General features: G+C 62.3%; 204 protein-coding genes and 3 tRNA genes (1 of these 207 cut by a window edge). 108 read left to right on the top strand and 99 right to left on the bottom strand.

From position 1 onward, the window contains the following. From gyrA to flbT, 11 genes are all read right to left on the bottom strand, one after another. Positions 1–1,525, bottom strand: partial view of a DNA gyrase subunit A gene (gene gyrA, locus PQU94_RS13335; RefSeq protein ID WP_272741936.1) — the 5' portion only. It extends 1,232 nt beyond the left edge of the window; only the first 1,525 of its 2,757 coding nucleotides appear in the window; it begins with the start codon at positions 1,523–1,525; the stop codon falls past the left edge of the window. 326 nt (positions 1,526–1,851) lie between these two features. Beyond that, on the bottom strand, positions 1,852–2,367 hold the full coding sequence (ssb, locus tag PQU94_RS13330; RefSeq protein WP_272741946.1) for a single-stranded DNA-binding protein: 516 nt from the start codon (positions 2,365–2,367) through the stop codon (positions 1,852–1,854). 138 nt (positions 2,368–2,505) lie between these two features. Then, positions 2,506–2,955: a hypothetical protein gene (locus PQU94_RS13325; RefSeq protein ID WP_272741935.1), complete on the bottom strand. Its 450-nt coding sequence runs from the start codon at positions 2,953–2,955 to the stop codon at positions 2,506–2,508. 9 nt (positions 2,956–2,964) lie between these two features. Next, positions 2,965–3,615 carry a hypothetical protein gene (locus PQU94_RS13320; RefSeq protein ID WP_272741934.1) on the bottom strand — a complete coding sequence of 217 codons (651 nt, stop codon included), beginning with the start codon at positions 3,613–3,615 and terminating at the stop codon, positions 2,965–2,967. A gap of 43 nt (positions 3,616–3,658) precedes the next feature. Then, complete coding sequence (locus PQU94_RS13315; protein ID WP_272741933.1) at positions 3,659–6,562, bottom strand: transcriptional regulator; 2,904 nt, start codon at positions 6,560–6,562, stop codon at positions 3,659–3,661. 204 nt (positions 6,563–6,766) lie between these two features. Continuing rightward, on the bottom strand, positions 6,767–7,600 hold the full coding sequence (locus PQU94_RS13310; protein ID WP_272741932.1) for a flagellin: 834 nt from the start codon (positions 7,598–7,600) through the stop codon (positions 6,767–6,769). Between the two features lie 138 nt (positions 7,601–7,738). After that, complete coding sequence (locus PQU94_RS13305) at positions 7,739–8,068, bottom strand: flagellar protein FlaG (RefSeq protein ID WP_272741931.1); 330 nt, start codon at positions 8,066–8,068, stop codon at positions 7,739–7,741. A gap of 121 nt (positions 8,069–8,189) precedes the next feature. Continuing rightward, the gene (locus tag PQU94_RS13300; protein ID WP_272741930.1) at positions 8,190–9,008 is read right to left on the bottom strand and encodes a flagellin; all 819 of its coding nucleotides are present in this window, start codon (positions 9,006–9,008) and stop codon (positions 8,190–8,192) included. Between the two features lie 286 nt (positions 9,009–9,294). Further along, positions 9,295–10,125: a flagellin gene (locus PQU94_RS13295; RefSeq protein WP_272741929.1), complete on the bottom strand. Its 831-nt coding sequence runs from the start codon at positions 10,123–10,125 to the stop codon at positions 9,295–9,297. Positions 10,126–10,351: 226 nt separating this feature from the next. Next, positions 10,352–10,762, bottom strand: coding sequence for a flagellar biosynthesis regulator FlaF (gene flaF / locus PQU94_RS13290; protein WP_272741928.1), 411 nt, complete (start codon positions 10,760–10,762; stop codon positions 10,352–10,354). Then, on the bottom strand, positions 10,722–11,147 hold the full coding sequence (gene flbT / locus PQU94_RS13285) for a flagellar biosynthesis repressor FlbT (RefSeq protein WP_272741927.1): 426 nt from the start codon (positions 11,145–11,147) through the stop codon (positions 10,722–10,724). Before flbT ends, flaF begins: the two co-directional genes overlap by 41 nt. 186 nt (positions 11,148–11,333) lie before the next feature. Between flbT and PQU94_RS13280 the strand changes: the two genes are divergently transcribed. Then, the gene (locus tag PQU94_RS13280) at positions 11,334–14,819 is read left to right on the top strand and encodes a tetratricopeptide repeat protein (protein ID WP_272741926.1); all 3,486 of its coding nucleotides are present in this window, start codon (positions 11,334–11,336) and stop codon (positions 14,817–14,819) included. Between the two features lie 49 nt (positions 14,820–14,868). On the opposite strand, the gene PQU94_RS13275 is transcribed toward PQU94_RS13280, so the two are convergent. Further along, the gene (locus tag PQU94_RS13275; protein WP_272741925.1) at positions 14,869–15,705 is read right to left on the bottom strand and encodes a universal stress protein; all 837 of its coding nucleotides are present in this window, start codon (positions 15,703–15,705) and stop codon (positions 14,869–14,871) included. Positions 15,706–15,853: 148 nt separating this feature from the next. Here PQU94_RS13275 and PQU94_RS13270 point away from each other — a divergent pair, with 148 nt between their 5' ends. Together PQU94_RS13270 and PQU94_RS13265 are read left to right on the top strand one after the other, a co-directional pair. After that, positions 15,854–16,477 carry a YfbR-like 5'-deoxynucleotidase gene (locus PQU94_RS13270; RefSeq protein WP_272741924.1) on the top strand — a complete coding sequence of 208 codons (624 nt, stop codon included), beginning with the start codon at positions 15,854–15,856 and terminating at the stop codon, positions 16,475–16,477. Beyond that, complete coding sequence (locus tag PQU94_RS13265) at positions 16,455–17,420, top strand: NUDIX hydrolase (protein WP_272741923.1); 966 nt, start codon at positions 16,455–16,457, stop codon at positions 17,418–17,420. The genes PQU94_RS13270 and PQU94_RS13265 overlap by 23 nt, the downstream gene beginning before the upstream one ends. A gap of 190 nt (positions 17,421–17,610) precedes the next feature. Here PQU94_RS13265 and PQU94_RS13260 read toward each other — a convergent pair whose 3' ends face one another. The 5 genes from PQU94_RS13260 to PQU94_RS13240 all read right to left on the bottom strand — a co-directional run bounded on the left by PQU94_RS13260 (position 17,611) and on the right by PQU94_RS13240 (position 25,151). After that, a complete protein-coding gene (locus PQU94_RS13260) occupies positions 17,611–18,429 on the bottom strand; it encodes a helix-hairpin-helix domain-containing protein (RefSeq protein WP_272741922.1) in 819 nt (272 codons plus the stop codon). 82 nt (positions 18,430–18,511) lie between these two features. After that, on the bottom strand, positions 18,512–18,931 hold the full coding sequence (locus tag PQU94_RS13255) for a hypothetical protein (protein WP_272741921.1): 420 nt from the start codon (positions 18,929–18,931) through the stop codon (positions 18,512–18,514). Positions 18,932–19,150: 219 nt separating this feature from the next. Beyond that, the gene (gene ppdK, locus PQU94_RS13250; RefSeq protein WP_272741920.1) at positions 19,151–21,814 is read right to left on the bottom strand and encodes a pyruvate, phosphate dikinase; all 2,664 of its coding nucleotides are present in this window, start codon (positions 21,812–21,814) and stop codon (positions 19,151–19,153) included. Positions 21,815–21,981: 167 nt separating this feature from the next. Beyond that, positions 21,982–24,261, bottom strand: coding sequence for a glycine--tRNA ligase subunit beta (glyS, locus tag PQU94_RS13245; protein ID WP_272741919.1), 2,280 nt, complete (start codon positions 24,259–24,261; stop codon positions 21,982–21,984). Positions 24,262–24,266: 5 nt separating this feature from the next. Continuing rightward, positions 24,267–25,151: a glycine--tRNA ligase subunit alpha gene (locus PQU94_RS13240; protein WP_272741918.1), complete on the bottom strand. Its 885-nt coding sequence runs from the start codon at positions 25,149–25,151 to the stop codon at positions 24,267–24,269. A 151-nt stretch (positions 25,152–25,302) separates the two neighbouring features. Between PQU94_RS13240 and PQU94_RS13235 the strand changes: the two genes are divergently transcribed. Both PQU94_RS13235 and PQU94_RS13230 read left to right on the top strand, forming a co-directional pair. After that, the gene (locus PQU94_RS13235) at positions 25,303–26,607 is read left to right on the top strand and encodes an AmpG family muropeptide MFS transporter (protein WP_272741917.1); all 1,305 of its coding nucleotides are present in this window, start codon (positions 25,303–25,305) and stop codon (positions 26,605–26,607) included. A 49-nt stretch (positions 26,608–26,656) separates the two neighbouring features. Continuing rightward, a complete protein-coding gene (locus PQU94_RS13230) occupies positions 26,657–27,064 on the top strand; it encodes a DUF6157 family protein (protein WP_272741916.1) in 408 nt (135 codons plus the stop codon). Positions 27,065–27,272: 208 nt separating this feature from the next. On the opposite strand, the gene PQU94_RS13225 is transcribed toward PQU94_RS13230, so the two are convergent. From PQU94_RS13225 to PQU94_RS13215, 3 genes are all read right to left on the bottom strand, one after another. Beyond that, positions 27,273–28,118, bottom strand: coding sequence for a 4-(cytidine 5'-diphospho)-2-C-methyl-D-erythritol kinase (locus PQU94_RS13225; protein ID WP_272741915.1), 846 nt, complete (start codon positions 28,116–28,118; stop codon positions 27,273–27,275). Beyond that, a complete protein-coding gene (locus PQU94_RS13220; protein ID WP_272741914.1) occupies positions 28,115–29,905 on the bottom strand; it encodes a tetratricopeptide repeat protein in 1,791 nt (596 codons plus the stop codon). The genes PQU94_RS13225 and PQU94_RS13220 overlap by 4 nt, the downstream gene beginning before the upstream one ends. Positions 29,906–30,196: 291 nt before the next feature. Continuing rightward, complete coding sequence (locus PQU94_RS13215) at positions 30,197–31,864, bottom strand: electron transfer flavoprotein-ubiquinone oxidoreductase (RefSeq protein WP_272741913.1); 1,668 nt, start codon at positions 31,862–31,864, stop codon at positions 30,197–30,199. Positions 31,865–31,971: 107 nt separating this feature from the next. On the opposite strand from PQU94_RS13215, the gene PQU94_RS13210 reads away from it, so the two are divergent. Both PQU94_RS13210 and PQU94_RS13205 read left to right on the top strand, forming a co-directional pair. Beyond that, positions 31,972–32,814: a uracil-DNA glycosylase gene (locus tag PQU94_RS13210; RefSeq protein ID WP_272741912.1), complete on the top strand. Its 843-nt coding sequence runs from the start codon at positions 31,972–31,974 to the stop codon at positions 32,812–32,814. A 164-nt stretch (positions 32,815–32,978) separates the two neighbouring features. After that, a complete protein-coding gene (locus tag PQU94_RS13205) occupies positions 32,979–34,760 on the top strand; it encodes a transglycosylase SLT domain-containing protein (protein WP_272741911.1) in 1,782 nt (593 codons plus the stop codon). 182 nt (positions 34,761–34,942) lie between these two features. Here PQU94_RS13205 and PQU94_RS13200 read toward each other — a convergent pair whose 3' ends face one another. Together PQU94_RS13200 and PQU94_RS13195 are read right to left on the bottom strand one after the other, a co-directional pair. Beyond that, complete coding sequence (locus PQU94_RS13200; RefSeq protein ID WP_272741910.1) at positions 34,943–35,614, bottom strand: glycosyltransferase; 672 nt, start codon at positions 35,612–35,614, stop codon at positions 34,943–34,945. A 5-nt stretch (positions 35,615–35,619) separates the two neighbouring features. Next, entirely contained in the window at positions 35,620–36,879 is a 1,260-nt protein-coding gene (locus PQU94_RS13195) for a class I SAM-dependent RNA methyltransferase (RefSeq protein ID WP_272741909.1), read from the bottom strand. 291 nt (positions 36,880–37,170) lie between these two features. Between PQU94_RS13195 and PQU94_RS13190 the strand changes: the two genes are divergently transcribed. Next, positions 37,171–37,608, top strand: coding sequence for a YMGG-like glycine zipper-containing protein (locus PQU94_RS13190; protein ID WP_272741908.1), 438 nt, complete (start codon positions 37,171–37,173; stop codon positions 37,606–37,608). 80 nt (positions 37,609–37,688) lie between these two features. Here the strand turns inward: PQU94_RS13190 and PQU94_RS13185 are convergent, their stop codons facing one another. Continuing rightward, positions 37,689–38,867, bottom strand: coding sequence for a glycosyltransferase (locus PQU94_RS13185; RefSeq protein WP_272741907.1), 1,179 nt, complete (start codon positions 38,865–38,867; stop codon positions 37,689–37,691). 145 nt (positions 38,868–39,012) lie between these two features. Here PQU94_RS13185 and PQU94_RS13180 point away from each other — a divergent pair, with 145 nt between their 5' ends. The 3 genes from PQU94_RS13180 (at position 39,013) to PQU94_RS13170 (ending at position 42,836) form a co-directional block, all read left to right on the top strand. Beyond that, complete coding sequence (locus PQU94_RS13180; protein ID WP_272741906.1) at positions 39,013–40,236, top strand: hypothetical protein; 1,224 nt, start codon at positions 39,013–39,015, stop codon at positions 40,234–40,236. Beyond that, positions 40,223–41,479: a hypothetical protein gene (locus PQU94_RS13175; protein WP_272741905.1), complete on the top strand. Its 1,257-nt coding sequence runs from the start codon at positions 40,223–40,225 to the stop codon at positions 41,477–41,479. Before PQU94_RS13180 ends, PQU94_RS13175 begins: the two co-directional genes overlap by 14 nt. Before the next feature lie 139 nt (positions 41,480–41,618). Beyond that, complete coding sequence (locus tag PQU94_RS13170) at positions 41,619–42,836, top strand: hypothetical protein (protein ID WP_272741904.1); 1,218 nt, start codon at positions 41,619–41,621, stop codon at positions 42,834–42,836. A 31-nt stretch (positions 42,837–42,867) separates the two neighbouring features. Here PQU94_RS13170 and PQU94_RS13165 read toward each other — a convergent pair whose 3' ends face one another. The 4 genes from PQU94_RS13165 to PQU94_RS13150 form a co-directional block, all read right to left on the bottom strand. Further along, on the bottom strand, positions 42,868–45,570 hold the full coding sequence (locus PQU94_RS13165; protein ID WP_272741945.1) for a valine--tRNA ligase: 2,703 nt from the start codon (positions 45,568–45,570) through the stop codon (positions 42,868–42,870). A 102-nt stretch (positions 45,571–45,672) separates the two neighbouring features. Next, positions 45,673–46,245, bottom strand: coding sequence for a DUF2497 domain-containing protein (locus tag PQU94_RS13160; protein WP_272741903.1), 573 nt, complete (start codon positions 46,243–46,245; stop codon positions 45,673–45,675). A 244-nt stretch (positions 46,246–46,489) separates the two neighbouring features. Next, positions 46,490–47,932: a TolC family outer membrane protein gene (locus PQU94_RS13155; protein WP_272741902.1), complete on the bottom strand. Its 1,443-nt coding sequence runs from the start codon at positions 47,930–47,932 to the stop codon at positions 46,490–46,492. A gap of 326 nt (positions 47,933–48,258) precedes the next feature. Next, positions 48,259–48,888 (bottom strand): protein-L-isoaspartate O-methyltransferase family protein, encoded by a 630-nt coding sequence (locus tag PQU94_RS13150; protein ID WP_272741901.1) that lies wholly within the window; start codon positions 48,886–48,888, stop codon positions 48,259–48,261. Positions 48,889–49,150: 262 nt separating this feature from the next. On the opposite strand from PQU94_RS13150, the gene PQU94_RS13145 reads away from it, so the two are divergent. Next, a tRNA-Cys gene (locus PQU94_RS13145) sits at positions 49,151–49,224 on the top strand. An 18-nt stretch (positions 49,225–49,242) separates the two neighbouring features. Here the strand turns inward: PQU94_RS13145 and PQU94_RS13140 are convergent. The 4 genes from PQU94_RS13140 to PQU94_RS13125 form a co-directional block, all read right to left on the bottom strand. Continuing rightward, entirely contained in the window at positions 49,243–50,556 is a 1,314-nt protein-coding gene (locus PQU94_RS13140; RefSeq protein WP_272741900.1) for a methyl-accepting chemotaxis protein, read from the bottom strand. Between the two features lie 291 nt (positions 50,557–50,847). After that, a tRNA-Asn gene (locus PQU94_RS13135) sits at positions 50,848–50,922 on the bottom strand. Positions 50,923–51,026: 104 nt separating this feature from the next. After that, positions 51,027–52,391 (bottom strand): PleD family two-component system response regulator, encoded by a 1,365-nt coding sequence (locus PQU94_RS13130; RefSeq protein ID WP_272741899.1) that lies wholly within the window; start codon positions 52,389–52,391, stop codon positions 51,027–51,029. Positions 52,392–52,396: 5 nt separating this feature from the next. Next, positions 52,397–52,765: a response regulator gene (locus PQU94_RS13125; protein WP_013480598.1), complete on the bottom strand. Its 369-nt coding sequence runs from the start codon at positions 52,763–52,765 to the stop codon at positions 52,397–52,399. Between the two features lie 306 nt (positions 52,766–53,071). On the opposite strand from PQU94_RS13125, the gene PQU94_RS13120 reads away from it, so the two are divergent. The 3 genes from PQU94_RS13120 (at position 53,072) to PQU94_RS13110 (ending at position 55,546) form a co-directional block, all read left to right on the top strand. Then, positions 53,072–53,539 (top strand): RidA family protein, encoded by a 468-nt coding sequence (locus PQU94_RS13120; RefSeq protein ID WP_272741898.1) that lies wholly within the window; start codon positions 53,072–53,074, stop codon positions 53,537–53,539. A gap of 123 nt (positions 53,540–53,662) precedes the next feature. After that, positions 53,663–54,811: a GNAT family N-acetyltransferase gene (locus tag PQU94_RS13115; protein WP_272741897.1), complete on the top strand. Its 1,149-nt coding sequence runs from the start codon at positions 53,663–53,665 to the stop codon at positions 54,809–54,811. Between the two features lie 396 nt (positions 54,812–55,207). Next, complete coding sequence (locus PQU94_RS13110) at positions 55,208–55,546, top strand: Mpo1-like protein (protein WP_272741896.1); 339 nt, start codon at positions 55,208–55,210, stop codon at positions 55,544–55,546. On the opposite strand, the gene PQU94_RS13105 is transcribed toward PQU94_RS13110, so the two are convergent. From PQU94_RS13105 to crcB, 4 genes are read right to left on the bottom strand one after another with little or no spacing between them, the layout of a single operon-like run. Then, positions 55,533–56,276: an ATP12 family chaperone protein gene (locus PQU94_RS13105; protein ID WP_272741895.1), complete on the bottom strand. Its 744-nt coding sequence runs from the start codon at positions 56,274–56,276 to the stop codon at positions 55,533–55,535. The two genes, PQU94_RS13110 and PQU94_RS13105, sit on opposite strands and share 14 nt — an antisense overlap. Positions 56,277–56,319: 43 nt before the next feature. Then, entirely contained in the window at positions 56,320–56,988 is a 669-nt protein-coding gene (locus tag PQU94_RS13100) for an HAD-IA family hydrolase (RefSeq protein ID WP_272741894.1), read from the bottom strand. 1 nt (position 56,989) lies between these two features. After that, positions 56,990–57,997 (bottom strand): RluA family pseudouridine synthase, encoded by a 1,008-nt coding sequence (locus PQU94_RS13095; protein WP_013480603.1) that lies wholly within the window; start codon positions 57,995–57,997, stop codon positions 56,990–56,992. Next, on the bottom strand, positions 57,994–58,374 hold the full coding sequence (crcB, locus tag PQU94_RS13090; RefSeq protein WP_272741893.1) for a fluoride efflux transporter CrcB: 381 nt from the start codon (positions 58,372–58,374) through the stop codon (positions 57,994–57,996). Before crcB ends, PQU94_RS13095 begins: the two co-directional genes overlap by 4 nt. 82 nt (positions 58,375–58,456) lie before the next feature. On the opposite strand from crcB, the gene PQU94_RS13085 reads away from it, so the two are divergent. From PQU94_RS13085 to PQU94_RS13070, 4 genes are all read left to right on the top strand, one after another. After that, the gene (locus PQU94_RS13085; RefSeq protein WP_272741892.1) at positions 58,457–58,888 is read left to right on the top strand and encodes an HIT family protein; all 432 of its coding nucleotides are present in this window, start codon (positions 58,457–58,459) and stop codon (positions 58,886–58,888) included. Positions 58,889–58,978: 90 nt separating this feature from the next. Next, positions 58,979–59,605 carry a histidine phosphatase family protein gene (locus PQU94_RS13080; RefSeq protein WP_272741891.1) on the top strand — a complete coding sequence of 209 codons (627 nt, stop codon included), beginning with the start codon at positions 58,979–58,981 and terminating at the stop codon, positions 59,603–59,605. 196 nt (positions 59,606–59,801) lie between these two features. Continuing rightward, positions 59,802–61,937 (top strand): EAL domain-containing protein, encoded by a 2,136-nt coding sequence (locus PQU94_RS13075; RefSeq protein WP_272741890.1) that lies wholly within the window; start codon positions 59,802–59,804, stop codon positions 61,935–61,937. A 232-nt stretch (positions 61,938–62,169) separates the two neighbouring features. Continuing rightward, entirely contained in the window at positions 62,170–62,358 is a 189-nt protein-coding gene (locus PQU94_RS13070) for a Thivi_2564 family membrane protein (RefSeq protein WP_013480608.1), read from the top strand. Positions 62,359–62,501: 143 nt separating this feature from the next. On the opposite strand, the gene PQU94_RS13065 is transcribed toward PQU94_RS13070, so the two are convergent. From PQU94_RS13065 to PQU94_RS13055, 3 genes are all read right to left on the bottom strand, one after another. Next, a complete protein-coding gene (locus PQU94_RS13065) occupies positions 62,502–62,855 on the bottom strand; it encodes a VOC family protein (protein WP_272741889.1) in 354 nt (117 codons plus the stop codon). Positions 62,856–62,910: 55 nt separating this feature from the next. Continuing rightward, positions 62,911–63,903, bottom strand: coding sequence for an LLM class flavin-dependent oxidoreductase (locus PQU94_RS13060; RefSeq protein WP_272741888.1), 993 nt, complete (start codon positions 63,901–63,903; stop codon positions 62,911–62,913). A 635-nt stretch (positions 63,904–64,538) separates the two neighbouring features. Then, positions 64,539–64,630, bottom strand: a tRNA-Ser gene (locus PQU94_RS13055). Between the two features lie 273 nt (positions 64,631–64,903). Between PQU94_RS13055 and PQU94_RS13050 the strand changes: the two genes are divergently transcribed. The 4 genes from PQU94_RS13050 to PQU94_RS13035 are packed head-to-tail and all read left to right on the top strand — an operon-like array spanning position 64,904 to position 69,611. After that, positions 64,904–66,424, top strand: coding sequence for an exopolysaccharide biosynthesis polyprenyl glycosylphosphotransferase (locus tag PQU94_RS13050; protein WP_272741887.1), 1,521 nt, complete (start codon positions 64,904–64,906; stop codon positions 66,422–66,424). 27 nt (positions 66,425–66,451) lie between these two features. Beyond that, positions 66,452–67,915 (top strand): lipopolysaccharide biosynthesis protein, encoded by a 1,464-nt coding sequence (locus PQU94_RS13045; RefSeq protein WP_272741886.1) that lies wholly within the window; start codon positions 66,452–66,454, stop codon positions 67,913–67,915. Next, positions 67,912–68,844 (top strand): glycosyltransferase family 2 protein, encoded by a 933-nt coding sequence (locus PQU94_RS13040; RefSeq protein WP_272741885.1) that lies wholly within the window; start codon positions 67,912–67,914, stop codon positions 68,842–68,844. The genes PQU94_RS13045 and PQU94_RS13040 overlap by 4 nt, the downstream gene beginning before the upstream one ends. After that, positions 68,844–69,611, top strand: coding sequence for a polysaccharide deacetylase family protein (locus tag PQU94_RS13035; protein ID WP_272741884.1), 768 nt, complete (start codon positions 68,844–68,846; stop codon positions 69,609–69,611). Before PQU94_RS13040 ends, PQU94_RS13035 begins: the two co-directional genes overlap by 1 nt. A 196-nt stretch (positions 69,612–69,807) precedes the next feature. On the opposite strand, the gene PQU94_RS13030 is transcribed toward PQU94_RS13035, so the two are convergent. From PQU94_RS13030 to PQU94_RS13020, 3 genes are all read right to left on the bottom strand, one after another. After that, positions 69,808–71,109, bottom strand: a complete 1,302-nt coding sequence (locus PQU94_RS13030) for an O-antigen ligase family protein (RefSeq protein WP_272741883.1) — start codon at positions 71,107–71,109, stop codon at positions 69,808–69,810. Next, a complete protein-coding gene (locus PQU94_RS13025) occupies positions 71,109–71,825 on the bottom strand; it encodes a P-loop NTPase family protein (protein WP_272741882.1) in 717 nt (238 codons plus the stop codon). Before PQU94_RS13025 ends, PQU94_RS13030 begins: the two co-directional genes overlap by 1 nt. A 309-nt stretch (positions 71,826–72,134) precedes the next feature. Beyond that, positions 72,135–73,655 (bottom strand): GumC family protein, encoded by a 1,521-nt coding sequence (locus tag PQU94_RS13020; RefSeq protein ID WP_272741881.1) that lies wholly within the window; start codon positions 73,653–73,655, stop codon positions 72,135–72,137. A gap of 144 nt (positions 73,656–73,799) precedes the next feature. Between PQU94_RS13020 and PQU94_RS13015 the strand changes: the two genes are divergently transcribed. Then, a complete protein-coding gene (locus PQU94_RS13015) occupies positions 73,800–74,528 on the top strand; it encodes a polysaccharide biosynthesis/export family protein (protein ID WP_272741880.1) in 729 nt (242 codons plus the stop codon). Position 74,529: 1 nt separating this feature from the next. Here PQU94_RS13015 and PQU94_RS13010 read toward each other — a convergent pair whose 3' ends face one another. Continuing rightward, positions 74,530–74,808: a sel1 repeat family protein gene (locus PQU94_RS13010; protein ID WP_272741879.1), complete on the bottom strand. Its 279-nt coding sequence runs from the start codon at positions 74,806–74,808 to the stop codon at positions 74,530–74,532. 437 nt (positions 74,809–75,245) lie between these two features. Here PQU94_RS13010 and PQU94_RS13005 point away from each other — a divergent pair, with 437 nt between their 5' ends. Together PQU94_RS13005 and PQU94_RS13000 are read left to right on the top strand one after the other, a co-directional pair. Further along, a complete protein-coding gene (locus PQU94_RS13005; RefSeq protein WP_272741878.1) occupies positions 75,246–76,307 on the top strand; it encodes an RcnB family protein in 1,062 nt (353 codons plus the stop codon). 172 nt (positions 76,308–76,479) lie between these two features. After that, positions 76,480–76,929: a hypothetical protein gene (locus PQU94_RS13000; protein ID WP_272741877.1), complete on the top strand. Its 450-nt coding sequence runs from the start codon at positions 76,480–76,482 to the stop codon at positions 76,927–76,929. Positions 76,930–76,986: 57 nt separating this feature from the next. Here the strand turns inward: PQU94_RS13000 and PQU94_RS12995 are convergent, their stop codons facing one another. Together PQU94_RS12995 and PQU94_RS12990 are read right to left on the bottom strand one after the other, a co-directional pair. Further along, a complete protein-coding gene (locus PQU94_RS12995) occupies positions 76,987–78,375 on the bottom strand; it encodes an ABC transporter permease (RefSeq protein ID WP_272741876.1) in 1,389 nt (462 codons plus the stop codon). Next, the gene (locus tag PQU94_RS12990) at positions 78,372–79,301 is read right to left on the bottom strand and encodes an ABC transporter ATP-binding protein (RefSeq protein ID WP_272741875.1); all 930 of its coding nucleotides are present in this window, start codon (positions 79,299–79,301) and stop codon (positions 78,372–78,374) included. The genes PQU94_RS12995 and PQU94_RS12990 overlap by 4 nt, the downstream gene beginning before the upstream one ends. Before the next feature lie 341 nt (positions 79,302–79,642). Here PQU94_RS12990 and PQU94_RS12985 point away from each other — a divergent pair, with 341 nt between their 5' ends. Then, positions 79,643–80,128, top strand: a complete 486-nt coding sequence (locus tag PQU94_RS12985; RefSeq protein ID WP_272741874.1) for a hypothetical protein — start codon at positions 79,643–79,645, stop codon at positions 80,126–80,128. 281 nt (positions 80,129–80,409) lie between these two features. On the opposite strand, the gene gatB is transcribed toward PQU94_RS12985, so the two are convergent. The 7 genes from gatB to PQU94_RS12950 form a co-directional block, all read right to left on the bottom strand. Continuing rightward, on the bottom strand, positions 80,410–81,879 hold the full coding sequence (gatB, locus tag PQU94_RS12980; protein ID WP_126424077.1) for an Asp-tRNA(Asn)/Glu-tRNA(Gln) amidotransferase subunit GatB: 1,470 nt from the start codon (positions 81,877–81,879) through the stop codon (positions 80,410–80,412). A gap of 25 nt (positions 81,880–81,904) precedes the next feature. Further along, a complete protein-coding gene (locus tag PQU94_RS12975) occupies positions 81,905–82,108 on the bottom strand; it encodes a type II toxin-antitoxin system VapC family toxin (protein WP_272741873.1) in 204 nt (67 codons plus the stop codon). A gap of 184 nt (positions 82,109–82,292) precedes the next feature. Next, complete coding sequence (locus tag PQU94_RS12970; protein WP_126424079.1) at positions 82,293–82,535, bottom strand: type II toxin-antitoxin system Phd/YefM family antitoxin; 243 nt, start codon at positions 82,533–82,535, stop codon at positions 82,293–82,295. Positions 82,536–82,587: 52 nt separating this feature from the next. Further along, positions 82,588–84,504, bottom strand: a complete 1,917-nt coding sequence (locus PQU94_RS12965) for a sensor histidine kinase (RefSeq protein ID WP_272741872.1) — start codon at positions 84,502–84,504, stop codon at positions 82,588–82,590. 48 nt (positions 84,505–84,552) lie between these two features. Continuing rightward, entirely contained in the window at positions 84,553–85,218 is a 666-nt protein-coding gene (locus PQU94_RS12960; protein WP_272741871.1) for a response regulator, read from the bottom strand. Between the two features lie 339 nt (positions 85,219–85,557). Next, positions 85,558–86,004, bottom strand: a complete 447-nt coding sequence (locus tag PQU94_RS12955; protein WP_272741870.1) for a glycine zipper 2TM domain-containing protein — start codon at positions 86,002–86,004, stop codon at positions 85,558–85,560. Positions 86,005–86,215: 211 nt separating this feature from the next. Continuing rightward, the gene (locus tag PQU94_RS12950; protein WP_272741869.1) at positions 86,216–86,659 is read right to left on the bottom strand and encodes a glycine zipper 2TM domain-containing protein; all 444 of its coding nucleotides are present in this window, start codon (positions 86,657–86,659) and stop codon (positions 86,216–86,218) included. A gap of 272 nt (positions 86,660–86,931) precedes the next feature. Here PQU94_RS12950 and PQU94_RS12945 point away from each other — a divergent pair, with 272 nt between their 5' ends. Beyond that, positions 86,932–89,151: a TonB-dependent receptor gene (locus tag PQU94_RS12945; RefSeq protein ID WP_272741868.1), complete on the top strand. Its 2,220-nt coding sequence runs from the start codon at positions 86,932–86,934 to the stop codon at positions 89,149–89,151. Positions 89,152–89,218: 67 nt separating this feature from the next. Here PQU94_RS12945 and PQU94_RS12940 read toward each other — a convergent pair whose 3' ends face one another. The 3 genes from PQU94_RS12940 to PQU94_RS12930 all read right to left on the bottom strand — a co-directional run bounded on the left by PQU94_RS12940 (position 89,219) and on the right by PQU94_RS12930 (position 92,583). Further along, on the bottom strand, positions 89,219–89,638 hold the full coding sequence (locus PQU94_RS12940; RefSeq protein WP_272741867.1) for a RidA family protein: 420 nt from the start codon (positions 89,636–89,638) through the stop codon (positions 89,219–89,221). Positions 89,639–89,963: 325 nt separating this feature from the next. Then, positions 89,964–90,551, bottom strand: a complete 588-nt coding sequence (locus tag PQU94_RS12935) for a TetR/AcrR family transcriptional regulator (RefSeq protein WP_272741866.1) — start codon at positions 90,549–90,551, stop codon at positions 89,964–89,966. A 43-nt stretch (positions 90,552–90,594) separates the two neighbouring features. After that, positions 90,595–92,583 carry an OPT family oligopeptide transporter gene (locus PQU94_RS12930; protein ID WP_272741865.1) on the bottom strand — a complete coding sequence of 663 codons (1,989 nt, stop codon included), beginning with the start codon at positions 92,581–92,583 and terminating at the stop codon, positions 90,595–90,597. A gap of 354 nt (positions 92,584–92,937) precedes the next feature. On the opposite strand from PQU94_RS12930, the gene PQU94_RS12925 reads away from it, so the two are divergent. Beyond that, entirely contained in the window at positions 92,938–95,853 is a 2,916-nt protein-coding gene (locus PQU94_RS12925; RefSeq protein ID WP_272741864.1) for a TonB-dependent receptor, read from the top strand. A gap of 51 nt (positions 95,854–95,904) precedes the next feature. On the opposite strand, the gene PQU94_RS12920 is transcribed toward PQU94_RS12925, so the two are convergent. Beyond that, the gene (locus tag PQU94_RS12920; RefSeq protein ID WP_272741863.1) at positions 95,905–96,228 is read right to left on the bottom strand and encodes a hypothetical protein; all 324 of its coding nucleotides are present in this window, start codon (positions 96,226–96,228) and stop codon (positions 95,905–95,907) included. Positions 96,229–96,370: 142 nt separating this feature from the next. Between PQU94_RS12920 and PQU94_RS12915 the strand changes: the two genes are divergently transcribed. Beyond that, positions 96,371–97,126, top strand: a complete 756-nt coding sequence (locus PQU94_RS12915; protein ID WP_272741862.1) for a helix-turn-helix transcriptional regulator — start codon at positions 96,371–96,373, stop codon at positions 97,124–97,126. A gap of 184 nt (positions 97,127–97,310) precedes the next feature. After that, positions 97,311–98,789 carry a S41 family peptidase gene (locus PQU94_RS12910; protein WP_272741861.1) on the top strand — a complete coding sequence of 493 codons (1,479 nt, stop codon included), beginning with the start codon at positions 97,311–97,313 and terminating at the stop codon, positions 98,787–98,789. A gap of 51 nt (positions 98,790–98,840) precedes the next feature. Here PQU94_RS12910 and gatA read toward each other — a convergent pair whose 3' ends face one another. From gatA to PQU94_RS12890, 4 genes are all read right to left on the bottom strand, one after another. Beyond that, entirely contained in the window at positions 98,841–100,325 is a 1,485-nt protein-coding gene (gene gatA / locus PQU94_RS12905) for an Asp-tRNA(Asn)/Glu-tRNA(Gln) amidotransferase subunit GatA (RefSeq protein ID WP_272741860.1), read from the bottom strand. A 2-nt stretch (positions 100,326–100,327) separates the two neighbouring features. Next, on the bottom strand, positions 100,328–100,615 hold the full coding sequence (gene gatC, locus PQU94_RS12900; RefSeq protein WP_272741859.1) for an Asp-tRNA(Asn)/Glu-tRNA(Gln) amidotransferase subunit GatC: 288 nt from the start codon (positions 100,613–100,615) through the stop codon (positions 100,328–100,330). A gap of 160 nt (positions 100,616–100,775) precedes the next feature. Next, the gene (locus PQU94_RS12895; protein ID WP_272741858.1) at positions 100,776–101,156 is read right to left on the bottom strand and encodes a UrcA family protein; all 381 of its coding nucleotides are present in this window, start codon (positions 101,154–101,156) and stop codon (positions 100,776–100,778) included. Positions 101,157–101,400: 244 nt separating this feature from the next. Further along, on the bottom strand, positions 101,401–101,757 hold the full coding sequence (locus tag PQU94_RS12890) for a UrcA family protein (protein WP_272741857.1): 357 nt from the start codon (positions 101,755–101,757) through the stop codon (positions 101,401–101,403). Between the two features lie 202 nt (positions 101,758–101,959). On the opposite strand from PQU94_RS12890, the gene ruvX reads away from it, so the two are divergent. From ruvX to dprA, 7 genes are all read left to right on the top strand, one after another. Beyond that, positions 101,960–102,463, top strand: coding sequence for a Holliday junction resolvase RuvX (gene ruvX / locus PQU94_RS12885; protein WP_272741944.1), 504 nt, complete (start codon positions 101,960–101,962; stop codon positions 102,461–102,463). A gap of 58 nt (positions 102,464–102,521) precedes the next feature. Next, on the top strand, positions 102,522–103,466 hold the full coding sequence (locus PQU94_RS12880) for an AEC family transporter (RefSeq protein WP_272741856.1): 945 nt from the start codon (positions 102,522–102,524) through the stop codon (positions 103,464–103,466). Between the two features lie 136 nt (positions 103,467–103,602). After that, positions 103,603–104,649, top strand: a complete 1,047-nt coding sequence (locus tag PQU94_RS12875) for an NAD(P)-dependent alcohol dehydrogenase (RefSeq protein WP_272741855.1) — start codon at positions 103,603–103,605, stop codon at positions 104,647–104,649. A 91-nt stretch (positions 104,650–104,740) separates the two neighbouring features. Further along, positions 104,741–105,736 carry an aspartate carbamoyltransferase catalytic subunit gene (locus PQU94_RS12870; RefSeq protein WP_226745240.1) on the top strand — a complete coding sequence of 332 codons (996 nt, stop codon included), beginning with the start codon at positions 104,741–104,743 and terminating at the stop codon, positions 105,734–105,736. Beyond that, positions 105,733–107,028 carry a dihydroorotase gene (pyrC, locus tag PQU94_RS12865; RefSeq protein WP_272741854.1) on the top strand — a complete coding sequence of 432 codons (1,296 nt, stop codon included), beginning with the start codon at positions 105,733–105,735 and terminating at the stop codon, positions 107,026–107,028. The genes PQU94_RS12870 and pyrC overlap by 4 nt, the downstream gene beginning before the upstream one ends. A gap of 139 nt (positions 107,029–107,167) precedes the next feature. Continuing rightward, on the top strand, positions 107,168–107,815 hold the full coding sequence (gene plsY, locus PQU94_RS12860) for a glycerol-3-phosphate 1-O-acyltransferase PlsY (RefSeq protein ID WP_272741853.1): 648 nt from the start codon (positions 107,168–107,170) through the stop codon (positions 107,813–107,815). Positions 107,816–107,818: 3 nt separating this feature from the next. Continuing rightward, positions 107,819–108,964, top strand: a complete 1,146-nt coding sequence (gene dprA / locus PQU94_RS12855) for a DNA-processing protein DprA (RefSeq protein ID WP_272741852.1) — start codon at positions 107,819–107,821, stop codon at positions 108,962–108,964. Between the two features lie 6 nt (positions 108,965–108,970). Here dprA and PQU94_RS12850 read toward each other — a convergent pair whose 3' ends face one another. Then, complete coding sequence (locus PQU94_RS12850; protein WP_272741851.1) at positions 108,971–109,156, bottom strand: hypothetical protein; 186 nt, start codon at positions 109,154–109,156, stop codon at positions 108,971–108,973. Between the two features lie 201 nt (positions 109,157–109,357). Between PQU94_RS12850 and topA the strand changes: the two genes are divergently transcribed. From topA to rpmG, 4 genes are all read left to right on the top strand, one after another. Further along, the gene (gene topA / locus PQU94_RS12845; RefSeq protein WP_272741850.1) at positions 109,358–111,979 is read left to right on the top strand and encodes a type I DNA topoisomerase; all 2,622 of its coding nucleotides are present in this window, start codon (positions 109,358–109,360) and stop codon (positions 111,977–111,979) included. A gap of 530 nt (positions 111,980–112,509) precedes the next feature. Further along, on the top strand, positions 112,510–114,891 hold the full coding sequence (gene rnr / locus PQU94_RS12840) for a ribonuclease R (protein ID WP_272741849.1): 2,382 nt from the start codon (positions 112,510–112,512) through the stop codon (positions 114,889–114,891). A gap of 108 nt (positions 114,892–114,999) precedes the next feature. After that, positions 115,000–115,377: a DUF4385 family protein gene (locus tag PQU94_RS12835; protein WP_272741848.1), complete on the top strand. Its 378-nt coding sequence runs from the start codon at positions 115,000–115,002 to the stop codon at positions 115,375–115,377. A 178-nt stretch (positions 115,378–115,555) separates the two neighbouring features. Continuing rightward, positions 115,556–115,723 (top strand): 50S ribosomal protein L33, encoded by a 168-nt coding sequence (rpmG, locus tag PQU94_RS12830; protein WP_013480935.1) that lies wholly within the window; start codon positions 115,556–115,558, stop codon positions 115,721–115,723. Positions 115,724–115,885: 162 nt separating this feature from the next. Here rpmG and PQU94_RS12825 read toward each other — a convergent pair whose 3' ends face one another. The 4 genes from PQU94_RS12825 to PQU94_RS12810 all read right to left on the bottom strand — a co-directional run bounded on the left by PQU94_RS12825 (position 115,886) and on the right by PQU94_RS12810 (position 122,157). Continuing rightward, positions 115,886–118,978, bottom strand: coding sequence for a TonB-dependent receptor (locus PQU94_RS12825; RefSeq protein WP_272741847.1), 3,093 nt, complete (start codon positions 118,976–118,978; stop codon positions 115,886–115,888). Positions 118,979–119,530: 552 nt separating this feature from the next. Continuing rightward, positions 119,531–119,680 carry a hypothetical protein gene (locus PQU94_RS12820; RefSeq protein WP_272741846.1) on the bottom strand — a complete coding sequence of 50 codons (150 nt, stop codon included), beginning with the start codon at positions 119,678–119,680 and terminating at the stop codon, positions 119,531–119,533. Positions 119,681–119,755: 75 nt separating this feature from the next. Continuing rightward, complete coding sequence (locus PQU94_RS12815; protein ID WP_272741845.1) at positions 119,756–120,559, bottom strand: DUF1499 domain-containing protein; 804 nt, start codon at positions 120,557–120,559, stop codon at positions 119,756–119,758. Between the two features lie 149 nt (positions 120,560–120,708). After that, entirely contained in the window at positions 120,709–122,157 is a 1,449-nt protein-coding gene (locus PQU94_RS12810; protein ID WP_272741844.1) for a bifunctional aminoglycoside phosphotransferase/ATP-binding protein, read from the bottom strand. A gap of 94 nt (positions 122,158–122,251) precedes the next feature. On the opposite strand from PQU94_RS12810, the gene PQU94_RS12805 reads away from it, so the two are divergent. After that, entirely contained in the window at positions 122,252–122,866 is a 615-nt protein-coding gene (locus PQU94_RS12805; protein ID WP_272741843.1) for an HAD family hydrolase, read from the top strand. Between the two features lie 399 nt (positions 122,867–123,265). Here the strand turns inward: PQU94_RS12805 and pdxH are convergent, their stop codons facing one another. Continuing rightward, entirely contained in the window at positions 123,266–123,916 is a 651-nt protein-coding gene (gene pdxH, locus PQU94_RS12800) for a pyridoxamine 5'-phosphate oxidase (protein ID WP_272741842.1), read from the bottom strand. Between the two features lie 121 nt (positions 123,917–124,037). On the opposite strand from pdxH, the gene PQU94_RS12795 reads away from it, so the two are divergent. The 3 genes from PQU94_RS12795 (at position 124,038) to PQU94_RS12785 (ending at position 126,653) form a co-directional block, all read left to right on the top strand. Next, entirely contained in the window at positions 124,038–124,769 is a 732-nt protein-coding gene (locus PQU94_RS12795; RefSeq protein WP_272741841.1) for a DnaJ C-terminal domain-containing protein, read from the top strand. Positions 124,770–124,939: 170 nt separating this feature from the next. Beyond that, positions 124,940–126,046: a chorismate synthase gene (aroC, locus tag PQU94_RS12790; protein ID WP_272741840.1), complete on the top strand. Its 1,107-nt coding sequence runs from the start codon at positions 124,940–124,942 to the stop codon at positions 126,044–126,046. Positions 126,047–126,104: 58 nt separating this feature from the next. Further along, on the top strand, positions 126,105–126,653 hold the full coding sequence (locus tag PQU94_RS12785; protein ID WP_272741839.1) for a mismatch-specific DNA-glycosylase: 549 nt from the start codon (positions 126,105–126,107) through the stop codon (positions 126,651–126,653). Here the strand turns inward: PQU94_RS12785 and PQU94_RS12780 are convergent. Further along, complete coding sequence (locus PQU94_RS12780) at positions 126,628–127,515, bottom strand: glucosamine inositolphosphorylceramide transferase family protein (RefSeq protein ID WP_272741838.1); 888 nt, start codon at positions 127,513–127,515, stop codon at positions 126,628–126,630. The genes PQU94_RS12785 and PQU94_RS12780 overlap by 26 nt on opposite strands. After that, positions 127,512–128,522: a glycosyltransferase gene (locus PQU94_RS12775; RefSeq protein WP_272741837.1), complete on the bottom strand. Its 1,011-nt coding sequence runs from the start codon at positions 128,520–128,522 to the stop codon at positions 127,512–127,514. Before PQU94_RS12775 ends, PQU94_RS12780 begins: the two co-directional genes overlap by 4 nt. A gap of 294 nt (positions 128,523–128,816) precedes the next feature. On the opposite strand from PQU94_RS12775, the gene PQU94_RS12770 reads away from it, so the two are divergent. The 3 genes from PQU94_RS12770 to PQU94_RS12760 all read left to right on the top strand — a co-directional run bounded on the left by PQU94_RS12770 (position 128,817) and on the right by PQU94_RS12760 (position 132,743). Further along, on the top strand, positions 128,817–129,341 hold the full coding sequence (locus tag PQU94_RS12770) for an RNA polymerase sigma factor (RefSeq protein WP_272741836.1): 525 nt from the start codon (positions 128,817–128,819) through the stop codon (positions 129,339–129,341). A 74-nt stretch (positions 129,342–129,415) separates the two neighbouring features. After that, positions 129,416–130,375, top strand: coding sequence for a FecR family protein (locus tag PQU94_RS12765; RefSeq protein ID WP_272741835.1), 960 nt, complete (start codon positions 129,416–129,418; stop codon positions 130,373–130,375). Beyond that, the gene (locus PQU94_RS12760; RefSeq protein WP_272741834.1) at positions 130,320–132,743 is read left to right on the top strand and encodes a TonB-dependent receptor; all 2,424 of its coding nucleotides are present in this window, start codon (positions 130,320–130,322) and stop codon (positions 132,741–132,743) included. The genes PQU94_RS12765 and PQU94_RS12760 overlap by 56 nt, the downstream gene beginning before the upstream one ends. A 166-nt stretch (positions 132,744–132,909) precedes the next feature. Here PQU94_RS12760 and PQU94_RS12755 read toward each other — a convergent pair whose 3' ends face one another. Next, on the bottom strand, positions 132,910–133,239 hold the full coding sequence (locus tag PQU94_RS12755) for a hypothetical protein (protein ID WP_272741833.1): 330 nt from the start codon (positions 133,237–133,239) through the stop codon (positions 132,910–132,912). A 234-nt stretch (positions 133,240–133,473) separates the two neighbouring features. Continuing rightward, positions 133,474–133,926 (bottom strand): hypothetical protein, encoded by a 453-nt coding sequence (locus tag PQU94_RS12750; protein ID WP_272741832.1) that lies wholly within the window; start codon positions 133,924–133,926, stop codon positions 133,474–133,476. 627 nt (positions 133,927–134,553) lie between these two features. On the opposite strand from PQU94_RS12750, the gene PQU94_RS12745 reads away from it, so the two are divergent. Then, positions 134,554–135,123 carry a DNA-3-methyladenine glycosylase I gene (locus PQU94_RS12745; RefSeq protein WP_272741831.1) on the top strand — a complete coding sequence of 190 codons (570 nt, stop codon included), beginning with the start codon at positions 134,554–134,556 and terminating at the stop codon, positions 135,121–135,123. A 43-nt stretch (positions 135,124–135,166) separates the two neighbouring features. Here PQU94_RS12745 and PQU94_RS12740 read toward each other — a convergent pair whose 3' ends face one another. Further along, positions 135,167–135,934 (bottom strand): pseudouridine synthase, encoded by a 768-nt coding sequence (locus tag PQU94_RS12740; RefSeq protein ID WP_272741830.1) that lies wholly within the window; start codon positions 135,932–135,934, stop codon positions 135,167–135,169. 73 nt (positions 135,935–136,007) lie between these two features. Between PQU94_RS12740 and PQU94_RS12735 the strand changes: the two genes are divergently transcribed. Then, on the top strand, positions 136,008–136,577 hold the full coding sequence (locus tag PQU94_RS12735) for an SOS response-associated peptidase (RefSeq protein ID WP_272741829.1): 570 nt from the start codon (positions 136,008–136,010) through the stop codon (positions 136,575–136,577). Continuing rightward, complete coding sequence (locus PQU94_RS12730; RefSeq protein WP_272741828.1) at positions 136,574–137,137, top strand: uracil-DNA glycosylase family protein; 564 nt, start codon at positions 136,574–136,576, stop codon at positions 137,135–137,137. Before PQU94_RS12735 ends, PQU94_RS12730 begins: the two co-directional genes overlap by 4 nt. Before the next feature lie 166 nt (positions 137,138–137,303). Here the strand turns inward: PQU94_RS12730 and PQU94_RS12725 are convergent, their stop codons facing one another. Then, the gene (locus tag PQU94_RS12725) at positions 137,304–137,963 is read right to left on the bottom strand and encodes a cation efflux transmembrane domain-containing protein (protein WP_272741827.1); all 660 of its coding nucleotides are present in this window, start codon (positions 137,961–137,963) and stop codon (positions 137,304–137,306) included. A 137-nt stretch (positions 137,964–138,100) separates the two neighbouring features. On the opposite strand from PQU94_RS12725, the gene PQU94_RS12720 reads away from it, so the two are divergent. Next, complete coding sequence (locus tag PQU94_RS12720; protein WP_272741826.1) at positions 138,101–138,655, top strand: NADPH-dependent FMN reductase; 555 nt, start codon at positions 138,101–138,103, stop codon at positions 138,653–138,655. Between the two features lie 322 nt (positions 138,656–138,977). Here PQU94_RS12720 and PQU94_RS12715 read toward each other — a convergent pair whose 3' ends face one another. The 3 genes from PQU94_RS12715 to PQU94_RS12705 form a co-directional block, all read right to left on the bottom strand. Next, entirely contained in the window at positions 138,978–139,547 is a 570-nt protein-coding gene (locus PQU94_RS12715) for a hypothetical protein (protein WP_272741825.1), read from the bottom strand. Positions 139,548–139,599: 52 nt separating this feature from the next. Then, positions 139,600–139,737, bottom strand: a complete 138-nt coding sequence (locus PQU94_RS12710) for an entericidin A/B family lipoprotein (RefSeq protein WP_272741824.1) — start codon at positions 139,735–139,737, stop codon at positions 139,600–139,602. Between the two features lie 109 nt (positions 139,738–139,846). Continuing rightward, positions 139,847–140,053 carry a DUF2061 domain-containing protein gene (locus tag PQU94_RS12705; protein ID WP_272741823.1) on the bottom strand — a complete coding sequence of 69 codons (207 nt, stop codon included), beginning with the start codon at positions 140,051–140,053 and terminating at the stop codon, positions 139,847–139,849. 236 nt (positions 140,054–140,289) lie between these two features. On the opposite strand from PQU94_RS12705, the gene PQU94_RS12700 reads away from it, so the two are divergent. Both PQU94_RS12700 and PQU94_RS12695 read left to right on the top strand, forming a co-directional pair. After that, positions 140,290–141,483 (top strand): BaiN/RdsA family NAD(P)/FAD-dependent oxidoreductase, encoded by a 1,194-nt coding sequence (locus PQU94_RS12700; protein ID WP_272741822.1) that lies wholly within the window; start codon positions 140,290–140,292, stop codon positions 141,481–141,483. Between the two features lie 6 nt (positions 141,484–141,489). Then, entirely contained in the window at positions 141,490–141,813 is a 324-nt protein-coding gene (locus PQU94_RS12695; RefSeq protein ID WP_272741821.1) for a low molecular weight protein tyrosine phosphatase family protein, read from the top strand. Here PQU94_RS12695 and PQU94_RS12690 read toward each other — a convergent pair. Next, positions 141,782–142,642: an NAD-dependent epimerase/dehydratase family protein gene (locus PQU94_RS12690; RefSeq protein WP_272741820.1), complete on the bottom strand. Its 861-nt coding sequence runs from the start codon at positions 142,640–142,642 to the stop codon at positions 141,782–141,784. The two genes, PQU94_RS12695 and PQU94_RS12690, sit on opposite strands and share 32 nt — an antisense overlap. A 377-nt stretch (positions 142,643–143,019) precedes the next feature. Here PQU94_RS12690 and PQU94_RS12685 point away from each other — a divergent pair, with 377 nt between their 5' ends. Together PQU94_RS12685 and PQU94_RS12680 are read left to right on the top strand one after the other, a co-directional pair. Further along, positions 143,020–144,612: a UbiD family decarboxylase gene (locus tag PQU94_RS12685; protein WP_272741819.1), complete on the top strand. Its 1,593-nt coding sequence runs from the start codon at positions 143,020–143,022 to the stop codon at positions 144,610–144,612. Between the two features lie 8 nt (positions 144,613–144,620). After that, complete coding sequence (locus PQU94_RS12680; RefSeq protein ID WP_272741818.1) at positions 144,621–145,031, top strand: hypothetical protein; 411 nt, start codon at positions 144,621–144,623, stop codon at positions 145,029–145,031. 535 nt (positions 145,032–145,566) lie between these two features. On the opposite strand, the gene PQU94_RS12675 is transcribed toward PQU94_RS12680, so the two are convergent. Beyond that, positions 145,567–146,064, bottom strand: a complete 498-nt coding sequence (locus PQU94_RS12675) for a hypothetical protein (RefSeq protein WP_272741817.1) — start codon at positions 146,062–146,064, stop codon at positions 145,567–145,569. Positions 146,065–146,573: 509 nt separating this feature from the next. On the opposite strand from PQU94_RS12675, the gene PQU94_RS12670 reads away from it, so the two are divergent. Continuing rightward, positions 146,574–147,818: an SGNH/GDSL hydrolase family protein gene (locus tag PQU94_RS12670; RefSeq protein WP_272741816.1), complete on the top strand. Its 1,245-nt coding sequence runs from the start codon at positions 146,574–146,576 to the stop codon at positions 147,816–147,818. A gap of 54 nt (positions 147,819–147,872) precedes the next feature. Further along, entirely contained in the window at positions 147,873–148,034 is a 162-nt protein-coding gene (locus PQU94_RS12665; RefSeq protein WP_272741815.1) for a DUF6496 domain-containing protein, read from the top strand. 72 nt (positions 148,035–148,106) lie between these two features. Here PQU94_RS12665 and PQU94_RS12660 read toward each other — a convergent pair whose 3' ends face one another. Then, entirely contained in the window at positions 148,107–150,071 is a 1,965-nt protein-coding gene (locus PQU94_RS12660) for a putative bifunctional diguanylate cyclase/phosphodiesterase (RefSeq protein ID WP_272741814.1), read from the bottom strand. 188 nt (positions 150,072–150,259) lie between these two features. Between PQU94_RS12660 and PQU94_RS12655 the strand changes: the two genes are divergently transcribed. Genes PQU94_RS12655 through PQU94_RS12645 form a run of 3 tightly spaced genes read left to right on the top strand, consistent with a single transcriptional unit; the run spans position 150,260 to position 152,674 of the window. Further along, a complete protein-coding gene (locus PQU94_RS12655) occupies positions 150,260–151,627 on the top strand; it encodes a TldD/PmbA family protein (RefSeq protein WP_272741813.1) in 1,368 nt (455 codons plus the stop codon). Next, positions 151,627–152,439 (top strand): inositol monophosphatase family protein, encoded by an 813-nt coding sequence (locus tag PQU94_RS12650; RefSeq protein WP_272741812.1) that lies wholly within the window; start codon positions 151,627–151,629, stop codon positions 152,437–152,439. Before PQU94_RS12655 ends, PQU94_RS12650 begins: the two co-directional genes overlap by 1 nt. A 10-nt stretch (positions 152,440–152,449) precedes the next feature. Further along, positions 152,450–152,674 carry a DUF4170 domain-containing protein gene (locus tag PQU94_RS12645; RefSeq protein WP_013480963.1) on the top strand — a complete coding sequence of 75 codons (225 nt, stop codon included), beginning with the start codon at positions 152,450–152,452 and terminating at the stop codon, positions 152,672–152,674. A gap of 42 nt (positions 152,675–152,716) precedes the next feature. Here PQU94_RS12645 and PQU94_RS12640 read toward each other — a convergent pair whose 3' ends face one another. Together PQU94_RS12640 and PQU94_RS12635 are read right to left on the bottom strand one after the other, a co-directional pair. Further along, positions 152,717–153,037, bottom strand: coding sequence for a hypothetical protein (locus PQU94_RS12640; protein ID WP_272741811.1), 321 nt, complete (start codon positions 153,035–153,037; stop codon positions 152,717–152,719). Between the two features lie 62 nt (positions 153,038–153,099). After that, entirely contained in the window at positions 153,100–153,792 is a 693-nt protein-coding gene (locus PQU94_RS12635; RefSeq protein WP_126424109.1) for a fused DSP-PTPase phosphatase/NAD kinase-like protein, read from the bottom strand. A 432-nt stretch (positions 153,793–154,224) separates the two neighbouring features. On the opposite strand from PQU94_RS12635, the gene PQU94_RS12630 reads away from it, so the two are divergent. The 5 genes from PQU94_RS12630 (at position 154,225) to PQU94_RS12610 (ending at position 161,246) form a co-directional block, all read left to right on the top strand. Beyond that, complete coding sequence (locus PQU94_RS12630) at positions 154,225–156,048, top strand: ABC transporter ATP-binding protein (protein ID WP_272741810.1); 1,824 nt, start codon at positions 154,225–154,227, stop codon at positions 156,046–156,048. Then, positions 156,045–156,755 (top strand): lysophospholipid acyltransferase family protein, encoded by a 711-nt coding sequence (locus PQU94_RS12625; protein WP_272741809.1) that lies wholly within the window; start codon positions 156,045–156,047, stop codon positions 156,753–156,755. The genes PQU94_RS12630 and PQU94_RS12625 overlap by 4 nt, the downstream gene beginning before the upstream one ends. Then, complete coding sequence (locus PQU94_RS12620) at positions 156,752–158,077, top strand: 3-deoxy-D-manno-octulosonic acid transferase (RefSeq protein ID WP_272741808.1); 1,326 nt, start codon at positions 156,752–156,754, stop codon at positions 158,075–158,077. The genes PQU94_RS12625 and PQU94_RS12620 overlap by 4 nt, the downstream gene beginning before the upstream one ends. Beyond that, positions 158,067–159,134 carry a tetraacyldisaccharide 4'-kinase gene (lpxK, locus tag PQU94_RS12615; RefSeq protein ID WP_272741807.1) on the top strand — a complete coding sequence of 356 codons (1,068 nt, stop codon included), beginning with the start codon at positions 158,067–158,069 and terminating at the stop codon, positions 159,132–159,134. The genes PQU94_RS12620 and lpxK overlap by 11 nt, the downstream gene beginning before the upstream one ends. A gap of 87 nt (positions 159,135–159,221) precedes the next feature. Beyond that, positions 159,222–161,246 (top strand): TonB-dependent receptor plug domain-containing protein, encoded by a 2,025-nt coding sequence (locus PQU94_RS12610; protein WP_272741806.1) that lies wholly within the window; start codon positions 159,222–159,224, stop codon positions 161,244–161,246. 8 nt (positions 161,247–161,254) lie between these two features. On the opposite strand, the gene PQU94_RS12605 is transcribed toward PQU94_RS12610, so the two are convergent. Continuing rightward, positions 161,255–161,686 (bottom strand): hypothetical protein, encoded by a 432-nt coding sequence (locus tag PQU94_RS12605; RefSeq protein ID WP_272741805.1) that lies wholly within the window; start codon positions 161,684–161,686, stop codon positions 161,255–161,257. After that, entirely contained in the window at positions 161,687–162,952 is a 1,266-nt protein-coding gene (gene purD / locus PQU94_RS12600; RefSeq protein ID WP_272741804.1) for a phosphoribosylamine--glycine ligase, read from the bottom strand. A gap of 109 nt (positions 162,953–163,061) precedes the next feature. Here purD and PQU94_RS12595 point away from each other — a divergent pair, with 109 nt between their 5' ends. Both PQU94_RS12595 and PQU94_RS12590 read left to right on the top strand, forming a co-directional pair. After that, positions 163,062–163,415 (top strand): DUF2200 domain-containing protein, encoded by a 354-nt coding sequence (locus tag PQU94_RS12595; protein WP_272741803.1) that lies wholly within the window; start codon positions 163,062–163,064, stop codon positions 163,413–163,415. A gap of 72 nt (positions 163,416–163,487) precedes the next feature. Continuing rightward, the gene (locus tag PQU94_RS12590) at positions 163,488–164,846 is read left to right on the top strand and encodes a glycoside hydrolase family 27 protein (protein WP_272741802.1); all 1,359 of its coding nucleotides are present in this window, start codon (positions 163,488–163,490) and stop codon (positions 164,844–164,846) included. On the opposite strand, the gene PQU94_RS12585 is transcribed toward PQU94_RS12590, so the two are convergent. Further along, positions 164,833–165,753 (bottom strand): PAS domain-containing protein, encoded by a 921-nt coding sequence (locus PQU94_RS12585; RefSeq protein WP_272741801.1) that lies wholly within the window; start codon positions 165,751–165,753, stop codon positions 164,833–164,835. The genes PQU94_RS12590 and PQU94_RS12585 overlap by 14 nt on opposite strands. A 124-nt stretch (positions 165,754–165,877) precedes the next feature. On the opposite strand from PQU94_RS12585, the gene xseA reads away from it, so the two are divergent. From xseA to PQU94_RS12555, 6 genes are all read left to right on the top strand, one after another. Then, the gene (xseA, locus tag PQU94_RS12580) at positions 165,878–167,524 is read left to right on the top strand and encodes an exodeoxyribonuclease VII large subunit (RefSeq protein WP_272741800.1); all 1,647 of its coding nucleotides are present in this window, start codon (positions 165,878–165,880) and stop codon (positions 167,522–167,524) included. A 37-nt stretch (positions 167,525–167,561) separates the two neighbouring features. Beyond that, positions 167,562–167,780: a DUF2093 domain-containing protein gene (locus PQU94_RS12575; RefSeq protein ID WP_272741799.1), complete on the top strand. Its 219-nt coding sequence runs from the start codon at positions 167,562–167,564 to the stop codon at positions 167,778–167,780. A 56-nt stretch (positions 167,781–167,836) separates the two neighbouring features. Further along, the gene (locus PQU94_RS12570) at positions 167,837–168,709 is read left to right on the top strand and encodes a M23 family metallopeptidase (RefSeq protein WP_272741798.1); all 873 of its coding nucleotides are present in this window, start codon (positions 167,837–167,839) and stop codon (positions 168,707–168,709) included. A 238-nt stretch (positions 168,710–168,947) separates the two neighbouring features. Further along, entirely contained in the window at positions 168,948–169,445 is a 498-nt protein-coding gene (locus PQU94_RS12565; protein WP_272741943.1) for a response regulator, read from the top strand. A 101-nt stretch (positions 169,446–169,546) separates the two neighbouring features. Beyond that, the gene (gene tipF / locus PQU94_RS12560) at positions 169,547–170,830 is read left to right on the top strand and encodes a flagella assembly cyclic-di-GMP phosphodiesterase TipF (RefSeq protein ID WP_272741797.1); all 1,284 of its coding nucleotides are present in this window, start codon (positions 169,547–169,549) and stop codon (positions 170,828–170,830) included. 81 nt (positions 170,831–170,911) lie between these two features. After that, positions 170,912–171,289 (top strand): GxxExxY protein, encoded by a 378-nt coding sequence (locus tag PQU94_RS12555; protein ID WP_272741796.1) that lies wholly within the window; start codon positions 170,912–170,914, stop codon positions 171,287–171,289. A 147-nt stretch (positions 171,290–171,436) separates the two neighbouring features. On the opposite strand, the gene PQU94_RS12550 is transcribed toward PQU94_RS12555, so the two are convergent. Then, entirely contained in the window at positions 171,437–172,309 is an 873-nt protein-coding gene (locus tag PQU94_RS12550) for an alpha/beta fold hydrolase (RefSeq protein ID WP_272741795.1), read from the bottom strand. A 145-nt stretch (positions 172,310–172,454) separates the two neighbouring features. Here PQU94_RS12550 and PQU94_RS12545 point away from each other — a divergent pair, with 145 nt between their 5' ends. The 3 genes from PQU94_RS12545 to PQU94_RS12535 all read left to right on the top strand — a co-directional run bounded on the left by PQU94_RS12545 (position 172,455) and on the right by PQU94_RS12535 (position 175,011). Further along, positions 172,455–173,522, top strand: a complete 1,068-nt coding sequence (locus PQU94_RS12545) for a DUF5694 domain-containing protein (protein ID WP_272741794.1) — start codon at positions 172,455–172,457, stop codon at positions 173,520–173,522. A 103-nt stretch (positions 173,523–173,625) separates the two neighbouring features. Continuing rightward, positions 173,626–174,498: a TIGR01459 family HAD-type hydrolase gene (locus PQU94_RS12540; protein WP_272741942.1), complete on the top strand. Its 873-nt coding sequence runs from the start codon at positions 173,626–173,628 to the stop codon at positions 174,496–174,498. A 90-nt stretch (positions 174,499–174,588) separates the two neighbouring features. After that, positions 174,589–175,011: a response regulator gene (locus PQU94_RS12535; RefSeq protein ID WP_272741793.1), complete on the top strand. Its 423-nt coding sequence runs from the start codon at positions 174,589–174,591 to the stop codon at positions 175,009–175,011. Between the two features lie 535 nt (positions 175,012–175,546). On the opposite strand, the gene PQU94_RS12530 is transcribed toward PQU94_RS12535, so the two are convergent. The 3 genes from PQU94_RS12530 to PQU94_RS12520 all read right to left on the bottom strand — a co-directional run bounded on the left by PQU94_RS12530 (position 175,547) and on the right by PQU94_RS12520 (position 177,325). Next, a complete protein-coding gene (locus PQU94_RS12530) occupies positions 175,547–176,500 on the bottom strand; it encodes a protein phosphatase CheZ (RefSeq protein ID WP_272741792.1) in 954 nt (317 codons plus the stop codon). A gap of 83 nt (positions 176,501–176,583) precedes the next feature. Next, a complete protein-coding gene (locus PQU94_RS12525) occupies positions 176,584–176,970 on the bottom strand; it encodes a response regulator (protein WP_013480940.1) in 387 nt (128 codons plus the stop codon). Between the two features lie 94 nt (positions 176,971–177,064). Beyond that, complete coding sequence (locus PQU94_RS12520) at positions 177,065–177,325, bottom strand: hypothetical protein (protein WP_272741791.1); 261 nt, start codon at positions 177,323–177,325, stop codon at positions 177,065–177,067. A 51-nt stretch (positions 177,326–177,376) separates the two neighbouring features. Between PQU94_RS12520 and PQU94_RS12515 the strand changes: the two genes are divergently transcribed. Continuing rightward, positions 177,377–177,808 (top strand): MaoC family dehydratase, encoded by a 432-nt coding sequence (locus tag PQU94_RS12515; protein ID WP_272741790.1) that lies wholly within the window; start codon positions 177,377–177,379, stop codon positions 177,806–177,808. A gap of 2 nt (positions 177,809–177,810) precedes the next feature. Beyond that, positions 177,811–178,809, top strand: coding sequence for a riboflavin biosynthesis protein RibF (gene ribF / locus PQU94_RS12510; RefSeq protein ID WP_338735927.1), 999 nt, complete (start codon positions 177,811–177,813; stop codon positions 178,807–178,809). A 36-nt stretch (positions 178,810–178,845) separates the two neighbouring features. On the opposite strand, the gene PQU94_RS12505 is transcribed toward ribF, so the two are convergent. Continuing rightward, positions 178,846–179,460: a GyrI-like domain-containing protein gene (locus PQU94_RS12505; protein WP_272741789.1), complete on the bottom strand. Its 615-nt coding sequence runs from the start codon at positions 179,458–179,460 to the stop codon at positions 178,846–178,848. A gap of 394 nt (positions 179,461–179,854) precedes the next feature. On the opposite strand from PQU94_RS12505, the gene ileS reads away from it, so the two are divergent. The 4 genes from ileS (at position 179,855) to mutL (ending at position 186,663) form a co-directional block, all read left to right on the top strand. After that, positions 179,855–182,743, top strand: coding sequence for an isoleucine--tRNA ligase (ileS, locus tag PQU94_RS12500; RefSeq protein WP_272741788.1), 2,889 nt, complete (start codon positions 179,855–179,857; stop codon positions 182,741–182,743). 156 nt (positions 182,744–182,899) lie between these two features. Beyond that, positions 182,900–183,430, top strand: coding sequence for a signal peptidase II (lspA, locus tag PQU94_RS12495; protein ID WP_272741787.1), 531 nt, complete (start codon positions 182,900–182,902; stop codon positions 183,428–183,430). 85 nt (positions 183,431–183,515) lie between these two features. Beyond that, a complete protein-coding gene (locus PQU94_RS12490; RefSeq protein ID WP_272741786.1) occupies positions 183,516–184,079 on the top strand; it encodes a DUF3035 domain-containing protein in 564 nt (187 codons plus the stop codon). 667 nt (positions 184,080–184,746) lie between these two features. After that, entirely contained in the window at positions 184,747–186,663 is a 1,917-nt protein-coding gene (gene mutL / locus PQU94_RS12485; protein ID WP_272741785.1) for a DNA mismatch repair endonuclease MutL, read from the top strand. A 642-nt stretch (positions 186,664–187,305) separates the two neighbouring features. Here the strand turns inward: mutL and PQU94_RS12480 are convergent. The 3 genes from PQU94_RS12480 to PQU94_RS12470 form a co-directional block, all read right to left on the bottom strand. Further along, on the bottom strand, positions 187,306–187,446 hold the full coding sequence (locus PQU94_RS12480; protein WP_013480909.1) for a hypothetical protein: 141 nt from the start codon (positions 187,444–187,446) through the stop codon (positions 187,306–187,308). A gap of 213 nt (positions 187,447–187,659) precedes the next feature. Beyond that, the gene (rsmD, locus tag PQU94_RS12475) at positions 187,660–188,238 is read right to left on the bottom strand and encodes a 16S rRNA (guanine(966)-N(2))-methyltransferase RsmD (RefSeq protein WP_272741784.1); all 579 of its coding nucleotides are present in this window, start codon (positions 188,236–188,238) and stop codon (positions 187,660–187,662) included. Positions 188,239–188,244: 6 nt separating this feature from the next. Next, entirely contained in the window at positions 188,245–190,071 is a 1,827-nt protein-coding gene (locus PQU94_RS12470) for a pseudouridine synthase (RefSeq protein ID WP_272741783.1), read from the bottom strand. 96 nt (positions 190,072–190,167) lie between these two features. On the opposite strand from PQU94_RS12470, the gene tadA reads away from it, so the two are divergent. The 5 genes from tadA to PQU94_RS12445 all read left to right on the top strand — a co-directional run bounded on the left by tadA (position 190,168) and on the right by PQU94_RS12445 (position 195,766). Then, positions 190,168–190,656, top strand: coding sequence for a tRNA adenosine(34) deaminase TadA (gene tadA, locus PQU94_RS12465; protein ID WP_272741782.1), 489 nt, complete (start codon positions 190,168–190,170; stop codon positions 190,654–190,656). After that, complete coding sequence (locus PQU94_RS12460; RefSeq protein WP_272741781.1) at positions 190,646–191,833, top strand: hypothetical protein; 1,188 nt, start codon at positions 190,646–190,648, stop codon at positions 191,831–191,833. The genes tadA and PQU94_RS12460 overlap by 11 nt, the downstream gene beginning before the upstream one ends. 9 nt (positions 191,834–191,842) lie before the next feature. Next, the gene (locus tag PQU94_RS12455) at positions 191,843–192,739 is read left to right on the top strand and encodes a mechanosensitive ion channel family protein (RefSeq protein ID WP_272741780.1); all 897 of its coding nucleotides are present in this window, start codon (positions 191,843–191,845) and stop codon (positions 192,737–192,739) included. 160 nt (positions 192,740–192,899) lie between these two features. Beyond that, the gene (locus PQU94_RS12450) at positions 192,900–195,293 is read left to right on the top strand and encodes a M1 family metallopeptidase (protein ID WP_272741779.1); all 2,394 of its coding nucleotides are present in this window, start codon (positions 192,900–192,902) and stop codon (positions 195,291–195,293) included. Continuing rightward, entirely contained in the window at positions 195,290–195,766 is a 477-nt protein-coding gene (locus PQU94_RS12445) for a DUF6702 family protein (protein WP_272741778.1), read from the top strand. Before PQU94_RS12450 ends, PQU94_RS12445 begins: the two co-directional genes overlap by 4 nt. A 1-nt stretch (position 195,767) precedes the next feature. On the opposite strand, the gene PQU94_RS12440 is transcribed toward PQU94_RS12445, so the two are convergent. Both PQU94_RS12440 and PQU94_RS12435 read right to left on the bottom strand, forming a co-directional pair. Then, positions 195,768–196,727 carry an acetyl-CoA carboxylase carboxyltransferase subunit alpha gene (locus PQU94_RS12440; RefSeq protein ID WP_272741940.1) on the bottom strand — a complete coding sequence of 320 codons (960 nt, stop codon included), beginning with the start codon at positions 196,725–196,727 and terminating at the stop codon, positions 195,768–195,770. 96 nt (positions 196,728–196,823) lie between these two features. Further along, the gene (locus tag PQU94_RS12435; protein WP_272741939.1) at positions 196,824–197,738 is read right to left on the bottom strand and encodes a tyrosine recombinase; all 915 of its coding nucleotides are present in this window, start codon (positions 197,736–197,738) and stop codon (positions 196,824–196,826) included. A 151-nt stretch (positions 197,739–197,889) separates the two neighbouring features. Here PQU94_RS12435 and PQU94_RS12430 point away from each other — a divergent pair, with 151 nt between their 5' ends. Together PQU94_RS12430 and aroB are read left to right on the top strand one after the other, a co-directional pair. Further along, positions 197,890–198,450: a shikimate kinase gene (locus PQU94_RS12430; protein ID WP_272741777.1), complete on the top strand. Its 561-nt coding sequence runs from the start codon at positions 197,890–197,892 to the stop codon at positions 198,448–198,450. Then, positions 198,447–199,562: a 3-dehydroquinate synthase gene (aroB, locus tag PQU94_RS12425; protein WP_272741938.1), complete on the top strand. Its 1,116-nt coding sequence runs from the start codon at positions 198,447–198,449 to the stop codon at positions 199,560–199,562. Before PQU94_RS12430 ends, aroB begins: the two co-directional genes overlap by 4 nt. Before the next feature lie 301 nt (positions 199,563–199,863). Here the strand turns inward: aroB and PQU94_RS12420 are convergent, their stop codons facing one another. Both PQU94_RS12420 and PQU94_RS12415 read right to left on the bottom strand, forming a co-directional pair. After that, a complete protein-coding gene (locus PQU94_RS12420; RefSeq protein WP_272741776.1) occupies positions 199,864–203,352 on the bottom strand; it encodes an efflux RND transporter permease subunit in 3,489 nt (1,162 codons plus the stop codon). Next, positions 203,352–204,503, bottom strand: coding sequence for an efflux RND transporter periplasmic adaptor subunit (locus PQU94_RS12415; RefSeq protein WP_272741775.1), 1,152 nt, complete (start codon positions 204,501–204,503; stop codon positions 203,352–203,354). Before PQU94_RS12415 ends, PQU94_RS12420 begins: the two co-directional genes overlap by 1 nt. An 86-nt stretch (positions 204,504–204,589) precedes the next feature. On the opposite strand from PQU94_RS12415, the gene PQU94_RS12410 reads away from it, so the two are divergent. The 13 genes from PQU94_RS12410 (at position 204,590) to PQU94_RS12350 (ending at position 216,031) form a co-directional block, all read left to right on the top strand. Next, complete coding sequence (locus PQU94_RS12410) at positions 204,590–205,273, top strand: TetR/AcrR family transcriptional regulator (RefSeq protein WP_272741774.1); 684 nt, start codon at positions 204,590–204,592, stop codon at positions 205,271–205,273. A gap of 73 nt (positions 205,274–205,346) precedes the next feature. After that, complete coding sequence (ypfJ, locus tag PQU94_RS12405) at positions 205,347–206,183, top strand: KPN_02809 family neutral zinc metallopeptidase (RefSeq protein ID WP_272741773.1); 837 nt, start codon at positions 205,347–205,349, stop codon at positions 206,181–206,183. Positions 206,184–206,312: 129 nt separating this feature from the next. Further along, complete coding sequence (gene ftrB / locus PQU94_RS12400; protein WP_272741772.1) at positions 206,313–207,092, top strand: transcriptional activator FtrB; 780 nt, start codon at positions 206,313–206,315, stop codon at positions 207,090–207,092. Positions 207,093–207,252: 160 nt separating this feature from the next. After that, positions 207,253–207,444, top strand: a complete 192-nt coding sequence (locus tag PQU94_RS12395; RefSeq protein WP_272741771.1) for a hypothetical protein — start codon at positions 207,253–207,255, stop codon at positions 207,442–207,444. Between the two features lie 165 nt (positions 207,445–207,609). Then, the gene (locus PQU94_RS12390) at positions 207,610–208,326 is read left to right on the top strand and encodes a sulfite exporter TauE/SafE family protein (protein WP_272741770.1); all 717 of its coding nucleotides are present in this window, start codon (positions 207,610–207,612) and stop codon (positions 208,324–208,326) included. A 19-nt stretch (positions 208,327–208,345) separates the two neighbouring features. Further along, entirely contained in the window at positions 208,346–209,842 is a 1,497-nt protein-coding gene (gene ccoN / locus PQU94_RS12385) for a cytochrome-c oxidase, cbb3-type subunit I (RefSeq protein WP_272741769.1), read from the top strand. Next, positions 209,842–210,612 (top strand): cytochrome-c oxidase, cbb3-type subunit II, encoded by a 771-nt coding sequence (ccoO, locus tag PQU94_RS12380; RefSeq protein ID WP_272741768.1) that lies wholly within the window; start codon positions 209,842–209,844, stop codon positions 210,610–210,612. Before ccoN ends, ccoO begins: the two co-directional genes overlap by 1 nt. Continuing rightward, the gene (locus PQU94_RS12375; RefSeq protein WP_272741767.1) at positions 210,609–210,764 is read left to right on the top strand and encodes a cbb3-type cytochrome oxidase subunit 3; all 156 of its coding nucleotides are present in this window, start codon (positions 210,609–210,611) and stop codon (positions 210,762–210,764) included. Before ccoO ends, PQU94_RS12375 begins: the two co-directional genes overlap by 4 nt. Further along, positions 210,757–211,647: a cytochrome-c oxidase, cbb3-type subunit III gene (gene ccoP / locus PQU94_RS12370; protein ID WP_272741766.1), complete on the top strand. Its 891-nt coding sequence runs from the start codon at positions 210,757–210,759 to the stop codon at positions 211,645–211,647. The genes PQU94_RS12375 and ccoP overlap by 8 nt, the downstream gene beginning before the upstream one ends. A 113-nt stretch (positions 211,648–211,760) precedes the next feature. Then, the gene (ccoG, locus tag PQU94_RS12365) at positions 211,761–213,221 is read left to right on the top strand and encodes a cytochrome c oxidase accessory protein CcoG (RefSeq protein ID WP_272741765.1); all 1,461 of its coding nucleotides are present in this window, start codon (positions 211,761–211,763) and stop codon (positions 213,219–213,221) included. Continuing rightward, on the top strand, positions 213,199–213,705 hold the full coding sequence (locus tag PQU94_RS12360; protein WP_272741764.1) for a FixH family protein: 507 nt from the start codon (positions 213,199–213,201) through the stop codon (positions 213,703–213,705). Before ccoG ends, PQU94_RS12360 begins: the two co-directional genes overlap by 23 nt. Positions 213,706–213,707: 2 nt before the next feature. Beyond that, entirely contained in the window at positions 213,708–213,854 is a 147-nt protein-coding gene (gene ccoS, locus PQU94_RS12355; protein ID WP_126423081.1) for a cbb3-type cytochrome oxidase assembly protein CcoS, read from the top strand. Beyond that, positions 213,851–216,031, top strand: a complete 2,181-nt coding sequence (locus PQU94_RS12350; protein WP_272741763.1) for a heavy metal translocating P-type ATPase — start codon at positions 213,851–213,853, stop codon at positions 216,029–216,031. Before ccoS ends, PQU94_RS12350 begins: the two co-directional genes overlap by 4 nt. Before the next feature lie 55 nt (positions 216,032–216,086). On the opposite strand, the gene PQU94_RS12345 is transcribed toward PQU94_RS12350, so the two are convergent. From PQU94_RS12345 to PQU94_RS12330, 4 genes are all read right to left on the bottom strand, one after another. Then, positions 216,087–217,571: a methyl-accepting chemotaxis protein gene (locus PQU94_RS12345; protein WP_272741762.1), complete on the bottom strand. Its 1,485-nt coding sequence runs from the start codon at positions 217,569–217,571 to the stop codon at positions 216,087–216,089. A gap of 182 nt (positions 217,572–217,753) precedes the next feature. Beyond that, on the bottom strand, positions 217,754–218,494 hold the full coding sequence (locus tag PQU94_RS12340; RefSeq protein WP_272741761.1) for a helix-turn-helix transcriptional regulator: 741 nt from the start codon (positions 218,492–218,494) through the stop codon (positions 217,754–217,756). 126 nt (positions 218,495–218,620) lie between these two features. Beyond that, on the bottom strand, positions 218,621–219,754 hold the full coding sequence (locus PQU94_RS12335; RefSeq protein ID WP_272741760.1) for an alpha/beta hydrolase: 1,134 nt from the start codon (positions 219,752–219,754) through the stop codon (positions 218,621–218,623). 181 nt (positions 219,755–219,935) lie between these two features. Beyond that, a complete protein-coding gene (locus PQU94_RS12330; protein ID WP_272741759.1) occupies positions 219,936–220,646 on the bottom strand; it encodes a TetR/AcrR family transcriptional regulator in 711 nt (236 codons plus the stop codon). Between the two features lie 248 nt (positions 220,647–220,894). Here PQU94_RS12330 and PQU94_RS12325 point away from each other — a divergent pair, with 248 nt between their 5' ends. The 3 genes from PQU94_RS12325 to PQU94_RS12315 all read left to right on the top strand — a co-directional run bounded on the left by PQU94_RS12325 (position 220,895) and on the right by PQU94_RS12315 (position 225,461). Next, entirely contained in the window at positions 220,895–221,785 is an 891-nt protein-coding gene (locus PQU94_RS12325; protein ID WP_272741758.1) for an alpha/beta fold hydrolase, read from the top strand. A gap of 64 nt (positions 221,786–221,849) precedes the next feature. Further along, positions 221,850–224,114: a TonB-dependent receptor gene (locus tag PQU94_RS12320; protein ID WP_272741757.1), complete on the top strand. Its 2,265-nt coding sequence runs from the start codon at positions 221,850–221,852 to the stop codon at positions 224,112–224,114. A gap of 81 nt (positions 224,115–224,195) precedes the next feature. Further along, positions 224,196–225,461, top strand: coding sequence for a spinster family MFS transporter (locus tag PQU94_RS12315; RefSeq protein ID WP_272741756.1), 1,266 nt, complete (start codon positions 224,196–224,198; stop codon positions 225,459–225,461). A gap of 190 nt (positions 225,462–225,651) precedes the next feature. On the opposite strand, the gene PQU94_RS12310 is transcribed toward PQU94_RS12315, so the two are convergent. After that, complete coding sequence (locus PQU94_RS12310) at positions 225,652–226,443, bottom strand: 3-hydroxybutyrate dehydrogenase (protein ID WP_272741755.1); 792 nt, start codon at positions 226,441–226,443, stop codon at positions 225,652–225,654. A 179-nt stretch (positions 226,444–226,622) separates the two neighbouring features. Between PQU94_RS12310 and PQU94_RS12305 the strand changes: the two genes are divergently transcribed. Next, positions 226,623–227,071 (top strand): CoA transferase subunit A (locus tag PQU94_RS12305; protein ID WP_272741754.1); only part of this gene is annotated, 449 nt, incomplete at its 3' end.

Genomic DNA, 227,071 nt, shown 5'->3' with positions numbered 1-227,071 from the left:
CGCGGACCTCGACCAGTTCCTCGCGCACAATGCCCATGATCTTTTCGCGCGACGACAGTATGGCCAGATATCCGGCAATGGCATCGGCCAGAGAGCGGGCTTCGCCGAAGATTTCATCGCGGCCCAGACCCGTCAGACGCGACAGGGTCAGCGACAGGATGGCGCGCGCCTGTTCTTCTGTGAGGCGAACTTCGCCGCCTTCGAAGACGATCGAGCGCGGGTCGGCGATCAGGTCGATCAGCGGTGTCATATCACCCGCAGGCCAGTTGCGGGCCGTCAGGCGCTCACGCGCCTCCGACGGATCGGCAGAGGAGCGGATTATGTGGATGATCTCGTCGATATTGGCCACCGCAATGGCCAGACCGACCAGCACATGGCCGCGGTCGCGCGCCTTGTTCAGTTCGAACTTCGTGCGGCGAACGACCACCTCTTCGCGGAAATCCAGGAAGATTTCCAGCAACTTACGCAGACCCATCTGCTGCGGGCGACCGTGGTTGAGCGCCAGCATGTTGACGCCGAAGCTCGATTGCAGGGCCGTATAGCGATAGAGCTGATTGAGCAGCACATCGCCCGAAGCCTCACGCTTCAGCTCGACCACCACGCGCATCCCCTGACGATCCGACTCGTCACGGATATCGGAAATGCCTTCGAGGCGCTTGTCACGCACCATCTCGGCAATGTGCTCGATCATCGCCGCCTTGTTCACCTGATAGGGGATTTCGGTGATGATGATGGCTTCGCGGTCCTTGCGGATGGTTTCGACCGAAGCCTTACCGCGCATAATGACCGAGCCGCGCCCGGTGAGCAGCGCCTGACGCGCGCCGGAGCGGCCAATGATCTCACCTCCCGTCGGGAAGTCGGGCCCCGGCACATAGTCTAGCAATTCTTCGGTGGTGAGCTCCGGATTGTCCAGAAGGGCCAGACAGGCGTCGATGACTTCGCCGAGATTGTGCGGCGGGATGTTCGTCGCCATGCCCACCGCGATACCACCGCCGCCATTGACCAGCAGGTTGGGGATGCGCGTCGGCAGGACGGTCGGTTCTTCTTCCTTGCCATCATAATTGGGCTGGAAATCGACCGTATCCAGTTCAATGTCGGCCAGAAGCGCCGTGGTGGCGGAGGCCATTCGCGCTTCGGTATAACGCATCGAGGCCGGGTCATCACCGTCCACCGAGCCGAAATTGCCCTGACCATCGACCAGAAGCAGCCCCATCGAGAAGGGCTGCGCCATGCGCACCAGCGCCATATAGACCGACTGATCGCCGTGCGGGTGGAAGCGACCGAGCACGTCACCGACGACGCGCGCGCACTTCGAATAGCTGGCGTTCGGCGTCATCTTCAACTGGTGCATCGAGTAAAGGATGCGCCGATGCACGGGCTTCAGGCCGTCGCGCGCGTCCGGCAGGGCGCGCGAAACGATAACGCTCATGGCGTAATCGAGATAGGAACGTTTGAGTTCATCCTCGATGGTGACGTGCGAAATGCCGTGAGGCGCCGGCAGGCCGGTAGCAGGAGTATCGGTCATGAAGCCCGTTTCATTGCATAGTCACGATCGGGTTTCGTTCAGATTGCATCGAACCCCGATCTAACATTTTGTTTGGTCGCGCATGTGAGCCCAAAACCGTTTCACACTTTTGGGTATGCGCTCCAGGTGCCGGACGGGAATCACACGTCGGCGCACTGGTTAACGCGCACCGTAGCACTTTTGCGACTAATCCCCAAATCCGGAAGGCCTTTTGAGCGGTTTCAGACCCCGCCTGTTAACATTTATTTTGCGTGCAGACCCGCCGGAACACCCACAAAAAAGGCCTGCGGCATGACCGCAGGCCCTGGGTGCGAACCTGTCCCAATTTAGAACGGAATTTCGTCGTCCAGATCGAAGTTCTGCTTGGGGCCGGAGCCTTGTGCCTTCGGGCCCGAAGAGGCCGGGGCTCCGTAGCCACCATCATCGAAACCGCCGCCATAGCCGCCGCCCTGATCATAGCCGCCGGAGGACGCGCCGCCGCCGCTGTCGCCGCGGCCGCCCAGAAGCGTCAGATTCCCGTTGAAGCGTTGCAGCACGATTTCGGTGGTATATTTTTCAACGCCCTGCTGATCCGTCCACTTGCGGGTTTGCAGCGAGCCTTCGAGATAGACGGTCGAGCCCTTGCGCAGATACTGCTCGGCAATCTTGGCAAGATTGTCGTTGAAAATGACGACGCGGTGCCACTCGGTCTTTTCCTTGCGCTCGCCCGTCATCTTGTCGCGCCACTGTTCCGAGGTGGCTACCGTCAGGTTGGCGACGCGCTCGCCCGAATTGAGCGTGCGGATTTCCGGGTCTTTGCCCAGATTGCCGATAATGATGACCTTGTTGACCGAGCCCGCCATGCGCTGCGCCTTCCGTTCTGCCCGCGATTCGGCGGACACATTAAATTCCAGGGCGGCAGCATAGGCCGCAAACAGCCGCCTGCCAAGCGCGTGTTAACGTTTTGTTCACATCTTTTCGCGCCGCAGACGAACCCGTGTCTATTTCTTTTTTTCGGGCAGGTTGTCGGGCAGGGTCTGCGGTTCGGAGAAGTTACGGTCGCGCGGCACTTCGAAAGCACTGGGGATGACCAGACGCCCGTCCGGGGCCTTGGTCAGGAAGGGCATGGCCGGACCTTCGAAGTGACGCGAGATGCGGATACCGCGCGGCGTGGACCACAGGAAGGTGCCATTATAGGCCCCGACAATCTCCTTGCGCGGCGAGCCCATGCTGAGGAACTTGATACGCAGGGCATCCAGATGCGCCGCGCAATATTCGAGCGACGGCACGTCCTTTTTGATGATGTTGAACTTCGGCGGCTGATCCTTGGGAAAGCCGATATGGAAGCACACGTTCGGCGCGTCAGGTGCTTCGACGGCGGGCTTTTCACAGCCCGCCAGAGCCACACAGGCCACGCCCGCGACAAGCCACAGAACAGGTTTCGTCGTCATTGATGGCTCCTACTTGACCGAACAGCCCTGACCCTGTTCGAGCAGGGTACGGAAGGTCTTGTTATCGTCGGAGATTTCCACGCGCTTGGGCACCAGGCGCAGGGTTTGAGACCCCCAGCGACCATAGGACGCCGAGCCCGGACGCTCGCAGCGGCCGTCAAACAGCAGGGTGGCGCAGGCATTGAGCGAAATACCGTCCGACAGGCGCGTCCACTCGTTGCCGGCAAAGCGCAGGCAGGCCCCCGCCGGGCCGGTGGTCGGGGCGGTTGCGGCCACCGGCTCCCCGGACTCGACCACCACAGGCGCGACCTTATCGGCCGAAATGACCGGCGGCGGTGCCAGAGAGGCGGTCGGGGCGGCCGTCATTTCACCGCTTTCATCGACACCGACATCCAGGGCATTGGCGGCCACACCGTTCTTTTTGGCGCAGTCCGCAATGGTGAGTTGCCCCACAAATTCGCCATTGACGAAACAGCGCAGCGTCTTCTTGGCATCAAGGGTCGGCGCGTCGTCGATGTCGAGGACAAGGCCCGGACCCTCGGTATTCATGCGCGGCGTTTCTTTTTGCGAACTGGAAATCGCCCATCCGATCAGCACCGCCAGCAGCAGGGCCCCGCCCGCGCCCGCCAGCCAGATCGTCTGCTTTCGATTCAGCGCCATAATCCATCCCCTCGGAGGTGAGTAACACCCCCTAAAGGCCTGTTTATGCGCCGCCTGTCAAGCGGGAGAGCGCAGCGGAATAGTTGGAAGCCTGGGCATTCCAGTAGGCGGTCGAACCGGAGGACGTGGCCTTCTTCTTGCTATCGTCCGACGACGTCGTATCTTCGCCGTAGCGCAGGTAGCGATAGGCCGAACGCACATTCTTCAGGGCGTCGTCCAGCGTCTTGATCGCCGCCGCGATGCTCTCTTCCGAATTGAGGTTCACATCGGCATTGAACTTCAGACCGAAGAGTTTTTCGGTATCCGCCGCCGCCTTTTTCGACGCCGAGGCTGACGCGGAAGCCGAGGGTTTATCCGGTTCCGAACGGACCAGACCTTCGGTCAGACCCAGCCCCTCCAGAGCGTCCTTACCCGCCGGGCCTTTGACGATTTCCATCTGGCTCGACTTGTTTTGCGGCTCGATGATCAGTTGCGACTCAGGCTTGCCCGCCACCTTGGCCACGCTCACCTTCAGCTTGAAACCGGCGGCACGCTGGATCTTCTTGGCCAGGGTATCGAGGGTTTCATTGGCTTCGATGAGGATCTTCTTCTGCGAACCGCTGGAATCGCGCAGGTAAAACGAGTCCCCTGCCCGCGCCGACGTGGCAGAGGTCAGAAGTGTGGAGTCCTTGTATTCGATCGACCCCTTGGGCAGGCCGAGCTTATCCAGCACAGAGGCCCCGCCACTGGTCACGGCGATGGACTGCGGATCGACCTCGCCATCCTTGCCGGAGTAGCGCTGGCTCCATTCCAACGTGCCGCTGTCAACGTCCATGCGGGCGATATAGGCGTCGGCCTCGCCGATTTTAGTCGTGCCGGCGATCTCGCCTTCGGTCTGTCCGGCAAAATAGACCTTGCCGTCAGTGAACTGCACCCGGACGTTCTTTTCTTCGCCCGCGCCGCCGTAATAGACGACCTTGTCGCCGGCGGTGGAGTTGAAATCGGTCGATACGGTGGCCGCGAAGCCGTCGGAATGTCCGTGGAAGGCCGTGCTGCCGGACCCGCCGCCCAGTATGCTGTCATTGCCGGTCGAACCGCCGACATAGACCTTGCCATTATAAACGTCGATGGCCCCGATCTGCCCTCCGCCGATGCCGCCCAGAGTGCGTGTGCCGCTTAAGGTCGGCTTGGCCGGATTGGTTATGTCATAGGCGCGCAGGACGATATTGCTGTCTTCGACACCGGCGACGTACAGCGTATTGCCGTCCACCGCCACCGCATTGGCCTGATCGGTGCCCGAAGTGCCATATTGCACCGTCGCCGTCACCTTGCCCGTAGGGTCGAAGCTGCGCACATAGGCGTCAAAGCCGCCGGCCGAACCGACACCGCCCTGCATAACGCCGCGCGTCTTGCCCGCCACCTGCACCGAACCGTCTGCGCCGAACGATACGGCCAGCGCCGTGTCGTCTTCGTTGGAGCCGAAGCGCTTGGTCCACATTTCCTGACCCGCGGCATCGAAGACGGTCACAAAGCTGTCGGCCACCGTCTTGTTGGTACCGGACGTGCCGGTATCCTCTGTGGTGCTGGTCGTCGAAAAGGTTTTGTCCCCCACCGTGTAGGTTGAGGTCTTGGTCGTGACGGTCGAAAGCGTGCCGGTCACGGACCCGGCAATCGCCACCTTGCCGTCAGAGCCGACGCTCAGCGCATAGCCCGTCGCGGTATCGGCCGCGCCCAGCGTGCGCGTATAGACGACATGCCCGGCGGAATCGTACTTGATCAGGGCCACATCCTGCGTGCCCTTGATGGTCTGCCCATCGACCGTACCGTCCACATCGGCCAGCACATAGACCGAGCCATCCGGACCCGACACACTCTGATGGACGGTCTTGATCGAGCCTTCCAGATCGTTCTGAACGCTGCGCCCTGCGGTCCAGAAGGTGTCGCCGGGGGCCGAGACCGTATCGCCATCCGTGTTGAACTTGACGAGGCCCGTGGTCTGCTTGGGGGTGACGGTTTCGAACTTCTTGGTTTCTTTATTGTATTTCGTCGTCTTGTCGGTGTCGCCGGTCTTCTGCACGACGAAGACGGAATCGCCGGTGGAAGCCGCCGTAAAGCTCAGGGCCTCGGTGGAGTCGCCCTGAATCTTCAGGGAAAAGGTATCGGGATTGGTGCCGACCTTGACCGTCTTGCCGTTGGTCTCAACGGTCTTGTCCGTCCCCGGTGTGCGCTGCACGGCAAACTTGGTCGAAAGACCAGCCTCCTTCAGCTTGCCGTTGATATAGGTGACGACGTTCGACATGGAGCGCGTATCGCCGCCCATTTCCGACAGGTCGATATGGACGTTGATGGGCGTGGCGGTGCCGGTCTTTTTGACCGCAATATCGAAGACCACGGCCCCCTTTAAGGCCTCGACCTCGCTGGTCGCGGTGCCCGAATGAATATCCTTGGCCAGATAGGTGGTGTTGGTGCGCGGCACGCCGACGGTCGATTTCAGCTTATCGGTAATGGCGCCCTGAATCAGGTCCAGATGCTCGTACTCGGCATCCTTAACGTATCCGCTGACCTCGGTAAGACCCGAATCGAAGCGCCGACGCAGGCTGTTCAGTTCCGTCTTGTTGGTTATCGAGTCGGCATTGGCCCCCGTCATTATGGACTGCGCCTTGGCCGCTACGGCGCGCAGGGAATTCAGTCCGGTGTAGAGGGTGTAGAGCTTCTTATAGTCCGCCGAAGCGCCGGCCAGATCGAGAGTGACGGCCGATTCGCGGATAAAACTTTTGCCCGCCAGTATGTTCTTGACCAGCGTGTCGTCGGGCGTGCCGCCCTTTTCCCACGGGGCGGTGGGGGCGCGCGTAGTCCCGGTGGGGCTGGTCGCCGTCGTCGGCGCAGGCGTATTCGACGTCCCCGCCGAGGCGCGAACTTTCGAGTTGAAATAACTCGTCAGCAGGCTGGTATCGAACGATAGGGTCATGCCACCGGTTCCATTGCGACCCCATTATCGCCGATCAAACCTTAAGAAGCGTTAACCCGCGCTCAAAAGCAGGGTTTTTAGAGCGCCTTCCGAAACGGAATCAAATGCGCGACAAAACAAACCGCTCAATCCGAACGACATCCGCTCTAACCCAAAAAACCCGCCGTCGCCGGCGGGTTTCATGTAGCGTCAGGGAGCGGTCGCCTACTGGAAGAGACGCAGGATGGCCTGTGGCGACTGGTTCGCAATCGACAGGGCCTGCGTGCCCAGTTGCTGCTGCACCTGAAGGGCCTGCAAACGGGCGCTTTCCTTGGCCAGATCGGCGTCCACCAGGTTGCCGATACCGACTTCGATAGCCCCCGACAGCTTGGCGACGAAGCTCTGGCGGCCTTCGATCTGCTTGGCTTCCGAGCCGAGCGAGGCCAAGCTGGCATTGACGTTCTGGATTGAGGTGTCCAGCTTGGCCAGGGCCGAGGTGGCTACCGTAATGGACAGGACGTTGGCCACGGAAGACAGGGTGATGATGCTGCCACCGAGGCTGAAGTTACGCGACGACAGGGTAACGACCGAACTGCCGTCCGCATTGTCGATGAATTTGATGCCGTTGGTCAGGCTGCCGTTCAGCAGGTTGGTACCGTCGAACGAGGCATTGGCCACGGCGTGGCTGATCTGACGCAGCAGTTCGCGGAAGTCGCCGTTAAGCGCGTTGCGCGACGCCGTTGACAGCGACGGGTCCATCGCCGACACCACCTTGTCGCGCATCTGCACCAGTAGGTCGGATACCGATTCCCCAGCGGCCAAGGTTACATCCGCGACCGAAGTGGCGCGATTGAGCGAGTTTTTCACCGCGCTCAGCGAGCTGAGATCGGCGCGTTGCCCCTGAGCGATGGAATAGAGCGCCGCATTGTCCTTGGCGCTGGAAACCTCAAGGCCTGTCGAAATCTTGGTTTGCGTCGATTCCAGCTTACGAGTCGTTGCGTTCAGGTTCTGCAACGCCGTCATGGCAGTTTTGTTGGTATTGACGCTTACCGTCGGCATGAGGATTCTCCATATACGCTACGACTCAGAAGTCTTAACGAACATGGTAACCAAAAGGTTAATTCATGCAAACGGCTTTATCCGCGTCCCTCACAGGTACGCGGTAAACAACACAGACTTACGACCGGAAAAAGGACGTCAGATATCGGTTCTGACGATGCTTCCCGCCTTGTAACTTATGGACTTGCGCATCTCGACCAGTTCCTTTTGCGGAAACTGACGGACCACTTCGCCCGTATAGCGATCAATAGCGCGATAGATGAATTCACCGCTGTCGGGGTCCTTATCTATCGTCAGCTTCAGCATATAGGCTGGCTGTGATTGCGCCCGATCGTGATTCGACAGACCGTTCTCCGTCTGACTGCCGGAAGAGGCCGCAGCGACTTCCTGTACAGGCTGTACCGGCTCCACAGGTTTGATCTGCGTGGGGTCGGGGACGGCGGGCTGGTTTACAACATTCGTAATCATCTCCTGTATTACGCCCGGCGCCTTACGCCGGTACGCCCTCTGTTAATGATCCTTACGCCGAGCCGGACGATGGATCAGAGAAAAAGGGGGGCGGACGCCGAAACGCCGCCCCCGTCATTCCTTAGCGGAACAGGCTCAGAACCGTCGATGTGGACTGGTTCGCAATCGACAGGGCCTGGACGCCAAGCTGTTGCTTGGTTTGCAGGGCCTGCAGCTTCGCGCTTTCCTTCGCCAGGTCGGCATCCACAAGGTTGCCGATCCCGTTTTCGATGGAGTCGGACAGCTTGCTGATGAACTTGGCGTGGTTGGCCAGCGACTTGGACGAGGTGCCGAGCTTGGCCAGCTTGGCCGACACGTCATCAATCTTGGTGGCGAGCGTCGAGACCGCGGCCGAAGCCGTCGCCTTGGTGCCGATCGTCGTCGCGTTGATGCTCAGACCCGTCAGAGACAGATCCTGAGCCGCCACGGTGAGCGTGCCGCCCGAAGCGTTAGCCAGAGCGGAGAGCGCCGTGCCGCCATTCTTGATGATGTTGATGCCGTTGAAGGTCGCGTTGGCAACCGTCTTGCCGATCTGATCGCGGATCGCCTTGAAATCTTCGTTCAGAGCGGTACGGCTGGCCGTGCTCAGGCTGGCGTCCGAGGCCGCGAGAGCCTTTTCTTTCAGCTGGGTGAGCATGTCAGAGACGGATTCACCCGCCGAGATCGCCACGTCCACGACCGATTGGTTGCGGGAAAGCGATTCCTGAACCGCATTCAGAGAGGAAACTTCAGCGCGCTGGCCTTGAGCGATGGCGAAAACGGCGCCATTGTCCTTGGCCGAAGCCACCTTCAGACCCGTGTTGATGCGGGTTTGGGTAACTTGCAGGTCAGAGTTCGTCTTGTTCAGGTTTTGCAGAGCAATCATAGCTCCGCTGTTGGTATTCACGCTGTTCAGCGCCATGGGTCTAGTCCTTCTTCTAGATGAACCGGAGACATTTTGTCGTCCGGCGGCATTTTGCCTGAACTGTTGGCTGCAAGTGGCGGGCCAACGCTCCGCTTACGGAAAAAACACCCAAATAATTGAAATATAAGCGTTATACATGCCTTAACCACACCCCGCGCCCGGCAGATTTTGCCGGATTTCGGCACTTTTTGCCTACCCGGCACTTTTTTCCACCCCGGCCGCAGGCAAAAAAGAAGCCGGAGCCGGACCCGTCTGGATCCGCAACTCCGGCTTTTTACGAACGCTACTGGAACAGCCGGGTTACAATACCCGGGGCCTGATTGGCGATCGACAGGGCCTGAACACCGAGCTGCTGCTTGGTCTGCAGGGCCTGCAACTTCGCACTTTCCTTGGCCAGATCAGCATCCACAAGGTTGCCAATCCCCGCCTCCATCGAGTCAACCAACTTCGAGACAAACCGCGCATGGCTTTCGAGCGATTTCGACGACGTCCCCAGTCGGCCGAGGGCCGCAGAGACGTTGGCAATCGACACATCCACCGCGTCGGCTATGGTCTTAGCCTGCGCCGCCGATGTGAAGGTCGAACCCGCCGAAAGCGTGATCGTGCTCCCGGTGAGGCTCAGGTCCTGCGCCGCAATGGTCAGCTGCGAGGAGCCGTCCGCATTGGCCAGAGGTGCCAGAGCCAGCGCCCCGTTCTTGATCAGATTGACCCCGTTGAACGTCGCATTGTTCACCGTCTTCGTAATCTGGTCGCGAAGCGCCTTGAAGTCTTCGTTCAGCGCCTGACGACTCACCGTCGTCAGCGATGTATCCGAAGCCGCGAGAGCCTTCTCCTTCATTTGCGTCAGCATATCCGCAATGCCTTCGCCCGCTGACAGAGCTACATCGACAGCCGATTTAGCCCGATCAAGCGAGTCCGTCACCGCACCGAGAGAAGCCACGTCTGCGCGCTGGCGGCTAGCGATGGCGTAAACCGCCCCGTTGTCCTTGGCGCCCGCAACCTTCAACCCAGTATTGATGCGGGTTTGCGTCGTTTGCAGTTCGTTGTTGGTTTTGTTCAGGTTCTGCAGGGCGATCATCGCACCCGCATTGGTATTGATCGACATATTCGGCATCGACAGCGTCCTTTCCATTCTGGTCGGGGATTTGATCGGCATTTTTGCCGCAAAGCCATTTTGGCCTACCCGTCACCTAGCAATGGAAATGCCAGTCAGTAAGGTCACATTAAATATTTTTAGCATTGTTTTTAAAGAATATTTTTAAATTGAAAAAGGCAGGAATCATTGACCCCCGCCCTTCCCGACCGGCCCTGCCCGGCAAAATCTGCAACAGGGTGAATTTTTAACCCAGAGACGCGCGCACCGTGCCCACAAAGGCGCTCTCGGCCGCCGGGGCCTGATCCTGGCGCGGCATCAGCCCCTGCATGATCAGACGGTTGACCTCAATCAGGGGCGTGATCTCTTCCTGACCGCGCATCACCGCAGAGGTGTGCCGGTTGACCCAGATCGACAGCGAGATGATCTGCGCGCGCAGCGCATCCGGCAAACCGTTCCCGGGCAGGGCGCAGTCCGTCCCCAGCACCGACCACAGGCGACGGTTCCAGTCGAGCGCGTCCATACGCCGGGCGACCTCGCTCCTGTCGAGCTCAGCCGCCTCCATCAGGGCGCGGGTAACCTGACCGAACAGACGATACTCCGTCTGACGCGGATCTTCATTCCGCTGAGCCGTCTTCTGATAGGCTTGTAGAGACATGTCCCAGTCTTTCGTCTTCGTACTCGATAAGCTTACGGCACCCCATCAGAGCCTTGTAATATTCACGACCCATGATGGATTTGGAAATCACCACACATTCCGCCAGAATGGTCGGATTGGCGATAACGCTCATGAACTCTGTCATGCGCGTCAGGAATTCGTCGTAGTATTTCTCTGCCCCCGCTTCGTCGAGGTACATCATCATCACCGGGAAGTAGATGTGTCGGGACGGAGACGTGACCTCGCTGACCTGCATGATGTCTTTTTCACGCAGAACCGAAGCCTTGTTCTGAAGCACGAGCGAACACCGACGGTCGCCGTTTTGCACAACAGCACCGTTGAGGACAAATTTTTCACCCGGCTTGAGCGACAGTTTAAGGGGCATGTCAATCCTTTTGGCCAGCAGCTTAGGCTTCGCACAGTTAACATCCGGTTTCGCGCGTCCGCAAATATGCCGGACGCAACGCTATCCTGATCTTAATCGAATCATCGGATAAGATCGCATGTTCAGGACCATCTGTCCCCACCTTCGATGAAATGCGCGGTAAGGGGGGATGGCGCGGAGAGTATCATGCCGAAAAAAACATGGCCGATCAAAACCAGGGCCGGGGACACCCCTCCGTCGGCTGATGCCGCCGACCTGCTCGCGGCGAGGGTGCTGGCGACGCCCGACACGGTCAGCGCCATCGCCATGAACGCCGCCGCGACGCCCGGCAAGGACGCGCTGGCCGACATTGCCTCGACCCTTCTGGGCGACTCCGGCTCCTCGGCAGCCCTCGACGCCCTGATGGAGGCCACCCGCTACATCACCGAGGTGCGTCTGCTGACCCTCCTGAAGGACGCGCTGGTCCTTGTGCAGAAGTCGGACTATGAGACAGCGACGCAAAAGACGCTCGAAGCGCTGCGCATCAACGAGAAATGCGGCACCGCCTGGCACATTCTGGCCGTCTGCCGGGAAAAGGCCGGCGACATCAAAAGTGCCTTCACCTGCTTCGAGGCCGCCCTGCAACTCGAAGAGGACAATACGGGGATCGCCAACGACCTCGGTCGCCTCGCCTACCATCTCGACATGCACGAGCAGGCCGAAAAACTGTTTCGCTACGTACTCGAAAAGACCCCCGACGATGCCGAAGTCGCCAACAACTATGCCTCTTGCCTGCGCGAAGTCAGCCGCTTTGACGAGGCCATCGCGCTTCTGACGCCTTTTCTGGAGAAGAACCCGGCCAATGGCGCCCTGTGGAACACGCTGGGGACCATCGTGAATGCCAAGGGCGATCTGGCCACGGCCCTGCTGTTCTTTGATGAGGCGGTAAAGTTCGTTCCCAACGACCCCAAGCCCTGGCACAACCGCGGTCTGGTTCTCAGCGCCCTGGGCGAAATGGATGCAGCGATAGACAGTCTTGAGAACGCCATCCGGCGCATGACCTCCCCTACGCAGATTGAAGCCGCAGAACTGGCACTGGCCTTCTGCTACTTCGTCAAGGGCGACCTGATGCGCGGCTATCACTACTACGCCGCGCGCAAGTCGCTGCACAGCCTTGAAGGCATGAAGTACGTCACCGATATACCGGCGCTGGATCTGAGCCAGCCCCTGACGGGCAAGTCGGTCTTCGTGACCATGGAACAGGGGCTGGGTGATGAAATCCTGTTCGGCACCCTGCTCCCTGACCTTCTGGCCGAGCTGGGGCCGGACGGCCACCTGACGATCGGGGTCGAAAGACGGCTTATGCCCCTGTTTGCCCGCACCTTTCCGCAGGTGCACGTCACCTATCACGGCACCGGCAAGGTCAATGGAATTATGGTGCGCCACTATCCGCAAATGGACAGCACGCGCCACTATGACGGCTTCATCATGTTGGGCGATCTGCTGCCGCGCTACCGGCAAGACGCCGCCGCCTTCCCGCGCCAGACGCACTTTCTCACCCCCGATCCACAGCGGGTCGCCTACTGGAAGGCCGAGCTGGACAAGCTGGGGCCTAAGCCCAAGGTGGGGCTTTTGTGGAAAAGCCTTGTGCAGCATTCACGACGCGACCGCTACTATTCGCCGTTCGAAAGCTGGGGGGCCATCCTGCGCACGCCGGGCGTGCACTTCGTCAACCTTCAGTACGGCGACGTCAGCGAAGAACTGCGTCAGGCCGAACGCGAGGGCCTGAGCATCTGGAACCCGCCGGGCATCGACCTGAAACAGGATCTGGACGATCTGGCGGCCCTGTGCGCCGCCATGGATCTGATCATGGGGCCGTCGAACGCCACCAGCAATATCGCCGCCGCCGTCGGGACGGACATCTGGATCATCGCCCCGCCCCATGCCTGGACCATGATGGGCACGGACCATTACCCGTGGTACGGCAGCGCCCGCATGTTTGTGACCCCGACCGCCGGAGAGTGGGGCCCCGGACTGGAGGCTATGCGTCAGGCCCTGATTCACGAAGTTGCCGCCGTGGTCAGCCCGCCGTCCCCCGACGATATTCGGCGACAATTTCAGACGGTTGAGCGGGCCCTGCTCATGCGCGACTGGGACGAGGCCGAACATCAGGCCCGCGCCCTGATCCGGCAGGCCCCCGACCATACGGGGGCGTGGCAGGCGCTGGCCACCGCGCTCGACCGGCAGGACCGCGTACCGGAAGCGCTGGACGCCTATCAGAAGGCCCTGACCCATCAGCCCGACTCGCTGGAGATCGCTGCTGATCTGGCGCAACTGGCCTTCCGCATGGGTCTCTACGACATGGCTGAGCGCTTCTACGGCCTGATTGTGCAGCGCGATCCCGGCCATCTGCTGGCGGTCAACTATTACGCGGCGGCCCTGCGCGAACAGGGCAAGTTCGAACAGGCCATCACCCTGCTTCAGGCCTATCTGACCGACTATCCGCAACAAAGCGCCCTGTGGGACACGCTGGGGACGGTCCTGATGGCGCAGGGCGACGCCGAGACCGCGCTGATCTTTTTCAACGAGGCGGTGACGCTCGACAACTGCCTGCCAGCGCGCTTCAACCGCGCCTGCCTGTGGATGGAGACGGGTCGGGTGGCCGAGGCCATTCCGGAGCTGGAGCTTTGCCTCGATCGCTTCTCGGAACCGACCAATCTGCGCTCGGCCGAGCTGATGCTGGCCTATGCGCAACTGGCGCTCGGCAACCTCAAGGCGGGGTGGGCGGCCTATGCCGCACGCCACATGACCGGCACGCCGAAAGAGGTGCATTTCGATGTGCCAGCCTCACGGCTCAAGCCGGAAGAGATTGCCGGAAAACGCCTGCTTGTGGTGGCCGAACAGGGTCTGGGCGACGAGGTCATGCTGGGCACCCTGCTGCCGGATATCATCGAGCGGCTGGCGGACGGGGTTTTGACTCTGGCCGTCGAAAAGCGCCTTGTGCCGCTGTTTGCCCGTGCCTTCCCCAAGGCGCGCGTCCTGCCGCACCATACCGAGACGCGCGACGGTCGGATCAGCCGCAGCGTACCGGGCCTCTCCGGCGACAGTGTGGACGGCTGGGCGCTGCTCGGCGACTTCCTGCCTTTGTTGCGCAGCCATATCGCCGCCTTCGCGCACAAGACGCCCCTGCTCACGCCGGACCCGGCGCGCGTCGCCTTCTGGAAAAGCGAGCTGGCCAGACAGGGGGCCGGGCGCAAGGTCGGTCTGTTGTGGAAGAGCCTGATCAGCGATTCCCGTCGCCAGCGGCTCTACCCGGCTTTTGAGGCCTTCGCCCCGCTTCTGGCGCAAAAGGACACGGTCTTCGTCAATCTGCAATATGGCGAGACGGTCAGCGAGCAGATCGCCGCCAGGGCGCAAGGCGCGACCTTCTTCACGCCGACCATCGACCTGCAAAACGATCTCGGCGAACTGAGCGCCCTGTGCGCCGCGCTGGACGTCGTCATCGGTCCCGCCAACGCCTCGACCCAGATTGCCGCAGCGACGGGGGCCGCGACCTGGCTGCTTCTGACGCCCGGTTCCTGGACGACGCTGGGGAGCGAGCAGTATCCGTGGTACGCCAATGCCCGCACCTTCGTTGCCGAAGACGGTGATTGGGGCCCGGTGGTGGCGCGGGTCATCGAGGGGCTGAAATAAAAAAGGCGGTGGAATTTCCACCGCCTTTTCATTGATTTAAGCCCTCAACTTAATGTGCCATATAGAGGTTGAGATTGGTATTGTGCAACAGGGCGCGGGTCGTGCCGCCAAAGGCAAACTCGCGCAGGCGCGACCGCCCGAAGGCCCCGGCCACCATATATTGCGCCTGATGCCGCTGATTGGCCTCGACCAGCGTCCCGATCAGGTCGTTGCTCTTCGGCAGGATATCGACCTCAACGTTCAGGCCGTGCAGCATGTAGTAGCGCGCCAGCTTACCCAGATCGGCGGGATTTTCCCCGACCGGTGCCCCGGCCACCACCACCTTCGACGCTTTTTTGAGCAGGGGGATGGCGCGCCGCGCCGCGCGTGAAGAGGGCTCCTTGCCATCCCACGCCACCAGCGCCGTGCCACCTACCGCAAAGGGTTGGCGGGCGATAAACACTCCGGCGCGCTCTTCCATAAGCACCTGCTGAAAAGCCTCGGACAACAGGCCGCGCCCACGCGCGCTCTCATCACCGAAGACCACAATGTCGGACAGACGCGTTTCTGTCGCCAGACACTGCCACACCGGCGATTTCAGCGGCAGGAACAGCTTATGTTCATAGGCGGTATCATTGTAAGCGTCGCGCGCCACGGCCTCGGCCTCTTCGGCGGCCGATTTCAGCCCGTCCATGGCCGCCATCTGCACCGTGCCCATAAAACCTTCGCCCAGCCACGGGGCCAGTTCCGCCGGATCGGGCGGCGCAAACAGGAAGCTCAGTTGACCGCCAAAGGCCCGCGCGATGTCTGCGGCAATGGCAATCGCCGTCTCTTCAGAGGGGGCACCCGATACCGGCACCGATACGCGCGCCCAGGCGCCACCGGCAGTGAGGGGGGAGTCAGTCATCAGAGGGACCTCCTTTTTTGTGCATGGTCAGCATTTAACCACGACGCAGCGCGCCTTATGGCTGTAAGTATAGGCCCCGCTCCGTGGATTGGACACGCGGCATATGGCCCCAATGCACAAGTATTTCGTCAACACTTTGTGAAACCCGATGGCCCCTCGCACACCTCCGTCCCGACGCACCACCGTCGATCCCGCCCCCCGCGCCTGGCAGCGTATGCTCTCCGGCCGTCGCCTCGACCTGCTCGATCCCTCGGCCATGGATATCGAGATTGACGATATAGCGCTCGGCCTGTCGCGCGTCGCCCGCTGGAACGGCCAAACCACGGGCGAACATGGCTTTTCGGTCGCTCAGCATTCCTTGATCGTCGAAGAGATCTGCGCCCATCTGAGGCCGGGGCTCGATACGCAGTGGCGGCTGGTGGCCCTGTTGCACGACGCGCCCGAATACGTCATCGGCGACATGATTTCACCGTTCAAGGCGGCGCTGGGCCTCGATTACAAGCGGTTTGAGCATCATCTGGAACAGGCCATCCATATCCGCTTTGGCCTGCCCGCCGTGGTGCCACAGGAGGTCAAGGCCCTGATCAAGCGCGCCGATCACGCCTGCGCCTATTTCGAAGCCACGCAACTGGTCGGCTTTTCCGACGCTGAAGCGCGCACCTTTTTCGGCACCCCGCCCGATGGCTACGACCTGAGCCTGACCGCCCTGTCGGGACAGGTCGTCCGTGCACAGTTCGTTGACAGGTTCTATGCCCTCAGCCAAGGTTTATGAGGAGGAGCTTTCTGTGCCGGTCAGCCTGACGATCGAACTGTCCGCCGTGGTTATGGCGATCAAGGACAATGAGGCGATGGTCCTGTGCCTGACCCTGCCCGATGGCACGGCCCTGCCGTCCGGCCCGTTTCGCCCGGAGGCCCACCGCACCTTCGATCTGGCCGTGCGCGCCTTTGTCACCGAACAGACCGGGTTTTCGGCGGGCTATGTCGAGCAACTCTATTCCTTCGGGGATCAGGGGCGTCAGGGCCTGAGTTCGCTTGCCCCCGGCGGCAGCGATCAGCGCGTTATTTCGCTAGGCTATCTGGCCCTCACCGCCGACAGCGCCTTCCAGTCGCAATTATCCGCCCAGTGGAAGCCCTATTCCGCCTTCTTCCCGTGGGAAGACTGGCGGCGCGGCGAACCGGCGGCGGTAGCACCTCTGCGTCGGCGTCTGCGCGACTGGTGCGACGCCGCCCCGGACGCACAGAGCGCCGCCGAACGGCACGACCGGGTCGAAACCCTGTTCCCCGAAGACAGCGACCTGTGGAACGAAGAACGCGTGCTGGATCGTTATGAACTGCTCTACAGCGCCTGCCTGATCCATGAATCGCGCTGCGCCGAGGCCTCCAGCGGCAGCGGTATCGCCATGCTGTCGGACCACCGCCGCATCCTCGCCACCGGTCTTTCACGGTTAAGGGGTAAGTTGAAATACCGTCCGGTGATCTTTGAGCTGATGCCCGAACGCTTTACGCTGCTGGAATTGCAGCGCTCGCTGGAGGCCATTAGCGGCCTGCCCCTGCACAAACAGAACTTCCGCCGCGCGCTGGAACGCACCGGTTTTGTTCGCCCGACCGGCATTATGCGCGACGACACGGGCGGCCGTCCGGCGGAGCTTTACGCCTATGACCGCGACCGCTTCCGCTTCAGCCCATCTCTGGGGTTAAGTTTGCCCAGAGGATAGGGTTTTAGCCACGAAAACACGAAAAGCACAAGAAATGGCGGAAGTTGCGTTGCCCGGAGGGCCTTTACATATCGCGTAGCGCAGGCGCTCCGCGCCGAAATATCCGCCTACGCCTTTTCGTGATTTTCGTGGCCAATAAAAAAGCCGGCAGGTTGCCCTACCGGCTTTTTCGTATTGCCAAAGCGCCAGCTTACGCCGCGCGGCCCGCCAGACGCGCCGCCTGCGCCATCCAATTTTCGCGCACGATGCGCGGGGCCGAATGGACGCGCGCCGACAGCCAGGCCACGTGTTCCGGCGTCCAGCTCGCCACCTGCCAGTAGTGGTAAATGCCCAGCATATTCAATTCGCGCTCGTTATCGGCACCAATGCCCGAAATCAGCGTCAGGTCGTCGGGATAGCCTTCGGGCGCGCTGAGGCGATGCGGCTCAAGGCCGGTGCCCGCCTGCTCGACCGCCGCGCGCACGCTTTCCGGCGTCATGGACGACAGAAGCGAGGCCTTGGGGCGCGAGGTGCGATCCAGCAGTTCCGTCACCGGTTCAGCCTTGACCGCCAGGGCGGGGGCGGCCACGACCGGCGCTTCGGTGCGCTCGATCCCGGCCATGATGGCGGGTTCCAGCTCGGTGGAGACGCCCACAGGGGCGGGCTGCGGAGCGGCCGGTTGAGCGACAGGCGCTGCGGTGACCGGGGCCGTCGTGAGGGGGCGTAGCGGGATGATGTCCGCCGATGGACGGGGAGCATCTGCCTGTGCGGCGGGTGCTTGCACGGCCTGACGCGAGGCGTTGAGGGCCTGAGCCGCCGCGACCATCGGGTCGAAAACCGGGCGTTCCGCCGCCGGAGCGTTCAGAGGGGCATCCAGAGTGGAATCAACGATGGAAGCCGGGGCCTCGTCAAAGATCGAGACGCGGCGCGCGGCGCGCTTCGGCCGGGGCGACAGGTGCCAGCCCACAAAGCCGCTGAACAGAAAGACCGCCAGGAGCAGGGCCGCCGATTGTGCAATCAGCAAATACATGTATTCCCCCTACCCTGCGCGACGCGCGAGAAAGCCCGTACACAAGCCCAGCGCCGCCGCACCCAGCAGCAGCCAGCGCAGCTCAAAGATCAGATAAAGCATGATCGGTCTTCCCCATAGACACCCGCATCGGCGTTTCGCTTGTGTCGGTCAGCACTTGCAGCGCCGGCCCGTACAGATACCCCTCGCCCTTCGGGACATAGACCTCGATTTCCGGCGGCAGTTCCGGTTGCAGGCTGCGCACGGCGGCGGCGGCCTGCATCAGACGCGCCTTGCGTTCCTCGGCGGTGACGCCGGGATGAAAATCCTGCGTTTTGAAGCTGAGGCGCACATTGAGGCCATCGACCTCATAGGCGATATCGCCCAGCCCCTCGGCCTTCAGCGCGTCGGCGACCCGCGCTTCCAGCGCCTGCGGCATGGCCGGAAGCTGTTTATACAGCCCCACCCCTGCCCCGGCGGTCAGAAGCAGCAGTCCCAGTCCCCATACTGTTTTGGACGACATGCTAAGTTCCCGGATAATCGAAATTCTGAAAGTGTTAACAACTAAAGCCCAAATCCCGACACCTGACAATAGGCCGCAGGTTGACGGAGAGCGATAAGTTAGACGGCGCGTGTGACAGCGCCAAGACATACGCCTGAGAGGGGAAATACAATCCCTTTCCGGCGCAAAAAAAGCCCGGCACAGGGCCGGGCTCTCTCTGGGTGGGTCTAGGAGATCGCCTTATTTCGCCGAGATGGCGGCTTGTGCGGCGGCCAGACGCGCCACCGGCACGCGGTAGGGCGAGCACGACACATAGTCGAGGCCGACCTTTTGACAGAAAGCGATCGAGGCCGGATCACCCCCATGTTCGCCGCAGATGCCGAGCTTGATGTCCGGGCGCGTCGTGCGGCCCTTGGTACGGGCAATGTCGATCAGTTGCCCCACGCCGTCCGGATCGAGGCTGACGAAGGGGTCCTTCTCGAAAATCCCCTTTTCGATATAGGGGTTGAGGAAGCGGCCCGAGTCGTCACGGCTGATGCCGTAGGTAGTCTGGGTCAGGTCGTTGGTGCCAAACGAGAAGAATTCCGCCGTTTCGGCCAGCTTGTCGGCCAGCAGTGCTGCACGCGGCAACTCGATCATAGTGCCGACCTTGTACGCCACCTCGGCCCCGCGCGCCTTGAGCACGCCCTCGGCAATGGCCTTGGTCATGGCGACCAGCTTGGCCATTTCTTCCTTGGTGGCCACCAGCGGGTGCATGATGTCGGGCTGCGGGTCAAAGCCTTCGGCCTTCACGTCGCAGGCGGCTTCGAAAATCGCCGTCACCTGCATTTCGTAGATTTCCGGGAAGGTGATGCCCAGACGGCAACCCCGCCAGCCCAGCATGGGGTTGGTTTCCGACAGTTCCTTGGTGCGCTTCAGGAGCTTTTCCTCCGGCACTTCGGCGGCTTCGGCCACCAGCTTGATGTCTTCCGGCGTGTGCGGCAGGAACTCATGCAGCGGCGGATCGAGCAGGCGGATGGTCACCGGCAGGCCGTTCATGATCTTGAACAATTCGACAAAGTCGGCCTTCTGCATGGGCAGGATCTTGGCGAGGGCCTTGCGGCGGCCGGCCTCGTCATCGGCGAGGATCATCTCACGCACAGCGCTGATGCGGTCTTCGTCGAAGAACATATGCTCGGTGCGGCACAGCCCGATGCCTTCGGCGCCGAAGCCGATGGCGGTGCGGGCGTCCGCCGGGGTTTCGGCATTGGTCAACACCTTCAGTGTGCGGAATTCGTCGGCCCAGTTCATGATCTGGTGGAAGTCGTCCGAGAATTCCGGCTCGATCATGCGGATGGAGCCTTTGAACACTTCGCCCGTCGAACCGTCCAGCGTGACGATATCGCCAAAGCGGAAGGTCTGACCGCGCGCGCTGAATTCACCGCGTTCGGTCGAAATGACCATCTCCCCGGCCCCGGACACGCAGGGACGGCCCATGCCGCGCGCCACCACGGCGGCGTGCGAAGTCATGCCGCCGCGCGCCGTGATGATCGCCTTGGCCGCGTGCATCCCGTGGATGTCTTCGGGCGAGGTTTCATCCCGCACCAGAATGACGTCGTCGCCCGCCGCCGCCAGACGCACGGCATCATCGGCGGTGAAGACGATCTTGCCGCAGGCGGCGCCCGGCGAGGCCGGCAGGCCGCGCGCGATCAGGGTCCGTTCGGCCTTGGGGTCCAGCATGGGGTGCAGAAGCTGATCCAGCGCGCCGGGATCGAGGCGCATCAGGGCTTCCTGCGGCGTGATCAGGCCTTCTTTGGCCATATCCACGGCGATTTTCAGCGCCGCGCGCGAGGTGCGCTTGGCATTGCGGGTTTGCAGCATGAACAGCTTGCCCTGTTCGACCGTGAACTCCACGTCCTGCACGTCGCGATAATGCTTTTCGAGCGTCTCAACGGTTGAGCGGAATTGCGCAAAGACTTCCGGCAGAGCCTCTTCCATCGAGGGGTTGCGCTCGCCCATCTCTTCGCGGGCTTTTTTCGTCAGGGTCTGCGGCGTGCGGATACCCGCCACCACGTCTTCGCCCTGCGCATTGAGCAGGAATTCGCCGTAGAGCGTGTTGTCGCCGGTCGAAGGGTTGCGCGTGAAGGCGACGCCCGTGGCCGAGGTGTCGCCCATATTGCCGAACACCATCGACTGAATATTGACGGCCGTGCCCCAGTCTTCGGGGATGTCGTGCATTTTGCGGTAGAATTTGGCGCGGTCGTTCATCCACGAACCGAACACGGCCTTGACCGCCCCCCACAACTGATCCTGCGGGTCCTGCGGGAAGTCTTGACCCAGATCGGCCTGCACCTTGGCCTTGTAGTCGGCGATGACGCGTTCCCAGTCCTTGGCCGTAATGTCGGTGTCCACCGTGACGCCCAGACGGTCCTTATGGTCGTCCAGAATATCTTCAAAACCGTGGTGGCTGACGCCCAGCACGACGTTCGAGTACATGGTGATGAACCGGCGGTAGCAGTCGAGCGCGAAGCGACGGTCGCCGGTCAGGGCGGCCAATCCCTCGACCGTCTGATCATTGAGGCCCAGATTGAGGACTGTATCCATCATGCCCGGCATCGACGCGCGCGCGCCGGAGCGCACGGAAACCAGCAGCGGGTTTTCGACCGAACCAAACCCCTTGCCCGTCACGGCTTCCAGATTGGTCAGAGCCGTCTTCACCTGGGCGTCCAGCCCGTCGGGAAAGGTCTTGTCATTCTGATAATAATGGACGCAGGCCTCGGTCGTCACCGTAAAGCCCGCCGGCACCGGCAGGCCCAGCGACGACATTTCGGCCAGATTGGCGCCCTTGCCGCCCAGCAGGTTCTTCATCGCGGCATTGCCATCGGCCTTACCGGCGGCGAATGCGTAAACCCATTGCTTCGACATTTAAAAATCCCTCTTTCCACAATCAGATAAAACAATCTGTTCACCCGGCTGGCACGGCCGGACGGTAGGCAAAAGGTACACGCGCGCGCGAACTCTGCGGAATAAGTTTTTATGTAATTCAAAATCCCCTCTCCCTGTCGCACCAGCGAAGGGGAGGAGGGTTTAGCCTACGCCAGCTTGGACAAATCACCCACGCCGTCGAACAGACGCCGCAGGGCCGACAACAGACTCAGGCGATTTTCGCGCTCAGCCACCACGTCGGAATTGACCAGCACCCCGTCGAGGAAGGCATCGACCGCCCCGCGCAGACCCGCCAGCTTGCCCAGCGCCTCTTCGAACTGTTCGGCGTCGATCAGCCGCTCCACCACCGGCGTCAGGGCGATCACCTGCTGCGTCAGGGCCGTTTCCACCTCCGGCGCCCCGCTGAGCAACTTGGGCTCCGCCGTCGGCAGAGCACCCTTCTTCGCCTCGGCATTGAGGATATTGGCGACGCGCGTATAGGCGGCCTGAAGCCCAGTACCCGCCGGCGACGCCAGCACGCTTTCCAGCGCCCTGATGCGCGCCACGGTGCGCACCATGTCGTCGTCCCTGACGGCAAACCCGGCCTCGACCACGTCAAAACGCACGCCTTCGTCCTTCAGCATAACCTTCAGACGGTCAGCAAAAAAGTCCGCAAACTCCGCCGACACCGCGCGGAAATCGCGGAAGGTCAGCAGGGCGTTATCGACCTTGGGCGTATTGGCGACATGCTCGAATTGCAGGTCCAGATCGTAGTCGCGGTCGGTCGGGATGACAAAGACCGGGCTTTCGAGCAGACCGGCGCGGAAATCGCGCAGATAGTTGTCATAGACCTCGGTTTCGCCTTCGGCCCAACGCGGCCCGGCCGAACCGCGCCAGTTGTCCGTATCGACATAGACGGCGCGACCTTCGCCCGCATAGATCAGCAGCGACTGATACCAGGCGGCGACCAGCTCCGACAGCGAGGCGCGCACATTGTGCTGACGCAGGATGCGCAAAATCCCCAGAGCCGCACGACGCAGGGCATAGGGGTCTTTCGAGCCCGTCGGCTTTTCGTCGATGGCAAAGAAGCCGACCAGCGTGTCGATCTTGTCAGCCAGAGCCACGGCCGCCGACACCGCACCTTCGGGCACAGAGTCCGACGGGCCCTGCGGCTTATAGTGTTCGCGGATGGCTTCGGCCACATCACCGGGTAGCCTGGCCGCTTCGGCGTAATACCCGCCCATAACCCCCTGAAGTTCCGGGAATTCCCCGACCATGTAGGAGGCCAGATCGGCCTTGGCCAGATGCGCGGCCTGCGTGGCCAGCGACACGTCGGCCTTGACCAGCGGCGCAATGACTTGCGCCAGCGCTTCGATGCGCGCCACGCGCTGCGCCATCGTGCCCAGCCTAGCGTGGAAGGTCACGCCGTTCAGCTTTTGCAACCAAGCGTCGAAATTACCTTTGCGATTGTCCTCGGACCAGAAGAAGACGCCGTCCGACAGGCGCGCCGACAGCACCTTGGCATTGCCGCGGCGGATTTCCGCCCCACCGTCGCTGGCCACCTGATTGGCGACGATGACGAACTTCGCGGCCATCTTGCCGGTCGAAAGATCGCGCACGGCAAAGTATTTCTGGTGCGTGCGCATCGAGGTCTTGATGACCTCCGGCGGCAGGCTGAGGAATTTCGGGTCCATATCGCCCAAGAGCGGCGTCGGCCATTCGTTGAGGCCGGCCACCTCTTCCAGCAGGCCATGATCGTCCATCAGAGCGCAGCCCGCGGCGGCGCAGGCCTCATTGGCCTTATCCAGAATCAAGGATTGACGCTCAATGTGGTCGAGGATGACGAAATGATCGCGCAGCTTTTGCTGATAATCGGCGAAGTCCTTGACCGCAAAGGCCTCTCCGGACGACAGGACGCGGTGGCCCTGAGTCAGGTCGCCCGATGTGATACCGCCGATGCTCAGCGGAATGACCTGACCATCAAACAGGAACAGGATGCGCTTCAACGGACGCACCCAGCGGAAGCTCGATGTGCCCGACCGCATCGACTTGGGCCACGGGAAGGTCAGGATAACGTCTTCGAGGATGCCGGGCAGGACCTCGGCCGTGCTCTTGGCCGGCTTTTCGATGCGCGCCATCCACACGCCGTTTTCCAGCACAAGCTGATCCTGCGTCAGGCCAACCTTGCGCAGGAAACCGGCCATGGCCTGTTCCGGCGCACCGTCCTTGGGGCCCTTGACCTCTTCGGTGACGGCGGCCTGTTCCAGCGGCAGGCCTTCGACGTGCAGGGCCAGACGACGCGGACCGACATAGGCCTTGAGACTGTCCCAGGTCAGGCCTTGCGCCCTGGCGCGATCGCCGAACAGGCGCTCGAAATCGCGCGCGGCCTGAAGCTGCATCCGCGCCGGGATTTCTTCTGAAAAAAGTTCGATAAGTAACTGAGCCATTTGTGTTATCTAGCTTCTTCTTGTGCGGCCCATTCAAGCGCGCAGGCCTTGCAGAGGTCGCGGATGCGGCCGATATAGGATTGCCGTTCGGCCACCGCGATGGCGCCGCGCGCATCCATCAGGTTGAACAGGTGCGAGGCCTTCAGCACGTGGTCATAGGCCGGCAGGACCAGCTTATAGCCCAGACTGTTTTCGGTGTTGAGGATGCGCAGAACGTTGCGCTCCATGTCCTCAAACTGGCGCTTGAGCGTCGCCACATCGGACGCTTCGAAGTTGAAGGCCGAAAACTGGCGCTCCTGCTCCTTGAACACGTCGCCGTACTTCACGCCGTCATTATTGAATTTCAGATCATAAACGTTATCGACGTTCTGAAGATACATGGCCAGACGCTCCAGCCCGTAGGTCAGTTCACCCGACACCACATCGACCTCGATGCCGCCGACGCCCTGGAAATAGGTGTATTGCGTGACTTCCATGCCGTCGCACCACACTTCCCAGCCGAGGCCCCACGCGCCCACAGTCGGGTTTTCCCAGTCGTCTTCAACGAAGCGGATGTCGTGCAGCGCCGTGTCGAGCCCGATGGCTTTCAGCGATCCGAGATACAGCTCCTGAAGAGTGTCGGGGTTCGGCTTCAGGATCACCTGATACTGATAATAGTGTTGAAGGCGGTTGGGGTTTTCGCCATAGCGGCCATCGACCGGACGGCGCGACGGCTGCACATAGGCGGCCTTCCACGGTTTCTTGCCCAGCGCGCGCAGGACGGTGGCCGGATGCAGGGTACCTGCGCCGACTTCGACGTCATAGGGCTGAAGGATCACGCAGCCCTGCTGGCTCCAGTAATGGTGCAGGGTCAGGATAAGGTCCTGAAAGGACAGGGGCTCTTTGGTCATGTTCGAAAATGCCGGACTCCAGAATGGCCGCGAACATAGAGAGGTGCGTCCGGCCAAGCAAGGTTTGCAGGGAAAGAAAACCTGTTCAGACGGCGGAGAATCGCTTTTTCTGTGCGCCTCCCCGCGACTGGGGAGAGCGGGTTAAAGCCAAATGTCCTCTGCCGATAAGCCCACCCTCCGCGACATCCTGCGCGCCCTGAAAACGCCCAATGCCTGGCTGCTGCTGGTGCTGGGCTTTTCGGCGGGCCTGCCCTTTCTGATGACCGGGGCGACACTGGGCTTCTGGATGCGCGAAGAGGGCACAAGCCTGACCGTCATCGGTTATATGGGCTGGATCAGCCTGTTCTACGGCTTCAAGGTCGTGTGGGCCCCGTGGATGGACAAGGTGCGTCTGCCGCTCCTGCACGTGCGGCTGGGGCAAAGACGGTCCTTCATGCTGCTGGCGCAGGGCGGGGTGATCCTCAGCCTGATCGGCATGGCCGCCATCGGCCCCACGGGGAATATCTGGGCCTTCGTCGCCGTGACCCTGCTGCTGGCGCTTTGCGCCGCCTCGCAGGAAATCGCCATCCACGCCTGGCGCATCGAGCAGACCGAGGGACAGGCGCAAGAAGCGCTCAATCCGACGATCTATTCCCTCGGCTATAAGGTCGCGGCCATCGTCTCCGGCTCGCTGATCCTTATTCCCGCAGACCAATTCGGCTGGCCGGCCACGGTAACCGGGCTGGCGGCGCTGATGCTGGTCGGTGTGGCCGCGACGCTGATTGCGCGGCCGTCGCGCGCCGAAGCCCTGACGCCGCCGGTGCCCTACAGCTTCGACACCTATGTCGTCGCACCGTTGAAAAGCTTTTTTCAGGAACATGCGGGACTGGCGTGGTGGGTGCTGGCGACCGTGGCGCTCTACCGCCTGCCCGACTATCTGATCGGGCCGGTGGCCGGGCCGCTTTACAGCGACACTGGCCTCAGCAATGCCGATATCGCCTATGTGCGTTCGACCATCGGACTGGCGGCCTCGTTCGCCGGGGTGGCGCTGGGCGGCGCCTGCCTTCTGTGGCTGGGGGTTGAGCGCGCCTTCTGGCTGGGGGCGGTGACCGGGCCTTTGTCGAATATCTGCTTTGCCCTGATGGCCGCGCATCCCGGCGATGTCACCGTGTTCGGTGGCACGCTGATCATCGACAATATCGCCAATGGCATAGCCGAAACGGCCTTTATCGCCTTTCTGACGCGCCTCACCGTGAAGGAACACACCCTCACCCACTTTGCCCTGATGTATTCGGCGGCCGACCTGACCGGCAAGCTGCTGAAAGGCTTTTCGGGGCAGATCGTCGATGGCCTGACGGCTTCGCACGGCCTGTTCGGGGCCTATCAGATCTTCTTTATCGGCACAGCAGTGGCCGGGCTTCCCGCATTGGGTCTTTGCCTGATCCTGCGGCAGCGTGGCCTCTTCAAGACGGCCTGAGACAGGCGTATACTCACTGTCCCAAAGGCCGCGACACAGGGACGAAGCCATGATCCGCAACACCTTCATCGCCATCGCCGAAGACTCGAAACACCGCATGGGGGTCGAACCGCCCCGCCGTGACGGCCCGCCGACCCTGGCGCGGCTCCATTATGAGCTGTTGTCGGAACATCCCTACGAACTGACGCTGGATGATCTGAACTTTACCGTCCATTGCCTGAAACACGGCCTCGATACAGCGGATCAGCAGGCGCGCGCGGCGTTTCTCTCCAAAGGCCACCCGTGTATGCGCGCCTCGCCCCTGACCAAAACCTATGGCTTCGGGGCGCATTATAATCACGCAGGCAAGATCGCGCTTTATCCTGCGGATTCTATTGCTTATCGGAAGTTTCTCAAAGACCCGGAGGTCCGCGTCGAAAAAGCCATGCGCAGCAAGCGCGCGGTGGAGATGGTTTAAGCCTTCTACACAGATGGCCGCAGTTTAGAAGAAACCACAGATTGCACAGATTTCACAGATATGCGTTCTAGGCTCTGACTGCGGAAGTCGCGCAAACCCCGGCGCGAAGCGCCATCTGTGAAATCTGTGTAATCTGTGGTTCCCAAAACCCGATCCTCCCCACGGCGGGATGAGTGGCGCTAATCGGATGTGCATGTACATCTGTGGATCACTTCAACGTACAGGCCCGAACCCATGCCTTGGGCCAGTCGGCGCGTAGCCGGGCCGCCAGGGTTTCGGCCTCGCTCAAGGTCTTGCACAGGGCAAAACAGGTCGCCCCCGATCCCGACATGCGGGCAAAGCGTGTCTCAGGCTGCGCACGTAAAGACGCCAGCACCTCACCGATCACCGGCACCAGACGGATGGCGGGCGCTTCCAGATCGTTACGGGTGGTAGCGAGGTCGTCGATCAGGTCCTCCGCCCGCCACTGCGTGTCAACAGGGGCAAATTCCGCTGCCGCATCATAGGCTTTGAACACCGCCGGTGTCGGGCACTCGACGCCCGGATTGATCAGCACAGCGGGCAAGGGCGGCACCGTCACCGGCGTCAATCGCTCACCATAACCTTCGGCAATCGACGCCTGAGCCCACAGGCACATCACGCCGTCCGCCCCCGTCTCTGCCGCCATGGCCGACAGGGCGTCGTCAGTCACCTCTGGCGCGCAGGCTTCACGCAACAGATGCAGAACCGTCCCGGCATCAGCGCTGCCGCCGCCTACGCCTGAGGCTAAAGGGAGGTTTTTGGTCAGGTGGAAATCGTGGTTATCCACGCGCACGCCCGTTGCCGCTTCAAACCGCCGCACGGCCTTGAGAACCAGATTGTCCTCGCCCGCGCTTAAACCCTGCCCGAACGGCCCGTCGATGAACAGCCGCCCCTCCCCCGGGGTCAGGCGCACCTCATCGCCATAGTCGGCAAAAACCACCAGACTGCGCAGGGGGTGATAACCCCGGTGATCCGGGGCGGCGACGTGCAGATAGAGATTGACCTTGGCCGGAGCCAGCCGCGACCGCTTCATTTGCGCGTTTTAACCGGTGTCTTGACCGGGGTTTTGGGCTTGGCTGTCACACCCGTCGGCGCCGTTTCGGCCTCGGCCACGGCCTTGACGTCGGGCACCGCGACCGTATCCAGCTTGGCCTGCACGGCGGCCTTCTGCTTGTCGTCGGCCTCCAGAGTCAGGACGCGCGCCCACTGATAGCGCGCTTCGATGGTGCGCCCCAGCTTGTGATAGACGTCGCCCAGATGGTCGGTGATTTCCGGATCGGCGGGTTCGGCGGCGATGGCCTTTTCGATCCATTCCAGCGCCTCGGTATACTGCCCCTGCTGGTAATAGCCCCAGCCGAGCGAGTCCATGATCGCCCCTGAGCGCGGCGTCTTTTCGAGCGCCTTGCGGATCATCGCCATCCCCTCGGTGACGTTCTCCTTGCGCTCGATCAGGCCATAGCCCAACAGGTTGAGCAGTTCGGAACTGTCCGGTTGCAGGGTGAGGCCCTTTTGCGCCGCCGCCTTTGCCTTGTCCCAGTCACCGGCGGCCTGATACAGCACCGCCACGGTGAACCAGGTTTCCCAGCCGAAATCCGCGTCGCCATAGGCGGCCTGATAGGCCTCCATCAGCTTGAGCGCCCCGGCCGTATCGTCCTTTTGCCACAGAAGGCGCGCCCGCTCGACCGTCAGGCCAATGTCCTTCGGGTCGGCGGCGCTCAGTTCGGTAAACAGGGCCTCGGCCCCATCGAGATCGCCGGCTTCCTTGAGGCTCCAGGCAGCGCGCACCTGCGCCTCACGGTAAAAGGGCGAGTCGGGCTCAATCGACGCCCATTCGGTCTGCGCCGCCTGCACGTCCTTCATGCGCATCAGCACCTGCCCGGCCAGAAGCCGCGTGCGGTCAAGCGTCGGCGTGGCAGCCGCGGTTTCCGGGGCGGCGTATTGCGCCAGCCGCAGCGTCGCCAGCGCCATTTCCGACTGCTGCTCCGAGGCATAAAGCGTGCCGGACAGGAACAGGCTGTCGGCCAGAATCAACCGCACATCCGGCGATTTCGGCTTGCGATAGTCTTTGGCATCGAGCCCGTCGAGGCGCTGACGCACCAGCCGGTCCTCAGATACGTTCAGGATATCGGTGTACAGCTTGCGCGCCTCGTCCTTGCGCCCGCGGCCCTCCAGAAACGCCCCGTAATAGGGGCCGAACAGCACACTGGCCGGGCCGGGCTGACAGATGATTTTGAAGATGGCTTCGGCCTCGGCATGACGGCCCTTCATCTCCAGCAAGCGCGCCTGATTGGCGGCCTGAAGAAACAGCACCAGCCGGTCGCGATTCGGCGTCGTCCCGGCGTTCAACTGGCTTTCCAGCGTCGGGTCAATGGCCTTGTCCCACTGACGCGCGGCGGCATAGGATAGCGGCTTGAGCAAAAGCGTGGCGCGGTCGCTGGCACCGGCCTTTTCGGAGGCCTCCACAATGGCCGCGGCGGCCTTGCCCTTGCCCTCGCGGATCAGAGAAATAGCCCGTACCTGCGCCGCCACCGTGCGCGACAAGCGCCCGCCCTTTTCCGGAATATGGCTGCGCGCAAAACTCATATCGCCGCTGAGGACCGCCGCCAGAAAGGCCCGTTCCCTTAAGGCCGCATTGGCAGGATCAGCGTCCGCCGCTGCCATCAGGGCGCGTGCCGCGGTTTCGGTGTCGCCCTGGGCCGCCGCCAGACGCCCGACCAGAAAGTCGCCATAGGCACTGGAATAGGCCGCATCGGCGGCCATGACCGGGGAGGTCAGGCACAGGAGGGCGGCAAGGGCGGCAGAGGCAAGAACGGGCTTCATCAGGGGCGTCTCTCGATTACCGGCACAGTGAACGCAGTAAATCCGGCAGGATCAAGTCCTTATCGAAGATCAAACTTACCAAAAAGCCAAATTCTCAAGGGAAAAGCCCGTGAATCTCCTCCCTGTTGCGCCGCAATGGGGAGGTGGCAGCGAGCCTTGCGAGCAGACGGAGGGCGACAACGCGAAAACAATCAGAGCCTCAGCGCCCTGAAACTCAAACGCCCTCCCCCTCCGTCAGACGGCTTCGCAGCCTGCCACATCCCTACAGCTTTGCCGCAGGGAGGAGAGACATCACATATTCGGATAGTTGGGGCCGCCGCCGCCTTCGGGCGTGGTCCACACGATGTTCTGCGTCGGGTCCTTGATATCGCAGGTTTTGCAGTGGACGCAGTTCTGGGCGTTGATCTGGAAGCGCGGCTTGCCGTTATCGTCCACCACCTCATAGACCCCGGCCGGGCAGTAGCGCTGCGCCGGTTCGGCATATTTGGGCAGGTTGATGGCGATGGGCACCTCCGGGTCCTTGAGGCGCAGATGGACCGGCTGGTCCTCTTCGTGGTTGGTGTTGGAGATGAAGACCGAGGACAGCTTGTCGAAGCTGATCTTGCCATCGGGCTTCGGATAGGTGATAGGCTTGAATTCCGCAGCGGGTCTGAGCGACTGCGCATCGGTCTTGCCGTGCTTCAGCGTGCCCCAGGGCGACCAGCCGCCCGTGAGAGTGCCCACCGTCATGTCGAGACCACCCAGCACCATGCCCAGCGTCGTGCCATAGCGGCTGAGCAGGGGTTTGACGTTACGCACCAGCTTCAACTCTTTGGCGATATCCGACGTCTGATAGGCCTTGTCATAGCCTTCCAGCGTCTGCGGCACGTCGCCGGACGACAGGGCCGCCCACGCCGCATCGGCGGCCAGAATGGCGCTCTTGATGGCGTTGTGGCTGCCCTTGATGCGCGGCACGTTCACAAAGCCCGCCGAACAGCCGATCAGCACCCCGCCGGGGAAACTTAAGCGAGGCACCGACTGATAACCGCCTTCGGTAATGGCCCGCGCCCCGTAGGAGATACGCTGCCCGCCTTCCAGATGCTCACGCACCACCGGGTGCTGCTTGAAGCGCTGGAACTCGTCGAACGGCGAAAGATAGGGGTTCTGGTAGTTAAGGTGGACGACGAAGCCGATGGACACGTATTCGTCGCCGAAATGGTACATGAAGGAACCGCCGCCGGTCTTGTCATCCAGCGGCCAGCCCAGCGTGTGCTGGACCAGACCGGGCTTATGCTTCGCCTTCGGAACCTTCCACAACTCCTTGATGCCGATGCCGTATTTCTGGACGTCGCTGTCCTTGTCCAGCTCAAAGCGCTTGATGATCTGCTGCGACAGCGAGCCGCGCACCCCCTCGGCAAAGAAGGTGTAGCGGGCGCGCAGTTCCAGACCGGGCTGATAATCCCCCTTGGGTTGACCCTCGCGGTCGAGCCCGAACACGCCGGCCACGACACCCGCCACAGCCCCCGCGTCGTCGTACAGGACTTCGGAACAGGCCATGCCCGGATAGATTTCGACGCCCAGCGCCTCGGCCTGTTCGGCCATCCAGCGCGTCAGATTGCCCAGCGACCCGATATAGCAGCCGTGATTCTTCATATAGGACGGCATGGGCAGGAAGGAGATATCAAGCGCGCCCTGCGGCCCCAGATAGATGAAGCGATCCTGGGTGACCGCCGTTTCCAGCGGGGCGCCCTGCGCCTTCCAGTCGGGAAAGAGCTGCGTCAGGCCCGACGGATCGATCACCGCGCCGGACAGAATGTGAGCGCCGATCTCCGACCCCTTTTCCAGCAGGGCCACGGACACGTCGCCGCCCTTGGCCTGTGCCGTCTGTTTGAGACGAATGGCCGCCGCCAGCCCTGCCGGGCCGCCGCCTACGATGACGACGTCATATTCCATCGATTCCCGTTCGGGTGCGTCCGCCATGTTCGTACTCTTCTCTAATATTTCCTGGTGCCGGTTTGATCTTGTGGCACAGTTTCCGTAAAGACTGTAAAGACCCTGCCGATCATTTTTCTCAAAGATGTCTGTTTATGCCGGAGCCACACGCCATCACGGCCCTAGCGATACGGGAACTGGAAAGCTATCTCAGCTTTCTCAATGACCACGCGCTGGATGACATCTATGATGTTGAGCCTATTAATCGTCTTTTGGCGGAAAATAAATCGCGTTCTGCGATACCCGCCGCGCAAAACGCCCCGGCGACCGTCACCCCCCTGCCGGGCGCGGTGCGCGTCAATGCCTTAAGACCTGAGTCGCTGCGTCATTTCGACCTTGATCTGGCGGTCGCCTCGGCCAACGCCATCGCCAGGAGCGCCGCTACGGTCGAGGCCCTCTACAGCGCCCTTGAGGCCTTCCCCGACCTGCCGCTGCGCTATGAGGGCGGCAAGGGCCTGATCCGCGGGCGCGGCGCACAGAACGGCGAACTACTCATCATCGGCGATGTGCCCGATGCCGATGAGGACGAGGCGCTTTCGGCCTTTCAGGGCAAACCGGGACGTCTGTGCGATGCGGCCCTGTCGGCGCTGGGGCTTAATGCGCGCACCTTACGCCTGCCCGGCCTGTTCTGGCGTCCGGCGGGCGGGCGCCCGGCCACCGACGAAGACATCCGCCTCACCGCCCCCTTTCTGCGCCGCCTGATCGAACTGAGCGCACCGAAAGTCCTCATCCTGTGCGGCGCGACGGCGGTGCGCAGCGTGCTCGATTCCAACGAAAGCGTGCAAAAGCTGCGCGGCAAGGCCCACGATCTGACCCCTTCGGGCGGTGCCTCCCTGCGGGTTTTTGTCACCTTCCCCCCGGCGCTTCTGCTGCGCCAGCCCCTTGCCAAAAAGGCGTTCTGGAGCGACATCCTTCTGGCCACGGAGGGTCTGGCCTAAGAGCGCAACCCTTAATGGCTTGCCTCGTCATTAAGTTTTGGTTACTGTCCACAGGCGTCCGCACTTTCCCGCGCTGGCCAGGATGCACCGCTTCGACCCTTACTGATCGCTAGAGATCAGGTCCGAAGCCTCCCGATTTGGATAAACAACGACGGAGTGTTGCCTTGACCAGACCTGCGAGCCGCGCCCGCTACCGGCATGTCCTGCTGTCCGCCGCCGCGCTTGCTGCCGTCTGCTTCTGTGCGCCCGCCCTCGCCCAAACCCCCGTTTCGACCGGCGACAAGACTGTTGATTCCCTTCTGCGGGCGCCGCAAACCGCCTATCAGGGCGCGGTGCTGCTGGCCGCCTCTACCGCTGAGACGCCGCGCAAGCCCATCGCCTATACCAATCTCAGCAAAGCCGCTCCAAAGGTGCCCGCGGCGCTTGATCCCGGCCTGTCGCCGTGGGACGCGCAGCTTTATCAGGCGGCGTTTGACGCGCTCGACAAAGGCGATTTCGCCACCGCCGACGCCTCGATCGAAAAGATCGGCGACAAGAGCCTGATGGGCTATGTCGAATTCAACAAACTGTTCCACCCGGACTACAGCTCGACCTACGAAGAGCTGATGAGCTGGCTGGAGCGCTATCCCGATCACCCGCAGGCCATGCGCGTGTGGAATCTGGCCAAGCGCAAAAAGCCTGAGGGCGTCGAAGACCCGCCGTTCCCCAAACTGGCCGGGGCGCAGAAACTGTCTTCCACCAGCCTGCTCGACGGACCGCCGCGCAGCGAGGTCAAGGCGGGCACCGCCGGACCCGACTCGGCCCTGACGCCCAAATCGGCGCGGTCCGCCTATAATGACGGCAAGCTGGATCAGGCGCTGAAACTGGGTGTGCAGATCGGTGATCGCTGGGTGGCCGGTCTCGCCGCCTACCGCCTCAAGCGCTATGACGAGGCGCTGAAACACTTCGATTTCATCGTCAACGACCCCAGCCAGAGCGCCTGGAGCCAGTCGGGCGGTGCCTACTGGGCCGGTCGCATGGCGGCGAAGATGGGCCATAAGGGCGACGCCGAGCTATATTTCAAATACGCCGCCTCCTTCCCCTTTACCTTCTATGGCCTTTTGGCCGAACAGCGTCTGGGGGCCGAACCCGCCGTCGTCCGCGCCCAAAAGGGACAGGCTCCGGTCTTTGCCGAAGAAACGCGCGGGGCCTATACGGCCAAGCTCAATGCCGACTTCAACTGGGCCAAAAACGACGCTCAGGCCCGCCGCGTCTCCATGCTGGTGGCCGTAGGCCGCAAGTCTGACGCCCGCACCGAATTGCAGACCGCCATCCAGCGCTCACCGGATCAGCAGACGCGCAGCAACTGGCTGGCTCTGGCCGATGCGCACGATCTGTCCGTATCGCAAATCCGCACCTCGGACCGTCTGTTCGATCCGTCCAACTATACCATCCCGGATTTCGAGCCGAGCGAAGGCTGGCGCATAGACAAGGCGCTGCTGTTCGCCATCGCCAAAAAAGAGAGCAAGTTCAACGCCAGGGCCAAGAGCTATGCCGGGGCCTATGGCCTTTTGCAACTGATGCCGGCCACCGCCTATGTGGTGACGCGCGATTCCAGCCTGATGAGCAATCCGGACAAGCTGCTCGACCCGGCGGTCAATCTTCAGGTCGGTCAGACCTACATGCTGAAGCTGGCGGCGTCGGGTATCAACAGTTCGGATCTGTTCCGCGTGGTGGCTTCCTACAATTCCGGCGAGAAGTGGGTGCAGGACGCCATGCGTTCGCTGGGCGATGAGGCCGACTCGCTGCTGGTGATGGAATCGATCCCGGTGGCCCAGACGCGGCAATATGTCGAAGAGGTCGTTGCCTCCTACTGGATCTATCGTCAGATCATGGGCAAGCCGTCAAAGACTCTGGCGCTGGCCGCGTCTGACGCCAAGATCGTCGATATTCTGGCCGATAAGTAGCTTCGCATTTAACGCCGAAGCCAGTTTGACCTCAAAAATCAGGTCCGATTTGGCGATATGCTCAGTAACCACAGATTACACAGATTTCACAGATTGGCGCTTCGCGCCGTTGAGCGTGCGGTTCTATGATCCGCCTCATTGAAACGTCGCTATCTGTGAAATCTGTGTAATCTGTGGTTTATCTACGCCTTTTTCACCGGCGGCTTGGGCGGGAAGCCCAGCAGGTACAGCACAAAGCCGCCCGCCTTACCGAACAGCGACAGGTACCAGCTCCCTTTGCGGAAGCGCTCGCCATTGGTGGTCAGCGATACCGGAATGGGCCGCAGGCGCGCCCGGCCCAGCGCGAGGTCGATGCTCAGGTCTTCAAACGCCACCTGATCCTTATAGCCGCCCACAGCGTCATAAAGGGCGCGCGACAGGAACAGGCCGTGGTCGCCCGACGGGATGGCCAGCCAGCGGGAATTGAAGGCCACCACCTCAGCCCAGAAGCTGGCGAACCACGACGGATCGTCAAAAGCCAGTCGAAAATAGCCGGCGCGCAGCGGAAAATGCTTCATGTGGTCGCGCACATGGTCCATCCAGCCGTCGCCCAAGAGCGAGTCGGCGTGCAGGATCATCAGCCAGTCGCCCTTGGCCGCCTTACACCCCTGCCACAGTTGCAGACCGCGGCTGGCATCGGCGTGCAGCACGGTACAGCCCGTGGATTCGGCGATTTCCAGCGTCGCGTCTTCCGAGCCACCATCGACGATGATCACTTCCTTGATCAGGCCTTCGACCACCGCCGGAACCAGAGCGCCTAGGGTGCGCACCAGTGTGGCTTCGGCATTGAGGGTGGGGATGACGACAGAGATCAAGGCAGTTACCGCGAAAAGACGCCGACCAGCTCGACATGGCCGGACCACAGGAACTGATCTATAGGCGTCACCCGATCCAGTTGAAAGCCCGCCTCGGTCAAAATTTTGGCGTCGCGGGCGAAGGTCTGCACGTTACAACTCACGCCGACGACGCGCGCCACCTGTGAGCGGGCGATCTGCTGCGCCTGCGCCTCGGCCCCGGCGCGCGGCGGGTCGAAGACCACGGCGTCCCAGCCGGCCATTTCCTCGGCCACCACCGGCGCGCGGAACAGGTCGCGCGCTTCGACCGTGATCGGTTTCAGACCCGGTGCACGGCCAATGGCGGCCTTGAGTGCCCGCACTGCCCCCCCGGCCCCGTCAGCGGCATAGACCGACGCCGCTTCGGCCAGCGGAAAGGTAAAGGTGCCCGCCCCGCAAAACAGGTCCGCCACGCGTTTGGCCCCTGCCACCGCGTCCTTGACCAGCGCCACCATATTGGCCTCGGACGTCGCGGAGGCCTGCAAGAACGAACCGGTGGGCAAGTCCACCGTGGCGCGGCCGAAGCGCACGCTGGGCAGATGCGACTGATAGAGGATGTCATCGGCCATCGAAATACGCGCCAGACGGATATCCGATGACTGCGCGATCAGGGCGATCTCCATGCGCGCCTGCGCACTCAGACCGCCGCTTTTGCTGCGCTCGATCCCGCGCACATCGACGTCGAGCCCGGTATCGGAGACGGTCACCGACAGGATGGGGGCGGATTTCGGATGCTCAAACAGGTGAGACGCGATTTCTGTCAGCACAGGTAGGGCCGCAATCAGGCCCGGATCGGCCACCGGACAGACCTCGATCTTCACCTGATCCCAGGAGCGCCGCCGCTTGTAACCCAGCTCGGTACGCACCGTCTTGCCCTGACGATATTGCTTGGCGTGCAGACCGACACGACGGCGCGTGGCGGGCGGCGTGGTCAGAATGGGCGCGATTTCGGTCTCCAGCCCCGCCCGGCGCAGCACGGTTTCGACATTGGCGCGCTTCCAGTCGCTATAGGCCGCCCTCTCCCAATGTTGCAGGCTGCAACCGCCGCACTGACTGAAATGCGGACAGACCGGGGCAACGCGCTGAGGGGACGGCGTCACCACCTCGATCAGGCGGGCATGGCCGTCCCTGGGCGCGGAAGCCCGCACGGTCTCACCGGGCAGGGTCAGGGGCACGAACACGCCGTCCGCCGTCACACCGTCGCCCTGAAAGCCGACTTTTTCGATGGTAAGGGTCACATTACTCATGGGCGGCTAATAAAGGAGTTGGGGTTCAAAGCTGAACAAAAATTTTGAAAAAAGTTATGCGTCAACACAGGCCGCCCTCCCGACTTCAAGCGCAATAGGGGCCATTATGCATTGATATTTCAAATATTTTCGGAAAATTCCAGCCCGTACAGCCCGCAAAAGAAAATGCCAAGATGAACGAAGATGAACAGGGTTCTCAAAAACCGTTCAGGTTGGAGGGCCTATAAAGGTCCTCATCAACGACGGGCTGTCCCGCCGCGGAATGGAAATAAACCCGAAAGGAAACCCACCATGACCAAGTTCAACACCACGAAAAAGATCGTCCTGTCGGCCGTGGCCTCGGCCATGGTTCTGAGCGCCGGTCTGGCCGGTACCGCCTCGGCCTATGACCGCTACGACCGTTACGATCGCCGCGGCTATTCGGAAGCCTGCGCCGAGCGCAAGACGAATAACAAGACCAATGGCGCGGTTCTGGGCGCCGTTGCCGGTGCCGCCGTCGGTAACGGCGTCTCGGCCCGCAACTCGCGCACCGAAGGGACTATCCTGGGTGCCGTCGTCGGCGGCCTGATCGGGGCCAAGGTCGGTTCGGACAATACCCAGTGCCAGTACTACGGCAGCCGCGACCGTTACGATGACCGCTATGACCGCCGCGACCGCTATGACGACCGTTACGACCGTCATGACCGCTACGATCGTTACGATCGCTATGACCGTCGTGATCGCTACTAACCCCCCCATTCCCTGAGTTCAGAGGATATCCAGGCCCACTGACGCCCTGCACCTCTCCCCCTTGGTGCAGGGCGCTTTTTTTAGTTTGTGCCTTTTTTCTGGTTCCAGGCGAAGGCCTTGGCCCCCCAGTAGTTCCACACGCCGCTGAGCAGCGCCGCCGACACCCCGGCTGCGAACCAGTGGATACCGAAATAGTCCTTCAGCAGGATCGCCACCCCGAGGCTGAGCAGCGCCCCGATTGAACAGGCGAAGTAGAAGCCCAGCAGACCGGTAAGCATCGGCCAGCCTTTCAGGCGCTTGTCGCGGAAGGTCAGGACGTTGTTGATGTAGAAGTTCCACGTCATCGACAGCCAGATGGCCAGACCGTAATTGATGATGTCGTCGTAGCGCACCTGATAGCGATAAAGCGGCAGCCCCCCATCAACGCGCAGCAGCGAATGGCTGAGCGCCAGAACCAGCGCATAGACGAAGGCTCCCGAGACACCGACCAGACCGAACAGCACAAAGCGCGCCGAGATGATGCCGTTGGTCGCCTTTTCAACCAGCAGCGCGCCGAGGTCGAGCACGACGCGGATATCGAGCTTGGACTCGCCGCCCTGACGCTGACGCAAAGACGCCTTCACCTCGCCGAAGCGCGGGCGCACCTTGGTTGAGGCCACCAGATCGACCAGAATCTTGAAACCGACGCCGGTCAGGTTCGGGCGCGCGGTTTCGTACCAGTCGCGCGTCATCATAAAGCAGCCGCTCATCGGGTCGGTCAGGGGTGCTTTCAGCACCAGACCGGTGGCCAGCGTTGCCGCCTTGGAGCCCAGATCCCGGATAAAGCTCAGGCCCGTATCCGTCTTGCCGATATAGCGCGAGGCGCAAACAAGGTCCTTGTCGCCTTTGAGGATCATGTCCGCCAGGGCGCGGATGGCCACGGGATCGTGCTGGCCGTCGCCGTCCATAATGCCCAGCACGCGCCCGCGCGCTATGTCCCAGCCCTTGATGGCCGCCGACGACAGGCCACGCTCGCCCTTACGCACAAACAGGCGCACACGCGGGTCGGCCTTGCCCAGATCGGTGACTTCCGCCGCCGTATTGTCCTTCGAATCGTCATCGACCACGACGATTTCGAAATGGATGCCGTTCAGGTGTCCGGCAATCTCGGTGATCACGCTGCGGATGGCCGCGCCTTCGTTCAGCGTGCAGATGATGAGGCTGAGATCGGGCGCGGTAACGTCCGGGGCTTTGTCAGCGGCAAAATTTGCGTCTGGCAAAAACAACTCCTGAAACTTATGGTGCAGGCCTGTGGCCATCTGGGTCGCGGTATATAACAAACTTTTGATTTGGCATAGCGGCATCACAATGGCGCGACGCCGAAGCGGCCTTAAGCGGAGGCCGCGGGGCTGTGTTGAGGTGTGGATGAAACGGTTTCCCCCGGCGGTGCGTATCGGGCTGATTGTCTTGGTGTTTTTTCTGCCCCTGCTGTCTGGCGTTCTGGGTAAGATCGCCAAATCCCACGCCTGGTTCGGCGACTATCGCGCCGTGGCCTGCGGCGCGCAAAAGGTCATCGACGGCGGCGCGCTGTACGATCTAAACCTCCAATGCGACGCGCTGGAGGGCACGACAGCGGTCTATGTCTATCTGCCCGTCGTCGCAGAAACCTTTGCCGTCGTGATTCGCCTGATCGGTCAGGACGGCCTGATCTGGCTCTATGGCGCGCTCTATGTCCTCAGTCTGGCGATATTGCTCGGGGTGACCTACGCGCCTCGGCCCAAAACGGGCGAAGGACCTCATCCCACCCTGCTCGACAAAATTCCCTTTGCCGCCTTCCTGACCGGCAGCGCGGTGGTGTGGGGCAATATCGCCGTCCTGTGCCACGCCGCCGTGCTGGGCTCAGCGCTGGTCGCCAAGCGCTATCCGTGGCTGTTCGCTGCCGTGGTCGCCGTGTGCGGCGTCATCAAGCCGGTCTTCCTCACCTATCTGCTGGTGCTGCTGTTTATCGACCTGCCGCTGGCAAAGCGTCTCGGCTGGTCCGCCCTCGCCGCCATCGCCGGGCTTTTGCCGACCGTCCTGTTTGCGACTGACGGCTCGGCCCTGTCGCAAAGCTGGCGCGCCACCCTGTCGGGGTTTGTCTATACGACCACGCCGGGCGAAAGTTTTTACGGCTGGCTGGGCCTCGTGGGCCTGCGCGGCGACAGTGTGGGGGCCAATCTGGGCTGGCTGGTCTTTGCGGGCCTGATGGCCCTGAGCGGCCTTGCCATCGCCGAAGGGCTGAAACTCGACACCCGCGCCCGCATCTGGCTGGGCCTCAGTCTTGGCGTCCTGACCATTCCACGCCTGATGTCGCAGGACGTGTTTCTGATCGGCGTCGGTCTGGCCTATATCGCCTTGTATAGCCCCACCCTGACCGCCGTCTCCAAACCCTTGCGCGTCCTGAAGGATCGCGGCCGCACGATTCTCACCGTCATCTGCGTCTTTTGCCTGATCGGCGGCGCGGCGGAACTTGGCGATTTCACCATGCGCATCAGCACGTTACTTTTAAGTCTTTACGTTCTGGCTGTGGGGACCCTGACCTTTGCCCAGCGCCGCGACGCCATCCTGACCGCTCTCCTGTTCCGAAAGTCTGCCCGTGTCCCTGACTGAATTTTTCCGCAAGCCCCGTCCCGACGCCCTGACGTGGTTGCAGGCGCACACGCAGAAAAAATCCACGCGCTTCTGGTTCCTCTTCCTGATCAGCTTTTCGGTGGTCAGCCACCTGCTGGGCCGTCTGGTCAAGGGCAAGTGGTGGATGAACGATTTTGACGCACTGATCTGCGGGGCCGACTATATGCGGCGCGGCCTCTCGCCCTATGTGCATGAGCCGATGTGCGAGGGGCTGAAGGCGGCCCCCTATGTCTATGCGCCGCAAATCGGGGCCTTTCTGCGCCCGGTCATAGAAGTGACGGGGCTGACCGGGGCGCGCTGGCTCTATGCGCCGTTTCTGATTGCCGCCCTGCTGGTCATTGCGTGGTACGGCCTGAAACGCAGCTTCCCCAACCTGCCGCTGCATATCCGCCTGCTGGGCTATACCATCGTCTCCGGCTCAGCGGTATCCTGCGGCAATATCGCCGTCATCTGCCACGCCGCCGCCATCGGCACAGCCCTGATGATCCGCCGCACCCGCCTGCCCTTCCTGCTGGTCGTGCTGGTGTCGTCGATCATCAAGCCGGTCTTCCTGACCTATCTGATCGTGCTGATGTACGATGCAAGGCCCCTGCGCTCGCGGCTTGTGTGGTCCGCCGCCGGGGCCGCCATTGGTATCGGTCTCTATGTGTGGATTGGCCGCACCGCCGGGCCGCTGTATGAGGTCTGGCAAAAGATCATCTACGACATCACCCTGATCGAGCAGCCGGGCTATACCTTCCTCGCCTGGGCCGAATGGATCGGGTTGCGCGCCGATCATCCCGCCACCCTGATCGCCTTTGCCGTCTATTTCCCGATCATGGCGCTGGCCGGGCTTCTGCTCTGTGATCTCGGTAAGCTCAGTCTCGACACGCGCCTCCTGATCGGATTGGGGATGGCGCAACTGATCAATCCGCGCATGATGTCCTACGACATGCTGTTCCTGCCCACCATGCTGGCGGCGGTCGTTATGGTGGCGCGCGATTACGGCGAGCGCATCTTTTCTCCGGTATCATGGACCTTTTTGTGGATCGGCGTCGCGGGCTTTTTCATGGCCGTCCTGCCCATCAAGGACTTCAAGCCCGCCGACATCATGTCCCCGGCCTTTGTCGCCCTTGTCCTGTGGGTCAGCCTGATCGTGATCCGGCAAAACAAGGATATCATCCGGCAGACCCTGAAAAATCCCAAGCCTTTTATGGGTGCTATTTTACAGGGACGCCTGTAGGCCCGGACACCAAAAAGGACCGGAAACGACATCATTGCCCGGTTTTTGCCACGACTGCGAACCGCCGGACACAGAGTGTCCTTAGTTTCATCCACATGAGCAGCGACCTGTCTTTTCTTTCGATACAGGGAGAAAAGATATGGCCCCCAGTGCCCGCCTGACGCACCTGCCCCCGCTGTGGTGGGGCGCTTTATGCTCGCTTCCGGTTTTGGGGGGACTGGCCGGGCGTTTTGTGCGGGGCACGCCGGGCTTTGAGGACTTCGATGCCGTCACCTGCGCGGGCCTGACCCTGCTGAAAGGCGGCAACCCTTACGACCTCACCCCGGCCTGTGCAGGGTTGAAAAGCGCAACCTTTGTCTATGCGCCGCCGGTCGTCGAAGGCGTGGCCTTTGTGATCGCGCATCTGGGGGCCGACGGATATCGGCTGCTGTTCGGTGGCCTGTGGCTGCTGGCGCTCTGCGGGCTGAGCGTCTATGCCGTCAAATTCGCCCTGCCGGAGGTCGATATCCGGCTGAAACTGCCCCTGCTGGCCCTGTTTACTGGCGGCTGCATCGCCTGCGGCAATATCGCCCTCCTGCTGCATGGGGTGGTGCTATTGGGGGCGCTCAGTCTGCCGCGACGGGTGTGGCCGTTTCTGCTGGCCGTCACCGTCGTCAGCCTGATCAAGCCGGTTCTCCTGACCTATCTGATCGTTCTGGCTTATATGGACCGGCCCGTGCGCTGGCGCCTGGGGTGGACAGCGGCGGGCGTCGTGGCGGGCCTGAGCCTCAGCCTGTGGGTGCTGCACAGCCCTTCGTCGCTCACGCCGCTGTGGAAAGATACCCTGTCGCAGGTGGTGCTCAGCGACCAGACGGGCATCAGCTATTTCGGCTGGCTGCATGGGTGGGGCATAGACAGCACCTCGCCGGTCGCCCTGTCGCTTCTGCCTGCGGTGATGGGGACGCTGGCCCTGTCGGGGCTGGCTCTGGCGGAACTGGGTCAGCTCAGCCGAAAGGAACGGCTGGTTCTGGGGCTGGGGCTAGCGCAGGTACTCAATCCGCGCCTGATGGATTACGACCTGCTGCTGGTGGTGCCCTTTGGCGCGCTGCTGGCGCATCTGGTCGCGCGGCAGGGCGGCCGCTGGGCCCGCGTCAGCACGTGGGGGCTGATCGGCCTGACCGGGAGCATATTGGTGCTGAATGAGATCGAGCAGCGCGCCATCCTGCCCGTGCCCCTGACCCTGCACCTGATCAGCCTTGTAACCGTCGCGCTAGCCGGCACGCTGGCCTTTCAACAGCGGGCACAGGTGGTGCGTGCCGTGGCGCGCCGCCTGCCACTGCGGAGCAGACGTCTGCCGCCCCTGCCCGCAGCGGAATGAAAAAAGCCCCGGCGTAGACCGGGGCTTTGGGTTACAGGGCCGCTTTCAGCCGTTCCAGCGCCGCCGACAGGCGGGCCTTGCCGTCCTCGGCGTCTTTCAGGCGTTCCTGATTCTCGGTGATCACCTCTTCCGGGGCCTTTTTGACGAATTCCGGGTTGTCGAGCTTGCGCCTGGTCCCGTCGATCGTCTTGTCAAAGGCGGCGATGTCCTTGGCCAGTCGCGCGGCCTCGGCCTTCAGGTCGATGAATTCGGCCACGCTGAGGTTGCCGGTCGCCTCGGCGATCACGAAGGGCACCGAGCCCACCGGTGCCGTTTCGGCCACGCCGACCTCGCCCAGACGCCCCAAGAAGAGGATCAGGTCGCGGTGCGTGCTCAGCCAGCCCTGCGTCTGCCCCCCGGCCCCGGTGAGGGTCAGCGGCACCTTGGCCGAGCCCGGCACGTTCATTTCCGAACGCACACTGCGCACTTCTGAAATCAGGTCGATCAGCCAGTTAATCTCGGTATCCGCCGCGGCATCAATGGCCGCCGCGTCATAGACCGGCCACTGTTCGACGATCAGTAAATTAGCGCGGCCATCGGTCGCCGCCCACAGTTTTTCGGTGATGAAGGGCATGACCGGATGCAGCAGGATCAGGCACTGATCCAGCACCCACGCCGTCATGGCGCGGATTTCAGCCTTGGCCTCGGCATCGTCGCCATTGAGGATAGGCTTCGACAGTTCGACATACCAGTCGCAGACGACGTTCCACACGAATTTATACAGGGCATTGGCCGCGTCATCGAAGGCGCAGGCTTCCAGCGCCTCGGTGACGATCTTCACCGTCTTGTGCGTCTCGCCGCGGATCCAGCGGCTGAGCGTCAGCTTGACCGCCGACGGGTCGAAGCCGGCCACCGCCGCGCACTCGTTCATCTGGGCAAAGCGGTGGGCGTTCCATAGCTTGGTGCCGAAATTGCGATAACCTTCAATGCGTTGTTTGGCCAGCTTGATGTCCCGGCCCTGCCCCGACATGGCGGTCAGGGTAAAGCGCAGGGCGTCGGCACCGAATTCGTCGATCAGGACCAGCGGGTCCATCACATTGCCCTTCGACTTCGACATCTTCTGGCCCTTCTCGTCGCGGACAAGGGCGTTGATAAAGACGCGCTGGAAGGGGGCCTTGCCGGTAAAGTGCAGGCCCATCATCATCATGCGGGCGACCCAGAAGAAGATGATGTCGAACCCGGTGACCAGCGTGTGCGTGGGGTAGAAGCGCTCCAGATCGCGCGTCTGTTCCGGCCAGCCCATGGTCGAAAACGGCCACAGGGCCGAGGAGAACCAGGTGTCGAGGACGTCTTCGTCTTGAGTCAGTTCAACCGCTTTGCCGTAATGCGCTTCAGCGGCGGCGTACGCCTCTGCATCTGACATTTCGACAAAGCACTGGCCGTCCGGACCAAACCACGCCGGGATGCGGTGGCCCCACCAGAGCTGGCGCGAAATGCACCACGGCTCGATATTGCGCAGCCATTCGAAATAGGTCTTTTCCCAGTTCTTCGGCTCAAACACCGTGCGGCCGTCTTCGACGGCGGCCAGCGCCTCCTTGGCCAGCTCAGCGGCATTGACGTACCACTGATCGGTCAGGAAGGGCTCGATCACCACGCCCGACCGGTCGCCGTGCGGCACCATGTGTTTGGTCTTTTCGATGGCTTTCAGCCAGCCCTCTTCCTCGGCGCGGGCGATGATCGCCTTGCGCGCCGCGAAACGGTCCTGACCGCGATAGGATTCGGGTACCTCGTCATTGAGGGTGGCGAACGGCGTCAGAATATTGATCAGCGGCAGGTTATGCCGCTTGCCGACCTGAAAATCGTTGAAATCGTGCGCCGGGGTGATCTTCACCGCGCCGGAGCCCTTGGTCGGGTCGGCATAGTCGTCACCGACGATAGGGATGCGACGCCCGGTGATCGGCAGGATGACGTCCTTGCCGATCAGGGCCTGATAGCGTTCATCGTCCGGATGCACGGCCACGGCGGTGTCGCCCAGCATCGTTTCCGGGCGGGTAGTCGCCACGACGATATAGTCACGGGTCTCAAGGGTGTCATTGCCCTCTTCGTCCTTGACCGGATACTCAAACGTCACGCCGTCCGCCAGCTTATAGGCAAAGTGCCAGTAGTGGCCATCGACCTCCTTCTGCTCGACCTCAAGGTCGGAGATGGCGGTCTGGAAATGCGGGTCCCAGTTGACCAGACGCTTGTCGCGGTAGATCAGGTCCTCTTTATAAAGCTGCACGAAGACCTTGCGCACGGCGGCCGACAGGCCCTCATCCAGCGTGAAGCGCTCGCGCGACCAGTCGCACGACGCCCCCAGACGGCGCAACTGGCCCTGAATAGTGCCGCTGCTTTCGGCCTTCCACTGCCACACCTTTTCGACAAAGGCGTCACGGCCCATATCGCGGCGACCGACATTGCCGGCGGCGGCCAGTTGACGCTCGACCACCATCTGCGTGGCGATGCCCGCGTGGTCGGTGCCGGGCAGCCACAGGGCCGCCTTGCCGCGCATCCGCTCAAAGCGCGTCAGCACGTCCTGAAGCGTGTTGTTTAGGGCATGGCCGATGTGCAGGCTGCCCGTCACATTGGGCGGCGGGATGACGATGGAAAAGGGTACGGCGCCTTCGTCCTCGCTCGGCTTGAACGCACCGGACGTTTCCCACATCTCATAGAGGCGCGGTTCAACGGTTTTGGGGTCGAAGGTCTTTTCCAGCATGGTCTTTTCGATAAATTCGGCAGAAACAACAAGAGCGGCGTCCTTAACATAGGACACCGCTCTGGTAACAGGTAAAAAAGCGTTTTGCGCTTAACGGCGCGGCTATCTGCGCGCCTGGCGGGCGAGACGTTCCACTTCCTCACGCACCGCGGTTTCAACGATGCCCGGCAGATTGCCGTCCAGCCAGTTTTGCAGCATCGGGCGCAGAATTTCGGTCAGCAGGTCTTCGATGGTGCGACCTTCGCGCGGCAGCAGGCTGGCGCTGGTCAGTTGACCAAAGGCCGACACCGCGCTCTGAACGGTGCGCTCGGACACCAGATGCGAAGTCGTGTCGTAATCGACGCGCGGCGCGGGTCTGGGGGCCGGTGCCGGGGCGGCCGCCGCGACGACGGGTTCCGGATCGAAGGCATCAATATCGCCGATGGACAGAGCCGGCTTATGGGCCGCGACGGGCGTCGTGAGCTCCAGCACATCCTCTTCCTCGACTTCCATTTCCGGCTCGTCTTCCGGTTCCGGCTCCGCCTCAAAGCTGACTTCGTGCTCAGGCGCGGCCGCCGCAACTTCGGGCTCCGGCGCAGGCTTGGCCTTGTCTTCCGGCGCATCGTCCTCGGAAATGATCCGGCGGATCGAGGCGAGGATTTCCTCCATCGTGGGTTCGTGGGCGGTTTCGGACATGTCGGTGAATCACTCGAAAGGGATAATCTGCGCCATAAAGACACGGCTCTGGGGTTTTTGGCAACTGTTAAGCGATCTTTGCTCGCCCTATTTTCGCCTGACAGGTTCGTTCCTGACCTGCCGGAATCGTCTGCACAAGTGTGCGGCGAACAGGGTTAATAAATTTTAAACCATCCCGGCAAAAACAAGGGCGGCAAGGCTCTGAACCCCGCCGCCCCCCCGGCTTTTGAGACGGATACGCGCCTTAACGCGTCCGGACGATCTCGCCCGACGAATCGGCCACGCCATCGAGCGCGCGAATCACCGGCTCCAGAGGCGTCATGCCCTTACGCTTGACGGCATCGAAGTTTTTGGCCGGATCGTAGATTTCGGCCTGCGGCGTCAGGCTGCGGGCTTCGAGGTCGCCCATTACCGCCAGCACCTGAGAGGCGGCGACATATTCGGCGCGTTGCGCATTGATGAGCGCCAGTTGCGCCTGACGCAGTTCCTGCTCGGCGTTCAGCACTTCGATATTGGTGCGCAAACCGACCTGCTGCTCGTACTTGACGCCTTCGGCCGCCACCGAAGCGGCGCGCACCTGCTCCTGATTGGCCTCAGTCGCCGTGCGAGCCGCCGCCATATTGGCCCAGGCGGTCGAAACGTTCTGCACCACATTGCGGCGCGCCAGCTCAACGCTGATCTTTTGCGCCGTATAGCCTTCGGTGGCCTGACGCACGCGCGACGAATTATAGCCGGCGCTGAACAAAGGCATGGTGAAACGCAGGGTGGCCGTGGCCGCGTCACGCTCATCCAGCCCCTTGAAATCACTGGTCGGCGCGCTGGTGGCGTAGCCGGCCCCCAGCGTCACGCGCGGCCCCAGACCCGACTTGGCCTGAGAGACGCGGGCACGGGCAGCGGCTTCGGCCCACTTGGCCGCGCTCAAAGACGGGTTGTTGGCTTCGGCGCGATCGAGTGCGGCGTCAAATGTGCCCGGCAGATTGGGCAGGCCCGGTACCGGATCGAGCGCCGTCGGCGTCTGACCCACAATGGCCACATATTGCGCCCGGCTGGTGTCGAGCTGCGCGCGCGCCTGCGCCAGAGAGGCGGAGGACGCCGCAAGACGGGCTTCGGACTGCGCCACATCGGTACGCGTCAGTTCACCGGCTTCGAAGCGCGCCTTGGTTTCGTCCAACTGACGCTTGAGAACGTTATAGTTTTCCTCGCCGATGCGCAGGGCTTCCTGATCGCGGCGCACGGCGGTATAGACGCTGATGACGTCGCTCAGGACCTGAGCCTCAACGGCGCGCAGATCCTCACGCCCGGCATTGACGTCGGCCTCAGCCGCCTTGACGCCCGACGACAGGCCGCCGGAGGCAAACAGGGTCTGGCTGGCATTGAGGTTCAGACCGGTTGTGGACTTGGTCGTGCCGGGGCTGGCAACGTCGCTGTAATTCACGCTGGCCCCGGCATCGAGCGTCGGCCCAAGGCCGGAGCGCGCCTGCACATAGGTCTCATCCGTCGAACGCTGCTGGGCGCGGGCGCGTTGCAGGGTCGGGTTATTGGCATAGGCAAGTGTAATGGCGTCGGTGAGCGATTCCGCGAAGGCCGAACCCGCCCCCAAAGTCAGAGCCGACACCGTCAAACCGGCCAGCAGGTACGCGCGCAGTCCCTTACGGCCACCGGCAGGCTTGGACGAAAGCTTAAGCATCAAAATGATTCCCTTGGTATGGACAGCGCCACCCCCCGCCCGGCGGTCTTTCGACCCCGCATTGCGATGCGTTGCTGCCTTTGAACTGACCCGCACACTGCCAGAAGCCAGAGGCTTTGGCGAGTTACGGTTTTTTCACCTACGTTTTTCTTTCGTCCTCAGACCAGAGCCTGCGTCGGCACAGAGGCGCCGCTTCATGGCTTTCCTTTTTTGTAAGGCCTTATATTTTTCAAAAAACAGAGCGCCCTTTTCTGCATGAGGCTCGAAAAAAGGGCTGCGGTTGAGTACCGCAGCCCTTTGAAATTCGGGTCAGAACCGGAACGGCCTCAGAAAACGAAGGCCGGGGCCTTGGTAAATCCGGGCAGGACGGCGGTGGCGGCATTGAAGACAAAGGCTTCCGAAACGCCGCTTTTCAGGCGGGTATATACGCGGGCCTCACCGAGAGCCCCATTGCGCACCACGACACCCAGACGGCCATGCAGTTTCAGGGCGGCGAACCATTCGGCCGGAATGTCCTCTACGGCGCCTTCGCTGACGACGATGTCGTATTCCCCGGCGACCGGGGTCTTGAGGTCCTGCACGACCAGCGAGATGCCGAGCATTTTGAGATAGGGCTCGACCACGGTCTGGACGCGGGCATCGGCTTCCTGCACCGTGACATTGAGGCCGGCGTGCCTGAGAACGGCGGCGGCATAGGGCGCGCCGATGGCCAGCACCGTCTGCCCAGCCACGGGCTTGAGCGCGTGCAGCAGCTTGGCGAGGTCGCGCGGCAGCATCAGGGCGCGGCCCGGCGCGATCTGCGGCTCAACATCGCCGTAGGCGGCGAAGCCCTGCCCCGGCGCAACCAGACGCTCGCGCTCAATATGCCGCATGGCCTTTTGCAGCGCAGGATCGGTGACGTCGTTCACCCGCACCTGAGATTCAACCATGTTCTGACGGGCGGCGAAGTAATCCATCTGAGCCTCGAAGCATATAGACGACAGGAGTCGTGTCCTTATCCCGCGCTTATAGGCGTTTGCGCGACGCGCTTCAATGCACCGCACACCCCGGTTTTGCATTTTTCAGGAAAAGTGACAGCGTTCGCGGCCGGGGCGCGCCGACCGCAAGCCCTGCGCAACCCTTGCGGTCCCAAATCCAAAAATTCTGTATATAAACCGTGACAATCCCATTGCAGCCGCAAGGCCGATCTGATAGCTGACCCTACCGCTATTTTAGTGAGGCCTGATGGCGGAGCGGTTACGCAGCGGATTGCAAATCCGTGTAGGCCGGTTCGACTCCGGCTCAGGCCTCCAAATCTCCCCAAAATCAAACTACGCCGCGCGCAGTGAGCGGATAAAGGCTTCGATTTCGCCCTTCAGGTCGCCCGCCACCGCCTGAACCGAGCGCGATTCGAGCGATACCGTGCCCGCCGCCTGATCCGTGGCGGCGGCGACGTGGCGCACGGCGACGATATCGCGGCCCACGCTCTGCGCGCCGGAGGCCAGGGCATCGACCGTGCTGGCGATGTCGCGGGTGGCCGATTGCTGGGCGCTGACCGCCTCGGCAATGCCGTCGGCCGAAGCGCGCAGTTCCTGAATGACGCCGACGATATGGCCGATGGCCTCGACGGCCTGAGAGGTGTCCGACTGGATGTGCGTCACCTTGTCCGTGATGTCACGGGTAGCCTTTTCGGTCTGCTGCGCCAGCGTCTTGACCTCGGAGGCGACGACCGCGAAGCCCGCCCCCGCTTCACCGGCGCGCGCCGCTTCGATGGTGGCATTGAGCGCCAGCAGGTTGGTCTGACGCGCAATGCCCGAAATAATGTCCACCACGGCGCTGATTTCCTCGGCGCTGCGATTGAGTCGCCCCATGATCTCGGAGGTTGCTTCGCTTTGGCCCACGGCCTGCGCCGACACTTCGGACGAGGCGACGGCGGCCTGAGCGATGTCTGAGGCGCTGATCGACAGGCTTTGGACGGTTTCTGCGACGTGGTGCGCCTGCCGCGAGGTCGCCTCGGCGGTGGCGGTGACGTTTTCAATACGCGACACAGCCCCTCTGGCCTGCGCGCTCATGGTTTCCGCCGAATCGGTCATGGCCTCGGACGAGCGGCCCAAGCCCTCGATCAGCGCCGACACCTGCACGTGCAGGCGTTCGCCCATGTCCTGAAGCGCCTTCTGACGCGCCTGCGCCAGCACCTCGGCGCGGCGGGCGTTTTCGGCCTCCAGCGCGATCAGTTCGAGGCCATTGCCCCGGAAGATTTGTAAGGCCCGCGCCATGGCCCCGATTTCGTCGGAACGCTGCGTCCCTTCGACCTCGGCTGCGAAATCGCGCTCGGCAAAGCGCGACATCAGGCGGCTCATGCGCTCCAGCGCGCTGAACACTTCGCGGTCGAAATAGATGGCGGCGATCAGGCCGGCCACGCCGATGGCGATGGCCACGCCCCAGATACCGGCGCGGAAGGCCTCTGCGGTCGCCAGCAATGGCTGCAATTGCGCCTGCCCTTGAGGGGCGGTGCCTATGGCCGCCTCAAGGCCGCGGATAACCGCCTCCTGATGCCCGAGGGTGAGCGCCGTCAGCGAAGCCAGCACCAGCAGAAACAGGGCGAAAAGGCCGCGGATACGGGCCTTGATGGGCGGCAGGGTCACGGCAATGACTTTCAACGCAAAGGGGAGATGGCGCCATGCAAGCGGATAGCGGTTAACAAGCCGTTGCGAACCGGGGGAAAAACCGCCAAAATCGGCATAACGCGAGTCTTTATATTAACCCTTCATTAAGGCAAATCGGGTCAACTCAGTCTGTCTTTGCTTTTTTGAAGACACCCACCATCACCAAACTTTTCAACCCGGTCTTCTGGCCGGGTTTTTTCTTGGCGTCAGCCGGGCGCAAGACATAAAGAAGGCCCTGCGCGCGGGGCGGCAGGGCCTTGTCTTTTTAGCTGGCTCCCCGGGCAGGATTCGAACCTGCGACCAATCGATTAACAGTCGATTGCTCTACCGCTGAGCTACCGAGGAATGTTTCACCAGCGAGGAGGCGGCGTATAGCAAGGCTTTGGGGACGATGGCAAGCCTAAAGCTGAAATTTATCCACGACATTGCGCAATAACCGCTGTGGCGGCTCAGGCGGCACGCAGGATCACGCGGTTGCGCCCGGCCTGCTTGGCCTCATAGACGGCTTCGTCGGCGCGTTTGATAAAGGCTTCCAGCGTGTCGCCAAGCCCCAGCAGGGACGACACCCCGACCGACACCGTGACATCCAGCGTGCGGCCGTCGGGCAGGTCAAAGGGGGCTTCGGCGACCGCCTGACGCACCCGCTCGGCTATGGTCTGGGCCGCCTCACCGGTCGTGTCGGGCATCAGCACCACGAACTCTTCGCCCCCCAGACGGCAGGGCATGTCGATGGCCCGGACATTCTGGCTGACGCGGCGGGCAAATTCCTTCAGCACCTCGTCGCCGGCATCGTGACCAAAGCCGTCATTGACGCGCTTGAAGTGGTCGATATCAAGCAGGAGCAGCGAGACCGGGTCTTCGCTTTTCAGATGGCGGCGCATCAGTTGCGTCAGTTGCAGGTCCATAAAGCGGCGATTGTTCAGGCCGGTCAGCGGATCCGTGACCGCCAGTTCCAGCGAGCGGTCCAGACTGGCGCGCAGAAAATCCGCATAGCGTTTGCGGCGGATCTGCCCCCTCGCCCGCGCCAGCAGTTCCTGCAGGTCCACCGGTCGCGGCAGGACATCGCTGACGCCCAGTTCCAGCCCCTTGAGCAGGGTTGGGCGTTCGTCCGGATTGAACAGACCCAGCACCGGCAATGGGCGCGTCAGTTCGGAGGAGCGCAAATGCGCCACGAACCGTAAGGGGTCAAATTCGCGCGCCGCCAGGTTCAGCACCAGCAGGTCCACGCGCCCCGAGGCGATTTTAAGGGCCGCCTTGGGATCCGTCTCATAGGCGCAACGGTGCTGTTCCCCCAGCGCCACCATCAGGCGTTCGGCCTGACGCACCTGATCGTCCAGAATCAGCACATTGCCGGGGGCCGCCATCTGACGCTGCAACTGGGTGGCGTCGATCAGGCCCATACGGCGCGACGACTGCTCGCGCTGACGCAGTTCGTCAGACAGGTGTTTGAGCCGCACCAGCGCCTTCAGACGCGCAAACAGGATGACGTCTTCGACGGGCTTGGTCAGAAAATCATCGGCCCCGGCTTCGAGCCCGGACAGGCGATCATCACGTCCATCCAGTGCGGTGATCAGGATGATAGGGATATGGCGCGTTTCCGCCAGTTCTTTAAGCTGACGGGTGACTTCGTAGCCATCGACACCCGGCATCATAACGTCGAGCAGGATGATGTCCGGCTGTTCCAAAATGGCCATGTCAATGGCTTCGGCCCCCGAATGGGCGGTCACCACATCGTAATAGTCGGCTTCCAGCTTGGCCTGCAACAGGCGGACATTGGCCGGAATATCATCAACGACCAGAACCTTGGCTGTCATGCCGCCTATCCCAGATAGCGGCGGACGGTGTCGAGAAAGTGCGAAACCGAGATGGGCTTCGAGATATAGGCCTCGCAGCCGCCTTCGCGAATACGCTCCTCATCGCCCTTCATGGCAAAGGCCGTCACGGCCACGACCGGAATATGCGACAGCTCATCGTCTTCCTTTAGCCACTTGGTGACTTCGAGGCCGGAAATCTCAGGCAACTGAATATCCATCAGGATCAGGTCCGGACGGTGCTTGCGTGCCAGCGACAGGGCCGACAGCCCTTCACCGGTTTGCAGCGTCTCATAGCCCTGCGCATCGAGCAGGTCATGAAACAGCTTCATATTCAGTTCGTTGTCCTCGACGATGAGAACCTTTTTCGCACTCATAAATCTTGTTCCCGTCTGTGGGTCACGATTCGCGGCCCCCGCCGTGGTCTGAGTACGGAGCCTAGCTCAACTGTCTTAAGCCGAGGTGAAAGGGATGGAAAGAAAGTGTAAATGCCACCTATCGACGCCTCGCGCCGGAATGCCTATAAGCGAGGCCTTATACGCAGGGTCATTGAAAATGACTCTGGGTATGCCTTTCGAGACTGTCTCATGTCGCTGATACACCTAAGCCAGTCTCGTGTCTTCAACGGCCGGATGCGGTCAGCATCTTCGGCCGTTGGTATTATTTTGCAGGAGACCGAATCCATGTCGAAGATCGAAGCCCGCCTCCAGGAACTGGGGATCACCCTGCCCGTCCCGGCTGCCCCTGTCGCCAACTACGTGCCCTTCGTGCGCAGCGGCAACCTGATCCACATTTCGGGTCAGATTTCCAACGACGGCACCGGCCGCTACAAGGGCACGGTCGGCGTGGATGTCTCGCTGGAGGAAGCCACCGAAGCGGCGCGCGTCTGCGGCATCAACCTGCTGGCCCAGATGAAGGCCGCCGTGGGTGACCTCGACACTGTGGTACGCGTGGTCAAGCTGGGGGCCTTTGTGCAAGCCGGTCCGGACTTTTATGACGTGCCGCAGGTGGTCAATGGCTGCTCGAACCTGATGGTCGAGGTGCTGGGCGAAGCCGGCAAGCACGCCCGCTCGGCGGTTGGTGTGTACAAGATTCCGCTGGGCTTTGCCGTCGAAGTCGATGCCGTGATCGAAGTGGCGGATCGTCTATAAAGGATTTCACCACGAACGGCACGAACCACACGAACGCTACACTTCATCGGTTCGTGTGGTTCGTGCCGTTCGTGGTTTTAAGTGACTTGCCTGCGGCTTTTCCTACGTCGTAAGGTGAAAACCATGCCCGTGCCCGCCCTGACCGCTGCCCTGCACCGCTCGATCAGCGAGATCGACCCCGCCGTCTGGGATGGATTAAAGGGTGACGATAACCCGTTAAACAGCCATGCCTTTCTGGAAACGCTCGAACAGACGGGCTGCGTCGGCGAAGACAGCGGCTGGGTGCCGCATCACCTTAGCCTGAGCGATGAGGCGGGCGCGGTCCGCGGCGTGATGCCGCTTTATCTCAAATACCATTCGATGGGCGAATACGTCTTCGACCATAGCTGGGCGCAGGCCTATGAACGCGCGGGCGGGCGCTACTATCCCAAACTCCTGTCGGCCTCCCCCTTTACGCCGGTGACGGGGACTCGGCTGTTGTCGCCGGCCCCCGAGGTGCGCGCGGCTTTGATCCGTACGGCGGTGCAACTCTGCGATACCAACGGCCTGTCGTCGTTTCACGTCAACTTCCCCACATCGGATGAATGGAGGCTGATGGGCGAAAACGGCCTATTGCTGCGGCAGGATCAACAATTCTGGTGGAGCAATGCCGGCTATCAGAGCTTTGACGATTTCCTCACCGCCCTGTCGGCCAATCGCCGCAAGGTTATCCGCCGGGAACGCCGCGATGTACAGGCGGCGCTGACGCTGAAAATCCACAGCGGTAGCGACATCACCGAAGCGCACCTCGATTATCTGCACGCCTTTATCGAGGATACCTACGACCGCAAATGGGGCTCGCCCTATCTGACGCGCGACTTCTTTTCAGTGATTGCCGAGCGGATGCGCGATCAGATCGTTTTGGTGTTCGCCTATGACGGCGATCAGCCGGTGGCCGGGGCCATCAATTATCGCGGCGGCGACACCCTCTATGGCCGTCAGTGGGGCGCACGCGTCGATGTCCCCTTCCTGCATTTCGAAGTCTGCTATTATCAGGCCATCGACTACGCCATCACACACGGGCTGAGCCGCGTCGAGGCCGGCACGCAGGGCGAGCACAAGATTTCGCGCGGCTACCTGCCGCACCCCGTCTATTCGGCCCACCATATCCGCGACCGTGCCCTGCGCGAACCCGTAGCCCGCTTTCTGACGCAGGAACGTGCGGCCGTCGCAGCGCAGATGGCTGAGTACGAGGCGGAACTGTCGCCATTCCGCAAACGCGATCAGGCATGAAAAAACCGCCGGTGAGAAGACCGGCGGTGTTTTTTAGATAGGCGTGTCGCAGACGATCAGGCGATCGGCAGGCGGTGGGCACGGGCCCAGGCGACAACCAGTTGCGACGCAAAATTTACCAGGAATTTCATAGGGGTACTCTCTTTAGTTCGACGCCGAGCCGGGGGCGAAACCCAGGGCCAGAAGGGCATTCATAAAGCGTTCGATCAGCTTTTCCATTGTCAGTCCTCACACACAAAAAGTTATGACAGCGCTGTCATTAGCACTTTTTGCACCTGCGAACAAGAGGCCTGTCGTCACATTTGAAATTAAGGTCTGTAACGCTTCGTGTGAGAGGCGAAAATGAGATATAATGCTCATAAAACAGACAGGGAAACACAGACAGGGCCGTATCTCATGGCGCGTTACACCAGCTATTCAGCCTTTTTCGACTTCTATCTGAGCGAACATAGCCAGCCCCGCACGCGCGCCCTGCACTATATCGGCTCCAGCCTTGGCATAGCGGCGCTGATCATGGCCGTGGCCCAGCGCCAGCCCCTGTGGCTGCTGGCGGGTGTGATAGCCGGTTATGGCTGCGCGTGGATCGGGCATTTCTTTGTAGAAAAGAACCGCCCGGCGACCTTCACCTACCCCCTGTGGTCGTTTGTGGGCGACTATCACATGTTCACCCTGTGGCTTGGCGGACGGCTGGCCAAACGGCGGGCAGCGGCAGAGCAACGCCTCACAAGGCCCTGAACCACGCCTCCAGATGCGTCAGATCATGACGCATGGCCGCCTCACGCTTCATCGCTTCGGCGTCATCGCCCCAGGTTTCTTTCTGGAAGGTTTCGCCAACACGCGATGCGGCAAAGGCCTCTTCGGCGCTCAGACGGCCCTTGTACAGCGCCAGAGCCAGCGCCACCGATCCCAGCAGCGGAATGGCGGCCATCAGACCGGCACGTGCATAGATCGACGCTGTGCTGAGGAGCGTTTTGACGCCTGCGATCGTCGCCACCGGCTGTCCGCGCGCCATGATCGAGGTCTGCGGCACGAATTCAAGCGCCAGCTCGCTTTTTAGCCAGTCGATGACCGGACCCCACGCCGCCTGTTCGCGGGCAATCAGGGCCTGCGGATAGTCGGACGGGTAGCAGACGAGATCGGTTTCGGCAAAACGCGCCGCTTCGGCCAGCGCGGCTTCAAGGCCGCTGTCCATGTGGTCGAGCGCCGCAAACCCCAGCCGCGTCAGGGGCATGGCGGTGAAATCAACCGTCTCTTCGACCGCTTCCCACTCGCGCCCGACCCGCGCCGCCAGCGCGAAATTGGGCAGCACCAGCGTGGCGCCCTTCGGCGTTTTCACCGCACGGCCGTCCAGAGTCACGCCGTAGCCCGGTCCGTCGGCCTTGATCTCGACGATCTTCCAGAAGCGTTTCGGCTTTGAGCCGATCTGATCACTGCGCTTTGACGGCGCTTCGGCCTTGTAGGTCATATGTAGCCTCTAAGCATACTCGCTTGAAATAAGGGAGGATGTTTTACATCAACTCCGGTACGAACCGGTCAAGAACCGCGCCCAGTTCGCTGAAATCGTGGACAATCTGCTGCGCGCCGGCGGCCTCAAGCTCATCGACCGTGTGGAAGCCCCACGACACGCCAATGGCCTGCACCTGTGCGGCGCGCGCCATGCGCATATCGTGCGTTGCGTCGCCGATCATCACCGCCTGATGCGTACCGACGCCCAGCGCCGTCAGATTGCACTGAAGCATGTGCGGATGCGGCTTGGACGGGCCGTCATCGGCGCAGAAGGTGACGTCAAACAGGTCGCCCCAGCCGTGCTTTTCGACAATCCGCGTCACGCCACGCCGCGAATTGCCCGTCGCCATGCCGATCAGCCAGTTGTCGTTTTTCAGCCGCTCCAGCGTTTCCTGCGCCCCCAGATACAGGGCCTCGCTAAAGTCCGGATCGGCATGGAAGGTCAGAAAGGCGTTCTGAAACTCGCGCATATAGGCGGCCACGGTTTCCGGATCGAGGTCCGGGCGCATCGCCTGCAAGGCTTCGAACAGCGACATACCGACAATGGCACGCACCTCATCATAGGTGGGCGGGGTGAGGTTCAGCACCTTGGCCGCCTCGACCGCCGCACGATGGATCGAGGCGCGGCTGTCGATCAGGGTGCCATCGACATCGAATACAGCGAGTCTCATCTTACCGTCTGGAGGCGCGGGTGGCTTTGCGGAAGGGTTCGGGGCTGGCCTCGTGCTCATCGAAGCCATAGCGGTCGAAACCGGCCTGAATGACCGGGTCAAGCGGCGCTTCGACGATCAGCGTCCCGTGCGTCGGGTGTGGGATTTCGATGCGCCGGTGGTGCAACTGAAGCCCCAAACCCTCTGACAGGGCTATGGATTTTTCATCCTTGTACTTGGGATCGCCCAGGATGCAGTGCCCGATGGCCTGCATGTGGGCACGTAGCTGGTGCGTGCGGCCCGTATGCGGGCGCAGCGCCATCCACGCCAGACGGTGCGCGGCGCGGGATATGGTCACATATTCGGTTTCCGCCGCCTCGGCACCCGGCTCCTTGGGGTCAGCGGGCATGACCATCTCACGGTCATTGATGCCCTTCTTGACCAGAGGCACGTCGATCACCCCCTCCTTGGGGTCGGGCGTTCCGGCGACGAGCGCCCAGTAGGTCTTATAGGCCTTGCGCTTGGCAAAGGCCCCGGCCAGACGCGCTGCCGCCGACGGCGACTTGCCCAGCAGCAGCACGCCGGAGGTGTCGCGGTCGAGGCGGTGAACCAGACGCGGCCGCTCCAGCCCCTCGCCCCAGGCCGACAACAGCCGGTCGATATGGTTTTTTGTCTTGGTGCCGCCCTGCACGGCCAGACCTGAGGGCTTGTTGATGGCGATGACGTCCTCGTCCTCATAGAGGACCAGCGACTTGGCGTAACGCACCTCCTGCGGGCTCAGCTCGGCGCGCTCGCGCTTTTGCTGTTCCTCGGACGGCGCGTCGGGCAGTGGCGGCACGCGCACGCTCTGACCGGTGCTCAGCCGCGTGTCGGCCTTGGCGCGCGCACCATCGACGCGCACCTGTCCCGACCGCAGCAGCTTGTTGAGCTGAATATGGTTGAGGTGCGGCCAGCGCCGCTTGAAAAACTTGTCGATACGCACCCCGTCTTCGCCCTCGGCGACATACAGGATCTTCACTTCCCTACTCATCCGGCCACTTTCCGAAACACAAACAGACCGATCATGACGGCCAAAATCGCCAGCGCGGCCGAGGACACGGCATAAAGCCCCGCCAGCCCGTAGTCTCGCCGCTCCAGCATATGCACCACTTCCAGCGAATAGGTGGAAAAGGTCGTAAAGCCGCCCAGAACGCCGACGCCCAGCAGAAGCCTCAGGCGCTCATCGCCCCCCCTGGCCAGCAACCACCCGGCCAGAAGCCCCATCATGAGCCCCCCCAGCAGGTTGGCCACAAAGGTGCCGATGGGCCAACCGAAGGGCATGGCCGCCGCCGGCCACAGACGGGCCAGTCCATAGCGCGCCGCGGAACCGAGGGCTCCACCGATCATGACCAGCATTAAATTGAACATAGCAGGGCTCATACCCCTCTTGGCCCTCAAATCATAGTGTTTTAAGGATGGGACCGGACAAATACCAGCAAGGGACCATGCCATGAGCCTGTACGGGGACTACGATCCCAAGAACATCTTCGCCAGGATTCTGGCCGGAGACATCCCCTGCGCCAAGGTCTATGAGGACGCGCGGGTCTTAAGCTTCATGGACGCCTTCCCGCAGACGAGGGGCCATACGCTGGTCATCCCCAAGGTGGCGGCGCGTAACCTGTTCGACATTTCGTCCGAGCACCTGCAAAACCTCATCCACCACACGCAACGCATCGGCCGCGCCGTGCGCGACGCGCTGGAACCGGAGGGCGTGCGCATCGCGCAGTTCAATGGCGAGGTCGGCGGCCAGACGGTGTTTCACCTGCATTTTCACATCATCCCCTGCTACGCCAATGGAGCGGTGAAGCACCATGCGTCGGGTCAGATGGCCGATCTGAAAGATCTTCAGGACATGGCGGCGCGTATCAAGGCCAAGCTGTAATGGTCTTCGGTCTTCGCCATGGCCAAACCGACTGGCCCGTCCCGGCAGCGTAGCGACGGGACAAAACTAAAGAAACGGATACGCACCCTGATGTTCTTTGTTCTTCGCCATGGCCAAACCGACTGGAACGCCCAGATGCGGCTTCAGGGCTCGACCGACATCCCGCTCAACGACACCGGGCGTGAGCAGGCGCGCGTCGCCGCCCGCTTTCTGGCCGATCAGGGCATTACGCGCATTGTCGCCAGTCCGCTGATCCGCGCCTATGAAACCGCCAATATCGTCGGGCGGGCACTGGATTTGCCCGTCATCACCGACGGGCGGCTGACCGAGCGGCATTTCGGCATCTTTGAGGGCCTGACCATTGATGAGGTCGAAGGCCACCGGCGTGAGATGCTGGCGCACATGAACCCCGACCTCGACATCGACGGCAAGCATTACCCGCACAATGCCGAGCGCCTGCCCGCCGTCATCGAGCGTGTGCGCGCCGCCGTTGAAGACCATGCGTCCGGCGAGACCATCCCCCTCTTCGTCTGCCATGGCATCCCCTTCCGCGCCATCGCCCGCGTCTATCTGGGGGAGATGTATTCCAGCCCCAATGCCTGCCCGGTGCGTTATGCGCGTCAGGGCGACACCTGGACCATGACCGGCCTCGACCCCGACAATCCGCCGCTGCACGGGGCCTTCTTCAAGGGGCCGACGACCATGGGCCGCATTTGAGGCCAACCATAACGACGTTCCAAATTTTGTCATAATAGTCACGTTTCATCTGTGAACGGACATAAGTATAGCGCAAGTATATTTTTTCACCTGTTAAACCGAAATTCAGACACCTTCCCTATTATGTGACAAAACGCCCAGAAAAGGCGTGTGAGTTGAGTTTTGTGAAGGTTTTATGACGAACTGGACCTCGGTTATGCAGAAAGCAGCACACGTTTCGGATATTACGGACCAGGTAGCCCCCGTCTCACCGCAGACGACCAATTCGCAGGTCTATGACGCCTTCCGCGACAATTCCGAACTGCTGGTGCTGGCCGTGGTCGATACGTGCGGTTGCGTCCTGGGCCTGATCGAACGCCACAGCTTCAACCTCAAAATGGCCTCGGAATACGGTCGCGCCCTGTTCGGCAACAAATCGGTGACCACCATGATGGACACCCGCCCTCTGACCGTCGAAGCCGAGACCCCGCTGCGCGACTTCATGCAGGCGACCCTGGCCGAACGCGCTTCGGAATTGCTGCGCGGCTTTATCGTCACGCGCTGCGGGGCCTATGCCGGGGTCGGCACCACCCTGTCGATCCTGAAAGCCATGAATGACGACCTTCAGGACAGTCTGCTGCAACAGCGCGAAATGGTGACCGACCTGATCCGCCTCAGCGCCGAGTCGCAGCGCCAGCAGTCCTTCCTCAATACCATTATCGACAATATTCCGGCCATGGTGCTGGTCAAGGACGCCCATTCGCGCGTCAGGCTGATCAATCCGGCGGGCGAAGACATGCTGGGTATCAAGCGCAGCGAAGTCGTCGGCAAGACCAGCCACGACATCTTCCCGACCGAGCAGGCCGACATCTTCACGCGCTCCGACCGCCGCGTTCTGGCCAGCGGCGAAGCGGTGATGATCGAGGAAGAAGCCATCTATAATGGCGAGCGCCAGCGCACCGTGCAGCTCAAAAAGACCGTGCTGCGCGGCCCGGATGGTTCCCCCGACAGCATATTGACTCTGGGTATAGACCTGACCGAGCAGAAGGCGGCCGAGGCGCGCATTGCGCAACTGGCGCATTATGATCCGCTGACGGGCCTGGGCAACCGCACCCTCTATACCCACGAAATCGAGCAGGCCCTCAGCCGCGTGCAGCGTCATGGCCACCATATCGCCCTGCATTGTCTGGACCTTGACCGCTTCAAGACGGTCAACGATTCCTTCGGCCATCTTGCGGGGGACGCCCTGCTCAGTCAGGTGGGCGAACGCCTGCGGCTGTGCGTGCGCAAAGGGGACTTCATTGCGCGCATGGGCGGTGACGAATTTGCCATCATCCAGAACATCGAACGCCCCGAAGACGCTCGCTGTCTGGCCGAGCGCGTCATCGAGATCATGAAGACGCCCTTCGACATCAGCGGCATCCGCCTCGAAGCGGGCGTCAGCGTCGGGATCGCGCTGGCCCCCGAAGACGCCAGCGATGCCAACAACCTTTTGTCGCGCGCCGATCTGGCGCTTTATCGCGTCAAATCCGAAGGCCGCAACGGCTGGTGCTTTTATCACGCTGAAATGGATGCTGTGGTGCAGCAGCGCCTCGAAATGGAGCACGAGCTGCGCTCCGCCCTGGCCGACCAGCAGTTCGAGCTGCATTTTCAGCCCCTGCTCAATCTCGACAGCGGCGAGGTGGTGTCGTTTGAGGCGCTCCTGCGCTGGAAACACCCGCATCGCGGCATGGTTTCCCCCGGTGAGTTCATCCCGGTGGCCGAAGACAGCGGCCTGATCGGCCCGATCGGCGACTGGGTGCTGCGCGAAGCCTGCCGTCAGGCGGCGCAGTGGCCGTCGCCGTGGCGTGTCGCCGTCAATATCTCGCCGCTGCAATTCCGCCACGGCTCGCTGCCGCGACTGGTCAAGGAGGCGCTGAAGGCTACCGGCCTCGACCCGCGCCGTCTGGAGCTGGAAATCACCGAAAGCGTGCTGCTGGCCGATGAAAAGCACAATCTGAAGGTGCTCAACACCTTGCGCGACATGGGCGTGCGTATCGCCATGGACGATTTCGGCACCGGCTATTCCTCGCTGAGCTATCTGCGCGCCTTCCCCTTCGACAAGATCAAGATAGATCAGTCGTTCGTGCGCGACCTGCCGCACGATCAGAACGCCCTGTCGATCATCCGCGCCATCACCGACATGGCCGAGGCGCTGGGCGTACATATCACCGCCGAAGGCGTCGAGACCGAAGCCCAGATGGACGCGCTGAAAGCCATGAACTGCCGCGAGGCGCAGGGCTATCTGATCGGCCGTCCCGCCGCCGCCATCGAAGCCTATGCCGAACCGAAGGCCGCCCGAGCCCGCGCCTGATACCAAGGGTCATTGAAAATGACGCTTGATATGCCTTTCGATACGGTCTCATGTCGCTGATACAAGTGAGACCGTATCGACTATTCAACGGCCGGATGCAGTCAGCATCTTCGGCCGCTGGTATAACGTCTTTATTTTTCAGCAGCCAAGCGGACATTCAAACCTGAGCCGTGCGCAGACATGATGTTTCCATAGCGAGGGAACTAACCCTCACGCTGAAAAGGAAACCCGCATGTCCCTTCTGTCTCTGGTCGCTGTCCTGATCGTCGTCGGTGTGCTCTTGTGGCTCGTCAACACCTACATTCCCATGGACCCCAAGATCAAAAACATCCTCAACGCCGTGGTGGTGATCGGCGTGGTGATCTGGCTGCTTCAGGTGTTTGGCCTGCTGGGCTCGCTCAGCAACATCCGCGTGGGCTAGCAGGGTCGCAGACCCTGCACCCGTAAATTGGAGCGCGGTTCAACGCTTGCGCTTACTTGTCCGCATTATCGCCTCTCCTCCCCATTCCATGGGGAGGTGGCTGTGAGCGCAAGTGAACTGACGGAGGGGTATGCCCCTGCCCCCTAACCCGCCGGCTCCCACAACTCAATCGCATTACCCTCCAGATCGTGAATACGCGCAAAGCGCCCCACCCCCGGCATATCCCAATCCGGCTGAGTGATCACCTCAATCCCTGCCGCGCGAAGGGCCGCACACAGATCATCCAGCCCTTCGACCCGCAGATTGAGCATCCACTGACGATCCGCTGCGAAATAGTCGGTATCCGCCGCAAAGGGCGAAAAGACGCTCGGCCCGGCCTGCGTATCCCAATGGCCGTAAGGCCCGGCCCCGACCCCCAGATGCTCGGCATACCACGCCGCCAGGGCCTTCGGGTCCTTGGCCCGGAAGAAGAAACCGCCGATTCCCGTCACACCCATAGCCGCCTCCTGCTTAATGCGTTAAGCCGTATCAGGCTGCCCGTGCGTGCACAAGTTAACTCACACGCTGCATCAGCGACGACTGGCTGAAGATCTCAACCGAGCGCAGGCGCGCTTCAATATCGTGGATCGGCATGGAGATAATCAGCTCATCGGCCTCGGTCGCCGCTAGGAAGTTTTCCAGCTTGCGCTCTATGGTCTGTGGTGAGCCGACCACAGCATATTGCAGCATATGATCAACCATCTGCGTCTCTTCGGGACTGAGCTGAAGCCCGCGCACCGGGGCGGGGAACGGCTTGCGCTCATTACGCCTCAGCGCCGCAAAGGCCTGCCGCATCGAGGTGAACAGATAGTGCGCCTCTTCGTCCGTATCGGCGGCCACGCCCATAATGCCGACCATGGCCTTCGGGTGCGGATGATCAACCGAGGGGCGGTACTGCTGACGATAAAGACGCAGCGCCTGATGCAGCAGATCGGGCGCAAAGTGCGAGGCGAAGGCATAGGGCAGGCCCATCTGCGCCGCCAGTTGCGCGCCATAGGTGCTCGACCCCAGCACCCAGATCGGCACCTTGGCCCCAAAGCCCGGTACGGCCAGGATCGGCTCAGTGCCATCCGGATCGTCCATCAGCCGGCGCAGCTCCGCCACATCATAGGGGAAGCTGTCCACCCCGCTGTCCATATTCCGCCGCAGCGCCCGCGCCGTGCGCATATCCGTACCCGGCGCGCGCCCCAGTCCCAGATCGACCCGCCCCGGAAACAGCGCTTCGAGCGTCCCGAACTGCTCGGCAATCACCAACGGCGCATGATTAGGCAGCATGATGCCGCCCGAACCGATACGGATGGTCGAGGTATGATGCCCGACATGGGCAATCGCCACCGCCGTCGCCGATGAGGCCACGCCGGGCATCCCGTGGTGCTCGGCCAGCCAGTAGCGATGATAGCCCAGCGCCTCCGCCTGACGCGCCATGCGCGCCGTATTGGCAAAGGCATCGGCCACGCGGCTCCCTTCCCCGACCTGCGACAAATCCAGAATGGAAAAGGGGATCATTTCGCGCTTTCCGAAAAGTGGAACGCACTTTTCCGATGAAAAAGCGCGTTGAACAAAAATTTAGAGCGCAATTTCGCTTTCGTGAACGAAATGCGCTCTTTCGCCTCATAGAGCGTGCTGAGGGCTTATGTAGGTGGTCCGGTTACGATTACCAGAGGGCGTGCCTCGGCAGAGATGTCAGGGCCGACATAAAACGCCTGCGCCGTGTAACAAAAATATGACTAGCCCGACAGGCGAGCCCTGTGGACGGACTGCGTCTCTTATGACAACACTGTCAAAACAACAAAAAAGTACAGGTAAAGTGGAAAGCGTAATGATAACTCTCATCGTGGCCGGCATCGGCCTTTACGGCGTCGCCGTCATTCTTTCGGTCATCGCCAGCGAATTCTGGGGACATAATTGACATAAGTGTCAATTATCGGATTTCGCTCGGAAAGCCCTCTCAAAAGCAAACGACCTGTTCACCCGGCGTCCTGTGGCGTCCGGGTGAACAGGTGTTGCCGGAGGATGACGATGGGATTGGCTGCGCTGCGCTCCGCCGAAACCTACGCTTCGCTCCGGTTTTCGAACCCAGGGTTCGAAGTCCCGGACACCGGCCACTAAAAAAGCCAGCCCTTTTGGGCTGGCTTTTTTAGTGGCGGAGACGATGGGATTCGAACCCATGGTACCCTTTTAGGGGTACGCTCATTTAGCAAACGAGTGCCTTCAGCCTCTCGGCCACGTCTCCGCACTAAGGGTTCACTTAGCCTGACTTGTCCCAAATGGCAACGGGCAATCAAAGCCCGCCTCCCGAAAAGTGTGAACATCACGCCCGGCGGCAAAAATCGCGATTTGCCTTATAGAAAAAGGGCTTGCGTTAACGGTTATATAAACGCCGTGTGGCAGGGTGTCGGCGAAACCGCCCCAGACGATCCAGAACGCCTCCCCCTCTTACCTCATGACAAACGCACGCCAAGGCGCCCCCACCCCCGTCCGCACCCCCGATGCTGCGCCCGAAGGGATGGCTGAGGCGCCGGCCTTGCGCGCACAGGGTCTGAGCCGGGGACGCCCCGCGGAGAGCCCCGGTCCGGCCGACCATCGCCGCGGCCCCTTCCGCCCCGAACGTCTGGTGTCGCTGCGCGAACGCCGCGCCAACGAAGCCTACGCCTACCTCTTCCGGTTCAGCGACCTGTGGCTGATCGCGGGCGTCAGCCTGTTCGTGGCGCAGGGTCTGTCACCGCGCGGCTGGCAAGGCGCGCTGGCCGCCGATATCCTGCCGCTGCTGGTCGCCGCCATCACTCTAGCCTGGAGCCTCAAAAGTTTTGACCTTTATGTCTACCGCCGTCAGGAGCGGCTGAGCGGGCACCTGCTGCGCGTCTTCGCCGCCGTGGCCCTGAGCGGCGTGGCCGGTCTGGCCGTCGCCGGGCTCAGCGGTCGCGCCGATGTGCTGCCCCCCGTGTTCGGCCTGTGGGCAACCGGTGTCCTTCTGGGTCTGGAGGCGCTGCACGGTGCCGCCTTCGCTCTGGTGGCCCGCTGGCGGCGCAAAGGGCTTCTGACCCCCAATATCGTGATCGTGGGGGCGACCCGTGATGCCGAAACCCTGATCGCAGCCGCGTTGCAACGCCGCAATGTCAATATTCTGGGCATTTTCGATGACCGCCTGTCGCGCGCGCCCCACGCCGTAAGTGGCGTGCCGGTGCTGGGCGATACCGAAGCCCTGCTGACGCACAAGATCACCCCCTATGTGGATCGCGTCATCGTCGCCGTCGATCCGGCGGCGCGGGCCCGCGTCGAAGGCCTGATCCGCCGCCTGAGCCTCTTGCCCAACGCTGTCTCGCTGCTGGTCGATGTCGATAGCGAGGCCGGTCGCGAAGCCGCCCTGTCGCGCCTGTCGGAACAGCCGCTCACCCGCGCCAATCCCTCGCCCTCGGACGCACAGCGGGCGTTGCAAAAGCGCGTTCAGGACCTGATTATCGGTACGGTGGCCCTCATCATCTTTGCGCCGGTTATGGCCGTGGTGGCCCTGATGATCCGCCTCGACAGCCCCGGCCCGGTCTTTTTCCGTCAGCGCCGCCATGGCCTGAACAACGAAGCCATCCATGTGTGGAAGTTCCGTTCGATGCGCGCCGAAGCCGCCGATGCCACCGCCGCGCGTCAGGTGTCGCGCGACGACGACCGCGTGACCCGCGTCGGCCGCTTTATCCGCAAGACCAGTCTGGATGAGCTGCCGCAACTGTTCAACGTGCTGAAAGGCGACATGTCGCTGGTCGGGCCGCGACCGCACGCTATCGGCATGAAGACCGGCGACGAAGATTCCGCCAAGTTGGTGGCCGAATACGCCTGGCGGCACCGCATGAAGCCCGGCATGACCGGCTGGGCGGCCATCAAGGGCTCACGCGGGGCGCTGGTCACCGCAGAGGACGTGCGCCGCCGCGTCCAGCTCGATATCGACTATATCGAGCGTCAGTCCTTCTGGCTCGATCTCTACATCATGGCCATGACGGTGGCCTGCATCCTTGGCGACCGCCACGCCATCCGGTAAGATCGCAGGGCGCAGGGACAGACGCTGATGTTCTGGAAAGGGCTATGGGGGTATCTCCCCGCCAATGTGTTGCAGGGGCTGATCGGGTTCGCCACCCTGATCACCTTTACCCGCCTCCTGTCGCCGGACGACTATGGCCGCTACGCGCTGGCCTTCGGCGTGTCGAGTCTGGCCCAGACCCTGTGCTTTACGTGGATCGAAGCGGCGATGGCGCGCTTCTATCCGTCGGAGTCGCGCGAAGACCGCGAAGCCCTGACGCTCTATGGCACCCTCTATCGCCTGTTTGCCGCGGTGACGGTCGTATTTGCGGTCGTCTGCGCCGCCGGTCTGTGGCTGTGGCCCGCGCCGGATGCCCACACGCAGGCGCTCAAACTGGCCATCGGCTGCGGGCTGGGCGTCGTCGTCTTCCGCAGTCTGATCAAGATGGTGCAGGAACAACGCCGCTCCGAAGGGCGCGTCGGCACCGCCTCGACGCTGGACATGATCCAGACCGCCGGCGGGTTTGGTCTGGGGGCGCTCCTGGCCTGGGCCGGCTTAGGGGGCGGCGCGCCGCTGCTGGCCGCCGGACTCGTGGCGGCCGCCTGCCTGCCCTTCGTGGCCCGCGAAGACTGGGGCCGCGCCCTGAAAGGCCGCTTTGACGCAACGCGCGCCCGGCAGTATGCCCATTACGGCCTGCCCGTCTCGGCCAGCCTTATCCTCACCCTGGCTCTTTATACGGTGGATCGCTTTCTGATCGCGGGCTTTCTGTCCGAAGCCGATGCCGGGGCCTATCATGCGGGCTACAGCCTCGCCTCGCGCATCCTCGACGTGTTGTTTTTGTGGTTCGGCGCGGCGGGGGGGCCGGCTCTGGTCCACGCGCTGGAAAGCGGCGGGACCGAGGCGCTGAAAGCCCACGCCCGCGATCAGTTCCGCGTCATGGCGCTGGTGCTGTTTCCAGCGGTGGGCGGGCTGATCGCCGTCGAAGCGCCATTGGCTCAACTGTTGATTGGCGAAGGCCTGCGCGCGCAGGCGCTGAGCGTCACCGCCCTGATCAGCGTCGGTGCCCTGCTGTCGGGCTTTAACACCTATTATTTCCTTCAGGCCTTTACCCTGTCGAAAAAAACCAGGCTGCTGACCGTGGCCATGGCCATTCCGGCTATCGCCAATGTCGGGCTGAACCTGTGGCTGATCCCGCTCTATGGCCTGTGGGGGGCGGGTCTGGCGACGGCGCTGAGCTTTGCCATCGGTCTGATCGGCTCGTGGATACTGGGCCGTCAGGCCCTCCCTTTGCCCGTTCCGTGGCGTGATCTGGGGCTAACCGCCCTCGCAACCCTGATCATGGTCGCCGTCGTGTGTCTGATACCGCCGCTGGGCGGTGTCATCGAGCTGGCGCTGAAAGGCGTTGCGGGCGTCCTCGTCTATGCCGCTCTGGCTCTGGCCCTGAACCTCAATGAGGTGCGCGCCCATGGCCAACGCTTCCTTAAGCGCCTGGGTGTAGGGTCTGCCGCATGACCGCCCCTGCCGCCCCGCCTTCCGTCATCACCAATGCCGCCCATGACGGTGCCCCAAAGCCACGTCTGTCGGTGCTGATCCCCTTCTACAAGGAAAGCCCGTCCACCCTGCTGCGCGCTCTGAGGCCGGTCGCAGGCGTGGAGGTCGTGGTGCTGGACGATGGCTCGAACCAGAGCGAGCTGACGCAGGACGTGTTATCAACGATTGATGCTATTGCCCTGCCCGTCACCTTCATCAGCCTTTCGCGCAATGAAGGCCGCGCGCGCGGACGCAACCGCCTGACTCAGGCGGCACGTGGCGACTATTTCCTGTGTCTCGATGCCGACATGCTGCCCGACGCGCCCGACTTCCTGACGCGCTGGCTGGCGGTAATGGACAGCGATCCGGCCGTCGTCTTCGGCGGCTTTTCGCTGCAACAGGCCCCGACCGACAAACGCTTTGCCATTCACCGCCTGATGGCCGCCAAAAGCGATTGCCTCGACGCCGCAACGCGCCGCCAGACTCCGGAAAAATACGTCTTCACTTCGAACCTGCTGATCCGCCGCGACGTCTTCGCGGCGCAGGATTTCGACGGCACCTTTACCGGCTGGGGCTGGGAAGACGTCGAATGGGCGATGCGGGTAGCGCAAACCTTCGGCGTGCAGCATATCGACAATACCGCCACCCATCTGGGGCTCGATCCGGCAGACATCCTGATCCGCAAGTACGAGCAGTCGGTCGGCAACTTCGCCCGCGTGGTGCAGAAGCATCCGGAGGTGGTCGCCACCTACCCCAGCTACCGCGTCGCGCGCCTTATCCGCAAACTGCCCCTGCGCGGAGCCTTGCGCACGGCTTTGCGCACGGTGGTGCACAGCGAGGCCGCCCCGGTCCGTGCCCGCGCCTTTGCCTTGCGCCTTTATCGCGCCGCCCTTTATTCTGAGGTCGTCTGATGAGCTATGCCGAAGCCTATGCCGCCGATCGCTCCCTGTATGGCAAGCTGCGCCGCCGGGCCTCAAAACTGCTGTTTCGCAAACCGGCACAGTTGCGCGGGCTGACGAAGCCCCTGCTGACCTTTTCGTTCGATGACGCCCCGCAGTCGGCGGCCATTGCGGGGGCGGGCATACTGGAGCGCCACGGCTTTCACGCCACCTATTTCATCTCCGCCGGCCTGATGGGGCAGGACAGCCATTTCGGCCCCTACACTACCGCCGCCCAGATCGCCGCCCTGAATGCGCGCGGTCATGAGATCGCCTGCCACACCCTGATGCATATCGACTGCGGTCAGGCCAAGGTGGCGGACATTGCTTTAAGCGTGGACGAAAACCAGACGCTTATTCAATCGCTTGGCGTACCCACTTCAACCACCTTCGCCTATCCCTATGGCGATGTATCCCCTCAGGCCAAGGCCGTGCTGGGCGACCGCTACCGCTCCTCGCGCGCCCTGCACCACGGCCTGATCCGCACCGGCACCGACCTCAATCAGGCCCCGGCCATCGGTATCGAAGGCGACGGCGGTGAGCGGCTGGCGCTGCAATGGATGGCGCAGGCGATCCGCACGCCACAGTGCTGGCTGGTCCTGTACACCCACGATGTGCGTGAAAACCCGTCGCCGTGGGGCTGCACGCCGGAGACGCTGGAAACCCTGGCGACCGCCGCCCGGACCTTCGGTTTCGACGTCGTCACCTATGCCGAAGGGGCCCGCCGCGCGGGCGGTTGAGGCGTTCCACGAATGCCTCTTTTGATGATAAGTTTCGGAAAACCACAGATTACACAGATGGCACAGATTTGGCGCTTCGCGCCCTTTGGTTATGCGCCTGCGGAACATGTAGGGGCTGGAGTATAATCTGTGTAATCTGTGGTTGCTCTTCAAACGCCGACCACACAAAGAAATCCGGTTTGTGATTTGGGCAATCTTAATCGTACAGCCCGCGCCGTGATCTGACCGGACCGACCGCAGCCGCGACCACCGGCCCGTCGCCCGGCAGGGCCAGTTTGACGACGATCAGCACTATCAGGCACCAGCGGATGTCATTCCACCCGATCGCGATACTCTCGGTCAGACTCATCAGCGAATAGACGGTGATAAACGGCAGGGCAAAATAGCCGCCGTCGCCGCGATAGGTGCGGTAAAAGGCCTTCAGCCACGTCTCGATAAACAGGATCGCCCACACGGTCAGGCCGACATAGCCGAGCGCCAGCCACACCTCGTACCAGCAGGAATGGGCGTGATAGGCGCGAAAACCCGCCACCTCGGTGATCCAGCGCAGCGGGGTCCAGTCGCCTTCGGTGGACCACACGACGCCATACCCGTAGCCGGTCATCGGGTGTTTGCGCATCACATGGTCGATACCGGCCCAGATATTGGTGCGCCCGGTCAGGGTCGCGTCCTTGCCCAGGAGATGAAACAGCGCCTCCGGCATCAGCAGGACCACGCTGCCGACCGCCAGCAGCACACACACCGCCAGCCAGGTGAGGACCACCCCCAGTATCGGCCCGCGTCGCGACAGCCATACGAAGGCCATCATGCCTGCCCCCAGAATCAGCGCCAGAAGCGACGTCTTGGAGGTGGACATCAGGACCAGAAAGGCCGCCCCGGCCGCCGCCGCAAACCACAGCCAGCGGCGTTTGGGCACCTGAATCCCGGCCGCCAGACAGGCCAGAAAGCCGACATCCATTACCGCGCCCAGATTGTTCTTTTCGGCAAAGACCCCGCGCCAGGCCCCGACGAACAGCTCGGTCATCCGCCCCTTGTCCGGAAACAGCAGGGCCATGACAAACGATCCGGCGATGAGGATCAGATAGGTGACGGCGATGACCTCGATCAGGCGGCGCCACGAAAAGCGGGCGGCGATAACATAGCCGGCCAGACAGGTCATGGCGAAGGCGACGAAGCGGCGCAGCGTGGCCGAGGGGTCGATCGACCACACATAGGAGACGGCGCACAAAAGGATCAGGACCAGCAGCACCGGCGTGCGGATCACCCCGGCCAGCACCTGTTTCCACGTCAGGAACAAGAGGGCAAGCGCGCCGAGATAGACCGGGTAATAGATGTTGCGGATAATGGCCCCGGCCATGGGCGACTGTTCGGTCGAATAGCCGAAGATGGGCGACAGCCAGCCCTGCGAGAACATGAACAGGATGCCGACCGACAGGCCGAAAGACAGCCACTGTCCGTCCCAGTCCTCCCGGATACCACGGAGAATCGCGCCGCCCATCAGCCGTGCGCGGACTTGCGCCCCGCCAGCGGGACCGTGGCGCGCGACTTGTTATAGACCATGCCGAGCAGCCGCCCCCCGGCCTGTTCGATCTGGGTCTTCAGCGCGACGCGGGCGTCGATCTCGCCCTCCCCTTCGCTGACGACCAGCACCACGCCGTCCACCAGCGGGGCCAGCCGCAGGACGGCGTCGGAGCGGTCGAAGGCCGGTGCATCGACCAGAATGGCCTGAGCATGGGTGCGCAGGGCCTGCCAGTAGGAGGACTGTTCGAACAGGCGCGTCTTCTGCCCCGGCAGCAGCAGGTGATCGCGCAGGCGCGTCACCCACAAGCGCTTGTCGAGGAAGGACCGCGCGATCAGATACTGGCTGTCGGGGACCGGCTGGCCCTGAGCGTCCAGCGCCTTGGGTTCCAGAGCGAAGAAGACCGATCCGTCCGGCGTGGCTGACGACACAGGCCCCGGTGGTCCGAAACGGGCGGGCTCGTCCAGCACGGCCTCAAGCTGCGTCTGCTGGCGCAGGTCGGCGTCGATCAGCCAGACAGGGCGTCTGGCGAAGGCGGCTTCGCAGCGGGCATATTCGCGCACCACGGTCGATACGCCCTCACCGCCGCAGGCCGCCGCGAACAGGATGACCCGTCCCCGGCCGCTGTCGGCGGCGCGTGCCCCGCCCTTCAGCGCCGCCATCAGATCGGCCATTTCCCGCGTCAGATCGACCATAAATTCCAATACGCCATGTCATGCGTGGACGAATCGCGTCCGCGCGTATTCGCAGATACCATAAGCCGCTTTGCCTTGGAGCGGAATGATTTCTCGTGGACTCATTCCGCTTAAGCCGCCATTGAGGCGGCGGCCAGGGTGGCGCAGCCCGTACCCGGCGAGGGGCAAAACCAAAATCTGGATCGTTGTGTTTCTACCCAAAATCATAATGATTCAGAAACCTATGGGTTGAAAATGACGCTTTTCAGGCGAAGGCGCGAGCGCGTGATGGCGTAACGTAAACCCGCTGTCGTGGTTCGCCTGTGGTTCTTATTTCGCCCGGGCCTGAGCCAGTACCGGCAGGCCCAGCGTCTTGGACGCCATATCGGCGCTGAGGAAGCCCCGGCGCAGAAAGACCCGCAGCAGGCCGGCGCACAGGGCCGTGAAGCCGCCGAACAGGAAGGCGAGGATCAGCACCGGCTTCTGAAGGCTCTTGGCCTTGTCCGGCGGGCGGGCCCGGTTGACGACGCGCACCGTATCCTGCGCCTTTTCGGCGATTTCACGGGCGGCCTGCGTTTCCTGAATACGCTGGGTGAAGCTGGCAATATTGGTTTGCAGGGCGCTGCGCTCGGTCGAGAGGCTGTTATATTCGGCCTCCATACCGACCAGAGACTGAAGCTTGTGCGTCACCTGATCCGCCTGGGCCTGAAGCTGCGCCCGGCGGCCGGAGGTGGCGGCGATTTCAGCCTCCAGATTGAGCTTGTCGGTCAGGAGTTGCTGATAGATCGGGTTGACCCCGATGCGGTGTTCCTTTTCGCCAATGGCGCGGCCCGACGCCTGAAGCGTCTCCAGCGCCTTGATCTGCTCATCGAGGTCACGCACCGCCGGGGCCGCCGGGGTGTAGCGCGTCAGAAGCTCGGCACGCTGCTGTTTCAGCGCCAGCAGTTTCGACGGCACGCTGAGATCCAGTTGCCGCTCGGTGCTCATCTCCGGGGCCTGCTGCCCCAGCCGCGACGTAATGGCCTGAAGACGGGCGCGCGCCGTGGCAATGCCGGCATCGGCGACGTAGATTTCCGACATCACCGTGTCATAGAGCTTGGTATAGGTGGCCTTGGCGGCCTGAAAATCCCCGACCCCATTGCGCAGCAGGAAATCCTCATAGGACTTGTCGGCCTGACGCAGACGGCGGTCGAAGGCGGCCTTCTGGTTTTCCAGCAACGGCGCGGTGACGTCCATAAACACTTCGTGGCGATAGGTCTGATAGAGGTCGATAAAGGTATTGAGGATCAGGGCGGCGGCGCGCGGGTCCTTGTGCGTGAAGCTGAGGCGCACGATATTGCTTTGCGGGGCCGTCTCGGTCTTGAGGCCGCTCAGCGTCTTCATCACCCGCGCATCGGCCTGATCGCGTTCCGTCTCGGTGCGCGGCGCATAGGTCTTGGGGAAGCTGGAATCTATGGCATTATAGCCCAGTTTCTCGATCACCCGGTGCTTAAGCTCGGCGGAGTTGAGGATTTCGACTTCCGACTGCACCACTTCGTCGATCGTGGCAATGGCACCGCGCGCCGCATCCCCGGCGGCGGGCACATAGACGTAGTCCTGACCGAGCTGCATCAGCAGGGAGGCATCGGCGGTGTAGCTTTTTTTGAGCGTCAGCGCAAAGCCCGCACCCACCCCGAAGATGGCGGCGAAGATCAGCAGCATCAACCACCATTCGCGCAGCAAAAGGCGCAGAATATCGTCGGCCTCATAGGCATAGCGGCGGCGCGCAGGGGTACGGGCGGCGCCACGGCGATCCGTGGCTCTCGTGCCCGTTTCTTCGCTGTAAACGCCTTGCGCGCGCACCCGAAACACACCCCTTTACATCACGCCGTTCTTTGTATGGCAAGGAACGCAACGATTCGGAAGCTGAACTTCCATTATTTGTCCGGATAGTCCCTCTGAGGCATTAACCAACCGTTACCCATTTTCAACCATGGTTAAGAAGGACTGAATTTTATGGACGCCGCCATGCTGAGCAAGCGCGCTTTGATGAAGGGAGTGACCGGAATGGGCCTTCTGGCCCTGTGCATCGCCCCGGCGGCGCACGCCGGGCGGGCACCCGAAGCGGCGCCCATTCGCTTTTCGGAATGGACGGACGAAGACCCGCCCTATCTGTTCTATCCGTCGGACAAGCTGGAAATACAGGTGCCGAGTGCGCCGGAACTCAGTCGGACGACGCAGGTCGGTCAGGACGGCCGTATCACCCTGCCGCTGGTCGGACAGGTCATGGCCGCGTTTAAAAGCGTAACGGACCTTCAGACGGAGATTACCGAACTCTATCGCCCCTATCTGCGCCACCCCGAAGTGACCGTCTTCCCCGGAGACACGGGCAATACGCGCGTGCTGGTCGGCGGCGAGGTGCGCAATCCCGGCTGGGTCGAGATGCCGGGCGATTTCGATGCCCTGTCGGCAGCGCTGGCGGCCGGGGGCTTTACCAATGCCGCCAAGTCACAGCAGGTGCTGATCCTGCGGCGCGGTCCGGACGGGAAGATCATGCAGAGGCTGATCGACCTCAAAAGCCCGCTGAACGGCAAGGCTTCGGTGGCCGTGGCCCTGCGCCGTCACGACATCGTCTTTGTGCCCAAGACCCGCATCGCCAAGGCTGGCGTCTGGGTCGAACAGAACATCAACAACATAGTCCCGGCGGGGATTATGAGCTGGCTGCTCTACAGCCAGAACAAGTAAATCAGGCGGCGTAACGCGTGTGGCCCTGATCCAGCCAGCGGCGGGCGGCCTTCTGGGCTTCGGCCACGTCTTCGCGGTCCATTTCCTTCGACAGCTCGCGACGGTAAAGCGTCGCTTCCATTGACCCGCGCATCGAGGCGAGGTTGAACATCATGTGCGCCGAGATCAGATCGACGGGCGCGCCGTTCTGACCGGTCGAATACATCATGCCGAGCTTGAACAGATCGTCGCCGCTCATGTCCGGCGTCGGCAGAGGCAGGGTTTCGTTCGTCATCATCATCGTTTCCGCGCCTTTTGCGCGGCCCCCGAAAGCAAGTGGTCGATGAGCCAACTTTTTCACCGCCAAGTGAAATTAAAGTTAACAGCGATATTTACTGTGAATTTTTTATGTAAAATTTGAATTAACATTAATTTTTCTATTAACAATTGAATAATAATCGTTACTTATTTCAAAAAATCAGAGTTAAATTCCATAATATTTTATAAAATAATTGATATATACATAAATTCGACGCCGCAATCCCGTTAAGATTTAAATTCAGACTCAGTGAATCCGCAGGCAGAGTTTGACACCCCACACCGCAAAACGGCCTTGATAACTGCCCGCTCTCGTTCAGTTTCAGTTCAGCCAGCGCGGCGCATAGTCAAGACAATCGGAGAAAATCGTCTCCGTCCATGCCTAGGGCGGTCAAAAAAATCACCGCCATCGAGGAAACCATGACCCACCGGTCCTTTCCGTCCCATCGACTGACCGCCACAGCCCTGAGCGCGGTCATCGCCTTGTCCCTTCCCCTGGTCGCAGCGCCGGCCTCCGCGGGCAGCTATGCGCAGCTTCAGCGCAAACCCGACCAGCGCTCGGAGGCCCCGCCAATGCCTCAGCCGCGCCCGGAGATCAGCGAGCCGCGTGGCGAACGCGGCGGTGACAGAGGGGGTGACAGGGGCGGCGATCGCGGCCCGCGCGGGGGCGACCGCGGTACTGGCGGCGGCTGGAACCGTGGCGATAATGGCAATGCGGGCACCGTCAGGGACGGGGGCTGGAACCGCCAGCCCGGTCAGGACGGGGTCTTTGGCCGCCCGGATCGCACGCCCGGCACCCCAAACAGTGCCACGCCCGGCGGATGGCAGGGGCGTCCCGACCGTAATGACAGCCGTCCCGACGGTCGTCCTGGTAACGGGTCCAATAACGGCGCAGATACCCGGCCGGATAATCGTCCCGACACGCGACCCAATGACCGCCCCGATAACCGTCCCGGTAATGACGGACGCTGGAACGGCGGGCGCAACCCGACGCCCGGCGGCTGGACCGGCAATCGCGACACGGATCATCGCGGGGGTGACTGGGGGCGTAATGACCGCGACTGGGATCGGAATGATCGCAATGATCGTGACCGCAACGGCCGTGACCGTGGCGGCTGGGATCAGCGCGGTTGGGGGCAAGGTGGCTGGGACCATGACGGCGACCGCAACGGCTGGTCTTCGCGCCACAGCTATAACTGGCGCACGCATCGCGATTTCCGTTCCTACACGGGCGTGCGCATAGGCTTCTATTTCGCCCCGCGTTACGGCTATTACCGCGTGCCGAGCGAGTATTACGGCTATCGCTACGATTATGGCGACTACCTGCCGCGCTACTTCTACAGCTATCGCGTCTATGACCCGGACTTCTACTTCCTGCCACCCAAGCCCTATGGCTGCGAATACTATTTCGTCGGCAACGACATTGTTCTGGTCGATCTGCGCACCGGCCGTATCATCGACGTCTTCTACGACGTGTTCTGATAGGGTTGCGGATGCAGGCCAAAACCCCTCCGGTTCTGCCGGAGGGGTTTTTTATGCGGGGCTTATGCGGCGGCTTAGGCCTTCCGTTTCCGGGCTTATCTTTCCGGCACATTTCAGCCCGAAAACCGGCGTTTCCTGACGGGGTGGTACAACCCTTAATGAGGAAACCCAAATGAAACGCGCACTTGTTCTTTCCGTATCCCTCATGGCCGCAGCGACCGCCCTTCCCGCCTCGGCCCAGCTTCTGGGCGGTCAAGGGGGCGTCACCGGCGGCCTGACCGGTCAGGTGGACCGCACGCAGTCCACCGTCGGCGGCAGCCTGGGGGCGCAGGGTCAGGTCGGCGTTGATCCGTCTTCGACGATCGACAGCGCCACGGGCACGGCTCAGGACGCCGCCACCCGCGCCCGCTCCGGCGTCGAAACCACCGCCAACTCGGCCTACAACGCCGCGCACAAGGCCAAGCATAAGGCGCAGGCCACCACGCAGTCGGCTCTCGACACCGCCGCGCAGGCCGCGCCTTCGACCGAGGCCAATGCCAACCTCTCCGGCAATGCCAGTGTCAGCAGCGACGGCGCCTCGGCTCAGGTCGGCGCGCAAAGCGACGCCAAGGTCGAGAAGTAACCTCCCGATTATTCTGATGAAAACGCCTCCAGTCGTGACGCTGGGGGCGTTTTTGCGTCAGGCCTTCGACAGCCCCATCAGCGCCTTCCAGCTAAACTTGCCGCCGCCCAGCGCCCCCTGCTTGAAGGCGCGGGCCCCCAGCCGGATCATCAGCCACGCCATGGCCCCCATGCCGGCCAGCGTCGCCAGAATCTCCCACCACGGCGCGCCACCCAGAACCCGCAGCGGCATCAGGAAGGGCGTAAACAGCGGCACCCACGACAGGTAGCGGATCAGCGGCAGGTCGGGCGACATCAGCGCCGCCTGAAGGCTCATCATCGGGATCATCAGCACCACCACGATCGGCCCCATGATCGCCTGCGCTTCTTTCTGCGTCTCGCAGAAGGAGCCGATGGCGATGAAGGTGATGCCGTACATCAGATAGCCACCGACAAAGAACAGCAGCATGGGCACGATGGTTTCCACCTTGAACACCGCCCCGGCCAGCACGTGCACATTGTTCATCATATCCGGCGGCATAAAGGCCAGTCCGTAGCCCATAATGCCGGCGGCCACCGCGCTCCACAGCCCGGCGACCGTCAGCAGGACCATAAATACGCCCAGCACCTTGCCGACCAGCAGGCTGCTGGCCGGGGCCGAGGTCAGAAGCACCTCCAGCACCCGCGACGACTTCTCTTCGATCACCCCCGACAGCAGGATGACCGAGGACGAGAAGATCGACATCCAGGTGAGGTAACTCAGGACGATCCCGACAAAGTGCGGGCCGTTTTCCCGCAAGGTTTCGGTGAACGAGGCCTTTTCATCCGCCCCCGCGGCGGCAATGGCCGGGGTCAGGCTGCGGATATCGGCCCGCGTCTCGCGCAAGGCGGTGGCCACCTGCGGGTCCACCCCCTTCTGCTTGGCCAGATAGGCCGATTGCAGGGCGTGCAGGTCCCCGCGCAGATAATCCTCCAGCGACTTGCCCTTGGTTTGCGACGACCACAGATCGAAGGCCAGATGCGGTTCAGGTGTCTTTTCGACATAGGCGACGATCACCTGATCGACGCTGCGGGTTTCCGTCTGCATCAGTTGCGACAGGCGTGCCTCGGCGGCCTCGCGCGTCATGTCCGGTGTCAGACCGGCGGGTAAGGCGACCACCTGATAATCGCGGCGACTGGCCATCTGGCGCAGGGCCTGACGCGCCGAAACGCTGGGGGCCGCCTCGTGCAGGGCGGAAACGGCGGGATCGGGACGATCCAGCCGGGCCTGCAAGGACGGGGTCAGGTTCTCGCCGCTGAGGTCGAGTATGGCGACGCGACTGGCCTCTTCGCCGCCGCTGCGGCTCATCAGGATAGGGATAAACACCGACCCCGCCATCAGAACCGGCAGGACCAGCAGGGACAGCCAGAAACCGACCGTCTTGACGAAGGCGAGATATTCGCGGCGCGCAATCAGAAGCGTCTTCATGCCGGTTCTCCGCCATTGGTCAGGACGATAAAGGCGTCGTGCAGGGTCGGCTCATGCGCTTCGAAGCGGCGCACATCCAGCCCGCCGACCAGCACCGTCTTCAGCGCCTCATTGGGTGTCACGCCGGGCAGGAAGCGCAGACGCCAGCGGTGGGTGCCCTCTTCGCCCGCACCGCCGTCGATCACTTCGGACACGCCGGGCAGACCCGTGACCTGCTCACGGTTCAGCACGCCCTCCAGCTCCAGATAGCGCGGTGCGCGTTCGCGCGCCTGACGCAGCGTGCCTTCGAACACCTTGCGCCCCTTGGTCAGCATGACGACGTTTTCGCACAGGCGCTCGGCATGGGCCATGACGTGGGTAGAAAACAGCACGGTCGCGCCCCGCTTCGCCAGATCGCGGATCATGTCCTCCAGCCCCTGCTGATTGACCGGATCGAGCCCGGAAAAGGGTTCATCGAGAATGACCAGCTCCGGATCATGGACCAGACAGCCGATCAGTTGCACCTTTTGCGACATGCCCTTCGACAGGGACTTGATCGGCTTGTACATAAAATCGCCGAGGCCCTGCGCCGTCAGAAGTTCGATGGCCCGCTTGCGCGCCGCCGACGCCTTCATGCCCTTCAGACCGGCCAGAAAGACGATCATGTCCACCGGCGACATCTTGCGATACAGGCCGCGTTCTTCGGGCAGGAAGCCGATGCGGTCGAGCACCTTGGCGCCGTCACCGCCCAGCACGGTGATGGTGCCCGCGCTCGGTTGCGACAAACCCAGCATCATGCGCACGCTCGACGTCTTACCCGCTCCGTTCGGCCCCAGAAAGCCGCAGATCGAGCCGCGCGGCACGCGGAAACTCAGATCCCTCACCGCAGCGAAGTCGCCGTAATATTTGCTCACCCCATCGAGACTTAGGGCATAGTCGGACGCCATACGGTCCCCCTTTTGTTTCAGGGCAATCTCTCACGCGGCGGTCGAGGGCGCAAGGCCAGGCTGGGGATAAGGCGCCTAGGGCGTTGGAAAAGCATAAGACACATTGCGGACACGTCAGGACGGCCTCAGACGCCCGAACATTTCCGTAAACGCGGGATGCGGTGGCAAGGGCGTAAACCGGCAGAATCCGCGCCGATTGAGCGTCCTTTTATGACCTCCATAAAGAAGATAAGCCGCCCGTAAAACAGGCGTTCGGCTTTGCAAGGACCGCAAAATTGAGGAGCCGGCGCGTTGGTGAGAGACTTGGCTCAGAGTTTCACCCCCTATCCCTGAGGATCATCATGACCCGCCTTCTCACCACCGCCGCTACCGCCGCCTTCCTGCTCGTCGCTCCGACGGCCTTCTCGCAGGATATGTCCGGTCAGACGAATGCCATGCCGCAAACCGGCGCGACGCAAGACCCCGCGACGCAAGACCCGATGACGGCCAAAAGCGAAAAGCAGGCCCCTACGGCCAAGCAGGACCGCAAGTCGCAGAACGCCGCCACCGCTGAACTGAACGCTCAGTCCCTGCGCGCCGCTCAAGCGGCTGATGTCTCAATCGAGGCCAGCACTACGACCAGTGCCCCGGCTCCGGATACCCGTGCCACGCCGACCATGGGCGATCCGGCTCAGCCGACGCAACCGGCCACCGATCCGATGCAGGACCCGGCTAACCCGGCCCCAGCAACCAATCAACCGCAGGCGGGCGACCCCAATGCCCCGGTGCCGCCTCTTCCGCAAACCGATGAGCCGGTCACCAAGGACCAGCCGACGACTAATCAATAGCAAAAAAAGCCCCGCCAACCGGCGGGGCTTTGGACACCTATACCACCCCTATATACCTCCCCAGCTTGACGGGGAGGTATATAGGGGTGGTATCAGGGGGGAAACGATATCTCTCTACAGCAGCTCCCCTGATTTCAGGGGAGGGCGGCGCGCAGCGCCGGGTGGGGTTAAAGCAGGTGGTGTTAACCCCACCGTCTTTGACGCCTAAACGGCGTCAAATCCACCTCCCCTGAAATCAGGGGAGGTGCTTGAATGACGATTTCATTAAAAATCATTAGGGTCTACAAACCCAGCTTGCTTTTCAAGAGGTCGTTGACCGCCGCCGGATTGGCCTTGCCGCCCGTGGCCTTCATGACCTGACCGACGAACCAGCCGATGGCCTGCGGCTTTTCCTTCGCCGCCTCGGCCTTGTCGGGGTTGGCCGCGATGATCTCGTCAATGGCCTTCTCAATCGCGCCGGTATCCGTCACCTGCTTGAGACCGTGTGTTTCGACGATCTCCGCCGGGGTGAGGGTGCCCTTGCCTTCCCACATGTGCTCGAACACCGTCTTGGCGATCTTCGAAGAAATGACATTGGTTTCAATCAGTTCGACCAGCCCGGCAATGTGCGCCGGCGGCAGCGGGCTCTGTTCGATCTCCAGCCCGTCCTTGGTCAGACGGGCCAGAAGCTCGTTGGTCACCCAGTTGGCGACCAGCTTGGCGTCACGGCCTTTCGCCGCCGCCTCGTAATAGTCGGCACGCGCCTGCTCGGTGACCAGCACGGTGGCGTCGTACTGGCTGAGACCATATTGCGTCATCAGACGCTGACGCTTGTCGTCGGGCAGTTCCGGCAGGGACTTCTTGATGTCTTCGATCCAGGCCAGCTCCAACTCCAGCGGCAGCAGGTCTGGATCGGGGAAGTAGCGATAATCGTGCGCCTCTTCCTTGGAACGCAACGAGCGCGTCTCGACCTTCACCGAGTCAAACAGGCGGGTTTCCTGCGTGATGGTGCCGCCGTCTTCGATAATTTCGATCTGACGCCGCGCTTCGTATTCAATCGCCTGCTGCATGAAGCGGAACGAGTTGACGTTCTTGATTTCGCAGCGCGTACCAAACTCCGCACCGGGCTTGCGCACCGAAACGTTGACGTCGGCGCGCATATTGCCCTTTTCCATGTCGCCATCGGACGTGCCGAGATAGACGAGGATGGTGCGGATTTTCTTGAAATAGGCCACAGCCTCTTCGGCCGAGCGGATATCCGGCTTGGAGACAATCTCCATCAGCGCCGTGCCCGCCCGGTTCAGATCGACATAGGTGTTGTTGGGATCGAGGTCGTGGATCGACTTGCCCGCATCCTGTTCCAGATGCAGACGTTCGATCCGCACCGTCTTCTGGGTGCCGTCCGACAGGTCGATCAGCACCTCGCCCTCACCTACGATGGGGTAAAAGAGCTGCGAAATCTGATAGCCCTGCGGCAGGTCGGGATAGAAGTAGTTCTTGCGGTCAAAGCGCGAATGCGGGTTGATCTGCGCTTTCAGGCCCAGACCCGTCTTCACCGCCTGCTCGACGCAAAAGCGGTTCAACACCGGCAACATGCCGGGGAAGCCCGCATCCACAAGGCTCACCTGTTCGTTGGGGCCCGCGCCGAAGCCTACGGCAGCACCCGAAAACAGTTTGGAGGTCGAGGCGACCTGAGCGTGAATCTCAAGGCCGATAACGAGTTCCCACGGGCCGGTGCGGCCCTGGATATATCTGGAGGCAGAGTCGGTCATATTCACCCTATAGCGAGATGGGCTTTCACAGGGAAGAGGCAGACGCCTCGAAATAGCGCAATACCTGCGGATCGACGCTGATCAGCTTCACGCCTTCATACAGGGCCTGCGCCACCACCAGGCGGTCAAACGGGTCTTTGTGGATAGGCGGCAGGGTATCGACCATCACCGTATGGGCGCTCACGATCGGCAGTTCGACATAGTCATTATCTAGAAGCCCGCGCCGCAACAGACGCGGATCAGCCTGAAAATCATCGCCCCCCCAGCCCGCGCTTGATGGCGACCTCCCACAGGCTGGCAGCGCTGAACAGCAGCGTGTTTTCCGGGTCTTCGAGTTGACGCCTTATCTCTGGCGGCAGTTTGTCCGGCTCCCCCGCCGCCCACAGCAGAATATGCGTATCGAGCAGCAGCTTTCATGCGCCACCGAACAGGCGCGCGACCTCCTCTTCGCCCAGGCGGTCAAAATCGTCCGGTGTGCGGATATGACCGCTCAGGAACCCCAGACGGCGCACCTGTGCCCGATCAGGCGCGTCAATGGCGCTCACGCGCGCCACCGGCTTGCCTGCCTTGGCGATGATGAAGCTTTCGCCTTTGGCTGCCTGTTCCACCAGCCGCGACAGGTGGGTTTTGGCCTCGTGTATATTGACCGTGGTCATAGCCACCCCGTTAAACTAAGTCGGGTTAGTCGAGTTTACTCTGGCCGCAATATCAAGATGCGGATGACGGCGGCGGCACATAGAGCCGGATCGTCGTGCCATGGCCCGGTGCCGACACGATGTCGATGCGTCCGCTGATCATCTGGGCGCGGCGGCGCAGGTGGCTTAAGCCTCGCCCGGCCGACGCGCGCTCATCGGTGGCAAAGCCCACCCCGTCATCGCTGAGCGTCAGGATCAGCCAGCCCGGCTGGTCCGGGTCGGCGCGCAGGCTGAGGTCGATGGTTTTTGGCTGTGCGTGTTTGAGCGCATTGGTAACCCCTTCCTGCAAAATACGGTAAATATTGAGAATTTCGTTGGGCCGATACCCGCGCGGCTCCACATCCAGCGCATTGCGCCAGTTCAGTTCCACCCCCACCACCTGAAGCCGCGGGCGCATCCGTTCGCGGAAGATGGCCAGCCCGACCTCCAGCGAATCCCCCATCGAATCCATCGAGTCGATGATCAGGCGCAGATCATCGACGGCGGCCTGAATATTGACCCGCATGGTTTCCGCCGGCACCGCCCCCAGCTTGAGCTGCATGAGCAGGCTGACCAGATGCCCGCCGACCCCGTCGTGCATGTCGCGGATCAGGCGCTGGCGCTCGGCATTGACGGCATTGAGCTGTTCCTGCTCCTGAAGTTTAATATAGGACTCGCGGATTTCGGCCTCGCGATCCTGTACCTGCCGCGCCAGATCGGCGCGCTGTTCCTCCGCCGTGCGGTACAGCTCAAACCCGCGCGTCACCAGGTCGATGGCCACCCCGGCGATGATCACAAAGGGGAAGTAGAGGCCCGCCGTCAGCGGTCGCGGCAGGCCAAATAGGCCGTGATAGAGATCATAAAGGGTTGTCACCAACCCAATCGACAGAAAGGGAAAAGAGCGCAACAGCAGTTGCGGCTGCGACTGCGCCAGTTTCCACATGCGATGCAGGAAATAGCCTGAGCACACCAAAATCAGCGTCGTCTCGGTCACGGTCGGCAGCCAGCTCTGCTGCATCACCCACCCGGTAAGCAGGGCCGCGATGTCGGCGGACATCACACCGACGATGATCGGCGTGTGACGATCGGGGGCCAGGGTCCAGTTTTTGAGGAAATAGGCCGTCGCCCCGATGGTCAGGCCGGATACAATCGACAAAAGCGTATCGTGCAGGCTGTCTTCCAGCGCATCGCCGTGCCACATGAAGCTGGCCCCGCGTATGGCCAAGGCCGCCATAAACAGGGTAACGCTGAGGAACAGGCGGTTATAGCCGCTGATGGGCAGCAGGGCCGCGGCGATCATGCTCAGCAGGGTGGCCGCAATCACCGTGATCAGCGGCATACCGATAGCCGTCGTCAACCGATGATCCTCAATGCGGCGCAGATCGGTCTGCGGCCCGAACAGCGCGCCCTTCATGTGCGGCCGACAGCCATTGGCGACGGCCACAATGTCGAAACGATTTTCGCCGGGGCGCAGCGTATCGGGCGTCAGGCTGAACAGTTGCGGCCGCATACCGTCGTGGCTGGACGGAAAGCCGAACTGCCCGCGCGGCGCTGTCAGCAGGCGACCATTGAGATAAACGGTGTAATTGTCCTTGATCATCGGCAGGTACAGGGCTTCGAAGCCCCGGCCCGGCTGCGGCGTGACCAGAAACGAAAACTGCTGCGCCGGGAAACGGGCACCGCGCACGCAGATGTTCGCAAAATCGTCCGGCATGGGCGTCCGGCCCGCCGGCAACAGGGTCATGGTGCTGAGCGGAAAGGCCTGCGGCGTCAGACCGTCCACAGGCCGGGTATAGACGGCCTTGACGCGATAGGCATCGACTTTTTCCGGCGGCAGGGGCGTGCGGGCGAAGGCGAACAGCACGCCCCAGAAAACGATCTGAGCCAGCAGCGCCCAGAACAGGGCACGGCTCAGGCTGGTCCAGGGCTCAGAGGTCGGAAGGCGAAACATGCCGCACCATAACCGCAGGAGTGCAATCCCCACAAGCGGCGTGAGGCTTTACAGGCGGATCAGGCCACTGCGCACGGCTTCAAACACGGCTTCGGAGCGCGAATTGACCGCCAGCTTGCGATAGATGGCCTTGACGTGCGTGCCGACCGTATGGTGCGAAATGTCGAGCACCCCTGCGGCTTCCTTATAGCTCAGCCCCTTGGCCAGCAGCGACAGAAGCTCGATTTCGCGCGGTGTGATGCCGGGCGCATCCTCGGCCAGTTCGGGCCCCGCCGTCAGGGCCAGCGAGGTGTCCTTGCGGATATGGCGCAACAGATAGGCCGCCACCGGGGCGGAAATCGGCGACCCGCCGTTCAGGGTGTGGCGGATGCTGCCGATCAGTTCGCTTTCGGCGCTGTCTTTGAGGACATAGCCGTCCGCCCCCGCCGTCAGGGCCGAAATGACAGAGGTTTCATCACCAAACACCGTCAGGATGAGGATGCGGGTCGGTAGGTCGCGCTGCCGCGCTGCCTTGATGATCTCAAGGCCGCTGCCGTCGCTCAGGCCCAGATCCAGCACGATCAGATCCGGGGCCGTATCCAGAAGGCCCAGCCCCTCCGACACGCTCCCCGCCTCCCCCGTCAGGCGCATGTCCGGTGCCGCCTCGATCAGAGTGGCGATATGACGACGGACGAAGGGATCGTCCTCGATAAGGACCAGACGGGACTCGGACATGTAAACGCAACGTACCTGCGGGTTTAGGAATTACCTTGGTATCCGGTGTAACATGGGCGTCCCGGGCCGACAATCGGGGTCACGGGTTTATGGGGGGGCCTCCCATATAGGCGGTATAGCCACCGACAATTGTCTGTGTTTCTCTGATGGACTGTGGCCCCTCCGGAAGAAGGTCCACGGCGCGCTCTTTCAGAGCGCGTTCGAGTTATTCTCGTTTCAATTTGCCCCTTATTCTTAAGTGGGCCGGTGTCCCCGCCGGCCCCTTTTTTTGTCTTTCGCCAGAACGCAAAAACGCCCGGCGCAGGGCCGGGCGTTTGCCTGTAACCGAAGCCTGTCCGCTTAGCGGCGGCGCGGCGTCCACACCACGACGCGACCGTTACGGTGCGTGTAATAGGTGCTGTAGTAAGGACGCTGGGTATAGTAGGCCACCGTATAGCCCTTGGGGGCGGGCGGCGGTGCGTATTCACGGCCGGCGAATACGAAATACTGGTCGTTCAGGCACTTTTCGATCTTGTTTTCCTTCACTTCTTCGCCGACCTGATTGCCGATGGCGCCACCAACGACGGCGCCCAGCACCGTGCCTTCGGTCTTATTACCCTTACCGGCGACCACATTGCCGAGCGCGGCCCCGGCCACGGCCCCGATGACCGTACCCTTGGTCTTGGTGTTTTGCTGCTTGTGATAGCAGAAACCGTCATAGTTTTGCGCAGCGGCCGGCAGGGCCATGCCGAGGGCCAGAGCGGCGGCGAACCCCCCGGCGATCAGTTTTGCGGACGTAGAGATCATGACATACTCCTTTGCATGAACAGGTTGTGGCTCCACACTGACACCGCCCGCCTGAACCGGGACTGAACGCTATCGTTCAGGTGCGTTCAAAAACTTCCCGGAATATCGAACAAAGCTGTGACGCAATTACGTCAGAAATCAGGGGTGGGGCCAAACAAAAAAACCCGGCGCACAGGGCACCGGGTTCTTTTGCACAGGAAATAAATGGCTATCAACGGCGATAGCGATAATCCTCGCCGTCGCGCTTGACCCAGTACGAACTGTAATAGGGGCGCTGGGTGAAATAGGCGATGCGGTAGCCGTCGGGGGGCGACGGCGGCTCATAATAACCGCGGTCATAGACGTAATAACGGCTATTGAGGCAATTGGCCGAGGCGGTTTCCTTTTCCTTGTTTCTCTTGGCGACCTGATTGCCGATGACCCCACCGACAACGGCCCCCAGAATCGTGCCTTCGGTCTTGTTGCCCTTACCGGCCACGACATTGCCGAGCACGCCCCCGGCGGCAGCCCCGATCACCGTGCCCTTGGTGCGGGCCGAACTGCCCTTCTGATAGCACCAGCCGTCATAGCTCTGAGCGGCGGCGGGCAAGGCCAGCCCCAGGGTGGCCGCACTCAGCAACGCGCCACAGGTGAATTTAAGCGATCTGTTCATCATGCACCTCACTTTCTGACCGGAGGGTCGCGCGGGTCGGCTAAGGTTTCGATGCGCGGCCGCGTCAGCCCGATAAGAAAGCCGACAACGAAAATCTGACGTAAGGGCATGGCTAAAAAGCCATAGTTGGTATCAATGTTACATGTCCGTCACGCATCCGTTGCAAAAGCGACATGCTGTGCTAGCGTTAACCCGACTCCGGGGGAACACGGGGCTACAGGGAATTAACGCAGGGGAAGGGGCAAGATATTGCTCCGAGGACCGTCATGCACCCAATGAAACCGCGCACCACGCGCCACCTGTCCGCCCGTCTGGGCGGCATCTCTCTGCTGGCTCTGGCCGCTCTTACGGGCGTGGCTCACGCCGAAGACGCCCCGCCCAAAGCCGAGGACAGCGCCACGACCGAAGTCGTCGTGACCGCTTCGCGTCGTCTTGAAAAGGCCAGAGACGTGCCCGTCGCCGTCTCCTCCCTGTCGGGCACCAAGCTCGACGTCATCAATTCGTCGGGCCTCGACATCCGCGTTCTGGCGTCGCGCACCCCGTCGCTGAACGTCGAATCGTCGTTTGGCCGTACCTTCCCGCGTTTCTACATCCGCGGTCTCGGCAATACCGACTTCGATCCCAACGCCTCTCAGCCCGTGTCGGTCGTCTATGACGACGTGGCGCTGGAAAACCCGATGCTGAAGTCCTTCCCGATCTTCGATCTGGCCAATGTCGAAGTGCTGCGCGGCCCGCAGGGCACCCTGTTCGGCCGCAACACGCCGTCGGGCGTCGTCAAGCTGACCTCGGCCAAGCCGTCGGAGGTGTTTGGCGGTTATTACAGCGTCGCCGCCGGTAATCTCGGCACGGTCAATGCCGAAGGCGCGGTCACGGGCTCGCTGGGCAATGGCTTCTCCGGTCGTCTGTCGGGCATCGTACAGCGCCGCGACGACTGGGTCACCAACCTCTATAATGGCAAGAAGCTGGAAGGTTACGAAGACTATGCTCTGCGTGGCCAGCTGCGTTACGTCAGCGGCAATTTCGAAGCCCTGCTCAATGTCCACGGCCGTAAGCTGGACGGCACGCCGCGTCTGTTCCGCGCCAGCGCTATCAAGCCGGGCACCAACGACTTCAATACCGGCTTTGATATCAAGAAGGTCCGCCTCGACAGCCCCTTCATCAGCCAGTCGCTCGATTCGATCGGCTCCAGCCTGCAACTGAGCTACACCTTCGACGGTCTGGGCACGCTGCACTCGATCACCGCCTATGAGCGCGCCAAGACCGAAAGCTCGGGCGATATCGACGGTGGCGTCTCGACCATCGTTGCCCCGACGCTCTACGGCACCTTCTTCCCGGTCGCTACCGGCGGCACGACGGAGCCGGAAGAGTTCTCGCAGGAGCTGCGTTTCGAAACCGCGCAGTTCGGTCAATGGCGCGGTCAGTTCGGCCTCTACTACTTCGACCAGATTCTGAAGTATAACGAGCTGGACTACCTCAATAATGGCGACGTGCGCCACAAGAACCACGGCACCAGCTTCGCCGTCTTCGGATCGGCCGAATATAAGGCCACCGACGCCCTGACCCTGCGCGCCGGCCTGCGCTACACCTCGGACGAAAAGAAGGACATCGTCTGGGGCCGTGCGGTCTTCCCCGGCACCACCCTGCCCGTCACCACCAAGGTCGATGGCGACAATATCTCCGGCGATCTCAGCGCCACCTACGTCATTTCGCCGAACCTCAACTGGTACGCCCGCTTCGCCACCGGCTATCTGGCCCCGGCGATTCAGGATCGTGTGAATTTCGGCGGCGTGCCGACCACGGCCGGTGAGCAGACCACGACCTCCTATGAAACCGGCTTCAAAGGCTATGCCTTCGACAAGATGCTGCGTTACGACCTGTCGGCCTACTATTTCAAGACCAAGGACCTTCAGATCACGGCGGTCGGCGGCGCGGTCAATTCGGCGAAGCTGATCAATGCCAAGGAAGCCATCGGCAAAGGCTTCGAAGCCGACCTGTCGCTCAAGCCGACCGACAACCTGCTGCTGACGGCCAGCGCCAGCTATAACGGCACCGAAATCCAGGACCCGGTCACCGCCGTGGCCACCTGCGGGTCGGGCCTGTGTACGCCGCTGGACCGCACCTATGTGTCGGGCGGCACGCGCTATGCCTATATCGACGGCAACCCCCTGCCCCAGGCCCCGAAGTGGGTGGCCAACCTGACGGCCCAGTACGTCTGGCCTATGGGCGACGGCAGCCGCTTCTTCGTCTATGGCGACGTGGCCTACCGCTCGAAGATCAACTTCTTCCTGTATGAAGCCACCGAGTTCACCGGCAAGGCCTTCACCCAGACCGGTCTGCGCGGCGGTTACGTCACCAAGGGGGGTCTGGAAATCGCCGCCTATGTGCGCAACCTCGAAGACAATATCGTGGCTGAAAGCGGTATCGACTTCAACAACCTGACGGTCATGGTGTCGGAACCCCGCACCTATGGTCTCTCGCTGAAGAAGGCGTTTTAAGGCGTTGTGAATAAATGAGAAAAGGCCGGTGTTCGCACCGGCCTTTTTTAATGGTCTGCCCCTCGGCCTAACCGCCGTGCGGCACGTAGGCCTGAAACTCCAGTTCGACCTCCGCTCCATAGGCCAGATCGCTGACGCCAAAGGCGGTCCGCACCGGCAGACGGGTCGGATGGAAATAGGGCTTATACAGACGGTTGAAGGCGCTCCAGTTGGCCATGTCCTTCATCATCACCGTCGTCTTGAACACGTGCTCCAGCCCCAGCCCGTAACGACGCAGTATGGCTTGCGAATTGGACATGATCTGACGCACCTGTGGCTCAAAGCCGTCCACCAGCCGCCCCTGCCCATCCAGACCGATCATGGCCGACAGGTACAGGACGCCGCCGACCTGAACGGCCTCGGAAAAGGGTGAACGCGGATGCGGGTGCATATAGTAGGTGACGCCGTCCGCATGGACCGGCTTCACAGGGATTTCGGGCAGGCTCATCGCTAAACTCCGGTAATACCCGGCAATAAGGTGCCGGGACGGTTATGAAGGGCGATTTTGATGATCCGTGAGGCGGCTGACAAGCCCCGCACCGACTTTTGATGTGCCTCTTTTACGTTGCCGCAGGGGCAAAAATAAAACGCCCTGCCGGGACTGGACAGGGCGTCGATCCGAAAAAAGAGATAATCGAAATGCTCACATCATAGATAGGGTTGCAGAGTGATCCCCGCGCCGTATCGCCGCCTCCATAGCCCAAAATGGCTAAGGGGACAACCTAAATTTCACAGTTTCCACCTATTTGTGCAATTTCAGCAGCCGCACGCTCTCAGGCGTCGAGGTAGCCATACAGGATGGCCCGCGTAATGCGCCGATACTGCGCCGTCAGATGCTCCAGAGGCAGGAGCGGATAGACCGCGTTAACGCCGCGCGCCGCATCCGCCAGCATCTGCGCCAGTTCGGCGGCGCTGTAATCGCCCTTGAGGCGCAGCGCCCCCGCCTGCGTCAGGGTGTCGATAAAGGCGGCCAGATCGCTCTGAAACACCGTCGCCAGTTCGATCATGATATCGGTACAGATGCGGAAGACGGTCCCCTTGATTTCAAGGGCATGCGGCGACGGCTGGATCAGCCGCCAGGTATCTCCGTAACGGATGTCGATCAGGGCGGTGAACACGTCGAGCACCTCTGCCCCCGCCGCCTGCTCGCGTCGCGCCACCTCAAAAGCCCGGTGCATCAGCTCAAGATTATGCTGACGGAACATGGCCCGAAAGGCCGCGTCCTTGTTTTCAAAGTAGTTATACAGCGTGCGGCGGGTAAAGCCGCAGGCCTCGGCCAGGGCTTCCATGGTCAGTTTCTGGAAGCCCCGGCTGAGGAAAGCGGTTTGCACGCGGTTGAGAAGCTCGGGCCCTGGGGTCATCACCGGAGGTAGCGCTTTCGAACAGGTTGCAGATCGGTGAATATTAGCCCTGGACCTTTTTCGCTGCCCCGATGCACCAGCGATAAAGCCCTGCCACGCCCGAAACGGCCAGAATGAGGGCGATGATCATGGCGGTGTGTTCGCCATAGGGGATCGGCAGGACCGCCAGCGGGGCCTTGGAACCGGTAAAGGTAATCACCCCGGCCAGCACGACCTTGAACAGGCTTTCGCCGACGATAAAGCCGGAGGCAATCAGCACACCCAGACGCGAGGCGGGTTCCGCCCACGGCTTACCACGCACCAGCCGCTCAAACAGCCAGCCGCCAAAGGCCCCGACGACCACCGGTGCCGTCACCGACGACGGCAGGTAGATGGCCAGTCCAACCCCCAGGGGCGGCAGGCTGTACTTATCGTTTGTGACCTTGCGCAGGAACAGGTCAAAGGCAACAAGCCCCGCCCCGATCAGCGCCCCGGCCCCCAGCAGACCCCACGGCAGGCTACCGCCAATCGCACCCTTGGCCAGAGTCGAGATCAATGTCGCCTGCGGCGCCCCCAGCGGCTCGCCGGTGATACCGCGATAGTTGGGATCGCCCGCAAAGCCGAAGGCATTGTTGAGCAGGTTGAGCACCAGCGGAATGACCACGGCTCCGGCGACGACGCCGATCACCAGCGCCACCTGCTGCTTCCATGGGGTCGCCCCGACCAGTTGCCCGGTCTTGAGGTCCTGAAGATTGTCGTTACCGACCACCGCCACGGCGAGAACAAAGGTCGTGGCGAACAGGGCAAAGGCCGTCAGGGCCTGCGCCGCATCCGGGCCGGTAACGCTATGGCCCACCGCACCGATCAGCAAGGCCGCCCCCAGCACGCTTAGGATACCCACACCCGACACGGGTGAATTGGACGAACCGATCAGACCGGCCATATAGCCGCACACCGCCGCCGCCAGAAGACCCGCAACAGCGAGGTAGAGCACGCCAAGCGCCACCAGAGGCAGGCTGAGGCTGGCAATGGCCGTCCCGTTCAGGAAGCTCGCCATCAGGAAGCCGGCAGGCACCAGCAGAAGCACCGAGATCAGACCGACCAGAGCGATGGGCAGGTCCTGCTCCTCGCGGGGCAGGTCTTCCCCACCCGACTGCCGCCTGCGATTGGCCTCAAGCGCCGACATCAGACCCGACCAGACGGGCCCCAGCAGCTTGCCGATCGTCCAGATGGCGGCGGCCCCGATAGCCCCGGCCCCCAGATAACGCACCTGCGTGGACCAGATGGCCCCGGCATGGTCGGCGGCACTGGCCTCCGGCATGGGCGTCATAGACGTCAGGATCGGCACGGCAATGCCCCAGGCGATCACCAGACCGATCAGCATGGCGATGCCGACCGTAATCCCCATCAGGTGACCGGCGCCGATCAGGGCCAGCGAACTTTCCCCGGCAATCCCTGTCGCCGCAACCTTACCGCCGACCTTAACCTTGAAGAAGGCCGCCAGTTCGCCCGCCAGCGCCTTGGCCGCCGCCAGCGCCGAATAGGCCGCCGACGCCACGCTGCCCAGCATGACCGCGACCAGACCGGCCTGACCTTCCTGCGCCCCTTCGCGGGTATTGGTGCCGACCTTCAGCACCTCGGCGGCGGCGACGCCTTCGGGATAGGGCAATGGCGAATTGGACACCAGCGCGCGCCGCAGCGGAATGGTGTACATGACGCCCAGTATGCCGCCGATGGCACAGGCGGCAAAGGTGACGAAGAAGGGCACATCGCGCCACCAGCCGATAATGATCAGGCCGGGCAGGACGAAGATGACCGAGGCCAGCGTCCCCGCCGCCGACGCGATCGTCTGAACGATATTGTTTTCCTGAATCGTCGCCGATTTGAACGCGCTCAACAGCGCCATCGAAATAACGGCCGCCGGGATCGAGGTGGCGAAGGTCAGGCCAACCTGAAGCCCCAGATAGACCTGCGCAGCGGTAAAGACGAGCGTGATGATGATACCAAGCAATACCCCGCGCAGGGTGATTTCGGTTTGGGGTTTGGGCGGCATGGGCACTCCGGAAGCCGAACGCAAAAGCTGTATCTTGCGCAACGGATTGCGTCTGACAACGGTTTTTTACGGCCGCTGACCGCCCACGCCCCCTTTTGCGCTTCACAAACCCGAAAAGCGATCATTTTCACGCACGAAACGGAGGGCAAAAGGCGCAATTATGGTCAATATAATTCATTTATCACATATTTACGTCTTGCCGATGCGCCCAAAACGCGTAATCTGATACCCTGCCGAGCCAAATCGGCAACTTTGCGCATTTTCGATGCTCAAAGATCATAAAGTGGCTCAAACCCCACATCAAAACAGGAACGCGCCGCCGCTCAGGCCGGTGCTAAGAAAAAGAGGAAACCGATGCACTCCACGATTCCGTCGCCGCGGAAGGCGACACTTTTGCGCACCTCTGCTCTGGTCGGGCTTTCGCTGCTGATGACCGCCCCGGCCTTTGCGCAGGACGCGGCGCCAGCCACGGGCGACGAGGTCCAGACCGTCGTCGTCACCGGCTTCCGCAACAGCCTTCAGACGGCCCTTCAGGACAAGAAGAAAAGCAATGGCGTCGTGGATGTCATTCGCGCCGAAGATATTGCCAAATTCCCCGACGCCAATCTGGCGGAATCGCTCCAGCGGGTGCCGGGCGTTTCGATTTCGCGGGTCGCGGGCGAAGGACGCTCGATCACGGTGCGGGGTCTGCCGCCGGCCTTCACGCGCGTGCGCATCAACGGCATGGAAGCGCAATCCGTTTCGGGGGCCACCACGTCTGACCGGGGGATCGGTACGGGCCGCGGCTTCGACTTCAACACCTTTTCCTCCGACCTCTTTTCCAATCTGACGGTGCGCAAGACCGCCTCGCCCGAAACGCTCGAAGGTTCGCTGGGCGCGACCGTCGATCTGCACACCTCGCGTCCCTTCGATTACAAGGGCTTCACCGCCGCCATAAACGGTCAGGTCGGCTATAACAGCCTGTCGAAAGAGATGAAGGACCGTAAGGTCTCCGGCGTCATCTCCAACCGCTGGGATACGGAACTGGGCCAGTTCGGCGCCCTCGCCTCCATCGCCTACACCCAGCGTCATTATTACGAGGACCAGTTCGGGTCCGGCGGCTGGAACCCCGGCTCTGTGGACGGCGGTTTTTGTAGCCCCGTCGGCGTAACCCCGCAGGTTCCGGCCACGGACGCCGCCAAGGGGACCGATGCGCTCAACTGCGCCACCGGCGTGCCGCGTCCGGCCGCCGGGGACACCCTCTATTCGCAGGCCAGCGCCTCCACCACCTTCTTCCCGCGTCTGCCGCGCTACGGTCGCTTCGAACACGATCAGAAGCGTCTGGGGGCCAGCCTGTCGCTGCAATGGCGGCCGCAAGCCGGAACCACTGTCAATTTCGACGCTCTTTACTCCAATTACGATGTCACCCGTGAGGAAAGCTGGCTGGAAGGCTTCTCGTTTGCCCGCGCCATCAGCCAGAACGGCAAGCCGCAGACCGCCGTGCGCGAACTGATCCTCTTCCCCGCCGGGACCAGCCAGACCGCCGGAGCCAATTTCGGAAAGGCCGTATCGGATGTGGCCTATGCCCGTTTTGACGGCGTGGATGTGCGTTCGGACACGCAATATGACGCGTTTGAAAACACCTTTACCCAGTACACCCTGTCGGGCAGCCACGATTTCAGCGATACTCTGAGCGTCAGCGGGCTGATTGGTATCTCAGAGTCCGATTTCAACCAGAAGGCCCAGACCACCCTGATGTTCCAGCGTCAGAACGCAGGTATGACGGTCGATTTCAGACGCAATCGCGATCAGCCGATCATCACGCACAATTTCGACGTCACGAACCCCGACAACTATACGTTCGGCGCACCGGACGGCACAGCGAGCACGGCCAATGCGGAAATTCGCCTGAATCCGTCGCGCGTGAATAACCGTTATGAAACCGCCGAACTCAATCTGGAATATCGCCCGATCGATATACTGACGGTCAAAACCGGCCTGCACTTTAACACGTTCAGCTTCGACATCGCCGCCTGGCAACGCGCCAACACCTTCCTTGTCCCCAACCTGACCTCCGCTCAGTTGCGCGACGTGACCCGCTCCGTCAGCTTCCCCGGCAATGGCCTTGATGACGGCGTGTTCCCGAAGGCCTGGGCCACGATCGACTACGACAAGTTCGTGGCGTCTCAGAATATCTACAGCAATTCAGGGATTTATGCCCTGATCCCTAACGCCGGCAATACCCGCGGCGTGGAAGAAAAGATCACGTCCGGCTATGTGCAGACCGATCTGACGACGCAGGTCGCCGGAATGACCCTGCGTACAGAGGCAGGCTTCCGCTTTGCCAAAACCCAGCTTACCGCGCGCGGGATTATCGTGGGTCAGACCAACCCGGTCTTCGTTCAGCACGAATACAGCGACTTCCTGCCTTCGTTTAACGCCACTCTGGAGGTCACGCCGGACGTCTTCCTGAGGGGGTCGGCCGCCCGGGTCGTGTCGCGTCCGGATCTGGGATTCCTGACCCCCGGCGGCAACCTGTCCCTGACCGGTACCCCGTCGCTGTCGTCCGGCAATCCCTTCCTTGAGCCCATCCGGGCCGACACTTACGACCTGTCGGCCGAATGGTACTTTGGTCGCGCTTCGCTGCTGTCGGTCGGGGCCTTCTACAAGGACATCAAGTCCTATGTGCAGAACGCCTCGCGCCAGTCGTCCTTCCGCGAAACGGGCCTGCCCCTGTCTCTGCTGGGCAGCTCAGGGGTGGACCCGGACGCAACGCCCATCACCATCACCCAGCCGGTCAACACGCCGGGCGGACCGCTCAAGGGCTTCGAAGTCAATTATCAGCAGGGCTTCAGCTTCCTTCCGGGCTGGCTGAGCCACACCGGCGCCCTGTTCAACTACACCTATGTGGATTCCGAAATTACGTACAATCTGGCGGGCGGCGGCACCACGACCAAGAGCCTGATCGGTCTGTCGAAAAATGCCTACAACGGCACGCTGTACTACGAAGACGAGACGATCAGCCTGCGTCTGTCCACCTCGTATCGCTCGAAATACATCATCGCCCTGCCCGCCAATAACCCGTTGCAGGACCTTGAAGGGGTTGACGATCTTCAGGTTTTCGACCTTTCGGCCTCCTACCAGATCACACCCAAGCTGCGGGTGACGCTGGAAGGGCTCAATATCCTGGACGAATTTAACCGCCAGTATATCGACTCCACGCGCAACTCGACCTTTGTGTATAACCACCTCGGCGCGCAGTGGAATCTGGGTCTCCAGTACAAGTTCTAAAGCCAAAAAAACGACCCGCGTCAGCACTGGCGCGGGTTTTCTGGTTTATCTTCAGCCGCTTTTGGAGACGTCCTTAAGCTCGGTCTCTAGGGCCGCCGCCTGCCCCTCTTCACGCACCTTGCCGTCGTCGAAGATGCGGCCAATGATGTGACGATACTCTTTATACTGTCGCAACTCATAGGCGGCGGCCATCTTCTCGGCCCACGAGGTGTCATCGCGCGCCAGATGCCGCAGCACCGCCTGAAACCGCACATAGCGCTCGTGACGGTTACGCTCGGACGTCTGTTCGGCCAGCCAGATCACCGCCCAGGCGATCACAATCAGCGGCAGCACCAGAAGTCCCCACCCGATCATGTCCTGAACCGTCACCAGCATATGCACCTCTGTTTCGGATTGAGCCCTATCATAGCCCGATCCGACACGGTTCCAACCCCTTGCGCCTGAAAGACGAACGGAAACCGGGCAAAAGGGGCGTGAATCCGCTGGACGCGTCTCCGGCCCGGCCTATACTCTCTCCATGACACCGCTCTTTTCGTCATATCGCATCCACAGCTATGGCCCAAATGAAGAGATGGGGATGCACGCGCATGACGATTTCAGCTTTTCTCTTATCATGGCCGGACAGTACGAAGAGACGATCCGGGGGCGTCAGGATACGTTTTTTCCCGGCTCTTTGCTGGTCTGCCCGCCGGGAGAGCCCCACGCGCAACGTTTTGGCCCGAAGGGTCTTTATAAGCTCGTCCTGCTGCCGACCTGTAACGGCGTGGAGCGTTTCGACGCGCTGACACCGCTGCGAAAGGCCCCCGTCCTGCGAACGTCCGAGGTGATGGACATTGCCCGGCTCCACAGGGAATTGCGCCGCGACGATCCGTTTTCGTCCCTGTTTATCGAAGGTCTGTCCTACGAACTGACAGGTGTCTTTGCGCGCGGGCATAGCGGGTCAGGCGGGGTATGGCCCGGCTATCTGCGCCGGGCGCTGGCCTATCTGGCCGAAAGTGAGGGTTCTGTGCCCAGACTGACTGAGGTCGCTTCGGCTATTGACTGCGACCCTGACAAGCTCTCCGGCGCGTTTCGGACCTATCTGGGGTGCAGCCTGGGGGAATACCACCGCCACTGCCGCATCGAAAAGGCGGCGCAGATGCTGGTTGAGAGCCGCCTGCCGCTCAGCGAGATCGCCCTGACCTGCGGCTTCAGCGATCAGCCGCATTTCAATCGGACGTTCAAGGCGCAACTGGGACTAACGCCGGCGGCCTACAGGCGCGAAAAATCCTGATCAGGGTTCAATAATCACCCCGAACATTCAATACAGAGACATACCCATCGCTCAGGATGCGAAGACGACCGGTGGCGCCCTCCTTTAAGCGGCATCGTCATTTGGCTTTGAGTCTTCGTTTTTATCGCGCAATTCTACGGAAAAGTGGCGCTGCCTTATCGGATTACGCGGCTGGGGACACCTTATGAAGAAAACCTTTGCGGCAACACTTGCCCTGCTGGCGGTGATAATGACGGCGTCGCCCGTTTCGGCCTACGACCGGGCTGCCTGGCGCGCCGATTACGCCCAGCTCAAACGTCTGATGCAACAGGACTATGCCAATCTGGCGTGGGCAGCGTCACCGGAAAGCGGCATTGACCTGCCGCGCCTTGATCAGCGCACACGGGCTGCCCTGAGCGCCGCCCGCACAGACGCCGAGGCCCAAAACGCGCTCGAAGCGTTTGTGGCCGGCTTTCACGACGGTCACCTGAAACTGGTGCGCCCGGCGGCGGCACCTCTCGCGCAAAAGGCCGCCGAAGTCCCCCGCCCCGACTTTGAAGCTACGGATGCGGCTGGGAGCTGTGCCGCTCTGGGGTTTAATCCGGGCAGCAGCCCGCTCAGCTTTTCCCTGCCTGTGGAAAGTCTGCCCGGCTTTCAGATGCGTTCCGACGGCCTGAACAGCGTGTATCGCTCAGGCGTCTATACCGTAAACGGTGTGCGGATCGGCCTCATCCGCATTCCGCATTTTACCATGCGCGCCTTGCCGGCCACCTGTCGGCTGGGGTGGGAAAGGCTGGTGGCCACGCATCAGCCCCTGACCAGCCGCTCGGTGCGCGAAGCCGCCTACGCCGTGTGGCTTTCGGCCTTCCGCGACACGATCACCGACCTGCGTCAGGCCGGAGCCACCCGCCTGCTGATTGATGTCGGCAACAATTCCGGAGGCGATGACAGCGGCGATCTCTTCCCGCGGTTTCTGACCGACCGGGCCGTGCGTTCGGCCCCTCTGCTGATGGTGGCCTCCGCAACAGGGGCGCGCTATTTTGACGAGCAGATATCCGACCTCAACGCACTGATCGACAGCCATCCCGGCACCGAGGCCGAAAACGCGCTCACCGCTGCCCGCGACGATTTTGTGGCGGGCAAGGCGCAAACCGCGACGCCCTGCGATCTGTCCTGGGTGTGGCACGAACAGCGGTCGTGGGCGGGCGCCCAGTGCAAACGGCTGGTTCCCGCAGGCTTTGCCGGCGGCTACGCACCCGGCCTGCCGCGCGGCGCTTTCGCGGGCAATACGGAGGTGTCCGGGCAATTGTCCCTGCCTTCGGCACAGGAGGCTTTGTGGGCCGCCTGGATCGGTCCCGTCTATGTCCTTACCGACGGCCAGACCTATTCTTCCGCCGAAATGTTCGCCGCCGTCATGCAGGACAATGCTATTGGCAAGACTGTCGGTGTGACCACCGGCGGCGATGGTTGCGGCTTCATGGTCGATGCCGTCCCACCTATGCTTACACACTCGCGGATGAGCCTGCGTATGCCCAACTGCGTGCTCCTGCGCAGGGATGGCCGTAATGAGGTCAGCGGCATAGTCCCGGATATTCCGGTCCTGCCCACGCAGGGCGAGGACAGCCGTCAGCGCGCCGTGCGTTTACTGGGCTTGTTGGCCACGGATAATACCCCCTCCCGATAAAAAGCCCCCGGTAGCGGACCGGGGGCTCTTTTTTTATTTACAGTCAGAAGATTACCACCACTGAGACGGCTTATGCGTAAAGCCCGCGGCCTTTTCCAGCACCGCACCGACGGCCAGGGTCGTGCCTTCGTCCAGCGCCTTGCCGATCACCTGAAGGCCCAGCGGCAGGCCCTTCGAGTCGAGCCCCGCCGGAACCGCCATGCCGGGCAAGCCCGCCAGGTTGGTGGTCACGGTAAAGACGTCGTTGAGATACATCTGCACCGGATCGGCCGCCTTTTCGGTGTCGCCCAACTGGAAGGCGGCGGACGGCGTGGCCGGGGTCAGGATCACATCACAGCTATTCCAGGCATTGACGAAGTCTTCGGCGATACGGCGACGCACCTTCAAAGCCTTGACGTAATAGGCGTCATAGAAGCCCGCCGACAGCACATAGGTGCCGATCATGATGCGGCGCTTCACCTCGGCCCCGAAGCCTTCGGAGCGCGACAGCTCATAGGTATCGGTCAGGCTGCTGGCCGCCTCGGTGCGGTGGCCAAAGCGCATCCCGTCATAGCGGGCGAGATTGGACGAGGCTTCCGCCGGGGCCACAATATAGTAGCACGGCAGGGCGTATTTGGTGTTGGGCAGAGAGATGCGCACGATCTCCGCGCCGGCGTCCTTCAGCCACTGAATGCCCTGCTCCCACAGGGCGTCGATCTCGCCCGGAATGCCGTCGAGGCGGTATTCATCAGGGATGCCGACGCGCAGGCCCTTGATCGACTTACCGACAAAGCTCGAAAAATCCGGCAGGGCGTTGGGCAGGCTGGTGGAGTCTTTGGCGTCGTGCGAGCACATGGATTGCAGCATGATCGCCGCGTCTTCGACCGTCTTGGTGATCGGACCGGCCTGATCGAGCGACGAGGCAAAGGCCACCATGCCGTAGCGCGAGGCGCGGCCATAGGTCGGCTTGATCCCGACCGTGCCGGTGAAGGCGGCCGGCTGACGGATCGAACCGCCGGTGTCCGAGGCCGTGGCGGCCAGACACAGATCCGCGGCTACCGCCGAAGCCGACCCACCCGACGAGCCGCCGGGGGTCAGGGGCGCGTTGGAGGCGTTCGACTTCCACGGATTGGTCACCGGGCCCCAGTGCGAGGTTTCGTTGGACGAGCCCATGGCGAATTCGTCCATGTTCAGCTTGCCCAGCATGACCGCGCCATCGTCCCACAGGTTCTGGGTGACGGTCGATTCATAGGGCGGCACGAAGGTGTCGAGGATACCCGAACAGGCCGTGGTGCGTACCCCCTTGGTGCAGAACAGGTCCTTGATGCCCAGCGGCGCGCCTTCGAGTGCGCGGGCCTCACCGGCCTTCAGGCGACGATCGGACTCACCGGCCATCTCACGCGCCTTGTCAAAGGTGGTCAGCACATAGGCGTTCAGCGCGGGATTGGCCTTTTCGATGGCGCCGATAAAGGCCTCGGTCAGTTCGGTCGAGGAGAATTGCTTCGCCTTCAGGCCGTCGAGCGCGCCTTTGAGTGTCAGTTTAGTGAGATCACTCATAACTATTCCACCACCTTCGGCACGATAAAGAAGCCGTCGAGGCTTTTGGGGGCGTTCGACACGACATCGGCCACCTTGCCGCCATCGGTCACCACGTCGTCGCGCAGGGGCTGGGTCATTTCCACGCAGGAGGTCATGGGCTGCACGCCGCTGACATCGACCTCATTGAGCTGCTCGATCCAGCCCAGAATGCCGTTCAGCTGACCGGCCAGGCTTTCCAGACGTTCATCGCTTTCACGCAGGCGCGACAGGCTCGCCACCTTGCGCACAGTTGCCACATCAATGGCCATGCGGAGACTCCTATATCTATGGAGTCCCGGTTAGCGAGGGCGCGCCCAAATGGCAAGGCCGGATGCGAAAACGATCCGGAAAAGGGCATGAAAAAAACGGTGCGCCGCTGAATGCGTCCGCACCGTCTTGTCAACCTGACTATAAGTATAGTTTCAGCGATTACTTGCTGGCCAGCGTCTGCCCGTCACGACGATCGGCATAGACCGAAGGCGCCTGGCCCGTCTTTTCCGCGTGCAGTTGCGACAGGGCGGGCTGGTTCAGATCGGCCACGACGTTGTTGAGGGCTTCGCGGGCACAGGCGCGATCACTCTCTTCGATATCGCGATCATTGAACACGCCAGAGTCGCAGGCCTTGCGGGCCGTTTTTTCAAGTTGGGCATAAATCGTCTTAAGCCCGCTGGCCGACTGAAGGTCGGCATCGTTGATCTGCACCACCTTGTGCGTGGCTTCGCGGCCCATAAGGTTTTGAGCCTGAACCGTACCGGCAGCGCCGAACAGGACGATAACCGAAAGGGCGGGGAGGATGATCTTGGTGAACATGATGTGGGTTTCCTTAGAGAATGGGGATGCATCGGAACGCAGTGAACTTGTGAAATTCAAATACACTTTGATAATTTTGAAATCCATTTTTTTATTATTAAATCTTCGCCATCTATTAATTTCAGTTCATGAACTTTTGTTAGTTTATTTTGTGACATATTGTTGAATAGTTTATTTTGAAATGAAAACGCACCGGCCCATAGGGACCGGCACGCGCCTCAATTATTACATTTTGTACAGAAAATTACTTTTGAGTCATTTGCGGCGCTGATCTTCGCGAATCGTCGCGCCAGTGCGTCCTGTCCGACGTCGCCGCGGCCGTAAGCCCCGGATGCCCGACCTTTTGAACCGCCTCATTGAGCGCGATACGCTCGCACTGACGATCGGTAATGACCCAGCCATTGGGCGAGCTGAGCCCCTCGGCGCAGACCTCTTTGGCGGCGGTGCGGATCTGTCTCAGCACCTGTTTCGCCTGCGCCGGATCATTGAGGTCAGCATCGGCAAAGCGGACGGTGGTTTGCGGCACGTCCTCCGCCGCCATGGCTGAACCCGCCGTCAGCAGCATGACACCCGCGACACACATCAGTATGTTTTTCGGCATTTTGTTATCTCCCGTTGCTTTGGATAGACAACCAAATCCCGTAATAGGAAGTAAAAATCCAGAATTTTATTATTAAATATGCGCAATAGATTACATTCAATTCATTAATTACATGGCCGTAATTCATAATCGCGCCACATTCGGCGCAACGCCGCCGCATTTCTGATTGACTCGCTTACGCCCGCGCGCCACACCGCGTCGCATGGCCATACTCGACATTACCGAACTGAAAGCCGCCCTGCCGCCGCGCCGCGCCCTGATCGGGCTCGATCTGGGGGAAAAGACCATCGGCGTCGCCGTCAGCGACATCTCCTTAAGCATCGGCTCGCCGCTGGAGCTGATCAAAAAGAGCAAGTTCACGCAGGAGGCCGAACGGCTGCTGCTGCTGATGAAGCAACGCGAAGCGTCGGGCCTCGTCATCGGCCTGCCGGTCAATATGGACGGCACCGAAGGCCCGCGCTGTCAGTCGGTGCGCGCCTTTGCCCGCAACCTGCTGCGCCTGCCCACTGAGAAATTCACTGCCGCCGGCCTCGACCCCGACCTGCCCATCGCCTTCTGGGACGAGCGCTGGTCATCTTCGGTGATGAACCGCTTCCTGATTGAAGAGGCCGATCTGACGCGTGCCAAACGCGCCGAAGTGATCGACCGTTCCGCCGCCGCCTACATCCTTCAGGGCGCGCTTGACCGCATAAGAAGCGCCACATGAGCCAAATCCGACTGCCAACGGGCACAAGAGCGCAGCGGCACGGGCGCGAGGGATAAGCATGACGCCCGACATCTTCATCAACGGCATCCTGCCGGTGTTTCTGCTGATCGCGCTGGGCTTCGGGCTGAAGGTATCGGGCTTTCTGCCGCCGTCCGTCTGGGGGCCGATCGAACGCATCGCCGTCTATGTCTTCTATCCGGGCTTTCTGATCCCGGCCATCTGGCACGCCGACCTGTCGGGCCTCAGCGCCGGCCCGATCAGTCTGGCCGTCAGTACGTCTCTGGCCCTGTCCATCCTGATCGCTTTTGCCCTGAAACCCGTGCTGCGCCTGTCCGGCCCGACCTATACCAGCGTCTTTCAGGGCCTGATCCGCTTCAACTCGTTTGTCTTTTTGCCCATTGCCACCTCGATTTTCGGGGCGCAGGCCGTGGGGCTTGCCGCCGTGGCCATGAGCGCGCTCATCCCCTTGAGCAATATGGCCTCGATACTGGTGCTGGCCCGCTGGGGGCAGCCCGAAGGCGAGGACACGGTGGACCGCAGCTTTCGCGGCGTCATGGCGCGCCTGTTCACCAACCCGATCTTCCTGTCGTGCCTGATCGGCCTGGCGCTCAACATGGTGCGCGCGCCGTCCGTGCCGTTCATCGAAAAAGACCTGAAGATGCTGGGCGATGCGGCCATTCCCACCGGCCTTATTCTGGCCGGTGCCGGGCTGAACTTCGCCTATATCCGAAGCCAGCCCGTTCTGGTCGTCGCCACCTCAGCCTTCAAGGTTTTGGTCGTGCCCCTGATCAGCTGGGGCCTGTGCCGGCTGTTCGGCGGCGATGCTCTGGCGCAGGGCGTGGCCCTGTGCTGCGGGGCCGCCCCGTGCGCCGCTGTTGCCTATGTGCAGGCCCGTCATATGGGCGGGGACGCGCCGCTGATGGCCGGGATCGTGGCGCTGACCACCTCGCTCAGCCTGATCAGCCTGCCCCTGCTCCTGTGGCTCTATCATTTGCTGACGTAAGAGATTTACGCACAGCTTCGGGCTGGCAAGGGCCCGGCGCGCTTCCTATATCCGATCCGTTCGCCCGCCTCAGCCGTAACGGCTCACGCCACACCTTTTCTGCGGCCGAACGCCCCCGATTTTCCAAGGATTTCCCATGACGCTCGCCAAAGCCTATGCCGCGCCTTCGCCCAAGGCCCCGCTCGAACCCTTTACCTTTGAACGCCGCGCCCCCAACGCAGACGATGTGGTCATCGACATCCTCTATTCAGGCGTCTGCCATTCCGACATCCATCAGGTGCGCGACGAATGGTTCCCCGGCATCTATCCGCAGGTCCCCGGTCACGAAATCGTCGGTCGCGTGCGTCAGGTCGGCGCAAAGGTGACCAAATTCAAGGAAGGCGACACGGTCGGCGTCGGCTGCTTCGTCGATTCCTGCCGCCTGTGTCAGACGCGCGACGAAGACCGAGAGCAATATATGCCGGGCCTCGTGCAGACCTATAATGACCGCGACGCCGACGGTCAGCCAACCTATGGCGGCTATTCCGACCATATCGTGGTTAAGGAAGGCTATGTGCTGCGCGTGCCGGACCACCTGCCCAAGGACGCCGCCGCGCCGCTTCTGTGCGCCGGGATCACCCTGTGGTCGCCGCTGAAGCACTGGAACGCCGGGCCGGGCAAAAAGGTCGCCATTATCGGTCTGGGCGGGCTTGGCCATATGGGCGTCAAGCTGGCCCACGCGCTGGGGGCCGAGGTCACGGTGCTCAGCCAGTCTCTGGCCAAAAAGGACGACGCCCTGCGTCTGGGGGCCGATCACTACTACCCCACCAATGACGCGGAAACCTTCAAGAATCTGGCGGGCACCTTCGATCTGATCATCAATACGGTCTCCGCCCCCATCGACTGGAACGCCTATCTCGGCCTGCTCAAGGTCGATGGCACCATGGTGCTGGTCGGCGTGCCGGACAACCCCATCCCGGTGCACGCCTTCTCGCTGATCCCCGGCCGCAAGACCCTGGCCGGGTCAATGATCGGCTCGATCAAGGAAACGCAGGAAATGCTCGATTTCTGCGGTGAGCACAACATCGTCTCGGATATCGAGTTGATCGACATTCAGGACATCAACGCCGCCTATGAGCGCGTCATCAAGTCCGACGTGCGCTACCGCTTTGTCATCGACATCGCGTCGCTGAACAAGACATAAGCGTTTGTACGCGTCGCCGCTGCCTGACTGCGGTCGGGCGGCGGCGATTGCCCCTTCCCTCCCCTTGAGTCGTGGGATATAGCCGCCCTTTATGACGCGCATTGCCCCCCAAGATCCGCAGGTGTTGCTGGAGATGATCCAGTCGCGCCTCTTTCCCTTCCCCAAACGGCATTTCAACGCCGCTCAGGACCTTGATCCGCCCGACATTCTGGCCCTGCTCGATCTGGCCGATGTGTTCGTCGAACTGAACCGGCGGACCAATAAAAAGCTCGACCTGCTCAAGGGGCGCACGCAGGTCAATCTGTTCTTTGAGAACTCGACGCGCACCATGTCGTCGTTTGAGCTGGCGGGCAAGCGTCTGGGGGCCGATACGGTCAATATGAACCCGCGCACCTCCAGCGTGGCCAAGGGCGAGACCCTGATCGACACGGCGGTGACGCTCAATGCGATGAAGCCCGATCTGCTGGTCGTGCGCCATTCGGCATCAGGCGCGGCGCAGCTTCTGGGCCAAAAGGTCGGGTGCAGCGTCGTCAATGCCGGCGACGGTCAGCATCAGCACCCCACTCAGGCCCTGCTCGACATGCTGTCGATCCGCCGCGCGTTTGGCCATGTCGATAGCCTGACGGTCGCCATTTGCGGCGATGTCGCCCATAGCCGCGTGGCGCGCTCCAACGTCATCCTGCTCAACGCCATGGGGGCCAATGTGCGCCTGGTCGGGCCGCCGACGCTCATTCCCGGCGACGCCGACGAATGGGGCGTGGAGGTCTATCACGACATGAAGGCCGGGATTACCGGGGCCAATGTGGTGATGATGCTGCGCCTTCAGCTTGAGCGCATGGACGGGGCCTTCATCCCCTCGACCCGCGAATATTTCCGCTATTTCGGTCTGGACCGCGAAAAGCTGGCCGTCGCCGCGCCGGACGTGCGCGTCATGCACCCCGGCCCGATGAACCGCGGCGTCGAAATCGACTCCGAAGTGGCCGATGATCTGTCGATCTCGCTCATTCAGGATCAGGTGGAGATGGGCGTCGCCGCGCGCATGGCCGTTCTGGCCTCGCTGGCCGCGCGTCTGGAGACCGACCGATGAAACAATCCCAAGCCATAGCCCTTGTGAACGCCCGCCTGATCGACCCGGCCAGCGACTATGACGGCCCCGGCAGCCTGATCCTCACCGAAGGCGTTATTGCCGAGGTGCTGCACACGGCGCATCTGCCGTCGGGCTCCGCCGACATGAAGGTTATCGACTGCGACGGCAAGGTGGTCTGCCCCGGCCTGATCGACCTGCGCGTCAAGACCGGCGAACCGGGGGCCGAGCCCAAGGAAACGCTGAAATCCGCCAGCCGCGCCGCCGCCGCCGGGGGCGTGACCTCGATGGTGGTGCAGCCCGACACCGACCCGGTGATCGACGAGCCGGCCATGGTCGATTTCATCCTGCGCCGCGCCCGCGATATCGAACTTGTCCACGTCTATCCCGCCGGGGCGGCCACCAAGGGTCATAATGGCAAGCAGATGGCCGAAATCGGCCTGATGAGTGAATCCGGGGCCGTCTATTTCACCGATGTCGAACGTCCAATCATCAATTCCAAGGTGCTGGCCCGCGTCCTCTCTTACGCCAACGGCTTCAACGCCCTGATCGCCCACCGCCCCAAGGAGCCGTGGCTATCGGAAGGGGCGGTCGCCACCTCTGGTGAAATGGCGGCACGCATGGGGCTGTCGGGTGTGTCCGCACTGGCGGAGCGCATCGCGCTGGAGCGCGATCTGGCTCTGGTCGAGCTGACCGGGGCGCGCCTGCTGGTCGATCAGATCACCACCGCCGGGGCCATCAAGGCCATCGCACAGGCCAAGGCGAAGGGGCTCGATGTCTATGCCTCGGCCTCGATCAACCATCTGGTGTTCAATGAAATCGACATCGGCGATTACCGCACCTTCTACCGCCTCGACCCGCCGCTGCGTTCCGAAGACGATCGTCTCGCTCTGGTGGACGCGCTGGCCGACGGCCTGATCGACGTGGTGGTGTCGAACCACACGCCCCTGCCCGCCGAAGACAAGCGCCGCCCCTTCTCCGAGGCCGAACCGGGCGCGATTGGCCTGCAAACCCTGCTGGCGGCGCTGATCGGCCTGCACCATGATCGGGAGATTCCGCTGATCGACCTGCTGCGCACCGTGACGATCAATCCGGCGCAACTGATCGGTCTTGAGGCCGGGCGGCTAACGCCCGGTGCGCCCGCCGATCTGATTTTGGTCGATATCGACGCGCCCTTCGCCCTTCGCGAAAGCGACATCCTGTCGAAATCGAAGAACTCCCCCTTTGAAAACCGCACATTACAGGGCAAGGTAGAGTTGACTCTGGTGGACGGTCGAATCGTCTATCAGGCCTGATACCAAGGGTCATTGAAAATGACACCTGGTATGCCTTTCGAGAATGGCTCATGTCGCTTACACATAGGAGACATTCTCGAGTCTTCAACGGCCGGATGCGGCAGCATCTTCGGCCGTTGGTATGAGTGAAAGCGCTGTAATGCCTCTGCCTGACTGGACCATATTTGCCCTTGCCGTGATCGGCGGCTACCTCTTTGGGTCGATCCCCTTCGGCGTCGTCACGACGAAGCTGGCCGGTATCGACATCCGCAGCATCGGTTCGGGCAATATCGGCGCGACCAATGTCTTAAGAACGGGCCGTAAGGATCTGGCCCTGATCACCTTTCTGGGCGATACGGGCAAGGGCGCGATGGCGGTCGGTCTGGCCTTCGTCCTGCTGCTCAGCGTCGATCAGGCGACCCGTCAGACCGGCATGGCGCTGGCCGGAGGGGCGGCGTTTTTAGGCCACCTCTTCCCCGTCTGGCTGAAGTTCAAGGGCGGTAAGGGCGTGGCGACCTTCCTCGGCACCCTGTTTGCCGCCGCCTGGCCGATGGGGCTGCTGGCCGCCGGGACGTGGCTTCTGACCGCCTTTATCTTCCGTATTTCGTCCTTGAGCGCGCTGGTGGCCGCGGCCCTGATCGCCCCGCTGGGCCTCCTGACCGATCAGCCGCACGCCTTCGTCGTCATGGCCCTGTTCATGGCGGTGCTGATCTATGTGCGCCACCGCGACAATATCCGCCGTCTGCTCAAGGGCGAGGAACCGAAGATCGGCAAGAAGAAAGACGCCGAACCCGCCGCGGACGCCTGATCCATGAGCGACGGGGGGGAGGACTTTTTCGGACGCTTTCCCGCCTGCACCAGCGACGCGGAACGCTTTGCGCGGTTACGGCTGGCGCGCACGAACCGTATCGGCCCGGTGCATTTCCACCAATTGATCCTGCGCTTCGGCAGCGCCGTGAAGGCCGTCGAAAACCTGCCTATGATCGCCAGACGCGCCGGCGGCGGCATTGTCCCCGCCCCGATTGAGGCCGTCGAAGCGGAAATGGCGCGCGGTCGTGCTGCCGGGGCGCGTCTGGTCGTGCTGGGGGACACAGCCTATCCCAAACTGCTGGCCGACATCGCAGCCGCGCCGCCCGTCCTGTGGATGCTGGGCGAACAGACCGCCCTGCCCGACCGCGCCATCGCCATTGTCGGCGCACGCAACGCCTCGGCGGCGGGTCAGCGCATCGCGCACGCCCTGGCCAGAGAGCTGGGCGAAGCGGGCTTTTTCGTCGTCTCCGGGCTGGCGCGCGGCATAGATACGCAGGCCCATACGGGCAGCCTCAAGACCGGGACGGCGGCGGTGCTGGGCGGTGGCGTCGATGACATCTATCCGCCCGACAATGCCGACCTTTATCAGGCTATCCGCACCTATGGCGTGCTGATCTCCGAAAGCCCGGTGGGGTATCGCGCCCGCGCCGGAGACTTTCCGCGCCGCAACCGTGTCATCAGCGGCCTGACGCGCGGCACGATTGTGGTAGAGGCCGAGCTGAAATCCGGCTCTCTGATCACGGCGCGACTGGCCAACGAACAGGGGCGCGAGGTGTTTGCCGTGCCCGGTTCGCCGCTTGATCCGCGCTGCCGCGGCACCAATGACCTGATCCGTCAGGGTGCCACCCTGTGCGAAGGCGTGGACGACATCCTGCGCACGCTTGACGCCCAGATGACCCTGTTCGAGCGCCCTGCGCCCACCGTGCCGCTGCACGCCGTCAGTGCGTTTGACGATACCGACCTCGATGAGGCCATCGACTCCCTGCGTGACCGCCTGCTGAGCCTGATCCGTCCCGTCCCCACCCCGCGCGAAGACCTGTTGCGCCTCAGCGGGGCCCCGGCCCGTGTCGGTCTGGCGGCCCTGGGGGAGCTGGAAATCGCCGGGCTGATCGTCACGACCTCTGACGGGCAGTATATCCGCGGATAAGTGACCCTACAGCGTACTCGCCTTCTGATAGGCCTTGCGCAGGCAGTCGCTCAGCGGCGGACATTGCGCCCGTTCGGCCAGCACCGACAACTCCTTCGTCATATCGCGGATATAGCGGATCACCTCGGCCCGCTGTTCGTCATCGGTAATATAGGCCGTCGGTTCCGGCAGGGGAGAAGGCGTGTCACTCATGAACATATCTGTGTTTGATGTTTATTCATCTTAAGTGTGAATAATAGGCGTTTTTAACTTAAGGTTGCGACCGGCAAAATGACCCGCCGCCGGATGGAATTTCGCCTCTGCGTTGACACGCTGGCCGCACAAGCCCATGTTGGCGGGAATTTTAAGCGACCGCTTATTGCTATTGTCCGTTTTCCTCCTATTAAAGACCTCATGAACCTCGTCATCGTCGAAAGCCCGGCCAAGGCCAAAACCATCAACAAATACTTGGGTAAGGACTACACCGTGCTGGCCTCCTACGGCCATGTGCGCGACCTGCCCTCGAAAGACGGCTCGGTCAAACCGGACGAAGACTTCGCCATGAGCTGGGAGGTGGACGCCAAGGCCTCAAAGCGCCTGAGCGACATCGCCGATGCCGCGAAGAAGTCGGACCGCGTCATTCTGGCCACCGACCCGGACCGCGAAGGCGAGGCCATTTCCTGGCACGTTCTGGAAGTGCTTAATAAAAAGAAGGTGTTGAAGGAAAAGGTCGTCGAGCGCGTCACCTTCAACGCCATCACCAAGGCTTCGGTTCAGGAGGCCATGGCCGCCCCGCGTCAGATCGACATGGAGCTGGTCGAGGCCTATCTGGCGCGCCGCGCACTCGATTACCTCGTGGGCTTTACCCTGTCGCCGGTTCTGTGGCGCAAGCTGCCCGGCGCGCGTTCGGCCGGTCGTGTGCAGTCGGTGGCGCTCAAGATCATCGTTGATCGCGAGCTGGAGATCGAAAAGTTCAAGTCCGAAGAATACTGGACCGTCGATGCCGAGGTGTCGGCCAATTCGCCGCCCTTCACGGCGCGTCTGAACGTTCTGAACGGCAAGAAGCTCGCCAAGTTCGACCTTAACGACGCCGAAAAGGCAGAAGCCGCGCGCAAGGCCATCTCGCTGTCGAAATTCGCCGTCGAATCGGTCGAACAGAAGCCGGGCAAGCGCACCCCGCCCCCGCCCTTCACCACCTCGACCCTGCAACAGGAAGCGGCGCGTAAATTGGGTTTCTCCGCGCAGCGCACCATGCAGACGGCCCAGAAGCTCTATGAAGGCGTCGATATTGGCGGCGAAACGACCGGCCTGATCACCTATATGCGGACCGACGGCGTGTTTATCGACCCGGCGGCCATCGGTGAGATTCGCAAGGCCGTGGGCGAGCGCTTCGGCAGCGCCTATGTGCCGTCCGAACCGCGCCTCTACAAGGTGAAGGCCAAGAACGCACAGGAGGCCCACGAAGCCATCCGCCCGACCTCCATCTTCCGCCGCCCCGAGACCCTGCGCCTCGAAGGCGATCAGGCGCGCCTGTACGAACTGATCTGGAAGCGCACCATGGCGGCCCAGATGGAGGCCGCCCGCGTTGAAAAGACCACCATTGACCTCCTCAATCAGGACAAGTCGATCGGTCTGCGCGCCACGGGTCAGGTCATCACCTTCGACGGCTATCTGGCGCTCTACGAAGAGGGCAAGGACGACGAGACGGACGAGGATGGTGGCCGCCTGCCGCAACTGCGCACCGGCACGCTGGTCGATGTGCACGACATCAAGCCGGCGCAGCACTTCACCGAGCCACCGCCGCGCTATTCCGAAGCCTCGCTGGTCAAGCGCATGGAAGAGCTGGGCATTGGTCGCCCCTCGACCTACGCCTCGATCCTCAGCGTTCTGCGCGACCGCGACTACGTGCGCATGGACAAGAACCGCTTTATACCGGAAGACAAGGGCCGTCTGGTCACCGCCTTCCTCGATCAGTTCTTCTCGCGCTACGTGCAGTACGATTTCACCGCCGACCTCGAAGAAAAGCTCGACCTCGTTTCGGCGGGCGATCTGAACTGGAAGGCGCTGCTGCGCGAATTCTGGCAGGATTTCCACGCCAAGGCCGGGGAAATCAGCGAATTCCGCGTCTCCGAAGTGCTGGATCGCCTCAATGACGCGCTGGGGCCGCACATCTTCCCGGACAAGGGCGACGGCTCCAACCCGCGCGCCTGCCCGACCTGCGGCACGGGTCAACTGAGCCTGAAGACCTCGCGCTTCGGGGCCTTTGTCGGCTGTTCCAACTACCCGGAATGCAAATATACCCGCCCCGTCGGCAACCCGGAAAACGCTTCCGAAGAGGCTGCCGCCTCCGGTGACCGCGAACTGGGCAGCGATCCGGAGACCGGCAAGGTGGTGTCGCTCAAAATCGGACGTTTCGGCCCCTATGTGCAGCTTGGCGAGGCGGAATCCAAGGACGACAAGCCCAAGCGCTCGTCTTTGCCCAAGGCCTGGCCACCGGCGTCGATTGACCTCGACCGCGCGCTGAAGCTGTTGTCGCTGCCGCGAAAAGTCGGCGACCACCCGGAAGACGGCAAGCCGATCACCGCGGCGCTGGGCCGTTTCGGGCCGTTTATCGAGCACGAAAAGACCTATGCCAACCTGCCGAGCTTCGACGACATTTTCGAAGTGGGCCTCAACCGTGCCGTCGTGCTGCTGGCCGAAAAGCGCGCCAATGCCAAGGGCAAGGCCTCATCGGTGGCGCCGTTGAAAGAGTTGGGGGCGCACCCGGAATCGGGCGACGCAATTCAGGTCATGGCCGGTCGTTATGGCCCCTATGTCAAGTGCGGCAAGGTCAACGCCACCATCCCCAAGGACACCGCGCCCGAAGACGTGACGCTGGAACAGGCACTGGCGCTCATTGAGGCCAAGGGCGGCGTGAAAAAGACAGCGGCCAAAAAAGCTCCGGCCAAGAAGGCAGCAGCGGCTAAGAAACCAGCGGCGAAGAAGGCAACGACAGCCAAGAAAGCCCCGGCAAAAAAAGCCAAGGCCGAGGCTTAACCCCCCCTCTCCTCCGTGTGCCGCAGGCAGGGGAAGGAGACAGGACAGTCCCTCTCCTCCCTGTCGCGTAGCGATGGGGAGGGGGACCGCCAGCGAAGCGCAGCGCCCGCTTTCGAACTAATGGCCGATGCGGATGAGGTGGCCGAAGACGTGTACCGACTGGCCATCGAGCGTTTGGGCAAGGCCTGAGTCGTCCCCTCCGCTTCGCTACGCTCAGCACCTCCCCATGCCTTCGGCACAGGGAGTAGACATGACAGCCCCTCCCCTCCCTGTCGCGCAGCGATGGGGAGGTGGCGGCGACTGAAATGAGCCGACGGAGGGGGATGACTCCATCAGTGTACACACCGCTCCGCTACCTTTAAACCTCAAAGATGCGTCACAATTGGCCATTGAGCGTTTGGGAAAGACCTGAGCCATCTCCCCTCCGCTTCGCTACGCTCAGCACCTCCCCATGCCTTCGGCACAGGGAGGAGAAGGGCGGCCATAAGAAAACATCGCCTCGCGTCGCCAAACCCTTTACAGTGCGACTCATGAAAACACCTTCTACGCCCCGCCCAGCACAAAAAAAGCCTGACGGCCTGCCGGATGACGACACCCTCCTCGAAGTCCTGAAGTCCGCCCGTGAGCTGGATGTCGGCGCCCTGGCCAGGCAGTTCGGCCTCAAGGGCGAAGACCGTCGTGCCCTGCGCCAAAGGCTCAAGCAACTGGCCGACTCCGGCAAGCTGAACAAGAGCGGGCGCAAGTCGTTCGGGGCCGTCGGTGCCCTGCCCGAAACCGGCGTCGCCGAAGTTGTCGAGCGCGACATAGACGGCGATCTGTGGGTCAAGTGGGGCCAAAGAACTGGAAAGTCGGACGATCCCAAGCTGAAGCACAAGCCGCCTCTGGCCCGCCTCGCCCCGCTGAAAAAAGCCATCGCCCAGACGCCGCCGGCCGTCGGCGACCGCATCTATGTGCGCTTTGAGCAGACCTCTGAGGAGTGGATCGCCCACCTCGTCAAGGTGCTGGATCAGGGCGCGCCCAAGCTGGTCGGCGTCGTGCGTATCGGTAAGGCGCGCAAGGGCCCGCGCGACATCCGCCTCGAAAGCGTCGATCGCAAGTCGAAGGACAGCTACACCCTCGTCGCCGGGGCCATCGACGCCCTCGAAGACGGTGATGTGGTGATCGCCGCGCCGCAGGGCGGTAACCACCGCTATGGCCCCAAGCCCGCCAAACTCATTGAGGTGATCGGCAAGGAAGACTCCCCGCGCATCGCCTCGATCATGGCCATCCACGCCCACGGGCTGAAGGTCGGCTTTGACTCATCGACCGAAGCCGAGGCCGAGGCCGCGCAGGCTCCGGACCTCAAAGGGCGCGAGGACCTGCGCCACCTGCCCCTGATCACCATTGACCCGCAGGACGCCCGCGACCACGACGACGCCGTCTATGCCCATGCCGATGATGACGCCAGCAATCCCGGCGGCTACGTCGTGTGGGTGGCCATTGCCGACGTGGCCCACTACGTCAAATCGGGCTCGTCGCTGGATCGCGACGCCCGCGAAAAGGGCAATTCGACCTACTTCCCGGACCGCGTGGAGCCCATGCTGCCGCACGTGCTGTCGTCGGGCCTGTGCTCGCTTCAGGAAGGCGAAAACCGCGCGACCCTGGCCGTGCGCATGGTCTTCAATGCCGAGGGCAAGAAGATCGGCCATCAGTTCGTGCGCGGCCTGATGCGCTCTGCCGCCAAGCTCTCCTATGAGCAGGCGCAGGCGGCCATCGACGGCACGCCCGACGACAAGACGCAGCCCCTGCTCGACACGCTCCTGAAGCCCCTGTGGGCCGCGCACGCCTGTCTGGGCCGCGGCCGGCGCGAGCGTCAACCGCTGGCCATCAACTCGCCTGAGCGCAAGGTGCAGCTCGATTCCGAGGGTAATGTCGTGGCCATCACCGCCCGCGTCAGCCTTGAGGCACACCAGCTCATCGAAGAGATGATGATTCAGGCCAATGTCTGCGCCGCCGAGACGCTGGAAAAGCACAGAACGCCGCTGATCTACCGCGTGCACGAACAGCCCAGCCTCGAAAAGGTCGGCAATCTGGCCGATTTTCTGGCCACGATCGGCCTGCCGTGGAACAAGGGCGAGCCGCCGCGCACCGAGCGCTTCAATCAGTTGCTCAACAGCCAGAAGGACGGGCCGCACGCCGAAGTCATCAATGAGGTGGTTTTGCGCACCCAGATGCAGGCCCATTACAGCGCCGAGAATTTCGGCCACTTCGGCCTCAATCTCGACCGCTATGCCCACTTCACCTCACCGATCCGCCGCTATGCCGACCTGATCGTGCACCGCGCGCTGATCCGCGCGCTCAAGCTGGGGGACGACGGTCTGACCGACTATGAGGTCAAGACCATGGCCGATACGGCCGAGCACATCACCGCCACCGAGCGGCGCTCGATGCAGGCCGAACGCGAGGCCATAGAGCGCTATGTGGCGGCCTTCCTTGAGGACAAGGTGGGGGCGACGTTTGAAGGCCGCATCGTCGGCGTCACGCGCTTTGGCCTGTTCGTCAAGCTGACCGAAACGGGGGCCGACGGCATCATCCCCGCCTCGTCCTTCGTGGATGACTACTATATCCACGATGACACGGCCCACGCGCTGGTGGGGGAGCGCCATCACCGCCGCTGGACGCTGGGGCGCAAGATCGAGGTGCAGTTGCTGGAGGCCATGCCGATGACCGGCGGGCTGGTCTTCAAGGCCCTGTCCGAGCCCGAAGCCCCCGATCCCAACGCCCCGCGCCCGCGTCTGGGCGTGCGCTCGCGAGTCGATACGGCGCTGCGCCGCAAAGGACCGGGCGGGCCGAAGGGTAGCCCCAAAACGGGCAAAGCGCGCCAGAAGGGCATTACCGAAAAATCGAAGACCAAGAAGGGCAAGCGGCGCTAATCCCTACCGTCTGTTTATGCGAAAGCCCCCTGCCCCCAACGCCTTGCCTCTCACGGGCGGGCGAACGGGGGATGGCTTTCTTACGGGGCCTGCCGGACACTGAGCGGCATGAGCGAGCGTCTGCCCCCTGTCACTGTCGCGCAGACCGCCCCCCATGGGTGGCCAGACGACGCGCGTGCCCGGGTCAGCCGACACGCGCCTGAAGAGCCCCTCAAGTCGTCCTCGCGCCTGCTCGAACCCTATCGCAGCCAGATGTCGCCGCACTGGCGCTACAAGACGCCGGAACTGGCGCGTGAAAGCGCCGAGCGGCTGTATGCCATGTTTGAAGCCTATCTGCTGGCCGACGACCTGACGGGCGCACAGATGGCCTGTCGTCTACTGGGCATGGGGGCCAGACGCGCCCGCGCCTACGGCAGCGACGCGCCGTTTATGGACGCCTGGCGTCAGGCAGAGGCGCATCGGGCCTATGGCGAGCACAGGGGATAACACAGGCCAAGCGCAGCCTGTGGCCTTTTCCGCGCCTGGCGTTTATAGTTCAGGGAAATCGAAGCCGGGGCCATATTGGCCATTGACTTCCGCGCGTGGATGCGTATTTTCCGCGCTCCTGAATATTTGTGCGGCCTGGAGATTCCGTTGGTCGCGATCCGTTTGTTAAGGTTCCGCCATGGCTAAGCCCGCCTCCATCAAGATCCGCCTGAACTCGACGGCGGACACCGGCTTCTTCTACGTCACCAAGAAGAACGCCCGCACCAAGACCGAAAAGCTCGTGCTGAAGAAGTACGACCCGGTTGTGCGCAAGCACGTCGAATTCCGCGAAGGCAAGATCAAGTAAGATCACGCTTTAAGGTTAACGTTGAAAAAAGCCGCGTCCGGTCCTCCGGGCGCGGCTTTTTTCGCGTTCGTTGCGCACGAATAACCCCGAATAATGTAGCCGTAAAACAAAAATGGCAGGCCCTAAGGCCTGCCATTCTACGCATCCAAAACAAAGCTTGGATTAGAAGTTGTACCGCATCGTCAGACGAGCAGACCGCGGAGTCTGGAAGCTGAGCGGACGGCCATAGTCAGGGTCATACTGGGGAGAGCTAGCGCCTCCGCGTTGCGACGACTCTTGAACCGTGAGGGTTTCTCGCGAGTTAAACAGGTTCGACACATCCAAATAGAAGGCAACATGGTTGTTGGCCCAATTCGGGCGGTACTGAACTTGCGTATTGAACACCACTGAAGTCGGAGTGCGGCCCAGCGTGCCGCGTTCAGCGATATACTTCGTGCCGTCAGCGCGCGAGCAGAAGAAGGACGAAGCGCTGTAAAGCGCTAATTGCTTTGCATCCTCCCCGGAAAGAGTCGGATCAGTCGTGTCGACATAGCCCGTGCAGTTGATCGGACGACCCGACGTGACTTGCAGGAAGCCGCCCAGGTTGAACTCTTCCGTCAGGCGGTAGTTGCCGAACAGCTTCAAGGAGTGGGTGCGGTCATTTGGCAGCAAGCCGCGCGACCCGACTTCAAACAGATAGTTGTCGAAATCCTGCACCAGACCAGCATCCACCTGCCCGAGTGTCGTGTTCACATAGCCTTCCGAGTTACCGTAGCTCTTAGACAGGGTGTAAGACCCGTTCAGGTTAAGCTTTCCGATATTGTAGCTACCGAAAAGCTCAAGAGCGGCGTAGGCGCGGTCGTACTCCGGCAGCTTGAAGTAGCTGGCAGGGATCGTGTTCTGCGTGGCCGTGCCAGTGCTGTTGTTATCAAACTCCAGAACAACATCCTTGCCGGGGTTGATGATCTGGCAAGACGCAACATCGTGGTAATCGAAGTTGGTGTAACCCTTGTCCTTCGCCCAGTTTTGATAGGGACTGTAGGTACAATGGTCATCAAAGCCGTTTTGAACCTTGCGATAGGTCGCACGAAGGCCAAGGGTCAGCTCGTCAGTAAACTTCTTTTGTGCGCCCAGAATGAATTCGTCCTGAAACATAGGCTCCAGATTTTCCGAGGCCACCGAAGCCGCCTTTGGTGCCGTCTTGGAACCGTTAAGTGATGTGGTGCCGATTTGCGCGCCGATTGACGTTGGAGCGCCGGTTGCCGTGTTCACACCACCCAAGCGATAGAAGCTTTCTTCCTGCCACTCGATACCGGACGCACGAATATTGGTATTGGAGGCGACAGGAATATAGTAACGGCCGAAGTTACCGAAGACCTTGAAGCTCGAATCGCCGTTGACGTCCCAGGAGAAGCCCAGACGGGGCGCAATGGTATTATCAGCATGAACAAAGCGTTCGTTGCTTGAATTGTAGTTAGAGAACGACTCAGACCGCAGGCCGCCGTACAGCAGGACCGTCGGCGTGATCTGCCAGCTGTCCTCAATATAGAAGGCAGAGTTTTCGATCTTGTACGAGACGGACCCGGTTTGATAAACACGCAGACGGCCATAGAGCGTACCAGCCGGAACGACTACACCCGAAACCGTCTGATTGTTGGTGCGTTGATAATAGCGCCAATACTGACCGCCAGAATAAATTTCGCCACGCTTGGACGACTCAAACGTTTCAGAGTCGTAACCGAAACGAACCGTATGATTGCCTAAACGCCAGTCAACGTCCGCGCGGTATGCCTTGCGTTCGTCGGTCTCCTTAGGCGCTTTCAGGTCCGGAATGCGGAACTGGTCTTCATCCCAGCAACCGATAAAGTTGAGAGCGGTAGCGTCGGCACCACGAGAGTCGTAAGCCGCGACGCACTGTGCTGCAGCGGGGTTCGCTACGGCCGGGTTTTGGGCGTTGTTAACGCTGTGCAGCTTACCGCCCATCAACGACAAGGTGAGGTTGTCAGTGATTTCGCCTGTATACTTCAAAACGTGGACGTAACCACCGCTTTCCACGTCATAATTTGACGTCGGAGCTTGATGGGCGCCGACGTACTTCATCGGTTTGCCGAACTGGTTGACGTCGGTGTATATAAAATTCTCAACCTTGTCGATCGACTTGTTGAGAATACCCGTATACTCAAAGTGGTGCTTTGGCGTAAGGTAGTAGTCGAGCTTCAACAGACCCGTGGGTGACGTATTAACTACGCGCTTCGATGTGTTAACGCCGAAGGTGTCAGTTTGAGTCTTGCCCTTTTCGAGCGAGGCAAACATGAACAACTTGTCTTCAATGATCGGACCGCTGACCCAATTGGTCCACAACGCCTCTGTGTAACGGTTCGCACTACGATAGGCCAAATACTTATCCGGCTCACTATCAGCGAATGGATTGAGGGCAGTCGCCGCAGTTGCGGGGCGGCGTTTGGCCGGATCAATCGAGACGGCGTCCTTGGCTTTCGCATCCCATTCGGAAGGAGCGTAAGTCACCGAACCGCCGTAGCGCCACTGGTTGGTACCGCGCTTGGTCACGACCGAGATCACACCACCGAGCGAACGGCCGAATTCGGCACCGTAACCGCCTGTCTTTACCTGTTGCTGGCCAACGGCGTCGTAGGACAGGTTAGCGTAGGACAGGAAAGTCCGAATATTGGTGACGTCAAAGCCGTTAATATAATAGCCGTTTTCGGCAACTGACGAACCGCCAACGCTCACCGTGTTACCAAAGTTATCCGGCGAACCGTTAGCCAACGTACCCGGTGCGAGTAGGGCCACGGCCGAGATTTCGCGCGTAACCGGCAGGTTTTCGATCTGAGACGCCGTCAGAATGGTTGTCGATTCCGTGGACTTGACATCGATACGGTTCAGATTGCTGCGCGAGCCACGCACCACCACTTCGGTGACGCTAAAGTCAGCGAGGGCACCGCTACCGGCCACGACGGTGACGTCAACGGACTTACCGCTGGCGAGCTTGACCGTATATTCACCTGGGGGGAGCTGGGCAAAGCTGAAATCGCCGGAGGCGTTGGCCTTGGAGGTATTCGCCACGCCGGTTTCTTTATCCGTCAGGGTGACGGTTTCACCCGCCGCGGCCTTACCATAGACCGTACCCACCGCACTCTGGGCCATAGCCACCTGAGGCACAATCGACGTTACCGCAGTCAACGCCATGGCCGACAGCAGCGCGCCGCACAGCGTCGTCGAGACCATCAGGCCTGATCGCTTCGATTTGTTGATCACTCTAGTTCTCCGGATTTGGGGCCTTGAAGAGAGGTCAAAGCCCACTGTTATCCAGCCCTTTATGAGCTGTTGGCGAAAGTAAGGCACCCGCGTCATAAATCCGTCAATCGCGCGTCACCAAAGATTAAATAACGTTTGCAACCTGTTCCAATTAAGTCACACCGGAAACCGCTGCCTTTCAATCGCGTAAAAATTGAGACTACTGAGGGAGTTACCACGACCTGAAACTAAAATTCTCTCGTTTTTTCAGCGCGTTAATTACAAAACTGTAAGGTGGCAAGCGTCGGCTATTTCTTTGCCGCGTTCCCCACATTCAACGAAAGGTCTGGAAATTTTCAGTTTTTCGCCTTTTGGGCAGCAAATTATCCCCATAAAAGTGAAAAGAGATGCGACCGATTTGTCACGACCTGCGAGCGGCCTAAGGTTTCAAAAGAAACTTATTTTTAAGGAACGCTGTTCGCTATATTGCAATGCAACATAAATGAGGCGGCCGCGATTTATGGAGCGGCAGCTACGGAAACTGATGTTTTATCTTGGTGTTACGCGGGCGGCTCAGCGTTCGGCGCTGATGCGCACGGCATAGCCCGTGACGGGTTCAGGCGTACAACTGGCGACGCTCAACTGCGCTGCAAACAGGATCAGCCAACCCGTCGCCAGATAAAGGGCGCGTTTTGAGACAATATAGCCAAAACGGGACAACATGGCGGCCTCCTCTCCTCAGATGGAGAGGGTTAAGCAAGTCTTAAGCCGCCCGATGTGGTAAAATTCCCTGTGGGGTCAGGATTTGAGGCGCTGAATCAGCGCCGTGACGCGCTTGCAGTTGCCGCCCAGATCGACGGCCTCTTCGCGGCTGACCGAGCGAATATCGGTCTTGTCCGGATCCAGCCGCACGACGAGGTCCGAGCGATTGCCCCACCACGGATCTTCCCAGATGGCTTCGACGCGCCAGTCGGACTGACCGAAGACGACATAGCCTTCCTGCCGCAGAATACGCACCACGGCCGCCGCATCCTTGGGACGGCCGGGTATGGTAGAGGCCATGGGACAGGTCTGCGCATTGATCGCCGCCAGCGATTGCCCCGCCCATTCATAGGCGACGTTGCGCCCGACATAGGGCGAATCCTCGACGGGATGCGCCGAAGGGCCGCGCGCCGTGATCAGCTTGCTCGAAAAGGTTACCGGGCGTTCCCAGTCGGTCGCCACCTCGTGAATCGGCGGGTTGGCCTTCAGGCGCAGTTCATAGGCGTAATACCCCGCCAGCACCGAGCCGGAGACAATCACCGCCGACAGGGCCCACGGCCCGTAGGTCTTCGGCGCCTTGAAGACGGAGATAAGCAGCGAGAGGGCCGACAGAATCATCGCCACCGTGGCGATCTTGGGCACATAGGTCAGGGCGATGGTGTTGAAACCCAGATCATAGCTGATGTAGCCGCTGCGCGTCGCCAGCATGGCCACGCCATAGGTCAGGGGGGCAAACAGGCTGATGACAAAGGCCACCGGCGCAAAGCCAAGGCCCTTCCTGCGCCCCTGCCCCGTATCTACCGCGGTTTCGGCGTCAAAATGCGTCACTTCGTCCGGCACGTTGTCCCAGCCCTAAAAACTTTACTGTCCCCAGCGGACCCTCGGCTAATCGCAAGGCGTCGTCACCGGCCTACCTGTTATCGCGCGAACTATACGCAGGGAACGTGTCAAAAATGCACCTGTTCACGCGATATTTACCTTGGTTTCGATCACGGATTCGGCGTCATCGTCCACAGGTCCGTATCGAGCGCCGGATCGGTCTGCGCCCCGGCAATGTCCGGCGTGGCGTCCGACACATCATTGCGCCTTTGCAGGACGCGCCGCAGCCGCTCATCCGCCGGGACGTCCATCCACAGGGCGCGGAAGGCGACGCCCTGCGTTTCCGCCAGGGCCTTCGCCTCACGCGCCCGGTCCTGATTGCGGAAGGTGGCGTCGAGAATCACCGACTGACCGCTCCGCACCGCCGTGCGTGCCAGATCGAACATGTGCGTATAGACGCGCGCATTCTCTTCCGGCGTATAGGCCTCCTTCGGCAGGGTCTCGAACTCCGGGCAGGCCCACAGGCGTTTGCGCATCTCGTCCGAACGCAGCACCAGCGCGCCGGGGGCACGCCCCGTCTGCGGCGCAATATGGCGCGAATGGGTGCTCTTGCCCGACCCGGACAGGCCGCCGACGGCCAGTAATTCCGCCGGCTTCATTTCCAGAAAGGCGTGCGCGGCCTGGAGATACATCTTCGCCTTTTCCATGGCGTAGTTGGGCGTGCCGCCATAGTTGGCATTGACGTGACAGCGCACCCCGGCGCGCACCGACATATAGAGCGGCAGCAGTTTCAGCCCGGCATAGACGCTGTGGATGTCGTCCTCCAGCCGCGCGGCCTTTTCGACATAGATATTGAGCACGGTATTGGCAGCGACGTCATGCCCCCGCACCCACAGGTCCATCAGCAGGAAGGCGAGGTCATAGAGCACGTCGATCTGGCTTAGCCGCTCATTGAACTCGATGCAGTCGAACAGCACCGGCCTGTCGTTCTCGATCAGGATATTGCCGAGGTGCAGATCGCCGTGGCAATGACGGACATAGCCTTCGGCGAAGCGGCGTTTCACATCCTCGACCAGTTCCGCATAGGCGGCCTGAATAGCGCGGTCATAGGCATCAACAGCCTCGGCCCCCAGTTCCTCGCGGAAGACCTCGATATTCTTCTTGTTCGAGTCGATGACGTATTTGACGTTAAATTCGTGCTCGGCATCGCGGCAGATTTCCGAGCCGGCGTGGAACTGCGCGATGATCTGCCCCAGATCGTGCATCAGGTCAGGATCGGGCGTCCAGTCGGCGCGCAACTGGCTCTGTTCAGCCAGCACACCCGCCGTGTCGAAGCGGCGCATGACCAGCACGCTTTCGCCTTTGATTTCCTCAACCCCCAGATAGATGTCGGCGGCCATGCGCTGATTGTAGCGCAGTTCGCGCAGCAGGGCCTTGCGGCGCTTTTCGACCGAGGTGAAGTCGAGAAAGCCGTAATCGACGCTCTTTTTGACCTTGTAGGCGCGCTTGCCCTTCAGGATCACCACGGCGCAGGAGGTCGTGATGATGTCATCGGCCCCTTCGGACAGGTGCGCAATAAGGGCATCAGGTAGCGCGTCGGGCAAAAAGGCGTCGGTCATGCAGGATACTCAGAACACAGGAAAACCCCGTCTGTCTGGACTCCCGCCGTCTTTTCGTCAAGCCATGACGCGGTGGTTGGTATAGACAGTTCGGATGATATTCGCTGACTCGCTGCACCCACCCGCACACGCCAAAGCCCTGATCTTCGATTGTGACGGGACTCTGGCCGACACCTTCGCTGCCCATTACCGGGCGTTTCGGGCGGCTTTGGCCCCCTTTGGCATCGACTTTCGCGCTGACTTTTACGCCGCGCGGCTGGGCTGGTCGCGCAAAGCCCTTCTGGAAGCCGTGGCGCAGGAAACCGGCACGGCGTTTGATGCCGAGGCCGTCGCCGCACGCAACGCACCCCTGTTTCTGGCGCACATCGACGCCGTGCAGGCCATCCCGGCCACCGAAGCGCTGGTCAGGGCCTGTTATGGCAAGCTGAAACTAGGGGTCTGTTCCGGCGGGCAAAAGGGAATTGTCGAGGCCACTCTGAAAGCCATCGGACTTTATGAGCGCTTTGACGCCGTGGTGGCGTTTGAAGATACGGGCGTCGGTAAACCGGCCCCGGACCTTTATCTTGAGGCTTGTCGCCGTCTGGGCATCGCGCCGTCCGAAGCTCATGCCTATGAGGACAGCGACGAAGGTATTGAGGCCGCCCATACAGCGGGCCTCAGCGTGTCGGACGTGCGGCCCTTCTACAGCCCCGATCCATCCGGGTGGTGAGAGGGAATAAGGTTTAACCACAGATAGACACGGATGCTGCCCGCCCGCGGGCACCCACGGATATTCTGAGCTTATGACGGTTTAATCGCGCGCTGACCATCCGTGACGACCGCCGAAAGGCCGTCATCCGTGTCTATCCGTGGTGAAAATGCTTACGCGTTCACGAGCGTGGTACCTTGACCGCTGGCTAATGTCTTCGATGCGCAGATTCCTAAGTCGCGCCCACGCGGCGGCCTTAGACCGACGCTCTGACATTATTGAGAACCAGAGATTACACAGATTGCACAGATTGGCGCTGCGCGACTTTAGACTCCCCCCATAAGGTCATCTGAGACTCAAAATCTGTGTAATCTGTGGTTCCTAAGAAAGCACCCGAACTGCCTCCAGGTTTCGCACTTTTTACGGATAGAGCTTCGACTTCACCCACCCGTCGCCGGCCCGTTCGAACTTGAGGCGGTCGTGCAGCCGGAACGGTTTGTCGCGCCAGAATTCCATCTCCGTCGGCACGATGCGGAATCCCGTCCAGTGCGGCGGGCGCGGCACCGCCCCGATGCCGAATTTCAGACCATATTCGGCGACGCGCTTTTCCAGCGCAAAGCGGCTTTCCAGTGGCCGTGACTGCTCCGACGCCCAGGCCCCGATCTGCGAATTGCGGGCGCGCGACGCGAAATATTCATCCGCCTCGGCCTCTCTGACGAGTTCGACTGTGCCACGGATTCGTACCTGACGGCGCAGCGACTTCCAGTGAAACAACAGGGCGGCCTTGCGCGCCTCCAGAATCTGACGCCCCTTGGCGCTCTCAGTATTGGTATAGAAAACAAAGCCCTGCCGGTCGAAATCCTTGAGCAGCACCATGCGCGCGTCGGGCATGCCTTCCGGGTCCACCGTGGCCACCGTCATGGCGTTCGGGTCGTTCGGCTCCTTGCCGCGCGCATCCATCAACCATTGACCAAACAGATCAAACGGCTCGGCCCCGTCGATATCGGCCTCGTTCGCGGCATGGGCATCGGCATAGTCAGGGCTGGGAGGAATCAGATCGGAACGGGACATAGGGGTTTCTCCAGACCGGTGTCTCCCCGCCTGCGGCGGAGAGCTATAATGGGTTTGTTAACCCGCTGTTGACCATAGGGGAGCACAGTGCGTCAATATATCTCCGGCCCGTCTCTTCAGAATGAACAGAACCTCCGCCCTCGGCCTCCTCGGTCTCAGTGAACCGATCCGCGCGCAAGACGTACAAGCGGCCTTTCGCCAGCGGGTGAAACGGGCACATCCGGACCTGAACGGCACAGATGCGCCGTTGCGACGGTTGATTCTGGCCCGCGATCTTTTGATGCGACAGCTCAGGAATGGGCCGGATATATCGGAAATCATAGAAGAACTGTCCGACCCGGCAGAGCCCCTGCGTCTCAGCGTCGAGACAGCCGTCACGGGGGGCGGCATTGTCACCGATGTGCCCCTGCCGCTGGAACTGATCCATGACGCCGGACCGGGTCGCAGCCTGATGCACCGCAAGACGTTGCGCATCACCCTGCCGGCGGGCCTGCGCGACGGGGAACGGCTGCGGCTTAAGGCCGCACGGCCCGGTGGTACGGAGCACGTTTTCCGCATCGAGATCGAACGCCGCGAGGACCTGCACGCCGAGGGTCATGATCTGTGTCTAACCGTGCCGGTCGAGGCCCGCCGCCTGCGACTGGGGGGACAGGTGCGCGTCGAGACACCGCACGGCCCGCAGACGGTCGATCTGAGCGACGCCGTCGATAACCGCCTGACGCTTAAAGGCTTGGGCCTGCCCGCCACGGCACGCTATCCGGCGGGCGATCTGCATCTGCGTTTTGAGGCCTTTGAGACGCCTATGCGCCCGGCCTCAGACCTGCTGGCCGAATTTCACCGCAAGTGGGCTTAAGACTTCAGCACGATTGAGTTGCGCGCCCCGCAGAAGTGCCGTAAGGCCACGGCATAAAAAAGGCTGGAGCGTATTTCGTTCAAGTTGAAGCGAAATTACGCTCTGATTTTAGGCTTAACGCGCTTTTGTATCCGAAAAGTGCGTCCCACTTTTCGGAAAGCGCTGGCTCCATGTCGCACAACAGCTTCGGTCATCTTTTCCGCGTTACCACCTGGGGCGAAAGCCACGGTCCGGCGCTCGGCTGCGTGATCGACGGGTGCCCGCCGGGGATTGCGCTGTCCGAGGCCGATCTGCAAGGGGCGCTCGACCGCCGCAAGCCGGGCGGCTCGCGCTTTGTCACCCAGCGCCGCGAAGCCGACGAAGCGAAGATTTTGTCGGGCGTGTTTGAGGGCAAGACGACCGGCACGCCGATTTCGGTGCTGATCGAAAACACCGATCAACGCTCGAAGGACTACGGTGAAATCGCGCGTCAGTTCCGGCCGGGCCACGCCGACTACACCTATTTTGCCAAGTACGGTATCCGCGACTATCGCGGCGGGGGCCGCTCCAGCGCGCGCGAAACCGCGGCGCGCGTCGCCGCCGGGGCCGTGGCGCTGAAGGTGCTGAAAACCCTGATCGGGCCGCAGATCGCGGTGCGCGCCGCCCTCGTGCAACTGGGGGTCCACACCATCGACCGCGCGCACTGGGACTGGGCGCAGGTCGATCAGAACCCGCTGTTTTCGCCGGACGCCAGCACGCTGGCGCAATTCGAAGACTATCTCGACGGCATACGCAAGGCGGGCTCCTCCATAGGCGCGGTGGTCGAGGTGCAGGCCGAAGGCGTGCCCGCCGGCTGGGGCGCGCCCATCTATGGCAAGCTGGATTCGGACCTTGCGGCCAATCTGATGTCGATTAACGCCGTCAAGGGTGTGGAAATCGGCGAAGGCTTCAACGCGGCTACCCTGTCCGGCGAACAGAACGCCGATGAAATGCGCATGGGACCGGACGGTATCGAATTCCTATCGAACCACGCGGGCGGCATATTGGGCGGCATTTCGACGGGGCAGACGATTGTGGCGCGGCTGGCGCTAAAGCCGACCTCGTCCATCCTGACCGAGCGTCAGTCGATCGACATTGACGGCAAGGACGTCGATATCCGCACCAAGGGCCGCCACGACCCCTGCGTCGGTATCCGTGCCGTGCCGGTGGCCGAGGCGATGATGAGCTGCACCCTGCTCGACGCCTGTCTGCGCCATCGCGGCCAGACCGGCGGCGCGGCCTTTGTGCCGGGCGTGTAATGGGTGCAGGGGCTGAGCCCCTGCCCGCCGGAGGCTCTTTCTTAAACAGGCATAACCCATGACGCCTTTGGACCGTGCTGGTCTTTTGCCCGACGCGCACAAGGTGCCGGACCTGTTGCGGCCGGGGCTGAAACTGGTGTTTTGCGGCACAGCGCTGGGGCGGGTGTCGGCGCAGAAGCGGGCCTATTATGCGCATCCGGGGAATTTTTTCTGGCGTACCCTGCATAAGGTGGGTCTGACCCACGAACGGCTGTCGCCGACGGAGTATCCGCGCCTGCTCGACCATGGGATCGGGCTGACGGACCTGTGCAAGGCGCACTATGGCAATGATGTGGACCTGCCCGCCGAGGCGTGGAACGCCGAGGCCTTAAGGGCCAAGATCACAGAATATGCGCCGCGGCATCTGGCCTTCACCTCGAAGACGGCGGCCAGCGTCTTTCTGGGGCGACCGACGGGTCAGATTGCGCTGGGGCGGCAGGTGGAAACGGCGGGAGAGACGACGCTGTGGGTGCTGCCGTCGCCATCGGGTCAGGCGCGGCGCTTCTGGGATGAGGGCGCGTGGCGCGACCTGGCGCAGGTTGTTACCGCTTCCCCAGAGCCTTCCTGAGCTTGAATTGCAGCTTGATCAACGGCTCCGCCGCTGAGCGATGCAGGCGTTTGACGTCGATAAAGGTCACACCGCCGTGCCCCGACAGGGTATGAAAACCGTCGCCATAGCCTTCCAGCAGGCCCTCCCCGTTCAGGCGTGCCACGGGGCCGGCGCAGAAGCGTTCCGGCGTCAGGGTGTCGATGCGCAGCAGGTTGATCGCCGCGCCATAGGTCGCCACGCAATCTTGCATGGGCAGGTGCAGCTTGCCGTCGCGGACAAAGGGCGTGCCGCCGGGGCGTGAGGTTTCAAGCCCGGCGCGCACCGGGTTGGCGGCGTGCGGCTGCCACGGCCCCAGAAGGTCGTCGGCATAGGCCACATGCAGTTCGCGCATTGCCCGCCGCTCGGCCCCCGGCAGGGCGTAGAACATCCACCAGCGCCCGTCGTGCCTGACGACGGTGGCGTCGATGGCCGGGACGTCCAGCAGGGTCTTGACCGGCGCCCAGCGGTCGGGAAAGCGCTCGCAGCGATAGAGGGTCAGGACGCCGCTCTTGTGCGCTTCGGGCAGCATATAGAGTTCACCCGCCTCTTCGATCAGGAAGGGATAGGACAGGTGAAACGGCGCGATCAGGGCCGGGCCCGAAGCGATCAGGTGGTAGTCGTGATCATATTGAAAATAATGAATTTCGCCGCGCTTAATGCGATAATCCCAGGTCTCGGCGAAGACGGTGATCCCCTCTTCGCGTCTCAGGCCGAAGGGGTCGGCGACAAAACGGAACGCGCCCTGCGGCGGCAACCACACCACCTCGTCGGCACGCGGCGCAGCAAAGGCCACGTCCTCAAGCGGTCGCGGGACGAAACCCGCCTGCCACAGTTCGATCACGCCAACGCCTCGACCGTGCGGCGCAGACGGCGGCGACCGGCGTCAAAACCGAAAGAGTCGATGGCATAGGTCTGCGCGTCGCGCGCCCGGCGCAACCAGTCGGACCAGTTGTCGAGCGCGCCACCGAGCGCCTGCGCCAGGGCTGCGGTGTTTTCCCGGGGGAACAGGGCACCGAACTGACCGCCACACAGAACTTCGCGCGGGCCTTCGGTGTCCGACGCCACCACCGGCACCCCGGCGGCCAGCGCCTCGATGACGACCAGGCCGAAGGATTCCTCACGAGACGGCACAACGAACAGATCGACCCCGTTAAGGAAGCTCAGCGGGTCCTTGACCCAGCCGCAGAAGCGCACGTGATTTTCAAGGCGGAACTGACGGGTCAGGGCTTCGAGCGCGGCGCGCTCAGGGCCGTCCCCGGCGATGCACAGCTCAAAGCGCTGACCGGCGGCGCGCAGCTCAACACAGGCCTCCAGCAGCAGGTCGAACCCCTTGATCGAATGCAAACGCCCCATGGCCCCGATGACCGGCACCGGGTTGCCCTTCGGCTTCACCGGCAGGGCCCGGAGATGCGAGAAGTTGGCCACATCGAACAGGCGCAGACCGGGAAAACGCGACTGCGCCCCTTCGCGCACACGGCCGCTGACGCACAGGGCGGCGGACACGTCTTTCAGGTGCGGCTTGTACGACGGGGTGTGCAGCACCTGAACCGTACGCTGGCGTGTGCCGATAAAGGGCAGCATACAGGTGCGCCCGGCGCGGTTGCCATGGGCAATGACCAGATCAGGCCGGAAGCTGTGCGTATAGCCCGCCAGACGCAGGGCGCAGATCGGGTCGGAGATAAAACGGTTATTGAGCGGTCGGAAGCCCGGCAGATCGGACAACATGCCGTCCGGATGGCCGACGCTCACCACGTCGTAGCCTTCCGCCGTCAGGGCTTCGTGATAGTGACGCGCCATCAGGCCGTCTCCACCCTTCGCCTTGGTCAGCATGATGTTCAGCAAACGCATCGACACAGCCCCGCTCGCAGGAATTGCGGAAGAAAATCCGGACGTCGCAGACTCACGACGTCCGGCTCAGGTTTAAGGTGAAGGCCCCGGTCTCCGCCTGCCCCCCGCAGAGCTGGCGGTCACCTTCCGGAGGAGCCTCCTGATCAGATGACACCGTCGATCGGGGCAACCCTCATGCCCTGTCTTAAAATTTTTATAATTTTTTTACTTTGCTGCGTGCCACACCGCAGAAAGGCTTGTCGGCGAAGGAAAATCGCTCCTATATCAAGACGCTGCGTCAACCTCAGAGAGCCGATGACCCACCCCGCGCGCCTGACGGAAACCTATTTCGCCAAACGCGACGTGCTGCTGCGTTACCTGACGCGGCTGTGCGGCGACGAAGCGAGCGCCGAGGACGTGCTGCAGGACCTTTATCTGCGCCTGATGCGCGGCGGCATAGACGGCGATATTCAGGAACCTCTGGCCTTTCTGTTCCGCATGGCCAACAATCTGTGGCTCAACCGACGCCGCGCGCTCAGCCGCCGCGAGGCGCGCGAAGACGCGTGGCAGGGCCTGAACCCACAGATGACGGGCGAAGCCGACGCCTCACCCGATGCCGAGGCCAGGCTGGGGGCGCGTCAGACCCTGCGCGCCGTCCTGAAGGACATTGACGCCCTGCCGCCCCGGACACGCGACATCTTCCGGCTGCACAAGCTGGAGGGCCTCAGCCAGACCGAGGTAGCCCGCCGCCTCGACATCTCGCTCAGTTCGGTCGAAAAACATCTGAGCAGCGCGCTCAAACACCTTCTGGCGCTCAACCGAAGTCGGCGGCTGAATTAATTTACCGCGGTGCGAAGGAAATTTTACGGGTAACAGCGTATCAGGGTGTCATCAGGTCAGAGAGGCCAATAACCATGTCGGACATCGACGCGAAAATCGAAGCCGAAGCCGCCGACTGGGCCATCCGGGCACAGTCGGAGACGATCGGCGAAGCCGAGATCGTCGCTCTGATCGACTGGCTCGACACTTCACCGCGCCATGCCCGCGCCTATGCCGAGGCTCTGGCCCTGTGGAACGCGCTGGACGCCGATGCGCCCGCATCCAGCGAAACCCCCATTGTTCGCCCCCTGCCCGTGCGTCAGCCGACGCGCCGTTTCGGCCTGATGGCCATGGGCGCCAGCGGACTGGCTGCCGTCGTGGCGGGCGTCTTCCTTCTGGCCTCCGGCACCCTGTCGCCGACCGAGGTCTATGCCACGCAGAAGGGACAACGCCAGTCCGTCACCCTGGCCGACGGCACGCAACTGATGCTCAATACCGACACCCACCTGTCGGTAAAGATGACCGCCTCGGCGCGCACCGTCACCCTCGACCGTGGCGAAGTGGCGGTGACCGTGGCGCACAAGGCCAATCAGCCCTTCCGCCTGCGCACCGGCGACCTGACCCTGACCGACATCGGCACCGAATTCAATGTAGCACGCCTCAATGGCGAGGTGCGCGTGGCCGTGCGTGAGGGCGAAGTTGAGATGGCCGATGGTCGCGCGGCAACGCGCCTGCGACCCGGTGATATGAGCACTTACCGCGAAGCGTCGGGCACCCGGCACCTGGCCAAGGCCGACCCGTCGGAGGCCTTTGCGTGGCAATCATCCCGTGCTATCTATCGCAATCAGCCGCTGTCCGTCGTGGCCGCCGACCTGAACCGGTATTTCGATAAGCCGATCATCGTCGAAGGCGACGCCGCGCAGTTGAGGCTGAATGCCATCCTGACCCTCGATTCGCAGTCTGCGGTTGCCGGGCGTATAGCTGAGTTCTTACCGGTCGATGCCCGCACGACGCCCGAAGCCATCTATCTGCGCCAAAGGGCTTCTGACCGCTAGCGTTTGCGCTGCGGTATTCAGCGTCTCTGCCGCTCAGGCGGCCGATCGTCGCCACGCGCTCGACCTTCCCGCCCGTCCCCTGACCCAGTCCCTGATCGCGCTGGCTGCCCGCAGCGGCATTTCCGTGGGCGGCGTCGATCCGGCCCTGTGCGCCGCCACCCCGCGTGCCGTCAAAGGCCATCTGTCGGCACAGCAGGCCCTGCAAAAGCTCCTGTCCGGCAGCCAATGCCGCGTCGAGCGCGTCGATGCCGTCACCTATCGGCTGGTCCGCGATACGCAGCCCCTCGCGGTCGTCGCCCGTCCCGCCGCACCGCCTGCGCCCCGCGCCGTCGCGCCGCCGTCCGATGACGACATCCCGCTGATCATCGTGCGTCACCCGACGCGCCTGTTCGACACGCCGGCCGGGGTCAGCGTCGTCGCGCCGCCCATGCTGTCGGGCAATGATACCGATCTGTCGAGCCTGGCCCCCCACGTCGCGGGCATGACCGTCACCAATCTGGGGCCCGGGCGCGACAAGATCTTCCTGCGCGGGGTTTCCGACAGCGTGCTGACCGGCCGCACCCAGTCGATGGTCGGGCTTTATCTGGACGATACGCCCATCACCTATAATGCGCCCGACCCCGACCTTCTGCTGGTCGATATGGCGCGCCTCGAAGTCCTGAAAGGACCGCAGGGCAATCTGTACGGTCAGGGGGCCCTGTCGGGCGTCGTGCGGCTGGTCACCAACAAACCGCTGCTCGATCATTTCGAAGGCGAAGCGGGCGTCGCCCTCGGTACGGCCTCCGAGGGCAAGCCGTCGTGGCGCACCACCGGCATGATCAACCTGCCCCTGCCGGGCGAAGCGGCGGTACGCGCCGTCCTGTGGGATGAAAAATCCGCCGGATTCATCAAGGATGTGGCCCTTACGCGCAACGCCAGCAACGACACCGAACGTTCGGGCGGACGTCTGTCCGTCAAGTGGCAGGCCACGCCGGGCCTGAGCTTCGATTCGACCGTGACCATGCAGGACCTGCGCTCGTCCAACAGTCAGTACGTCATGGGGCGCACAGGCTCCTATCGCCGCGCCCTGTCTCTGGCCGAGCCGCACGACAATATTTTCCAGAACCTGGCGATGGGGGTGACGCACGAAAGCGCGTCCGGGACGTGGCGGGTATCGCTCAACCGGTTACGTCACAAGATTCACACCGGGTATGATGCACAGCCCGTCGGGCGCTACGTCTCCGTGGCCAATTCCGGCGTTTTCTTCTTCGAGGAGGATCAGATCATCCGTCTGTCCAGCCTCGAAGCCAGTTACGTCTCGCCGTCCGACCGTCCGGTCCGTTGGCTGGCCGGGGTGTTTGCGGCCCGAAGCGAAGAAAGTTTTACCCCGCTGCTGATCGACGTCTATACCCGGCGCACCCTCTATGACGAGGATCGCTCCGACCGTATCGACGATGCCGCCGCCTTCGCCAAGATCACCTGGGACCTGACGCCGAAGTGGACCTTGTCGGCGGGTCTGCGGGCGCAAAGGTCGCGTCACCGCACCCTCAGCGATATCGCGCGGGTGCGCCTTGTGGACTATGCCACCAGCGGGCGCATCACTGGCGTCATCAATGCCAATCCGGTGACGCACGAACTGATGCTCAGCTATCAGCCCTCCGCCTCGCTGATGCTCTATGCCCTGTCGTCTGACGGGTTCCGCACCGGCGGCTTCAACACCACCACGGCTCAGAAGAGCATCGTCCCCGGCACCTATAAGGGGGACCGTCTGTCCAGCCTTGAGACCGGTCTGAAATACCGCGCGCCGGATGGCCGTCTGCGGGTGGACGCCGCCCTTTTCCATATCGAATGGCGCGATATCCAGTCCGATCAGTTGCGCCCCACCGGCCTGCCGGTGACGCTGAATATCGGCGATGGGCGTAATACCGGCCTCGAAATCGAAGGCGGGTGGCGACCCATAGACGACCTGACGCTGCAACTGCGGGCGCAGTTCAGCGATCCCAACCTGCATAAGACCAATCCCATCTATGCCAAGGTGCGCGAAGAGGGGATGCCCTATATTTCACGTCGCATGGCCAGTCTGAGCGCCCAGTGGCGCACGCCGCTGTTCACCCTGCCGCTGGAGAACACCGCCGTCCTGTCATACCGCGACGGCTCGCCCCTCAACTACGGCATCAGCCGCATCATCCGCATGAAGGGCTATGTCAATCTCGATCTGGGGAGCACCGCCGATCTGGGGGCCTATACGCTGGCCCTGCGCGTGACCAATGCCACGGGCAACAAGAGCAACAGCTTCGCCTATGGCAACCCGTTCGCCCTCGACACCGCCTCGCAAAATACGCCCCTGCGCCCGCGTACCTACTGGCTGTCGGTCAATCGCCGCTTCTGAACCTCTCCAAACATTAGAGCGTATTTCGTTCATTCTGAATCGAAACAACGCTCTAAGTTTTTGGTTTACTGCGCTTTTTATCCGAAAAGTGCATCCCACTTTTCGGAAAGCGCTCAAAGGCCGCCCTGCAAGGCAGGACGGCCGGATAAGGGGCGGGGCGTTTGCCTCAGTCCTTGTCGATCACCGCTTCCAGACGCGGTGCGGGATCAATGTCGCGGCGGGCATAGGCGTCGCGGGCCGCATCACGCGCGCGATCCCAGCTCAGATCGCCGCGCTCCGGATAGGTGTCCCAGCGATGGCGCAACTGCTCGTCGCTGAGGTCGTTGAAGGCCGTACCTTCGTGTTCGCCGTAAAGGTCGTAGCCAAAGCGATAGGCCGGGCGAAACTGACCATAGCTCTCTTCCGCTCCATAGGGCCGGTTGGCAAAGTCGCGTTGCCAGAAGGCATCATGCTCGTTCCAGTCGCTTAAGGGGCCGTTGGTGATAAGGTCGTTCATCATATCCTCCTGTTTTATTGACATTAATTCTGTCCGCACCCCGATAAGAAAGCGATCCGGAGACGGGCCTGCGATGATAAAAACCCCCCTCTCTGGCGATATAAAAAACCCCATCCGGAGGGGTGGCCGGACGGGGTTTTCGCTGAGTGGCCCTCAGTGCCCCGGAGGGGCGGCGGGGCTGACCGATGCCCGTCGGCGGGCACCGGTTGAGGCCTTTAGCTCAGGTCAGCCGAATTACTGAGCGGGCTGCTGAGCCGGTTCAGTGGCCGGAGCCGGCTCCGTGGACGGCGAAGACTGCGCGCCCGAAGAGTCCGCCGGGGCCGAGGTCGCCGCAGCGCCCGACTTGGCGAGCGAAGACGCCTTCAGGGCCATCTGGTCGGCGCTCAGGGTACCGGTGACGGTCACTTCATCGCCGATGGCGAAGGGTTGGCCGTCAGACGTAGCGGCCGAGGCGTCAACGGCGATTTCCTTGGCCGCCGGGGCCTCACCGACCTTCAGGGTGAAGGTGCCGGCCTTTTCGCCCGCAGCGGCGATCTTGCCGGTCAGGGTGGTGGAGGCCGCCGGGGCTTCGGCCGTGGCCGTAGCGTCGGTCGAAGGGGCCGTTTGCGCCAGGGCCGGAGTCATGGACAGGGCGGCACCGGCAATGGCGAAGGCGGCGATCTTGGTGGTCAGGTTAAAACGGGTCATGGTGGGGTTCCTTTCGGTTCCAGTTGAATGTGTGTCCGTGGCGCTTTCCATCCGCGCATCCGGTGCGAACAGAAAGACCAGCCGGTGTCTCCCCCTTGAAAGGGAAAGCCTGCGTGCTGGGCGTTCAAGCTGTGTGGCTCAACAGCGCCCCGGCTGAGTTTCAGGCTACGGACCGGGGGGTAAGTAAACCATCGGGAACCGGCCCCTGTACGCGTCATCTGCGGGTAAAACACGCTTTGGCCGCAATGCGGAAGGCAGGGCCGCATTTCCGCCGCAGCCGCGCCGCCGCTGGCGGGCCGCCGCGTCTAAGCCCTTGCGGTAGCGGTAAAAAGCGCAAAATCCTTAATCGCCGCAATGCGGCCATTCCGCGACACACCGTGTGATCTGGATAAGCGGTCGATAAGCTCAGCGGATCATTTTGTCAGGCCTGCGTAAGGACCGGAAATGGCGCGCGTGACTCAAAATCCACATCGTCGGCAAAAGTTTTACGGATTCGCAGGTCGCCTCGCGCTTATGCTGACATTAATACGCGCCAAATGGGCTAAACCTGCGCTGATCTTGTGTTTGGTCGCGCATGAGCCCAAAAACCGTTTCACACGTTTTGGCATGCGCTCAGGAGGAGACAAAATGAGCGACGGACGGACGCGCTGCGGCTGGGTCAACGAAAGCAAGCCGCACTATGTACACTACCACGACCACGAATGGGGCGTGCCGGTCCACGACGACCGCCTGCTGTTCGAAATGCTGATCCTTGAAGGCGCACAGGCCGGGCTCAACTGGGAAACCATCCTCAAACGCCGCGACGCCTACCGTGCCGCCTTCAAAGGCTTCGACATCGCCGCCTGCGCCGCCCTGAGCGACGCCGAGCTCGAGGCGCGGATGCACGACGACGGCATTATCCGCAACCGCCTCAAGATCGCGTCGGTGCGTAAAAACGCCCTCGCCTTCCTGGCCATTCAAAAAGAGTTCGGCAGTTTTGACGCCTATCTGTGGGGCTTTGTCGGGGGTCAGCCGCAGCGCAACCGCCCGCAGACCCTGCGCGACGTGCCCGCCTCAACGCCCGTGTCCGACGCTCTGTCGAAAGACCTCAAAAAGCGCGGCATGAGCTTTGTCGGCTCCACCATACTCTACGCCTATATGCAGGCGGTCGGTCTGGTCGATGACCACGTGGCAAGCTGCTTCCGGGCGGCGAAGTAACCAAAAGAGCCTCCGGCGGGCAGGGGCTTGGCCCCTGCACCCATTAAAGGCGCAGCAAGGCCGCCCGCTCCTGCGGCGTCAGCAGCCGCCACTGGCCTTCGGGCAGGTCGCCGATCTCCACCGGACCGATGCGCGAGCGGTAGAGGTCGAGAACCCTAAGTTCGCACATGTCGCACATGCGGCGGATCTGACGGTTGCGGCCTTCCTTCAGGATAAAGCGCAGGGTCTGTTCCCCTACCTGCTCGACCACGGCGGGTTTCAGCTTGCGCCCGTCCAGCTCCAGCCCGTGCCGCAGCCATTTCAGCTTGGCCTCAAAAATGGGCCCGCGCACCCGGACGGTATAGTCCTTCTCCAGCTCGCTGTCCGGTCCGATAATCGCCTTGGCCAGGACGCCGTCCTCCGACAGGATCAACAGCCCGCGCGAGTCCTTATCCAGCCGCCCGACCGGCGCCAGCTTCGAATCCTGATCGGGCCATTGGGTGAGCTGCCCCCAGTGGTTCGGGCGGCGGATCATGCGCACCGCCGGAGTCTCGCCAGCTTCGGGCTGCCCCGACACAATACCCACCGGCTTGTGATAGACGACCGTCAGCTTGGCATCGAGCGATGCCTGCGCCTGCGGATTGAAGCTGACGCTCTGTCCCGCCTCGACCTTGCGCCCCGCATCGCGCACCACCTCACCCTCGACGCTGACCAGCCCGTCGGCGATAAAGGCGTCGGCTTCGCGGCGCGAACAGACGCCCGATTGCGCCAGCCATTTATTGAGGCGGATCGGCTCAGCGCCGTCATAGATGCGGGTAAAGGGTGCAGACATGCCGCCCTCCCTAACGAAAAACGAAGGATGGCGCGAGTCTTGTTTTGGGCGTGCGGCCCCCTATACTGATCCCATGTGCGGACAATTCCTGGCCCTGAAAGCGTGGCGCGACTTTCTGATCAGCCTCGGCATGACCGATGAGGCTGTGGCTGAGGTACTCAACGATGTGGTCAAACCCACCGACGCCTACCCTATCGTCACCGCCGGGCCACGGATGACGCACGCGCGCTGGGGGTTGATCCCCGGCTGGGCGAAGGCGACGCCGAAAGCCTCGACCTTCAATGCGCGTATCGAAACCGCGGCGGAAAAGCCGACCTTCCGCGACGTCTTTGCCCGGCGTCACGCCCTGGTGCCGGTGGCGGGTTTCTACGAATGGCATCAAGGTCGCCGCCACCGCATCACGCGCCGCGATGGCGAACCGCTGGTGCTGGCCGGGCTGTGGGAAGGCGACACCTTCACCATACTGACCCGCCCGGCGCGCACGCAGATGGCCGCCTTGCACGACCGCGAACCGGTGATGGTCGGGCGTCGGCAATGGCAGGGCTGGCTCGATAACAGTGTCTTCGATCCGGCCCTGCCGCCCGATGACCTGTTCGATATTGTCGATGATGACGCGGCCCCGGTGCAGGACACGCCGTTTTGAGCCTGCTCGACGACATCGCCGCCTGCCGGGTATGCGAAGCGAACCTGCCTTTCTGGCCTCGGCCGGTGCTCCGCGCCGCAGACCCCGCCGCGTGCGTGCTGATCGTCGGTCAGGCACCGGGCACCAAGGTCCACGCCTCGGGCATTCCGTGGGACGATGCCTCGGGTCAGCGCCTGCGCGACTGGATGCAGGTGACACCGGAGTCCTTCTATGACCAGAGCCGCTTCGCCATCCTGCCGATGGGCCTGTGCTATCCGGGTCGGGGAAAGAGCGGCGACAATCCCCCGCGCCCGGAATGCGCTCCCCTGTGGCACGCCCGGGTGCGGCAGACCCTGCCGAACATACAACTGACCCTGCTGATCGGGGCCTATGCGCAGGGCTATTATCTCAATGATAGCCTCGGCCTGACCGAACGCGTGCAACAGGCCGATCAGTACGGCGCGTTTTTCCCGCTGGTGCACCCTTCGCCGCGTAACCGCCTGTGGCTGAGCCGTCATCCGTGGTTCGATGCTGAAATCGTGCCGCAACTGCGCGCGCGTTTGCGAGGTCTGGGCCTTTAATCTCCTCTCCTCCCTGCGGCTTTGCCGTGGGGAGGTGGCGCGCAGCGCCGGAGGGGGATGACTCTAAAGCCCCGGCCGCGCTAAAAAGCCTGGAGTCATCCCCCTCCGCCTCGACACGCTTCGCTTGCTCGGCACCTCCCCATGGCTGCGCAACAGGGAGGAGGGATTATTGCCCCTTCAATTCGGCCCACGCCTGTTCCGTGATACGCGTCGCGGCCTGAAGGCCCATCGCCACCATAATCAGGGCCACAATGGCATCCGGTAGCGTATTCTGCGTGAAATACACCCCGACCGCCGCCCCCAGCACCATCAGATTGCCGATGGCGTCGTTGCGCGTACACAGCCACACCGACATCATGTTGGAATCGCCTTCGCGGTACTTCCACAGCAAAAGCGCCGAGCCGACATTGGCCGCAACCGCCAGAAGACTGATCAGGCCCATCACCTCGGCGCGCGGCACATCGCCCGTATAGACCTGCCACAGGGTCGTGCCCATAATCCACAAGGCGAAGACAAACATACTGGCCGCCTTGAGCAGCGAGGTCCTGGCCCGCACCCTGACCGCCGCCGTCAGTACAAACAGGCTGAGCGCGATATTGGCCGCATCCCCGGCAAAGTCGAGGGAATCGGCCAGCAGGGATTTCGACTGGCTTTGCAGGCCGGCACCGATTTCGACGAAGAACATTGCGGCATTGATGGCCATGACCCACCACAGGGCGCGGCGATAGGCGGGATCGGTCGCCGGGCCTATGTCGTGGCTGTGGCCGTGAGGATCGTGCCCGCGATCGTGAGAGCTGTGATCGTGATGATGGGAATGCGTGGACATAGAACCTCGTTCAGCAGGCAAACAGCTTGCGCCTTTTCATCTGCCGGGTGCAAGCTATTATCCTGATCAGGGTTGCAGCCCCGTCAGGCCCGGCCTATGTGTAGCCAAAGTCATTACAGATCACGCGAGGTACCGCCATGTCCAGCCCGAAGCTTATCGCCCTTTCCGGTTCGCTGCGTAAAGCGTCCTACACGACGGCCCTGCTGCGCACACTGGCGGCCAACGCCCCGGCCGGTGTTGAAATCGAGGTGGCCGAAGTCGCCGATATTCCCGTCTATAATCAGGACCTTGACGTCGAGCCCTATCCGGAAGGCGTGGCGCGTCTGCGGGCGCAGGTTCAGGCGGCGGACGGCGTTCTGGTCGGTAGCCCGGAATATAATTACGCCATGCCGGGATCGACAAAGAACCTGCTCGACTGGCTGTCGCGCCCCTATGGCAAGGCGGCGCTGGCGGGTAAGCCAGCCCTGATTATAACCACCTCACCGGCCTCGACCGGCGGCGTGCGGGCGCAGGCGCAGATTCGCGGGACGCTGGCGGCCATTGGTGCACATCCGCTGGGCGGCGCCGAGGTGGTCGTACCCTTTATCGACAAGAAGACCACCGACGGCGTGTTTACCGACGAAGGCACGCTGAGCTTTATCGAAGCTCAGGTCAAACGTCTGGTCGATGAGATCGAGGTACGTAAGAAGTAAGGGATTTCGACCACCAAAAACCCGAAAAGCACGAAAAGGCTGTCCCACTGCCATGGCCCGAAGGGCCCCTTGCCATCAGCGCAACTTGCACGAGTGAGGGGCAAGGCGCGCCGAAAGGCTTTGAACCACAGATTACACAGATTGGCGCTGCGCGCCCCTGCGTGACGCAGACACGGATAATCTGTGAAATCTGTGTAATCTGTGGTTTCTAAAAAATCTCACGTGACAAAACACAGCCCTTGATACGTCGGGCGCAGCCCCGTGCCACAGGCTCACATTCGTGTTTTTGGCTTCGCCGAACTACGTTTCGTGGCCAATAGTTTTAAACCAGCCGCACCGACTTTGCGCCGGATTCGTTCAGCAGCAAGAAAAGGTCGATGACCGCCTTGGGTGGGGCCGAACCGAAGTCGATGCGAAACCGCCCGTCTTCGAAACGGACGCTGTGCAGCACATTGGCCAGCGCCTCGCGGTGTTCGTCCTCGCCTTCGCGCGGCGTGGTCCAATCTTCGAACCACACCTGAAGATCGGCCTTTGACGGCAGGGCGACATCGCTTGACACCACCACATCGTCCCAACGCAGGCGCTCAATGACAATATCCATGCCGGTGATCGTCACGGTAATCGGCTTGAAGCTCAGCATCCGCGACGGCTCAAAGCGCACGACGCGCGGGTCAGCGTCGGTGATCAGATAGTCGGCTACCAGAAGACCGTCGAACAGGGCAGCGTCTTCGGCTTCGAGCAACACCTCAGGCTCGCCGGCATTGCCCGCCATGCGGTGATTTTCTATAAATGAGCGATATTGCTCAAGGTAATGCGTGCGCGCCTGCTGGAGAAAATTCACCAGAGGCCGCAGCCCGTGCTGGGTATAGCGTTCGGAAGCCGTGTCGGTCATATCTGCCCTGATAGCGGTTTCAGGCGACAGACGCCAGACCTACCTGCCCTGCCTAGCGCGTCGATTTGTCGAGCGCGTCGCCGACCGATTCGATATCGCGGCCGACGCCCTTGATGGTGTTGCAGGCCGAGAGGGCCGGCAGGATGGCGATCAGCGAGAGGATGACAAGACTCTTCATAGGGCGCTTCATGGGGCAATCCTTCTGGAAAACAGGATAGATGCAAAACGCTTAATCCGAAACGGCTGCCGCTGGCAATGAGAGAGTCATGCCGGAAGATAAGGGCAAAATAAAGAAGTCATCAATGACTGTGGAACAGGCTCAGCTTTTCCGGTGCCTTGCGCTCCCACAGATATTCATGCAGCGGGAAGACTAGGGTCTGCACCACCGGCTCCAGCAGGCCGATTCCGAACGCGATCGCCCAGTTGCCGGTCAGGATAAAGGCAACGGTCGAAGCGACCAGAACGTGAATGGTCCCGTAGGACAGGGTTTTGGCAAACAGACGCATGGCGGGTCTCCTGCGGAGCGATCTCCGGTGTGTGGTGCCATCATAGGCGCGCGCCTCATAAGAGGGAAATTGATCCTCTTTGAGTTTTAAGTAAGATAAATCTATACCTCCCTGCTGGCGGGGAGGGGGACCGTGAGCGAAGCAAACGGGGGTGGGGTGGACTTTCCGTCCGTCCATCAAACCCAAGACTCAAACGGCGGCTTGCCTTAAGGCGAAGCATAGGCCTAAACAGCCGTATGACTACCTCCCCTTCCATCGCCGTGATCGGTGCCGGCCCCGCCGGGCTGATGCTGGCCGAACGCCTGAGCGCCGCGGGCCTGCGGGTCGATATCTATGACCGTATGCCGTCGGTGGCGCGCAAGTTCCTGATGGCCGGGCGCGGCGGACTGAACCTCACCCATTCCGAGCCTCTGGCGGCCTTTATCGGGCGCTATGGCGTGCAGGCGGCGGCGCTCAAACCCGCCATCGAAGCCTTTCCGCCCAAGGCCTTGCGCGACTGGGCCGACGGGCTTTCGGCCGACACCTTTGTCGGGACCAGCGGGCGGGTCTTCCCCAAGGCGTTGAAGGCCTCGCCCCTGCTGCGCCAGTGGCTGACGCGACTGGAGACGCCAAATTCTGGCATGGGGGTGCGCTTTCATCTGCGCCACACATGGACGGGCTGGGACGGATCAGCCCTGACCTTCGAGCATCAGGGCCAAACCGTGCGCGTCGCAGCCGATGTGACCGTGCTGGCGCTGGGCGGGGCCAGTTGGCCGCGGCTGGGCTCAGACGGCGGCTGGACGCGGTTGCTCAGCGACAAGGGTGTACCCGTCGCGCCGTTGCGCCCGGCCAATATGGGCTTTCGCGTCGGCTGGAGCGCCCTGCTCCGCGACAAAATCGCCGGAGAGCCGCTGAAAAACGTCGCCCTGACCTTTGACGGCCGCACGCGCAAGGGCGAGCTGATGCTGACCCGCGACGGGGTCGAAGGCGGGCTGATCTACACCTTTGCCGCCGCCCTGCGCGACGCCATCGAACGCAAGGGCGCAGCGGTGGCGTCGTTAGACCTCAAGCCCGAATGGTCGGAGGCGCAGATCCAGAACCGCCTGTCGCGCGGGGCCAAAAACGACAGTCTGAGCAATCGCTTACGCAAGACTCTGAACCTGACGCCGGCGCAGATCGCCGTACTGCGCGAAGGCGATCAGCCGGTCACCCCAGCCCTGATTAAGGCCTTGCCCCTGACTCTGACCGGGGCGCAGGGGCTGGCGCGCGCCATATCGAGCGCCGGCGGCATCCGCTTTGACGCTCTGACGGCGGATTACGAACTGAAGGCCCTGCCCGGTGTGTACGCCATCGGCGAAATGCTCGACTGGGAGGCCCCGACCGGCGGCTACCTGCTTCAGGCGTGCTTCAGTCAGGCGGTGTGGACGGCGGAGGCGATCTTGCGTATTTGAAACCCCATGCAACGCATCCTGTTCCTTTGTACGGCCAATAAACTGCGCAGTCCTACGGCTGAACAGGTATTTTCGCAGTACCCCAATCTCGAAGTGTCATCAGCGGGACTTGGCAATGACGCCGCTGAGCCATTGACGCCTGAGCATCTCGAAGGTGTGGACACCATCTTCGTCATGGAAAAAGCGCATCGTAACAAGTTGAGCCAAAGATTCAAAAAGCACATAGGCAAGGCCAAGGTCATTTGCCTCAACATTCCGGATGAGTACGCCTATATGGACCCGGAACTTATCACCTTGCTCAAGACCCGCGTGGGTCTGCACCTGCGGTGAACTCCGGCTTGAAAATCCCTGGATCATAACCGAAATCGCGCCTGGCCGCTGTGTGGTCGAAGACCAGATCGGTATTCATACGCAAGGCCATATGCACATTGCCTTTCAACGCGGAACCGGGCCGCAGAACGCCCAGCACCCCGAACCCCAATCGCCACGCCCACTCCGGCAGGCTGAGGATGCGCGCCGGGCGGCCCTTAGACGCAAATATCCGCGCCACCATCTCGCGATAGCTGAGCGTCTCGCCGCCCGACAGGTCATAGGCGCGGTTGGCCGTGGCATCGGTTGAAAGCACGCCCAAAGCCGCCTGCGCCAGATCACGGGCATGGACCGGCTGCCGCAGGCCCGACGCCCGCCCGCACACCGGAAAGACCCCCAGCCGGTCGATGGTCGCCGCGATACGGCTGACGTTCTGATCGCGCCCTTCATCATAGATCAGAGTCGGCCGCAGGATCGTCCAGTCCACATCGTGCGTGGCACAAAAGGCTTCGATACGCGCCTCGGCCTCGCTCAAAAGTTCGACGACGCGGCGTTCCTCGGGCTGCGGCGAATAGGTCTTCGAAAAGCGCGAGGTCGAGGAAAAGGCGACGATCCGCTTCATCCCCTGCGCCCATAACGCCTCCAGGACGGCCTCGCTGATCAGCCAGAGGGGCGAGGTGACAATCACATGCGCAAAACCCTCGCCCTCAAAGGCCTGCGGGTGCATCAGGTCGAGAAACAGGTCGTTCGGCTGTTTCGGCTTGCGCGTGGTGAATGCGGCCTGCGGCACGATGTCGCGCAGCCTCTGCCCCACAAGGCTTGTCGCACCGATCACTAATATCTTGCTCATACGGCTTCCTGTCATACCTCCCCAGCTTTACCGGGGAGGTATAAAAGCTGTGGCACGCCCTTTTTCCTCACGCAAGTGCAGCAGACCCTACCCTCCCCCCCTGTCGCGTAGCGATAGGGACGTGTCAGCGAAGCTGACGGAGGGGGGCGACTCTATGGAGGACCAATCCCCTGCCTCTTGAGAGGGTGCACGGCTAAAACCCGTGCCACACCCGCCTTCAGAGTCGTCCCCCTCCGTCTTTTGCCTTCGGCAAAATCCACCTCCCCACGCTGACGCGCAGGGAGGAGAGATCACGCAAACTCCGGACGGAACGCCCTTGCAGGCGTCGCGCCATCGGCCTATGTCTCGCAGCCATATTTCCAAGAAGAGTCCCGGTCATGAGCGCCTACAAATCCCTGCGAGATTTCATAGCCAAGCTCGAACGCGAAGGCGAGCTGGTACGGGTGACGGAGCCCGTCTCCACCCACCTCGAAATGACCGAGATCCAGACCCGCCTGCTGGCCGAAAAAGGCCCGGCTGTGCTGTTCGAAAACGTCATCATGCCCGATGGCTCAAAGTCCGACATGCCGGTGTTGGTCAACCTGTTCGGCACGGTGAAGCGCGTGGCCATGGGCGTGACCCTTGAGCGCGACCCGAAAAGTGTTGAGCGGTTTTCGGATGAGGTCGCGCGACCTAACAAAAATGAAGGGAAAGATCGCACCAATCCGCAGGACCTGCGCGAAGTGGGTGAGCTTCTGGCCTTCCTGCGGCAACCCGAACCGCCGCGCGGCTTTAAGGACGCGCTCAGCATGTTGCCGCTGGCCAAGACCGTCATGGGGATGCGCCCGAAGACCGTCTCCAAAGCCCCGGTGCAGGAGGTGGTGCAGACGGGTGATGACATCGACCTGACGCGCCTGCCGGTGCAGGGCTGCTGGCCCGGTGAGCCGGCACCGCTGATCACCTGGGGCCTTGTGGTCACCAAGGGGCCGTCCGAAGCGCGCGAAGACGATTTCAACCTTGGTATTTATCGGATGCAGGTTCTGGGCAAGGACCGCGCCATCATGCGCTGGCTGGCGCACCGCGGCGGCGCGCAGCATCATGCCCGCTGGAAAAAGGCCAAAAAGACAGGGCCCCTGCCCGCCTGCGTGGTGCTGGGGGCCGATCCGGGCACCATTCTGGCCGCCGTGACGCCGGTGCCGGATACGCTCAGCGAGTATCAGTTTGCAGGCCTGTTGCGCGGGGCCAAGGCCGAGCTGGTGCCCGCCAAAACCGTGCCTTTGATGGTGCCCGCCGAAGCCGAAATCGTCCTCGAAGGGCACGTGCTGCTCGATGACTATGCCGACGAAGGCCCCTATGGCGACCACACCGGCTATTACAATTCGGTCGAAAAATTCCCGGTGTTTCAGGTGTCGGCCATCACGCGGCGCAAGCAGCCCATCTATCTCTCAACCTTCACAGGCCGCCCACCCGACGAGCCGTCCGTGCTGGGCGAAGCCTTGAATGAGGTGTTTATCCCGCTGATCCGTCAGCAGTTTCCGGAAATTGTCGATTTCTGGCTACCGCCCGAAGGGTGTTCCTATCGCATCGCCGTCATCTCGATGAAGAAGGCCTATCCGGGCCACGCCAAGCGCGTGATGATGGGCGCGTGGTCGTATCTGCGCCAATTCATGTACACCAAGTGGCTGATCGTGGTGGATGATGACATCAACTGCCGCGACTGGAAGGACGTGATGTGGGCGATTTCGACGCGCATGGACCCGGCGCGCGACATCACGGTCATTGAAAACACGCCGATCGACTATCTCGACTTCGCCTCGCCCGAAAGCGGTCTGGGGTCAAAGATCGGGCTGGATGCCACCAACAAGTGGGAGCCGGAAACCCACCGCGAATGGGGCGAAAAACTCTATATGGAACAGGACGTCATCGACCGCGTCAGCGAAAAATGGACCGCCATGGGCCTGCCCGGGACAGGTAAGCCGATCTGGAAATAGGAGGGGTTATGTGGGGGGTATGGCTGCTTCTGTTCAGCATCACGGCGGTGATCGGCAACGGTATTTTTGCCTTTACCGATCTCGCCTGGCGGCTCTCAGGGGCTCCGACGGAAAGCTATCCAGAGATTCTTTATGCGGCGTATTTCTTTCCGACCTCTGTGCTGCTTCTGATCGACTCTACACTTCTGCTGTGGACGAAAAAGCCGTTGCCCCAGAATGAGCTTTGGCTTGCTGCAAATGCAAAACTGGTCGGATTGGGTCTGCTGAGCCTGTTGTTTGTACTCCCGTTTAATGGGAAATGGTCGCTCGTGCAGTCGGTCGGACAAGTCATTATCGACTGTTATGTGTTTGTCGCCTACCCGCTTTATCTGTTTCTGACTGCACGCGGGATCAGGCAGATTTGGCGTTTTCAGGTGTGAAATTAGCGACCCCCATCGCCTCATCGTCATTGACTGGTTAAGCCTGTCGATCTGGAAACGCCTCTGCTACCCGTGCCGAGAGTGGGCAATATCCTGTGAAAAGGCTTATCTGGCGTCCTGTGCGGATGTCGGGAGTTCTATATGGACACTGACTTTCACCAGCACAAAGAAGGCAATGATAAAAGCGATCACCGCCAAAACCAGAACAAGCCAACTTCTGTTTTTCTTCTGCATCCCCGCCCCCTGCTGAACGGGTCTTTTATATCTCAGCCTCAGGCAGATTCAATATCTGGGTGGATCGCGGATAAACCGCTCTCCTCCCTGTCGCGTTAGCGATGGGGAGGTGGATCCGAGTGAAACGAGGAGACGGAGGGGGATTGCACCGTTGGTCATCACATACGTGGTACTTTGGAGGTATGCCCCGTTAAGGCCAGTGTAGGCCCCTATTCGAGTTTCCCCCCTTTTTCCGCTCATTGCGTTCGCGTCCACCCACGTCGGCGACCCGGTCCCGACGGCAAGGCCGCAGGGAGGAGAGCTAGCCGGACTTCTTATACGGCGTACCGTCGGGCCATTTGCCAATCCGGGCGGCGCGTTGTTCGCGCATCTGAGACTGTTTGTCGGCCCAGCCCTTTGACCACTCGCCGTGCGAAGAAGCGGCGGGCGTTGCTTGTGACTTTGCCGCCTCTGACGGTTCAGGGGCTTTCTCCCCTACCGTCACGGGGCGGCCTGTCTCCTCCCCTGTAAGCCCGTCAGGGCGCACCGGAGCGGGTGGATCGGCGCGAAGGCGGCGAGATGCAGCGGGCGTCTCGGCTGTTGCTTCCTTGATCGGCTTCGGTTTCGCCTTCAGCAACGGGGTGTATATCCCCCGCAACATCCGCTCGACGGCCATGATGGCGCGGGCCGTTCGGCCAATCTCGATAGCCGTGGTCGGACGCGGTGCGGTTTCGAGCGCGGTCAGAATCTGATCCGCGAGACGCATCAGGCGGGCATAGGCAGCGGTGTGAGCAGCGGTGTGGGCGGCGATCTGTGTCATGACCTCAGCATGACAGAGGTTTCTGCGGCGGGACAGATTGTGAGAAAACGCGTTTAAGCGCTTGAAATTGCGTCTGTCTCTGCGGGGATAGATTTTTTCCACGGATAGACATGGATGGCGGGCTGCGCCCGCCTAACACAGATGGTCCGCACACTGAACCTCTCAGGCGCGCAATAAATATCCGTGAGGCCGCGCCAGCGGCTATCCGTGTGCATCCGTGGTTAAAAAAACAAAGGGCTTCGCCCGAAGAGATAAGAGCGAAGGCGTCCGCACTGGCGTTTGAAACCCCAAAGCAGAGAATCTCCACAGATGACACAGATGCGGCGGGCAAAGCCCGCCTGACACAGATGATCCGCGCTCCGGGCTTCTCAGGTGCGCATTGAACATCCGTGGGGCCACGCCAGCGGCCATCCGTGTGCAACCGTGGCTAACCCAAACCCTGTTTCCCTCAGCCGCAAAATCGCGTTAGATGCGCGCCCAAAGCCAAAAGAGTCATCAGGGGAGTCGCCATGTCCATTCTGAACCGCCGCGCGCTGATGTCGGGGCTGAGCGCCGCCGGGGCCGGGCTGGCCGTGCCTGCGCTGGCACGAACGACGCAACACTGGACACCGTCGTGGTACGCCGCCCCTGAGCCATCGGGCAACAAGGCGCAGGCGCAGGACCTCACCCTGCGTCAGATCGTGCGCCTCAGCGCGGGCGGCAGCGCCGTGCGTATCCGCCTGTCGAACGCCTATGGCGACACGCCCCTGCGCATCGACGTCCTGCGCGTGGCCCGCCGCCTGTCCGGCGCGCGGATCGACCCGCACAGCGACCGCGCCGCGACCTTTGACGGCCAGACGTCTGTGACGATCCCGCCGGGGGCCTATGTCCTCAGCGACCCGATCCCCCTGACGGTGGCGGCCCACAGCGACCTCGCCATCAGCCTGTACGTCAAGGGCCCCGCCCCCCTGACCACCCTGCACGAACTCCAGCGCAGCGCCCTTTACGTCGCCAGCGGGGCGCAGACCGCGGCTCCCGAACTGCCCACCACCAAGCTCGATATCGGCATCGGCAATGCCTTCCCGTGGGTGTCCGGCGTCGAGGTCGCCACTCCCAACACGCTGGCGCTGGTGGCCTTTGGCGACTCGATCACCGACGGATACGGCATAACGCCGGATCAGGGCCGGACCTGGCCCGACGTGCTGAGCCAGCGCCTTCGCGCCGCCCGCATACCCTTAAGCGTCGTCAACGCGGGCATCAGCGGCAATCGCCTGCTCAATCATGGCACCTGGGCGCGTTTCGGCACCGGCGCTCTGGCGCGCTTTGACCGCGACGTGCTAGCGCAGCCCAATGTCGCCGCTGTGGTGCTGCTGATCGGCATTAACGACCTCGGCCACGCGGGCGGCCCGGACAGCCCCGGTTACGCCCCGCTGGACGACCTGAAGATGGGCCTCAGCCAGATCGCCGCCCGCGCGCAGGCGCACGGCATCCGCACCTATGCGGCGACGCTGACCCCGTTCAAGGGCACGACCTTCAAAGACTATTACAACGACGAGAAGGAGACGCGGCGCGTGGCGCTCAATGCCTGGCTGCGCCGCACCGATGTCTTTGACGGCCTGTTTGATTTCGACAAGGCGCTGGAAGACCCAGCGCGTCGCGGCTGGCTTTTGCCGGGGCTGGGCATGGCCGACAATCTACACCCCAATGATGCGGGGGCGGCGAAGACGGCGCAGTCGATCCCGCTCAATACTTTTAAATGGGTGCGTAAGGCCTGATCGCTTCCTGATGCGGGCAGGCCCACAGTCCGCGCTCCCCACAGGAGGACGGCCATGCCCAGGCAAACCCCGGCTCAGAAGCGCAAAATCGACAAGGTCATGCACGAATTCAAGGACGGCGACCTCAAAAGTTCCAGCGGTGAAACGGTCAAAACCCGCGATCAGGCCATTGCCATCGCCCTCAGCGAGGCCGGGGCCTCGAAAAAGGACGATTAGTCTCGAAGTTCGCGGCAAGATACAAATGTTGAGCGGGATGACGCTTCACCTGAAATCCGCCCGCTCTAAGCCCTAACCCGTCTGCTTCAGCCCTTCACGCCACGACTCCGCGGTCAGATAGGCCCTGATGGCCTCAGCCCGCATCGGTTCGGCGAAGTAATAGCCCTGAATATAACGCGCCCCGATCTCTTCCAGACGACGCAGCTCCGCCGCCGTTTCCACGCCTTCGATGACGTGATCAAGCGACAGGTTTCCGCACAGGTCGATCAGGGTCTTGACGATCTTCACCGTCGATTCATGGCGCAGAAGCTGGGTCACGAAACTGCGGTCGATCTTGATCTTATCGGCCGGCAGACGGTGGATATAGCCGAAGCTGGAATAACCCGATCCGAAGTCATCGAGCGCGATACGGCTGCCCATGCCCTTGAGCAGGGCCAGTGCCTCCAGCGCCTGATCGAGGTCGCTCAGCATGGCGGTTTCCGTAATCTCGAACTCGATACGCTGCGCATCAATACCGGACAGCCTGACCGTGTCACAGATGCGCCGGATGGCGGGCAAAGAGCGCAGATCGCGCGCCGAGAGGTTGAAGGAGACGCGCATATCCGCAGGCCAGTCACGCACCGCCACCAGCGCCTTGCGCAACAGGATCAGGGTGATGTCGCTGATCAGACCGGACCGTTCGGCGGCGCGGATGAAGATATCCGGTCTCACAGGCCCGAGCTTTTCCGACTGCCAGCGCGCCAGCGCCTCGAAGCTGACGGTGCGCTGCGCCCGCAGGTCGATCTGCGGCTGAAAGACGATGTAAAGCTCGCTTTCCAGATCGGAGGAGCGCAGGGTCTGATCCACGGCGCCGAAATCCTGCATCTCGCTTTCGTGGCGGCGGTCGAAGATGACCGGCGCGCCACGCAGGTTCTGTTTGGCATAGTAGAGGGCGTAGTCGGCGCGTTCCAGCATTTGCGAGGCGCTCCACTGGGCCGCCGGCTCGGAATGAACGAAACCGACCGAGCCCGAGATATTGGCGCAGACCCCGCCGCCCAGCAGATAGGTTTCACGCAAGGCGTCACACAGGTCTTCGCCGAAGCGCCGCAACGCGTCGTCGCTCCTTTGCCTGTTGAGGATCAGCGCAAATTCATCACCGCCCAGCCGCGCCACGACACCGCCGTCGCCCACCACCGCCCGCAGACGCTTGCCGACCTCAATGAGCAGGGCATCGCCGACGCTGTGGCCATAGAGGTCGTTAACCGGCTTGAAGCCGTCCAGATCGATCAAAGCCAGATCGAAAGCGTGCCCGCGCGTCGCCCCGATCAGGGCCACATCCAGCTCGGTAAAAAAGCTGCGCCGGTTGGGCAGGCCCGTCAGCGCGTCATAATGGGCCAGAACCTGCGCTTCATGGCGGTGCTTGTCGGCCAGAACGCGCGCATGGACGGCGCGGAAGATGGTGGTCCGCATGATGCCCGCCATGCCGAAGGCGGTCACAATACCGGCAATGCCGACCCACACGTGCTGTTTCAGCACCGGATAGCCCGCGTGATGGGCCATAAAGAACATGGTGACAATGGCCACCAGTGAGGACGGCAGCACGACCCGCAGCGACACCGCCGAGGTGGCATAGACCAGAGTCAGCAGAACGAAATAGACCAGCTTGGGCGGCTCGAAATGCAGGCTCTGATAGGCCACCACATTGATATACATCAGCAGATTGACAACCAGACCGCTGATTTCCAGCCGATGCGTGTTTTCAGTCCCTCGCGTCCAGAAGAAAAAGACCCAGCTCGCCAGCGAGGTAAGCCCGGCCAGACTGGCCATGATCGGAAGATCCATCCCCGTCTCGTAGAAGAAGTGCGAGATGAAGATGATGATGTAATAGCTGCCGACCACGCCGCACAGGCCGCGCACAATGGGGCGCAGGGCAATCGCTCTTTGCCGCTTCAATTCCGCCGGATCGACTTCGCCCCGACGATAGTCCGCCCGCATACGACGGAACAACCGGTGGAAATACCGACGCCATTCTGCGGTGCGCTCGGTCCGTATCAGCATAAAACCCCTGCGAGATATCACGCAGCCCACCACAGTCTGCGTATCTGGGGGCTAAGCCTAGAGGATCGCCCTAAAGATTATACTAATCGTCAGGAAATAATCCTGTAAAACAAGGTTATAGTGCTCAGGTCTGCGAATCGTTCCAATTGAGACTTGCGCCCTGCCCCTCGCCGCGCCTAGAAAGACCTATGCTGCATATGCAAACAGACACGCCCGCCCGCACCGATCCCACGGCGTTACTTGAACACGTCATCGGTCTGGCGCGGGCGCAGGGTGCGGATGCCGCCGAAGCCGTCTTTTCCAGCAGCCGCTCGCTCAGCGTCGGGGTACGCAAGGGCGCGGTGGAGACGGTCGAAAGCGATGAGGCCACCGATCTGGGCCTGCGGGTGTTTGTCGGTCAGAAACAGGCCGTGGTGTCGGTCTCCGAATTTTCCGGGCGCACGCTGCAACGGCTGGTCGAACGCTGCGTCGCCATGGCGCGACTGGCCCCGGATGACGCCTATGCCGGTCTGGCCGACCCGGCGCTGCTGTGGCGCGGAGACGGTGTGGATCTCGATATTTTCGACCCCACAGAGCTGAGCGCCGATGCCTTGCGCGAGCGGGCGCTGGCCTGTGAAGCCGCCGGTCTGATCGACCCGCGCCTGCAAAGCGACGCGGCCAGTGCGGGCCAGAGCTTCACCCGCTGGCAGCTTCTCACCTCGGACGGCTTTGAAGGCCGCCACCGCACCAGCCTGTCCTTTCAGTCGGCGCGTCTGATCGCCACGGACGAAACCGGCGGCATGGAGCGCGACGGCGAAGGCCGCTCAACGCGCTACCTGTCCGATCTGCCCGCCCCCGAAGCCACGGGGGCTATTGCCGCCGAACGTGCGTTAAAGGCGCTGGGCGCGCGCAAGATCGACAGCCGCACCGCCCCGGTCCTGTTCGAACCGCGCACGGCCAAGTCGCTGATCGGCCTGTTTCTGGGGGCCATTTCTGGCCCGTCGGTGGCGCGCGGCTCCAGCTATCTGAAGGACAGGCTGGGGCAGCGCCTGTTCGCACCCGGTGTGCACATCATCGACAATCCGTTTCGCCCGCGCGGTCTGGGCTCGTGCCTCTATGACGACGAAGGCGTGGCGGTGCGTGAGCGCGCCCTGATCGACGACGGTATCCTGACCACCTGGCTGCTCAACAGTGCCGCCGGGCGGCAACTGGGCATGGCTTCGACCGGCCACGCCTCGCGCTCTCTGGCGCATCCGGCGGGCGTATCGGCGCATAATGTGACGCTGAGCCCCGGTACGACCTCCGCCGACGACCTGATGAAAGCCGCCGGTTCCGGCGTTCTGATCACCTCGATGTTCGGCCCCAGCGTCAATTCGGACACAGGCGACTGGTCGGCCGGGGCATCGGGCTTTGTGTTTGAAAATGGCGAACTGACGCACCCGGTCAATGAAATCACCGTCGCCGGCAATCTGATCGACATTTTTGCGCGCCTTCAGCCCGCCTCAGACCTTGAGATCAAGGGGACGCTCGACACCCCCTCGATTCTGGTCGATGGCCTGAGCATCGGGGGCAAGTGATGAGCCGGGCCGCGCCGACGCTTGAGGACGAGCTTGATCTGCTGATCGACCGGGCGCGCCGCGCCGGGGCGCTGGCCCAGCACCTCAAGGCGCAGGGGCTGAATATCTCTTACAAATCCGACGGCTCCATCGTCACCAATGCCGATCTGGAGGTCGATCTGTGGCTGAAGGAGGCGCTTTTGGACGCGCGCCCCGGCTATGGCTGGCAGAGCGAGGAATCGCCCGACACGCCCGCCCGCCTGACGCAGTCGCACCTGTTCGTGCTCGACCCCATCGACGGCACCATGGGCTTTACCAAGGGCTCCCCCTACTGGACCATCGCCCTCAGTCTGGTGCAGGCGCGCCAGCCCGTCGCCGCTGTGGTCTATGCGCCCGACGCGCAGGAAATGTACAGTGCGGGCAAGGGCCTGGGCGCGTTTCTCAATGGCGAGCCGATCCGCGCCTCCGAGACTTCGGACCTCAGCGCGGCACAGGGGATCGGCGATGCCCGTCTGTTCGGCCGCGACATCTGGCCGGAGCCGTGGCCGAAGATGAGCATAACCTCTCGCCCCTCGGTCGCCTATCGCATGGTGTGCGTGGCGGCGGGCCGCGCCGATTTTACGCTGGCCCTGACGCCCAAACGCGACTGGGACGTGGCGGCGGCCACCCTGATCTGCCATGAGGCCGGGGCCATCGTCTCCGACCATCTGGGGCAGGCCTATGACTTCAACGCCCCCGACAGCCTCAAAGCCTCGCTGATCTGCGCCAATGCCGGCCTGTATCCCGAAATCCGGCGTCGCTGCGCCGCCCTTCCCTCCCTCGAAACCCTCTGAGAGTTTGACCATGAGCGACAAACAACTGCTTCACATCGTCATCGGCGGCGAACTGCAAGCCCCCGGCAGCACCGACTTCAAGGACCTCAAGGCGGTCGAATTTGTCGGCGCCTATGCCAGCTACGAAGAAGCCAAGACCGCCTGGCGCGCCAAGGCGCAATCGACGGTCGATAACGCCCTGATGCGCTATTTCGTCATCCACGCCCACCGCCTGCTGAATCCGGCCAACGATTGATTACCCCTCTCCACATCGCCAGCGATGTGGAGAGGTTTGACCTCAGTTCTTCGTCGGGGTCACCGCCGTGCCGCGCGGCAGCGGTTCGGGACGCGAGGTGTTGTCCTTCCACATCAGCGTATTGAGACAGTCGGCGTCGCCCAGCACCAGAAGCGCCGATTGCTGGCACTTGGCCTGCGCCTCGGTGACGCAATAGCCCTTGCCGTTGGCGTCTTTCGTAAAGACCAGATCGCGCGCCTTGCACGCCTTGGGCGACGGCAGGGCGGCCTGCGGGCTGCCCGCAACCGGCTCCGGCGTCGAAGCGCAACCGGTCAGGGCCAAGGCCGCCAGCGTCATAGCGATGAATTTCAGCGACATGGCCATACTCGTTTTCCTTCGCAGTCGTCTCAAATCTTGCTTGAAAAACGACCTGCGCGCAACGGCCCCTACTCCCGGCGGAAAATCTTTTCGGTCAGAAGCGTGCCCCACCACGCGGCCTTGAAGTCCGACTTGATCTTCACCGGATCATACAGGTCCGACTGCGTCCATTCGACGAAGGACATGCCGCGCGGTTCGCCCTCGGCAAAATAGCAGTCAAAAATATAGTCGAGGACGCCCGTCTTGCCCGCCTTCATATGCAGGGTGCGCAGGCCCAGTTCGGACACCGCCTCGCGCAGGGGGTGTTTGAGGTGCAGATGGCGGTACAGGACGCTCATGATCCCGGCGCGATCCGCCCCGGATTTGCAGTGCATCAGGGCCGGATACTGGATGCTGTCAAACAGCTTTTCGGCCTCAAGGATGGCTTCGGCCGACGGCACATCGCGCGAGGTGACGATGAAATCGACCAGATCGAGCCCTAGTTTTTGGCAGGCATGGCGTTCCAGCGCGAAAAACGCCCCCTGCCCGCCGCGCAGATTGATCACCGTGCGGATGCCGTCGTGCTTTTTGAACCAGGCGAGCTGAAACGGCCACGGCTGGTTGGTGCGCACCATCTTGTCGTCGATCCAGTGGGCATTGGTGAAGCCCAGCCGCAGATAGGCGTGGTCGTTCCACAGAAAGGCCAGATAGGTCTTGAACAGCCCCCATGGGGTGGAGGTGTCGAAAACCTTGGGCGTTTTACGTTTCTTGAACAGCTTCACGGGGTACCATTTAAAAAGTGAGCGCTCTAGATCGAAATGACTTTAAGAGGAATCGCCATTTCGCTCTAAATTTTTGTTTTGTCGCGATGTTTTTGCGGAAAACCGCTCACACTTTTCCGCACATCGCTCTAACCTCATACTCCCCCGGCGTGCCGGGGGAGGTGGCACGCCGCAGGCGTGACGGAGGGGGGCTTGCGACGTTTCAACCCGTCGCGCTCGCCGGGCATAAGAAGGCCCCCACCACCCCATCTCACCTGTCTTCGCCAAGGCTCAGACAGGCTCGTGCGGTCCCCCTCCCCAACAAGTTGGGGAGGTATGAAGATGATCCAAGCGCGCCATATACAGATTTCCACGCCGGAAGACAAACTATTGGCTTTGCCCGTCAGGGGCATATCCCTATATAGTTTGAGGTTCAGAGAGTTACACGTTTTCATGACCCCCATTGCCGCCGATACCCCTGCCCTGCCGGAGACCGGCTCGCGCGCCGTCATGGCGCGGGTGTGGCGCGATTATCTGCAAAAATACAAAGGCTTTCTGGGGCTGGCGCTGGTCTGTGCCGTCATGGTCGCGGTTTCGACCTCATTCGTCATCTGGTGCCTGAAGCCCGGCATCGAACTGTTGTTCGGCGAAAGCGATTCGGCCGCCGCGTCCGAAGTCCCTGCCTTTGTCGCGGCCCACCCGCTGATCTGGGTGCCGGCCGTGATGATCGGGGCGACGCTGGTGCGGCTGGTGTCGCAACTGGGCTTAGCCACCTCGGTCAACCGCGTCGGGCACCAGCTTGTGGGGCGCATCCAGTCGCAACTGTTCGGCAATATGGTCCATGCCGACCTCGGCCACCTCAACAAGGCGCATTCGGGCAGCTACCTGTCCTCGGTGCTGTTCGACGCCGGGCTGATGCGCGAAGCCACCACCAATGGCGTCGTCAACTATGTTCAGCACGGCGGCATCGTCATCGGCTCACTGGCCTATATGGCCTTTATCGACTGGCGCATGACGCTGGGCGTGCTGATCGCCGGGCCCGTCATCGCGACGGTGCTGGGGCAGTACAACCGCCGCACCAAAAAAGCCGCGCAGGGCGCGATGGACGAAACCTCGTCCCTATCGACCGCCATCATGGAGAGCCTTGATGGTGTGAAGATCGTCAAGATCAACAACCGCGAAGCCTATGAGCAGGGCCGCGTCGATGCCGTCATCGCGCGGCGTCAGAAGCACATCATCAAGGGTGCCAATGCCCGCGCCGCCGCCGCCCCGGTGACCGAAGCCCTGACCACCATCGTGCTGGCGCTCGTTGTCGTCTATGCCGGCTGGCGCGCTCAGTCGGGGGCCATGACGCTGGGCGGTTTTACGGCCTATATCTCCTATCTTGGGGCGGCGGGGCAGTCCCTTCGGCAACTGGCCAATCTGCAAACCGTGATGGCCGAAGGCTTTACCGCGGCACGCCGCCTGTTTGCCGCGCTGGACGTCGCGCCGGAAATCGCCGATGCGCCCGATGCGCAAGCGCTGAAACCCTTTGACCGCCTGACCTTTGACACTGTCGCCTTCGCCTATGGCGACAAGCCGGTGCTGGACGGGGTGAGCTTTGAGGCGCGGGCGGGTCAGTCGGTGGCGCTGGTCGGGCCATCCGGATCGGGCAAATCGACCCTGCTCAACCTCATTCCGCGCTTTTACGACTATACGGGCGGCGAAATCCGCTTCGGTGAGACGCCGCAGCGCGCCGTGACGCTGAAATCCCTGCGCGCCCACATCGCGCTGGTGTCGCAGGACCCGTTTCTGTTTGACGACACCATTCGCGCCAACATCGCCTATGGCCGCCCCGACGCCACCGAGACGGAGATCGTGCAGGCGGCGCGCGACGCGGCGGCGCTGGAGTTTATCGACGACCTGCCCGATGGTCTTGATACCCGCGTCGGCGAAGGCGGGTCGCGCCTGTCCGGCGGGCAGAAACAGCGCATCGCCATTGCGCGTGCGTTCCTGAAAGACGCGCCACTTCTGCTGCTCGATGAGGCGACCTCAGCCCTCGATACCCAATCCGAGGTCAAGGTGCAGCAGGCCCTGGAGCGGCTGATGGCCGGGCGCACCACCCTGATGATCGCCCACCGCCTTTCGACCGTGCGCCATGCCGACCTGATCCTGGTGCTGCGCGACGGGCGCATCACTGAGCGCGGCACGCACGACGACCTGCTGGCGCGCGGCGGCCTCTATGCCGAGCTTTACCGCACGCAGTTCGAGCGGGTCCCGGAGGAGGCGAGCGCATGAAGTCCCTGCTCGAATCCGATGGCTTTCAGGCCTTTATGGCGCGGCTGATCGTCGGCTATCTGAAATTCTGCTACCGCACGACGCGCTGGACGCACGAAGGCCGGGAGGCCGCCGAAGCCGTGTGGGCTCAGGGCGGCCCGGCGCTGTTGCTGCTGTGGCATCAGCGCGTGCACTATGCCCCCGCCTGCTGGCCGCTCGACCGCGCGCAGAAGATGGCCATACTGGTCTCTCTGTCGAAAAGTGGTGATTTTTCAGTCCGTACCAACACACTCTTCGGCTATCACATTATCCGCGGATCGGCCGCCAAGAAGACAGACCCCACAAAGCAGAAGGGCGGCGCGCAGGCCTTCCGCGACATGCTGCGCTGGATACGCGCCGGCAATGCCGTGGCCCTGACGCCCGACGGCCCGCGCGGCCCGGCGCGCGACATGACCGAGGGGTCGCTGAAACTGTCGCAGATGTCCGGCGCGCCCATCATCCTGATCGGACAGTCGTCATCGCGCTACCTGTCGCTGAATAGCTGGGACCGTCAGCGCATCCCCCTGCCCTTCGCCGTAGGGGCCATGCTGTGGGAGGTGCACCCGCCCATCGCACCCGACGCCGATGAAGCACAGCTTGAGGCGCGCCGGGTTGAACTGGGCGAGCGCTTAAGCGCCCTCACCGACCGCGCCGACGCCCTGACCGGTGCCGCTTCGGGGGCCGCATGACCCTGATGCTCCGCCTCTACGCCGCCGCCATGCAGGCCTTTCACGCCATCGCGCCCAACCTGTTGTGGCACCGCGCGGCGCGCAACAAGGAAGACCCGGCGCGCCTCAATGAGCGGCTGGGCATCGCCGGAAAGCCGCGCCCGGACGGGCCGCTGATCTGGCTGCACGGCGTCAGCGTCGGCGAAAGCCTGTCGGCCCTGCCGGTCATCAATCAACTGTTGAACGACCACTCCGACCTGCACATTCTCGTCACCACGGCCACCACCACCTCGGCGGAAATCCTGTCGCAGCGCCTGCCGGAGCGTGCCGTGCATCAGTATGCGCCGCTCGATACGCCGCAGGCGGTGACGAAGTTCCTCGACCACTGGCACCCCGATCTGGCGATCTTTATCGAAAGCGACCTGTGGCCGAACCTGCTGAGGGGGCTCGATCAGCGCCGCATCACCCGCCTGCTGATCAGCGCGCGCATCACCGCCAAAACGCATCAGGGCTGGCAAAACATCCGCCGTTCAATGCAAAGCCTGCTGAAGGGCTTTGCTCTCATCCTGCCGCAGGACAGCGGCTCTGATCAACGATTGAGAGACATGCTTGGGGCCGAGGCGGAGCAGATGGGACCGCTGGCCAATCTGAAGACCATCGGTGCGCCCCTGCCCGATGACGCCCAAAAGCGTGAAGCGCTGGAGGCGCTGTTTGCCGGGCGTACGGTCATACTGGCCGCCAGCACGCATCCGACCGAAGAAGCCTATATCGCCACAGCGCTGGAAGACATCCTGCGCCAGACGGGGGCGCTGCTGGTCATCGCGCCGCGCCACCCGGTGCGTGCCGAAGCCATCCGGCTTGATCTGGAAGCCCTCGGTTTTCGCGTCAGCCAACGATCAAAACTGGACAGCCCGAGCACAGAGACGCATATTTATCTCGCCGACACGCTCGGCGAACTGGGCGTGTTTTTCCGGCTGGCGGACATGGTCATCATGGCAGGAAGCTTCTCCGAAAATATCGGCGGCCACAACCCGCTGGAGGCCGCGCGGCTGGGCAAGGCCGTGATCACCGGCCCGGACCTCTATAACTGGGACGCCGTCTATCAGCAGATGTTCGACGCCGGGGCCGCCTTCCGCGTCAGCGGGCGGCAGGAGCTGGGCTTTCTGGCGGAGGGGCTGATCGACAATCCGGCGGCCCTGCTCGACGCGCACCGTATCGCTCAGGCGCTGGCGCAGCGTGAGGCCGGGACGCTCGATACCGTCATGGCGCATCTCAAACCCTTCCTGCCCGGTAACGCCCCCAGCCCGGACGACGAAAGCCATGAGGCGGCGGATGCCGCTTAAAGCCCGCCGATTGAAGACCCCCGACTGGTGGTACAAGCGCGAGGCGAAGGGCGCGCCAATTACCCGCTACGCTTTGGCCCCGCTGGCGTGGATCTGGGAGGCGGTGACGCTCACGCGCTTTCTGACGGCCAAGCCCTATCGCTCGCCCGTCTGCGTCATCTCAGTCGGCAATGCGACGCTGGGCGGGTCGGGCAAGACGCCGATCGAGCGCGAACTGCTGCGCCGCCTGAAAAAGCTGGGCCACAGGGCCAGCGGCCTGTCGCGCGGCTATGGCGGATCGCTGAGCGGCCCGGTCAGGGTCGATCCCACCGTCCACAGCGCCGCCGAAGTGGGCGATGAGGCCCTGATGCTGGCGCGCGACTACGATATGGTGATTGCGCGCGACCGCGCCGAAGGCCTGCGCCTGATCGAAGGCGAGGGTTTTGAGATCGCCATTGCCGATGACGCGCATCAGAATGTGAAGATCGCCAAGGATATTCACCTGCTGGTCGTCGATGGCGACACCACGAATGACGGCTGGCCGTTTGGTGACGGGTCTGTGTTCCCGATGGGGCCGATGCGGGAACCTCTGGCCATCGCCCTCAAACGCGCCGATATCGTCGTCCTGTGGCTGCCGGATGAGAAATCCGTCGTTGATCAGAAGCTGTTGCGCCTGTTTGGCGACCTGCCGGTGTTTGTGGCGCGCCTGATCCCGATGCCGGTGGGCGAACCGGGCAAGGTGGTGGCCTTTGCTGGCATCGCCAAGCCGTGGAAGTTCCGCGCTACGCTGGAAGGGCTGGGCTATGCGGTGGCCGATTTCCACGCCTATGCCGACCATGAGCCGCTGAGCGAGGCCGATCTGAGCGCGCTGGAAACGCAGGCGCAGGCGCGCGACGCGACCCTGATCACCACGGAAAAGGATTGGGTGAAGCTCAGCCCGGCATGGCGCGAAAAGATCGCCTTCCTGCCCATCACTGCGCGCTTTGACGATCAGGCGGGCTTCATGCGGGCGCTCATGGCCCTGACGCCTTTTGCGCCAGAAACGTCATCCGTTAATGACAAATCGTTCATAAAATAAAAGAATGTTCACTTGGGCCGCGGGCCGCCCTGTGAGAAAGAGGTTTCAGTTGCGATAGGTTTTCGCCCTCTTTCCGACAGGATCTTTATGACCTTCCCCAAGGCCCTGATGTGTGCCACCGCCCTTCTGTGCGGTCTGCCGGTTATGGCACAGGCTCAGACCACCGACGCCCCCGCCTCGCGTCAGGTCATCCCCTATGATCAGGCCTTTTTCAGCACGTTTCAGGTGCAGTCGGCGCTGGACATGGTCAACCGCGTGCCGGGCTTTACGCTGAAAAACGTCGATCAGGTGCGCGGTTTTGCGGCGGCGGCCGGTAATGTGCTGATCGACGGCCAGCGCCCGACCAGCAAGTCGGACAAGCTGACCGACATCCTCAACCGCATCCCGGCGGGTACGGTGGAACGCATCGACCTGATCATCGGCGGGGCCGAAGGCATCGACATGCAGGGTCAGACGCAGGTGGTGAATATCATCCGCAAGGCCTCGGCAAAGCCGACCCTGACCGTCATTGCTAACGCCCGTTTCCTGCGCAATGGCTGGGTCAAGCCGACGGGGCGCATCACCTATAGCCGCAATGCCGGGGACAAGACGCTGGAGCTGTCGGGCACCGTCTTCAGCAGCTTCGACGAAGAGGGCAGCAATGGCGACAAGACCGTCTATCCCACCGACGGCAGCCCCATACGCCGCACCCGCATCATCGGCGAAGCGGGAGCCAAGGGGTTTGAGCTGAACGGCGTCGCCTCGCATCCGTTATGGGGCGGCAAGCTGACGCTGAACGGCAAATGGACGCCCGACCGCTATGAGGGCAATTACCGCTACATCACCGACACGACGGCGGTGGAAAATCTCGATTACCGCGAAGATCTGCGCGAAGGCGGGTTTCAGTATATCCGCCCGCTGGGCAAGGCCTTCACGCTGAAACTCAACGGTCTGGCTAAATATACGCACGAAAAAGGCGACGACTTCTATATCAGCCTGTCGGAAGAGACGCGGTTCCTCGATGATTCAGTCGAGACGGAAAACATCGTCTCCGGACAACTGATCTGGACGCGCAGCGAGCGCCTGACCTATGAGGTCGGGCTGGAAAAGGCCTATAATTCGCGCGACAGCGACACCGCCCTGACGGTCAATGACGCGGCGGTGGACCTGCCGGCTTCGCGCGTCAAGGTCGAGGAAGACCGCACCGAAGCCTCGTTTCTGGCCACCTGGCGCGCCACTCCGTCGCTCAGCGTCGAAACGGGCCTGAAATACGAGTGGTCCACCCTGTCGCAGACCAGCGAACGCCCGGACGAAAAGCGCTTTGGCTACGCCAAGCCCAAGGTGCAGGTGACGTGGTCACCGAAGGGGCCGTGGCAGTATCTGCTGCGCGTTGAGCGCGTGCTGGGGCAGCTTGATTTCGACGATTTCGTCTCGTCGATCGACCTGATGGACTCCACGGTCAAGGCGGGCAATGTCGGACTTGAGCCCGACAAGCGCTGGGAGACGGAGCTGAACGCCAGCTACCGCTTCTGGGACAAGGGCGCGCTGGTGCTGAAATACATTCATAAGGACGTGTCGGACGTCATCGACCGCGTCCCCATCGTCGCCGCCGACGGCAGCGTCTTCGACGCCAAGGGCAATATCGGCGACGGCACGGCCGAAGAGATCGGCACTACCCTGACCCTGCCGATGGACCGCCTGCGCATCCCCGGCGGCCTGCTGAAATTCACCGGCAGCGTCTTCCTGTCGGAAGTCACCGATCCGGTGACGAAGGAAAAGCGCCGTCTGTCGCGCCAGCCCGAAACCGACTGGATACTGGAGTTCGCGCAGGACCTGCCGGTGCGGCGGATGCAGTGGGGCTTTTCAGTATGGAACGGCTATGACGAAAAGGTTTATCGCGCTTCGGAAATCTCTTATGCGCGTGGCAATGCCAAGCTGAACCTGTTTACCGAATACCGGCCCGGCCCGAAGACAATCTGGCGCGTCGAGCTGAACAACCTGCCGGGCCGCGTGCATGATTATGACCGGGTGCGCTATGACGGCGACCGGGGCACAGGCGCGGTACGGGCGGTGGAAATGACGCGCCACCGCACCCAGCCGTGGCTGTTCCTGCGGTTACGCCGGGAGTTGTAGGGCGCGGCCTATCCGAAACGCCGCGTCTCCAAGCCCTTAAACCAGATGTCACTATCCGTCTTGGAGATAGCCGATAAGGGAATACGTCCCAATTCGCGTTCCGTGGCTGTATTGCAGACAGCCAAAACAGAAGTGGACAATATTTGAACCTGCCTTAGTTCCATTGAGTCACAGCCCACGGACCAAAACGTCAATCCATACCGCTTTTCCTTCACCTGCCCCTGCTCGTAAATCAGGCGATAGGTCTGAAAATAAAGGCATAAGGCCGCAAACAAGGCATATAAAACAGAACACCAGAAAACGTCTTCCCGTTCTAATTCATGAGACAGGAAGTCCGAGACCACCCGGCATGTCAGCAAAATGGGAATGAAGGAAAAACTGGCATAGGTCACCGCTAAACTACGTTTTGCGTATTTCAGGACGGCGCGTTGGAGTTCCATTTAAAGTGCGCGCCAGCCGATGTCCGAGCGATAAAACCCCATCGGCCAGTCGATCTTGGCAATGGCCGCATAGGCGGCATCGCGAGCTGCCTGAATCGTCGCGCCTCGCGCGCAGATATTGAGCACGCGCCCGCCCGCTGCCGCCAGACGCCCGTCGTCCAGCCGCTTCGTGCCGGCGTGAAAGACGCTGACATCGGGGCCAAAGTCATGTTCGACCCCACGGATGATCGAGCCGCCGACGGGGCTGTCCGGATAGCCATTGGCGGCGAAGACCACGCAGACGGCGGCGTCTTCGTACCATTCCGGTGCCGGCATGTCCTTCAGGCGGCCCGTGGCAGCGGCCAGCAGATAGGGGACCAGATCGCTTTTGAGGCGCAGCATCAGCACCTGACATTCCGGGTCGCCGAAGCGGGCATTGTATTCGACCAGACGCGGGCGACCATTTTCGATCATCAGACCCGCATAGAGCACGCCCGTATAGGCGTTCCCTTCGGCCTTCATACCCGCCATGGTGGGGGCCAGAATCTCACGCTCGGTAATGTCGAGAATATCCTGAGTGACCACCGGGGCCGGGCTATAGGTGCCCATGCCGCCCGTATTGGGCCCCGCATCGCCGTCAAAGGCGCGCTTGTGGTCCTGCGCATAGCCGAACAGGATCGCCGTTTCGCCATCGGCAAGGGCGAAGACCGAGGCCTCTTCGCCCGCCATGAATTCTTCGATGACCACGGTTTGCGACGCCGCGCCGTAGCGCCCGCCGAACATGGCCTCCAGCTCGGCATAGGCGTCGGGCAGGTCGGGGGAAATCGCCACGCCCTTACCGGCCGCCAGACCGTCGGCCTTGATGATATAGGGCGCGCTCTGGGTTTTCAGATAGGCTTTGGCGGCATCGAGGTCCGTGAAGGTCTCGTAAGCCGCGGTGGGGATATCGTGGCGCTTGCAGAAATCTTTGGTGAAGGCCTTGGAGGATTCGAGCTGCGCCGCCTTTTGCGTCGGACCAAAACAGGGGATGCCGACCCGCTTTAAGGCATCGGCAATGCCTTCGGCCAGCGCCGCCTCCGGACCCACCACGACCAGATCGGCCTGCATTTCGACCGCCAGCGCCGTCAGGCCGGCCACATCGGTGACCTTGAGGTCGTGCACCTCGCCCAGCGCCGCCATGCCGGGATTGCCCGGCGCAAGGACCAGACGCGACACGCGCGGCGACTGACGGATTTTCCACGCGAGGGCGTGTTCACGGCCGCCCGAACCGATCAGCATGATGTTCATGGGGGTGACTTCCGACAGGACGGCCCCTGGGTCAAGCGGAAAAATCGGCGTTTGTGATTAAGCCCTACCCGGTGCAGGATGGGGGCAGGCTTTCGCAGCGGAAACCCTCATGACCCGGCATCGTATTTATCAAATAAGTGTCGCGAGCGTGTACGTCCATTACGTGACCAAGGCAAAGAAGAAGGCGCGCACGCAGGCCGAGGTCGATGCGATCATCGGCTGGCTGACGGGATATGATCAGCCCCAACTGGCGGCGCATCTGGAAGCCAAGACGAATTTTGAGGATTTCTTCGCTCAGGCCCCGCAATTGCATCCGTCACGCCACCTGATCAGGGGCGTGATCTGTGGCGTGCGCATCGAAGAGATCGAAGACCCGCTGATGCGCGAAATCCGCTATCTGGACAAGCTGATCGACGAACTGGCCAGGGGCAGGCCCATGGAAAAAATCCTGCGCAGCGCCTGAGCCCTCGTATTTTCCCTCTGGTGTTCTGACAACATCGCGTTAATAGTCAGACAAATTAAAGAGGAACCCGCTATGTCCACGCTGAATCGTCGCGCCCTGTTTGCCGCTCCGGCCCTGATCGGGGCCACCACCCTACCCGCCGTTGCGGCCACACAGCCCAGGTCGTCCACCCTCCGCGCGCCCAAGCCGCCTATGGGCTGGAACAGCTGGAACAGCTTTGCCACCACCCTGACCGAGGCGCAGGCGCTGGAGACGGCGAAGATCATGGCCGACAAGCTCTTACCCGCAGGCTATGACGTGTTTACGGTGGATATTCAATGGTATGAGCCCAATGCCACCGGCTATGAGTACCGTCACGGGGCAGAGCTGGCCATGGATAGCTATGGCCGCCTGCTGCCTGCGCCCAACCGCTTCCCGTCGGCGGCCAACAGCGCGGGGTTCAAGCCGCTGGCCGACAAGGTGCACGCCTTGGGCCTGAAGTTCGGCGTGCACCTGATGCGCGGCATTCCGCGTCTGGCCTATGAGAAGAACCTGCCGATTCTGGGCACCAAATACACCGCGCGCGACGTGGCCAATCCCAACTCGGTCTGTACCTGGAACACCGACATGTACGGCGTCGATATGTCGAAGCCGGGGGCGCAGGCCTATTATAACTCAGTGTTTAAGCTGTTTGCCGACTGGGGCATCGACTTCGTCAAGATGGATGATATGAGCCGCCCCTATGACATCAACTGGCCGGAAATCGAAGGCGCACAGGCCGCCATCGCCGCATCGGGCCGCCCGATCGTGCTCAGCCTGTCGCCGGGTGAAACCGACCTCAAATGGGCCGTCCATGCGCAGAACAATGCCCAGATGTGGCGCATTTCCGACGACTTCTGGGATAGCTGGGACATGCTGAAGGCGCAGTTCAAGCGGCTGGCCGACTGGAGCCCCTATCGCCGGCCGGGGGCGTGGCCCGATGCCGACATGCTGCCGCTGGGCCTCCTGGCGCTGGGGCAGCGCAAGACCAAGTTCACACCCGATGAGCAGCAAACCCTGATGACCCTGTGGTCGATCGCGCGCTCGCCACTGATCATGGGCGGCGACCTGCGCGCACTCGATGAGGCGACGCTGAAACTCCTGACCAATAAGGAGGTTATCGCGCTCAATCAGGACAGTGTGAACAACGTCCCCGTCTCCAACGACGGCGCGCAGGTGGTGTGGACGGCGCAAACCGCAGACGGCGCGAAAGATTCCGGGGCGCGCTATCTGGCTATCTTCAATATCAGCGACCACCCGCAGGTGGTGACCCAGCCGTTGAAGGCCATCAATGCGCCGGAAAAAGCGCGCGTGCACAATCTGTGGACCGGGGCCGTTTCAACGGCGGACGAAGAGATTTCGCTGGAACTGCGCGGCCACGCCAGCGTCCTGTACAAGCTCACGCCGCTATAGATTTGCGTCCCGTCACGTCCTGAAGCACGCCGAACAGCGACAGGGGCTGCCCCGCCTCGTCGCATTCGACCGAGCCCTCACTGAAAACCGTGCGGATGTCGCCATCGGCGCGGACCAGCCGCGCTTCGAAGCTGTACCCCTCACCGCGAGAGGCGGCGGCCTTCACGCAGTCGCTCACGCGCTGACGGTCATCGGGGTGATAGCATTCCAGCGCATTGGTCAGGTTGGGGTGGAAGATTTGCGGCGTCAGGCCGTGGATGCGGTACACGCCCTGCGACCATTCCACCGTCTGGTTTTCCAGATCGACGTGCCAGTAGCCGACCCCGGCCACCGCCTCCATCATTTCCAGCTTCTTCTGATTTTCGTTGCAGCGGCGCACGATGGACTTCTGCATCTGGGCGTCCTTGCGCAGCGTCATCAGCGACGACACCGTGGCCGCCAGCGTGGTCAGACGCGCCCGGTCGCGCGCGTTAAATTCGGTGCGCGCTTCCGTGTCGATGACGCACAGGGAGCCCACCAGCACCTCCCCGAAGCGGATCGGCGCCCCAGCATAGAAGCGGATATGGGTATCGCCCAGAACCAGCGGATTATTGGCAAAGCGCGGGTCCTTTGTGGCGTCGAGCACCACCATCACCTCATCGCGGCAGATCGTATAGTCGCAAAAGGCCTGTTCGCGCGGCGTTTCACAAACCGACAAACCCACACTGGCCTTAAACCACTGACGAATGGCGTCGATCAGCGAGATGGCGGCGATCGGACAGTCAAAGACATCCGCCGCCAGTCGGGTGACCTGATCAAATTCGGGCTCCGCCTCGCTGTCCAGAATCTCCAGAGTGCGCAAGGCATTCAGGCGCTGGGCCTCCCGCCGCTGGACCTCGGAAACCGGTGCGTCTGTTTCGGTGATCATCAGGTGCCTTCCTCTTTTTATCGCTTTAGTTTAGCACAAAATGAAGAAAACAACGTTATTTCCTCGCGCGCAACGGGTCATTTCGTCGCGTGACAGTTTTTCCCGTCAGAGGTAAACGGGTGACATGTCCGAAGACCTGCGTAGCCCCGCCGATTCGCAATCCAACAGCCCGCCCTGGTCGGTATCCGAACTGGCCGGCGCGCTGAAACGCACGATTGAAAGCGCCTATGACCATGTGCGGCTGCGCGGCGAAATCTCCAAGGTCACGCGGCATACGTCGGGTCACGTTTATCTGACGCTGAAGGACGACCGCGCCGCCATCGACGGCGTTATCTGGAAGGGCAATGTCAGCCGCCTGAAAGCGCAACCACAGGCCGGGCTTGAGGTCATCGTCACGGGCAAGCTGACCACCTTCCCCGCCTCGTCCAAGTACCAGATCGTGATCGAGAGCCTCGAAGCCGCCGGGATCGGTGCCCTGTTGGCGCAGCTTGAGCGCACCAAGGCGAAACTGCACGGCGAAGGGCTGTTTGCAGCGGAACGCAAAAAGCGCCTGCCTTTCGCGCCCAAAACCATCGGCGTCATCACCTCGCCCACCGGGGCGGTCATCCGCGACATCCTGCACCGCATCCGCGACCGCTGGCCCTGCCGTGTCATCGTCTGGCCCGTCATTGTGCAGGGCGACGCCGCCCCGCCGCAGGTGATTCAGGCCCTGAACGGCTTTCAATCGGAGGCTGTGCCGCGCCCGGACGTGCTGATCGTGGCGCGCGGCGGGGGTTCGGTCGAAGACCTGTGGGCCTTCAACGACGAAGGGCTGGCGCGCGCCGTCGCCGCCTGCACCATCCCCGTGATTTCCGCCGTCGGGCACGAAACCGACACCACCCTGATCGACTTTGTGTCGGATCGCCGCGCCCCTACCCCCACCGGGGCAGCGGAAATGGCGACGCCCGTCCTGAGCGAGCTGCGCGGCTTTGTGCTCGATCTGGAACGCCGCCGTCTGGGCAGTTTTGATCAGGCCTTGCGCAACCGGCGTGAACGCGTGGCGCTGCTGGGACGCGCCCTGCCCAAACCGCAGGACCTGATCGACGCGGCGCAACAGAGGCTCGACTACGCGGCGCATCGGCTGGACGGCGGGCTGTTGCGCAACCTCAATGCCCACGACACGGCCTTTGCCCGCACGGCGGCGCGCTTTTCGCCCGCCCTGCTGGAGCGCCCGCGCCAGCTCAAGGCCGAGCGCGTGACACAACTGTCCGAGCGCGCCACAGCGGCCCTGACGCGCGGCGTGGAACGGCAAAGGCAGGAGTTTAACCGCCTGTCGGCGCGTCTGACCCCGGCCCTGACCCTGCGCCCGCTCGACCTGAAGCGCGAGGCCCTCGGCCGCCTGAGCCAGCGTTTCGACGCAGCCCTCAGCCGCCGCCTCGACGACGCGGAACGCCGCGCCCGACTGCCGGACTTGCAACAGCGGCTTGGAGCGTCCTTTGCCCGGCTGCTGAGCCAGAAAGCCGAGCGCCTGCACCGGCTCGATCAACTGCGCCTCAGCCTCGACCCCGACCGCCCGCTGAACCTCGGTTTCGCCCGCGTCAGCCGCGCCGACGGCCACCTCGTTACCTCACCCGACGGCGTGAGCGCCGGCGAGGCCCTGACCCTGACCTTCAAGGGCGACCGCACGCTCGGCGTCGTGGCCAGCGACGGCACCTCAGCCCCCCCGGCCCCCAAACCCACCCCGAAGCCCCGCCCCGCGCCCCCGAAACCGGAACAGGGCTCTCTGTTTTAATCTTGCGCCCCACTGAGGTCGGGCCTATCTTGGGCGCATGAATATGCATTCCAAGCCGCCCCTTCCCGATCAGGCCATCCTCCATTACGGAGACGGTGAATACGCCGTCATGCGTCCGGGCAAGTTCGTGATCTGCGCCGTGTCGGGCAAGCAGATCCCGCTGGAGGCCCTGCGCTACTGGAATCCCCGCACGCAGGAGGCCTATGCCGGGCCGGAAGAGGCCACGGCCCGATGGAAAGCCCTGAACGGACGTTAAAGCGCATCCCGAAAAGTGGGACGCACTTTTCGGACTCAGATGCGCGACAAGCCACAATGAAGCGCAGGCACATTCTGGGCGGCGGGCTTGCCTTGGGCCTTGCGGGCCTTATCGCGCCCGGTCTTGTCAGAGCCGATCCACGCCCCTACGGCTCGGTGTGGGCGCGGACCTTAAAAGGCGGCGCCTATAATCTGACCGGCAAGTTTGTGCAGAGCGGCTTTGCCACTGGCCGGGCCGAACCGCGTCAGGAGGTCATTCTTGACGGCACGGCGCGCGGCCTGACCTCCGAACAGGGTGATTTCGTTATCGGCTTCGACCGCGACGCCCCGCCCATGGCGCGGCTGGCCATCGGGTCGGGACCGGCCATGGACTTTGAAATCCTGCGCACCCCCTACGACATTCAACGCATCGACGGCCTGCCCCCCGATCAGGTCAGTCCCTCGGACCCGGCGCTTCTGGAGCGCATCGCCAGGGAGCGCGACCTCAAAAACATCGGCTTCGCCAGCCGGGAAGATGCCACCTGGTTCGTGCGGCCCTTCGTCTGGCCGCTGCGTCACTTCGTCAATACAGGACGTTTCGGCAATCAGCGCGTCCTCAATGGCGAGGCCAAGAGCCCGCACTATGGCTTCGACATGGCCGCAGCCGAAGGCACGCCGGTCTATGCGCCCCAAACGGGGCGTGTCACCCTGGCGGAACCCGACCTGCATTTCGAAGGCGGCCTGATTCTGCTCGATCACGGTCAGGGCCTGATCAGCATGTATCTGCACCTGTCCACCCTGACGGTAAAGGCCGGCGACCTTGTGACGCAGGGCCAGATTATCGGTCAGGTGGGGCAGAAGGGACGCGCCACCGGGCCGCATCTGTGCTGGCGCCTGAAATGGCGTGACCGCGCGCTCGACCCTTCGTTGTGGGTGGTATCGCAGGCGTAGCGAAATCGGTTTTATATTACCTTAGATATCATCATTTATCGCACAATAACACTCTTGTTTTCAATGCCATTTGCGACATTTGGTCGCTTAGCGTCAGGTTCGTGAAAATCCGTTGCGCATTAGGGCTTGATCTCGCCGATCCTTCATCGTAACAGCGCTACTCTTTGTCACAGGTTTGCAAAAACAACGCCATCCTTACGTTACGTCAAGATGAGCGCAGATCCGGACCATGGGGGATATGGCAGATTACGGGGCCCTGAAAATTCTGCTGGTTGAAGACAATCAGCACATGCGTTCGATCGTACTGGCCATCCTCAAGGGGTCGGGCATACGCGACGTGCGCGAAGCGCGCGACGGGGCCGAGGCGTTCGACGTCCTGCGTCAGTTTCCGGCCGATATCGCTCTGGTCGATTTCAACATGTATCCGATCGACGGGGTTGAATTCACGCGGATGCTGCGCACGGCCAGCGATTCCAGCAACCCCTATCTGCCCGTGGTAATGATCACCGGCCATTCCGAGCGTTCGCGCGTGGTTGAGGCGCGCGACGCCGGGGTCAATGAATTCGTGGCCAAACCCCTCACGGCCCGCGCCCTTTTGAGCCGGCTGGACGCCGTGGTCATGCGCCCCCGCCCCTATATCCGCTGCGCCAGCTATTTCGGCCCGGACCGCCGCCGCAAGACCGATCAGCCCTATAACGGCCCCCTGCGCCGCGCCAGTGACGGCCTCCTCGCTTAACCGCTTGTTAGTAAATATTAACGCCGGCTTGGCTTGCGCCCCAAATCGCCGCATAGTCGCCTCTGGCGCGATTCGGCGCGGTTGTTCGACAGGTACACCCGATGGGAAGACTGACCTCCATACTGCTGATGGGAACCTATCTGTTTCTGTCGCTGGGCGCGGCCATGGCGCTCTATACCGGGGGATCGGATACGGGCGCGTGCATAGCGGCGGCGCTGGCCACACTGGCCGTCTGTTTCGCCATCCACAATTTCGTCAATCAGTACCTGTCAGAACGCCGCCTCTCGAAAGAGATTGATCTGGTGCGCGACGCCCATCGCCTGATGGTCGAAGCCATTGATGTCACGCAGAAAGACATGGTCGAACTGGCCGATCAGATGCAGCACCAGCGCGTCGGACGCACCGACGAACTGACCACCGAAGTGAAGATGCTGGAAAATCTGGTGCTCAAGCTGGGCGAAAGCATCGAGGAGCGTCTCGCCGACTGGCAGGCCGTGCCCGGCCCGGCTCAGGCGGCGCAGCCCGCGCCCCTGTCGCGTCAGGAACAGCAGGCCATAGCCCTGATCGAGACCGTGCGTCAGGCCCTGATCGAAAACCGCGTGGACCTCTATCTGCAACCCGTCGTCTCCCTGCCGCAGCGCAAGACCATCTATTATGAGAGCTTCTCGCGCCTGCGCGACGCCACCGGCCGCGTGCTAATGCCCGCCGAATATCTGTCGGTGGCTGAACCCGAAGGTCTGGTGCCCTCCATCGACAACCTGCTGCTGTTCCGCTGCGTGCAGATCGTGCGCCGCCTGGCCAAGCAGGACCGTCGCATCGGCATTTTCTGCAATATTTCGCTGACCTCGCTGCGCGATGAGGTCTTCTTCCCGCAGTTCCTTGAATTTCTCAACGAAAACCGCGATCTGGCCGATTCGGTGATCTTTGAGCTGGGTCAGGACGCCTATGCGGCGCGCGGGGCCATGGAAGCCCGTCACATGGCGCGACTGGCCGATATGGGCTTCAAATTCTCGCTGGACAAGATCACCTCCATCGACCTTGACCTGACCGACCTGCAACGTTCGGACGTGCGTTATGTGAAGATCGGCGCCAATCTACTGCTCGATCAACTGATGAATATCGACGGCAAGCCGGCCTTGCGCTTCCTCAAGGATATCCACGCGGGCGACTACGCCAACCTGCTGGCGCGCTATGGCATCGACGTCATCGCCGAAAAGGTCGAGAACGAGCGTCAGGTGGTGGACATACTCGAAATCGAGGTCGCCTTCGCCCAGGGCCACCTGTTCGGCGAACCGCGCGCCATCAAGGAGCAGGTGCTACTGGAAACCGCTCCCCCGGCGGGCTTCATCAAATCGACCCTGCCTCCGCAACGCCGCCGGGCTTAAGGTTTTTAACCACGGATAGACACGGATATGAGCGGCAATGCCGCTCATTGACACGGATGTTATAGCGCAGAGGGGGGGGCTATGACGAAGCTTCATTTTGAAGACGAGGTCTATCGTATCAGCGGCGCGGCCTTCGAAGTCCACAACACCTTAGGCATTGGGTTTCTCGAAGCCGTTTATCAGGAATGTCTGGTGCACGAGTTTCGCGTAAACGATATTCCGTTTGTAGCTCAGAAAGCCCTAACTCTCAGCTACAAGGGAGCGGTGCTGACGCAAACCTATCAGGCAGACTTCGTCTGCTTTGAGAGTATCATTGTTGAAATTAAGGCCTGCCCGTCCATCGTACCGGCCCACCGCGCTCAACTCCTGAACTATCTCAAAGCGACGGGCCTCAGTCTGGGCCTGATCATTAATTTTGGCACCCATCCCAAGGCCCAGATCGAACGCTTCGCGCTTTAATTCCGCTCCGTGCGTTCGCCCAACAACTTTTACCCTGCTAATTACCCCATCCTCGAATCATCCGTGTCATGTGCGGCACCGCCGCACATATCTGTGTGCATCCGTGGTGAATCTTTCCCTTTGGTGACAGGCTCTATCAACGTCACTTCATGGCGCCCAATGTCGCCCGGCCAGCCCTTTCAGCCGTGACCACTCCTCAATCGCGGCAACCAGCCGGTCCCCGGCCTCTTCCAACACCCAGTGCGAGACGCCGGGCAGGCATTGTAGAGTAAAATCAGGCACATACGCCTCATTGCCCTCGGTCAGGGCCGCATCCAGGAACGGATCGGCCATCCCCCACACCATCAGGGTCGGCACGCTGAGCGGGGCCTTGGTGCGCGGCGTCACCAGACGGGTCACATTGGCGCGGTAATAGTTGATCATCGCCGTGGCGGCCCCCGGACGCATGATATTCTCGGCATAGGCCTCAAGTGCCGCCTGACCGAAGGCCGGCGACTGACGCCGCAGCAGCGCCGCCAGCCCGCGACCCTTACGCCGCCGCACCTGCCATTCGGGCAGCCACGGCAGCATGAAGAACAGCACATAGAGCGAGCGCAGCCTCTGCCGCAGACCGCTGTACAGCAAGCGTTCAAACACCGCAGGATGCGGGGCATTGGCCACCACCAGCCCGGATACGCGCTCCGGATAGTCGATGGCCGTGCGCCACGCCACCACCCCGCCCCAGTCGTGCCCGACCAGCACGGGCCGCGTGGCGCCTGCCGCTTCGGCAATGGCAAGCACATCCTCGCTCAGTCGCTCGATACGGTAATCGCTCTGGCGTCCGGGCCGCTCACTGTCGCCATAGCCGCGCAGGTCCGGGGCGAGAACCCGCCACCCCATGGCCGCCAGCGGGGCCATCAGCGGATGCCAGGCGATGCGGCTCTGCGGAAAGCCGTGCAGAAGCAAAAGCACGCGATCGCCTTCCCCGGCCTCATCGACCGCAAAGCTCAGTCCATTGGACGTCAGACGATAGCTGCGCATGGGCTCGCCTCCCTGCCCTGTCATAGCGCAGTTCGGGCGGCAGCGATATGCCCGGCAAGCCCGCAAAAGGCCAGACCGTATAAAGTATGGACGTGCGCCGAACCTGTGGTAGGCTGTTACGGGTTACGTACCACAGGGGGACATCATGAAAACTGTGTTGGCACGCGCGGGACTGGCGATGGTTTTGGCTTTTTCGCTGGGGATGCCCGCAATGGCACAGACCCCGGCCTTTGATCCGACCACCTGGAAGCCTCTGGTCGCCGGCCCGAAGACGCAGGTTCTGGTGCTGGGCAGTATCCATCTCAGCAATCTGGATAAATTCGATCCGGCCTCGATGAGCGCGCTCCTCGACAAGCTGGCGGCCTATAAGCCGACGGTCATCACCATCGAAGCCCTGTCCGGGATGCAGTGCGATCAGTTACGGCGCTACCCGACGATTTACCCCGGCGTCGCCGATCAGTATTGCCGCCCTACCGACGCGGCGCAAAAGGCCACGGGCCTTGATGTACTCACCGCCTATGCGCAGGCCGAGGCCATGCTGGCCTCATGGCCCGCCAACCCCACCCCTGCGGCGCGGCGGCGTCTGGCGGCCACGCTTCTGGCCGCCAATGAACGGGCGTCGGCGCTGGTACAGTGGCTGAGATTGCCTGCGGCAGAACGGCGCGTCGGCGACGGCCTCGACGCGGCCCTGCTCAAACTGCTGACCGACATTGCGGCCGCGCCCAATGAAAACTATCAGATCGCTGCGGTTCTGGCGGCCCGAAGCGGACTTGAGCGCGTCTATTCGGTGGATGACCACACCTCGGACGCGGTTCAGAGCGAAGATCCGGCCTTCGAAGCGGCCATCACCCGCATCTGGTCGAGTCCGAAGGACCCCGCCCCGCCCGCCCCGGCAGCCGACGCCAATGCGGCGACCGGCATGTTGAACCTGTTCCGCTATTACAACAGCCCGCCGATGCAGATGTACGCCATCACATCCGATTTCGGAAAGGCAGCGGCGGACAAGACCCCGGACTACTGGGGCCGTCAGTATGTCGGCTGGTGGGAGGTGCGTAACCTGCGCATGGTGGCCAATATCCGCGCCGCCTTCGTCAGGACACCGGGGGCCCGCGTGCTCAGCGTCGTCGGCGCCTCGCACAAGCCCTATTTCGACGCCTATCTGAACCAGATGCACGAGGTCGAACTGGTGGACACGGCCAGCGTCCTGAAATGACGCTCTAAGCGCCGCGGCGCCTGACCTGCCTTTAGATCGAAAAACCGGATTCCCCTTTCCGGGCGCTTGTTCTATGAAGGCCTCTCTCAACGAAAGGCCCGCCATGAACGCCCCGCATCTGCTGACCCATCTGTCCGATATCGCCGCTGACTATGACGCGGTTTTCTGTGACATCTGGGGCGTCATCCATAATGGCAAGCGGCATTTTCCGGAGGCCTATGATGCCCTGCGCCGCTTCAAGGCCGAGCGCGGGCCAGTTGTGCTGATTTCCAACTCGCCGCGCCCGCAGGACGGGCTGAAGGCGCAACTGGCCGATCTGGGCGTCCATGACGATGCCTTTTCTGCCATTGTGTCGTCGGGCGATGCCACGCGCACCTTCCTGAAAGACTATGCCCCAAAGGGCTCGGCCTGGATCATCGGGCCGGAGCGCGACGCGCCCCTTTATGACGGGCTGGGGGTCGATCTGAGCGGCACGCCGGAAACAGCCGCCTTCATCTCCTGCACGGGCCTGTTTGACGATGAGAACGACACGCTGGAGCAGTACCACCCCGACCTGAAAGCCGCCGCCCGGCGCGGCATCCCCATGATCTGCGCCAATCCTGACCGCATCGTGCAGCGCGGCGATCAGATCATCTACTGCGCCGGGACTCTGGCCGACATCTATATGGCCTTTGGCGGCGAAGTGATCATGGCGGGCAAGCCCTATGCCCCCATCTACGACCTCTGCTATCAGGCCCTGAAGGCGGTGGCCGGGCGTGAGGTGGATAAATCGCGCATCCTTGCCATCGGCGATGGATTGCCGACCGATGTGCTGGGGGCCAATGGTCAGGGGTTGGACCTCGTCTTTATCGCGGCGGGTATCCATGCGCTTGAAGCCACCAATGCCGAGGGTCAGCTCGATGCGCAACTGCTGGTGAAGGTGCTGGAAAGCGAAAAGGCCAGCGCCCGTTACGTCTCCCCCGCCCTGACATGGTGAAGACAAGTTCTGGTAGCGCAACCACAGTAATGTTTTATCAACAGGTCGCCTCCAAAATAAGGAAGTCATAAACGTACCTGGGGTGGCGCCGTGTCGCGAACCGTCCTGATCATCGAAGACAGCGCCACTCAGGCGCGTATCATTGCCCGCATGTTTGCGCAGCAGGGTTGCGAAGTGGTCACGGCCAGTTCGCTGGCCGAAGCGCGGGCGCAACTGGACGTGTCCCGCTTCTACCTGATCCTGGCCGACATCTTCCTCGGTGAAGACAATGTGCTGGACCACATGGCGGAACTGCGCGAACGCGCACACGGCACGCCTATCGGCATCATGTCCGCCGGTCAGCGCAACGATCCGGTGATGATCCGCACCATGCTCAACAAGGCGCGCCGCGAACAGGCCGATTACCTGCTGCCCAAACCGTTCAGCTATGTCGATGTGAAGCAGATCTGCACCTCGATCGACAGCCGCGACCAGACCGACCTGTCGCAGCAACTGGCGGCGCTCAGGGCTTGATCTATCCTAAGCGCCTGAACGGGGCTCTTTTAGGAAACACCCAGCGCAATACAGGTATCAATCCACCAGCAAGGATGATCAGCCCTGCTGAGATTTGCCGCGCCTCAGCGCATGGTAGTTTCAGGGCGTGCCATACTACCATATTGGCCAGAGTGAATATCGCGGCAAGCAAAATAATCAGCCACCTTGGCCGTTCTGTAAGGCCGAGCCAAAAGAAAAGCCAGAGAGTCGCGAAGACAACGACGAAACCCAGTATGTTAAGAACTATCACCAAAGGCTACCTCTAGCGTTTGCTCTTTATCACAGCAAAACCACTTCCGGATAGGGGCGGAAGGGGTTTAGGCGCATTCCGAAACGCAGTTCGGCGAAGCCAAAAGTGCGTAGCGGTTTTCGGAATAAAATGCGCGACAAGAAAACAGTCAGGGCGGAATGACGGTCTGTCATTCCGCCCTGACGGGCCACCATCACGAAGGCCTGCGGGACAGGCCGTTGACCGGCCTTGTCCATTATGGGGAGTGATCGGGAGCCCGCCGGATCAGTCGAACAGGGCGTCGATATCGTCCTGAGAATTGGTCTTTTTGAGGTCTTCCGGCGACATGTCGAACAGGGCGTCGATGTCGTCCTGAGACTGAGGCTCATTGCTGGCCGCAGGGGCCGGCGTATCGAACAGGGCGTCGATATCATCCTGAGAATTGCCGGCGTCCGGGGTGGGGTCCGGGGCGGCAACCGGTGCAGGGGCCGCCTTGGCGACCGGCTCCGGCTTGGGCTCAGGCTGTGGTTCCGGTTTGGGTTCGGCTTTGGGCGCTTCAACCTTCGGGGCCTGCACCTTCAGTTCCGGGGCCGTCACAGGCGCTTCATCGAACATGGCGTCGATGGCGTCCTGACGGGTTTCCGGACCGCCAATAGCGGGGCCGTTGAGCAGCAGATCGCGGGCACGCTTTTCACGTTCGGACAGCTCGACATCCTTGTCCTCAACGCCCAGGGTCGCCGCCAGCTTGCCGACGCGCTCCTCGATCTGTTTGAGGACGTTGACGACCTTCGACACGCGCTGACCGGTGATGTCCTGGAACGAGCAGGCTTCGAAAATCTTCATCACCTCGTCGTCCACCGCCGCCTTGTAGGCCTTGGGGTCGGAGACATCCATGCCCATGATCGCCTCAGCGGCGTTCATGATGTTGTGCGTGGCGTTTTCCGTATCGCGGGTAATGGCTTCCAGTTCCGCACCGGCCGTAGGGATACGCTCCTGCGACAGATCGTGCGGCCTCAGCTCCCGGATCTCTTCCTTGGCCTTGGCGATATAGCCGGCGATAACGGCAAACTCTTCGGCGCGGCGTCTGTCGAGCTGCTGGAAGAATTCCCGCATCAGGCTGACAAGGGCCTCGGACTGCTGCATCAAATTGATCAGCTTGGGCTCCATCGCCGCCGCCAGAGCCGCGTCAACGGGCTCCAGAGCGGGAGATTCAGCCTGTTTGGGTGCAACCTGGCCCATTTTAACCTGCATGATAGTCGGTCAATACTTTAGTTCTTCGCGCAACCTTATCGAAAAGTGGTGCCCACTTATCGGATTGCGCTTTAGAATTCGCCAAGAACGGCGGTGATCTTCTGCTTCAGCGTCGCACCGTTGAACGGCTTAACGATGTAGTTGTTCACGCCAGCCTTTTTGGCCGCGATCACGTTCTCGGTCTTGGACTCGGCCGTAACCATGATGAAGGGCGTGCGTTTCAGCGAATCGTCTGAACGCACCTTCAGAAGAAGCTCATAGCCGGTCATGGGCTCCATATTCCAGTCGGAAATGACCAGACCGTAACTGGTCTTCTTCATCTTTTCGAGGGCTTCCGCGCCATCCGACGCTTCCTCGATGTTCTCGAATCCCAGCTGCTTCAGCAGATTGGAAATGATCCGAAGCATGGTCTTGTAATCATCAACCACCAGGATCTGCATGGACATATCGACGGCCATGTGAGTGTGCCCACCTTTGTAATACTCGAACCTGCCTTATGCAGGCCCTTCACATCTGACTGGGCCATAATGGCAGCAAGCGGATAAAATAGAGTTAAAGGGCGCGGCCAAATTTTTTTATATTATTCAATGATATAACTATAGTTAACCATGAAAAACCCGCGTTTTGTGAACCGCGTTTGAAAAAATAATGCCAAATCGGGACAGTTTTACGCACCTCAGAGCGGCGGGATTCTGCACCGCGCGTCTTGGCAAACGCTGCCGCGCGCCCTAAAGCGCAATCCGACAAAGTGGAAACCACTTTTCGGAAAAATTGCGCGACAAATAGGAATCTATAGCGGGATGATGTTTTCATCTAAAATCATCCCGCTATAGATCAGGCCAAAAGCCATGGGAACCCTTGCTGATGACCGATGCCGTCACCGTGTATCTCGAAGACCTGAGCGTGGGTCAGTCGCTGGAGCGCGCCTTCACCGCCACCGATGCGGCTATCCGCGCCTTTGCCGAGGTGTCGGAGGACCACAACCCCGTACACGTCGATGAGGCCTACGCGGCGACCACACCGTTCAAGGGGCGCATCGCCCACGGGGCGCTGTTGAATGCGTGGATTTCGGCGACCATTGCCGGCGGCCTGCCCGGACGCGGCAGCATCTATGTGTCGCAGTCGCTGAGTTTCAAGCGCGCGGTGAAGATCGACGACGTGGTGACCATCACCCTCACCGTCACCGATATTCAGTCCAAGACCGGCGTCGTGACCCTGACTACCGTCGCCAGCGTCGGCGGCAAGACCTATGCCAAGGGCGTGGCCGAGGTCATCGCCCCGCGCAAGCCGGTCTGAGCATGGCGCAAATGGCGACCAAGGCGTTTCTTCTGACGCTCGAACCCGGCGGAGCCCTGCGCGCGCAGGCGCTCAACGCGGCGGCGCAGGGCGTGGCGTGGCCGACCGGTGCCTGTGCGGCGATAGGCAGCTTTGACGGCGTGCACCGCGGCCATCAGCGGGTGATCGAAAACGCCATCGCCGCCGCACACCGTCTGGGGGCCCCCTCCGCCGTCGTCTGTTTCGACCCGCACCCGCAGGCCTTCTTTCTGACGCGCGCCGGAAAGCCCGTCACGCCGTTTCGCCTGATGACTCTCGATCAGCAGGTGCGCGCCTTTTCTGAGCTGGGCGTTGAATACGTCTTTGTGCTGCGCTTTGACGAGACGCTGTCGGCCCTGACGGCGGAGGCGTTTACGCAGAGCATACTGCACGACCACCTCAAACTGAGCCACATCAGTTGCGGCTTCGACTTCCGTTATGGCGCGAAGGGCGGCGGTTCGGCGCAGACGCTCAGCGAGTCAGGGGCGTCGATGGGCTTCACCACCGCCGTCACCCCGTGTCAGACCGATGAGACGGGGCACAAGCTGTCGTCGTCGGCCGTGCGTGAGGCGCTGGAAGCCGGTGACGCGCAACTGGCCGGGCACGTGCTGGGCCGTCCGCAGGCCTTTGCCGGTGTCGTGTCGCGCGGCGATCAGATCGGGCGTCAGATCGGCTTTCCGACGGCCAATATCGAGCTTGGCGACTATCTGCGCCCGCAATACGGGGTCTATGTGACGCGCACGCGGCTCAGCGACGGGCGGGTGCTGGGCAGCGTCACCAATTTCGGCAAGCGCCCGACGGTGGGCGGCCTGTCTGAGCGCTTCGAGACGCATATCTTCGGGCTGGACCACGACATCTACGATCAGGTGATCGAGGTCGAATTGCTGCACTATCTGCGCGGCGAACAGAAATTCCCCTCCTTCGATGCCCTAAAAGCGCAAATCGCCAGAGACGCCGAAACGGCACGGGCGTATTTTCGATAAACCCGTCTGCCGCAGACGGGGAGAAGGGCCAGTGGTCTAAACGTGCCGCACCGGCTGACGCAGGATCGTCTTCAGCTTCTCCGGCACAGTGCGGCGCGGGTCAGACAGATAGATTTCGTGGTGGTGGCCGGTTTCGCTCAGGCCATTGTCGGCAATCCATTGATGCAGGCGCGCGATCAGCGGGCCTTCGTCGTCATAAGACCCCATGTGCAGGGTCTGAACGCTCAAGCCCTCGGCCCAGGTTTCGAGCCGTAAGCGCCCCAGCGCCGAACCGCCTTTACCCTTGCGCCCGGCCCCGACCACGGCGCGGGCGAACATATCCGGCGTGATGGCGTCCGGCTGCGGCACCATGATCCGCCACGACCACAGGTCCTTGTCGCGGTCATAGAAACGCTCGAAACGATCAGCCCACCACAGCCCTTCCATCGGCGGCACGCTGTAGTCGAGGTCACATTCGACCTTGCTCATGAATTTCAGCCCATAGGCCACCGAAAACAGGGCCTGCATGGACGCAGCAAAGCCGTCGCCATTGGGGTCGCCGTGGCCGTCAATCATCAGGAACGGCAGCGGCGGCACGTCGATCAGCACAAACTGACCGGCGGGCGCGGTATAGAGCGACTTGCGCTCGCGTTTCAGATCGACCTTGCGCATGGGCACCTCCTGAGCGGAGGTTACAAGCCGTGCTGACAGTTTTTGTCAGGATTAGATGCGCCCCCAACCCAAAGCCCCTCCCCTAATTTTAGGGGAGGCGCTTTAACAATGGACCCTCACCCACTTTTCTTTCCCTGTCTTTGTTTGGCCCCTCGCCGGGCGGTGGCTTGCGCCACCTTGGCCGCCACCTTTGCGGTTTGAGCGGAATGTCCATTAGAAACCATTCCGCTCTAGGCAATCCCGGCGGCCTCTGATAAACGCTGCCTCCATGTTGACGATACGGGCGCAGCTTCGAATTTGAAGCCCAGCGTAAGCCACCCGCACCGGGTCTTGCGCTGGGAGTACATCGCCACGCCTTATTTGACCGTATCCCCTCCCAGAGATATCAGGATTCATGTCCGAACACCCTTCACGCGATTACCGCGAAACCGTCTTCCTGCCTGAAACCGCCTTCCCGATGCGCGCCGGCCTGCCCAAGGCCGAGCCCGAAATGCTGAAAAAGTGGGAAGAGTCCGACCTGTACCACAGCGTGCGCAAGGCGCGTCAGGCCAAGAACGCCCCCCTGTTCGTGCTGCACGACGGCCCGCCCTACGCCAATGGCAACATCCATATCGGCCATGCGCTGAACAAGATTCTCAAGGACTTCGTGGTGCGCTCGAAGTTCCTGATGGGCTATGACGTCGATTACGTCCCCGGCTGGGACTGCCACGGCCTGCCCATCGAATGGAAGATCGAGGAGCAGTTCCGCGCCAGGGGCCGCAAGAAGGACGAGGTGCCCGCCGCCGAGTTCCGCAAGGCCTGCCGCGAATACGCCGCCGAATGGATCGGCGTGCAGCGCGAAGAGTTCAAGCGTCTGGGCGTCTTAGGCGAATGGGATGAGCGCTACGCCACCATGGACTTCGACACCGAAGCGAAGGTGACGGCGGAGTTCCACAAGTTCCTGATGTCGGGCCAGCTTTATCGGGGCTCAAAACCCGTCATGTGGTCGCCGGTCGAGCGCACGGCTCTGGCCGACGCTGAGGTCGAATACCACCCGCACGTCAGCCCGACCATCTGGGTGAAGTTCCCGGTCCTAAATGGCCCGGTTCCCGGAGATGTGGTGATCTGGACGACAACGCCATGGACTATCCCGGCAAACCGTGCCGTCAGTTTCAACCCAAAGGTCGCCTATAGTTCCTTCAAAGTCGAGGCGATTGAAGAAAATCTTGAGTTCGAACCTTGGGTCTCGGTCGGCGACTGTCTCATCGTCGCGGATAAACTCGTCGAGGATGTTTTCAAGGCGGCCAAGGTAGCACGCTGGTCCAAGGTGGCGTCTGTTGATCCAACTGGGTGGACCTTGCAACATCCGTTGTTCGATGTAGGTGGACCCGGCGGCTATGACTTCGACGTGCCCATGCTGGCGGGCGATCACGTCACGGACGATGCCGGTACGGGCTTCGTGCACACGGCGCCCGGCCACGGCGCGGACGACTATCTGGTGTGGCTCAAGCATGGCTATTCGCTGGATTCCATCCCCGACACCGTGGACCCCGATGGGGCCTACTACCCGCATGTGCCGCTGTTTGCGGGTCTGAAAGTCCTTGAAACCGAGGGCAAGAAGGCCGGCAAGTTCGGCGACGCCAACAAGGTGGTGATGGAAAAGCTGATCGAAGCCGGCAACCTGCTGGCGCGCGGTCGCGTCGATCACTCCTATCCGCATTCGTGGCGCTCTAAAGCCCCGGTCATCTTCCGCAACACGCCCCAGTGGTTTATCCGCATGGACGGTGAGACGAACCTGCGCGCCACGGCGCTGAAGGCCATCTCCGAGACCGCCTTCTACCCCGATCAGGGCCGCAACCGTATCGGCAGCATGGTCGAAACCCGCCCGGACTGGCTGATCAGCCGTCAGCGCAACTGGGGCACGCCACTGGCCATGTACGTCGATAAAAAGACGGGTGAGCCGCTGAAGGACGAGGCGGTCAACGACCGCATCATCAAGCTCATTGCATCTGAGGGCGCAGACGCCTGGTTCACGCGCCCGGACGAGGATTTTCTGGGCAATGGCTACAATCCGGCGGACTATGAGAAGGTTACGGATATTCTGGATGTGTGGTTCGACTCCGGCTCGACCCACGCCTTTACACTGGAAGGCCGCGACAATACCCATAGCCCCGCCGACCTCTATCTCGAAGGCTCGGATCAGCACCGCGGCTGGTTCCAGTCGTCGCTGCTTGAGTCGTGCGGCACACGCGGCCGTGCGCCGTATAAGGCCGTCCTGACCCACGGTTTCGTCCTCGACGAACAGGGCGAGAAGATGTCGAAGTCCAAGGGCAATGTCGTCGCCCCGCAGGACATCGCCAAGGAATCCGGCGTCGAAATTCTGCGCCTGTGGGTCGCCCTGTCCGACTATTCCGACGACCTGCGCATCGGCAAGCAGATCATCCAGACGACCGTGGACGCCTATCGCAAGCTACGCAATTCGCTGCGCTATCTCTTGGGCGCGCTCAACGGTTATACGGACGCTGAGGCCGTCGATTATCAGGACATGCCGTCGCTGGAACGCTATATCCTGCACCACGTGCATGAGTTGGATGCCAAGGTGCGCGCCGCCTATGACGCCTATGACTTCGCCGGCGTCATCCGTCCGGTGGCCGATTTTGCGTCCCAGACCCTGTCGTCGCTCTATTTCGACATCCGCAAGGACAGCCTCTATTGCGACAAGCCGTCGGACGTAAAGCGCCGCGCCTGCCGCACCGTGCTCAACATCCTGTTTGAGCGCCTGACGGCCTGGCTGTCGCCCATCATGGCCTTCACCACCGAAGAGGCGTGGAGCTATCGCTATCCGGACGCACCGGAAAACCTTTATCGCACCCTGCCTGCCGTGCCCGCCGAATGGCACAATGCCGCCGAAGCGGCGCGCTGGGGCAAGATCGAGGAAGTGCTGTCGGTCGTTACCGCCGCTCTGGAAGAGAAGCGCCGCGACAAGGTGATCGGTTCGGCGCTCGAAGCCGCGCCGACGGTGTTTATCGACTCCGAACCGCTGCTGGCGGCCTTTGACGGCATCGACGCGGCGGAGGTCTTCCGCACGTCTCAGGCCGTGCTGTCGGCCTCAGTCGGCCCGGACGACGCCTTCCGCCTCAACGAGGTGAAGGACGTGTCGGTCGTGGTGCACATCGCGCACGGCAACAAGTGTCAGCGGTCGTGGCGCATCCTGCCCGAAGTGGGCTCGGACCCGCGCTACCCGGATCTCTCTTTGCGCGACGCCGCCGCCGTCGCCGAATGGGACGCCGCTCGTGGGGGCTAGTCGTCCCGCTTCCCCCCTGATATCAGAGGGGATACCGGCTTTAGCCGGAGGGGGGTTATGCGGCGGGATTAACCCCACCCGTCTCGTCGCTCACGCGCCGATCCACCCTCCCCTGATATCAGGGGAGGTGCTTATCTTCTGCATCGACGGCCAATCATGACTGACCTTCACACCAAGCTGAAAACCCACTTCGCCCCGCCGCACACCACGCCGCTGGGGCGGCAGATGCTGCTGATCGGCCTGATCGGCCTGATCCTCGATCAGATCAGCAAGAACTGGATTTTATACGGTCTGCAACTGCCCAGTCTCGGACAGGTCAAGATTTTGCCCTTCTTCTCGTTCAGCATGGTGTGGAACAAGGGCGTCAGCTTCGGTTTCTTCCATTCGGAAGGGATCGGCCGCTGGCTGCTCACCCTGTTTTCGCTGGTCGTGTCGGCCTGCCTGATCGACTGGGTCCGCCGCACCAACCGGCGCGTCATCGGTCTGGGGCTGGCTCTGGTGGCGGGCGGAGCCATCGGCAACGCCATCGACCGGGTCATCTACGGCGGCGTGGTCGATTTTCTCGATTTTTCGGGGCTGGGCTTTCCGTGGGTGTTCAACATCGCCGACGCCGCCATCAATATCGGCGTGGCCCTGTTGTTCATCGACGTCTTCTTCCTCAATCGGGAAGAGTCGAAACAAGGTTAAACGCGGACCCTTGGCAGGGCGGCGAAAAGCAAGTAACACTCTCCGGCCCCTTCTGAAAAAGGGCACGGATAATGCGGAGCGAAGAATGAAGTCGGTCAAAGTAGTGGCGGGTCTGGTGCTGATCGCCGGCGTCGGTCTGACGGGGTGCGAATCGACCAAGAGCGCGCTGGGCCTGAACAAGGTCGTGCCGGACGAGTTTCGCGTCGTGACCAAGGCGCCTTTGGTGGTGCCGCCGGATTTCGCGCTGCGTCCGCCCGCGCCAGGTGAGCCCCGCCCGCAGGAACTGCAACCCGAAAGCGCGGCGCGTGAGGCCCTGTTGGGTCAGCGTCAGGCCATCACCCGCTCCGAAGGCGAGAAGGTGCTGGCCACCAAGGCCGGGGCCGATAAGGCCGATCCGCTGGCCCGCTACGTCGTGGACGATGAATTTGGCGATCTGGCCTATAAGGAAGAGAGCTTCGCCGACAAGATCCTGTTCTGGAAAAAGGACACGACCCCGGCGCCCGTACCCTCGACCAATTCGGTGATCGCCGGTGAAGTCAACGCGCTCGACCCGGAAGCCGAAGCGGCCCGCATCAAGTCGCTGCTGGGCGACGGCAAGGTGACCATCGAGCAGAAGAAGGAAAAGTCCTTCAAACTGCCCGGCCTGTAAGCCGTAAGACATTGTGGTTTCAAAAGGGCTGCTGCACTGCGGCCCTTTTTCGTTTGGGTTTACGCCTTAAGATCGAAACCACAGATTCCACAGATGCCACAGATTATCCGTGCCCGTGTCACCCGCCCGGCGCGCAGCGCCCATCTGTGAAATCTGTGGTTCACACCTCTTATTGACATCGCGAGCGAGACTCTTTTGAACCACAGATAGACACGGATGACGAAGGGCGTTCGTCTGCACGGGTATCCGTGTCGGCGGCAAAGCCGCCATCCGTGTGCATCCGTGGTGAAAGACATTCCTTAAAAGCCCACAGGCGTCACGACTTGTGCTGAAAGAATAGAAACCACAGATTTCACAGATGCCACAGATTATCCGTGCCCGTGTCGCCCGCCCGGCGCGCAGCGCCCATCTGTGAAATCTGTGAAATCTGTGGTTCACACCTCTTACTGACATCGCGAGCGAGACTCTTTTGAACCACAGATAGACACGGATGACGAAGGGCGTTCGTCTGCACGGGTATCCGTGTCGGCGGCAAAGCCGCCATCCGTGTGCATCCGTGGTAAAGCCCTTCGGGCGCAGGCGGCGTTACGGCTCAGCGTTCGTGACGTTCGTGGTTAATTCCCTTCCCGACATTGCCCCCACAGCCGGACTCAACTAAATTGGGTCAATGGCCCATATTTCCCGCCTGCCTCAGGACACCATCAACCGCATCGCCGCCGGCGAGGTGGTCGAGCGTCCGGCTTCGGCCATCAAGGAACTGGTCGAAAACGCCATCGACGCCGGGGCGACGCAGATCGACATTTTCGCCGATATGGGCGGCCTGTCGCGCATCCTGATCGAGGATAATGGGCGCGGCATGGACGCCGAAGACCTGCCGCTGGCGGTCGAACGCCACGCCACTTCCAAGCTGAAACCGCAGGCCGACGGCACCTGGGATCTGCTGCATATCCAGACGCTCGGCTTTCGCGGTGAGGCCCTGCCGTCCATGGGCTCCGTGGCGCGTCTCGACATCACTTCGCGCGCCAAAGGCATGGACGGCGCCATTGCCATTACGGTCGATGCCGGGGCGATGTCGCCGCTGCGCCCCGCCGCCTTTTCGCGCCCGCACGGCACGCGGGTCGAGTTGAAGGACCTGTTTTACGCCACCCCGGCTCGGCTGAAGTTCATGAAGACCGACCGCGCCGAGAACATGGCGATCAGCGAAGAGGTCAAGCGTCAGGCCATGGCGCACGAGGATGTCGGCTTTTCGCTGACGCTGGATGGCAAGCGGTCCTTGCGCCTCTATCCCGAAGAGGCCGGATTTGAGGGGCGTCTGAAGCGCCTGGCCGCGCTGCTGGGCGATGATTTCGGCCACAATGCCCTGCTGATTGATCAGCAGCGCGAGGGCGTCCGGCTGACCGGCTATGCGGGACTGCCGACCTTTTCGCGCGGCAATGCCCAGCATCAGTACCTGTTCGTCAATGGCCGCCCGGTGCGCGACAAGCTGCTGACCGGGGCGCTGCGCGGGGCCTATGCCGATTTTCTGGCCCGCGACCGCCACCCGATGGCGGTGCTCTATGTCGAGACCGACCCGCAGGATATCGACGTCAATGTCCACCCGGCCAAGGCCGAGGTACGCTTCCGCGACCCCAATCTGGTGCGCGGCCTGATCATCGGGGCGTTGAAACACGCCCTGGCCTCGGCCGGGCACCGCGCCGCGACCACCGTCGCCGATCAGGCGCTCAGCGCCTTCAATCCGTTGTCGTCGGGCTATCGTGCGCCGATGCAACCCACCCTGTCCCTGAATAGAGGCTATCAACCCCGCGCCTATGCGACGCCGGACCAGCCTCACCCTAACTACCAGCCGGCGTGGAATACCGACCTGACCTTTGCCCCGTCGGCCAGAGTCGAAAGAGACTTTGTCGAGGCCGCACCCACGATGGAGCGGCCGGAGGACAGCGGCCTGGCCGAAGCGGGGGTTGATCTGAGCGTGCTCAGCCAGCCCTTGCCGCCGGAGTTTGAGTCCTATCCTCTGGGGGCTGCGCGGGCGCAGTTGCACGAGACCTACATTCTGGCGCAGACCAAAGACGGCCTGATTATCGTCGATCAGCACGCGGCCCACGAAAGGCTGGTCTATGAGCGCATGAAGACCATGATGGCCGAAGGCAATGTGGCGCGTCAGACCCTGCTGATCCCGGAAATCGTCGATCTCGACCCCGCCGATGTCAGCCGCCTGATGGCGCGGCGCGACGATCTGGAAGGCTTTGGCCTGATGATCGAAAGTTTTGGCCCGGCGACGATTCTGGTGCGCGAAGTCCCGGCCCTGATCGGCGATGGTGACGTGGCCGGGCTGATCCGCGATCTGGCCGACGATATTGCCGAAAACGGTCAGGCCCTGATCCTCAAAGAGCGGATGGCCGAAATCTGCGGCAATATGGCATGTCGTAACTCTGTGCGCGCCGGGCGGCGGCTGTCGGCCTCCGAAATGAACGCCCTGCTGCGGCAGATGGAGGCCACCCCCCATTCGGGTCAGTGCAATCACGGCCGCCCGACCTATGTCGAACTGAAGCTGAAAGATATCGAAAAGCTGTTCGGTCGAAGATAGAGATTTGCCACGAAAAACACCAAAAGCACGAAAGGTGTCGCAGCGTTTTTTTCGCGAAGCGCCTGAAACAAAGACGGGTCGCACGCTGTTCAGTGGCTTTTGGGCGGAGGCCTGTCCGCTATTCGAATGTTCGTGCTTTTCGTGGCGAAACACCTTAAATATGACGACACGTCAAACGGTGTTATTTAACCACGGATAGACACGGATGACGAACTACGTTCGTCTGGCACGGATATCCGTGTTGGCGGCAAAGCCGCCATCTGTGTCTATCCGTGGTGAGAAAGAGTCCCGGCCCCCGAAAGCTCAGAAGGGCGCTGCGCGCCGGTGCTGGTACCGCAACGCAGTTAATCTGTGGAATCTGTGCAATCTGTGGTTTCTACTGCTTTAGACACAGGTGCGGAAAGAGATTATCCACCTGTATTCGCGGTACAATCCGCAAGGGCGATCAGGGTGAGCGCACCTCATCCGGCGCACTCACCCTAAGCCCCACTCCCCCGTCGGCTCATGCGGTCTGATGTCCCGTCAGACCGGAGCTTTAGGTCAGACCCACAACCGGGATAACAAGATCAGTTTCCCCCTGAACCCCATACCTGGTTGAAACAGCCATAAAAAAACCCGCGGCAAACGCCACAGGCTGCAAAATCAACGCGTCACGTTGAGAACGATAATCCCGACACCCATCAGGAAGGCCCAGGCCTGAACGCTGAGACCGGCCATCAGAATAACCTTCAGGCCGTCGCGGCGCTTCTTGCCGCCTTCAAGCTTGATCGCTTCTGCCGTCATAACATCACCCCAATTTATAACAGTTCAATCCCGCCCCTTAAGGGAGCTTCGGTGCATTAAACGTGCCGCACGGCGCGGTTTACACCTTGTTAAGGACATATTGGGGACACAATAAAAAACTCGTCAATACGAATTTTCTGCGAAATGGGTTAATTTAGCCACAGCCCGAATGGGCCACGTCAAAATATATATAAAAATCAGTAATTTGAGTAGTTAAAATTCTGTAAGAATTTTTTGTTTCAGGAACAGGACCTGCGCGGGGCCATAGGTCCGGGTGTCGATTATATGCCACAGTTCCGTGGCAAAAAAGTCCTCATCGGCGGCCAATTCGGCCACAATCAGGGCCTCATCGCTCAGCCAGTTCCCGTTTCGCAACGCCTCCAGCGCCGGCTGTACCAAACCCTTACGGTAGGGCGGATCCATAAACACCAGATCGAAGGCTTCCGACGCGCTACCGGGGCGCACCCCCAGTTGCGTGGCGTCGCGGCGGTGGATGCGCGTGACGCCAAACAGGCCAAACGCTTCGACATTGTCGCGGATGGCGCCGCGCGCCGCGTCGTCCGTATCGACAAACAGACAAAACGCCGCCCCGCGCGACATCGCCTCAAGCCCCAGCGCGCCGGAACCGGCAAAGACGTCCATCACCCGCGCCCCGTTGAGGTTGGGGGCGAACTCGGCGTGCTCCAGAATGTTGAACATGGCCTGACGCGCCCGGTCCGAGGTCGGGCGGGTGTTCTGGCCTTCGGGGGCGCTGAGGGCGCGCCCGCGAAACTCACCACCAACGATGCGCATGCGGACTTACTCCGGACGCGGCTTGCGCGGCGCGCCCTTACCGGCGAAGCCGCCCGGACGCCCGCCAGATTTAAACCCGTCAGATTTAAAGCCACCCGGCTTGCCCCCGAAGGACTTGCCACCACCGGGCTTACCGCCAAACGACTTGCCCGCCGGGCGGTCGCCGAAGCTGCGCTCACCGCGCGGTTTGAAGTCGCCCTCAGCGCGCGGCTTGAAATCACGCTGCGGACGGTCACCCGCCGGACGCTCGCCACGCGGCTTATCAAAGCGCGGCTTGTCGCCGTAGCTACGTTCGCCCCGCGGCTTGAAGTCACCCTCAGCGCGCGGCTTGAAATCACGCTGCGGGCGGTCGCCCGCCGGGCGTTCCCCACGCGGTTTGTCAAAGCGCGGCTTGTCGCCGTAGCTGCGTTCGCCACGCGGCTTGAAGTCACCTTCGCCACGTGGTTTGAAATCACGCTGCGGACGGTCACCTGCCGGGCGTTCGCCACGCGGTTTGTCAAAGCGCGGTTTGTCGCCATAGCTGCGTTCGCCACGGGGCTTGAAGTCCCCCTCACCGCGCGGCTTGAAATCGCGCTGCGGACGGTCGCCACGCGGTTTGAAACTGCCTTCGCCGCGCGGTTTGAACTCGCCGGTATTGAAGTCTCGTCTGGGACGCTCGGCGCGCGGCGTCCATTCGCGCTCCTCGCGTTCCGGACGGCGATCACGCGCCTGCCCGTCACCTTCAAAGCGCGGGCGCTCATCGAAATCGCGGTCGCCAAATTCCTTGGCCTCGTACTTGCGGCGGAAGGCCTCTTCGCGGCTGATCGGGCGCTCGCGGCGTTCCTCACGGCCTTCGCCCTTCGACGCAAAGCGTTCACCGCCCCCACGACGGCCGGTGCGTGGCGCGCCCTCGCCTTCGGTCCGGCGCAGACGCATCGGCGTGCGCGTCTGGGTCTCGTTTTCCGACGGCAGGTTGCGCGGGTCGATCTTGTCGCCCAGCAGCTCGCGCACGACGCGCGGGCCGATTTCCTCGACTTCACCCGGCTCGATATCGCCGAGCTGGAACGGACCGTAGGCCAGACGGATCAGGCGGTTGACCTTCAGGCCCAGGCTGTCGAGCACCTTACGGACTTCGCGGTTCTTGCCTTCGTTGAGCGACACCGTGATCCACAGATTGGCGCGGCCGTCGGCCTTTTCCTGCGCCTTGTCCAGCCTGGCTTCGATGGGACCGTACTGCACGCCTTCGACCGTCACGCCGTTTTTCAGCGTGTCGAGCGCCGCCTGCGTGGTGCGCCCCAGCGCCCGCACGCGATAGACCCGCGTCCAGCCGGTCGTCGGCAGCTCCAGCGCGCGCGCCAGTTCGCCGTCATTGGTCAGCAGCAGCAGACCTTCGGAATTGATGTCGAGGCGGCCCACCGAAATCACGCGCGGCAGTTCCTGCGGCAGCGAATTGAACACGGTGGGGCGGCCCTGCGGGTCCTGATGGGTGGTCATCAGACCGACCGGCTTGTGGTAGCGCCACACGCGGGTGGGCTCGGCCTTACGGATCGGCTTGCCTTCGACGGTGATCAGGTCGTCGGGCGACACGGTGGTCGCCGGGGTGTCGAGCAGGCGGCCATTGACGGCGATCTTGCCGAGGCCAATCAGACGCTCAACTTCGCGGCGCGAGGCCAGACCGGCACGCGCCAGCACCTTGGCGATGCGCTCCGGCGGGCGCGCGGGCTTACCAAAGGACTTGTCAGCCGGGCCTTTCTTGGCCGCGGGCTTTTTGACGTAGGATTTTTTGGGGGCGGCGTCGCTGGCAACGCTCTCGGTCGGAGCGGCGGATTCGGGCGTATTATGGTCTTCAGACATCATCATTTTCCTGACTGGGCCTGCTCACGCAGGGCCTTTTAACTTGACGCCGCAGCGGTTTGCCGGTCATCAACCCCTATGGACTCCCCACAGGACATGACTGACGAAACCCTGATGCGTCTGGCGCTGGACGAGGCCGAAAAGGCCGCCCAGGCCGGCGAGGTGCCGATAGGCGCTTTAATCTACGATCCGTCAAGTAAAACCGTCATTGCGCGTGCAAAAAATGCGCCCATTAGTCTTAATGACCCCTCGGCCCACGCCGAAATACTGGCTTTACGCGCGGCGGGGCAGGTTGTCGGCAATTATCGCCTGACCGATCTGTGGCTCTATGTGACGCTGGAACCTTGCGCCATGTGCGCCGGCGCGCTGTCGCACGCCCGTATCGGACGGGTGATATATGGGGCCTCTGATCCCAAGGGCGGCGCGGTAGAGAGCGGCCCGCGCTTTTTTGCGCAGCCGACCTGCCACTGGGCCCCCGACGTCACCGGCGGCGTGCTTGAGGCCGAGACGAGTCAGGTGCTAAAAGACTTTTTCAGACAGCGGCGCAAGGTCCGCACATCAGAGGGGGCGCCCGATGAGGCTTGAGGGGTTTTTCGCAACGACGCTGCTGGCCGTCTCAGCCGCCGGTTCGGCGCTGGCACAGGTCCCCGCGACCCAGACCGTGTATGAGGGCACGATCGGCAAGGCGCCGGTGGTCATCGAGATCGTCAGACAGGGCAATCTGACCACGGCGCAGTATTTCTACAGCCGCTATCATCTGAGCATCCCTTTACAGGCCAGCGGCCCGCTCAGCTTTGAGGAGCGCACCAACTGCTGGGAAGACACCTGCCCGCTGGTCGGCAGGCTGCAACTGAAGGCCACAGCGACGGGCCTCAGCGGTCAGTGGCTGGGTCAGGCGGGCAAGAAGATCAATCGTGACATCGTGCTGAAAAAGGTCGCCGAACGCCGCTTTACCCCGGCTGAACGCGTGGCCGAAGCGACCAGCCTGCGCTCCAGCCTGTCCTACGACAGCCCCGTCGCAGCGCTCGATAACCCCTATCTCAGCCGCCTATACGATTCCGGCCTGACCGAAGGCAAGGCGACAGACCACGGCGCGTTCGCCGTGCGTGCCGTCACCGACAAGACGACGGGCGTATCCGGCGTGCGCCTGACCCGCGCGCCGGACGCTAAAACCCTGCCCCTAGCCAACCGGCTGCTGGACGGGCTGCGTTTTCAGATGGTCGATGGCGCGCTGAGTTGTCTGGCCGAAAGCAAGGACGACAATCCTGCGGCCGGGACGGCGGGCGGCTTCGATGAGACCACCACCGACGTGACCTATATGAGCGCCACCCTGATGACGGTGGAACAGTCCGGCTCGACCTTCTGCGGTGGCGCGCACCCCAATAATTTCTGGAACCGCACCACCTACGACCTGAAGACCGGTCAGGCGCTGGACCCCGACCGCGTACTGAAACTTTATGCACGACCGGCCAGAACCGACACGGACGGCGCCCCGGTCGAAACCCCGGAGTATCAGGCACTCAAAGCCAAACTGACCCCCAAATCACCGTGGTTCGTCGGCGATAAGGATCAGGACGAATGCCTGAGCGACGACCTCGGCTACGGCTATGCGCTGTCTTTTAACGACAAGGGGCTGGTCTTCAGTCTGCAAGACCTGCCGCACGTCATGGGCGTGTGCATGGGCGAATACTATGTCGTGCCCTACGCCGCCCTGAAACCCCTGTGGCGGCCCGAAGCCAAGACCTATTTCAATGGCCTGTGAGGCAAGGATATGACGTTCGATTTTCGCGAAATTCCGCAGCGCTTCGGCTATTTCGTTGCTAATGTGCAAACCTTCTGGGACGACCTGACTCAGCATTCGGAGTTCCTGTCGAACCTGCTGATCGCCGCCCTGATCCTGATGTTCACCCTGTTCCTGTCACAATGGCTGTCGAACACGGTGCGCAATACGGCCAAGCGCTACGCCCATTCCGACGCCGACCGCACCCTGCCGGAATTCCTGTCGCAGGTGGTGTGGTGGCTAATCATGGTGGTCGGTCTGGTGGTCATCCTCAACCGGCTGGGGGTGCAGACGACCTCGATCCTGACCGTGCTGGGGGCGGCGTCTCTGGCCATCGGTCTGGCGTTGCAAGGCACGCTGTCCAACGTCGCCTCAGGCATCATGCTGCTGGTACAAAAACCCTATCGCATCGGCGATACGGTGACGATTGGTGACGTGACCGGCACCGTCGGGCGGCTGGGCCTGTTTTCGACCGAGCTGACCAATGGCGACAGCCACAAGGTCTATATCCCCAATGCCAAGATCTTTTCCGACCGCATCATCAATATCAGCCATTACGGCCACCGCACCCTGGCCATACTGGTGACGGTCGATTTCGCCACCGATCTCGATAAGGCCCTGTCCATTCTGAAAAAAGTCACCGCGTCGCACCCCGGCACCCTGTCCACGCCGGACGTCTGGGCCGGGGTCGAGAACTTCACCGACAACGGCGTGCAGCTTAAGGTGACGGCGCAGGTGACGGTGGCTCAGCACGGTCAGGTGCGCGCCGATGTGCTGAAATCGGTCAAGGAAGAATTCGGCGCGGCGGGCATCTACATCCCCTATCCGCATCAGGTGACGATGGAAAAGGCGCTGGCCGCCGCCACCGGCGAGAAGACCGGCGCTTAAGCCCCCACTCCGCCGTTCGCTTTGCGCACAGGGGCGGCGGATTAGGCTTGCGCATCCGGCAAAATTCGTTTCAAAAGGAACGTATAAAGACTTTTTTGTGGCACTGGGGGGTGCGAAAAACCGCCCGCCCGTCCGCTTATCGTTTTCGCTGGGGTCATCCGTGTTTAAAAAGCTGCTGCTCGCTTCGTGCGTCTTCGTCCTGCCGGCCGTCACCTCCGTCGCACTGGCCGATCCGGTCGAACAGACCAAGGGCCGTTTTGAGGACAAGTTCCGTCAGTTGGAAGGCGAAGAATGGCCAACGCCCACCGATTACCGTAACGCCGCCGGTGAGCCGGGCTATCGCTACTGGCAGCAGAAGGTCGATTACCGCATCAAGGCCTCGCTGAACGAAGCGACGCGCACCCTGACGGCTTCGGAAACCGTCACCTACAAGAACAATTCGCCCGATACGCTGCGCTATCTGTGGCTGATGCTCGATCAGAACAGTTACAAGCGCGACTCGATCGCGCAACTGACCGACACCGTGTCGCCGTCGAAAGAGATTTCGGTGGGCGAAGTGCGCCGCGTCAAGCGCATGCAGGTGTGGGAAGGCGGCTTTAACGACCTGCAGGTCACCGCCGCCGACGGCAGCGCCCTGCCCTTCACGCTTAATGACACCCTGATGCGTATTGATCTGGCGCAGCCGCTGAAGTCGGGCGAGAGCCTGACCTTTACGGTGTCGTGGAGCGTGCCCCTGCCCGAAACCAAGGTGGTTGGCGGCCGTTCGGGCTATGAATGCTTCACCAAGCCGGGCGAAGACGGCAACTGCATCTTTCTGGGGGCGCAGTGGTTCCCGCGGCTGGCCGTCTATTCGGACTATGAAGGCTGGCACAACAAGGCCTTTATCGGGTCGGGCGAGTTCACGCTGGAATTCGGCGACTATGAGGTCGAGCTGACTGTCCCCGCTGATCACGTCGTCTCCGCCACCGGCGAACTGCTCAACCCGTCCGAAGTGCTCACCCCGGCGCAGCAAAAGCGCTTCACGGAGGCGAAGACGGCGGCGGCCCCGGTCTATGTCGTCACGCCCGATGAGGCCGCCGCCGCCGAAAAAGGCAAGGCCACGGGCACCAAGACGTGGAAGTTCAAGGCCGACAATGTGCGTGACTTCGCTTTCGGCTCGTCGCGCAAATTCATCTGGGACGCCATAGGTGTCAAGAATGCCGACCCGGCGCACCCCACCGTGATGGCCATGTCCTTCTTCCCGAAGGAGGCGCGCCCGCTGTGGGACGCCTATTCGACCAAGTCGATCGCCCACACGCTGAACGTCTATGGCAAGTTCGCCTTCGCCTACCCCTACCCGACGGCGCAGTCGGTCAACGGGCCGGTCGGCGGCATGGAATATCCGATGATCACCTTCAACGGCCCGCGCCCGGTGAAGGACAAGAAGACGGGGGAGCTGACCTATACGGAACGCGCCAAGTACGGCCTGATCGGCGTGGTTATCCACGAAATCGGCCACATCTGGTTCCCGATGACGGTCAATTCCGACGAGCGTCAATGGACGTGGATGGACGAAGGTATCAACTCCTTCCTCCAGTTTCAGGCCGAAAAGGCATGGGACAAGGACTACCCCACCCGTCGCGGTGAGCCCAAGTCGATGGTCGAGTACATGCTGAGCGAGAATCAGGTGCCGATCATGACCAATTCGGAATCGATCCCGCAATTCGGTAACAATGCCTATGGCAAGCCGGCGGCGGCGCTGACCATCCTGCGCGAAACCGTGCTGGGGCGCGAAAAGTTCGACTTCGCCTTCAAGGAATATTCGCGCCGCTGGCAGTTCAAGCGTCCGACCCCCTATGACTTCTTCCGCACAATGGAAGAGGCATCGGGAACCGATCTCGACTGGTTCTGGCGCGGCTGGTTCTATTCGACCGACCACGTGGATATAGAGCTGGCCGATGTGAAGAAGGCCCGCCTCAATACCCGCGACCCGGTTGTCGAAAAGGCTTGGGAAAAAGTGCAGGACGACGCGCAGCCCGACTCGCTGACCGCCGCGCGCAATACCGGCAAGACGGTCGTTGAGACCGATCCGGCCACGGTCGATTACTACAATACCGACGACAAGTGGGAACCCACGGTCAAGGAGAAGAAGAAGTATGCCGACCTGCAAAAGGACATCGACCCGGACCTGAAAGAGGCGCTGGCGGTGAAGGACAACTTCTACAACTTCACCTTCCGTAACAAGGGCGGGCTGGTCATGCCGGTGATCCTCAAGATGGACTTCACCGACGGCACCTCCGAAACCGTGCGTATCCCGGCCGAGGTCTGGCGCTATGATCCGCGTCAGGTGACGTGGCAGTACGCGACGCTGAAAACGCTGAAACAGGCGGTCATCGACCCGCTGTGGGAAACGGCGGACGCCGATGTCTCCAACAACGCCTTCCCGCGCAAGATCGACGAACAGCGCTTTGAGGTCCGCGAAGGCGAAGACGGCCCCAACCGCATGAAGGACGACGATCTGGTCGTCACGCCGGACAGCCTGAAGACCCAGCCCAAAAAGGCGGACAAGAAGTGATCCGACGCGGTTTCCTGCTGGGAGGGGCGGCCCTGATGCTCGCCTCTCCGGCACTGGCCCATCGCGGCCATCACACGCTAAGCGTGGTGGAAATCGCCCCGGACGGCGCAGTGACGGTGACACATACCCTGTCGGCGCACGACAGCGAGCCGGAGCTGGTCGAGCTGGCCCCCGACGCGCAACCCTCCGTGGATGATCCGGATGCCCTCAAGGCGCTGGAAGCCCACCTGCGCAACGCCTTCACGATCAATGGTCAGAGGCTCGACTTTTTCGCTTACGAAGCCTGGGGCGACGACCTGCAATTCACCTTTAAAGGCAAGCTGAACGGCGTTCCGAAGACCGTGACGGTCGCCTATGGCCTGTTCCCGAACTCGCGCAAAACCGGCGTCGGACTGGTCAATGTGCGCCTCAACGGCGTGACCAAGAGCCTGACCTTTGCCAAAGGCGATGCGCCAAAGACGGTGGGGTTCTGAGTTAAACCAGTCCCGTCTGGCCGATCTTGTAGAAGCGTTCGGCGCGCTGGGCCACAAGCTGATCCGGCGACAGGTAGTCCAGCGCCTGAAGCTCGGATTCCACCACATCGCCGACCTTTTTGATCGCCGCGTCCTTGTCGGCGTGCGCGCCGCCGGCGGGTTCTTCGATGATGCGATCGACGATACCCAGTTTCAGCAGGTCGGTGGCGGTAATCTTCATCTGATCGGCGGCGTCCTTGGCGCGCGAGCCGTCACGCCACAGGATCGAGGCCGCGCCTTCCGGCGAGATGACCGAATAGATCGAGTGTTCAAGGATCAGCACGCGGTTGGCGGCTGCCAGCGCGATGGCCCCACCCGACCCGCCTTCACCGGTGACGGTGGCGACAAACGGCACCTTCAGCGTGAGGCCGCGCTCGGTCGAACGCGCAATGGCCTCGGCCTGACCGCGCTCCTCGGCCCCGATGCCCGGATAGGCCCCGGCTGTATCGACAAAGGTGATGACCGGCAGGCCGTACTGTTCGGCCATATCCATCAGGCGCACCGCCTTGCGGTAGCCCTCCGGGCGCGCCATGCCGAAATTGTGGCGCAGGCGCGAATTGGTGTCGTGGCCCTTTTCGTGGCCCATCACGACCACAGACCGCCCGCGGAAACGCCCCAGACCGCCGACAATCGCCTGATCGTCGCCGAATTTGCGGTCCCCGCGCAGCTCGACGAAATCCTCGATCAGGCCATTGAGATAATCGACCAGATGCGGGCGCTCCGGGTGGCGGGCGACCATGGTCTTTTGCCACGGCTCAAGGCGATCGTAGGTTTCTTTGATCAGCACCTGGGTGCGTTCGCGCAGGGCGCGGATTTCGGTGTCGAGATTAGCCCCCCCCGAAGACGACAGGGCCGACAATTCCTCGATCTTGGCTTCCAGATCGGCGATCGGACGTTCGAATTCGAGATAATGGCGCATGATCTTCCGGGGACTCGGTTTCCGTTACAAACCTTGGCGTTTAGCTTAAGTCGGCTCAGGGGGCAATATGCCCGGACCGGACGCCGCGCGCGAAATGATTCACCCAAATCGGCGTTTCGACAGCGGGTGGTGCGTTTCGACCACCTCTTTGAGGCGTTCGGTGGCCACGTGGGTATAGACCTGTGTCGTTGAGATGTCGGCGTGCCCCAGAAGCGTCTGCACGACGCGCAGGTCGGCCCCGCCTTCGAGCAGGTGGGTGGCAAAGGCATGGCGCAGGACGTGGGGCGAGACGCGCGCCGGGTCGATCCCGGCCTCCAGCGCCGCCTCGTCCAGCAACTGCCCCACCCGGCGGCGCGTCAGGTGCCCCTGCGCCCCGCGCGAACAGAAGAGAAAGGGGTTGGCCTTGTCTTTCGCTCCCAGAAACAGCGGCCGGATATCGAGATAATCCTTGATCGCCGTGCGTGCCGACTGGTTGAGCGGCACCAGCCGCTCCGTGCCCCCCTTGCCCTTGACGATCAGATAGGCCGGGTCCTTTTGCACGGCATCGAGGCGCAGGGCGACGATTTCCGACACCCGCATCCCTGAGGCATAGGCGATCTCGATCAGGCATTGCAGGCGGATGGCCTGATGCGCGTCCTTCGCGTCGGCGGCGGCGATCAGGGCGTCCACCTCTTCGCGGCTGAGGATTTTCGGCAGGGGCCGGCCTTTTTTGGCGGCGGCGATCTTGCGGCTGGGGTCTATGTCGCTCAGCCCTTCGCGTACACAGAAACGATAGAATTGCCGCACGGCGGCGCGCTTGCGCTGAAGCGTCGATGAAGCCAGTCCGCGCGCATCCAGCGCCGCAAAAAACCCGGCAATATGGCTTTCGCTGAGGGTCAAAAGCCCCTCGGCATCGACCCCGGCATGGCTGCGCAGATCGAGCAGGTCCTGACCATAGGCCTCGCAGGTGCGCGGTGAGGCATTACGTTCGACGCTGAGCATCTGGAAGAAAGCGGTGAGCGGATCGGGACGCATGGTCTGGCTTTCGAAACGGGGGCGATTGGCCGTCCTTGGGACGATCTTGGGCACTATCAAAGCAATTTGGTTTATGACTGGCTAAATCGGGCCAACATCGTGTAAAGCACCTCCATGCATATCGTTTTTCCGCGCACGGGGCGCGCGCGTCGTGCCTGAGACCTCGAAACCGACTGAACCGCGTCTGATCCTGCCGCGCCCGGTGGCGCTGGTGGGGCTGATGGGCGTGGGCAAGACCACGGTGGGCCGACGGCTGGCCGACGCGCTGGCTGTACCCTTCCGCGACGCCGACGAAGAGATCGAAAAAGCCGCAGGCCTCAGCGTCTCCGACATCTTTGCCGCCTTTGGTGAGGCCGGTTTCCGCGACGGCGAGCAAAAGGTCATTGCGCGCCTGCTTGACGATGGGCCGCAGATACTGGCGACCGGCGGCGGGGCCTTTGTGCAGCCCGCCACCCACGACATCATCCGGCAAAAGGCCGTCACCGTGTGGCTGAAGACCGATCTGCGCGTCATCGCGCGGCGCGTCGCCAACCGCAGCCATCGCCCACTGCTGCGCGACCGCGACCCGATGGAGGTCCTGCGCGAGCACGAGGCCAAACGCTACCCCTTCTACGCCAGGGCCGATATTACGGTCGATACCGGCGATCAGTCGCACGGCAAGAGCGTTGAACTGGTTATCGGCGCGCTCAAGCGCTTTCTGGAAACGAAATAATGCCCACACTCCCCGTATCCGGCGGCGATTTCCGCCCCTATGAGGTCGAGGTCGGCGCCGGTCTGATCGCGTCGGCCGGTCGCCGTGTCCTGCCTTTTCTTAAAAGCCGCCGCACCCTGATCGTCACCGACACCCATGTGGGGCCGCTGCACGCCGGACGCCTGAAAGAGGTGCTGGAGGCCGAAGGCATTGCCGCGCAGATCCTGACCCTGCCTGCCGGGGAAGAAACCAAGTCGTGGGAGGGCCTCAAGGCCCTGACCGACGGTCTGGTCGAGGCGGGGCTGGACCGCAAGGACGTGATTATCGCACTGGGCGGCGGCGTTATCGGCGACCTGACCGGCTTTGCGGCGGCCATCTATATGCGCGGCATCGACTTCGTGCAGATCCCCACCACCGTGCTGGCGCAGGTCGATTCCAGCGTCGGCGGCAAGACGGCCATCGACCACCCGAAGGGCAAGAACCTGATCGGGGCCTTCCATCAGCCGCGTCTGGTCCTGTGCGATCTCGACGTGCTGGCCACCCTGCCGGCGCGCGAAATCCGCTGCGGCTATGCCGAGGTGATCAAGTACGGCCTTTTGGGCGACAAGGCCTTTTTCGAGTGGCTGGAGGCCCATGATCAGGCCGTGCTGGCGCTGGAAGCGGCGGCCATTGAGCACGCCGTGGGCCGTTCGGTCGAGATGAAGGCCGAGATCGTCGCCGCCGACGAACGCGAGGGCGGGCAACGCGCCCTGCTCAATCTGGGGCACACCTTCGGTCACGCGCTGGAGGCCGAGCTGGGCTTTGGCGATACCCTGCTGCATGGCGAGGCCGTGGCCATCGGCATGGGCATGGCCTTCCGCTATTCGGCGCGCATGGGCCTGTGTGCGCAGGCCGAGGCCGACCGCGCCGTGGCGGCCATTGCCAGGGCAGGCCTGCCGACGCAGATGACGCAGATTCGCAACACGGCCTTTGATGCGGATACGCTGATCCGCCATATGGGCCACGACAAGAAGGCCGAGGGCGGCAAGCTGGTCTTTGTGCTGGTCAAGGGGATCGGCGAAGCCTTTGTAGCCAAAGACGTGTCCGCCGACTCGATCCGCGACTTCCTGATCGCCGACGGAGCTAAGGCCTGACTACACCTCCCCGCTGGCGGGGAGGGGGACCGCGCCCGCAGGGCGTGGGGGTGGGGTGGACATTGAACCGCAAGGCTAACCTTGTTTGATAGGTCGTCAGCGTCTGTGATCGGGGTTAGAGCGATGTGCGGAAAAGTGTGAGCGGTTTTCCGCAAAAACATCGCGACAAAACAAAAATTTAGAGCGAAATGACGTTTCCACCTAAAGTCATTTCGCTCTAGACACCCCACCACCACATCTCAGCGGCTTTTGCCGCATCGTGCGGTCCCCCTCCCCGGCATAGCCAGGGAGATGTAGGGCTTTATTCCCCCGCCACGGTTTCCGGATCGGTCTCCTTCTGGGCGCGGAAATATTTGCGCGTATGCCGCCCCAGAAACTGCGCGAAATCATCGACCAGCGTATAGGCCACCGGCACAAACAGCAGCGACAGCAGCGTCGAGGTCATCAGTCCGCCGATCACCGCAATGGCCATCGGCGCGCGGAAGGCGACGTCGGCACCCCAGCCGATGGCGATGGGCAACATGCCCGCCCCCATGGCCACGGTGGTCATCAGGATGGGTCGCGCCCGCTTGTGCGCCGCGTCCATCAGGGCGTCCATGCGCGGCATACCGCGATTGATGGCCTCCAGCGCATATTCGACCAGCAGGATCGAGTTTTTGGCCGCAATGCCGGTCAGCATGATCAGGCCGATCAGGGCGGGCATGGACAGAGACTTCCCCGTCACCAGCAGCAGCAGGAAGGCTCCGCCAAAGCTCAGCGGCAGAGCCGTCAGGATGGTGATGGGGATGGTGAAGCTGCGGAACAGCAGCACCAGCACCACATACATCAGCATGATGCCCGTCCCGATGGCGACGCCGAAGCCCTGCCCCAGTTCGGCCTGACTTTCCTGATCGCCGGTGACGAGTTCCTGTACCCCGGCAGGCAGGTTTTTCATGATCGGCAGGTTGCGCACGGCGTCCTGCGCCACGCCGGCCGGCACCCCGTCGGGCAGGTTGGCCTTCACCGTGGCGGTACGCGAGCGGTCAATGCGGGTGATCTGGATAGGGCCGGAGCCGAAGCGCACATCGGCCACCGCCTCCAGCGGCACAGCCACACCGTGATTGGTCGGCACCTTCAGCTCGGCCAGCGTGTCCACCACCGTGCGGGCCTGCGTATCCATCAGGACGCGGATCGGCACCTGACGGTCACCGATATTGTACTTGGCCAGGATCTGGTCGAAGTCGCCCACCGTCGCCACACGCGCCGCCTGAGAAATGGCCTGAGACGATACGCCCATCAGCGCCGCCTGATCGGCCTTGGGCGTCACCAGCACTTCGGGCCGCGACAGGTTGGAGGTCGAGAAGACGTTGCGCAGGCTGGACAATCCGCGCATCTGCCGCTCCAGTTCGCGCGACGCCTGCTCCAGCGCCTGCGGATCGTCCGACGCCAGGGTGAAGGAGACGATGCCGCCCCCGCCGCCCTCCTGACCGAAGGAGGCGCGCACGCCCGGATAACGCGCCACGAAGGTGTTGAAATCGGACTCAAACTGCTGCTGCGTGAGCTTGCGCTCGTGGCGCGGGATCAGGTTGATGGTCAGGCTGGCCTTGCGCAGATCGACCGAGGCAAAGGCGCTCTTGACCTCCGGGCGCTTTTTCAGCTCGTCCATGATCGAAATGACCACGGCGTCGGTCTCATCCAGCCGCGTGCCCGGCGGCATTTCGATGGACAGGAAGGAGCGCCCGTTGTCACCGACCGGGATGAATTCGCCGGGCAGCTTGGTCGAAATGAAGATCGACAGGACGAAAAAGCCGATACCGGCCATGAGGATGCCCCAGCGCATCTTCATGCCGTCACCCCCGTGTTTGCGCAGAAGCGTCCACACGCCGTAGGCCAGGGCCGCGAAGATAGCGAAGCCGATCCCGGCCCCGATAAAGGCACCTATGCCCTTGGGTGGCGCTGCCGGAGCTGTTGGCGGCGGCGGCAGGAAGGGTCCGGCCAGCATGAACAGCGCCAGCGCCGCAAACGCCAGTAACATCAGCCCCAGCGGCCAGCGCGCGTGCACGACGGCGCGCCCGCTGATCAGGCCAAGCCCCAGACCGCCCACCAGCACGCCCAGACCGATCGCCCCCAGCAGCAGGCCCGCCCCCTTGGTAGCGAACTCTGCCCCACCGAGCAGCAGCAGAAGCCCGCCGAGCGTGATCCCCAGCGTCCACAGAAGCGTGCGCCAGTAGAAGGGGCTTTCGAGCCCCCATCTCAGGCTGCTCAGATAGCCCTTCATCCAGAACGGATCGTCGTGTTCCTTGCCCGGATTGGCGCGCATCAGATAGGCGCCCATCAACGGGGTCAGGGTCCGCGCCACCACCAGCGAGAAGAAGACCGAAACGCAGGCCGCGACAGCGAAGCTCTTGAAAAACTGCCCCACAATGCCCGGCATGAAGCCGACCGGCGCGAAGACGGCGATGATGGTGGCCGTCGTCGCCACCACGGCCAGACCGATTTCGTCGGCGGCTTCGATCGCTGCCTCATAGGGCTTTTTGCCGTCGCGTATGTGCCGGACGATGTTTTCGATTTCCACAATGGCGTCATCGACCAGAATACCGATGGTCAGCGACAGGGCCAGCAGCGACACGATGTTGAACGAGTCGTTGAGCACATACATGACGAAGAAGGTCGGCAGCAGCGACATGGGCATGGCCATGGCCGACACGAAGGTCGCCCGCAGGTCGCGCAGGAACAGCCAGACCACCACCACGGCGAGGATGGCCCCGATCAGCAGGGTTTCCATCGAGGCCAGATAGCTTTCCTTGACCCAATCGACCGAGGCCGTCACCTCTTCGATCACCATGTTCGGGTGGGCTTTACGAATAGCGTCCATCGACTTGCGCACCGACTCGGCGACATCGACTTCGGAAGAGCCAATGGAGCGATAGACCGCAAAGCCCACCACCTCATTGCCGTTGAAACGCGCGCGTTCGCGCGGTTCGGCCCAGGTGTCGATGACCTGCCCCAGATCGCCCAGACGCACGGAACCGCCATTGGACAGGGCGATACGCGTTTCGCGCAGGGCATCGACGGAACCGGCATTGCCGAGCGTACGGATCGACTGCTCCGCCCCGCCGACCTCAAGCCGCCCGCCGGGCAGGTTGACATTGGTGGCGCGCAACTGGTTCGACACCTCGGCCGCCGTAATCCCCTTACCCGCCAGACGCGCCGGATCAAGCTGGATACGGATTTCGCGCGTCACCCCGCCGATGCGCGTCAGCTTGGCGACGCCCTTATTGGCGAGAATCTTCTTGGAAATGTCGTTATCGACGAACCACGACAACTGCTCAGGGTTCAGGCCGTCGCCGCGGATGATGTAGTTGATCAGGGCCTCGCCCGACGCCTCTTCGCGGCGGATGATCGGGTCCTGCACGTCGGCCGGCAGGTCCGAGCGGATCTGGGCCACGGCATTGCGCACATCGTTGGTCGCCTTTTCGAGATTGACCCCCAACTGAAACTCGATGGCGGTCGTGGACACCCCGTCATTGACGTAGGAGGTGATGTGCTTGACCGAACCGATGCCGGAGACGGCGTCTTCGACGCGCCGCGTCACCTGGGTTTCCAGCTCCGTCGGGGCCGCGCCTGACTGGATGTAGGTGGCGGTCACCACCGGCAGGTCGATATCGGGAAAATTATTGATACGCAGGGCCTGAAACGCACCCCAGCCGACAATGGTCATGACGATGAAGAACAGGACCGTCGGGATGGGGTTGCGGATCGACCACGAAGAGATGCTGCCGCGGGTGGGAGGCGTGACGGGGCTGTTCATTACTGGCCCCCGGCCTTTTCGGCACCGGCGGGGACGGTGGTTTTCGCCACGCGCACCGCGTCGCCATCGACTAGGAAGCCCGCCCCGCTGGTCACCACTTTTTCACCGGCGCGCACGCCCTCGGCGATGACGATGCGGTCGCCGCGGCGGTCGCCCGTCCTGACCTTGCGGCCGCTCACCTTGTTGCTGGCACCGACGACGAAGACGACCGGCTGGTTCTGCTGATAGACGACGGCCTTTTGTGGCACCAGAACCGCCGGTTGCTCGCCCACCGTGATGGAGGCCCGCGCGAACTGGCCCGGCTTGAACCCGGCATTGGCGGGGATGCTGATGCGGGCATAGCCCAGCCGCGTCTGCTGATTGACCGCCGGGGTCACGACGCGCACCGTGCCGGTGACGCTCTGACCGGTTTCGCCGGTGACGGTGGCGCTCATACCGGCCTTGACGGCGCTGAGCTGGGTTTCGACCACTTCCATATTCATTTCGATGCGATTGTCGCGCACGATGCGGAACAGCTCGGTGCCCGGGGCCACGATCTGACCCGCCACAGCCGTGCGCGCCGTGATCAGACCGGATACCGGGGCGCGCACCACGGCGCGATCCAGCTGGGTCTGGGCCTGCACGGCGCTGGCCTCGGCCGTCGCCACCTGAGCGGCAGCCGTCTTGTAGGCCGCCTCCTTCTGATCCAGCGCGGCCTGAGAGGCATAGCCCTTATCGAACAGTTCCTTGTAGCGCTGATAGGCGCGCTGCGCCTCGACCGCCTGCGCCTTCGCGCTTTGGACGCCCGCCTGCGCCTGCTGAAGCTGGGCGCGCAGCACCGCGTCGTTCATCTTCAGAAGCGGCTGGCCCTGCGTCACATACTGGCCTTCGTCGGCCAGCACGGCGGTGGCGGTCAGACCGCCGACCTCGGCCCCGATCGGCGCTTCCTGCCACGCGGCAACCGTACCGGCACCGGAGACCACCAGAGGGGCAACGGCCTCACTGGCTACGGTCGCTTCGACCAGCGCGCCTTCGGCGGGTTTCTTTTCCGCCTCTCCCTTCTGACCGGAGCACGCCGCCACAGACAGGGCCAGAACACCGCTCAGCAAAAGCCGGGAAGCCGAACGTTTGAAAAGCGTGGAAACATAAGGAGCCGAGGCAAAAGCGCGCATGGGCGATATCCTGAAGACTTGTAATCCGTAAAGACTTATCGTTTCATTGACCGATCAGTCAACGAACAGCGTATTAAAAATAATCAATGCCGCCAAAACCCCACACCTCCCCTCCCGAGGACGCCACCGCCTGCGGGTTGAAAGCCGTCGCCAGACGGCTGGGCATCCGTGAGCAGGCCAAGGCGCTGCGGCCGGGCCAGATCCTGGAGGCGGCGCGTGACGAATTCTGTCAGCGGGGGTTTGCGGCAACGCGGCTGGAGGACATCGCCCGACGCGCCGGCATCTCCAAGGCGCTGATCTACGTCTATTATCCGACCAAAACGGATTTGTTTCTGGCGGTTGCCCGTCATGTTACCGACCCCATCAAAGGCGCAGACTTCGTGCTCGACCCCGACCGCTCCGCCGAAGACCAGCTCCGGCACGAGCATGTGCGCTTCTACGCCAACCTGTTACAGGACGAGCATACGCTCGGCATCCTCAGACTGATCATTTCGGAGAGCCATCGCGTGCCCGAAATCGGTCAGTTCTATGCGCTGGAGCTGGTGGGCGGTGAAATCGAGAGCCTGCGCGACCTGATCCGGCACGGCATGGCGCGCGGCGAATTTGCCCCCGACGCGCTGGAGCGGCTGACCGGCATCGAGGACATCGTCATCGCGCCCGGCATCATGATCATGCTGACCCAGATCATCGGCGGCGGCGTGCAATACGACCTGAGCAAATGGTCGCAGGCGCATCTCGACATGGTGCTGGGGCTGCTGAAGGCCGGTTGAGCCCACCAAGGTGTATTGTCTTCTTATCAGAGCCGCGTACACTTTCAGTTAAGCACAGCAAGGACAGGGCACGATGGTCGATTGGGAAGGCGGACGCCGCAGCGGGGTTGAGGATCGGCGCGGTCTGGGCGGCGGTGCCCTGATCGGGGGTGGTGGCATCGGGGCCGTTGTGCTGGCCCTGATCGGCTATTTCGTCTTCGGCATCGACCCGCAGACCCTGCTCAGCCAGACGGCGCAGGTGTCGGGTCAGGCCTCCGGCCCGGTGGCCGTCAGTGCCTGCCCCGAAGGCGACAAGGCCTGCGAATTTACCGACGTCATGCACACCTCGGCCAATGAGGTCTGGGCCTCGACCATCCGCGGCTATGAACCCTCGACGCTTGTCCTCTACACGCAAGGCACCCAGACGGGCTGCGGTATGGGTCAGTCGGCCATGGGGCCCTTCTACTGTCCCGCCGATCGCAAGGTCTATCTCGATCTCGACTTTGCCCGCACGCTGGAACAGCAACTGGGCGCATCCGGCGATTTTGCGCTGGCCTATGTCATCGGGCATGAGGTCGGCCACCACGTGCAGAACGTCACCGGCGTTTCCGGCCAGGTGCAGCAGGCGCAGCAACGTCTGAGCGAGCGCGGATCAAACGCCCTGTCGGTCAAGCTGGAGCTTCAGGCCGACTGCTATGCCGGGGTGTGGGCCAAACGCTCGGACGCGCAGGCGCACTGGCTTGAGGCCGGCGATCTGGAAGAAGCGCTCAATGCCGCCTCGGCCGTCGGCGACGACACCTTGCAACGGCGCAGCGGCGGCGAAGTCGTGCCCGATTCCTTCACCCACGGCACGTCGAAGGAGCGGGTCTATTGGTTCAAAACGGGCTATGCGTCCGGCGATCCCAAGGCCTGCGACACCTTCAAAGCCTGAGCCCGCCCCGCTCAACTCCACGATAAAACAACGGCTTACGGCACGATTTTGGTTCAAACCCGGCGGAATCGGCTGTAGGATGCTGCCTGATACAGGGGCAACCAGACGGAGGCAGGGCCGGACACCGCCATGAGGGAGAGCGACGCCAACCGTATCCGCCAGCTGCAATTGCTGGCGACCATCTCCGATGAGGCCTTCGCGCAGATCACGCGCGGCGCGCTGGTGCAGACCTTCCCCGCCGGGGCCAACCTCATCTACGAAGCGGATTCGGTCGATTTTCTGTACATCCTGATCGACGGCATGGTCGAGCTTCAGGGCCACTGGCACGATAAGGAAAGCACGCTGGCCGTGCTGCGGCCCGTCTCGACCTTCATTCTGGCCGCCGTGGTGCTCGACGCCCCGGCCCTGATGGCGGCGCGCACCCTCAGCCGCTCGCAGATCGTCATGCTGCCCGCCGAGACGTTCCGCGCTGCCATGCGCGAAGACCCCGGCTTTGCCGTCGCCGTAGCGCAGGAATTGTCGGGCTGCTATCGCGGGCTGGTCAGAACCATCAAAAACCACAAGCTGCGGTCGGGCACCGAGCGGCTGGCCAACTATCTCCTCACCCAGCAGGTGCGGCAAGGCGGTGGCGACACAATCGAACTGCCCTACGAAAAGCGCATCCTGGCCTCGCTGCTCGATCTGACGCCCGAAAGCCTGTCGCGCGCCTTTGCCCAACTCGACAAGTACGGCGTCGCCGTTACCGGCAGCCGCGTCGTCATCGGCAATCCGGCAGGCCTGCGCAAGCTGGCGCGCCCCAATGCCCTGATCGACAACCACCAGCCGCCCAGAGGCGACGTGCAGGGCAAGGCCGCCAAGGAGCTGTGGCCCCTGCCCGGCGATCGCGGCTGCGGCATGGAAGTGGAGTAGCCACTTATCAAATATCAAGTCGCCACACGGCCTTGATCAATAGCGCCCCTATCGCACGTTAAGGCGCGTGCGGCGTGAGCTGCATATACCACTCCCTGAGGCTGTTTCAGGAGTGAGTCGATGTTTACCCCCTTTTCTCCAGACCCTGTTGAGGGCACGGATGCCCGTCTCCGTCGATAAGGCCCTGCGCACAGTGCGGCGCAAGGGGTGGGAACCTACGCCGACCGACGACGGTCTGTGGTCGCTGGCGCACGTCGTGTTGTCCACTGACGAACTGATCGCGCTGGCGGCGGCTCTGGTCGCGGCGGAACCGAAGGCGGCCCCGGCAGACGATCCCCTCCCCCGGAAATAACAACGGCTTGCGGCATATTGCCCCGCGCCATTTGGCTCAGGCGCTTTTGTCCGCGCGCACCTGTAACCCCGACACACACAGGCCGCCCAACGGCCTTTCACCCACAGCGAGGCGGCGGCCGGATTCCATCAGGTCCTCCATCAGGCCCCATCAGGACAGACACATATGACGGCGCACGAGGTCTTTTCGGGACTGTTCCCGGCCTGCGGCGCCCTTGTCGAGGGACAGGGGCCGCTGTGGCTTGGCCTGTTCCTGGCCGGTCTGACGGGCAGTGTCGCCCACTGCCTGCCCATGTGCGGGCCGTTTGTGCTCATGCAGATAGCCGCGCCCGGTCAGTCGCGGTGGGCGCGCCTGCTCTTGCCCTATCACGCCGGTCGCCTGACCACCTACGCCCTGCTGGGGGCCGCCGCCGGGAGCGTGCTGTTCTTCCTGCCCGCCTCGCCTGTGCTTGAGCTGGTGCGCCGCGCCCTGCTGGCTCTGGTGGCCACGGCCTTTCTCTATCTGCTGGCCGAAGGGCTTCTGGCGCGGGTGGGCCTGCGCCTGCCTTTTCGGTTGGGGCTGCGCCTGCCGTGCCGTCTCAAGGCGATGTCCGGCCACAACAGCCCTCGCGTTGTGGCGCGCTTCGCGCTCGGCCTCAGTCTGGGCCTGCTGCCGTGCGGCCTCGTCTTCGTCGCCCTGACGGCGGTGGCCGCGGCGGGCAATCCCCTCTCCGGCGCGCTGGGGATGCTGGCCTTCGGGGCCGGCACCGTCCCGGCGCTCAGCGCGCTGGGCCTGTTCGGCGCGCCCCTCCTGCAACGCTGGCCGTGGTTTCAGGACGCCCTGCGCCTGACCGCGCTTGGCGTCAATGCCGCCCTCCTCTTCGCCCTCAGCGCCCGATTCTGACACAGTAAGGAAACACTTCATGTCACAAACCGCTATAGCCCCACCGCCAAAGGTCGCCCCCGCTGCCGCCGCCTCCCGGCCGGTCTATGACGAGACGATCCTTAAATATTTCACCATCGCCGCCATGTTCTGGGGCATAGCGGGCTTTGCCGTGGGGCTCCTGATCGCCCTACAGATGGCCTTTCCCGACTTCAACATCCCGCCCTATCTGACCTTCGGGCGGTTGCGCCCGCTGCACACCTCTGCGGTGATTTTTGCTTTTGGCGGCAATGTGTTGTTTGCCACCTCCTACCACGTCGTGCAGCGCACCTGCCGCGCGCGCCTGTTCTCGGATGGTTTGAGCTGGTTCACCTTCTGGGGCTATCAGGCCTTCATCCTGATGGCGGGTCTGGGCTACGTCTTTGGCGTCACACAGGGCAAGGAATATGCGGAGCCGGAATGGTATGCCGACCTGTGGCTGACCATCGTCTGGGTGGCCTATCTGATCAACTACCTCGGCACCCTGTGGAAGCGTCAGGAAAAGCACATCTACGTCGCCAACTGGTTCTATCTGGCCTTTATCGTCACCGTGGCCATCCTGCACCTCGTCAACAACGTGTCGGTGCCGATAGAGATCGGCAGCGTCCACAGCTATTCGGCCTGGGCGGGCGTGCAGTCGGCCCTGATCCAGTGGTGGTACGGCCACAATGCGGTGGGCTTCTTCCTGACCGCCGGCTTCCTCGGCATCATGTATTACTACATCCCGAAGCAGGCCAACCGTCCGGTCTATTCCTACCGCCTGTCGATCATCCACTTCTGGGCGCTGATCTTCATCTATATCTGGGCCGGTCCGCACCACCTGCTCTACACCGCCCTGCCCGACTGGGCGCAGACGCTGGGCATGACCTTCTCCATCATCCTGTGGATGCCGTCCTGGGGCGGGATGATCAACGGCATGATGACCCTGTCGGGGGCCTGGCACAAACTGCGCGACGACCCGATCCTGCAATTCATGATCATCGCGCTGAGCTTCTACGGCATGTCCACCTTTGAGGGGCCGCTGCTGTCGATCAAGGCCGTCAACTCCCTGTCGCACTATACGGACTGGACCATCGGGCACGTCCATGCGGGCGCGCTGGGCTGGGTCGCCTTCATCTCATTCGGCGCCATCTACTATCTGGTGCCGCACCTGTGGAAGAAGCCCGGCATGTATTCGACGAAGCTGATCTCGCTGCACCTGTGGGTCGCGACCGTCGGTATCGTGGTTTACATCACCTCGATGTGGGTGGCGGGCATCATGCAGGGCCTGATGTGGCGCGCCTATAATGAGATGGGCTTCCTGACCTATTCGTTCGTCGAAACCGTCGCGGCCATGCACCCCTACTACATCATCCGCGCCATCGGGGGCCTGCTGTTCCTGCTGGGGGCGCTGATCATGGTCTTTAACATCTGGAAAACCATCGCCAGCCCCGACAGCGTCGCCTCGGAAACGGGCACCCCCTCGCTGACCCCCGCCGCCCTGCCGGAGCACGTCTGATGCTGGAAAAACATAAAAAACTCGAACGCAACTCCATGCTCCTGCTGATGTTCACCGTTATTGCGGTGTCAATCGGCGGCATCATCGAGATCCTGCCTTTGTTCCGTATGCAAACCACGATCGAGCCGGTCAAGGGCGTGCGTCCCTATACGCCGCTGGAGTTGATGGGGCAGGAAATCTACATCCGCGAAGGCTGCAACACCTGCCATTCGCAGCAGATCCGCCCCCTGCGCGATGAGCAGCAGCGCTATGGCCACTACTCGCTGGCGGCCGAAAGCATGTACGACCACCCCTTCGTCTGGGGCTCCAAGCGCACCGGGCCCGATCTGGCCCGCGTCGGCGGCAAGTATTCCGACGAATGGCACGTCGCCCACCTCAAAAACCCGCGCGCCGTCGTGCCGGAATCGATCATGCCCAGCTACGCCTTTCTGGCCGAAAAGCCCTATGGCGACTGGCGCATCAAAAAGCGCCTGAAGGTGCTACAATCGCTGGGCGTGCCCTATACGCAGGCCATGATCGACGAGGCGCAGAACGATTATGAGGCGCAGGCCAATCCCAACACCATTATCGACCCCAGCGGCCTTCAGGAACGCTATGGCGACAAGGTGGCGGTGCGCGATTTCGACGGCAATCCCGACGAGATCACCGAGATGGATGCCCTGATCGCCTATCTGCAAAAGCTGGGTACGGATGTCGATTTCTCGACCTACGACCCGGATTACGCCCTGAAGCCCCAGGATGGGAAACCGAAGACCGGAGCCGCCAAATGATGAACCTGTCGCTTCTGGGCGGGCTCATCACGCTCGCCTTCACGCTCGCCTTCCTCGGCATCGCCCTGTGGGCCTACTGGCCGAAGAACAAAGAGTCGCTTCAGGCGCATCGCCTTATCCCCCTGCAAGACGAGGACACCGACCATGTCTGACGCGCCCGAACTTCACAAAGACATCGACGCCCCGACGGGGGTCGAGACAACGGGCCACGAATGGGACGGCCTGAAGGAACTGAACAACCCCGCCCCGCGCTGGTGGCTGATCGTGTGGATGCTGACCATCGTCTGGGCCATCGGCTACTGGGTGGTCTATCCGTCCTGGCCGACGCTGACCGGTCACACCAAGGGCATTGCCGGCTGGACCCAGTACGACAAGCTGAAGCACGAGCAGGCCGAGATCACGCAGCGTCAGAGCGGCTGGCTCGGCAAGTTCCACAAGGCGAGCTTTGCCGAAATCAAACAGGACCCTGTCCTGTTTGAATTTGCCCGCGCCGGTGGCGAAGTGGTGTTCAAGGAAAACTGCGCCGCCTGTCACGGGGCGGGCGGCGAAGGCCGTCGCGGCTATCCCAACCTCAATGACGACGACTGGCTGTTCGGCGGCACCGCCGAAGACATCTATAACACCATCAATGTCGGCTCGCACTCGACCCACCCGAACACGCACGCCGTCGCCATGCCCGCCTTTGGCGCCGTCATGGGGCGCGAAGGGATGCTGACCCCGGCCCAGATCGACGACGTGGCCACCTATGTCAGCTATCTGCGTCAGCTGGTCGCCTCTGAGGCCTTCGCGCGCGGTCAGGCGGTGTTTCAGCAGAACTGCGTCAGTTGTCACGGCGAAGGCGGTATCGGCAACCGTCAGATGGGCGCCCCGCGCCTCAATGACGCCATCTGGCTCTATGGCGGCGACAAGGCCACCCTTGTCCAGACCATCACCAAGGGCCGCGCCGGGGTCATGCCGTCCTGGCAGTCGCGCATGTCCGACGATTCCCGCCGTCAGGTCGCCATCTACGTCCACAGTCTGGGCGGTGGTGAATGACCCGTCCCCCCTCCCGGCCCGCCCCCGCCGGGAGGGGGACACTTTGATTTGTCGCGATGTGGAGGCGGAAAACCGCTCACACGTTTCCGCACATCGCTCCTGAGTATGTAACCATGTCCCTGTTTGAAACCGCCCGGAAAATCTACCCGCGCCGCGTCAAAGGCACCTTCCGGTCCCTGAAATGGCTGAGCATGATCCTCCTGCTCGGTATCTACTACGCCGCCCCGTGGCTGCGCTGGGACCGTGGCCCGCACGTGCCGGATCAGGCCATACTGGTCGATCTGGTGGGGCAGCGCGGCTACTTCTTCGGTATCGAAATCTGGCCGCAGGAGGTCTATCTGCTGGTCGGCGTGCTGATCCTCGCCGCCATCGGCCTGTTCTTTGCCACAGCACTTCTGGGGCGGGTGTGGTGCGGCTATGCCTGCCCGCAGACCGTATGGACCGACCTGTTCGTGTGGGTCGAACGCTTCGTGCAGGGCGACCGCAATGCGCGGCGCAAGCTGGACGAAAGCGCGTGGACGCTCGAAAAACTCTGGAAAAAGACGCTGACCCACCTGATCTGGCTTCTGATCGGGGCGGTCACCGGCGGGGCTTGGGTCTTCTATTTCAATGACGCCCCCACCCTTTTCAGCGACCTGTGGCATCTGGATGTGTCATGGTCGGTGCTGGGATGGATCATCGCCCTGACGCTTTCGACCTATTTCATGGCCGGTTTCGCGCGCGAAAACGTCTGCACCTACATGTGCCCCTATGCGCGCTTTCAGTCGGCCATGTTCGACAAGGACACCCTGATCATCACCTATGAGGCCGAGCGCGGCGAACCGCGCGGCAAGCACAAGAAGGGCGAAAGCTGGGACGGCAAGGGTCACTGCATCGACTGCGACTCCTGCGTCATCGTCTGCCCCATGGGCATCGACATCCGCGACGGCCTTCAGATGCAGTGCATCTCCTGCGGCCTGTGCATCGACGCCTGCAACAGCGTGATGGACAAGATCGAGCTGCCGCGCGGCCTGATCCGCTATGACACCGAGTCGAACCAGCGTCAGCGGCGCGAAGGCTATCGCACGCTCGATATCGCTCACCGTAAAAGCGGCAAGACCGTCGTGCCGCCGCAAAAGATGCGCTGGGTGCGGCCGCGCACCGTGGCCTATGCCCTGATCCTGTCCACCGTGGGCAGCCTGATGCTGACCGCCATCGTGCTGCGTCCGATGACCGAACTGACGGTCAATCACGCCCGCGCGCCGCAATTTGTGCGCCTGTCCGACGGCAGCGTGCGCAATAATTACCAGATCAAGATCCTGAATAAGTCGCACGACGACCGCGCCTACCGCCTCAACACGCAAGGCCTGTCTCAGGCGCGGCTGGAGGTGCTGGCCGCCGGGGATGAGACGGTCGAGACGCTGCACGTCCCCGCCAACAGCGTCGCCAGCTTCCGCGTGCGCGTCGATACGCCGGAGGCCACGGCGCACGGCCGCAGCGATATCCGCTTCCTTTTGTCCGAAACCCGTAACCCTGCCCAAAACTCTGGAAACACCCCGGAAAGCGCCCGCCATGACAGCTACTTCATTCGCTGAGGCCAAGCCCCTCTCTCAGGCCGAGATCGACAGCCGACGCGGCCGCTTCGTGCCGTGGGTGATCGCGGCCTTCTTCCTCAGCTTCATGATCCCCCTGATCTGTTTCACCGTCATCGCCTTTCGCCACCCGCCCAGCGAGGTGACGCCGCAGGCCTACGAAAAGGGCGTGGCCTACAACCAGACTCTGGCCGCTGAGGCCGCCCAGAAGGCGCTCGGCTGGCAGGTAACGCTCAGCCACACGGGCGGGCGGCTGACGGTCAGGGCGCGCGACGCCCAGGGACAAGCGCTGGACGGCGGGCAGGTGGAGGTGTGGCTGATCCACCCGGCGCAAAGCGCGCTCGACCGCCATCTGGTGCTCACGCCCGAAGGCCAGGGCCTCTATACCGCCGCGACCGCCCTGCCCTCCCCCAGCGTCTGGACCGCCCACGTCACCGTACAGGTGGCGGACCATCAGATGCAGACGCGCGCCTTCGTGGAAAACTGATCGTGGACATTCTGATCCTTCTGGTAGCGGCGGCGGGCGTACTGGCCCTGATTGCGGGGGCGGCCTTCATGTGGGCCCTGCGCAGCCAGCAGTTTGACGACCCGGAGATGCAGGCCGAGCGCATCCTGCACGACGATGACGAGTCATGACCGACACCCTGACCGATTACGGCTGCTACGTCACCGAGGAGGACGACGGCCATCAGGCCCTTTATCTGCGCGTCGAGGGGATGCGCTGTGCCGCCTGCGCGTGGAAGGTCGAAAGCACCCTCAATGCCTATGACGGTGTCAATGCACGCATGACCTACGCCACCCAGAGGCTGAAACTGGTGTGGGACAAGAGCGCGTTTTCGACGCGCGCCAATGATCTGGCCGCCGCCGTCGAGGCGCTGGGCTTTTCCGTCGCCCCCTTCGACGTCTCGAAATCCAGCGAAGGGGCGAAGGCCGAAGAGAGCCTGCTGCTGCGTTGTCTGGCCGTGGCCGGGTTTGCCACCACCTTTGTCATGCTGTTTGCCGACGCCCTGTGGTTCAGCCCTGACGCCTCGCTCAACGGGGCGACGCGCGACCTGATGCACTGGGCTATGGCGCTGGTCGCCCTGCCGACCACCCTCTATGCGGGTCGCCCCTTCTTCCGCAGCGCCATCGCTGCCCTCAGGCACGGACGCAGCCATATGGACGTGCCGATCAGCGTCGCCGTGCTGCTGACGGCGGGGATGAGCCTGTTCGAGACGATGCGCCACGGGCCGCACGTCTATTTCGACGCCCCGGTCATGCTGCTGTTCTTCCTGCTGATCGGGCGCTATCTCGACCTCAAGGCGCGCGGCAAGGCGCGGGAAGCCGCCGAAGGGCTGCTGGCCATGCTCGACGGCACGGCCAGTGTGCGCGAGGGCGGTCAGGTGCGATCCTGCAAGATCAGCGACCTGCGCCCCGGTATGACGCTTGTGGTGGCCGCAGGTGAGAAGATTGCCGCCGACGCCACCCTGACGCGCGGCACGACCGAGGTCGATACCAGCCTGCTGACCGGTGAGACCCTACCGCGCGCCGTCAGCCCCGGCGAGACGGTCTATGCCGGCACGATCAATGTCGCCGCCCCTCTGGAGGCCGTCGTCACGGCGGCCTCCGAGAACAGCCTGTTGTCGCGCACCGTGGCCCTGATGGAGACGGCCGAGCAGGGTCAGGCGCGCTTTGTGCACATTGCCGACCGCGTGGCGGCCATCTATGCACCCGTGGTGCATATCGTCGCCGCCCTGACCTTTGCCGGGTGGGCCCTGTGGGGGCATGGCGGGTGGCAGGACGCGCTGCTGAAGGCCATGGCCGTGCTGATCGTCACCTGCCCCTGTGCGCTGGGTCTGGCCGTGCCGGTGGCGCAGGTTCTGGCGTCGGGGCAATTGTTCCGGCGCGGCATCCTGCTGAAATCGGCGCGCGGGCTGGAACGTCTGGCCGCCGCCGATACGGTCATTTTTGACAAGACCGGCACCCTGACGCGGGGTCAGCCAACCTGGATGAACCCGCAGGCGCTCAATGAATACGAGACGCGGCTGGCTGTGGCGCTGGCGGCACAAAGCCGTCACCCCCTGTCGCGCGCTCTGGTGCAGGCGCGGCCCGACCTGCCCGTCGCGCCCGCCACGGTCGAGGATGTGCCCGGCTGCGGCCTGCGCGGCGAGGTGGAGGGGGAGCCGGTATGGCTGGGCAAGGCGACGTGGTTAGGGATAGAGTCCGCCGGCGACAGCGCCCCGGAACTGTGGTTCCGGCGGGGGAGCCATACACCTGTGCGTCTGGTGTTCGAGGACACGCTGCGGCTCGATGCGCGGCTGACCATCGACGCGCTGAAGGCGCGCGGGCTCGACATCTGGCTGCTGTCCGGCGACCGGCGCGTCGCGGCGGAACGGGTGGCGACGGAACTGGGCATCGACACCTGTCACGCTGATCTGTCGCCGCTGGAAAAGCTCGCCACCGTGCAGCGTCTGCAAGCCGAAGGGCGTAAGGTGCTAATGGTCGGCGACGGGCTGAACGACGCGGCGGCCCTGTCGGCCGCCAGCGTCTCTATCTCCCCCGCTTCGGGCATGGACATCACCCAGAACGCCGCCGACCTCGTGTTTCGCGGCGACAGCCTGTGGCCCGTGGCCGAGGCGCTGCGTGTGGCCGAACGCACCGGGCGCATCGTCACGCAGAACTTCGTCCTGTCGTTTGGTTATAATCTGATCGCCGTGCCGCTGGCCGTGGGGGGCGGGGTGACACCGCTGATCGCCGCCATCGCCATGTCGGCTTCGTCGCTGGTCGTGGTGGCCAATGCGTTTCGGCTCAAACTACCGGGACGCATCGCATAGCACAAAGCCGCCCGTTGGGGGCGGCTTCGACCTACGCTTTACGCCTACGCCACGCTTACGCCACTAAGGCTTCGACACTCTCCTTCACCTCTTCCGAGGCCTGGGTCACCTCATTGAAGGTGGCGCTGAGATGGCCGAGTTTCTGGTCGATTTCGTGCACGGCGGTCACCGCCGCCTGCATATTGCCCGATATTTCGGCGCTGACCGCGTTTTGCTGTTCGATGGCCGATGCCACGCCCGACACATTGTCGAGCACCGCGGTCATGCTGGAGGTAATGATGCCCAGCGCGCCCACCACCTCGGTTGTCACCGTCTGCATATTGGCGATTTCCTTCGAGATGGTCTCGGTTGAGCGCGCCGCCTGATTGGCCAGCGACTTGACCTCCGACGCCACGACGGCGAAGCCGCGGCCCGCCTCGCCCGCGCGCGCCGACTCGATGGTGGCATTGAGCGCCAGAAGATTGATCTGGCTGGCGATTTCGCGGATCATCTCGACCACATTGTTCATCGAGGCCGCCGAGTCGTTGAGCGCTCCGGCGGACCTGCCCGCCCCTTCGGCGTGACGGAAGATGCCTTCGACGCTTTCGCGCGCCTGCCCCATATTGCCGGCGATTTCCTTGACGCTGGCGCTCAGTTCTTCCGACGCCGCCGCCACCGCATTGACCACCGAGCCGGTTTCCGTCGAGGCCGTCGAGGCGACCGCCGCCATCTGGGTCGCGTCGGTCATCTGCTTTACCACCGCATTGAGCTGACGATCCACATCGCGGCTCAGTTCCTCATTGCGGATACGCCGCTTGACGGCCTCGGTGGTGTCGGTGGCGAACTTGACCACCTTGATGACCGCGCCGGTGTCGTCAAAGACGGGATTGTAGGAGGCCTGAATATAGACCGCCTTGCCACCCTTCCCCAGACGGCGGTATTCGGCCGCCTGAAACTCGCCGCGTTGCAGCCGCTCCCAGAACTGCCGGTAGTCTGCGGACTGCGCGTATTGCGGTTCGCAGAAGATACGGTGATGCTGACCGACGATCTCCTTGAGGCTATAGCCCAGCGTCGTAAGGAAGTTGTCGTTGGCGGTCAGAATCTCACCCTGTGGCGTGAATTCGATCACCGCCTGCGCGCGGGAAATGGCCTCGACCTTGCCCGCATGATCGAGTGATTTCGCCTTGGCCTCAGTGATATCGGAGGCGATCTTCAGCACCCGAACGACCTTGCCGCTCTTGTCTTTTACGGGATTATAGCTGGCCTGAAGCCAGACGATCTTGCCATGATTGCCGATGCGCTTGAATTCGCCCGCCTGAAAGCGTCCGGCGGCCAGATCGCTCCAGAACTGGCGATAGGCCTCGGAATTCACGTAATCGGGCAGGCAGAAGAGTCTGTGATGCTGGCCAACGACCTCGCGTTCGCTGTAACCCACCGCCGCCAGAAAATTCGCATTGGCCGAAATGATCCTGCCGTCCGGGGTGAACTGGATGATCGCCTGCGACGTGTCCAGAGCGTTGAAGATAGCCTTATCCAGGCTGCTGTTTGAACCAAAGAACACTTTGAACCGCCCTATTCTCTTGCGGACCCGATGGCATCCGCCCAGCCTCAATTTACCGCCGCTTCAAGGCGCTTCCGGCCTTTTAATTGCATCATAGGGGGTAATTTTGGGGCACAAATCTTAACGGCCCGATAACACCATTATAGTTAGCAGGGTCTTATGTGCGCCTTTGCGAGCCCTCTTCAGGCGATCAGCTTGCGACGTAGGGCTTCGGCCACCGCATGGGTGCGTCCGCGCACGCCCATTTTTCTGGCGGCAGACTTGGCATAGCCGTAGATGGTGTCGGTGGTATAGCCCGTCACCTGATGAATGGCGGGGACTTCAAGGCCATCGGCAAAGTGTTTGAGGCAGGCCAGTTCGCCCTCCGACAGGCCCAGATGCTGGTTCATGGCGCTGAGAAGCTGATCCGACAGTTCGGCGTGCACCACGCGCGTCGTCATTTCGAGGATGAATTTTTCGTCGTCGCTAAACGGAGTCGCCCGGCAGAAGGTCACGCCGCCAAAGCGCTGTTCGCCCTTGAAAAAGCCGATGGCGCTGCGCGTCGTAATGCCGAACTGCTGTTCCAGTTGCCGGATGCGCTCGACACCGGGTCCGGTCAGCACCTCCGGCCCTAGATCGTGCCAGCTCCCCCAGTGCTGTTCCGCGGTCATCAGGTAGGACATGGGGTCCTGATGATAGAGGTTTTCGCTGAGGAACTGGCGGATAAACGCTTCCGGCATGTCGGTGGCCAGCATGACGCCGCGCCCGACGCCCAGCCCGAAAAAGGCCATGCCCGACATGGCAAAGCTGTCGAAGGGCACGATCTGGCGCAGGGCGGCCATCATCGGGTGCGTCGCGTGCGCGCGCCCGAAACGGTTAGCGATGACCTCCATAGCCGCCTGCCGGGCCGGGTCCGCAACGTGCTTTGCAATATAGCTGGGCATGTCCCGTCCGATTCGATGAAAAACCCGTACGGTTACACTTATACGGGGAACGCGCGTTTGCAATCGTCTGCGCCCGCCAAATGCCCAAACTATCGCCCTGCGGCGTTATTTATCCGACGTCTGAGCTTATTTCCGGGTCTGTGCAAACAGCGTCGCCGACTCCGTCTGCGCCTTTTGCGCCGCAGGAACGTAGGCCGTGGTTTGCAGGAAGGCGTGGATCAGGCTGGGGTAGTGCAGGCGTTTGACCGTCACCCCCGCCCCGCTCAGCTTATCGGCAAAGGCGCGCTGCGAGTCTTTCAACGGATCAAAGCCCGCCGTGACGATCACCGTGGCGGGCAGGCCTTTCAGATCGGCCTGCATGGGTGAGGCGTCCTCAGCGGGCGGCGTCGTGCCGGCAGGATAAACCTGCGCCGCCAGGTACTCCAGATTGTCGGCATCGAGGCCGTAACCGCTGCCCAGCTCCGTCATCGACGGATAGTTGTTCACGCGATCCACCCCCGGGTAGTAGAGCAGAAGCCCCGCCGGAGGGGTTGCGGCCTTTTTCTGTTTCAGCGCCACCGACAGGGCCAGGGTGCCCCCGGCACTGTCGCCACCGAGGCTCAGGCGTTTGACATCGCCGCCGAACTCCGCCGCGTGCGCCGCCACCCACGCCCAGGCGTCTGCGGCGTCCTGATGCGCCGCCGGGTACGGGTGTTCGGGGGCCAGACGGTAACCGGGGGCGACCACGATCATCTTCAGGTCGCGCGCCAGCGCCCGCAGGCTGGGGTCAAAGGCGTCGAGGCTGCCGAACATGAAGCCGCCGCCGTGATAATAGACCAGAACCGGCGCAGATTTTACGCCCTGCAAGGCTGCCGGGACGAAGATGCGCAAGGGCAAGTCGCCGCCGCGCGTCGGGATGCTGCGGTCGGTGGCCAGCACCCCTTCGACGGGTGCGGTGCGCGTCGCCCAGTAGCGGTCGAGCGCGGCGCGCGTGGCGGTACGCCCGGCCTCGCTGGCATAGACGGCGCGCATCTGCGCCTTGACCGCCGGGGTGGCCGCCGGACGCGTCACATTTTCCAGCACATATTGCAGACGCGGATCGAGCGTGTGGCCCTCAGACACTTCGCGCGGGCCTTTGAGGTGGGCGACAAACCACGCCTCGTCCTGCTGCATGAAGGCCACGGCCTGCGCCTCCGCCGGCGTCGGTACGATGGGCTCAGCCGCCAGCGGCGTGGTCATAAGGCAGGCTCCGACAGTCAGGACAGGCAGCAGGCGTTTCATGTGGCGTCTCCCGGTTGTGTTTTGCCGGAGAATGACCGCATCCCCCGCCGGGCGCAATGAGAAATTCAACAGATGTAGAATCAGACCTTGGCGACTGCCGCCGTAGGGCGAGATGCCCTAAATGGAAGCCTCATCCCGCTCTGGATTTTTGTATGATCGCGATATTTTTGTCGAAAACCGCTCACACTTTTCGACATATCGCTCTCGCGCGGTCTTCCATGGCCTGAAACGCCCCCAGATGAAAGCTGATCAGGTGCTCATAGGCGTCTTCGGCGTCGTCCGAGCGGCACAGGCCGTTCGACAGGTGGTCGATGCGCCCGGTCGAGGCCATGGTCAGGGTCAAAGCCCCCGACAGGCAGTGATAGCCCCAGTACAGCTCGCGGTCAGCCACGTGCGGCAGGACGCGGCGCAGGGCGTCGATGAATTTGAGGATCAGGCGGTCGAAATGCGTGGTCATCATCGGGGCCAGCACGCCCGACGAATTGACCTGCGCCACCAGCCGGCAATAGTTGCGAAAGCCCGGATCGGCGGCGGCGTGCATGGTCTGCACCGGCACGATAAAGGCGCGCAGGATCGACTCCAGAGTGGGCGCATCTTCGCTGTCCATCACCCGCCGCAAGGCCGCCTCGCGCCGGTCGTTGAGCACCAGCGCCCGCCGCCCGAAGACCGCATCATAAAGGCCTTGCTTGGATTCGAAATAATAGTTGGGCAGGGCCACATCGACGCCCGCCGCCTGCGCCACCTGACGCACCGTCACCCCGTCAAAGCCATGCCGTGAAAAAAGCGCCTCGGCGGCATCCAGCACCAGATCGCGGCGCGACGGCGCATCCGACACCTTGCGGCGGCCCTTGGGGCTTTTGACGATCGGTTCAGGGGCAGAGTCGGGCGGCATGTATCCACGGAATGAGATTCGATGATCCACCCGTCTAACACAGGCGCGCAGACGGCGAAAAGGAAAACGTTTTTCCTCCGTTCGTCTGCGAATACAGGGTGCGCCGATTTGGCCACAGCAAGGTTAATTTCAACGGCAATTTGAATTTACCAGCTTGACATTCAACGGGTGTTGAAAAATGCTCTGGTTACCGGTTCGCTCAAAGAAACCGGATGCACACGGGAAAAACAGCACAGGACGCAATGCCCATGCCGGCAGAGCCCAGCTACCACGACGTGACCTATCTGAGCGGAGCCGATTCGCTGGGCAGCAGACGCCTGCGCCTCTATGCCCGCGACTATAACCCGACGGCGGAGCGCGTGGTGATCTGCCTGCACGGCCTGACGCGCAACAGCGCCGATTTCGAGCCGCTGATGGCTCGCCTTCCCGCCGATCATCGCTTTATCATCCCGGATCAGCGCGGGCGCGGGCGCTCCGACTATGACAGCGAAGCGGCAAACTATGCGCTGGGCGTCTATGTGCAGGACATGCTGGCTCTGATGGCGCACCTGGGGATCGCGCGCGCTACCTTTATCGGCACCTCGATGGGCGGGCTGATCTCGATGCTGCTGGCGGCCACCGCGCCGCAGTGCGTGCGTGGCATCGTGCTCAATGATGTGGGTCCGAAGCTGTCGCCCGAAGGGCTGGAACGCATCCGCGGCTATGTGGGCAAGGGCAAGCCGGCCACCACCTGGCAGGAGGCCGCCGAGGCTGCCCGCCTGATCAATGCCGAGGCCTTTCCCGATTTCGGCCCGGCGGACTGGATGGCCTTTGCGCGCCGCACCTGCGTCGAGGTCGAAGGCCGCCCGGTCGCCGCCTACGATCCGGCCATATCGGCGGGCATGGCCCCCGGCAGTCAGGCCGTCGCCCCGCCCGAACTCTGGGACCTGTGGGCCAGCCTGAAAGACATCCCCGTCCTCGCCCTGCGCGGCGCTCTGTCCGACCTTCTGTCGGCGGAGACCCTGCAACGTATGGGCGACACCCACCCGCGCACCATAGCCGTTACCGTGCCCGACCGGGGTCATGCGCCCCTGCTGGACGAACCCGTGGCCCTGACGGCCATCGAAGCCTTTTTACGGGAACAGGCCCTGCGCCCCTGATCCGGGTGTCGGCGCCGTGTTCTCCAAGTACGCGTTTCAACTATAATTTTTACAGGGAAACTCCATGAAACAGACCTTCAAACCCTTGCTGATGGCCTCCGTGGCCAGCCTCGGCACCCTTCTGGCCGCCGCCGCGCCGCAGGCCTTTGCCCAAACCGCACCACAACCCGCCGCCTCGTCCGATGAGGTGACCGACGTTGTCGTCACCGCCCGCCGCCGCGCCGAAACCCTGAAGGACGTGCCGATCGCCGTCTCCACCTTCTCGTCGGCCAAGCTTGACCAGACCGGCGCGCAGGACATCACCGCGCTTCAGCAGCAAGCCCCCAACATGACGCTTCAGGTGGCGCGCGGCTCCAACTCGACCCTGATCGCCTTTATCCGCGGCGTCGGTCAGCAGGACCCGCTGTGGGGCTTTGAACCGGGCGTCGGCCTCTATGTCGATGACGTCTATGTGGCGCGTCCGCAAGGCGCCGTGCTCGACATCTATGATGTGCAGCGCGTCGAAGTGCTGCGCGGCCCGCAAGGCACCCTCTATGGCCGCAACACCATCGGCGGCGCGATCAAATACGTCACCAAGCCGCTGGACATGACCTCGCCCACCTTCATGGCGCGCGGCTCGCTGGGCAGCTATAATCAGCGCGATCTCGTCCTGACCGGCTCCGTGCCCCTGTCGGATCAGTTCGCCGTCGGCGCGGCGATTGCCAAATATAACCGCGACGGCTTCGGCAAAAACCTGTTCACCGGAGCTGAGCATTACAACAAGGACGTCACCGCCGTCCGCCTGAGTGCCGAATATAACCCGACGGACAAGCTTTCGTTTCGCCTCGCCTATGACCGCACGCAGGACGATTCCAACGCCCGTCACGGTCACCGCGAAACCCCTGCCCTCAATTCGCTGGGCGGCCCGCTCTATACGGGCGCGCAGGCGGCCTGGAACACCCCTCCGGCGGACCCTTACGACACCTATGCGGGTCTGGGCGACAAGAACAAGGTCGAAACCGACGGCGTGTCGCTGACGGCGGAATACAAGGTCTCGGACAAGCTGACCTTCAAGTCGATCTCGGCCGTGCGTTCGGGCGAAACGGCGACCAAGATCGACTTCGACAACACGCCGGGCGGCTTCATGGACGTGCCGGCCAAGTACGAAGACACGCAGGCCACGCAGGAGTTCCAGTTCACCTATGGCGGCGAGCGCTGGTCGTGGGTGGCGGGCGTCTTCTATCTGAACAGCACGGCAGCGGGCGCGTTCGACACCACCATACTCGGCAATCTGGCCACCACCCTGACCCAGGGCAAGGTGCGTACCAACTCGGTCGCCGCCTTTGCCGACTTTAACTACAAGCTGACGGACAAGTGGTCGCTGTCGTTCGGGGGGCGCTACACCAAGGATAACAAGCGCGGCACCGTCTATCGGGCCAACTATGCCGGCGCCCCCTCGCCCGTCTTCGGCGGCGCGGGTGCGCGCACGCTGCTGCGGTCGGACTATACCAATGACAAGTCGTTCGACAAGTTTACGCCGCGCGTCTCGCTGTCCTATGCCTTCACCCCGGCCCTGACCGGCTATGCAGCCGTCTCCGAAGGCTTCAAATCGGGCGGCTTCGACATGCGCGGCGACGTCATCCTGACGCCTTCGACCGTCAATGGCTACAACCCGGAAACCGTGCTCAGCAAGGAAATCGGCCTGAAAGGCACCACCTTTGACGGCCTGCTGAACTTCACCTTCGCCGTCTTCGATTCGAAGTACGACGACATGCAGATCACCCGTCAGACCCCCGTGGGTGCGACGGTCGCCTCTCAGGTCGAAAACGCCGGTAAGGCTTCGATCCGCGGCGCGGAATTTGAAGGCACGCTGCGCTTCTCGGACAAGCTGACCGGCAATTTCGCCCTCGGCTATACGGACGCCAAGTTCGACGAATTCATCAGCTACAACGTGCTGACCGCGTCTTACGTCAATCTGGCCGGGGTCTATAAGTTCCAGATGACGCCGGAATGGACCAACAATTTCGGCCTCACCTATAAGACCGACGCCTTCGGCGGTTCGCTGGTCGTGTCACCGCAGGCCAGCTACCGCTCCGACATGCAGATGTTCGAAGCGGCCAATGCGGCCCTCGATCAGAAGGCCTACTGGCTCTATGATATGGGCGTCACCTGGACCGCGCCTGGTGCGAAGTACAAGGTCGGCCTCTATGGCCGCAACCTCAGCGATGAGCGCTACCGCACGGGCGGCTATAACTTCCCCAGCAGCGTCTCGCCGCTGTTCGGCAACTCGGTGTCGGCCTTCTACGGCGCGCCGCGCACCGTGACCCTCACTCTGGAATATCGTTACTAAGTAACGAATTAAGGTCTGTATCCTGACCTCTTCTCCGTAGGTTTTCTACGGAGAAGAGGTTCTTTTTTCTGAGGCCACTTCATGTCCAGCCCCATCCCCGACGCGGCCCCGATCAAGGGGCGTTATCTGGCGCTGTTTGCCCTGATCGTCGTCTATACGTTCAACTTCCTCGACCGGCAGATCATCTCGATCCTGAAAGACCCCATCGCGCAGGAACTGGGCCTCAGCGATACGCAACTGGGGCTGATGGGCGGGCTGGCCTTTGCGCTGCTCTATACGACCCTCGCCATCCCGGTGGCGTGGCTGGCCGACCGCACCTCGCGTGTGTGGATCATGACCACGGCTCTGGCCGTCTGGTCCGGCTTTACCGCCCTGTGCGGTCTGGCGCACAACTTCACCCATCTGTTTATCGCCCGCATGGGCGTCGGCGTCGGCGAAGCGGGTGGCGTCGCCCCGGCCTACAGCCTGATTGCCGACTATTTCCCGCCGAAACAGCGGGCCAAGGCCCTGGCCATCTATTCGTTCGGGATTCCCGTGGGCTCCGCCGCTGGTGTGCTGTTCGGCGGGCTTCTGGCGGCGAAGGTGGACTGGCGTTTTGCCTTCATCGCCATAGGCTGTGCGGGCATTCTGATCGCGCCGCTGTTCCGCCTGATGGTCAAGGACCCGCCGCGCGGACGCTATGACGCCTCCGCAGGCAAGCCGCTGGGCTTTATCGCCGCGTGCAGGCTGGCCTTCGCCAAACCGACCTTCTGGCTCCTGTCGTTCGGGGCCGCCTGTTCGTCCATGGTCTCCTATGGTTTCATGTACTGGCTGCCGACCTTCCTGTCGCGCTCCCTGCACCTCGACCTCGTGTCGCGCTCATGGTTTTTGGCGGCGTTACTGTTTGTCGGCGGCGTGGCGGGTATGGCGCTGGGCGGTGTGCTGGGCGACAAGCTGGGGCAGAAGTCCAAGCGCGCCTATCCGCTGATCCCCTGCGTGGCCTTTATTATCTCGGTGCCGCTCTACGCGCTGGGCGTGCTGGCCACCACGCCGGAGACGGCCTTTGCCCTGTTTCTGCTACCGCAGGCGCTGGGCCTGATGTGGCTGGGGCCGGTGCTGACGGCGGTTCAGCATCTGGGGCCGGGCCATTCGCGCACCATGATCTCGTCCCTGTTCCTGCTGATCAACAACCTGATCGGCATTGCGGTGGGGACGTGGTTCTTCGGCGCGGCGTCGGATTATCTGAAGCCCCTCTATGGCGACGCCTCGATCAAATATGCGTTTCTGGCGGGCCTGAGCTTCTATGTGCTGGCGGCGATCCTGCTGTTCTTCGCCTCGCTGCGCATCCGCCGCGACTGGGTGGATTAGATCATCATGTTTAGCCCCTCGCCGGGTGCGGGCTTCGCCACCTTGGCCGCCGCCTCAATGGCGGCTTGAGCGGAATGATTTTAGAAATCATCCCGCTCTGACATTTTGTTTTGTCGCGCATTTGATTCCGAAACGGAGTTCGGCGAAGCCAAAACCGTTGCACACTTTTTTCGGAATGCGCTCTGATAGTTTACTGCGCGGTCCATCCCCCGTCGATGGGGATGGCCGTGCCGGTCACATTGTGGGCCAGAGGTGAAGACAGCCACAGGGCCAGCGCCGCGATTTCGTCCGGCGCGCTCATGCGCTGCGACGGCTGTTTTTCGGCCAGAAGCGCCGCGATCCCCGCCTGACGATCGCCCCCGGCGGCCGCAGCGCGCGCCTGAATCTGCGGCTCGATCAGGGCCGTCTCGGTCCAGCCGGGGCACAGGCAGTTGATGGTTACGCCGGTGCGCGCATATTCGAGCGCCGCCACCTTCGACAGGCCGACCAGCCCGAATTTTGAGGCCACATAGGGCCCCTTCTCGACCGAGGCGACAAGGCCGTGCACCGAGGCGATATTGATGACGCGCCCGAATCCGCGCGCCGCCATGCGCGGCAGGGCATAGCGCAGGGTGGCCATCGCCGCCGTCAGATTGACCGATAACACCGCATCCCAGGTGGCATCATCTATCTGGGCAAAAGGCAGGGTCTTCTGCACCCCGGCATTGTTGATCAGTATGTCGATGCCGCCGCCCCAGTTCCACACAGCCTCCATCAGGCCGTCAATGGCCGCCCGGTCGCGCAGATCGCCGTCGAAAAAGCGCACCTGCGCCCCCAGACGGCGGATATGATCGGTGGCGGCATCGACCTGTTGCGGCGTGGCCAGCCCGTGCAGGGCAATATTGGCCCCGGCCCTGGCAAAGGCTTCGGCGATGGCCAGACCTATGCCCTTAACAGAACCGGTGATCAGCGCGGTCCGCCCGCGAAGAGAAGCGTCGGTCATGGTGTGTGTCCCTGTTTTGGCCCTTCTGTGCACGGTGGCGGGGCTTCGGGGGTAACTATCGGCGGGCCGTCACAGGGGGTCAATGAAAAATTCAACAAATGCTGAATTTTTTGCTCGCAAGGGGATGACAAACCGTGCCGGAGTGCGTAGGAATGAGCAAAAATATACGGGAGAGACCGATGCCGTCGAAGATATATGCGGACGCGAAGAGTGCGCTGGAGGGGCTGACGTTTGACGGGATGACGGTGATGGCCGGGGGCTTTGGCCTGTGCGGTATCCCGGAGAACCTGATCGCCGCCCTGCGCGACTCAGGCGTGACCGGCATTACCGCCATTTCCAACAATGCCGGGGTCGATGGCTTCGGGCTGGGGATGCTGCTCAACACCCGTCAGATCAAAAAGATGATCTCGTCCTATGTCGGCGAAAACAAGGAGTTCGAGCGGCAGTATCTGGCGGGCGAGCTGGAGCTGGAGTTCAATCCGCAGGGCACCCTGGCCGAACGGATTCGGGCCGGCGGGGCCGGGATTCCGGGCTTTTACACCGCCACCGGCGTCGGCACGCTGGTGGCCGAAGGCAAGGAACTCAAGGACTTCAATGGCAAGACCTACGTTCTTGAGACGGGTCTGGT

This window comes from Asticcacaulis currens, from assembly GCF_028550395.1.
Taxonomy (GTDB): domain Bacteria; phylum Pseudomonadota; class Alphaproteobacteria; order Caulobacterales; family Caulobacteraceae; genus Asticcacaulis; species Asticcacaulis currens.
The sequence above is the reverse complement of the archived record's forward strand: the minus strand, read 5'-3'. Positions and strand labels throughout refer to the sequence as shown.

What these genes read in the sequence shown, in the direction of transcription:
- ssb (WP_272741946.1), bottom strand. Translation starts at nt 2,367, where the DNA reads ATGGCGGGCTCGGTCAACAAGGTCATCATTATCGGCAATCTGGGCAAA.
- PQU94_RS13325 (WP_272741935.1), bottom strand. Translation starts at nt 2,955, where the DNA reads ATGACGACGAAACCTGTTCTGTGGCTTGTCGCGGGCGTGGCCTGTGTG.
- PQU94_RS13320 (WP_272741934.1), bottom strand. Translation starts at nt 3,615, where the DNA reads ATGGCGCTGAATCGAAAGCAGACGATCTGGCTGGCGGGCGCGGGCGGG.
- PQU94_RS13315 (WP_272741933.1), bottom strand. Translation starts at nt 6,562, where the DNA reads ATGACCCTATCGTTCGATACCAGCCTGCTGACGAGTTATTTCAACTCG.
- PQU94_RS13310 (WP_272741932.1), bottom strand. Translation starts at nt 7,600, where the DNA reads ATGCCGACGGTAAGCGTCAATACCAACAAAACTGCCATGACGGCGTTG.
- PQU94_RS13305 (WP_272741931.1), bottom strand. Translation starts at nt 8,068, where the DNA reads ATGATTACGAATGTTGTAAACCAGCCCGCCGTCCCCGACCCCACGCAG.
- PQU94_RS13300 (WP_272741930.1), bottom strand. Translation starts at nt 9,008, where the DNA reads ATGGCGCTGAACAGCGTGAATACCAACAGCGGAGCTATGATTGCTCTG.
- PQU94_RS13295 (WP_272741929.1), bottom strand. Translation starts at nt 10,125, where the DNA reads ATGCCGAATATGTCGATCAATACCAATGCGGGTGCGATGATCGCCCTG.
- flaF (WP_272741928.1), bottom strand. Translation starts at nt 10,762, where the DNA reads ATGTCTCTACAAGCCTATCAGAAGACGGCTCAGCGGAATGAAGATCCG.
- flbT (WP_272741927.1), bottom strand. Translation starts at nt 11,147, where the DNA reads ATGCCCCTTAAACTGTCGCTCAAGCCGGGTGAAAAATTTGTCCTCAAC.
- PQU94_RS13280 (WP_272741926.1), top strand. Translation starts at nt 11,334, where the DNA reads ATGCCGAAAAAAACATGGCCGATCAAAACCAGGGCCGGGGACACCCCT.
- PQU94_RS13275 (WP_272741925.1), bottom strand. Translation starts at nt 15,705, where the DNA reads ATGACTGACTCCCCCCTCACTGCCGGTGGCGCCTGGGCGCGCGTATCG.
- PQU94_RS13270 (WP_272741924.1), top strand. Translation starts at nt 15,854, where the DNA reads ATGGCCCCTCGCACACCTCCGTCCCGACGCACCACCGTCGATCCCGCC.
- PQU94_RS13265 (WP_272741923.1), top strand. Translation starts at nt 16,455, where the DNA reads ATGCCCTCAGCCAAGGTTTATGAGGAGGAGCTTTCTGTGCCGGTCAGC.
- PQU94_RS13260 (WP_272741922.1), bottom strand. Translation starts at nt 18,429, where the DNA reads ATGTATTTGCTGATTGCACAATCGGCGGCCCTGCTCCTGGCGGTCTTT.
- PQU94_RS13255 (WP_272741921.1), bottom strand. Translation starts at nt 18,931, where the DNA reads ATGTCGTCCAAAACAGTATGGGGACTGGGACTGCTGCTTCTGACCGCC.
- ppdK (WP_272741920.1), bottom strand. Translation starts at nt 21,814, where the DNA reads ATGTCGAAGCAATGGGTTTACGCATTCGCCGCCGGTAAGGCCGATGGC.
- glyS (WP_272741919.1), bottom strand. Translation starts at nt 24,261, where the DNA reads ATGGCTCAGTTACTTATCGAACTTTTTTCAGAAGAAATCCCGGCGCGG.
- PQU94_RS13240 (WP_272741918.1), bottom strand. Translation starts at nt 25,151, where the DNA reads ATGACCAAAGAGCCCCTGTCCTTTCAGGACCTTATCCTGACCCTGCAC.
- PQU94_RS13235 (WP_272741917.1), top strand. Translation starts at nt 25,303, where the DNA reads ATGTCCTCTGCCGATAAGCCCACCCTCCGCGACATCCTGCGCGCCCTG.
- PQU94_RS13230 (WP_272741916.1), top strand. Translation starts at nt 26,657, where the DNA reads ATGATCCGCAACACCTTCATCGCCATCGCCGAAGACTCGAAACACCGC.
- PQU94_RS13225 (WP_272741915.1), bottom strand. Translation starts at nt 28,118, where the DNA reads ATGAAGCGGTCGCGGCTGGCTCCGGCCAAGGTCAATCTCTATCTGCAC.
- PQU94_RS13220 (WP_272741914.1), bottom strand. Translation starts at nt 29,905, where the DNA reads ATGAAGCCCGTTCTTGCCTCTGCCGCCCTTGCCGCCCTCCTGTGCCTG.
- PQU94_RS13215 (WP_272741913.1), bottom strand. Translation starts at nt 31,864, where the DNA reads ATGGCGGACGCACCCGAACGGGAATCGATGGAATATGACGTCGTCATC.
- PQU94_RS13210 (WP_272741912.1), top strand. Translation starts at nt 31,972, where the DNA reads ATGCCGGAGCCACACGCCATCACGGCCCTAGCGATACGGGAACTGGAA.
- PQU94_RS13195 (WP_272741909.1), bottom strand. Translation starts at nt 36,879, where the DNA reads ATGAGTAATGTGACCCTTACCATCGAAAAAGTCGGCTTTCAGGGCGAC.
- PQU94_RS13190 (WP_272741908.1), top strand. Translation starts at nt 37,171, where the DNA reads ATGACCAAGTTCAACACCACGAAAAAGATCGTCCTGTCGGCCGTGGCC.
- PQU94_RS13180 (WP_272741906.1), top strand. Translation starts at nt 39,013, where the DNA reads ATGAAACGGTTTCCCCCGGCGGTGCGTATCGGGCTGATTGTCTTGGTG.
- PQU94_RS13170 (WP_272741904.1), top strand. Translation starts at nt 41,619, where the DNA reads ATGGCCCCCAGTGCCCGCCTGACGCACCTGCCCCCGCTGTGGTGGGGC.
- PQU94_RS13165 (WP_272741945.1), bottom strand. Translation starts at nt 45,570, where the DNA reads ATGCTGGAAAAGACCTTCGACCCCAAAACCGTTGAACCGCGCCTCTAT.
- PQU94_RS13160 (WP_272741903.1), bottom strand. Translation starts at nt 46,245, where the DNA reads ATGTCCGAAACCGCCCACGAACCCACGATGGAGGAAATCCTCGCCTCG.
- PQU94_RS13155 (WP_272741902.1), bottom strand. Translation starts at nt 47,932, where the DNA reads ATGCTTAAGCTTTCGTCCAAGCCTGCCGGTGGCCGTAAGGGACTGCGC.
- PQU94_RS13150 (WP_272741901.1), bottom strand. Translation starts at nt 48,888, where the DNA reads ATGGATTACTTCGCCGCCCGTCAGAACATGGTTGAATCTCAGGTGCGG.
- PQU94_RS13130 (WP_272741899.1), bottom strand. Translation starts at nt 52,391, where the DNA reads ATGACAGCCAAGGTTCTGGTCGTTGATGATATTCCGGCCAATGTCCGC.
- PQU94_RS13125 (WP_013480598.1), bottom strand. Translation starts at nt 52,765, where the DNA reads ATGAGTGCGAAAAAGGTTCTCATCGTCGAGGACAACGAACTGAATATG.
- PQU94_RS13120 (WP_272741898.1), top strand. Translation starts at nt 53,072, where the DNA reads ATGTCGAAGATCGAAGCCCGCCTCCAGGAACTGGGGATCACCCTGCCC.
- PQU94_RS13115 (WP_272741897.1), top strand. Translation starts at nt 53,663, where the DNA reads ATGCCCGTGCCCGCCCTGACCGCTGCCCTGCACCGCTCGATCAGCGAG.
- PQU94_RS13110 (WP_272741896.1), top strand. Translation starts at nt 55,208, where the DNA reads ATGGCGCGTTACACCAGCTATTCAGCCTTTTTCGACTTCTATCTGAGC.
- PQU94_RS13105 (WP_272741895.1), bottom strand. Translation starts at nt 56,276, where the DNA reads ATGACCTACAAGGCCGAAGCGCCGTCAAAGCGCAGTGATCAGATCGGC.
- PQU94_RS13100 (WP_272741894.1), bottom strand. Translation starts at nt 56,988, where the DNA reads ATGAGACTCGCTGTATTCGATGTCGATGGCACCCTGATCGACAGCCGC.
- PQU94_RS13095 (WP_013480603.1), bottom strand. Translation starts at nt 57,997, where the DNA reads ATGAGTAGGGAAGTGAAGATCCTGTATGTCGCCGAGGGCGAAGACGGG.
- crcB (WP_272741893.1), bottom strand. Translation starts at nt 58,374, where the DNA reads ATGTTCAATTTAATGCTGGTCATGATCGGTGGAGCCCTCGGTTCCGCG.
- PQU94_RS13085 (WP_272741892.1), top strand. Translation starts at nt 58,457, where the DNA reads ATGAGCCTGTACGGGGACTACGATCCCAAGAACATCTTCGCCAGGATT.
- PQU94_RS13080 (WP_272741891.1), top strand. Translation starts at nt 58,979, where the DNA reads ATGTTCTTTGTTCTTCGCCATGGCCAAACCGACTGGAACGCCCAGATG.
- PQU94_RS13075 (WP_272741890.1), top strand. Translation starts at nt 59,802, where the DNA reads ATGCAGAAAGCAGCACACGTTTCGGATATTACGGACCAGGTAGCCCCC.
- PQU94_RS13070 (WP_013480608.1), top strand. Translation starts at nt 62,170, where the DNA reads ATGTCCCTTCTGTCTCTGGTCGCTGTCCTGATCGTCGTCGGTGTGCTC.
- PQU94_RS13065 (WP_272741889.1), bottom strand. Translation starts at nt 62,855, where the DNA reads ATGGGTGTGACGGGAATCGGCGGTTTCTTCTTCCGGGCCAAGGACCCG.
- PQU94_RS13060 (WP_272741888.1), bottom strand. Translation starts at nt 63,903, where the DNA reads ATGATCCCCTTTTCCATTCTGGATTTGTCGCAGGTCGGGGAAGGGAGC.
- PQU94_RS13050 (WP_272741887.1), top strand. Translation starts at nt 64,904, where the DNA reads ATGGCTGAGGCGCCGGCCTTGCGCGCACAGGGTCTGAGCCGGGGACGC.
- PQU94_RS13045 (WP_272741886.1), top strand. Translation starts at nt 66,452, where the DNA reads ATGTTCTGGAAAGGGCTATGGGGGTATCTCCCCGCCAATGTGTTGCAG.
- PQU94_RS13040 (WP_272741885.1), top strand. Translation starts at nt 67,912, where the DNA reads ATGACCGCCCCTGCCGCCCCGCCTTCCGTCATCACCAATGCCGCCCAT.
- PQU94_RS13035 (WP_272741884.1), top strand. Translation starts at nt 68,844, where the DNA reads ATGAGCTATGCCGAAGCCTATGCCGCCGATCGCTCCCTGTATGGCAAG.
- PQU94_RS13030 (WP_272741883.1), bottom strand. Translation starts at nt 71,109, where the DNA reads ATGGGCGGCGCGATTCTCCGTGGTATCCGGGAGGACTGGGACGGACAG.
- PQU94_RS13025 (WP_272741882.1), bottom strand. Translation starts at nt 71,825, where the DNA reads ATGGTCGATCTGACGCGGGAAATGGCCGATCTGATGGCGGCGCTGAAG.
- PQU94_RS13015 (WP_272741880.1), top strand. Translation starts at nt 73,800, where the DNA reads ATGGACGCCGCCATGCTGAGCAAGCGCGCTTTGATGAAGGGAGTGACC.
- PQU94_RS13010 (WP_272741879.1), bottom strand. Translation starts at nt 74,808, where the DNA reads ATGATGATGACGAACGAAACCCTGCCTCTGCCGACGCCGGACATGAGC.
- PQU94_RS13005 (WP_272741878.1), top strand. Translation starts at nt 75,246, where the DNA reads ATGACCCACCGGTCCTTTCCGTCCCATCGACTGACCGCCACAGCCCTG.
- PQU94_RS13000 (WP_272741877.1), top strand. Translation starts at nt 76,480, where the DNA reads ATGAAACGCGCACTTGTTCTTTCCGTATCCCTCATGGCCGCAGCGACC.
- PQU94_RS12995 (WP_272741876.1), bottom strand. Translation starts at nt 78,375, where the DNA reads ATGAAGACGCTTCTGATTGCGCGCCGCGAATATCTCGCCTTCGTCAAG.
- PQU94_RS12990 (WP_272741875.1), bottom strand. Translation starts at nt 79,301, where the DNA reads ATGGCGTCCGACTATGCCCTAAGTCTCGATGGGGTGAGCAAATATTAC.
- PQU94_RS12985 (WP_272741874.1), top strand. Translation starts at nt 79,643, where the DNA reads ATGACCCGCCTTCTCACCACCGCCGCTACCGCCGCCTTCCTGCTCGTC.
- gatB (WP_126424077.1), bottom strand. Translation starts at nt 81,879, where the DNA reads ATGACCGACTCTGCCTCCAGATATATCCAGGGCCGCACCGGCCCGTGG.
- PQU94_RS12970 (WP_126424079.1), bottom strand. Translation starts at nt 82,535, where the DNA reads ATGACCACGGTCAATATACACGAGGCCAAAACCCACCTGTCGCGGCTG.
- PQU94_RS12965 (WP_272741872.1), bottom strand. Translation starts at nt 84,504, where the DNA reads ATGTTTCGCCTTCCGACCTCTGAGCCCTGGACCAGCCTGAGCCGTGCC.
- PQU94_RS12960 (WP_272741871.1), bottom strand. Translation starts at nt 85,218, where the DNA reads ATGTCCGAGTCCCGTCTGGTCCTTATCGAGGACGATCCCTTCGTCCGT.
- PQU94_RS12955 (WP_272741870.1), bottom strand. Translation starts at nt 86,004, where the DNA reads ATGATCTCTACGTCCGCAAAACTGATCGCCGGGGGGTTCGCCGCCGCT.
- PQU94_RS12950 (WP_272741869.1), bottom strand. Translation starts at nt 86,659, where the DNA reads ATGATGAACAGATCGCTTAAATTCACCTGTGGCGCGTTGCTGAGTGCG.
- PQU94_RS12945 (WP_272741868.1), top strand. Translation starts at nt 86,932, where the DNA reads ATGAAACCGCGCACCACGCGCCACCTGTCCGCCCGTCTGGGCGGCATC.
- PQU94_RS12940 (WP_272741867.1), bottom strand. Translation starts at nt 89,638, where the DNA reads ATGAGCCTGCCCGAAATCCCTGTGAAGCCGGTCCATGCGGACGGCGTC.
- PQU94_RS12935 (WP_272741866.1), bottom strand. Translation starts at nt 90,551, where the DNA reads ATGACCCCAGGGCCCGAGCTTCTCAACCGCGTGCAAACCGCTTTCCTC.
- PQU94_RS12930 (WP_272741865.1), bottom strand. Translation starts at nt 92,583, where the DNA reads ATGCCGCCCAAACCCCAAACCGAAATCACCCTGCGCGGGGTATTGCTT.
- PQU94_RS12925 (WP_272741864.1), top strand. Translation starts at nt 92,938, where the DNA reads ATGCACTCCACGATTCCGTCGCCGCGGAAGGCGACACTTTTGCGCACC.
- PQU94_RS12920 (WP_272741863.1), bottom strand. Translation starts at nt 96,228, where the DNA reads ATGCTGGTGACGGTTCAGGACATGATCGGGTGGGGACTTCTGGTGCTG.
- PQU94_RS12915 (WP_272741862.1), top strand. Translation starts at nt 96,371, where the DNA reads ATGACACCGCTCTTTTCGTCATATCGCATCCACAGCTATGGCCCAAAT.
- PQU94_RS12910 (WP_272741861.1), top strand. Translation starts at nt 97,311, where the DNA reads ATGAAGAAAACCTTTGCGGCAACACTTGCCCTGCTGGCGGTGATAATG.
- gatA (WP_272741860.1), bottom strand. Translation starts at nt 100,325, where the DNA reads ATGAGTGATCTCACTAAACTGACACTCAAAGGCGCGCTCGACGGCCTG.
- gatC (WP_272741859.1), bottom strand. Translation starts at nt 100,615, where the DNA reads ATGGCCATTGATGTGGCAACTGTGCGCAAGGTGGCGAGCCTGTCGCGC.
- PQU94_RS12895 (WP_272741858.1), bottom strand. Translation starts at nt 101,156, where the DNA reads ATGTTCACCAAGATCATCCTCCCCGCCCTTTCGGTTATCGTCCTGTTC.
- PQU94_RS12890 (WP_272741857.1), bottom strand. Translation starts at nt 101,757, where the DNA reads ATGCCGAAAAACATACTGATGTGTGTCGCGGGTGTCATGCTGCTGACG.
- ruvX (WP_272741944.1), top strand. Translation starts at nt 101,960, where the DNA reads ATGGCCATACTCGACATTACCGAACTGAAAGCCGCCCTGCCGCCGCGC.
- PQU94_RS12880 (WP_272741856.1), top strand. Translation starts at nt 102,522, where the DNA reads ATGACGCCCGACATCTTCATCAACGGCATCCTGCCGGTGTTTCTGCTG.
- PQU94_RS12875 (WP_272741855.1), top strand. Translation starts at nt 103,603, where the DNA reads ATGACGCTCGCCAAAGCCTATGCCGCGCCTTCGCCCAAGGCCCCGCTC.
- PQU94_RS12870 (WP_226745240.1), top strand. Translation starts at nt 104,741, where the DNA reads ATGACGCGCATTGCCCCCCAAGATCCGCAGGTGTTGCTGGAGATGATC.
- pyrC (WP_272741854.1), top strand. Translation starts at nt 105,733, where the DNA reads ATGAAACAATCCCAAGCCATAGCCCTTGTGAACGCCCGCCTGATCGAC.
- plsY (WP_272741853.1), top strand. Translation starts at nt 107,168, where the DNA reads ATGCCTCTGCCTGACTGGACCATATTTGCCCTTGCCGTGATCGGCGGC.
- dprA (WP_272741852.1), top strand. Translation starts at nt 107,819, where the DNA reads ATGAGCGACGGGGGGGAGGACTTTTTCGGACGCTTTCCCGCCTGCACC.
- PQU94_RS12850 (WP_272741851.1), bottom strand. Translation starts at nt 109,156, where the DNA reads ATGAGTGACACGCCTTCTCCCCTGCCGGAACCGACGGCCTATATTACC.
- topA (WP_272741850.1), top strand. Translation starts at nt 109,358, where the DNA reads ATGAACCTCGTCATCGTCGAAAGCCCGGCCAAGGCCAAAACCATCAAC.
- rnr (WP_272741849.1), top strand. Translation starts at nt 112,510, where the DNA reads ATGAAAACACCTTCTACGCCCCGCCCAGCACAAAAAAAGCCTGACGGC.
- PQU94_RS12835 (WP_272741848.1), top strand. Translation starts at nt 115,000, where the DNA reads ATGAGCGAGCGTCTGCCCCCTGTCACTGTCGCGCAGACCGCCCCCCAT.
- rpmG (WP_013480935.1), top strand. Translation starts at nt 115,556, where the DNA reads ATGGCTAAGCCCGCCTCCATCAAGATCCGCCTGAACTCGACGGCGGAC.
- PQU94_RS12820 (WP_272741846.1), bottom strand. Translation starts at nt 119,680, where the DNA reads ATGTTGTCCCGTTTTGGCTATATTGTCTCAAAACGCGCCCTTTATCTG.
- PQU94_RS12810 (WP_272741844.1), bottom strand. Translation starts at nt 122,157, where the DNA reads ATGACCGACGCCTTTTTGCCCGACGCGCTACCTGATGCCCTTATTGCG.
- PQU94_RS12805 (WP_272741843.1), top strand. Translation starts at nt 122,252, where the DNA reads ATGATATTCGCTGACTCGCTGCACCCACCCGCACACGCCAAAGCCCTG.
- pdxH (WP_272741842.1), bottom strand. Translation starts at nt 123,916, where the DNA reads ATGTCCCGTTCCGATCTGATTCCTCCCAGCCCTGACTATGCCGATGCC.
- PQU94_RS12795 (WP_272741841.1), top strand. Translation starts at nt 124,038, where the DNA reads ATGAACAGAACCTCCGCCCTCGGCCTCCTCGGTCTCAGTGAACCGATC.
- aroC (WP_272741840.1), top strand. Translation starts at nt 124,940, where the DNA reads ATGTCGCACAACAGCTTCGGTCATCTTTTCCGCGTTACCACCTGGGGC.
- PQU94_RS12785 (WP_272741839.1), top strand. Translation starts at nt 126,105, where the DNA reads ATGACGCCTTTGGACCGTGCTGGTCTTTTGCCCGACGCGCACAAGGTG.
- PQU94_RS12775 (WP_272741837.1), bottom strand. Translation starts at nt 128,522, where the DNA reads ATGCGTTTGCTGAACATCATGCTGACCAAGGCGAAGGGTGGAGACGGC.
- PQU94_RS12770 (WP_272741836.1), top strand. Translation starts at nt 128,817, where the DNA reads ATGACCCACCCCGCGCGCCTGACGGAAACCTATTTCGCCAAACGCGAC.
- PQU94_RS12765 (WP_272741835.1), top strand. Translation starts at nt 129,416, where the DNA reads ATGTCGGACATCGACGCGAAAATCGAAGCCGAAGCCGCCGACTGGGCC.
- PQU94_RS12760 (WP_272741834.1), top strand. Translation starts at nt 130,320, where the DNA reads ATGCCCGCACGACGCCCGAAGCCATCTATCTGCGCCAAAGGGCTTCTG.
- PQU94_RS12755 (WP_272741833.1), bottom strand. Translation starts at nt 133,239, where the DNA reads ATGAACGACCTTATCACCAACGGCCCCTTAAGCGACTGGAACGAGCAT.
- PQU94_RS12750 (WP_272741832.1), bottom strand. Translation starts at nt 133,926, where the DNA reads ATGACCCGTTTTAACCTGACCACCAAGATCGCCGCCTTCGCCATTGCC.
- PQU94_RS12745 (WP_272741831.1), top strand. Translation starts at nt 134,554, where the DNA reads ATGAGCGACGGACGGACGCGCTGCGGCTGGGTCAACGAAAGCAAGCCG.
- PQU94_RS12740 (WP_272741830.1), bottom strand. Translation starts at nt 135,934, where the DNA reads ATGTCTGCACCCTTTACCCGCATCTATGACGGCGCTGAGCCGATCCGC.
- PQU94_RS12735 (WP_272741829.1), top strand. Translation starts at nt 136,008, where the DNA reads ATGTGCGGACAATTCCTGGCCCTGAAAGCGTGGCGCGACTTTCTGATC.
- PQU94_RS12725 (WP_272741827.1), bottom strand. Translation starts at nt 137,963, where the DNA reads ATGTCCACGCATTCCCATCATCACGATCACAGCTCTCACGATCGCGGG.
- PQU94_RS12720 (WP_272741826.1), top strand. Translation starts at nt 138,101, where the DNA reads ATGTCCAGCCCGAAGCTTATCGCCCTTTCCGGTTCGCTGCGTAAAGCG.
- PQU94_RS12715 (WP_272741825.1), bottom strand. Translation starts at nt 139,547, where the DNA reads ATGACCGACACGGCTTCCGAACGCTATACCCAGCACGGGCTGCGGCCT.
- PQU94_RS12710 (WP_272741824.1), bottom strand. Translation starts at nt 139,737, where the DNA reads ATGAAGCGCCCTATGAAGAGTCTTGTCATCCTCTCGCTGATCGCCATC.
- PQU94_RS12705 (WP_272741823.1), bottom strand. Translation starts at nt 140,053, where the DNA reads ATGCGTCTGTTTGCCAAAACCCTGTCCTACGGGACCATTCACGTTCTG.
- PQU94_RS12700 (WP_272741822.1), top strand. Translation starts at nt 140,290, where the DNA reads ATGACTACCTCCCCTTCCATCGCCGTGATCGGTGCCGGCCCCGCCGGG.
- PQU94_RS12695 (WP_272741821.1), top strand. Translation starts at nt 141,490, where the DNA reads ATGCAACGCATCCTGTTCCTTTGTACGGCCAATAAACTGCGCAGTCCT.
- PQU94_RS12690 (WP_272741820.1), bottom strand. Translation starts at nt 142,642, where the DNA reads ATGAGCAAGATATTAGTGATCGGTGCGACAAGCCTTGTGGGGCAGAGG.
- PQU94_RS12685 (WP_272741819.1), top strand. Translation starts at nt 143,020, where the DNA reads ATGAGCGCCTACAAATCCCTGCGAGATTTCATAGCCAAGCTCGAACGC.
- PQU94_RS12680 (WP_272741818.1), top strand. Translation starts at nt 144,621, where the DNA reads ATGTGGGGGGTATGGCTGCTTCTGTTCAGCATCACGGCGGTGATCGGC.
- PQU94_RS12675 (WP_272741817.1), bottom strand. Translation starts at nt 146,064, where the DNA reads ATGACACAGATCGCCGCCCACACCGCTGCTCACACCGCTGCCTATGCC.
- PQU94_RS12670 (WP_272741816.1), top strand. Translation starts at nt 146,574, where the DNA reads ATGTCCATTCTGAACCGCCGCGCGCTGATGTCGGGGCTGAGCGCCGCC.
- PQU94_RS12665 (WP_272741815.1), top strand. Translation starts at nt 147,873, where the DNA reads ATGCCCAGGCAAACCCCGGCTCAGAAGCGCAAAATCGACAAGGTCATG.
- PQU94_RS12660 (WP_272741814.1), bottom strand. Translation starts at nt 150,071, where the DNA reads ATGCTGATACGGACCGAGCGCACCGCAGAATGGCGTCGGTATTTCCAC.
- PQU94_RS12655 (WP_272741813.1), top strand. Translation starts at nt 150,260, where the DNA reads ATGCTGCATATGCAAACAGACACGCCCGCCCGCACCGATCCCACGGCG.
- PQU94_RS12650 (WP_272741812.1), top strand. Translation starts at nt 151,627, where the DNA reads ATGAGCCGGGCCGCGCCGACGCTTGAGGACGAGCTTGATCTGCTGATC.
- PQU94_RS12645 (WP_013480963.1), top strand. Translation starts at nt 152,450, where the DNA reads ATGAGCGACAAACAACTGCTTCACATCGTCATCGGCGGCGAACTGCAA.
- PQU94_RS12640 (WP_272741811.1), bottom strand. Translation starts at nt 153,037, where the DNA reads ATGGCCATGTCGCTGAAATTCATCGCTATGACGCTGGCGGCCTTGGCC.
- PQU94_RS12630 (WP_272741810.1), top strand. Translation starts at nt 154,225, where the DNA reads ATGACCCCCATTGCCGCCGATACCCCTGCCCTGCCGGAGACCGGCTCG.
- PQU94_RS12625 (WP_272741809.1), top strand. Translation starts at nt 156,045, where the DNA reads ATGAAGTCCCTGCTCGAATCCGATGGCTTTCAGGCCTTTATGGCGCGG.
- PQU94_RS12620 (WP_272741808.1), top strand. Translation starts at nt 156,752, where the DNA reads ATGACCCTGATGCTCCGCCTCTACGCCGCCGCCATGCAGGCCTTTCAC.
- lpxK (WP_272741807.1), top strand. Translation starts at nt 158,067, where the DNA reads ATGCCGCTTAAAGCCCGCCGATTGAAGACCCCCGACTGGTGGTACAAG.
- PQU94_RS12610 (WP_272741806.1), top strand. Translation starts at nt 159,222, where the DNA reads ATGACCTTCCCCAAGGCCCTGATGTGTGCCACCGCCCTTCTGTGCGGT.
- PQU94_RS12605 (WP_272741805.1), bottom strand. Translation starts at nt 161,686, where the DNA reads ATGGAACTCCAACGCGCCGTCCTGAAATACGCAAAACGTAGTTTAGCG.
- purD (WP_272741804.1), bottom strand. Translation starts at nt 162,952, where the DNA reads ATGAACATCATGCTGATCGGTTCGGGCGGCCGTGAACACGCCCTCGCG.
- PQU94_RS12595 (WP_272741803.1), top strand. Translation starts at nt 163,062, where the DNA reads ATGACCCGGCATCGTATTTATCAAATAAGTGTCGCGAGCGTGTACGTC.
- PQU94_RS12590 (WP_272741802.1), top strand. Translation starts at nt 163,488, where the DNA reads ATGTCCACGCTGAATCGTCGCGCCCTGTTTGCCGCTCCGGCCCTGATC.
- PQU94_RS12585 (WP_272741801.1), bottom strand. Translation starts at nt 165,753, where the DNA reads ATGATCACCGAAACAGACGCACCGGTTTCCGAGGTCCAGCGGCGGGAG.
- xseA (WP_272741800.1), top strand. Translation starts at nt 165,878, where the DNA reads ATGTCCGAAGACCTGCGTAGCCCCGCCGATTCGCAATCCAACAGCCCG.
- PQU94_RS12575 (WP_272741799.1), top strand. Translation starts at nt 167,562, where the DNA reads ATGAATATGCATTCCAAGCCGCCCCTTCCCGATCAGGCCATCCTCCAT.
- PQU94_RS12570 (WP_272741798.1), top strand. Translation starts at nt 167,837, where the DNA reads ATGAAGCGCAGGCACATTCTGGGCGGCGGGCTTGCCTTGGGCCTTGCG.
- PQU94_RS12565 (WP_272741943.1), top strand. Translation starts at nt 168,948, where the DNA reads ATGGCAGATTACGGGGCCCTGAAAATTCTGCTGGTTGAAGACAATCAG.
- tipF (WP_272741797.1), top strand. Translation starts at nt 169,547, where the DNA reads ATGGGAAGACTGACCTCCATACTGCTGATGGGAACCTATCTGTTTCTG.
- PQU94_RS12555 (WP_272741796.1), top strand. Translation starts at nt 170,912, where the DNA reads ATGACGAAGCTTCATTTTGAAGACGAGGTCTATCGTATCAGCGGCGCG.
- PQU94_RS12550 (WP_272741795.1), bottom strand. Translation starts at nt 172,309, where the DNA reads ATGCGCAGCTATCGTCTGACGTCCAATGGACTGAGCTTTGCGGTCGAT.
- PQU94_RS12545 (WP_272741794.1), top strand. Translation starts at nt 172,455, where the DNA reads ATGAAAACTGTGTTGGCACGCGCGGGACTGGCGATGGTTTTGGCTTTT.
- PQU94_RS12540 (WP_272741942.1), top strand. Translation starts at nt 173,626, where the DNA reads ATGAACGCCCCGCATCTGCTGACCCATCTGTCCGATATCGCCGCTGAC.
- PQU94_RS12530 (WP_272741792.1), bottom strand. Translation starts at nt 176,500, where the DNA reads ATGGGCCAGGTTGCACCCAAACAGGCTGAATCTCCCGCTCTGGAGCCC.
- PQU94_RS12525 (WP_013480940.1), bottom strand. Translation starts at nt 176,970, where the DNA reads ATGGCCGTCGATATGTCCATGCAGATCCTGGTGGTTGATGATTACAAG.
- PQU94_RS12520 (WP_272741791.1), bottom strand. Translation starts at nt 177,325, where the DNA reads ATGAAAACATCATCCCGCTATAGATTCCTATTTGTCGCGCAATTTTTC.
- PQU94_RS12515 (WP_272741790.1), top strand. Translation starts at nt 177,377, where the DNA reads ATGACCGATGCCGTCACCGTGTATCTCGAAGACCTGAGCGTGGGTCAG.
- ribF (WP_338735927.1), top strand. Translation starts at nt 177,811, where the DNA reads ATGGCGCAAATGGCGACCAAGGCGTTTCTTCTGACGCTCGAACCCGGC.
- PQU94_RS12505 (WP_272741789.1), bottom strand. Translation starts at nt 179,460, where the DNA reads ATGCGCAAGGTCGATCTGAAACGCGAGCGCAAGTCGCTCTATACCGCG.
- ileS (WP_272741788.1), top strand. Translation starts at nt 179,855, where the DNA reads ATGTCCGAACACCCTTCACGCGATTACCGCGAAACCGTCTTCCTGCCT.
- lspA (WP_272741787.1), top strand. Translation starts at nt 182,900, where the DNA reads ATGACTGACCTTCACACCAAGCTGAAAACCCACTTCGCCCCGCCGCAC.
- PQU94_RS12490 (WP_272741786.1), top strand. Translation starts at nt 183,516, where the DNA reads ATGAAGTCGGTCAAAGTAGTGGCGGGTCTGGTGCTGATCGCCGGCGTC.
- mutL (WP_272741785.1), top strand. Translation starts at nt 184,747, where the DNA reads ATGGCCCATATTTCCCGCCTGCCTCAGGACACCATCAACCGCATCGCC.
- PQU94_RS12480 (WP_013480909.1), bottom strand. Translation starts at nt 187,446, where the DNA reads ATGACGGCAGAAGCGATCAAGCTTGAAGGCGGCAAGAAGCGCCGCGAC.
- rsmD (WP_272741784.1), bottom strand. Translation starts at nt 188,238, where the DNA reads ATGCGCATCGTTGGTGGTGAGTTTCGCGGGCGCGCCCTCAGCGCCCCC.
- PQU94_RS12470 (WP_272741783.1), bottom strand. Translation starts at nt 190,071, where the DNA reads ATGTCTGAAGACCATAATACGCCCGAATCCGCCGCTCCGACCGAGAGC.
- tadA (WP_272741782.1), top strand. Translation starts at nt 190,168, where the DNA reads ATGACTGACGAAACCCTGATGCGTCTGGCGCTGGACGAGGCCGAAAAG.
- PQU94_RS12460 (WP_272741781.1), top strand. Translation starts at nt 190,646, where the DNA reads ATGAGGCTTGAGGGGTTTTTCGCAACGACGCTGCTGGCCGTCTCAGCC.
- PQU94_RS12455 (WP_272741780.1), top strand. Translation starts at nt 191,843, where the DNA reads ATGACGTTCGATTTTCGCGAAATTCCGCAGCGCTTCGGCTATTTCGTT.
- PQU94_RS12435 (WP_272741939.1), bottom strand. Translation starts at nt 197,738, where the DNA reads ATGCGTCCCGATCCGCTCACCGCTTTCTTCCAGATGCTCAGCGTCGAA.
- PQU94_RS12420 (WP_272741776.1), bottom strand. Translation starts at nt 203,352, where the DNA reads ATGAACAGCCCCGTCACGCCTCCCACCCGCGGCAGCATCTCTTCGTGG.
- PQU94_RS12415 (WP_272741775.1), bottom strand. Translation starts at nt 204,503, where the DNA reads ATGCGCGCTTTTGCCTCGGCTCCTTATGTTTCCACGCTTTTCAAACGT.
- PQU94_RS12410 (WP_272741774.1), top strand. Translation starts at nt 204,590, where the DNA reads ATGCCGCCAAAACCCCACACCTCCCCTCCCGAGGACGCCACCGCCTGC.
- ypfJ (WP_272741773.1), top strand. Translation starts at nt 205,347, where the DNA reads ATGGTCGATTGGGAAGGCGGACGCCGCAGCGGGGTTGAGGATCGGCGC.
- ftrB (WP_272741772.1), top strand. Translation starts at nt 206,313, where the DNA reads ATGAGGGAGAGCGACGCCAACCGTATCCGCCAGCTGCAATTGCTGGCG.
- PQU94_RS12395 (WP_272741771.1), top strand. Translation starts at nt 207,253, where the DNA reads ATGCCCGTCTCCGTCGATAAGGCCCTGCGCACAGTGCGGCGCAAGGGG.
- PQU94_RS12390 (WP_272741770.1), top strand. Translation starts at nt 207,610, where the DNA reads ATGACGGCGCACGAGGTCTTTTCGGGACTGTTCCCGGCCTGCGGCGCC.
- ccoN (WP_272741769.1), top strand. Translation starts at nt 208,346, where the DNA reads ATGTCACAAACCGCTATAGCCCCACCGCCAAAGGTCGCCCCCGCTGCC.
- ccoO (WP_272741768.1), top strand. Translation starts at nt 209,842, where the DNA reads ATGCTGGAAAAACATAAAAAACTCGAACGCAACTCCATGCTCCTGCTG.
- PQU94_RS12375 (WP_272741767.1), top strand. Translation starts at nt 210,609, where the DNA reads ATGATGAACCTGTCGCTTCTGGGCGGGCTCATCACGCTCGCCTTCACG.
- ccoP (WP_272741766.1), top strand. Translation starts at nt 210,757, where the DNA reads ATGTCTGACGCGCCCGAACTTCACAAAGACATCGACGCCCCGACGGGG.
- ccoG (WP_272741765.1), top strand. Translation starts at nt 211,761, where the DNA reads ATGTCCCTGTTTGAAACCGCCCGGAAAATCTACCCGCGCCGCGTCAAA.
- PQU94_RS12360 (WP_272741764.1), top strand. Translation starts at nt 213,199, where the DNA reads ATGACAGCTACTTCATTCGCTGAGGCCAAGCCCCTCTCTCAGGCCGAG.
- PQU94_RS12350 (WP_272741763.1), top strand. Translation starts at nt 213,851, where the DNA reads ATGACCGACACCCTGACCGATTACGGCTGCTACGTCACCGAGGAGGAC.
- PQU94_RS12340 (WP_272741761.1), bottom strand. Translation starts at nt 218,494, where the DNA reads ATGCCCAGCTATATTGCAAAGCACGTTGCGGACCCGGCCCGGCAGGCG.
- PQU94_RS12335 (WP_272741760.1), bottom strand. Translation starts at nt 219,754, where the DNA reads ATGAAACGCCTGCTGCCTGTCCTGACTGTCGGAGCCTGCCTTATGACC.
- PQU94_RS12330 (WP_272741759.1), bottom strand. Translation starts at nt 220,646, where the DNA reads ATGCCGCCCGACTCTGCCCCTGAACCGATCGTCAAAAGCCCCAAGGGC.
- PQU94_RS12325 (WP_272741758.1), top strand. Translation starts at nt 220,895, where the DNA reads ATGCCGGCAGAGCCCAGCTACCACGACGTGACCTATCTGAGCGGAGCC.
- PQU94_RS12320 (WP_272741757.1), top strand. Translation starts at nt 221,850, where the DNA reads ATGAAACAGACCTTCAAACCCTTGCTGATGGCCTCCGTGGCCAGCCTC.
- PQU94_RS12315 (WP_272741756.1), top strand. Translation starts at nt 224,196, where the DNA reads ATGTCCAGCCCCATCCCCGACGCGGCCCCGATCAAGGGGCGTTATCTG.
- PQU94_RS12310 (WP_272741755.1), bottom strand. Translation starts at nt 226,443, where the DNA reads ATGACCGACGCTTCTCTTCGCGGGCGGACCGCGCTGATCACCGGTTCT.